Raw genomic sequence first — 228,664 nt, forward strand, 5'->3', positions numbered from 1 at the left:
CGATTGGTGAATTGGTCGAGCGACAGAGCCACGCGGTCGAGGTGTCTTGATGCCCAACGACATCACCGATTACCGCGATATTTTCCTCAATGATCGCCCGATGATGGACACTCGCGCGCCGGTGGAATTTCTCAAGGGCGCGTTTCCCGGCGTGGTCAACCTGCCGTTGATGACCGACATCGAGCGGCAACGCGTCGGGACCTGCTACAAGCAGCAGGGACAACAGGCCGCCATTGTCCTGGGGCATCAACTGGTCAGCGGCGAGACCAAGGCCCAACGCATCCAGGCCTGGGCCGAATTCGCCCAGGCCCATCCTGATGGCCTGCTGTACTGCTTTCGCGGTGGCTTGCGCTCACAGATCGTCCAGCAATGGCTCAAGGACGAGGCGGGCATCGAATATGCCCGAGTCGGCGGGGGCTACAAGGCGATGCGTACGTTCCTGTTGGGCACTATCGACCAGGCGGTCGCTCAGTGCGATCTGGTCCTGCTGGGCGGCATGACCGGCACCGGCAAGACCGAGGTGTTGGCGCAGCTCAATAACGGCCTGGACCTGGAAGGCTATGCCAATCATCGCGGTTCGAGCTTCGGCAAGCGGGCGACCGGGCAGCCTTCCAATATCGATTTCGAAAACCTGCTGGCGGTGGATGTGCTGAAAAAGCGTGCCGCCGGCATCGAGCAATTCGTGCTGGAGGATGAAAGCCGCATGGTCGGCAGCTGCGCCTTGCCGTTGCCGTTGTACCAGCGCATGCAACAGGTGCCGATGGTCTGGCTGGAAGATCGCCTGGAGCGGCGGGTCGAGCGGATCCTCCGCGACTACGTGATCAACCTCTGCGCCGAGTTTGTCGAGGTCCATGGCGACGAAGGGTTTTCGCTGTTTGGCGAACGGTTGCTGGCGAGCCTGGACAACATCCACAAACGCCTGGGTGGCGATCGCCATCGGCGATTGCTGGGCATCATGGAAGCCGCCCTGGCCGAACAGGCCGCCAGCGGCGCCGTCGACCTGCATCGCGCTTGGATCGAAGGCTTGCTGCGCGAGTACTACGACCCGATGTATGTATTCCAGCGGGAAAAGAAGGGCGGGCGCATAGAGTTTGTCGGGGAGCAGGCGGCGGTATTGGAATATCTGCGTGAACGCGCCGCTCGGGAAGGATAAAACTCAAGTCTTGGCACACAACCTGTGGGAGCGAGCCTGCTCGCGAAGAGGCCAGCATATTCAACATCTTCTTCGTCCGTGACGCCGCCATCGCGAGCAAGCTCGCTCCCACATGGATTTGCGGCTGCTCACAGATTCTGCGTCCACCACCGATTTCCTGTGGGAGCGAGCCTGCTCGCGAAGAGGCCAGCACATTCAACATCTTCTTCGTCCGTGACGCCGCCATCGCGAGCAAGCTCGCTCCCACAGTAATCCTTGGCAGATTACGTCGGGCAGGTCTTCTGCCCGTTATCCAGGCCTTGCTTGTAGCTTTGGCTGGTGAGGCTGGCCTTGCCGTTGTGCCAGGTCAGGGTCAGTACATACAGGGAGTCGAAATCGCTCGATGCCCAGTCGTCGGTAATGGTCTGCCGCTTGCCCACCGCTTCACCCGCGACCTTGTTGATCAGTTCAGGCAGGTAGCCGTGGGACCAGGCCGTGTAGATCGTGGAGTTGTGGTATTTGTCCTGCATCAATTCATCAGCCAGGTCACTGGTGTCGTTGGCTGAATACTCGATGTTTACCGGCAGGCCGAGCTTGATGGCGCTGGGGCTGATCGTCATCAAGGGGCGAATGTAGCTGTAGGAGTTGTCCAGCTCACCCTCTTCGACGTTACGGGTCGGATTGGCCGCGAACACGTAGTCGGCTTCGCCGAATCTTTCTGGCAGCAGGGTGGCCAGGTCGATGGCGCGGTTCAGCCCCTGGCAATTGAGTTGGCCGAGGCCGCCGACCGGTTTTTCCGCGTGGCGCAGGAACACCAGCGTTTGCACGCCGTCGACGGGCTGGGCACTGCTGACGCTGGATTCCAGCGACAGCACCAGCCCACAGGTCACGAGCAGCGTCGGTAGCAGTAGCCACGGACGGCGTTTCAACTGGGCGAACTTCAGTGGGTTGATCATCGATATACGTCTTTGTCTTCTCGATTCAGGCTGACAAACCCCGGCACCGCAAAGCCTCTGGCTCCGGGTGTTTTCCCTGTCGTTATGGCCGCTTCGATTGCTCGGGGCATCTCTCAGAGTCCCCGCTGCTTCTTTGGTTCGATCCTGGGGGCGATCCTGGTTGATGCCGGGCACTGTAGCGGCGTCCCGCCAAGGGACGCAGCGAATGTTAGCGACAGGATGTTGCGGAATTAAGAAAGAGGCGCTGTTCCTCAAGAGCCAAGGCTTGTGTTCAAAGGCCCCAAAGCCTGCTCGGCTGATTTATGCTTGGGCTTTCCGACTGATCCATGGAACCCATGCATGCCCGACCTGACCCCTTTCCCCATCACCCAGAAATGGCCCGCCCAGTTCCCTGAATGGCTCCAGCTCTATTCCCTGCCGACCCCCAACGGCGTGAAGGTGTCGATCATGCTGGAGGAGATCGGTCTGCCCTACGAGCCGCACAAGGTGGACTTTGGCAACAATGACCAACTGTCCCCCGAGTTCCTCTCGCTCAATCCCAACAACAAGATCCCGGCGATTCTTGACCCCCATGGGCCGGGAGATCGGCCGTTGGCGTTGTTCGAATCGGGAGCGATCCTGATTTATCTGGCCGACAAGAGCGGCCAGCTGCTTGCCCAGGAGTCGGCGGCGCGCTACGAGACGATCCAGTGGCTGATGTTCCAGATGGGCGGCATCGGGCCGATGTTCGGTCAGCTGGGGTTCTTCAACAAATTCGCCGGCAAGGATTACGAGGACAAACGGCCGCGCGACCGATACGTCGAGGAAAGCAAACGCTTGCTCAAGGTACTCGATGGACGTCTGGAAGGACGCGACTGGATCATGGGCGAGCGCTACACCATCGCCGATATCGCCACGTTCCCATGGGTGCGCAACCTGCTTGGTTTTTATGAGGCCGGTGACCTGGTGGGTATCCAGAACTTCCCGAACGTGACGCGGGTGCTGGAACGTTTCCTGGCGCGGCCGGCGGTGGCGCGCGGCTTGAAGATTCCGGAATGACCGGACGATTCGCTTGGGTGACTTGCATCGGCGGCGCGCTGACGTCGTGAGTGGATTATTGCCTGACCGGTAACACTCTGTTCCTGCGTCGGCGTTTGTGCCCTGCCTGGTCAGGGCATAAGCTTTGTCTCGTGTTCCATTTCGCCTCCGGAGTCCCATGTCCAGTCAGTTCCCCGCAGCCCGTCCACGCCGTCTGCGTCGCAATGCAAGCCTGCGCAACCTGTTCCAGGAAACCGAGTTGACCTTGAATGATCTGGTACTGCCGATTTTCGTCGAAGAGGAAATCGACGATTTCGTGCCGATCAAGAGCATGCCCGGCGTGGTGCGTATCCCGGAATCGAAGCTGGCCGGGGAAATCGAGCGGTATGCTCGTGCCGGTATCAAGGCGGTGGTGACCTTTGGTGTGTCCCATCATCTGGACAGCGACGGCAGCGACACGTGGAGCGAGCGTGGCCTGGTTTCGCGCATGGCCGGAATCTGCAAGGACGCCGTGCCGGAAATGATCGTGATGTCCGATACCTGTTTTTGTGAGTACACCGATCATGGCCACTGCGGCGTGCTGCACGGTCACGAAGTCGATAACGACCGAACCCTGATCAACCTGGGCAAACAAGCGGTAGCGGCGGCACGCGCCGGTGCCGATGTCATCGCGCCGTCGGCGGCCATGGACGGGCAAGTCCAGGCCATTCGCAAGGCGCTCGATGACGCGGGCTTCAGCCAGACGGCGATCATGGCCTATTCCACCAAGTTCGCCTCCGCGCTCTACGGGCCGTTCCGCGAGGCCGGCGGCAGCGCCTTGAAAGGCGACCGCAAGAGCTACCAGATGAACCCGATGAATCGCCGCGAAGCCCTGCGCGAGTCGCTGCTCGACGAGCAGGAGGGCGCCGATGCACTGATGGTCAAGCCGGCCGGGGCCTATCTCGACATCATCCGCGACATCCGCGAGGCCTCGAACCTGCCATTGTCGGCCTACCAGGTCAGCGGCGAGTACGCGATGATCAAGTTCGCCGCACAGGCCGGCGCCATCGACGAAGCCCGAGTCGTGCGAGAAAGCCTCGGCGCGATCAAGCGGGCAGGGGCGGACCTGATCTTCACGTACTTCGCGATGGATCTGGCGCTGAGCGGGATCTGAGCCAGCACTACTCCTGTGGGAGCGAGCCTGCTCGCGATAGCGGTCCATCATCGAGCATTTGGGGTGATTGACACACCGCCATCGCGAGCAAGCTCGCTCCCACAAGGTTTGTGCTCGCTTTGCATCAGTAGCCTCCACAGGTTTTTGATCGTATGGTTGCTCCCGAACAAGGGAACTGATGGAGCACCATGCATTTCACTCGACTGATGATCACTCTTGCCGCATTGCTGGCCCTGGCCGGCTGCGGCAGCCGTCAGGCCCAGGAGCCTGAGCGCCAGCCTGCCGAAGTCAAGGCGCAGATCGTGCGCTTATTGCCGGCCAAGACCGCCGATCGGGAGGGCTGGGCCACGGACATCTACGTGGCCTTTGCGGCGCAGCAGATCCCGCCAACGACCCAGAACATCTGTTCGGTGCTGGCGGTGACCGAGCAGGAGTCGACCTTCCAGGCCGATCCCGCGGTGCCGGGGCTGGGCAAGATCGCCCGGCAGGAAATCGATCGCCGGGCGGCGAAGCTACGCATCCCCGGGTTTCTGGTGAGCGGCGCCCTCCAGGTGCGCTCGTCCAATGGCAAAAGCTACAGCGACCGCCTCAACGCGGCGCGCAGCGAGAAGGAACTCAGCGCAATTTTTGATGATTTCATCGGCATGGTGCCGCTCGGCAAAACCCTGTTCGATGGCTTCAACCCGGTGCATACGGGCGGGCCGATGCAGGTCAGCATCGCCTTTGCCCAGGCCAATGCGCGCGATTATCCCTACACGGCGGATGGCTCGATTCGTCGGGAAGTGTTCAGTCGTCGCGGAGGGATGTATTTCGGCATCGCGCATTTGTTGGGGTATCCCGTCAGTTATACCGAGCCGCTGTACCGTTTCGCCGATTTTAATGCTGGCTGGTATGCCAGTCGCAACGCGGCCTTCCAGCATGCGGTGAGTCGCGCTTCGGGCATTACGCTGGCCTTGGACGGTGATTTGATCCTGCCTGATTCGATCATGCCCGGCAGCACGGAGCTGGCGGTGCGCACGTTGGGCAAGTCATTGGGCATGCGCAACCCGACCATCCGCGATCAGCTGGAACTGGGCGACAGCCTGGCGTTCGAGGACAGCAAGCTCTACAAGCGGGTGTTCGAATTGGCCGAGAAGGCCGAGGGCAAGCCGCTGCCTCGGGCGGTGTTGCCGGGCATCGTGCTCAAGAGTCCGAAAATCACTCGCAAGCTGACCACTGCATGGTTTGCCAAGCGCGTGGACGAGCGGTATCAGCGGTGCATGACGCGGGCTTCGGGGCGCTGAATCTTCGGCCATGAAAAAGCCCGGCGGATGAGGCCGGGCTTCTACTGTGATGGCTTGAAGGATCTTGCAGCACGGTGGTAACAATTCATGCGCGGTTCTTGGCCAAATTATCGGAGCCACCTTCGACAACGCGGCGTTCCAGCAGACGGTCAGCACCGCCTTCGGCAACACGGTTTTCGATCAGCTTGTCGGAGCCACCTTCGGCGACGCGGCGTTCCAGCAGACGGTCGGCACCGCCTTCGGCAACACGGTTTTCGATCAGCTTGTCGGAGCCACCTTCGGCAACGCGGCGTTCCAGCAGACGATCGGCTCCGCCTTCGGCAACACGGTTTTCGATCAGCTTGTCGGAGCCACCTTCGGCGACGCGGCGTTCCAGCAGACGGTCGGCACCGCCTTCGGCAACACGGTTTTCGATCAGTCGGTCAGAGCCGCCTTCGGCAACGACGGGCTGGGAAGTGGCGGCGAATACGTTGGCTGCCAGAACGGAGAAAGCGAGGCTGAGGATGATTTGGCGTTTCATGATGGTGTGCTCCGGGGTGCGTTGGTTTGTGTGGGGCCATTGTTGCGCCGGGCACCGATCGTGAGAACTTCATTGACGTGATGGTGAACATCGATGGCGGTGATAGCTCGCCGGGTTGGTGTCAGCCAGGTTGATGGAACACTGGGGCACCGGTGCGCTCTACCGACCTGAATCCCTTTTGAAGGAGGCCAGTCCATGTATCAGTTATTCGGCCACAGCCAATCCGGTTCCTCTGCCGTAGAGGTCGCCTTGGATCTTTGCGGCGTGCCTTACCGCCGGGTAGACACCTATTCGACCGAGGACAACGACGCGGCGAAGGAACTCGAAGCCCTGAATCCACAGAAGCAGGTCCCGACCCTGCAATTGCCGGACGGCTCGGTGCTCACCGAGGCGGCGGCGATCCTGATTCACTTGGGGCTGTCTTTTCCGGAATCGAAACTGCTGCCGGATGATCCGGCCCAGCGTGCGCAGGTCATACGCGGCCTGGTGTATATCGCCGCCAATTGCTATACACCGATCGGCATCATCGATTTTCCGCAGCGCTGGCTGCCCGACGCCGACGACGCTGCTCGGGAGCGATTGGTGGCGGGCACCAAGCAACGTCTGTATCGCAACTGGGCGTTGTTTGCCGACCAGTTTCCTGCGAGCCCTTTCCTCGGCGGTGCCGAGCCCGGTGCATTGGATATCCTGGCGGCGGTGATTACCAAGTGGGTCGAAACCCGCGAAGCGATGCTCAGTGCCCGTCCTGAGTTCTACGCCCTGCTGGAGCGCATCGACCGCCATCCGCGAGTCGCGCCAGTGCTTTCATTGCACTGGCCCGAATGAATCAGGGACACGCACTGCGCGAGGCGGCCTGGCGGACGAGTTCTGCAAGCTGTCGAACGTTCTGCTGATGGCCTTTCACCAGGTCGTCGATACTGCCGCCAGCCGGTGTCTGCAGGCTGCTGCGGCAGGTAACGGCCTGAGCTTCGTTGCCATGGCTACGCAAGCGCCATTGCACGTCCATGCGCGCATAGCGGCCGGGGATCGAGTCGAAGCGTTGCACCTCCACCCGCAACAGCCGCCTGGGGGCCCCGGGGTTGCTCAATTGCTCGTCCAGGCTGCTGCGTAGTTCATCCGCCAGGCTTGAGCCCCACCATTCGGTTTCCAGGATCGCCAGACCGCTGTCGCCCTGACGAATCACCATCTGGGTGCGATCCACTTGCGGCGGGACGCTGAGTTGTTCGATCTGGATATCCACCCCTGCACGCGCCTGACCAGCCGGCTGGACCGGGCTCAGGGTGTGGTAGTGGATGGGATCGCTGCGACAGGCACCGAGCAGCAGCGCCAGGGCGATCAACGAACATTTCAGCATCAGCGGCATCGGGCGTGCTCCTGTGATCATTCTTTCACCGGAAAGGTAAGGTTCTGCGCCGGAGCATCTTTCGGACGGCCACGAAGCAGCGACTCGGGGTGTCGGCTCAGGTAATCGGACAGCTCGCGCAGCGAACGCGACATTCGGCCCAGGTCATCCAGCGTCTGGGTCAATTGTTCGCGCTGCGGCGAATCTTCCGCCAGGGTCGAGTTCGCCGACTGCAAGGTCTTGCTCACGTCCTGCAAGGTGCTTTGCACGCCCGGGAGGGTCTTGCTGTTGAATTGCGACAGGCCCTTGCGCAGCTCCACGAGGTTACCGTCCAGGTTGCTGGCGATGCTTTCCAGCGGCAGCTTGTTGATGCGCTCGACCACCGTCTGCAATTGTTCCTGCAACTGCTGGAGGCTGCCCGGGATAGTCGGGATCCGCAGGGGGCGCGCGGCGAGGTCGAACGCGACTTTCTCGGCCTTGGGGTAGAAATCCAGCGAAATGTACAACTGCCCGGTCAGCAGGTTGCCGCTGCGGGCCTGGGCGCGCAGGCCGCGTTCGACGAAGCTGCCGACCAGGCGCGCGGCGGCGGCTTCGTCTTCCGGGTCGTAGTTCAATGACTTGAGCAGTTTCTCGTGGGCCTTGCCGAGCAGTTGCGGGTAGATCACGATTCCTACGTTGACCGGGAACGTGCGCTGCTTTTCGTCGAAGTCCAGGTTCATGGAGACCACCCGGCCGATCTCGATCCCGAGGAATTCCACCGGGGCGCCGACGCGCAATCCGCGCAAGGCCTGGTCGAAGCGCAAGGCCAGGTACTGCGCCTTGCCACTGGGCGGGGCCAGGGCGCTTTGCTGGTCGGCGAACAGTTCGAAATCCTTGTCCTCGGCCGCGGGCGTGTCGTTGGGGCTGTATTCCGGGGCCCGGAATGCAATGCCGCCGACGAGCAGGGCAGACAGCGACTCGGTCTTGACCGCAAAACCGTTGGCGCCGACGTTCACGTCGACGCCACTGACGTTCCAGAACCGGGTGTTCTCGGTGACGTAGGCGTCATTTGGCGCGTTGATGAACACCTCGATATTGACGCCTTTGCCATCGGCGTCCAATGCGTAGGACACCACCTGGCCCACCGGAATCTTGCGCAAATACACCGGCGAGCCGATGTCCAGCGAACCGAGGTCCTGGGAATGCAGGGTAAAGCGTTTGCCCGGTTCGCCGTAGGTGATCGGTGGCGGAGCCTCCAGGCCGGTGAACGACTTGGCGCGCACTTTCGAATGACCGGCGTCGGCGCCGATGAAGTCCCCCGACAGCAAGGTGTCGATCCCGGAGATCCCGCCCGCGCCAATCCGCGGCCGGACCACCCAGAACACCGAGTCTTCATGAGTGAAGGTGTCGGCGGTCTTGGCGAGCTTGACCGTGGCGGTCACGTTCTTCTGATCGTCGCTCAGTTGCACGTCGGTGACCTGGCCAATGACCACATTGCGGTATTTGACCGGGGTCTTGTTGGCGGTCAGGCCTTCGCCTGTCTTGAAGGTGATGGTGATGGTCGGGCCTTCCTGCAGCCAGTTGTTGACCACCAGGGACAGGCCCACCAGCACCGCGATGATCGGCACGATCCACACCAGCGACACGGTCCAGCGGCGGGTGGAGACATGGGCGCGGCCCGGTGCGGGTTGTCCGTCAGTGGCTTGTGACTTCATCCATGACCTCCTCGGATGGTTGGGTGTCCCAGATCAGCCGCGGGTCGAAACTCATGGCCGACAGCATGGTAAAGAGCACCACGAGGCCGAAGAACAGGATCCCCGGTCGCGGTTCGATGTCGCTCAGGGCCTGGAACTTGACCAGTGCCGCCACCAGGGCCACGACCAGCACGTCAAGCATCGACCAGTAGCCGATGACTTCGACCAGCCGATACAGCTTGGCGCGCTGCACCTGGGCCCAGGTACTGCGCCGTTGCACGGTCACCAGCAGCAACGTCAGCACGACGAACTTGATGCCAGGCACCGCAATGCTGGCGATGAAGATGATCAGCGCGATGTCCCAGGCACCACTCTGCCAGAACTCGAGAACGCCGCTGATAATGGTGCTGTCCGCACCGTCGCCGAGCATCTGGGTGTTCATGACCGGGAGCAGGTTGGCCGGGATGTAGAACACCAGTGCCGCCAGCATGTAGGCCCAGGTGCGAGTCAGGGTATCGGGTTTGCGCCGGTGCACGGCGGCATCGCAGCGTGGGCAGGTGTCGGGTTCGTCGGTCATGTCGCAAGCCAGGCCGCAGCTGTGGCACAGGCACAGGTTCAGATCGCTGGCGCGGGGCGGATTGCCCGGCGTTGCGGCGTTCACAGGGTGTTCCACAGGTCGCGCACATCGCGACCGGCAATGCGGATCATCAACAGACTCAAGGCCGCCAGGGCGAATAGACCGATACCGGGAAGCACATCCAGCAACCCGGCAAGCTTGATGACAGCCACCAGGGCTCCCAGCAAGCACACCTCCAGCATGCTCCACGGGCGCAGGGTTTCCAGGCTGCGCATGCACAGGTTGAACGCCGGGGCGCGCCGGTTGGAATGGGCGTAGCCCAGCACCCAGAGCAGCAGTGCCAACTGGAACGCCGGAGCGATGATGATCGCGACCGCGGCCACCAGGGCGATGAAGGTGATGGGTCCCTGGCTCAGGGCCACGACCGAATCCCACAGGGTCGCGCTGTTGCTCAGGCCCTGGAGGCGGATGCTCATCACCGGATAGACATTGGCGAAGGCCCACAGCACCGCTGCCGTGATGGTCAGGGCCAGGCGCTGTTCGATGGTCAGGCCGTTGTAGCGCTGGATCACTGCATGGCATTGCACGCACGAGGCTTTTTGATGCGGGGCGAGCGCAACCGGCTCGTACACTGCATCGCAATGTTCACAAATGATCAGTCGGTCGGTAACGGCCATGAGGATGCTCGGCGGGGGCAACTCCTTCAATATAGAAGTGAGTCGAGAATGAGCAACCCGCCCGAGCCAATCATTCGCCGCGAATGTATTGCTCCAGTTGTCTGATCAGGTCCGCCTGCTCGGCAATGGCTTCCTTGACCAGGTCACCGATGGACAACAGGCCGACCAGCTTGCCGTTTTCCACCACGGGCAAATGCCGCAGGTGTTTCTCGGTCATGATGCTCAGGCAGGTCTCGACGTTCTGGTGTGGATCGATCGTGATCACGGGCGAAACCATGATGTCGCTGACTTTCGTGCCCACCGAAGAGCGTCCGTGCAGGACCATTTTGCGCGCATAGTCACGCTCGCTGATGATGCCCAGCACTTCATCGTTCTTGACCACCAGCAAGGCACCGACATTTTTCTCGGCCATGCGCATCAGGGCCTGCAAGACCATGTCATCCGGGGAAATGGTGTGCACTTGCTGGTTTTTCTCGTCTTTTATCCGGAGCAACTGCGCGACGGTTTTCATGGGGAAGCCTCGGGTGTTGTTTTTGCGGGTGGTTCAAGAATCGTAGACCCAACGGCGCAGAGCAAGCGGTAAAGCGGCAGTCAGCCGTCCAAAACCGTCATGGATGGTGAAAAACCACTGATTTTATTGTGGCACGCTGTCGTGGCGAGGGAGCTTGCTCCCGCTGGGCTGCGTAGCGGCCCTAAAAAAGCCATGACAACCCAGTGTGTCAGGCAGATACAGGGGGGCCGCTGCGCGACCCAGCGGGAGCAAGCTCCCTCGCCACGAAAGCAGATCCAAGGGCAGGTGAAGTCCCCAGGTCAGGTAGAATGCGTAACACGCAAAATTCGAGGTTTCAGCGGTGGATCTACAGCAGGGCTTCGTCCTGACCCGGCATTGGCGCGATACCCCGGCGGGCACCGAAGTCGAGTTCTGGCTGGCGACGGATGCCGGTCCCCGGCGCGTGCGCCTGCCAGTGCAGACGTCGGTGGCGTTCGTGCCGCAGATCCAGCGTGGCCATGTCGAGGCGCTGTTGCAGGGCGAGAAGGATGTCGAGTTGCGGCCCCTGGACCTGCTGGATTTCGAGCACCGACCGGTGCTCGGCCTGTATTGCCGGCAACATGCGCAACTGATGCGGCTGGACACGACATTGCGGCGGGCTGGCGTGGATGTATTCGAGGCCGATGTCCGGCCGCCGGAACGCTACCTGATGGAGCGCTTCATCACCGCACCGGTCTGGTTCGGCGGCAGGCCCTCAGCCGATGGCTTGCTCCTGGATGCCCAGATGAAACCCGCGCCCGACTACCGGCCACCGCTGCGGCTGGTGTCCCTGGACATCGAAACCACCGCCCAGGGCGATTTGTATTCGATTGCCCTGGAGGGCTGCGGCGAGCGCCAGGTCTATATGCTCGGGCCGCCCAATGGCGATGATCGTGAGGTGGATTTCCAGCTGGAATACTGCGAGTCCCGCGCGGCGCTGTTGAAGAAACTCAACGAGTGGTTCGCCCGCTTCGATCCCGACGCGATCATCGGCTGGAACCTGGTGCAGTTCGATCTGCGCGTGCTGCATGAACACGCCCGCCGCCTGGCCGTGCCGCTGCGTCTTGGCCGTGGCGGGGAAGAAATGCAATGGCGCGAGCACGGCGCGCGCAACAACCATTTTTTTGCGTCGGCGGCTGGCCGGTTGATCATCGATGGGATCGAGTCCTTGCGCTCGGCGACCTGGAGTTTTCCTTCGTTCAGCCTGGAAAACGTCGCCCAGACCCTGTTGGGCGAGGGCAAGTCCATCGACAATCCGTACCAGCGCATGGACGAAATCAACCGCATGTTCGCCGAGGATAAACCGGCCCTGGCTCGCTACAACCTCAAGGATTGCGAGTTGGTCACGCGCATCTTCGCCAAGACCGAGCTGCTCAAGTTCTTGCTGGAACGGGCCAGCGTCACCGGCCTGCCGGCGGATCGCAGCGGCGGCTCGGTGGCGGCGTTCACGCATCTGTACATGCCGTTGATGCATCGCCAGGGTTTCGTCGCGCCGAACCTCGGCCAGCGTCCGCCGGAGGCCAGCCCTGGCGGGTTTGTGATGGATTCCCAGCCGGGGCTCTACGAATCGGTGTTGGTGCTGGACTACAAGAGTCTGTATCCGTCGATCATCCGCACCTTCCTCATCGACCCGGTGGGCTTGATCGAAGGCCTGCGCCACCCGGACGACACCGAGTCGGTGCCAGGTTTTCGCGGGGCGCGGTTCTCGCGCACCCGGCACTGCCTGCCGGCCATCGTGGCGCGGGTTGCCGACGGCCGGGAAACCGCCAAGCGCGAACACAACGCGCCGCTGTCCCAGGCACTGAAAATCATCATGAACGCGTTCTACGGCGTGCTTGGCTCCAGTGGCTGTCGTTTCTTCGATTCGCGCCTGGCGTCGTCCATCACCTTGCGCGGCCACCAGATCATGCAGCGTACCCGGCAACTGATCGAAGCGCGGGGCCATGTGGTGATCTATGGCGATACCGATTCGACCTTCGTCTGGTTACGCCGCCCCCACGGCCAGGAAGAAGCCGCGACGATCGGCCGGGAGCTGGTCGCTCACGTCAACCAATGGTGGCGTGATCACGTACGAGAAGAGTTCGAACTGGAAAGCGCGCTGGAGTTGCAATTCGAAACCCACTTCAAGCGTTTCCTGATGCCGACCATCCGCGGCGCGGAGGAGGGCAGCAAGAAGCGCTACGCCGGTTTGGTGAGCCGTGCCGACGGCAGCGATGAAATAATCTACAAGGGCCTGGAGACCGTGCGCACCGACTGGTCGCCCCTGGCCCGGCAGTTCCAGCAGGAACTGTATGGACGGATCTTCCATCGCCAGCCCTATCAGGATTACGTCCGCGATTATGTCCAGCAGACCCTGGCCGGCGCGTTCGACGAACGCCTGGTCTACCGCAAGCGCCTGCGTCGTCCGCTGGACGACTACGAGCGCAACGTGCCGCCACATGTGCGCGCCGCGCGGCTGGCCGACGAGTTCAACGAGCGCCAGGGCCGGCCACGGCAATACCAGAATGGCGGCTGGATCAGCTACGTCATCACCGTCGCCGGCCCCGAGCCGCTGGAAATCCGTAGCGCGTCGATTGACTATGACCACTACGTGACGAAGCAGCTGCAGCCGGTGGCGGATGCGATCCTGCCGTTTGTGGATGATGATTTTTCAACGTTGATCGGTGGGCAGATGGGGTTGTTCTGATCGACATTGTTGGCCGCAGGGATGCCCTTGTGGCGAGGGAGCTTGCTCCCGCTGGGCTGCGTAGCGGCCCTGAGTTTCTGGCGGTTGCTGCGCAACCGAGCGGGAGCAAGCTCCCTCGCCACAAGAGCGCGCCGCTGGAATAAGGGCGCGCTCATCACCACGGCGTTCGAGTGGACTAAACCATCGCCAACCGCTGCTTGCCCTGTGGCTGCGGGAACACCAGGTCCAATGCCGCCAGATCCTGAGGCTCAAGCTGCAGATTCGCCGCTTCGGCGTTCAGGCGCACGTGTTCAGCTTGCACGGCCTTGGGGATGGCAATGACATTGTCCCGGCGCAGCAGCCAGGCGAGGGCGATCTGTGCCGGCGTCGCCCGGTGGCGTTCGGCGATTTGTTGCAGAGTGTGGTCCTTGAGCAAATGCCCGCCCTGGCCGACCGGACAATAGGCCATGACCGGCATGCGCTGATGCTGGCTCCAGGGCAGCAGGTCGAATTCGATGCCGCGTTCTTGCAGGTTGTACAACACTTGATTGGTAGCGCAGACCGGCGAGGCCAGCTCCTCCAGATCGTCGACGTCAAAGTTCGACACGCCCCAGCGGCCGATCTTGCCTTCTTCGCGCAGGCGCTCAAACGCTTCGACGGTTTCCTCCAGTGGGTACTGGCCGCGCCAGTGCAGCAAATAGAGGTCGATATAATCGGTGTCGAGGCGCCGCAAGCTGCGCTCGCAGGCCAACGGAATGCCTTTGCGGCTGGCATTGTGCGGGTAGACCTTGCTCACCAGGAACACCTGGTCGCGTAGCCCGGTGATCGCTTCGCCAACGACCTGCTCGGCGCCGCCCTCGGCATACATTTCGGCCGTGTCGATCAGGCTCATGCCCAGTTCGATGCCCAGGCGCAGGGCAGCTACTTCTTTCTTGTGATGGGACGGTTCCTCACCCATCCGCCAGGTGCCCTGGCCGATTACCGGTACGGATACGCCGGCCAATTCCACAGTTCTCATGCACATCTCCTGTCGTGCTGGTCGATACAGCGTGTGGCAGCAGGATAGACCAGGCGTTCCAACCTTGATCGTTCCCGCGCATAAGGCGGGAACGATCGGTGGATGGCAGGATTACTCGGCCGAGAACTTCAGCACCATGGTCTGGGTGTAGGTCTGGCCCGGATCAAGTCGCGTGGTAGGGAAGGACGGCTGGTTCGGCGAATCGGGATAATGCTGGGTTTCCAGGGTAAACGCGCTCCAGTGCGGGTAGACCTTGCCTTGCTTGCCCTTGATCGTGCCGTCGAGGAAGTTGCTGGTGTAGAACTGCACGCCCGGCTCGCTGGTGTAAAGCTGCAGGCGCCGGCCCGACTGCGGATCCAGGACGTCGGCGGCGAGTTTGCTCACGTCGCCCTTGGCGTCGAGTACCCAGTTGAAATCGAAGCCGCCTTGTTTCGGTTCGGCAAATTTCAGCTGCGGATGATCCGCCTTGATATGCGCGCCAATAGGCGTGGGCTTGGTGAAATCCATCGGGGTGCCGGCTACTGGCGCCAGCTCGCCGGTGGGGATCAGCTTGGCGGTCACTGGTGTGTAGCGGGACGCGTGCAGCGTCGCGACTTGCTTGAGGATGTCGCCATTACCGGCGCCGGCCAGGTTGAAATAGCTGTGGTTGGTCAGGTTCAGCACGGTCGGCTTGTCGGTGCTGGCCTTGTAGTCGATGCGCAATTCGTTCTGGTCGTTGAGGCTGTAGGTGACGTCGGTCTTCAGGTTGCCGGGAAAGCCCATTTCATCGTCCGCCGACACATACGTCAGGGTCACGCCTACCGAGTCCTTGCCGTTGCTCGGCTCGGCCTTCCAGACACGCTTGTCGAAGCCTTGCGGCCCACCGTGCAAGGAGTTGTCCTTGTCGTTCTGCGGCACCTGGTAGCGTTTGCCATCCAGCTCGAACGCACCGCCGGCCAGACGGTTGCCGAAGCGGCCGATGGTCGCGCCGAAATACACGTTGCCGTTCTTCTGGTAGCCCTGCACATCATCGAAGCCGAGCACGATGTCGGCAGTCATGCCGTTTTTGTCCGGCACGATCAGTGACTGGAGGATCCCGCCGTAAGTGATGACGGTCGCCTCGACGCCGTGGCTGTTGCGCAGTACGTATTTTTCAACCGGCGTGCCGTCGTTGGTCTTGCCGAAGGCAACGCGTTCATTGGTCAGGCCGGCGGCCTGGGCAGAGGTGGCAATCATCAGAGAGACTCCGAGGGCCGTGAGCAGATGTCTGGATTCAAGCATGGTGTGACCTTCCTTTCCTGTTGTTTTGTTGTTGTTTTTAACGTGGTCGAGTCCGTTATCTGTCGGACAGCGATGAAGGTTTTTCTGTTCAGTAGTCTTTCTATTTGAGGGTGGAGAAGGGATTTATAGCTATAAATCGAGATTTATCAATTAAAAAGTAAGACTAATTGAGCGAGACGAGCCTTGGCCAAACGTGCACTTTCACGGCCGCTACCGCACTTTTACGGTTTTTGCCGCTCTATCCATGGCCAGGAAACGGCGATTCCCCACCGCTTCCCCATGCCCAGACCGAGATTCGATGGCCGCTGTCTTACATTCCGTGAGGGTCTTGCCACGTCGCTGCGGCTTGCTGCTGGCGAGCCTGTTGCTGATGCTCAGCGGCGGATGCAGCCATCAGCAAGGCCAGGACATGGTTACCCAGTTCAGCAATGCCAGGCCCCAGGAGTTTTTGCAGACCAGCGTTGACCGCATGGCCACGCTGTCGATGCATGACAACCTGCAGAGCCTTTACCTGCTGATGCACAAGCTCTACCTGCGCAACCCGGAAGAACTGCGTAAATCCGGCTTTCTCGATGCCCGTATCGCCGTGAAACAGGTGCGCGAGGCGATTGAACAGCAGCAACCCTTGCCGGCCCTGGGCAACAGGAAGGACCTGGCAGCGCTGAGCTATGCGATGAGTCCCGAGTTTCTCGGTGACCGGGTCGGAGCGTTCATCTATGCCATTGGCAGCATGCTGGTGACGGCTCACGGCAACCGTCTCGAGTTCTACATGACCGACACCATAGATCCGCGCTTCGTCAGCAACGCGGCGCGCAACATCGAGAAAGCCACGTGGCTGTTGGGCCAGCGGCAGAACAAGGACGGCACGCCGATGCTGTTCTCCAATGAAATCTCGGAGGAGGGCAGCAACCTGAGCTTTGCCGTGGAGTTCGGGAAGATCGTCGCGCGCCTCGACCTGCTGACCCAGATGCTGGACGAGCGCTATCGGCGAATCGGCTTGAATTATGCGCAGAGTCTGCTGTTTCTCAATTTCCTGCCTGTTCAGTAGCTGCGTCGTGCAAATGGAATAAACATAGATCACATCGATATAGGGAGTTATAAGAAAAATCGCTATGCTCGCGGCCAGATTTTTCATGCGGTCGCGCTGAGACGGGTTTGATGGATTTCGGTAATGTCGGTTTAGTCGTAGCGGGACTGGTGGTCGGTTTCATCGTCGGGATGACCGGCGTCGGCGGCGGATCGCTGATGACGCCCATCTTATTGTGGTTCGGCATCAACCCCGCGACGGCGGTGGGGACCGATCTGCTGTACGCGGCCATTACCAAATCCGGCGGCGTTCTGGTCCATGCGAAAAACCGCAATATCGACTGGGCCATCACCGGCTGGCTGACTTTGGGCAGTGTGCCGGCGGTTGGGCTGACCCTGTGGTTTCTCAGCAGCCTGAACAGTTCTCCCGACGCGATGAACGCGGTCATCAAGCAAGCCCTGGGCTTTGTGTTGTTCGCCACCGCCCTGGCAATCCTGTTCAAGAAGCGCCTGCTGCAGTTTGCCCATGACCGCGCCGGCGGTCATTACAACCCCAGTGGCTCGCGGCTCAACCTGCTGACTGTCATCACCGGCCTGGTGCTGGGCACGATGGTCGCATTGACTTCCATCGGCGCCGGCGCCCTGGGCACCGTCGCGCTGTTCATCCTTTATCCGTTCCTGGTCACCAAGCGCCTGGTCGGCACCGAAATCGCCCATGCCGTGCCGTTGACCCTGGTCGCGGGCCTTGGCCATGCAAGCATGGGCAACATGGACTGGCACATCCTCGGCTTTCTGCTGATTGGTTCGTTGCCGGGCATCTATCTGGGCAGCCACTTGTCGGGACGCATTTCCGACGAGCTCCTGCGCCCTTGCCTGGCGGTGATGTTGGCCATGATCGGTTTCAAGCTCGCGTTCTGATTTGGTCGGAGTCATGGCTGCCTCGGCATAGTCATACCTGTAAACCAGGTACTGATGAGGCCTCGATCCATGAACAGCCCAGCCAGAGATCTGCTGCAACGCCTGCGCCGTCGTCGCGCCGAACCGCGCACCGATATCGCCGACATTCTGCGCCGTCACGCCGAACCGCTGCCTGCCGAGGACAGCCCGAGCTTTGGTGAAATGTTTGATCGCTTCGCCGACGCCAAGGTCGTGCTGATCGGCGAAGCCAGCCACGGCACCCATGATTTCTACCGCACCCGCGCTGCTATTACCCGGCACCTGATCGAGCGTCACGGCTTCGGCATTGTCGCGGTCGAAGCCGACTGGCCCGATGCCGGACAGATCGACCGCTGCGTGCGCGACCTGGGGCCTTCGGCCTGGAAACAGCAGGCGTTCGCCCGGTTTCCCAGCTGGATGTGGCGCAACACCGATGTCCAGGACTTTGTACGTTGGTTGCGCCGCTACAACCTCGGCCAGCCTGACGCTCGCCGCGTGGAGTTTCGCGGCTTGGACGTCTATAGTCTGCGCCACTCCATTGACGAGGTGCTCGATTACCTCGACAAGAGCCATCCCCACCTGGCCCGTGACGCCCGCCATCGTTATGGCTGTCTGACGCCCTGGCACGACGACCCGGCGCTGTATGGCCATTTCACCGAGCGCGGCAACCTGGCGACATGCGAAGACGCCGTGGTCGAACAGCTCAACACGCTGCTCGCCGAGCGCCTTGATCCGTTGATCGAGGATGACGAGGGCTTCTTCAGCGCGGTGCAGAACGCCCGGGTCGTACGCGCCGCCGAACAGTACTACCGCGCCATGTATCGCGGCGGCAAGTCATCCTGGAACCTGCGCGACCGGCACATGTTCGACACCTTGCAAAGCCTGCTGGAGCATCGCGGGCCCGATGCGAAAGCGATCGTCTGGGCGCATAACTCTCACATCGGAAACGCCGCCGCGACACGAATGGGCTGGGAGGGTGAGTTCAACATCGGCCAGTTGTGCCGCATGGCTTATGGCCGCGACGCGGTATTGCTGGGCATGGGCACCGACCGTGGCAGCGTGGCGGCAGCCGATGACTGGGACGCGCCGATGAAAATCAAGCAGGTGGTGCCGGCGCTGGCCGGCAGTTGGGAGCGGGAGTTTTCGCTGGCGGGTGTGCGCGCATCGCTTACGGACTGGCGGACCGACCCGGACGAAGCGCTGTTGGACGTGCTGTCCGAGCCGTTGCTCGAACGCGCCATCGGGGTGATCTACCGCCCTGAAACCGAACGCCAGAGTCATTATTTCGAAGCGGTACTGGCCGAGCAGTTCGACGCCTGGCTCTGGTTCGAGCAGACCGAAGCCGTCACGCCGTTGCCCACGCCGCACACGCTGGAACGCGAGGAAGACACCTTCCCGTTTGGCCTCTGAAGCAGGTCTGCCGTGGTTGCGCTATGGGTCCGTTGGCCTAAGCTTCAGGCAGGCAATAGCGGTATCGGGCGACTCTCGCGGAACAATCGCCGCCATGTGCAATCAGTACAGCGTAATTATCAAAAGGAGAGGCGCATGCTTATTCGGTCGTTGACCTTCGCTACCTTGCTGGCCATCGCCGGCCCGTTGTTCGCCGCCGATGGCGACTCACCCCTGGTAGCGGAGGTGGGCAAGTCCCGGCCTGTGATTGTCATTGCGCCCAGCTCTGTCGATCCTGCGTGGGTCAGCCTGAAGAAAGCCTTGGACGAGCCGGCGGGCAAGCAGGGTTTTTCGGAGCGCAACATGGTGCTCTATACCGTGCTCAATACCATCGGCCAGCGTGATGGCAAGGACCTCGACCCGCAAAGCACCATGGCGTTGATCCGTTCTCTCAAGCTGGGAGCGGGAGCGCAGACCAAGATCATCCTGGTAGGCAAGGACGGGGAAAAGAAGCTTGAGCATTCCGGCGCGATCGAACTGAAGCAACTGTTCGATACCGTCGACAAGCTGCCCGAGACGGAAAAACAAGCCACGGCGCCCACCCCACCGCCAGCGCCGGAACCCGAGCCGGCCAAGGACGCCAAAGGCACCAAGCCGGGCAAGGCAACCAAGCCTGCGGCTGCGCCGAAACCGTTGGATGACTGATTCCCCTAAGCGATGAGATCCCCTTGTGGTGAGGGGATTTATCCCCGCTGGGCTGCGAAGCAGCCCCATAACATTCTACTTCATCTGTCTGACAGACCCAGTCGCAGCATTGCAGGGCCGCTTCGCGCCCCAGCGGGGATAAATCCCCTCGCCACATTGGGCTCTCATTGCTGTTCCAGAGTCATCAGGATCTGGTGCGCGGCTCTCACCCGTTCTTCAATCGGGTAGTTCTTGTTCGCCAACATCACGATCCCCAAGTCCTCTCCAGCGACGAACGCTGCGTATGCGCCGAAACCGTTAGTCGACCCTGTCTTGTTGATCCAGGCGCCGTCGGGCGCGGGGCGCGGTGGGGTGAGCAGCTCGGCCTTTTGCGGCGTCAAAGCCATCTGTGGACTGTTGCCGGCGAGCAACCCATCGAGGGTGAGCGGAGGTAGGTAGAACTCCCAGCCCAGCCCCTGGTGCATCCCTCCAATCTTGTAGAAACCTGTTTGTGTCGTAGCAATGGCTCGCTGCAGGTCCGCGTCCAGTTTCCCGGGTTGCAGATTGACCTCGACAAAGCGGATCAGGTCCGCTGAGCTGATCTTCACCCCGTAGGCTTCGGAGGCCAGCGCGCCAGGCCCGACCCGCACAGGCTTGCCATCCTTGGCGTAGCCTTGGGCGTAGGTTGCCAGTTGATTGTGTGGCACTTGTACGTAGCTGTGCTTGAGGCCCAGCCCGGGCATCAGGGTCTGTTCCATCACCTCATCAAACGGTCGACCCAGGCTGCGGGCCGCCAGGAAGCCGAACAAGCCGATGCTCGGGTTTGAATAGAGCCGCTGGGTGCCGGCCGGGTAGAGCGGTTTCCAGGATTTGTAGTAGCCGAACATCCGGTCGGGATGGTCGGCATCGTCGGGAAACTGCAACGGCAGGCCGCCCGCGCTATAGGTGGCGAGATCGAGCAGGCGGGCGTTTTCAAGGGCACTGCCACGCAATTCGGGGGCATAGCGCCCGGCGAGGTCTGACAGCTGCAGTTTGCCCTGGGCCTGGGCGTAGGCGCCGAGTGTCGCGGTAAAGGTCTTGCTGATCGAGCCGACTTCGAACAGGGTCTGCTCGGTGACGGATTTTCTGGTGTCTTTGGAGGCAACGCCATAATTGAAGAACCGGCGCTGGCCGTTGTGCGTGATCGCCACGGCCATGCCCGCGATATCCTGTTCTTTCATCAAGGGTTGGATAACGGCATTGACCGTGTCTTCAATGCGCTCCTGGGCGAAGCCCGGGGTCGTCCCGCAGGCCAGGGCAAAAGTCCCGGCGAGTATCGATTTGGCAATGTGCATCTGGACCGCTCTCGTTAGCCTTCCTTGAGGGCGGTCAATCTAGGACGTTTTCCGCTGTCGGGCAATCCGAGGCTATCGAGTAGAGGCCAGGTTCAGAATGGTCCCACAAGGATACGGGAGCATTCCTACAAAAAAGCTCGGCGGCCTGACGCGACCGGCCTCAAGCCAAACCACACAAAGCGGCGGCCGCCGGGTAAACTCGCGGCTCTTTCCAAAGGAGTTCCCATGAGTTACTACCAGCCCGGCATTCTCGCCACCCCTGTTCCGCCTCAGGCCCGTCATCTGTTTTTTGCCCTGGAATCGGTCGAGGCACTGCCGGCTGCGATCGACAAGCTGTTGCTGCAACTGGATGGCCGCGTGGTAGTCGGCTTTGGCGAGTCGCTGGTTCAGGCGCTGGGCGCCAAGGTCGAGGGCTTGCGCGCGTTCCCGGCGCTGGCGGGCGTCGGCGTGGACAACCCTTCGACCCAGCACGCGCTCTGGTGCTGGCTGCACGGCGAGGACCGGGGCGAGCTGATGCACCGCAGTCGCGCCATCGAAGCGGCATTGGCGCCGGCACTGCGTCTGGTGCAGATGAACGAAACCTTTCGACACATGACCGGCCACGACCTGACCGGCTACGAAGATGGCACCGAAAACCCTCACGACGAAGCGGCCGTGGCCGCCGCCCTGGCCCAGGGCAACGACGGGCTGCGCGGTGGCAGTTTTGCTGCGATCCAGCAATGGCAGCATGACCTGGACGGTTTCGCCGCGATGCAGCCCCATGAGCGAGACAACATCATGGGCCGGCGCCTGAGCGATAACGAAGAGCTCGAAGATGCGCCTGAGTCTGCCCACGTCAAGCGCACGGCCCAGGAAAGCTTTGCTCCGGAGGCTTTTGTCGTACGCCGTTCCATGCCCTGGATCGAAGGTGACCGCGCTGGCCTGATGTTCCTGGCGTTCGGTTTTTCCCTGGACGCCTTCGAGGCGCAATTGCGGCGCATGAGCGGTCTGGAGGACGGTATTACCGATGGCCTGTATCGCATGAGCCGGCCGATTACCGGTGGTTACTACTGGTGCCCGCCGCAGTTGGACGGGCGCCTGGACCTGCGGGCTCTCGCCCGCTAAGCAGCGTCCCGCTCCGGCAGGCTGGTCGCGTTGTGCAAATCGTCGAGTCAACGCTATCCTTGGGCCCGACGTATTTGCCTGGAAACGGGAGAGCAAGCGTGGATAAAGTCATCGTCATCACCGGTGGCGGGCGTGGGATCGGGGCGGCCACGGCGTTGTTGGCGGCCGACCTGGGCTATCGGATCTGCATCAACTACCAGTCGGATGAAAACGCCGCCCAGGATGTGCTCGCCCAGATCCGTGCCAAGGGCGCGCAGGCCATTGCGGTGCGGGCCGACGTGAGCATCGAGGACGAAGTGGTCGGCCTGTTCAACCGCGTGGACACCGAGCTGGGCCGCGTCACCGCCCTGGTGAACAACGCCGGTACGGTTGCCCACAAGTCCCGACTCGATGAAATGTCCGAGTTCCGCATGCTCAAGATCCTGAAGACCAACGTGCTCGGGCCGATGTTGTGCGCCAAGCAGGCGGTGCTGCGCATGTCGCCCCGGCATGGCGGGCAGGGCGGCAGCATCGTCAACGTTTCCTCGGTTGCCGCCCGCTTGGGCGCACCGGGTGAATATGTCGACTACGCGGCTTCCAAGGGCGCATTGGACACCTTCACCGTCGGCCTTTCCAAGGAGGTCGCTGGCGAAGGTATTCGCGTCAATGCGGTCCGCCCGGGCTACATCTACACCGATTTCCATGCCCTCAGCGGCGATCCGGAGCGGGTCAGCAAGCTGGAATCGGCGATCCCCATGGCCCGGGGCGGACGTCCGGACGAAGTGGCCGAGGCGATTATCTGGCTGCTGTCCGACAAGGCTTCGTATGCGACCGGGACGTTTGTGGAGCTGGGGGGCGGGCGCTGATCCTGGATTGCCTGTTCCGGCGCCATCGCGAGCAAGCTCGCTCCCACATTGGAATGCGATCCCCTGTGGGAGCGAGCTTGCTCGCGATGGCAATCCTAAGGGCAACACCGCACTCAGAACGACCGGATAATCCGCCCCAACGTCTCCATGGCCTTTTCCGACACATCGGTCCAGGGCCCGCCATAGTTCAGGCGAATACAGTTCCTGAAGCGCCGGGTCGCTGAAAAGATCGGCCCCGGTGCGATACTGATGCCTTGCGCCAGAGCCATCTGGAACAGTTTCAGCGAATCAATCTGCTCCGGCAGCTCCAGCCACAAGAAGTACCCACCCGCCGGCTGGCTCACCCGAGTCTGCGCCGGAAAATACCGGGCTATGGCGGCGAGCATGGCGCTTTGCTGTTCTTCCAGCGCGTAGCGCAACTTGCGCAGGTGACGGTCGTAGCCTCCATGTTGCAGGTAATCGGCGATCGCGGCCTGGGCCGGCATCGAGGCGCACAGTGAAGTCATCAGCTTGAGTCGCTCGATCTTCCGGGCGTAGCGCCCGGCGGCGACCCAGCCGATGCGGTAGCCCGGGGCCAGGCTCTTGGCGAACGAGCCGCAGTGCATCACCAGGCCTTCGGTGTCGAACGCTTTCGCCGGCTTGGGTGCCTGCTGGCCGTAGTAGAGTTCGGCATAGACATCATCCTCGATCAACGGCACCTGGTAGCGACGCAACAGTTCGACCAGGGCCTGTTTGCGCGCTTCGGGCATGGTCGCGCCAATCGGGTTCTGGAAGCTGGTCATGCACCAGCAGGCCTTGACCGGATGGCGCGCCAGCGTCTGTTCCAGCACATCGAGATCAATGCCGTCGCGTGGGTGGACGGGGATTTCCACCGCCTTGAGTTTCAGCCGTTCGAGCACTTGCAGGCTGGCATAGAAGGCGGGCGCCTCGATTGCCACCAGGTCGCCCGGCTCGGTCACGGCTTGCAGGCACAGGTTCAATGCTTCCAGGGCGCCGTTGGTGACGAGCAGCTCCTCCATGGGCAGCATCAGCCCGCCGACCATATAGCGCAGGGCGATCTGGCGGCGCAGTTGAGGGTTGCCCGGCGACATGTCGGTGACCACTACGCGCGGATCCATGTCCCGCGTGGCGCTGGACAACGAGCGGGACAGGCGTTGCAGGGGAAACAGCGTCGGGCTGGGGAATGCCGAGCCGAACGGTACGGTCGTCGGATCCTTGATCGAGTCGAGCACCGAAAATACCAGTTCGCTGACGTCGACCTCGGTTGACTCGTGGACCTGGCTGCTCGCGACCGGCTCGCAGAACGGGCTCGGCGCGTGATGATTGACGAAGTAGCCGGAGCGCGGCCGGGCACGGATCAGACCACGTCGCTCCAGCAGGTAATAGGCCTGGAACACGGTGGACGGACTGACGCCGTAGGTCTGGCTGGCGTAGCGCACCGACGGCACCCGTTGGCCCGGCCCGAGCATGCCGGAGCGGATCAGTTCGGCGATATCGTCGGCAAATTTTTCGTAGCGTTTCATGGCAGGCCCGGTTTGGAATAACGCGTGGTTCGCGTTTTTAAATGTGGGAGCGAGCTTGCTCGCGATGAGGCCTGCACATACAACGTTGAGGTCGTCTGGCGGGCCGCCATCGCGAGCGAGCTCGCTCCCACAAAAGCAAGGCATCTTAAGGGTTCACCGATTCATCGGTGCTACAAAACGGCTTTTTGCTTCGCTGTAAACATCGGGCTTATCACTGTCGGCAACTTTGAACGTCAGTTCCTGCGAGCCTTTGTCCGGCCGTTCGTTGAGCATCGCCACCGACACCGGCACGTCGACGATTTCTCCGGGCGCCAGGCTCAACTGGGTCTTGCCTTGCAGGACGAAACCGTCGCTGTCCACCAGCGACAGTTGGTACGCCTGGCGTTGCTGGGTCTTGTTGATGATCTTCAGGCTGTAGATGTTTTCGATCTGGCCCTGGCTGTTCTCACGGAACAGCCCACGGTCCTTGCTCACATCCAGCGACACCATTGGCCGCTCCACCAGTGCCAGGGCCAGCGCAGCGATCATGACCATCAGTACCGCCGTGTAGCCGACCAGCCGTGGTCGCAGCAGGTGAGTCTTGCCGCCTTGCAGCTGACGTTCGGAGGTGTATTTGATCAGGCCACGGGCGTAGCCCATCTTGTCCATGATCGAATCGCAGGCGTCGATGCAGGCCGCGCAGCCGATGCACTCCATTTGCAGACCGTCGCGAATATCGATGCCGGTCGGGCAGACCTGTACGCACATCTGGCAGTCAATGCAGTCGCCCAGCCCGATGTTGGCCGGGACCGCATCGCGTTTGCGCGGGCCGCGAATTTCGCCACGGGCCACGTCGTAGGAAATGGTCAGCGTGTCCTTGTCGAACATCACGCTTTGAAATCGCGCATAAGGGCACATGTGCATGCACACGGCTTCGCGCAGCCAGCCGGCGTTGAGGTAAGTGGCCCCGGTGAAAAAAACCACCCAGAACAGGCTGACGCCAGCCATTTGCAGGGTCAGCAGCTCTTCCGCCAGCGGCCGGATCGGGGTGAAGTAGCCTACGAACGTCAGGCCGGTGAGCAGGCTGATGGCCAGCCACAACGTATGTTTGGCCGAGCGTCGCAGCAGTTTGTTCACGCCCCACGGCGCGGCTTGCAGCTTGATCCGCTGATTGCGCTCACCTTCGGTGATCTTCTCGACCCACATGAAGATCCAGGTCCATGAGCTCTGAGGACAGGTGTAGCCGCACCACACGCGCCCGGCGAACACGGTAATCGCAAACAGGCCGAACGCGGCAATGATCAACAACGCCGAGAGCAGGATGAAGTCCTGGGGCCAGAAGGTCGCGCCGAAAATATGGAATTTGCTCTCGGAAAGATCCCAGAGCACTGCCTGGCGACCGTTCCAGTCCAGCCAAACCGTGCCGAAGAACAGCGGGAACAGGACGCCGGCACCGCTGATGCGCAGGGTACGAAACAAACCGCTGAAGCTACGGGTGTGGATCAGGTTGTTGGTAGTCCTGGCCCTGATTCTCGTGGGTGCGGGGTCGAAAGTCTGTATCAACTGGGCGGGGATTCTTTCGCTCATGGTCGGTCGCTCATCAGCCGCTATCTGGCCGGAGCACTATGACCATTGAACTGTTTGCATAACAGACTCAGGTAGCGGGATAAAAAACGGATCAGATACCGCGCGGCCCCGGCCCTGCGACACTTTGATGCACCCGGCGATGACCGAACAACCCCCCTCCTATGGCTAGGGAGCAAGCTCCCTCGCCACGTGGAGTCAGATCACTGAGTCGCTGTCAGTCGCCTTCAGGTTCTGCCGTCCGTCAGCCGCTCCGGCCACGGTCAGGGCATCCACTTCCGCCTCGGTCAGGTAGACCCGCCCGCCATTGAGCTCCACGGCTGACATGGCCTTGTCCGGGTCGGTAATGATCGTCAACTCGCTCGCCGGTCGCTGTTCCTGGCCGTTGGGGGTGACGAAGTGGCAGGTCCGGTTGTCATCGATTCGTACAGTCATGTTGATGCTCCTTCCTTCAATGTCTGAACGTTAGGTGGCGTGCCGCCGGCAGGGTTCGTTGCGGCTGATCAGCGGTCGGTCGCACGTCTCGCATCGCTTGTGGTCCATCATTTATCGAGTGAAGAGAGGAAGGTCCATGGAATCGTGGTGGGATGAAGTATGGATAACCCTGCAAGCTGAATTCGCCGACATCACCGATACCGAGCAGATGACACGGGTGACGGTGCGCCTGGTAATGGCTGCACTGCTGGGGGGCATCCTGGGGTTCGAGCGTGAGCACAAGGGCAAGGCCGCCGGCGTGCGCACCCATATGCTGGTGGCGCTGGGCGCCGCGCTGTTCGTGTTGGTGCCGCAGATGTCCGGCTCCCAGGCCGACGCGATGAGCCGGGTGATTCAGGGCGTCGTCGCTGGCATCGGCTTCCTCGGCGCCGGCACCATCCTGAAAAACGACAATGGCGACGAAAGCCACGTAAAAGGCCTGACCACCGCCGCCGGCCTGTGGATGACCGCCGCCATCGGCGTTGCCGCCGGATTGGGCCGGGAAGCGACAGCGTTGCTCAGTACGGTGCTGGCGCTGGCGATTTTCAGTGTGATGCCGATGATTGTTCGGGCGCTGGAAAAAGATGAAAAGTTGTAACCATTCGCCGGACTGGGCATTGAATTCTGTGGGAGCGAGCCTGCTCGCGAAGGCGGAGTAATCAGCACCACCTATGCTGACTGACACACCGCTTTCGCGAGCAGGCTCGCTCCCACAGGTTTATCACTGATCTGTCGAGTCAAACCCGCTCCGGCGGCGCCTCGCTCGGCGGATCTCCCAAAGGCGGTTGCGGGTCCAGCGGTGGGTCTTTCTCTGGAATCGGCTCGGGATCCGGACCGGGTGGCGGCAGGATTGGGTCGTCGATGTTCGGATCGGGTGTTTCGGCCGGGATGGGAATGGTCATTCGATCGGGCCTCCGGGTTGGATGTGGCTTGAGTCGTGCTTGTCTGGTTGACCATGGCCCGACGGGTTTGATTCCCCGGTGCCGGCCAGTAAATCGTGCTGAACTTTTGGTCGCCGGTCCGGTTCGGAGCTTAAGTGAGTTAAATCAGGGACCCATTGGGCCTTTACCGCCACAAGCGCGTCCATGGGGCGTAGAAGGAGCGATGCTCGATGACTGCCGAACAGCCAAATGACCTGGCGTACAACCCGCATCTGCCGTTGTCCCAGGCGTTGTTATTGCCACGTATTGCGATTGAAAACACCATGCCGGTGATCGATGGCGGGCAGTTTGCCGCCAAGGCCCTGGCGGGACAGGACGTGACGGTGACCAGCAAGGTGTTTGCCGATGGCCACGATAAGTTGGCTGTGCGGATCCGCTGGCGTGCGCTGGAAGACGATATCTGGAACAGCGAAGTGATGACCGAGCTGGGCAACAACAGCTGGCGCGGTCAATTTAACCTACCGGCCGTCGGCCGCTACGTGTTTTGCATCGAGGCCTGGTTTGATCAGTTCGCCAGCTTCCGCTACGAGCTGGAAAAAAAATTCGCCGCCGGGGTCCCCATCAGCCTGGAGCTGCAGGAGGGTCGCAATCACGTGCAACAGGCTGCCGAGCGCAGCGATGGGGAATTGAGCGAACAGCTGGCCGAGTTGCACCAGCAGCTTTCGAGTCTGTTGCCAGAAGAACAGGTCGCCCTGTTCCTTGAACCACGCAGTGCGGACCTGATGTCGCTGGCCGACCATCGGCCTTACCTGAGCATCAGTCCCGAATATCCGCTGGACGTGGAGCGTGAGCGGGCCGAGTTCGCCAGCTGGTATGAGTTGTTCCCTCGCTCGATCACCGATGATCCCAGCCGCCACGGCACATTCAACGACGTGCATTCGCGCTTGGCGGTGATCCAGGACATGGGCTTCGACGTGCTGTACTTCCCGCCGATCCACCCGATCGGGCGCAGTTTCCGCAAAGGTCCGAACAACTCCCTGACCGCCGGCCCCGACGATCCGGGCAGCCCTTACGCCATTGGCAGCGAGGAGGGCGGGCACGAGGCGATTCACCCGCAGTTGGGGACGCGCGAGGATTTCCGCCGCCTGGTGGCCGCCGCAGCCGATCACGGCCTGGAAATCGCCCTCGACTTCGCCATCCAGTGTTCCCAGGATCACCCCTGGCTCAAGCAGCATCCGGGCTGGTTCAGCTGGCGGCCTGACGGCACGATCAAATACGCGGAGAACCCGCCGAAAAAATACCAGGACATCGTCAACGTCGATTTCTACGCCGCCGATGCGATACCGAGCCTGTGGACCGAACTGCGCGACATCGTGGTGGGCTGGGTCAACGAGGGCGTGAAGATATTCCGCGTCGACAACCCCCACACCAAGCCGTTGCCGTTCTGGCAGTGGCTGATCGCCGATGTGCGCACGCAGTACCCGGACGTAATGTTCCTGGCGGAAGCCTTCACCACGCCGGCGATGATGGCGCGGCTGGGCAAGGTCGGTTATTCCCAGAGCTACACCTATTTTACCTGGCGCAACACCAAGGCCGAACTGGCGACCTATTTCACTGAGCTCAATGAGTCGCCTTTGCGCGAATGCTACCGGCCGAATTTCTTCGTCAATACGCCGGATATCAACCCGGCGTTCCTCCATGAGTCGGGGCGCGCCGGTTTTCTGATTCGCGCCGCGCTGGCGACCATGGGGTCGGGCCTGTGGGGCATGTATTCGGGCTTCGAGCTTTGCGAATCAGCAGCGGTGCCAGGCAAGGAGGAATACCTCGATTCGGAGAAGTACGAGATCCGGCCACGGGATTTCACCGCGCCGGGCAACATCATCGCCGAGATCGCTCAGCTCAACCGTATCCGCCGCCAGAACCCGGCGCTGCATACGCACCTGGGGCTGAAGATCTACAACGCCTGGAACGACAACATCCTGTACTTCGGCAAGCGCACGCCGGATGGCAGCAACTTCATCCTGGTGGCGGTGAGCCTCGATCCGCGCAATGTCCAGGAAGCCAATTTCGAATTGCCGTTGTGGGAGATGGGCCTGCCGGACGATGCCCAGACCCAGGGCGAGGATTTGATGAACGGCCACCGCTGGACCTGGTATGGCAAGTACCAGTTCATGCGGATCGACCCGGCATACCAGCCGTTCGGGATCTGGCGGATCAGCGTGGCGTGAGGCGCGAGAACGGCTCTCGTGGCGAGGGGATTTATCCCCGCTGGGCCAGCCCCAATGGGTCAAAACGGATACGTCCGGTTGGCCGCGCTGAAGCTTTTGGGGTCGCTTCGCAACCCAGCGGGGATAAATCCCCTCGCCACAGAGATCTTGCATCACAAAAGAAACAAGCCTGTGACCCGCGGTTCTATCGAATTTTCAGGAGTTGCAAATGGCCAAGAAACCCCGGTCTGCCACCTTTATCAATGACCCGCTCTGGTACAAGGACGCGGTCATCTATCAAGTCCACGTCAAATCCTATTTCGACTCCAACAACGACGGGATCGGCGACTTTCCCGGGCTGATCGAGAAGCTCGACTACATTGCCGACCTGGGCGTCAACACCATCTGGCTGCTGCCGTTCTATCCTTCGCCCCGGCGCGATGACGGTTATGACATCGCCGAGTACCGTGGCGTCAGCCCCGACTACGGCACCATGGCCGATGCGCGGCGCTTCATTGCCGAGGCCCACAAGCGCAACCTGCGGGTCATCACCGAGCTGGTCATCAACCACACCTCGGACCAGCATCCCTGGTTCCAGCGCGCGCGCAAGGCCAAGAAGGGCTCGAAGGCGCGTGATTTCTACGTCTGGTCGGATGACGATCACAAGTACGACGGCACGCGGATCATTTTCCTCGATACCGAGAAGTCCAACTGGACCTGGGATCCGGTGGCCGGCCAGTACTTCTGGCACCGCTTCTATTCCCACCAGCCGGACCTCAACTTCGACAACCCGCAGGTCATCAAGGCCGTGCTGTCGGTGATGCGCTACTGGCTCGACATGGGCATCGATGGCCTGCGCCTGGACGCGATTCCGTACCTGATCGAGCGCGACGGCACCAACAACGAAAATTTGCCCGAGACTCATGACGTCCTCAAGTTGATCCGCGCCGAGATCGACGCCAATTACCCCGACCGCATGCTGCTGGCCGAGGCCAATCAGTGGCCGGAAGACACCCAGCTGTATTTTGGCGATGTCGACGCTCAAGGCCTCAATGGCGACGAATGCCACATGGCGTTCCACTTCCCGTTGATGCCGCGCATGTACATGGCGCTGGCCCAGGAGGATCGTTTCCCGATCACCGACATCCTGCGCCAGACTCCGGAGATTCCAGCCAATTGCCAATGGGCGATTTTCTTGCGCAACCACGATGAGCTGACCCTGGAAATGGTCACCGACAAGGAGCGCGATTACCTATGGAATTACTACGCGGCCGATCGCCGGGCGCGGATCAACCTGGGCATTCGCCGTCGCCTGGCGCCGCTGATGGAGCGCGACCGTCGCCGCGTGGAATTGCTCAACAGTTTGCTGCTGTCGATGCCCGGTACGCCGACTTTGTACTACGGCGATGAAATCGGCATGGGCGACAACATCTACCTCGGTGACCGCGACGGCGTGCGCACGCCGATGCAGTGGTCCATCGACCGCAACGGCGGTTTCTCCCGCGCCGACCCGGCGAGTCTGGTGCTGCCGCCGATCATGGATCCACAGTACGGCTACCTCTCGGTGAACGTCGAGACCCAGGCCGGCGACCCGCACTCGCTGCTCAACTGGACCCGTCGGATGCTCGCGGTGCGCAAGCAGTCCAAGGCCTTCGGCCGGGGCACGCTGAAAATGCTGTCGCCGAGTAACCGCCGGATCCTTGCCTACACCCGTGAATACACCGGCCCGGATGGCAAGCATGAAATCATTCTCTGCGTCGCCAACGTTTCACGTAGCGCCCAGGCGGCGGAGCTGGACCTCTCGGCCTATGCCGGCATGGTCCCGGTGGAAATGCTCGGGGGTAATGCCTTCCCGCCCATCGGTCAGTTGAATTTCCTCCTGACCCTGGCGCCGTACGGCTTCTACTGGTTCGCCCTGGCGGCGGAAAACCAGATGCCGAGCTGGCATGTGGAACCTGCGCAGAGCCTGCCGGACTTCACCACGCTGGTACTGAAAAAGCGCTTGGAAGAATTGCTCGAGGCGCCGTCACGCACCACGTTGGAGCAGAGCATTCTGCCAAGCTGGCTGCAGAACCGTCGCTGGTTCGCCGGCAAGGACAGCGCTATCGAGAAAGTCGACATCGTCTATGGCGTGCGCTTCGGTGATCCGCAACGGCCTGTGCTGTTGAGCGAAATCGACGTGACCAGTGCCGGTCAGACGCTGCGCTATCAACTGCCATTCGGTCTGTTGGCCGAGGACCAGGTGGGCCCGGCGCTGCCCCAGCAACTGGCCTTGTCGCGGGTCCGCCGGGGGCGTCAGGTCGGGCTGATTACCGATGCGTTCACCCTGGAGAGCTTCGTGCGAGCCGTGATGCAAGGCATCCAGGCCAACACGGTATTGCCGTGCGCCGATGGCGAGTTGCGTTTTGAACCCACCGCAGGCCTGGCGGCGCTGAACCTTGGCGCCGAGCCGGAGGTGCGCTACCTGTCCGCCGAGCAGTCCAACAGTTCGGTGGTGGTTGGCGGCAGCCTAGTGCTCAAGCTCATCCGCAAGGTCGCGTCGGGCGTGCATCCGGAACTGGAGATGAGCGCTTACCTGACCGCTGCCGGCTTCAGCAATATTTCGCCGCTGCTGGGTTCGGTGATTCGCCGCGACGCGAGGGGCGAGGATGCGCTGCTGATGATCGCCCAGGGTTACCTGAGCAATCAGGGTGATGCGTGGGAATGGACACAGAACAACCTCGAGCGCGCCTTGCGCGACGAACTGGCGGACGCGGTGTCCGAACAGGAACAGCACTACAACGCCCTGGGCGAGCTGAAGGACTTCGCCGGCATGCTCGGCCAGCGTCTGGGGGAAATGCACAAGGTGCTTGCCCAGCCCACCGACAACCCGGACTTCGCGCCGCAGGCCACCAGCACCAAAGAGGCCCAGGCGATCGGCAAGGACGTTGTCGCCCAGGTGGAAAACGCCTTGCGTCTGCTCAAGCAGAACCAGGGGCAATTGAACCCGGCGGACCAAGCCATGGTCGCACGCTTGCTGGAACACAGGAAAACCGTGCTGGCCCATGTCCAGGAACTGGCCGGCAAGGCGGCCGGTGGCTTGCGTATCCGGGTGCATGGCGACCTTCACCTGGGGCAGGTGCTGGTGATCAAGGGCGACGCCTACCTGATCGACTTCGAGGGTGAGCCGGCGCGGCCGTTGCATGAGCGGCGTGGCAAGCACAGCCCGTACAAAGACGTCAGCGGCGTGCTGCGTTCCTTCGATTACGCGGCAGCGATGGCGGTCCAACTGCACACCGTGGACACGACGGCCGACGCCGATGCGGCGCGCAAACGGGTCGCCGACCGCTATTTGATTGAGGCCCGCCAGGCATTTGTCGAGGCGTATCGGCTGGCGGCAGCTAGTCTTGCCCATGAATGGAAGGATGCTGAAGGCGAGGACGCCGCGCTGGCGTTGTTCGGCCTGGAGAAGGCGGCCTATGAAGTGGCTTATGAAGCCGAGAATCGCCCCGCCTGGCTGCCCGTGCCGTTGCACGGTCTGTACGGGCTGTTGAGTGGGCTGCAACCCTTTTCCGATTTAGCCGGACCGATTTAGTGGAGAGAATCATGAGCGTCTCGAACAAGGAAACCCAGGGGCAGGCCAAAGAGGCATTGTTGCCGGCCCCCCGCGACATCGACGCGCTGGTGCGCGCCGAACACCAAGATCCGTTCTCGATCCTGGGCCCGCATGGCGACGGGGCGGGCGGACAATTTATCCGCGCGTACCTGCCCGGTGCGTTGAGCGTGCATGTGCTCGCCCGTGACGGCGGCGAGGAGCTGGGCGAATTGCAGGCCACCGAAACGCCGGGCCTGTTCGTCGGCCATTTCGACCGCGCACAGCCGTACCTGCTGCGCACCCGTTGGGCGGGCGGCGAGCAGGTTGCCGAAGACCCCTACAGCTTCGGCCCGCTGCTGGGGGAGATGGATCTTTACCTGTTCGCCGAAGGCAATCACCGCGACCTCAGCGCGTGCCTCGGTGCGCAACTGAAGACGGTTGATGGCGTCGACGGTGTGCGCTTCGCGGTCTGGGCGCCGAACGCGCGCCGGGTGTCGGTGGTGGGGGACTTCAACGTCTGGGACGGGCGCCGGCATCCAATGCGCATCCGTTATCCGTCCGGCGTGTGGGAGATATTCATCCCGCGGCTCGGTCCGGGTGAAGGCTACAAATACGAAATCCTTGGCGCCCACGGCATCCTGCCGCTCAAGGCCGACCCGGTGGCCCTGGCCACCCAGATGCCACCGGACACGGCATCCAAGGTCGCCGCGCCGTTGAAAATCGAATGGCAAGACGACGAGTGGATGCAAAGCCGCCGCGAGCGCCAGCTACCCGGCGCGCCGCTGTCGATCTACGAGTTGCATGCCGGTTCCTGGCAGTGCGAGATCGACGAGGCGGGGGAGGTTTCCCGGCAGTACAACTGGCATGAAATGGCCGAGCGGTTGATTCCCTACGTCAAGGACCTGGGCTTCACCCACATCGAACTGATGCCGATCATGGAACACCCGTTTGGCGGCTCGTGGGGCTATCAACCGCTGTCGCAATTTGCCCCAACCGCGCGTTTCGGTTCGCCCGATGATTTCGCCGCGTTCGTCAACGCCTGCCACCAGGCCAATATCGGCGTGATCCTCGATTGGGTGCCGGCGCATTTCCCGACCGATACCCACGGCCTGGCCCAGTTCGACGGGACCGCGCTGTATGAATACGGCAACCCGCTGGAAGGCTTCCACCAGGATTGGGACACGCTGATCTACAACCTCGGGCGCACCGAAGTCCATGGGTTCATGCTGGCCTCGGCCTTGCATTGGCTCAAGCATTTCCATGTCGACGGCCTGCGGGTGGATGCGGTGGCCTCGATGCTGTATCGCGACTATTCGCGCAAGGCCGGCGAGTGGGTACCCAACCGCCACGGCGGACGGGAGAACCTGGAAGCCATCGACTTCCTGCGCCACCTCAACGACGTGGTTGCACTGGAGACGCCCGGCGCGCTGGTGATTGCCGAGGAGTCCACGGCGTGGCCGGGTGTCAGCCAGAGCACGCAGCAGGGCGGCCTGGGTTTCGCCTACAAATGGAACATGGGCTGGATGCACGATTCGCTGCATTACATCCAGCAGGACCCGGTGTACCGCGCTCATCACCACAACGAACTGAGCTTCGGCCTGGTTTACGCCTGGTCCGAGCGTTTTGTCTTGCCGATTTCCCATGACGAAGTGGTCCACGGCAAACGCTCGCTGATCGACAAGATGCCCGGTGACCGCTGGCAGAAATTCGCCAACCTGCGCGCCTACCTGAGCTTCATGTGGGGCCATCCCGGCAAGAAACTGTTGTTCATGGGCTGCGAGTTTGGCCAATGGCGCGAGTGGAACCATGACCAGCAATTGGACTGGTACCTGCTGCAATACCCCGAGCACCGGGGCGTGCAGAAGCTGGTGAGCGACCTGAACCGGCTCTATCGCGAAGAACCGGCGCTGCATGACCAGGACGATGCGCCGCAAGGCTTCCAATGGCTGATTGGTGACGATGCGGTCAACAGTGTCTATGCATGGCTGCGCTGGAGCAAGGATGGCCGGCCGGTACTGGTGGTCGCCAACTTCACGCCGGTGCCGCGCGAGGCGTATCGGGTCGGCGTGCCGTTTGGCGGACGCTGGGTGGAATTGCTCAACAGCGACGCCGACACCTATGCCGGTTCCAACTATGGCAACGGCGGCGGTGCATCCACCGAGGCGATCCCCAGCCATGGCCAGGCGCTGTCGCTGGAACTGAACCTGCCGCCGCTGGCGGTGCTGATCCTGCGACCGGAGGGATAGGCCCGGATTCATTTGGATCACATTGATCCAATGTGGGAGCGAGCTTGCTCGCGATGGCGGTCAGTCAGTCACAAAAGTGCTGACAGACACTCCGCTGTCGCGAGCAGGCTCGCTCCCACAGTGCTGAGCTAAAAGTCCTCAGCCTCTCAGCGCACCAGGCACGGCTGCTTGTTGTTGAATGTCCAGCCCGGGATCAGATACTGCATCGCCACCGAATCATCCCGCGCCCCAAGTCCCATGCCTTTGTACAACTCATGAGCCTTGGCCAACTGGTCCATGTCCAGTTCGATCCCCAGCCCCGGTTTCTTCGGCACCTGCACGCAGCCACCGCGGATCTGCAAGGGCGCCTTGGTCAGCCGTTGGCCGTCCTGCCAGATCCAGTGAGTGTCGATGGCGGTGATGTCGCCCGGTGCGGCGGCCGCGACGTGGGTAAACATCGCCAGGGAAATATCGAAGTGATTGTTGGAGTGAGAGCCCCAGGTCAGGCCCCATTCATTGCACATTTGCGCCACCCGCACCGAACCCTGCATCGTCCAGAAATGCGGGTCCGCCAAGGGAATGTCGACCGACTGCAACGTAATCGCGTGACCCATTTCGCGCCAGTCGGTGGCAATCATGTTGGTGGCGGTCTTGAGGCCTGTGGCGCGACGGAATTCGGCCATGACTTCACGACCCGAATAACCATTCTCGGCACCGCAAGGGTCTTCGGCATAGGCCAGCACCTTGTGCTGGTCACGGCACAGGCGGATGGCCTCCTTGAGTGACCAGGCGCCGTTCGGGTCCAGGGTGATGCGCGCCTGGGGGAAACGCTCGGCCAACGCCGTCACCGCTTCGATCTCTTCATCGCCCCTGAGCACGCCGCCCTTGAGCTTGAAATCCTCGAAGCCATAGTGCGCGTGGGCCGCCTCGGCCAGACGTACCACCGCGTCAGCGTCCAGGGCTTTTTCGTGGCGTACGCGGAACCAGTCGTTTTCAGCCTGCGGTTCGCTGCGGTAGGGCAGGTCGGTCTGCTGGCGATCACCGACGTAGAACAGGTAGCCGAGCATCTTCACTTCATCGCGCTGCTGGCCTTCGCCGAGCAGGGCGGCGACCGGTACATCCAGGTGCTGGCCGAGCAGGTCGAGCAACGCAGCTTCCAGGCCGGTGACGGCGTGGATGGTGATACGCAGGTCGAAGGTCTGCAGGCCGCGACCGCCGGCGTCACGATCGGCAAAGGCCTGGCGTACGCTGTTGAGGATTTTCTGGTAGGTGCCGATCGGGCTGCCAACCACCAGTGAGCGAGCATCTTCAAGGGTCTGGCGAATGCGCTCACCGCCGGGCACTTCGCCCACGCCAGTATGCCCTGCGTTGTCCTTGAGAATCACGATGTTGCGGGTGAAAAACGGGCCATGGGCACCGCTGAGGTTGAGCAACATGCCGTCGTGGCCAGCCACGGGCACAACTTGCATGCTGGTGATGATCGGGGCTTTGCTGGTTTCTTGGGTAGTCATCGTGTACGGATCCTTGAGTTATTGTTGTGGTCAGGCGTGACTGGTAGCCGGGTCGGTGGAAGGCTTTAGGGTTTTCGGCTTGGGCGTATTGCGCGCGGCAAACACGATGATCGCGGCAATGATCGACGTGGCCGCCAGGCCATAGAGCCCGCCCTGGATCGAGCCGGTGTGCTGCTCAAGCAGGCCGAAAGTAGTCGGGGCGACGAATCCGCCGAGGTTGCCCACCGAATTGATCAGCGCGATGACACCGGCGGCGATCCGTGCGTCCAGGTAGGCCTGGGGGATCGGCCAGAACAGCGAAGAGGCGGACTTGAAACCCAGGGCCGCAAAGCAGATCGCAACGAAAGCGAAGATCGGCCCGCCGGTGGTGGACATGAACATGCCTGCCGCAGCGATCAACAGGGCAGCGGCAACCCAGGCCTGCTGGAACTTCCATTTGGCCGACAGCGAGGCGAAGGCGTACATGCCGACGATCGACAGCAGCCAGGGAATCGAATTGAACAGGCCGACCTGAAGGTCGCTGAGCTCGCCCATCTTTTTGATAATGCTCGGCAGCCAGAAGGTCGCCGCGTAGATGGTCAGTTGGATAAAGAAATAGATCAGGCAGAACAGGATGATCTGGCGGTCCTTGAGCAATTGGCCGATCGACAGTTTGATCGGCGTCGCCGCTTCACGGGCCGCCTGTTCATCGTCGATGGCCTTGACCAGCGCATCCTGCTCGTCGCGACTGAGCCACTTGGCGTCGTGAGGCTTGGAGTCCAGCCAGAACCAGACGAACACACAGAGGCAGACCGAAAACATCCCCTCGATGAAGTACATCCACTGCCAGCCGTGCATGCCCAGGCCGTTGATCTGCAAAAGCAGCCCCGACAGCGGGCCGGAGATCAGCGAAGCGATCGCCGAGCCGCTGAGGAAAATCGCGATGGCCTTGCCGCGCTCGACGCCGGGCAGCCACCGCGTGAAGTAGTAGATCACGCCGGGAAAGAAACCGGCTTCGGCCACACCCAGCAGGAAACGCAGGATGTAGAAGTGGGTTTCGTTCTGGATGAAGGCCATGCCTGCCGCCACCAGGCCCCAGGTGAGCATGATGCGGGTCAGCCAGATACGGGCGCCGATGCGTTGCAGGAGGATGTTGGACGGGACTTCGAACAGCGCGTAGCCGATGAAGAACAGGCCGGCGCCAAAACCATAGGCGGCTGCGCCGATGCCCAGGTCGTGCTCCATATGGGAACGGACGAAGCCGATGTTCACACGGTCGATGTAGTTGACGATGAACATGATGACGAACAGCGGCAGGATGTGGCGCTTGACCTTGGATATGGCCGAGGACAGCACCGGATCCGCGCCGGCATCTGCCTTGAGGCTGGATGAGTTCACTGGATTTTCTCCCACTGTTTATTTTTATGCGGGGCATCGTGCAGGTGCCGATGTTGATAGACATCATACAAGTTGATTTTTTTATCTGACAAGCAGTTTTTGAGCACGATTGGATTGAATGTGGTCATCCTTATACCGTGTTTGTTGGCTTTGATGAGGTTGTGGCCGGATTGCTCAGGCGTTGAGACAGCAAACGCCTGGTGAGCTTTCCAGGATTAAGCCAGCGTGATATTGGCTGTTGTCATACAAGTTGGCCTGCATCCGCAAACAACTCCGACGCGGCGGATGGTAGGATCGACGAGCCTGTTTTCAAGGAACCCGTGGCACATGCAGCAAGACACTCAAACGCCTCTGCGCAAGCGCACCCACAACCTGGCCCATGACCTGGTGGCGAAGTTGAGCCAGAGCATCCTGCTGGGGCAGTTGAAGCCTGGAGAGAAACTGCCGTCGGAGGGTGCTTTCGTGCGCGAGCATGGGGTCAGCCGCACGGTGGTGCGCGAGGCGATCTCCAAATTGCAGGCCTCGGGGTTGGTGGAGACTCGCCATGGCATCGGTACTTTTGTGCTGGAGCAGACGGGAGAGCAGGGGCTGAGGCTCAACGTCGATACTGCAGCGGGCGTGCGCGGGATTCTCGAATTGCGCCTGGGCCTGGAAACCCAGGCCGCGGCGCTGGCGGCCCAGCGCCGCAGTGAGGAGCAATTGCAGCAGATGCGCCAGGCGCTGGACGACTACCAGCGCTTGCTCAACAACAACGACAGCTGCGTCGAGGCTGACCGGCGTTTTCATTTGCTGATTGCTGAGGCCACGGATAACAGCTGTTTTGTCGAAATCATGCAGCACCTGGGCAGTGCGATGATCCCCCGCACCCGGGTGAACATGGCCGAACGCGGCCAGGCGGACCTGGGCAAGCTGGCGCAGTTTGCGAACCTGGAGCACGAGGCGATTTTCAACGCCATCCAGCGCCAGGACCCCGATGCCGCCCGCGCCGCCATGTGGCTGCACCTGACCAACAGCCGCGACCGGTTTGGCGCAGGGACCTGAAAGATCCGCGTCGCCTGGTCTGTCGCCTTCGCGAGCAAGCTCGCTCCCACATTCGATTGCAGGCGCTGCCGGATTCCGCGCCATGGCGAATCCCCCGTGGCGAGGGAGCTTGCTCCCGCTGGCCTGCGCAGCAGGCCCCTTGCATTCTCGCAGTCTGATCGCGTCAGCCGGTTTTGCGACTGCTGCGCAGTCGAGCGGGAGCAAGCTCCCTCGCCACGGGGCCGGTGCAGGCAAAAAAAACCGGCGCAACCAAAGTTGCGCCGGTCTGCTGCCAGTGGTCACGCGGATATCGTGGGTCCGCGCAGCCACCGTTTTGCCTGTTGCCGGTTACGCCCGCTCCAGTGCGAGAGCCACGCCCTGACCGCCGCCGATGCACAGTGTCGCGAGGCCTTTCCTGGCGTCGCGCTTGATCATTTCATGCAACAGCGTCACCAGCACCCGGCAACCCGATGCCCCGATCGGATGGCCCAGGGCAATGGCGCCGCCGTTGACGTTGACCTTGTCCATGTCCCATTGCAGTTCCTTGGCGACAGCCAGGGATTGGGCGGCGAAGGCTTCGTTGGCTTCGATCAGGTCAAGTTGATCCAGCGACCAGCCGGCCTTGTCCAGGCAGCGACGGGTGGCCGAGACCGGGCCGATGCCCATGATGGCCGGGTCGACACCGGCGTTGGCGTAGGCACTGATTTTTGCCAATATCGGCAAGCCCAGCGCCTTGGCTTTTTCCGCGCTCATCAGGATCACGGCGGCGGCGCCATCGTTGAGCGAGGACGCATTGCCCGCAGTGACGCTGCCGTCTTTCTTGAAGGCCGGCTTGAGCTTGGCCAAGGATTCAGCGGTAGTACCGGCGCGGGGCTGCTCGTCAGTAGCAAAGGCCACCGGATCGCCCTTGCGCTGGGGAATCAGGATCGGCGTGATCTCATCGGCGAAACGCCCGCCTTCGATGGCGGCGACGGCTTTCTGATGGGACGCCGCGGCGAAAGCATCCTGCGCCTCGCGGCTGATGCCGTATTTGTCCACCAGGTTCTCGGCGGTGATGCCCATGTGGTAATCGTTGAACGCGTCCCACAGGCCATCGGTGATCATGCTGTCGATCATCTTCGCGTGGCCCATGCGCAAACCGGTGCGGGCCGCTGGCAACACGTACGGGGCCAGGCTCATGTTCTCCATGCCGCCGGCGATGATGACTTCGGCATCGCCGCAGCGAATCGCCTGGGCGCCCAGGTGCAGCGCCTTGAGACCCGAGCCGCAGACCTTGTTCAGAGTCAGTGCTGGCACGGCATGGGGCAGGCCGGCGAGGATCGACGCCTGGCGCGCCGGGTTCTGTCCGGAACCTGCAGTCAATACCTGGCCGAGGATCACTTCATCGACCTGCTCGCCGGAAAGACCGGTCTGTTCCAGCAAGCGACGGATCACCGCGGCGCCAAGTTCCGGCGCGGGAATGGCCGCCAGCGAGCCCTGGAAGCTGCCGATGGCGGTACGGGTAGCGGCGACAATCACGACTTCTTGCATCGAATCTCTCCTCACTGGGCAGCGAACTGCATTTCAGGTACGTGGTCCGGCACGATCAGCTTGCCGGCGGTCTTGGCGACGATTTCCTCGACGCTGACGCCTGGGGCACGTTCCTTGAGAATAAAGGCGCCGTCCTGGATTTCCAGGTAGGCGAGGTCAGTCAGTACGCGCTTGATGCAACCGGCGCCGGTCAGCGGCAGGCTGCAGCGCGGCAGCAGTTTCGACTCACCGTCCTTGGACGCATGGGTCATGGTGACGATGATGTTCTCGGCACCGGCCACCAGGTCCATCGCGCCGCCCATGCCCTTGACCAGCTTGCCGGGAATCATCCACGACGCGATGTTGCCCTCGACGTCGACTTCGAACGCGCCGAGTACGGTCAGGTCGATGTGGCCGCCACGGATCATGGCGAAGGATTCGGCCGAAGAAAAGATCGAAGCACCGATGCGCGCGGTAACCGTCTGTTTGCCGGCGTTGATCATGTCCGCATCGACTTCGGCTTCGGTGGGGAACGCGCCCATGCCGAGCAAGCCGTTTTCCGATTGCAGCATGACTTCCATGCCTTCGGGAATGTAGTTGGCTACCAGGGTCGGGATGCCGATACCGAGGTTCACGTAGTAGCCGTCCTGCATTTCGCGGGCGACGCGCTGAGCCATTTGTTCGCGGGAAAGTGCCATGGTGTTATTCCTTCATTCGGGCCGGGGGCAGGGGATCACTTACGCACGGTGCGCTGTTCGATGCGCTTTTCGAACGTGCCGCAAATGACCCGGTCGACGTAGATGCCGGGCGTATGGATGTGCGCCGGGTCCAACTCGCCGGGCTCGACGATTTCCTCGACTTCGACCACGGTGATCTTGCCCGCCGTGGCGGCCAGCGGATTGAAGTTCTGCGCGGTATGGCGATAGACCACATTACCGAAATGGTCTGCCTTCCAGCCTTTGACGATGGCAAAGTCACCGGTGATGGACTCTTCCATCAGGTACTGGCGGCCATGGAACTCACGCACTTCCTTGCCTTCGGCCACTGGCGTGCCGACGCCGGTGGCGGTGAAGAAGGCCGGGATGCCAGCGCCACCCGCACGCATTTTTTCCGCAAGGGTGCCTTGAGGGGTGAGCACGACTTCGATTTCGCCACTCAAAAGTTGCTGCTCGAACAGGGCGTTTTCCCCCACGTAGGAGGCGACTACCTTGCGGATCTGCCGGTCCTCCAGCAGCACGCCGAGGCCGAAACCGTCGACGCCGCAGTTGTTGGAAACCACGGTGAGATCGCGGGTGCCCTTGCGCTTGATCTCGGCGATCAGGTTTTCCGGGATACCGCACAGGCCGAAGCCGCCGGCAATGACAGTCATGCCGTCCTTCAAGCCCTCAAGCGCTTCCTCATAGGAGCTCACGCGTTTGTCGAAACCTGCCATAGACACCTCTTTTATTCTTGAGTGGGGTCGCAATGAAATGCAGTGTTGCGCCAAGTCATATATTTGTTAAGTTGATTTTTACGTGGGATTGATTGATAAAACTCAATAGTTGCTGCCCTTCACTTGCAGCTTGAAACTCACTGCTTGCCGCTGGGAGCGCAGCGACCATGACCCTCAAGCAAATCCGCGCCTTCCTCGCCGTGGCCCAGAGCCTGAGCTTCGCCGTCGCCGGCGAGCGGCTGCATCTGTCCCAATCGGCCCTGAGCCTGACGATCAAGGCCCTGGAAGAAGGACTCGGCGGTCGCCTGTTCAGTCGTAACACCCGTAACGTGGCGTTGACGCCCGAAGGTGAATCGCTGCTGCCATTGGCACGCCGCCTGGTGGCCGACTGGGAAAACGCCGAGGATGAAATGCGCCAGCGCTTCACCTTGCAGCGCGGCCGCGTGACGCTGGCGGCGATGCCCTCGTTTGCCGGCAACCTGCTGCCGCCGATCCTCAAGACCTTCCGCGCCCGGTTCCCGAATGTCAACGTCACGGTCAACGACGTGATCAACGAGCAGGTGCTGGAAATGGTCCGCGATCGTCACGTGGAACTGGGCGTTGCGTTCGAGCCGATGCAAAGTTCATCGCTGGCGTTCACGCCGTTGTACCTGGATCGCTTCGTCGCGGTGGTGCCGCTGGATTCGCCGCTGGCCAAGCTCGGCGAGATCCGTTGGCAAATGCTGCTGGAGCAGCCGTTCATCACCTTGCAACGACCCTCGACGGTACGGGTGATGCTCGAAGAGCATCTGCAGGCTCGCGGTATGAAATTGCCGGTCGAGTTTGAAAGTCATCAGTTGGCGACAGTCGGACGGATGGTTGCCAGCGGCCTGGGCGTGAGCGCCGTACCGGCCCTGTGTGTCGGCCAGATGCACGAGCTGGGCGCCCGCTGCATCATCCTCAGCGATCCGGTAATAGAGCGGGCCATCGGCGTGCTGACCAAGCCGGGTCATGAATTGTCGGCGGCGGCCCAGGCGATGTTCGATACGCTCAGGGATCAGGATATGGGCGCGCAGTTACCTTCGGCATAACCCAATCCCTGTGGGAGCGAGCTTGCTCGCGATAGCGGTGTGTCTGCCAACATTGATGCAACTGATCCAACGCTATCGCGAGCAAGCTCGCTCCCACAGTGGATGGCGGTGTTAGATCAGCAATGGCAACAAGGCTTCGCAAGCCACTTCAACCTTCAGATCCAACAGCTCATCGGCGCGGGTCTTGCCTCGGTTGATCGCCAGCAGCGGCTTGCCCTGATCCTTGATCGCCCGGCACAGGCGAAAGGCCGAATACGCCATCAGCGATGAACCCACCACCAGCAATCCATCCGCTTGCCCGACTGCCTCGGTGGCGCGAGTCGCGGTAGCGGCGGCGACGTTTTCACCAAAGAACACCACGTCGGGTTTCAAGCGTTCGCCATCGCAATGCGGGCAACGGGGGATTTGAAAGCGGGCCTCGAAGGCCGGGTCCAGCAAGGTATCGCCGTCGGGCGCTTGCACCGCATCGACACCGGCCAGGTACGGGTTCTGGTCCTCCATCAACAACTGGATCTGCTGCCGCTCGCTCGGCTGGCCGCAGTCCAGGCATAGCACCCGATGCAGGCTGCCGTGCAACTCGATGACATCGCGGCTCCCGGCCCGGTCATGCAAGGCGTCGACATTCTGGGTGATCAAGCCGCTGATGCGCGCCTGGCCCTGCAACGCCGCCAAGGCCTCATGGGCCTGGTTCGGCCGTGCCTGGCGCAAGCGTGGCCAGCCCAGCATCGCTCGCGCCCAGTAGCGCCGCCGCGCTTCGGGCCTGGCGAGGAACTCCTGGTACATCATCGGTTGCCTGCCCCGTCGCACGCCGTCGCTGTCCCGGTAATCGGGTATGCCGGACGGCGTGCTGATGCCCGCTCCGGTCAGCACCAGGTAGCGCCGTCCGGTCAGGTATTCGTGCAATTGTTCGACGGGGTCACGGTGAAGATCGTCGGGCATGGGTGTACTCCGCTGGCCTGGATTCCTTGAGGGTAGCATCGGCTTCGCCAAGCGCCTTTCGTCGCCCGCCGAAGGTGATTGTTCAAACTTTCCCGGCGCGCGCGACATCCACCTTATGTGCGGTATTTCAGCGCTCTCGCACTGCGGTGCGTCGATGAACACTGATTAAGGAGAAGGTAAATGGCAACCCCTAAAGAGAACCTGCTGGATTGGCTCAACGACGCTCATGCCATGGAACAGCAAGCGGAGAAAATGCTCAAGGCCCAGGCCGAGCGGCTGGAGCACTACCCCGTGCTCAAGGCGCGGATCGAACAGCACATCGAAGAGACGCTCGGCCAGCAGAAGCTGGTGGAACAATGCATCCAGCGCCTGGGCGGTAGCCCGTCGATGCTCAAGGACATGGCCGGCAAGCTGATGGCGTTCGGTCAAGCCATGGGTGGCATGGCGATGAGCGACGAAGTGGTCAAGGGCGCCATGAGTGGCTACGTCTTCGAGAACCTGGAAATTGCTTCGTACACGGTGCTGATCGAAGCGGCGAAAGTGGCCGGCGATGTGGAAACGCAAAAGGCCTGCGAGCAGATTCTGCCGCAGGAAATCGCCATGGCTGAATGGCTGCGCGATCATCTGCCGGAAATCACCCAGGCGTTCCTTGAGCGTTCGGCCAATCCGCATACCGAAGCCAAGCGCTGAGGTGCAATGCGAGGCGCGGCCCGGCACGGTTCGGCCGCGCCAAACCTGCCATCAACCGCAAAGAGGACAGGTATGAAGCAGACCACCGGTGAGGTTAGAGCCATCAATCGACAGAGTGCCAGGGTGGGCGTCTATGTGGCGGAAGAAGACGGCCATACGGTGCTCGAGCTAGGCCCCGCCAATGATGTCGACATTGGCGATGTCATTGAATGGAACAGCGGAGCGGCCCTTGGCACGCAGACTTATCGCAACCTGACCAAAGGCTGGACCGACGAAGTGTATGTAGCGAAGCACGGCGTCGCGGCGGCCAACCTTGAAGTTCAATTACTGGTGGGATCCTGACGACAGCGGACCCCTGGAGGACAAACATGAGCGAACTGCAGTGTGGCTGCCCCGGCTGCCATTGCGAGGTAGATCCCGAACGGGTGTTCAATCATGACGGCGAGGCCTATTGCAGCCAGGCCTGCGCGGAACAACACCCGAATGGCGAGCCATGTCCGGCGGCGGATTGTCATTGTGAACAAAGTGGCAAGGTCGGCGAGCGGGACATTACCAATAACCAACTGGATGAAGCGCTGGAGGAAACGTTCCCGGCCAGCGATCCGATTTCACCCTGAACATCGCTTTATCCGGGCATCGGCGACAGGGTGCCCGGACACCGCAAGCCGGTCAGTGCGGTGGTGCAAGACAACACCGGCAGCTCGCGAGTTTTGGCTTCCTGGAACGGCGCGCGGCCTGGGTGACGAGACCGGTGCAATGGGGTGCTGGCGCCATCCGGCCCTTGGCGGACAGCGTGGAAAGACACGCACTGTTTTTGAGGTTTGGAGTAGGTCCCTGTGGGAGCGAGCCTGCTCGCGAATGCTATTTATCATTCGATATGAATGTTGAACTTTCTACCGCTTTCGCGAGCAGGCTCGCTCCTACATTGTTTGGTATTTGCTGTTGTTAATTGATCGCCGCTTGTGCGATAGCCGATTTCAATACATGCCAAGCGCAGCGGTATATAAATAAGACGATGACCGTTCGTCGCCGTTTGAAGCACTTTCTTCAAACCTTGAGCGGTTCAGGTTTTCCGAATAAGTACGAGCCAACGGGGTTCGCAAATAGCAACTAACGAGGTGAATGAAATGGCAAATACAGGCAATAACAACCCTGGCAATTTCGCTAACGATCGTGAGAAAGCATCGGAAGCCGGCAAGAAAGGCGGCCAGGCATCGGGTGGCAACTTCGCCAACGATCCGGAACGCGCAGCCGAGGCCGGCCGTAAGGGTGGCCATATGTCGGGTGGCAATTTTGCCAACGATCCGGAACGTGCCGCAGAGGCCGGCCGCAAAGGTGGTCAAGCCTCGGGTGGCAATTTTGCCAATGACCCTGAACGGGCTTCTGAAGCGGGCCGCAAAGGTGGCCAGGCGTCGGGTGGCAACTTTGCCAACGACCGGGAAAAAGCTTCCGAAGCCGGTAAGAAAGGCGGTGAAAACAGCCACGGTGGCGGTCGTAAATCGTAATGTCCCGTGGTCTCTGCAGGCCCCATGCCGTTGGCATGGGGTCTGTTCCGGCCACTATCGATTTAAATAGCGTCGGTCATGTCATGCCCGGCTCCGTTTGTTCACTTATATTAAGACGTGGATGAGTTTCTGTTGATTGAAACTACCATTCGTCTTCTGCCTTGAATAAAAAACAAATCTTATCCGTTTAACTTCTTCTGACTTTCATGGGCCTGCCGTCGGCAGTGTTCTCATGAGTGTCCTGATCGAGGAGTTCTACCATGTTCGTACATAACAAACGACTGCAATATACCGTGCGTGTCGCTGAGCCCAATCCAGGACTGGCCAATCTGTTGCTTGAACAGTTTGGCGGCGCCCAGGGCGAGTTGGCGGCGGCGTCGCGCTATTTCACCCAGGCCTTGTCCGAAGATGATCCGGGCCGCAAAGACCTGCTGATGGACATTGCCACCGAAGAGCTCAGCCATCTGGAGGTGATCGGTTCGATCATCGTCATGCTGAACAAGGGTGCCAAGGGCAAGATGGCTGAAGGCGTCGAGCAGGAGGGCCAGCTGTACCGGGAAATCAACGGGGCCGGCAATGACTCGCACATCACCAGTGTGCTGTATGGCGCCGGCTCGCCGTTGACCAACTCGGCCGGTGTGCCATGGACCGCCGCCTACATCGATACGATCGGCGAACCGACGGCGGACATGCGTTCGAATATCGCCGCCGAGGCCCGGGCTAAAATCGTTTACGAGCGGCTGATGAACGTCACTGACGATCCTGGTGTGAAAGAAGCCCTGGGCTTCTTGATGACCCGGGAAATCGCCCACCAGCTGTCGTTCGAAAAAGCCCTGCATTCCATCCAGCCCAACTTCCCGCAAGGTAAACTGCCAGGCATGCCGGAGTTCACCAACGTGTACTTCAACATGTCCCAGGGTGAACCTACCGTGCGCGGTCCATGGAACCAGGGCGACGATTGGGAGTACGTCGAGAATCCGACGCCAGCGGTCGACGGCGGCGATGGCCTGGCCAGCGTGCAGTTGAGTGAAAAGGACGAGGCACTGTTGATGGACATGAAGGCGCGGACGATGTCCAATCCTGAAAGCAATCCCACCACGGGCGCCGACTTGGGTTCGGGGATGCAAGGTGACAAACTGTAAGAAGTTGGCGAGGGGGCCTTGCCCCCCCGCCCGAAAATTCCGCCCGATCGTTCTGCCAATGCGCTCGGCGGTCGGGTATTGCACGGCCAAATCAACAAGGACCTTTGATGGACCAGCCCACCTCCCGGATCCGATCGCCCTGGCGTACCTGGCTTGATCCTGTGCAAAACAACCTGCTGCTGGGCGTGAGCTTCTGGCTGGGATTGGCACTGGTCGCCGTACTGCTGCTGTATAGCGGCTACAACGCCCTGGTGGGGGCCGATCGTCAACACCTCGGCTATGCGGCGTTGGGTGGGTTATCCGGTTTTGCCGCTACCGCGCTGGGGGCGATGATGGCGGTGGTGCTACGCGATATCTCGTCGCGCACCCAGGACATCATGCTCGGTTTCGCTGCCGGGATGATGCTCGCGGCCAGCTCGTTTTCGCTGATATTACCGGGGATCGAGGCTGCGCAGATCATTTGCGGCAACCAGTTGCTTGCTGCCTTGGTGGTCGTTATCGGCCTGGCGCTGGGCGTCGCGCTGATGGTCGGGCTCGACCGCTTCGTGCCCCACGAACATGAGCTGAGTGGGCGCCGCGGTCCCGAGGCCAAGCGCATCAACCGGGTGTGGTTGTTCGTCCTCGCGATCACCCTGCACAACCTGCCGGAGGGCATGGCCATCGGCGTCAGCTTTGCCAATGGCGATCTCAAGGTCGGTCTGCCCCTGACCACCGCCATCGCGATCCAGGACATCCCCGAAGGCCTGGCCATTGCCATGGCGCTGCGTGTGACCGGGATCAGCACCCTGCGGGCCGCACTTATCGCGGTCGGCTCGGGATTGATGGAACCGCTGGGCGCGGTGATCGGCCTGGGCATGTCCTCGGGCGTGGCCGTGGCTTACCCCATCAGCCTCGGGCTGGCGGCGGGGGCGATGATCTTCGTGGTTTCCCATGAAGTCATTCCGGAAACCCATCGCAACGGCCACGAGACACCCGCGACCCTGGGCCTGATGATGGGCTTTGCGGTGATGATGTTCCTCGATACCGCGCTGGGTTAAAGCGCACCCGAAACCCTCTGTCCAGGCGTGCACGGATTTTCTTGAACATCCGCATTTTGCTCCGGGTCAGTGTTGATGACAGGTGAAGCGGCGCTTCACCACTTCAACCCGAAGGAGGATGCCGAGATGGCCAGAAAAACCGTGACGGACCTGTTCATTCACGAACTGTCCGATGTCTACAGCGCCGAAAAGCAGATCACTCGTGCCTTGCCCCGCATGGCCCGAGCCACCACCAACCCCTTGCTGGCGCAAGCCTTCAACGATCACCTTGAAGAAACCCAAGGCCAGATCGAACGCATCGACACCCTTGTCGAAGTGGCGGGTATCAAGCTCAAGCGCATGAAATGCATTGCCATGGAAGGGCTGGTGGAAGAGTCCAAGGAGCTGATCGAAGAAATCGAAAAAGGCGCAGTGCTCGATGCAGGGCTGATCGGTGCCCAGCAGAAGATCGAGCACTACGAAATCGCCAGCTACGGCACGCTGATCGCCATGGCCAAGCACTTGAACCTGGGCGACGAAGTGGTCGGTTTGTTGCTGGCGACGCTCAAGGAAGAAAAAGCCACCGACGAGAAACTTTCGAAAATCGCCGAGCAGGGCGGGAACCAGGCGGCGACGATGGAAACCTGAGGTTGAATTGACGAGTTCTTGTGGCGAGGGAGCTTGCTCCCGCTGGACTGCGCAGCAGTCCCAGGATTTTGGTGACGCTGGAATTTTCAGGGCTGCTGCGCAACCCATCGGGAGCAAGCTCCCTCGCCACGGGTGCAGTGTTGAATCGGGCATTGGTGTTCACCCAATGCCCGATTTTTTTTAAGCGAAACCCAGCCGAACGCCCCCAACGACCGCACAGCGTCTGACAATAAAACTCGTTGGAACTACGCTCCCGCGCGTCCCGTCACTTGTTCTGAGAGGCACTTATCCAGGCAACGTTTCGGCGCTTGCCTGATGTTGAGTTTTTCATCACGGAGGCGATGGACAGACATGACTATCCCGGACAACAACACCGAGCGACAAAGCGGTAACGCAAACCAGGGACGACCTGAAGAATCCCTGAACCACATCAAGGAGGACGTTAACGAAGCCATCGGCAGCGCCCGCGAAAAGGCCGATGCGCATTTCGGCCAGTACCGCGATACCGCGGCGGACCAGATCGATGCACTGGCGCGTGGCGCGAAGTCCGCGATGTCCGAGCTTGAAGCCAACGACACCCTTGGGTTGTCGCATTATCTGGCGGACATGGCCGACAGCATGAGTGGCCTGGCCAGCAAACTGCGCAACAAGAGCGCTGAAGAGCTGCTGCACGATGGCTCTCGCCTGGCGCGGGATAACCCCGGCCTGTTCCTCGCCGGCAGTATTGCGGTGGGGTTTGGGCTGTCGCGTTTCCTCAAGGCTGGCACCTCGCCGATCACCACCGAAGTGCAAAGCCCTGCCTCCACGGAGTCGGATCCAGCCGCCGAAGGTTTCGGCGCCCAGCCCTTCGACGCGCAGCCCTTTGACCCCGTGCCTGATCCTATCGGTCCGGGGGCGGGGACCAGCAGCGGCCTCGCCACCGGCGTAACCCCGACTTCACCCAGCGTTCAGGACCATCCCAGTGATTCCGCCACCGGCTCGCTGCCGGGTTCGGCCAATACCAGAGGAGAATTGTGATGAATCGACCAGACCCGGATATCCAGCGTTCCGCCGGCGCCTCGACGCCCGAAAACGATGCCTCGGTCATGGGCTTGCTGCGGCAACTGACCCACGAAGTCCCCTCGCTCTTTACCAAGGAGCTGGCGCTGGCCAAGGCTGAATTCCAGGCGAGCCTCAACACCCTGAAGGCAGGTATCGCCGCAGTGGCCGGGGGCGCCATGGTGCTGATGGCCGGCTTCATCATCCTCCTGATGGCAGTGGTGTATGGCCTGAGCACGATGATGGCGCCGTGGCTGGCCGCGCTGATTGTCGGCGTGGTGGTGATGATCATCGGTTTTGTCATGGTCCAGTCCGGCAAGAAGCAATTCGAGCCTTCCCATTTCAAGCCTGACCGAACGCTCGATGCCATGCACAAAGACCAGGAAGCCCTGCGGAGGAAAGCCTCATGAAGGATGAATTGAAGACTGAAGCGGAGAAGAGCCCGGAGACCATCGAGCGCGAGATCGACGAACAGCGCGCCCATATCAGCCACATCGTCGATGCCTTGGGCAGCAAGTTCACGCCGGGGCAGATGCTTGATCAGGCCTTAGGCATGGTGAAAGGCAATGGCGCCGAATTTTTCGGCAACCTGGGCACGACGGTGCGCAACAATCCGGTGCCAACCGTGCTGACCACGGTCGGCTTGTGCTGGCTGATGCTCGGCCAGAACCACCCGCCCCGGGTCGGTTATCGCGTTGGCCCCGACCAGGACACCAATGGCTGGAGCGAGGGGCTGTCCGGTGGCCTGGACAGCGCCCGCGGTCATCTGCATGACACCACCAACTCCTTGCGCGAAGGGTTTCATCAGCTCAAGGACAAGGCGTCGCATCTGGCTGATGGCCTGGGGGCGAGCGCCCGTAATGCACGGCATAGCGCCACGCAGACAGGCGACCGTCTGGCCCACGGTTCCCAGGATCTGGGCGATCAGTTCAGCCGCCTGCTCAAGGAGCAACCGCTGATGATGGCGGCAGCGGGTATCGCCTTGGGCGCCATGCTCGGAGCAGCCCTACCCAGCACGTCGACCGAACAGCGGGTAATGGGCAAAACCAGCGCCGGCTTGGCCGACAAGGCCAAGCAAAAGGCCCGCGACGGCTACGAAACGGTCCGCGATACGGTGAGCAAGACCACCGAGCACCGTGACGAGCCAAGCGCTGCGCCGGCCACCGGGCATGCGCATTCCGGCGCGGATCTGTCTGGCGGCCTGGGTACCTCGTAAACGGGCAATGATACGGCGCGGGGAGACCCGCGCCGTATCTGTCGGGATTCACGGCAGCCTTGGTTATTTCCAGGCGCGGTAAACCGTCAAGGAGGCGGCACATGAACCATCAGGTTCCGTTCAGCGGCCACCTGGTCTTCATCGGCTTCGGCTCCATCGCCCGGGCCACGTTGCCATTGGTACTGGGGCAGGACCATATCGAGGTCAGGCAAATCACCGTGATCGCGCCGGTGATCGACCAGAACCTCTGGTTCAAGGATCGGGGGATCCGTTTTGTCCGCAAGGCATTGACCGAGCAAACCTTCGCGCAGACGCTGGATCGCTGGGTCAAACCCGGTGACTTCATCGTCAACCTTTCGGTGGAAGTCAGCTCTCTGGCCATTATCGAATATGCCTGCGCCAAGGGCGCCCTGTACCTGGATACCTGTGTCGAACCGTGGGCCGGCGGATATGACGATCCGCACCTGGATTTTTCCCATCGCACCAATTACGCGCTGCGTTATCAGGTCCTGAGCCTGCGCAAGAAATTGGCCGGAGGGCCGACGGCGGTGGTCGCTCACGGGGCCAATCCGGGCTTGATCACTCACTTGCTGAAGGCCGGCCTGGTGGAGCTGGCGGTGCAGTTGGAGCATCCGATACCTCAGCGCCGCGCCGGTGTCGATTGGGCCAGGTTATGCATGGAATTGGGGATCAAGGTGATTCATTTTGCCGAGCGTGATACCCAGCGTTCCCGGCAACCCAAGGAGGACGACGAGTTCGTCAACACCTGGTCAGTGGAGGGCTTCATCAGTGAAGGCAGCCAACCGGCGGAGCTGGCATGGGGCAGCCATGAGCGAACCTGGCCAGCGTCTGCCCGGCGCCATCGCTTCGGCAGTCGCAATGCGATCTACCTGGCACGCCAGAGCGCCAGCGTGCTGGTCAAGACCTGGACGCCGTTGGGCGGGCCATGCCTGGGGCTGATGATCACCCATCATGAAACCGCTTCCACAGCCGACCTGCTTACCGTGAAGGACCAGCGTCGACTGATCTATCGCCCGACCCTGCATTACGCCTACCACCCCTGCAACGACGCCTTGCTCTCGGTCCACGAGCTGATTGGTCGCGGCTGGCAAACCCAAGCCCGGCAGCGCATCCTCAACGGCGAAATCGACAGCGGCGGGGCAGATGCGCTGGGGGTGTTGTTCATGGGGCATGAGCTGAATGCCTACTGGTTTGGCTCGGTGCTGAGCATTGACGAAGCTCGCGCGCTGGTGCCTTTCAACAGCGCTACCACTCTGCAAGTGGCGGCAGGCGTGCTGTCTGGCATCGTCTGGGCGGTTGAGCATCCGGATCGCGGCATCGTCGAGCCGGAACAGCTGGACCATGAGCGGGTGCTGGAAATCGCCAGGCCCTACCTCGGCACTCTGGTGGGGCAGCGCACCGACTGGACGCCGAGTGGCACTTCGCATAAACAGTCCGAGGAGGGCGCTGCGGATAGCTGGCAATTCGAACATTTCACCCGGTTTTAACTGACACGACCGCGACTCGTGGCGAGGGAGCTTGTGGCAGACCCTGTGGGAGCGAACTTGCTCGCGATAGCGGTGTGTCAGCAAAGTTGACATCGACTGATACGCCGCCATCGCGAGCAAGCTCGCTCCCACATTGACTTGTCTGACGGCCTACACTCAGTCCATGGTTGAGAAAAATCCAAGGTGGCGCAATCGTGCGGCGTTCGCTGATGCTGGCCGTGATGCTCGTTCTGGCGGGGTGCGCCACGTCGCAGCGCGGCCAACAGGTCGCCCCGGTGATGATTGCGCCGGACACCTGGCGGCAGGCGGACCGGCAGATCATCGCCGCGTCGAAAAGCGCCTCCGAGCAAGCCGAACTCTATGCGCGCGGATCGATGGAACATTGGCGAGTGCTGGTCTACGAGCGCACCGAGGCTGCATTCATCCCCTGGTTCAGTAGCTACTGGACCCAGGAGTGGCTGGCCGTGAAGGTCAGTTGGTATTCGGCAAGCGCCAAGGGCGATGCGGACTCGTCGTCCAGGCGCCTGGCGGGTTACCTGCAGGAACAATATCGCGAGCAAGTGCTGGAGCCGGTGGCGGTGGAAATCGATCCCGAGGCGATCCGGGCCAACGCGACGGGGTATTACCTGCGCCTGCTCAACCAACAGGTCCAGGTCATTGCGCAACGGCACCGAATCCCGACCGAACTGATGAATCGACGTCTGCACGCGATTACGGCCGTCAACCTGGGACCGCCAGCGACGCGCAACGCAACGTTGTACGAAATGGTCCACACCGAACCGCTCAATACACTGCCGGCCTATGCGGCGCTGATCGATCATGTCGACAAAGCCGCCGACACCGGTTCCGGTCCGTCGGACGCCGTGATTGCCACGGTGGCGCAACGTACCAGTGAAAAAATCGAGGCGCAGTTCGCCACGCGAGGAGCGACCGGTGCGGCGGCGGCCGTCGCCGGGAAGGCGGCAGGGGCGCTGATTTCGGTAGGCGTGGCGGGCATCCGGGCGATCATCCATGAGGGCGAACGGCCGGAAATGGAAGCGCAGATCCGTAAAAGCCTGAGTGCGGCGTTCGACGAAGCGTGGTTCAAGTCGCTCAGGCATCCCCTCAGCGGCGTCATGGCGGCGGTCTACTACCTGGCCGGGCAAATCGACGATAGCCTGGTGGCGGCAGACCTGAGCAACCGACCGGTGTTCCTGCCTGTCATCGAACCATGAGCGCGGTCACTCGGACCCGAGCGTGACCCGGCAGCCTTTGCGCTGACGGATCTGTTCGTCCGTGGGGCGCTCCTTGATGAACTCGAAACGCGGCTCGCCTTCGCTGTAGACCACCAGCCAGCCCCATTCCAATTCACTTTCATCCTGCCCAGGCCGGGGCGGCGCGGCCCACCAGGGTTCCTTTTGCATGATCTGGCGCATCGGTTACCTCCTGCGGGTTGATCCTTGACTATAGACCGCAGGATTTCACGACAAGCGCCCACGCTCCTGGCCACGGTTTTTTTCGGGCAACTCAGTGTGCTCTGACCCCACCCACCAGCGTCTAGCGTCTGTATCCCCGCACTCGAACGGGGAATGACCGGACCCCTGCGCACATGCAAGCACTGTTGAACGAGATCCTCGATGCGGTTCGCCCCCTGATTGGTCAGGGCAAGGTGGCCGACTATATTCCTGCCCTCGGCACCGTGGCGGCCAATCAACTCGGCATTGCCGTGTACAGCAACGATGGCGAGATCTATTGCGCGGGCGATGCCGAGACGCCGTTCTCGGTGCAGAGTATTTCCAAGGTTTTCAGCCTGGTGCAGGCCATCGAGCATTCCGGCGAAGCCATCTGGGAGCGCTTGGGCCATGAGCCCTCTGGCCAGCCCTTCAATTCCCTGGTGCAACTGGAATTCGAGCGCGGCCGGCCGCGTAATCCGTTCATCAACGCCGGTGCCTTGGTGATTTGCGATATCAACCAGTCACGCTTCGCCGCTCCGGCGTTGTCGATGCGCGATTTCGTCCGACGGTTGTCGGGCAATCCCCAGGTGATGGTAGACGGCAAGGTTGCCGAGTCGGAATACCAGCACCGCGCGCGCAACGCGGCGATGGCTTATCTGATGCAGTCCTTCGGCAATTTCCATAACGACGTGGAAGCGGTATTGCGCAGCTATTTTAGCCATTGCGCGCTGCGAATGAACTGCATCGACCTGGCCCGCGCGTTCTGCTTCCTGGCCAACGATGGTTTTTGCAAGCACAGCGGTGAGCAGATCCTTAGCGCTCGCCAGACCCAGCAAGTCAACTCCATCATGGCCACCAGCGGCTTGTACGATGAGGCCGGCAACTTCGCCTATCGCGTTGGCCTGCCTGGCAAGAGCGGCGTGGGCGGCGGGATTGTGGCGGTGGTGCCCGGGCAGTTCAGCGTCTGCGTCTGGTCGCCGGAACTCAATACCGCCGGCAACTCCCTGGCTGGCATGGCCGCGCTGGAACTGCTCAGCCAACGGATCGGCTGGTCGGTTTTCTAGAAGCCAAAAAAGGCCCGCTCCTGACGCAGGAGCGGGCCCTTTGTATTTGTGGAATGTCAGCAGAGGCGGTCGATGACCCGGACCTCGGCAGAGTTCTGCACCGACTGCCAGGCCTGGGTCAGCGTTTGCAGCACGCGGCCCATGAAATCCTTGTCAGCGGCGGCTTTCTTGCCGACGTAGCCCTGGCCGCGACGGTACATCTTCAGCCGGGCACACAGGTCTTCCTGGCTTTTCTCGAATTCTTCTTCCTGGGTGAAAGGCGAGAGGCAGTCCATATGGACCTGGCCAGTCTTGCTGATCCACAGGATATGGCTATCCAGGGTGTCCTTGTGTGCTGCGAACATGCGAGCCAGTTCATCAATAGATGGTTGATTATTCAGATTCATGTGTAAGCCCCTTGACCATTTGGTTGATCTGTCTGGTGGTTCGCAAAACTTCGCTGTTCGGTAATTGCCTGCCTGCTACCGAAAGCAGGTCGTCAGCGCTCGTCCGTCGAATCCGACGGGGTCGTGCATCGGTTGTGTAGTGTTATCGAAGGGCTGCTACGCAAATGCGCTACAACGATGAGAAACAGCGAAGAATCTTCAGGTCAGTGTCGACTTTCGACAGTCGAGCCCATGCGTCATGAGGATTGATCGCCAGCGTTTCTCGTCCTTGTTACCGAACGGTCTTGCCAGGTCAGCACCTTCAATCTGCCTTGTGGGCAGTCCCTTATCGAAAAAAACAGCTCGGCGGTCAGACGAGCTTGCTCAAACATTTACCGTACTCCCGATCGGGGAGACGTCTGCATCATGCAAGGGCAAATCGGAGGCGTCAACGGTTTTGTAGTGATTATTTTTAGTCACTACATATTGTCGGACAAAATGGTTTGGGTATGAAAAACCAGCGAAAAGGAATCATGCATCTTTAGGATGAGGGGGTTCTTTGTGGCGAGGGAATTTATCCCCGCTGGGTCGCGAAGCGGCCCCGGGCATTCCTGCGCAAGCACGGCGGTGGTAGATATTTCTGGGGGCGCTTCGCACCCCAGCGGGGATAAATCCCCTCGCCACGAAGGGACTCAGTGGGTTCAGGTGGCCTTGGCCTTGGCCTTGCCCGCTTTGCGCGGTGCGCCGTCGGCCTTGCGCTTGGCCGGCTTGCGTTTTTTCTTCCACGGCGCCGCGCCACGTCCGGCGGGGCTGGCCGTGCCGTTGATGGTCAGGCTCATGCCTTGGCAGCGGGCGACGTGCTTGCTCATCCAGGCGGCTTGTCGCGTGACGAATTCTTCCAGGCTCATCTCACCGCTCTGCACCATGTCCAGGGCCTGTTCCCAGATGGCGGTGGTGCCGGGGTCGGCGATCGCCCGAGGCACCGCGTCGATCAGGCTGAACGCCGCTGGAGTGGCGGACAGGGCCTTGCCGTTTTTCACCAGGTAACCACGATCGAGCAGACCCTGGATGATCGAGGCTCGGGTTGCTTCGGTGCCGATGCCGGTGGTGTCCTTGAGCTTCTGCTTGAGCAGCGGGTCCTCCACCAGCTTGGCGACATTTTTCATCGCCTTGATCAGGTCGCCCTCGGTAAACGGCTTGGGCGGCTGGGTCCACAGGTCCTTGGGGATCACCTCGTCCACATTGCAATCGCGGCCTTCGGCGAGCGGCGGCAGGGTTTGTGGCGCGGGGGCTTCGCGGCCGCGTGTGGGTGCCAGTGCTTCGGGCAGGGCGCGTTTCCAGCCGGGTTCGATGATCTGCTTGCCGACGGCCCGCAGGGCCTGGCCGGCACAATCGAAGTCGGCCTGGGTCCGGTCGTATTCATGGTTGGGCAGGAATTGCGCCAGGTAGCGCGCGCGAATCAGCGTATAGACGGCCCGTTGCTTGCCGGCGAGCTTGTCGAGGTTCTTCGCCGCGGCCGTGGGAATGATGCCGTGGTGCGCGCTGACCTTGGCGTCGTTCCAGGCGCGGGATTTGCGTTGCGGTTGCAGGTGCTCGCGCAGCGGCGCAAGGCCCGGGTCGGCCTGGGCGAGGGCGGCGAGAATGGCGGGTGCTTCGCCGTGCTGGCTCAAGGGCAGGAAACCGCAATCGCTGCGCGGATAGGTGATGAGCTTGTAGGTTTCGTAGAGCGACTGGGCAATGTCCAGGGTTTCCTGGGCGCCAAGGCCGAGCTTCTTCGAGCAGACCTCCTGCAGCGTGCCCAGGTCGAACGGCAGCGGCGCGGCCTCACGCAGCCGTTCGGTGCGGACCTTGATCACCCTGGCGGTAGCGGCACTGCCCATGGCTTTTGCCGCATCGCGGGCGAGGGCCTGGTTCAGGCAGCGCTCCTGGTCGTCGCAGGCATCCGGATCGGCGCGCCACTGGGCGGTGAAGGCCGTGCCGGCGTGGCTCAGTCGCACGTCGATGGCCCAGTAGGCGACCGGGACGAAATCGGCAATGCTACGGTCGCGGTCTACCACCAGCCGCAAAGTCGGTGTCTGCACGCGGCCTACCGGCAGCACGCCCTGATAGCCGGACTGACGCCCAAGGAGCGTGAACAGGCGACTCATGTTCATGCCGATCAGCCAGTCGGCCCGAGAGCGGCCCAGGGCCGAGTGGTAGAGGTTGAAGGTTTCCGCTCCGGGCTTGAGGGCGGCCAGGGCCTTGCGGATCGATGCTTCGTCCAGCGCCGACAGCCATAGGCGCTGGATGGGCCCGCGATAGCGGCAATGCTCGACCAGTTCGCGGGCGATCATTTCGCCCTCGCGGTCGGCGTCGGTGGCGATGATCAGTTCGGTTGCCTCGCCCAGCAAGCGCTTGACCGCTTTGTACTGGCCGGCGGTTTTCGGTTTGACGGTCATCTTCCATTGCGCCGGCACGATGGGCAGGTCGGCCAGCACCCAGCGCTTGTAGCGGGCATCGTAGGCGTCGGGCGGGGCCGTCTCCAGGAGGTGACCGATGCACCAGGTGACCGTGACGTTTGCGCCCAGCCAGCAGCCGTCGCCGCGTCGCGTGGCGCCCAGCACCGCGGCGATATCCTTGGCCTGGGACGGTTTTTCACACAGGTACAGCCGCATAACGCCTCTTCCTAAGCAGGTTTCATGGGGCGCTAGCATGGTCAGGGATCGGCGTCGCGGCAAGCTTTATCTGTATGGATATACAGATAAAACGTTGCGCTGCGTTGCAACGGGCCGTTTGGCGCAACGCCCGGCGGTTGTCTGCACAAGCAGAATGAATTTCTCGCAAGGGCGTCGCTCATAACTTGCAGAGCGGCTGAAACCGCAAAGCAAGCTAATGGAATCAAGGAGAGTCACTTTCATGAATTCGATGCCGAAGGGCAACGGACAGGCGACCACACGTTTGATTCTCGTCGTTGAGGATGATCCGACCATCCTGGAGTTTCTGTGCGAAATCCTGGAAGAGGAAGGGTTTGTCGTCGAGCCTCGGGAAAGCGCAGATTCGGCGCTGACATTCTTGGAGGAGAGCGCCGACTATGTGGACCTGCTGCTGACCGATATCACCATGCCCGGGGCGATGGACGGAGCGGACCTGGCCAACCTGACCGGGGACCGCTGGCCGCAGATACCGCTGCTGATCATGTCGGGCTTCGAGACGCCGGAAAGCGCGGGGATCAAGCACCAGGCCTCGTTCATCGCCAAGCCATGGGCGCTGGGACAGATGCTCGATCTGGTGGAGAGCACGGTGAAAAGCCATTCGGTTCACTGATCAGGCTGAAGCCACGGCAGGTTTTTTCGCTCTCATCCGGTTGCAATACGGCGGTCGCTACGATGACAATGCGAGTCATTATCAGTCGCGAATTATTCCATTGTCATGTCCGCCCACGATCTGTCCCTACGCAGCGCCGTCAACGATCTGTATTGCGACCATCATGGTTGGCTTCAGGGGTGGCTGCGCAAGCGCCTCGGCAATACCTTCGATGCGGCGGACCTGGCCCAGGATACCTTCGTTCGGGTGATCAAGGCGCGCTCGGCACTGGATATCCGCGAGCCGCGGCCCTATCTGTCGATGATCGCCAAAGGGCTGCTGGTCGATCTCTTTCGCCGCCGTTCCCTTGAGCAGTCGTACCTCGAAGCGCTGGCCGCGATGCCTGAAGCGCAGCAGCCATCGCTGGAAGAGCAGGCGATCCTGTTCCAGGCCCTGATGGAAATCGATCGGCTGCTGCAAGGCCTGGGGCCGAAGGTCAAGCAGGCGTTCATCCTCTCGCAGTTCAACGGCTTGACCTACCCTCAGATCGCCGAGCGCCTCGGCGTCAGCGTACGTACGGTCAACAACCACATGGCCAAGGCCATGGAACACTGCTGTCTGATGCAAATCCAGTTGCAGCTCGCATGAACGTGTCGCCCGAGCAATTGCAGGCCATCCGTGTCGCGGCGCAATGGTATGCCCGGCTTCATTCCGGCACGACGACTGATGCGGAGCGGGACGGATGGCGGGCCTGGCTGGCCGCGGATCCGCTGAACGAGCAGGCCTGGCAACGCATGGCGGCGGTATCGGAACAGATGGCCAGCGTGCCGGGCGCATTGGCTGCGCCAACCTTGAGTGCCCACCCTGGCCGACCTCGTCGAGAGGTGCTGCGCAGCGCCTTGCTGCTGACCTCCGCCGGCTGCCTGGGATGGCTGGGCTGGCGCAGCGAGACCGCGCAGAACCTGCTTTGCGATTACCGGACCGGCGTGGGCGAGCGGCGTGAGTTCCAGTTGGTGGACGGCAGCACGCTGCTGCTCAACACCGACACCTCGGTAAACGTCCGTTTCGATGGCCGCCAGCGGACATTGACGCTGTTGTGGGGCGAAATTCTCGTAACGACCGGGGTCGATCCCTTGCAGCGGCCATTCAAGGTCGTCACTGGCCAAGTCGAAGTGCTGGCCCTGGGGACGCGATTCATCGTCCGCGCTCAGGACGACGGCGGTGAGGTGGCGGTGCTGGAGAAGGCCGTGCAAGTCAGTTTGCGCAGCGGCGGGCCAGCCCAGCGGGTCGACGCGGGTGATCGCCTGGGCTTCACCGGTCGGTCGCTGGGTGCGTTGCGCGCCAATGATGTATCGGTGGGTGCCTGGCAACAGGGCAGCATCATCGCCATCGACCGCCCGCTGTCGGCCTTGCTGGTGGAGCTTTCCCGCTATCGCACGGGAATATTGCGCTGCGACCCGGCCATCGGCGACTTGAAAGTCTCCGGCGTTTTTCCCATCGACAATACCGATCTTGCCCTGGCGGCACTCGAAACCGGTTTCTCGTTGCGCGTGACTCGCTACAGCCGGTTCTGGGTCCAGGTGTCGCGTGCCTGACAAGGCCGACGCGCTCCCGTTGGTCCGGTTGAAAATGTTTTTGCACTTTTCCTCGGCATCGTTCGGCTCATCCCTCAGTGAGTTTTCTTGACTGTTTTGGGGGGAGGGGACACATGTCTCGCGTGAACACGCCAGGTCGTCTGGCAATCGCAATGAAAATCGGTTTTCTGGCCGCCACGTCTTTCGGCGCCTGGGCGGCGTACGCCAGTCCGGTTGCGCAGGCTTCGGTGCCACAACACTCGGCGCAGGCCTACGATATCGGCGCTGGCACCCTGGTGGATGTGCTGACGCGTTTCTCCAGCCTCGCCGGCGTCGCGATTTCGTTCGATGCCGCACAAATGCAGGGGATGCGGTCGCCAGGCTTGAAAGGCTCCTTTGGCGTGGCCGAAGGTTTCGCGCGCATCCTCGGCAGTAACGGCCTGCAAGCCGAACCCCAGGCCAACGGGACCTACCGGCTGCGTACCGCACCTGCGCCCGGCTCGGCGCTGGAGCTCGGCACCACGACCATCGACGGCCAACTGCTCACGGCAACCACCGAAAACAGCGGGTCCTATACCACTGGGGCGGTGACCATCGGCAAAGGCGAGCATTCGCTGCGCGAAACGCCGCAATCGGTCACCGTGATCACCCGCAAGATGCTCGACGATCAGAACCTGAACACCATCGAGCAGGTGATGGAAAAGACCCCGGGTATCACCGTCTACGACTCGACCATGGGCGGCAAGTATTTCTATTCCCGCGGGTTCCGGATGTCCGGCCAATACCAGTACGACGGCGTGCCGCTGGACATGGGCAACAGCTATGTCCAGGCCGACAGCTTCAGCAGTGACATGGCCTATTACGACCGGGTCGAAGTCCTGCGCGGCGCTGCCGGCATGATGAAGGGATCCGGCGGTACGTCCGGTGGCGTCAATTTCGTCCGCAAGCGCGGCCAGGCTACGGCGCAGACTGAACTCAGCCTCTCGGGCGGCACCTGGAACAACTATCGCGGGCAGGTCGATACCGGTGGCCCGTTGAACGACGCCGGCACCGTGCGGGGCAGGGCGGTGATCGCCGAGCAGAGCCGGCGCTATTTCTACGACGATGCCCGGCGTACGGATCAGGTCTATTACGGCGCCCTGGATATGGACCTTGCACCCGACACCACGCTCGGCCTGGGCGTGGCGTACGAGGATGTCGACGCGAGCCCTTGCTGGGGCGGGCTGCCACGCTACCGCAATGGCAGCGACCTGAAACTCGGCCGTTCCACTTGCCTGGACCCGTCGTGGAACACCTGGCGCAGCCAACGGACCACGGTCTTCGGCGACCTTCGACATCAGCTCAACGATGACTGGGCCGTGAAAGTCGCAGGCGTCTATACAAAAAACACCCAGGACACCAAATACGCGTTTGCATCGGGTGCGGTGACGCCGGGGGGCTCTACCACCAACCTGTTGGGCAGCCTGTATGACTACGATCAGGTCGACTACGGCCTCGACGCCTACCTGGACGGCAAGTTCGAAGCCTTCGGCCAGCAACATGAAATGATCTTCGGGGCCAACGCCAGTCGTTCGGACAAGGATGATTTCTATTCGGTCGCTTTGTTGCCGCAGAAGCAGAACGTCTTCGACCCGGATCGGCACATCCCGGAGCCGGACGACAGCTACTTCATTGATAACTCGACCCGCGGCGGGCCGGTCAAGACCCTCACCGAACAGCAGGGCGTGTATTCCACGTTGCGCCTGAAACTGGCGGATCCGTTGACCTTCGTTGTCGGCAGCCGGGTGAGCTGGTACAGCTCCAAGAGCGACTCGGTATTTCTCACCGGCGGTACGGAACACGCCAGGAGCACCGAGACCGGCCAGGTCACGCCATTTGCCGGCGTGTTGCTCGACCTCAACGAACACCTGACCGCCTACGCCAGTTACTCGGACATCTTCACGCCCCAAGGCAACTACCGCTCGCAAAGCGGCTCGGCGCTCAAGCCGCTGGTGGGCGAAAGTTATGAACTGGGGATCAAGGGCGAGTGGTTCGAAGGGCGCCTGAACACGGCATTCAACCTGTTTCGCACCGTGCAGAAGGATCAGGCTCAGACGGATTACAACTCCACCTGCGCCTCATCGGACGGCTACTGCTACGAGAACGCTGGCAAGGTCCGCGCCCAGGGCTTCGAGGCCGAGATCAGCGGCGAAGTCATCGAGCGCCTGCAACTGCTCGCCGGATATACCTACACCCAGACCAAGACCCTGGACGACATTGACAGCAGCCTCAATGGCGGTTCGTTCAACAGCTATGTGCCGCGCCACGTGCTGCGCCTTTGGGGCGATTACGCCCTCGGTGGCGCCTTCGAGCGGTTCAGCGTCGGCGCCGGGGTCAATGCGCAGAGCGATAATTTCCGCGTATCGCCGCTTAGCGGTGAAAAGATCACCCAGGCCGGTTATGCGGTGTGGAACGGTCGGATCGGCTACCGCATAGATGACACCTGGTCGGTGGCGCTCAACGGCAACAACCTGTTCGACAAGCGCTACTACACCACCATCGGCACCGAAAGCTTCGGTAACTATTACGGTGAGCCGCGCAATTTCACCGCGACGGTGAAGGCGCGCTTCTGAGTGCCGTGGCGAGGGGGTCTGCCCCTCGCCACGGGCGGTTTTCAGTTGGTATCCAGATCGACGTTGCGGGTTTCCCGCAGGCAGATCATCCCCACCACCAGGCTCACGCCCGTGATCACCACCGGGTACCACAAGCCGTAGAAAATATCCCCGGTGTAGACCACCAGGGCGAACGACACGGTTGGCAGGAAACCGCCGAACCAGCCGTTGCCGATGTGGTACGGAAGGGACATGGAGGTGTAGCGAATGCGGGTCGGAAACAGTTCGACCATCAGCGCCGCCAGCGGGCCGTAGCACATCGCCGAAATGATGATCAGCGCCACGATCAGGGCGACGATCATCGGCCGGTTGATCTGCTGGGCATCGGCTTGTTGCGGGTAGCCCGCCAGGGTCACCGCGCCGCGCAGGGCGGCTTCGTCGTAGCCTTCAAGTTTCACGTCGCCGACGCTGACCTGCACGGTGCTGCCGGCCGGTGCCGCGACGCTGGTGTAGGGCAGGCCTTGCTTGACCAGGAAGGTCTTGACCTTGTCGCAAGGGCTGTCGAAACGCGCCTTGCCCACCGGGTCGAACTGGAAGGTGCAGGTGGCCGGGTCGGCGACGACAGTGATCGGCGCCTGGCGGCTCGCCAGGTCGATGGCCGGGTTGGCGTAATGAGCGAGCGTCTTGAAGATCGGAAAGTACAACGCCGTCGCCAGCAGCAGGCCGATCATCAGCACCGGTTTGCGCCCGACCTTGTCCGACAGCCAGCCAAAGAAGATGAAGAACGGCGCGCCGATCACCACGCTGACAATCAACAGGCTATTGGCAAGGGCCGGGTCCATCTTGAGGAACTGGGTGAGGAAGAACAGCACGTAGAATTGCGCGGCATAGAAGGTCACCGCTTGCCCGGCATTGATGCTGAACAGGGCGATCAGCACCACCTTCAGGTTTTCCCACTTGCCGAAGGACTCGCGGATCGGCGCCTTGCAGCACTTGCCTTCTTCTTTCATTTTCAGGAAGGCCGGCGACTCGTGCAGGCTCAGGCGGATCCAGGTGGAGATGCCCAGCAGCAGGATCGACAGCAGGAACGGAATGCGCCAGCCCCAGACTTCGAACTGGTCACCGGTGAAGTAACGGCAACCGAGCACCACCAGTAGCGAGAGCAACAGGCCCAGTGTCGCGGTGGACTGAATCCAGCTGGTATGAAAGCCGCGCTTGCCCATCGGTGCATGCTCGGCCACATAGGTCGCCGCGCCACCGTATTCACCGCCCAGGGCCAAGCCCTGGAGCATGCGCAATACCACCAGGATGATGGGCGCGGCGATGCCGATGCTCGCGTAGTTGGGCAGCAGGCCGACGCAGAAGGTCGCCAGGCCCATGAGCACGATGGTTGCCAGGAACGTGTACTTGCGCCCGATCATGTCCCCCAGCCGCCCAAACACCAGCGCCCCGAAGGGCCGCACGATGAAACCGGCGGCGAAAGCCATCAGGGCGAAAATGAACGCCGTGGTGTCGTTCACCCCGGCGAAGAATTGCTTGCTGATCACCGCCGCGAGGGCGCCGTAGAGGAAAAAGTCGTACCACTCGAACACCGTCCCCAAGGACGAGGCGAAGATGACTTTCTGGGTTTCCTGGCTGGTGCCTGCGCTGCGCGTGGCTTCCAGGGGCTGAACATGTTCAGACATAGCGGTATCCCTCACAGTGATTGTTTTTGTTGTTCCACTGTCGACGCCGGGTTGGGGCGTCTCCTGATTTGTCACACTTCCTTGGATCACACTCCTTTCAACCTGTGGGAGCGAGCCTGCTCGCGAAGGCGGTGTATCAGTCAATATTGTTCAACTGACATAACGCCTTCGCGAGCAGGCTCGCTCCCACAGAGAGACTTGGCGATTTCAGACCGTGGCAGGCTCCTTCTGCAGCGTAGCGCCCACGGTGGCCGGCTCAAGCATCATCCGCGCGGCCTTCTCGGCGATCATCAGTGTCGGCGAGCAGGTGTTGCCGGAGGTGATGCGCGGCATGATCGAGGCGTCGGCGATGCGCAGGCCCTTGATGCCGTGGACGCGCAGTTGCGCATCGACCACCGCATCGCCGTCCTGGCCCATGCGACAGGTGCCCACCGGATGAAAAATTGTCGTGCCGATGCGGGCGGCGGCCTGGTGCAGTTCTTCCTCGGTCTGCAGGCTTGGGCCTGGCAGGTATTCCACCGGTTTGAAAGCACTCAGGGCTGGCGCGGCGACGATCCGTCGAGTCAGGCGGATGGCGTCGGCGGCGACCCGCAGGTCCTCGGGATGGCTCAGGTAATTGGGTTGGATCGACGGCGCCTCATGAGGATCGGCCGAGCGGATGTCCACGCGACCACGGCTCATCGGGCGCAGGTCACACACCGACGCGGTGAACGCCGGGAAGCTGTGCAGCGGTTCGCCGAAACGTTCCAGGGACAACGGTTGTACGTGGTATTCGAGGTTGGCCGAGGCCTGTTCCGGCCCCGAGCGGGCGAACGCGCCGAGTTGGCTGGGGGCCATGGACAGCGGGCCACTGCGGTCGTACAGGTAACGCAGGCCCATGCCCATCTTGCCCCACAGGGTGCCGGCGATCTGGTTCAGGGTGCGGGCGTTTTCCAGCTGGTAGATCAGCCGCAGTTGCAAGTGGTCCTGCAAGTTGCCACCGACGCCGGGCAGTTCATGCACCACGCCGATGCCCAGACGCTGCAACAGGCTACGCGGGCCGATCCCGGAGCGCTGCAAGATGCCCGGCGAGCCGACGGCGCCGGCGCACAGGACGATTTCCTTGCGCGCCCTGAAGCTCATGTTCTTGCCCTGCCAGCGGGCGCTGACGGCGTCGGCGCGGTTGTCACGCAGCAACACCCGATCAACCTCGACGTCGGTCAGCACCGTCAGGTTGGGGCGATTGCCAATCGGTTTGAGGAAGGCCTTGGCCGCGTTCCAGCGCACCCCGGCTTTCTGGTTGACCTGGAAGTAGCCGCATCCTTCATTGTCGCCACCGTTGAAATCCTCGACGCTGGGGATGCCGCTCTGTTCGGCGGCGGTGCGGAAGGCATCGAGAATCGGCCATGACAGGCGCTGGCGTTCGACTCGCCATTCCCCGGCTGCGCCGTGAAGCTCGGAATCCCCCGCGAAGTGATTTTCGCTCTGCCGGAACAGCGGCAACACATCCTTCCAGCCCCAGCCGACATTGCCTTCGGCGGCCCAGCCGTCGTAGTCCGCCGCCTGGCCACGCATGTAGATCATGCCGTTGATGGACGAACAGCCGCCCAACACCTTGCCGCGCGGATAACTCAAGGCGCGCCCTTGCAGGCCGGGTTGCGCTTCGGTCTTGAAGCACCAGTCGGTGCGTGGGTTACCGATGCAGAACAGGTAGCCGACCGGGATGTGGATCCACGGATAATTGTCCCGCCCGCCGGCTTCGAGCAGCAGCACGCGGTGTTGCGGATTGGCCGAAAGCCGGTTCGCCAGCAGGCAGCCGGCAGGGCCGGCGCCCACGATCACGTAATCGTATTCATCGACGACAGGTTGCATTCGCGACCTCATTTTTTGTTCTTGTGGGACTCATCCTAGTTGTTAGTTTTCGTCAAAAGAATGTTAGTTTTTGCGCAGCGGCTGTGCGTTTATGAACAGCCATGACTTCAGGCGATTCAAGGATGGCTCATGTTCGACTGGAATGACCTGCGCTATTTCCTCGAACTGCAACGCAGCGGCCGCCTGCTGACGGCCGCGCGACGGCTCAACACCACCCATGCCACGGTGGCGCGGCACATCGAGGCGATCGAGAAAAGCCTCGGCACTGCGTTGTTCGTCCAGCACGCCCAAGGGTATGAATTGACCCCGGCAGGCGAAGCGCTGCTCAAGCATGCCGAGGCCATGGAGAATGTCGCGTTGCTGGCCCAGGAAGACATCACCCAATCCAGCGCGCCGCTGGGCAAGATCCGCCTCGGCGTGACGGAAGGGCTGGGCATCATGTTCCTCGCCAGTCGCATGGACGGCTTGTTCCAGCGCTATCCCGGGCTTGAAGTGGAACTGGTGGCCGTGCCGCGGTTTGTCAGCATCCTCAACCGCGAGGCGGAAATCAGCATTCACCTCGAACGCCCGGCGGCCGACCTGCTGGTGACGCGCAAGCTCACCGACTACAGCCTGGCGCTCTACGCCAGCCAGGCTTACCTGGACCGTTCGCCACCGTTACGCAGTCGCGAGGATCTGGCCCGCCATGCCTGGATCGGCTACGTCGATGACCTGCTGTTCAGCCAGGAGCTGATGTTCCTCAACAGCTTTTGCCGAAACCCTCGCGTGGTGTTCCACAGCACCAGCGTCATTGCCCAGCAACAGGCCGCGCGCTCGGGCTTGGGGATCGCCGTGCTGCCGTGCTACATGGCCAGCAGCGATCCGACGCTGGTGCCGCTGCTGCCGGACGAAACCATCCGCCGCAGCTATTGGATCAGCACTCGCCGCGAGCTGCACAAGTCCGTCCGGTTGCGGGTGTTGTGGGATTACGTGGTGCAGTTGTGCGAGCGCGAGCAAGGGCTGCTGTTGCCCTGACCCGGCTCTAAGGTTATGTCCAAACGGTATTTCTCAAGCATCGAGTGCTTTCCCTAAGATCACGTCATAACTCGTTATGACAAGTGACCTGCTACCCATGCCTGACAACCTTCTTTCCCTCAGCAGCGTGCCGCTGCACACCCAACTGCGCGACGTGCTGCGCGCGCGCATTCTTGACGGTGAATACCCGCAAGGCAGCCAGATGCCCTCGGAAAGCGAGCTGGGCGCGCTGTTTCGCGTCAGCCGCATCACCGTGCGCCAGGCCTTGGGCGACCTGCAAAAGGAAGGGCTGATTTTCAAGATCCATGGCAAAGGCACGTTCGTCGCCAAGCCCAAGACCTTCCAGAACGTCAGCACGCTGCAGGGCCTGGCCGAGTCCATGACCGGTCGCGGCTACGAGGTGATCAACCGCCTGCGCAGTTTCAAGTTCATCCCGGCGGACAAGTCGGTGGCCGAGCGACTGAAACTGGCGGAAGGCGACGTGGTAACGCAGATCAAGCGGGTGCGGCTGATCAACCGCGAGCCGGTTTCCCTGGAAATCACCTACCTGCCCAAGGCCCTCGGCGAGCGTCTGGAAAAAGCCGACCTGGTGACCCGCGACATCTTCCTGATCCTGGAAAACGATTGTGGCCTGGCCCTCGGTCACGCCGACCTTGCCATCGATGCGGTGCTGGCCGACAGCGACTTGTGCCAGGCACTCGACGTCGAGCCCGGCTCGCCGGTCATGCGCATCGAACGGCTGACCCATGACGCCGGCGGCCAGCCGCTGGACTTCGAATACCTCTACTACCGTGGCGATGCCTTCCAGTATCGCTTGCGGATCGACCGGCAAAAAGGGACGCAGGCATGACCCAGAGCTCCAGGAATATCCTCGAACAGGAATATGACATCGTCGTCATCGGCGGCGGCACCGCCGGCCCCATGGCGGCGATCAAGGCCAAGGAGCGCAACCGCGACCTGCGCGTGTTGCTGGTCGACAAGGCCAATGTCAAGCGCAGCGGCGCCATCAGCATGGGCATGGACGGGCTCAACAACGCGATTATCCCGGGCCATTCGACGCCCGAGCAGTACACCAAGGAAATCACCATCGCCAACGACGGCATCGTCAACCAGGCGGCGGTGTACGCCTACGCCACCCACAGCTTCGAAACGATCGAGCAGCTGGACCGCTGGGGCGTGAAGTTCGAGAAGGACGAAACCGGCGATTACGCGGTGAAAAAGGTTCACCACATGGGCGCTTATGTGCTGCCGATGCCGGAAGGTCACGACATCAAGAAAGTCCTCTATCGCCAGTTGAAACGGGCGCGAGTCAGCATCACCAACCGGCTGGTCTGCACCCGGTTGCTGACCGACGGGGAGGGCGCGGTGAACGGTGTGATGGGTTTTGACTGCCGCACCGCCGACTTTCATGTGATCAAGGCCAAGGCCGTCATCCTCTGCTGCGGCGCGGCGGGGCGCCTGGGGTTGCCGGCCTCCGGCTACCCGATGGGCACCTATGAGAACCCGACCAATGCCGGCGACGGTTATGCGATGGCCTATCACGCCGGGGCCGAGCTGGCGAACCTGGAGTGCTTCCAGATCAACCCGTTGATCAAGGATTACAACGGCCCGGCGTGCGCCTACGTCACCGGCCCGCTGGGCGGCTACACCGCCAACAACAAGGGCGAGCGCTTTATCGAATGCGACTACTGGAGCGGGCAGATGATGTGGGAGTTCCACCAGGAGCTCGAAGGCGGCAACGGTCCGGTGTTCCTCAAGCTCGATCACCTGGCCGAGGAAACCATCCAGAACATCGAGGAAATCCTGCACAGCAACGAGCGCCCCAGTCGCGGGCAGTTCCACGCCAACCGGGGCACCGATTACCGCACGCAGATGGTGGAGATGCACATTTCCGAGATCGGCTTCTGCAGCGGTCATTCGGCTTCTGGAGTGTGGGTCAACGAGCGGGCCGAGACCTCGGTCAAGGGTTTGTACTCGGCGGGCGACATGGCGGCAGTGCCGCACAACTACATGCTCGGCGCGTTCACCTACGGCTGGTTTGCCGGCCAGAACGCGGCGGACTTTGTCGCTGGTAAGGATTTTTCGGCACTGGATACTCAGCAGATCGAGCAGGAAAAAAACCGCGTCTACGCGCCGCTCGACCGTGCGCATGGCCTGCCGCCGGCCCAGGTGGAATACAAGTTGCGCCGCTTCGTCAACGATTACCTGCAACCGCCGAAGGTCAGCAAAAAAATGCAGATCGGCCTGCAACGCTTCAGCGATATCCAGCGCGACCTTGATCAGCTCAAGGCCCACAACGCCCACGAATTGATGCGCGCCATGGAAGTCAGCGTGATCCGCGATTGCGCCGAGATGGCCGCTCGCGCCTCGCTGTTTCGCGCCGAAAGCCGTTGGGGGTTGTACCACTACCGGGTCGATCATCCGCAACGCAACGACAGCGACTGGTTCTGCCATTGCCATTTGAAGAAAGGCGAGGACGGCGCGATGACCTCGTTCAAGAAAGCCGTCGAGCCCTACATCATCGCCCTCGATGCCGACGAACTGCAGGCCTACGACCGGCTTCGGCTCGGTGCCGACGCGGCGTGAGCCCTACACCAAGAGAGAATGCCCATGGCCTATCAACCCCAGGAAATCTTCTTCCGCTCCAATGCCCCTGTCACCGTGGACGAGGACAAATGCATCGCCCACAAGGGCTGCACGGTCTGCGTCGATGTCTGCCCGATGGACCTGTTGGCGATCAACCCGGCCACCCAGAAGGCCTACATGGCGTTCGATGAATGCTGGTATTGCATGCCCTGTGAAAAGGACTGCCCGACGGGGGCGGTGAAAGTGGAGATTCCGTATCTGTTGCGGTGACTGAGTAGACGCCTCGCGAGCAGGCTCGCTCCCACAGTTTTTCAGCGGCGACTCGGTCCGATGTGGGAGCGAGCCTGCTCGCGAAGAGGCCACCATAGCCCCCAAAAAAAGCCATCCGGCCACTCCGGACGCTAAAACCGGAACACCCCTCGTTTCCCACCGCGCCCTGATCGTGGCGGAGACGAACATCCAATCAATGATTCGAGGGGACACACCCATGTTATTGCGTGCAGCGCTGGCCGGTCTGGTACTGGCTTCATTGACCTTGCCTGCCCAGGCAGAAACCATCCGCATTGCCATCGGCACCCAGGACACCACCATCAACTGCGCCGCTGGCGGGTTGCTGATCCGCGAGCTCGGCCTGCTGGACAAATACCTGCCCCACGACGGCGCGTACAAGGACGCCGAGTACGACATTCAGTGGAAAAACTTCACCAGCGGCGCGCCGCTGACCAACGAGATGGTTGCTGGCAAACTCGACTTCGGCGCCATGGCCGACTTCCCCGGGGCTTTCAACGGCGTGGCGTTCGAGACCGCCGGCAAGCACAGCCTGTTCATCAGCGTGTTGTCGGGCAGCACCCAGGGCAGCGGCAACGGCATTGTCGTGCCCAGCGCCTCGGGCGTGCAGTCCCTCGCCGAGCTCAAGGGCAAGACGATTTCCGTGCCGTTTGCTTCCACCGCCCATGGCATGTTGCTGCGAGCCGTCGCGGCCCAGGGCTGGGATCCGCTCAAGGACGTGAACATCATCGCCCAGCCGCCGGAGGTCGCCGGCTCGGCGCTGCAAGCTGGCAAGATCGACGCCCACGCCGATTTCGTACCGTTCGCCGAACTGTTCCCCAGCCGCGGTTTCGCCCGCAAGATCTACGACGGTGCCCAGGCCAGGACGCCGACTTTCCACGGCGCGCTGGTGGACCAGGCCTATGCCAGAAAGTACCCGGAAATCGTCGTCGCTTATTTGCGCGCGACCATCGAGGCCAATCAATTGCTGGCCGCCGAGCCTGAGAAATACAGCGAGCTGATCGCCAAGGTCACCGGGGTGGATGCCGAGGTCAATTACCTGTTCCACGGGCCGCTGGGCGTACAGACTCGCGACCTGACCTGGAAACCCGAATACCGGCAAGCCGTCGGCACCGCGATCGACACCCTCAAATTGCTGAAGAAGGCTGATCGCGGCCTGGACCTCAACACCTTCATCGACGATCAGTACATCCGCGCCGCGTTCAAGGCGTCGAACCTCGATTACGCCGCGCAACTGGGCAACTACGCCCAGACGCCCCTTGGCAACCCCGATGCCTTGACCGGCCAGCCCATCACCGATCCCCGCCATGTGGCGCAGATCTGGGTACGCGGCGAGCCGACAGTGCGCCATTACGCCTCGGCGCAATCGGCCTTCACCGCGCTGGCGAATCTCAAACAGGAAGGCAAGGGCATCCGCGCCGTCTACGCCCAGGCCAGCGACAGCGGAATCAAGCTGCTGGCCGAGCAGGCGTGGTTCGCCAGCGATGCCAAGGGCCAACTCAGCGCGTTCCTGTTGAAAGGGCAGGCTGAGCAATTTGCCACGGCCGAGGGCGGCAAGGTCCTGGATTTTACCGAAGCCACCACCCAGGCAGTCGCCGCCCGCTGACCTGACTCGACCGAAAGCAAACCTGTGGGAGCGAGCCTGCTCGCGAAGGCGTCAGATCAGTTGAAATTGATTTGATTGATACAGCGGCTTCGCGAGCAGGCTCGCTCCCACAAGGGATCTCCATAACTGAGGGGAAATCAGTGTACCCATCACCCAAACGCTGGCTCCTGCGAGCCGCTTCCTTGTGGCTCTGCCTGCTGTTCTGGCAGCTCGCCGCCAACGGCCACTGGGACCTCGGCCTGGTGACCTTCGCCAACGTCCCGGCCCCGCTGGCAGTGATCGAGGCCGCGCTCGGCCTGGGCGAGTCGGGCAATCTCGTTCGGCACTTGGGCAGCAGCCTGGGCCGGGTCTTCGCCGGGTATGGCGCGGCGTTGCTGGTGGGCGTGGCGCTGGGCCTGGCCATCGGCCGTTCCCGGTGGGCCGAGGACCTGTTGCTGCCACCGCTGGAAGTGCTGCGGCCGATTCCGGCGGTGGCCTGGATTCCGCTGGCGATCCTGATGTTTCCCTCGTCGGAACTGTCGATGGTGTTCATCACCTTCACCGGTGCGCTGTTCCCGATCCTGCTCAACACCGTGCACGGCGTCGAAGGGGTGGACCGGCGCCTGGTCGCATCTGCGAAAAGCCTGGGGGCAGGGCGCCGGGCGATCCTGCTGGAGGTGATCCTGCCGGGCGCGGCGCCGAGCATCATCACCGGCCTCGCCATCGGCATGGGCACGTCCTGGTTCTGCCTGGTGACGGCGGAAATGATCGCCGGCCAGTACGGCATCGGCTACTACACCTGGGCGTCCTACACCGTGCAGAACTACCCCGACATTGTCGTCGGCATGTTGCTGATCGGCGTGCTGGGCATGGGCAGCAGTTTGTTGATCAAGCGCCTGGGCGGGCTGTTCACGCCTTGGCACCGACCCCGAGGAAAAGCCTGATGAGCGCAATACAAGCCCCTGAAGGGCGGATCGATATCCGCCAGTTATCCATTGTCCTGGGCCAGGGTGCCCAGGCCTTCGAAGCAGTGCAGGGGCTGGATTGCCAGATCGAGGCCGGCCAGTTCGTCTGCATCCTCGGGCCGTCCGGCTGCGGCAAATCGACGTTGCTCGGCGCGCTTGCCGGGCACCTGCAACCCAGTGCCGGCACGCTGAATGTCGATGCGCTGCCGGTGGCCGGCCCGTCGCCCCAGCGCGGCATGGTGTTCCAGCAGCACACCCTGTTTCCGTGGCGCAGTGTGCGCGACAACGTCGCTTTCGGCTTGAAGATGCGCGGCCAGGGCAAGCTTGAACGATACCGGGCTGCCGATGAAATCCTTGCCCTGGTGGGCCTGGAAGGTTTCGCCGGGCACTGGCCGGACCAACTGTCCGGCGGCATGCAGCAACGGGTGGAGATCGCCCGGGTGCTGGTCAACCGCCCGCGTTTGTTGCTGATGGACGAACCCTTCGGCGCGCTGGATGCATTGACCCGGTTGAACATGCAGGAGCTGCTGCTGGGCATCTGGACGCGCATCCGCACCACCGTTGTCTTCGTCACTCACGACATCGACGAGGCGTTATTCCTCGCTGATCGCTTGCTGGTGATGAGCCCGCGCCCGGGCCGGATCATCGAGGACTTGCGCCTGGATTTCCCGCGGCCACGAACCACCGACCTGGTCACCCGCCCTGAGTTTTCCCGATTGAAACGCCATTGCCTCGAGCTGCTGCGCCATGAAGATGGCCGGCAATTGCCGCGCCTCAATCCCCTCGGGCTTCCTCCTGAAACCTCCTTGCCGCGATTTGCCCTATGACTTCTCTATTCGAAAACACCGATAACGATGACATTCTTGCCCTGCAACCACGCCTGACGGACGACGACGCCGGGGTGCGCCGCATCGCCCTGATCGAACTGGCTGACCTGGAAGAACCCGAAGGCCTGCTGTGGCTTGTCGACCGTCTGGCCCGGGATCCCAGCGCCGAGGTGCGGGCCGAAGCCGCGCGCTTGCTCGAAGCCTGGGAGGACGCGCCGGTGGTCGCGGCCCTGTGCCAGGCCCTGACCGATACCGCCCCGACCGTGCAGGCCGCGGCTGCCCAGAGCCTGAGCCTGCTCAAGAGCGAGGCGGCGGGGGAGGTGATATTGCCTTGGACCACCCACGCGGATGCCAGCGTGCGCATCGCTGCGTTCCGGGCCTTGCGCGAGTTGCGCCTGGGCGCTGCCGCACCGGCTGCGATCGCGGCCCTGGTCGACGCCGATGCCGGCGTGCGTCGCGAGGCGGTTGGCGTGCTGGGCTGGCTCAAGCAGCTTGAGGCTCTGCCGGCCCTGGCCCGGCTCGCCAGCGCCGACCCGGACAGCGAAGTGCGCCGCGCGGCCACCGGCGCCCTGGGCCTGGCTGCGGATGCGCAAGTCTTGCCGGCGCTGCGCCAGGCCCTGCGCGACCCGGCCTGGACGGTGCGTGAAGAGGCCGCCACCACGCTGGGCAAAGTGGGTCACGCCGACGCCGGCCCGGCCCTGATCGATGCCCTGGATGATGATTACTGGCAAGTGCGCCTGCGCGCCACCCGCAGTCTTGGCCGCTTGCGTTATGTCCAGGCATTGCCGGCACTGATCGAAACCCTGGGCCATCGAATCAGCAATCTGCGCAAGGAAGCGGCGTTGGCGTTGGGCGAGTTGGACGATCCGGGAGCGATCCCCGCCTTGCAGGCAGCCCGGGACGATGGCGACCCTGAAGTGCGCAAGGCCGTGCGCATCGCCTTGGGCCAGTTGCAATGAGTCCGTTGACGATCGGCAATTCCCGGGACAAGGGCCAATTGCGGCTGAGTTGGCCCGATGGTCGCGAGCAACGGCTGGACCATGTCGAGCTACGCAGGCAATGTCCATGTTCCCAATGCCGGGCGTTTCGCCTGCAAGGGTTGACGGTTCAGGTCGATGCCCGGGTGCGTGTGGTTGAGGTCAATGCCCAGGGGTATGGGGTTCAGCTGGTGTTCAGTGATGGGCATCAGCGGGGGATTTTTCCCTGGGCTTATCTGGCGGGTTTTTAGTTGAATCCAACTGTTCACAGATTTTTTGTGGGAGCGAGCCTGCTCGCGAAGACGGTCTGATTGGGTACATATTCCATCTTTTGGTAACGGCCGCTTATGGTTCCGCTCTTACAGCGGGTCACTTTTGTAAAGCGCCAAAAGTAACCAAAAGCGCTTCGCCCCACCACTCGGCACCTCGCCTGGGCTCGGTGTGCCCTCACTCCGGCATTGCTCCGTGGGCCCGCCGCGAAGGGCCATCCTTGGCCCAGCGCGGCTATCCCGGCATCCATGCCGGGATGCCCACTGCGCAATGCCTGCGTTCGGCCAGCGTGGTTAACGGGGCGCCCCAGATCAAGATCAAGATCAAGATCAAGATCAAAAGCGAGGCGGCATCTCTTCAGCTATACCCCGATCTAACTGTGGGAGCGAGCCTGCTCGCGAAGGCGGTGGGACTGCTCGCATGGATGTTGAATGTGTTGAAGCCCTCACAACAAATCCTCCTTGAGGGAATGTTGTTCATTCAAAGACGACGATGAACCCCGTGGCGAGGGAGCTTGCTCCCGCTGGGCTGCGCAGCAGCCCCAAAACCATTCAGCAGGATTCATCCGGACACCAGCAGGTTTTTTACGACTGCTGCGCAGCCGAGCGGGAGCAAGCTCCCTCGCCACGGGTTTATCCTTTTCTTGGGGAAAACAACAAATTCGCCATCCATGCAAGCTGAGCCACCGCTTTCGCGAGCAGGCTCGCTCCCACAGAGGAAATGCAAAACCCACCAAACCAGGTCGGCTCGAAGGCCGCCTCGCGGTGGACGTTGATTTCGGCGCCCCGTTAACCACGCTGGCCGAACGCAGGCATTGCGCAGTGGGCACCTCGGCATGGATGGCGAGGTAGCCGCGCTGGGCCAGGGACGGCCCTTCGCGGCGGCCCACGGAGCAATGCCGGAGTGAGGGCACACCGAGCCCAGGCGAGGTGCCGAGTGGTGGGGCAAAAGCGTTTTGGTTACTTTTACGCTTCATAAAAGTGACCCGCCGTAAGGGCGGAACCCTAAGCAGCCGTTACCAAAAAAATGGATATACACCCCAACAAGGCCACCGCATGATCTGACTGGCGGCGCTTGTCAGGCAAAACCGACAGGAGTACAAATGTACTCCATGACGACTCTCACTCCCCGCCGTACCGCCATCCTGACCTTCATCCGCGAACGCATCGCCGAGCAGGGCCAGCCTCCCAGCCTCGCTGAAATCAGCGAGGCGTTCGGTTTTGCCTCCCGCAGCGTGGCGCGCAAGCATGTGCTGGCGCTGACCGAAGCCGGTTTCATCGAAGTCAATCCGCACCAGGCCCGAGGCATCCGGCTGTTGAACCAGCCGCCGCGCCCCGAGCTGCTGGACGTGCCGGTGTTGGGTCGGGTGGCCGCCGGCCTGCCGATTGGCGCCGATGCCGAGGTCCACAGCCGCTTGTTGCTGGACCCGGCGATTTTCACCAAGGCGCCGGATTACCTGTTGCGGGTCCAGGGCGATTCGATGATCGAGGACGGTATCCTCGATGGCGATCTGGTCGGTGTACAACGTACGCCCCAGGCCGCCAACGGGCAGATCGTCGTGGCACGCCTGGACGGTGAAGTGACCATCAAGCGCTTCGAGCGAGTCGGCGAGCGCGTGCGCCTGTTGCCACGCAACCCGGCCTACCAGCCGATCATCGTCGAAGCCGACCAGGACCTGGCGATCGAAGGCGTGTTCTGTGGCCTGGTGAGACAAGGCTGATGGGCGCCGTCGTTGCGCTGGACACGCTGTTCAATGGCGGCCAGGTCTGGAGGGGCCGGCCTGCGCCGCCGGCCGCCAGCCCGCAGCCCACCGGTCATGCTGCATTGGACGCGGCATTGCCCAGTGGTGGCTGGCCGGACGCGGCGTTGACGGAAATCCTCATCGGCGCGCCGGGCGTGGGCGAGTTGCAACTGGTGTGGCCGACCCTGGCGCGGCTGTCGGCGGCGGGGGAGCGCATCGTGCTGGTGGCGCCGCCGTTCGTGCCCTATCCCCAGGCCTGGCGAAATGCCGGGGTGGACCTGCGCCAGTTGTCGATCATCCAGGCCGACCCACGAGATGCCTTGTGGGCCACTGAGCAATGCCTGCGTTCGGGCAGTTGCGGCGCGGTGCTGTGCTGGCCCCGCCAAGCGGATGATCGGGCCTTGCGCCGCCTGCAGGTCGCGGCGGAAACCGGCCAGACCCTGGCGTTCGCCTGGCGCTCGATCCAGGAAGCGATCAACCCATCCCCGGCGGCCTTGCGCATCGCCATCGATGCTCGCCCCGCACAATTGCGGGTGCTCAAGTCCCGGGGTGGCCTGGCCCGTTCGGCGCCGATTGCGTTCACCACGCACACGGGGCATTGAGGTTGCAATGCGCTGGGTCTGTATCCTCTTCCCGCAATTGGCGCTGGACGCCGCGCTGCGCCAGCGCCCCGATCCCGACGAGCCCCTGGCGCTGTTGACCGGTCCGGCCCAGCGCCGGGTGTTGCAAGCGGTCAATGAGCCGGCGCGCGCCCTGGGCTTGCGGCCCGGCCAGACCATGACCGCCGCCCAGGCCCTGAACAAAGGGTTCGCCACGGCCGAATACGACGCGGCGCAGATCGAGCACTGGCAACAATTCCTGGCGGCCTGGGCCTACCGCTTCAGTTCCCAGGTCAGCGTGCATTACCCGCGCACTGTGCTGTTCGAGATCGAATCGAGCCTGGGGCTGTTCGGGCCCTGGCCGGTGTTCGAGGCTCGGTTGCGGGCCGAGCTGACTGAACTGGGTTTCCGTCATCGCATCGTCGCCGCCCCCAACCCCGTGGCGGCGCGGATGTTGGCCAATGCCCATGACGCCCTGGTGGTGCCCGATGGCGAAACCTTGCAAGCGTACCTGGCGCAAATGCCGGTGGACCGCATCGGCCTGGCCGCCGACGTCGCTACGGCACTGTCGCGCATGGGCCTGCGCCGCCTGGATCAGATCCGGGCCTTGCCTCGGCACACCCTGGCGCGGCGCTTCGAGGCCGATGTGCTCAAGCACCTCGACGCGCTGACGGGCAGTCGTACCCTGGCACTGTCGTTCTACCTGCCCCCGGACCGTTTTGATGTGCGCATCGAACTCAATTACGACGTGCAGTCCCATCAGGCACTGCTGTTTCCGCTGCGCCGGTTGACCGGTGACCTGTCGGCTTTCCTGTGTGGGCGCGATAGCGGTGTGCAGCGTTTCGACTTGCATCTGGAACACGCCGGTCTGCCGGACACGATGATCAAGGTCGGCCTGCTCAGCGCCGAGCGAGAGCCTTCGATGCTGTTCGAACTGGCCCGTGGTCGTCTTGAACAGGTACAGGTCGAGGCGCCAGTGCGCGGATTTCGCTTGTGTGCCGACAACCTGCCGAGCTTCGTGCCCCAGCGCCTGGAGTTGTTCGACGAACGTCCTCAACAGTCCTTGCCCTGGGAACAACTGCGCGAACGGCTGCGGGCGCGCCTGGGGGATGACGCCGTGCTGGGGCTGGGATTCGGTGACGATCATCGACCCGAGTGCGCCTGGCAGATGACTCCCCAGCCGCGACAACAGGCATGCCCGCTGCGCGAGGAAGTCCAGCGTCCCGGCTGGCTGCTCGGCGAGCCCCAGGCGTTACCCGATGGCCAGGCGCGCATCCTCATGGGGCCGGAGCGCATCGAGTCCGGCTGGTGGGACGGAGCCGACGTGCGTCGCGATTATTACCTGATCGAAACCCGCGCCGGGCAACGCGGCTGGGCCTACCGACCGGTGGGCGAGGGCGGGCCGTTGTGGCTGCAGGGTTGGTTCGCATGAGCATCGAATACGCCGAGCTGCATTGCCTGTCGAACTTCAGTTTCCAGCGCGGCGCCTCCAGCGCCCTGGAATTGTGTCGCCGCGCCAAGGAGCAGGGTTATGCGGCCCTGGCGATTACCGATGAATGCACCCTGGCCGGGATCGTCCGGGCCTGGCAGGCGGCCAGGGAGCTTGGACTGCAACTGATTGTCGGCAGCGAAATCCAGGTCGAGGACGGCCCGAAACTGGTGCTGCTGGTGGAGAACCTCGAGGGCTACCAGACCTTGTGCCGGCTGATCACCCGCGCCCGGCGGCGTAGCGAGAAAGGCTGTTATCGCATCGTTCGGGAAGACTTCGACGAACCTCTGCCGGGTTTGCTGGCGCTGTGGATCCCCGAAGGCAAGGCGCCCGAGGAGCAGGGGCGCTGGCTCCAACAGGTTTTCAACAGGCGATTATGGCTGGCCGTGCAGTTGCATTGCGGCCAAGACGATCGCCAGCGGCTGGCGGACTTGCTCGCGTTGGCCGGACACCTGGGCCTTCCCGCCGTCGCCACGGGAGATGTGCACATGCATGTGCGTGGTCGGCGTGCCTTGCAAGACACCATGACCGCCATCCGTCACCACGTCACCGTGGCCGAGGCCGGCCAGCGCCTGCACCCCAACGGCGAACGCCATCTGCGCAGCTTGCAGGCCCTGGCCGATCTCTACCCGCATGCCTTGCTCGATGAAACCCTGGAAATCGCCCGGCGTTGTACGTTCGACCTCGGCCAGTTGCGCTACGAATACCCCCGCGAGCTGGTGCCCGAGGGTCACGATCCGGCGTCCTGGCTGCGGGAATTGACCGAGCGCGGCCTGCGCGAGCGCTGGGTGAACGGCGTGACAGACAAGGTGCGCCTGCAGATCGACAAGGAATTGAAGCTGATCGCCGAACTGGGCTACGACAGCTACTTCCTCACCGTGCAGGACATCGTCAGTTTCGCCCGCAGCCGCCACATTCTCTGCCAGGGTCGAGGCTCAGCGGCCAACTCGGCGGTGTGCTACGCCCTGGGCATCACCGAAATCGATCCGAGCCGGACGGACATGTTGTTCGAACGCTTCCTGTCCCGCGAGCGCAATGAGCCGCCGGACATCGATGTCGATTTCGAACACGAGCGCCGCGAAGAAGTCTTGCAGTATGTGTTCCAGCGTTACGGCCGGCATCGCGCGGCGTTGACGGCGGTGGTCAGCAGTTACCACGGCGCCGGGGCGGTGCGCGATGTGGCCAAGGCCTTGGGCCTGCCGCCGGATCAGGTCAATGCGCTGGCCGATTGCTGCGGGCGCTGGAGCGATGAAGCGCCGCCCCTGGACCGCTTGCGCGAAGGTGGTTTCGACCCGGACAGCCCGGTGTTGCGCCGGGTGCTGGGCCTGACCCGGCAACTGATCGGCTTCCCCCGGCACCTGTCCCAACACCCAGGCGGTTTCGTGATTTCCCAGCAACCGCTGGACACTCTGGTGCCGGTGGAAAACGCCGCGATGGCTGAGCGCACCATTATCCAGTGGGACAAGGACGACCTCGATGCGGTCGGTTTGCTCAAGGTGGACATCCTCGCCCTGGGCATGCTCAGCGCGATCCGCCGCTGTTTCGACCTGATCGCGCATTACCGGGGTGTGCGGCATACATTGGCGTCGTTGCCCAAGGACGATCGAGCGACGTTCGAGATGATCAGCCGCGCCGACACCATCGGCGTGTTCCAGATCGAATCCCGGGCGCAGATGGCGATGTTGCCCCGGCTCAAGCCCAAGGAGTATTACGACCTGGTGATCGAGGTGGCGATCGTACGGCCGGGACCGATCCAGGGCGGCATGGTGCATCCGTATCTACGGCGACGAAATGGCGAAGAGCCCGTCACTTATCCTTCGGAAAAACTGAAAAAAGTACTGGGTCGCACCTTGGGCATTCCGTTGTTCCAGGAACAGGTAATGCAGATCGCCATTGTCGCGGCGGACTACACGCCCGGCGAGGCGGACCAGTTGCGTCGCTCGATGGCCGCGTGGAAACGCCACGGCGGCCTTGAGCCGCATCGCGAGCGCCTGGCGGAAGGTATGAAGAACAACGGCTACACGCCCGAGTTCGCCGCGCAGATCTTCGAGCAGATCAAGGGCTTCGGCAACTATGGCTTTCCGGAATCCCATGCCGCCAGTTTCGCCTTGCTGACCTACGCCAGCAGTTGGCTCAAATGCCACGAACCGGCGGCGTTCGCCTGCGCCCTGATCAACAGTTGGCCCATGGGTTTCTATAGCCCGGACCAGATCCTCCAGGATGCACGTCGGCATCACTTGCAGATCCGTGCGACGGACGTGCGCGCCAGCGACTGGGAATCCAGCCTCGAACCCCTGGAGGGTCGGCAGCCGGCGATCCGCATGGGCTTGCGCCTGATCAAGGGCTTTCGTGAAGACGATGCCCGCCGTATCGAGACGGCTCGCAGGCAGCGGCCTTTCAGCGATGTGGCGGACCTTGCCGAACGGGCTCGACTCGATGCCCGGGCCATGGAGCAACTGGCCGACGCCGGCGCGTTACGCGGTATGGCCGGCGATCGTCACCGTGCCCGCTGGGAAATTGCCGGGGTGCAAAAACAACTGGGCCTGTTCGCAGGTTTGCCCAGCGAGGAGGAACCGCCCGTGGTCTTGCCGACGCCCACGGTGGGGGAGAACCTGTTCGCCGACTACGCCACGTTGGGCACCACGCTGGGGCCGCATCCGCTGGCCTTGTTGCGTCCCGAATTGCGCGCCCGGCGCTGCCGCAGTTCGCGGGAATTGCAAGCGGTGGAACACGGTCGCAACGTCAGCGTCGCCGGGCTGGTCACCGGCCGCCAGCGCCCGGGCACGGCCAGTGGCGTGACCTTCGTCACCCTGGAAGATGAATTCGGCAACCTCAACGTGGTGGTCTGGCGCGACCTGGCCGAGCGTCAACGCAAGGTTCTGGTGGGTTCGCAATTGCTTCGGGTGGACGGGCGCTGGGAGAGTGTCGGCGAGGTTCGGCACCTGATCGCCGGGCGCCTGAGCGACCTGACTGGATTGCTGGCGGGCATCAATGTGCGCAGCCGCGATTTCCGCTGAACACCCACACCCTTAGTGTTCACCCTGTCCCCCGGACCAGACAGGACCGGCGCAGAGGCTTCTGCATGAACCAATTGCCAACCCCGCGCTCGAAGCACTAGCACAAGGGACTTGTGGTATGCCGCTTCCCTGCTGGTAGTTTGAGGTGAGAGTCGTTCCATGAAGTTCTTATCCCAGAGTAACGGGTGTCCCGGTTGGGACGGTGAGATGGCCCGACGTATCCGGGCCTACGATTGGAGTCGCACCGATCTGGGCGCAATCGAGCACTGGTCCGCCAGCCTGCGCAGCGCTGTCCAGTTGATGCTGGCTTCGCCCTTGCCGATGGTCATGTTGTGGGGCCGCCAGGGCTTCATGATTTATAACGATGCCTATGCCGAGTTTGCCGGCGGCCGTCACCCGTACCTGTTGGGGCGCGCGGTGGAGCTGGGTTGGCCGGAAGTCGCTGAATTCAATCGCCATGTACTCGACGTGTGCCTGGCGGGCGGCACCTTGTCCTACCGCAGCAAGGAACTGGTATTGCTGCGCGACGGCAAGCCCGAAGACGTCTGGATGGACCTCTATTACAGCCCGGTGCCCGACGATGATCATTCGCCGGCTGGCGTTCTGGCGATCGTCGTGGAAACCACCGAACTGGTGCTCAGCGAGCGGGCCCGACAAGAGGCGGAACGCAGCTACCGTGCGGTCAACGAGCGTATTCAGTTGGCGCTTTCGGCCGGGCCGTTGCTGGGCTCGTTTGTCTGGGATATCCCGGCCGACACACTGTCCGGCGACGAGCGTTTCGCCCGTACGTTCGGCTATCCGCCCGAATGTTCGTTGGATGCACTGCCCATCGAGATCGCTCGCCAGCGCATCCATCCGGATGATCTTGCCGACGTGGAGCAACGTGTCGACCTGACGGTGCGCACGGGCGCGCCCTACAGCGCTGAATACCGTGTGCGCCGTGGCGAGGACGAATACCTCTGGGTGCTGGCCAGCGGCCGCTGCGAGTTCGATGCGTTGGGCAAGCCCCTGCGTTTTCCCGGTGTGCTGATCGACATCAATGAGCGCAAGACTGCCGAAGCGTCGTTGCTCAAGTTCACCCGCGATCTGGAACAACGGGTCGCCGATGAAGTACAGGCGCGGCTGGCGGCTGAAGAACAGTTGCGCCAATCGCAGAAGCTCGAGGCCATCGGCGGGCTTACGGGGGGCGTGGCCCACGACTTCAACAATCTGCTCCAGGTGATCGGTGGAAACCTGCATTTGCTGGCTCGCCACGAACCCGACAATCCCAACGTGCAACGGCGGGTCGGGGCGTCCATTGAAGCCGTGGAGCGAGGCGCCAAGCTGTCATCGCAACTATTGGCTTTTGCCCGGCGCCAGCCCTTGTCCCCGGCCGTCTACAACCCCCGGCGCATCTACGATGGCCTGGGCGAGTTGTTGCAACGGGCACTGGGGGAAACCATCCGGATCGACGTGGCGTTGCCGGATGAGCCTTGGTGCATCCATGTCGACCGCAACCAATTGGAAAACGCCCTGTTGAACCTGGCGATCAACGCCCGCGATGCCATGGGCGGCGAAGGGACCATCTGCCTGATCGGCGAGAACATCGCACTGGATGAGTCATCATGCGCCGGTAAAGGTGTTGCGGCTGGCGATTACGTACGGCTGTCGGTGACCGATTGTGGCGCGGGCATGGCGCCTGAAGTCCTCAAACAGGTTTTCGAGCCGTTCTTTACCACCAAGACCGACGGCCACGGTACCGGACTCGGCTTGAGCATGGTGTTCGGGTTCGTCAAGCAGAGCGGCGGCCATATCGAGATTTCCAGTCATCCGGGAGAAGGCACCCAGGTGCACATGTACTTCCCGCGCAGCCATAGGCCCGAGTCGGAGGAGCAGACGCACCACCGCACGAATCAGTCGGGCTTGCAGGAAACTGTCCTGGTGGTCGAGGACAACGATGACGTGCGCGGAGCCTCGGTGGAATTGCTCGAGCTGTCGGGTTATCGGACCCTGACCGCGGCGAATGGCGACGAAGCCATGAAACTGTTGCTGGAAGGCATCTCGGTCGACCTGATCTTCACCGATGTGGTCATGCCCGGGCTGATCAAGAGCTCCGACCTGGCCGCCTGGGCCAAGGTCCAGTCCCCGCCGGTGCCGGTGTTGTTCACGTCGGGGCACACCCGCGACATCATCTCGCGCAATCATCAGTTGAGCCCGGACACCCATCTGCTGAGCAAACCCTATAGCCCGGATGCGCTGACCCGGATGGTCAGGTCGGTACTGGGCGGCTGAGCATGCTGCAAAAGAATGGAACCCAGCCGTCTTGCCACCTTCGAATAACCAAGGCCGTCGATTGAACCGGCCCTGTCATGAACGAGGTGTCCAATGAGCGATCCTGCAAATACCCAGCAACAAGGCCAGACGCAGACCCAGTCTTCGCGTAACGATCCGGCCGTCGATCCCCAAGCGCCGGGCAACCCGCCCGCCGGTCCGGCTGGAACGCACCAGGCTCACAGCGCTGCCAGCGAGGTCGATCAGAAACAACATCACCAGGACAACGACAACACCTACAGCCCTGGCTTCAAGCCAGAGCCGGATCGACCTGGCCCCGGCGACAAGACCGACGCCGACATCGATACCGCCGACAGCTAGCCAACAAAAAGCCCGACTCGAGAGTCGGGCTTTTTCATGCATTGCTTTGAGTTATTTACTAGGATGCGCGGCCTGGAGCTTCTTGGCCATTTCCAAGTGGTGCTGCAGGTCGGGCAGCATTTTCTGGGCAAACGCCTTGAGTTCGGTATTGCCGGGCTTCTTGTCGTCGGTGACGGTCTCGGCTTCCTTCTTGAACAGAGCGATGGTTTCTTCATGGGCCATCACCTGGTTGTTGGCGAAGGCTGGATCGAAGGACTCGTCACGCACATCGAGAATCTTGGCCTTGGCCTTTTTCATCAGCGTGGTGTCATCCGGTACTTCGATGTCGTGTTTTTGCGCCAGCGCCTTCAGCTCTTCGTTGGCTTTGGTGTGGTCGGTGATCATCTTGTTGGCGAACTCCTTGATGTCCGCCGATTGGCTTTTTTGCAGCGCCAGCTTGCTGGTTTCGATTTCCGCTATGCCATTGGCCGCCGCGTTATCGACAAAGTCGTTGGACGTCGCGGCCCATGCCATGCCCATGCTGGTACTCAAGGCAACTGCCAGGCCGAGTTGACGCAGGGTAAATCTGTCCATAGGTAAGTCTCCACACAGGTTGTACAAGTGTTCTTGTGGTCACTGTTCAATGGAGAGCGGGAAGGGGCCGAAGGTTTGATCGGAGCGCGGCGCGGCACGACGAACGGTCACCGCTGGTCGGATTGGCGGTCGACAGAAGCCGACCGGCAAGGCCATGCTGGTGACAGGCAGTGCCATGAAAAGCACTCGCCACCGAACCAACCAAAGGAGGTGCTCCATGCCGGTGTCCCATGATCTTTGCCAGGATCTTGATTGCACAAAAGACCACATCCAGCAGAAGCGTAGCGAGGATCCGACGCTCGACGAATTGCTCAAGAAATATGCGCGAATCGACGCCGAGGTCGTGAATGCCGAGAAGCCGCCCGTCACGCTGTCCGATCCTGCTTTGGAGACACTCAAGAAAGAACGCTTGCAGACCAAGGACAAGATCGCCGCGCGGATATAGAAGGCGCATAGCGATCAGCTAGGAACCGTTATGGCGAGGGGATTTATCCCCGTTGGGTCGCGAAGCGGCCCCATTTGAAGGTTGCGAGGGACTGCTGCGCAGCCCAACGGGGATAAATCCCCTCGCCACAGATAACCGGGCATCAGCCCAGCGGATCCCAACGCTGGGACCAGTCGCTGCCAGCCTTGACGATCCCCCGCAGCACCTCGAACGCCTGCTGCAATGCCGCCGAATCGCGGTCCCTGGAATACACCAGGTAGGTCGGGTAGTTGAACTCCGGCGCCTTGGGCACCCGCTCCAGAATGCCGCTGTCCAGGTAGCTCTGCACGACCCGGGTGCGGAAGTAGCCGCTACCGCCGTTTTCCAGAATATATTGCAACGCCAGTGGACCGAGATTGAAGGTCACGGCGGCCTTGGCCTTGTCCGGAAGCGCCGTGTCGTGCTGGCGTCGGAAGTCCGCGCTCCAGTCGATGTACACGTAGGGCTCGGGGCGAGCGACCAGGCGCACCAGGATGAGTTTTTCCTCCAGCAACTGCTCCACCTGCAATCGCGGCCAGTACTCAGGCTGATAGACCACCGCCGCATCCAGCAGACCCAGCTCCAGTTGCTGCAAGAGTTTTTCACCGTCGCGGATGTCCATGCGCAGGGCATGGCCGGGGATTTTCTGGCGCAGCTCCCCCGCCCAGGCAAGCATAAGGGGATTGCACAAACTGACCTCGCCACCGAGATGCAAGACATTGCGATAACCCTCGGGCAGCGGCAGGTCCCGGCGGGCGGCCTCCCACGTCTGTACGAGCTGGTTGGCGTAGACCACGAAGGCTTCGCCATCGGCGGTCAGTCGCGCGCCGGCACGGTTACGCACGAACAGCGCGCAGCCGAGCTGGCTTTCGAGCTTTTGGACCCGGGCGGTTATTGCCGTCTGGGTGACGTGCAGTTTTTGCGCCGCAGCGGCGAGGCTGCCGTGGCGGACGATTTCCAGGAAGGTACGGGCGAGGTCGATGTCCATGGTCGGGCCGAAGCGGGTGGAGCGGGCATTGTAAGAGCTGGCCCAGCTATCCGATACCATCCACATCCCTGTGGGAGCGAGCCTGCTCGCGAAAAACAAAAATCCCGCCACAAGGGCGGGATCTGGTTACAGCCAGGGCGCGACCCGATCTCAGGACGGGAACAGCTCGGACAGTTTCATCGACAGCATCATGTCGCCTTCAACGCGCAGCTTGCCGCCCATGAAGGCTTGCATGCCGTCGGTTTCGCCGCTGACGATGTCCTTGAGGGTTTGGCTATCCAGGACCAGCGTGCAGTTGGCGTCGGGGTTCGCGCCTTCCTGGATATCGCAGGTGCCATCCTTGACGATCAGGGCGTACTGCTTGTCTTCGTCAGTGATATTGAAACCAAATACCAGGTCCAGGCCGGCAGCGGCGGCTGGGTTGAACTTGGCTTGCATGGCTTTTACTGCGTCGGCTACGGAGGTCATTGTTTCGATCCTTATTTGAGTGGTACAGCAAGGGTCTGCAAGTAATCCGGCCTCAGCGGAAGGTGATGAGGTCCGGGGTCTTCAGCAGTTGCAGATGCGCATGACTGTTGAAGGAAGCCAGGGCCACCTCGCGGCCTCTGAATTTCAGTTGGTTGAGCGAGGTGTTGACGATCTGCCAGTTCAGCTCGAAAGCTTGCCGGGCAGGCATCTGGGTGATCAGGTGAAGCAGGGCGGTGATGGTCCCGCCGGAGGTGAACACGGCGATCTTGTGGGTCTTGTCGGCCTTTTCGAGGATGCGGTGCAGGCCGGCCTGGACCCGCTCGACAAAACCCAGCCAGCTCTCCAGCCCGGGCGGGTCATACTGGCCGCTGAGCCAGCGTTCGACGATCAAGGCAAAAATGCGCTGGAACTCTCCGCGGTTCTGCGCCGCGTTGCGCAAGATATGCAGCGCTTCGGGCTCCTGGGGCAGCATGTCCGGGAGCAGCGCGCGGATCACCGCGTCGGCATCGAATTCGTTGAACGCCGCGTCGATTTCCACCTCGGGAACCGGCAGCCCGACAGCGGACATCGCGCCCAGCGTGCCGATAGCGGTGTCCTGCTGGCGACGCAGGTCGCCCGAGAGGCAGCGATCGAACACGACGCCGAGCTCCGCCAGGTGGCCGCCGAGCACTTGGGCCTGACGTATGCCATTGGGCGAAAGGACATCGTAGTCATCCGCACCAAAGGAGGCCTGGCCATGTCGTATCAGATAAATGCTGCCCACGTCCGCGTCATCCCGGTACGTTGAAGGTTTGGCGAGGTTATGAGGATGGCGGAGGGCTGTCAACGAAAAAACATACGCTCGTTTGAAATGACCGTTACAGGCCCGTCCGGACTCACCCGCGTTACGGTAACAGCAGGTTTCATGGCTGGCAGCGGGGCAGGCGCATGGGTATGCTGGGACCGTTACGCGCCTGCGTTCAGTGGCGCATTGCATTTAAGGAGTCGCTGTGGAGTTTTTTGTCGAATACGCCGGTTTTCTGGCCAAGACGGTGACGCTGGTGATCGCCATTCTGGTGGTCATGGCCAGTTTTGCTGCGTTGCGCAGCAAGGGACGGCGCAAGTCGGCCGGGCAGTTGCAAGTCAGCAAGCTCAACGATTTCTACAAGGGCTTGCGTGAGCGTCTGGAGCAGACGCTGCTGGACAAGGACCAGCTCAAGGCACTGCGCAAGAGCGAAGGCAAGGCTGAAAAAGCCGGGAAGAAACAGAAAGACAAACCGGCGGCCAAGCCCCGGGTGTTCGTGCTGGACTTCGATGGCGATATCAAGGCTTCCGCCACCGAGAGCCTGCGTCACGAAATTACCGCGCTGCTGACCCTGGCGACCCCGAAGGACGAAGTGGTCCTGCGCCTGGAAAGCGGTGGCGGCATGGTCCACAACTACGGCCTGGCCTCGTCGCAACTGGCGCGGATCCGTCAGGCCGGCGTGCCGCTGACGGTGTGCATCGACAAGGTTGCAGCCAGCGGCGGCTACATGATGGCGTGCATCGGCGAGAAGATCATCAGCGCCCCGTTCGCGATCCTCGGCTCCATCGGCGTCGTGGCCCAATTGCCCAACGTCAATCGCCTGCTGAAGAAGCACGACATCGATTTCGAAGTGCTGACCGCCGGCGAGTACAAACGCACATTGACGGTGTTTGGCGAGAATACCGAGAAGGGCCGGGAAAAATTCCAGGAGGACCTGGACATCACCCATGAGCTGTTCAAGAACTTCGTGTCCAACTACCGCCCGCAACTGGCTATCGATGAAGTGGCAACCGGCGAGGTCTGGCTCGGTGTCGCTGCGCTGGAGAAACGCCTGGTGGACGAGCTCAAGACCAGCGATGAATACCTGGCCGAACGGGCCAAGGGTGCCGAGCTCTATCACCTGCACTATGCCGAACGCAAAAGCCTGCAAGAGCGCATCGGCATGGCGGCCAGCGGTTCGGTGGACCGGGTGCTGCTGAGCTGGTGGAGCCGCCTGACGCAGCAGCGGTTCTGGTAGTCCACTGATTAACGCCAAATTTGTTCCCTGTGGGAGCGAGCCTGCTCGCGAAGACGGCGGTGCATTCGCCATGGATGCAAGCTGATCCACCGCTTTCGCGAGCAGGCTCGCTCCCACAGAGGTTTCGAGTCGAGACCAACAAAAAAGCCCTGACCCGGTACACCCGGATCAGGGCTTTTTCATACTTCAACTATCAGCGGCGGCGAAACAGTGGCAACGGTTCGTCAGTGGCCGCCTGGTAGGTCACCGAAAAGTCCTTGAGGCTTTCGAGGGCTTCATAGGGGTCTTTGTCGGCACGCAGGGCAAAGGCGTCAAAACCGCAGCGGCGCATGTAGAACAACTGGTCGCGCAGCACATCGCCAATGGCGCGCAATTCGCCCTTGAAGCCATACCGTTCGCGCAACAGGCGCGCGTTGGAGTAGCTGCGCCCGTCGGTGAAGGCCGGGAAGTTAAGCGCGATGACCTGGAGCTGATTGGCGTCATCGCCGATTTCTTCCGCTTCTTCGTCGGCATCCAGCCACACGCCCAGGCCGCCATCACGGGCTTTGAGCGCATGGGCATGGTCGCGCCAAAGCGCGAGGGGCACGATCAGGTCGTCGCAGTTGGAAATGCCATCGAAGGTCGCGTCCTTGGGCAGCAAGTGCCAGGTTTCGTCGATGACCTCGTTGTTCTTAATGATTCGCTGCATAGACGCGTTCCTTGAAGAGGTCGATGCCGATACGTTGATAAGTGTCGATGAAACGCTCGTCTTCGGTACGTTGTTCGATGTACACGTCGATCAGCTTCTCGATCACATCCGGCATGTCATCCTGGGCAAACGACGGGCCGAGGATCTTGCCCAGGCTGGCGTCACGGCTGCCGCTGCCACCGAGGGAGACTTGGTAAAACTCCTCGCCTTTCTTGTCCACGCCGAGGATGCCGATGTGACCGACGTGGTGGTGACCGCAGGCATTCATGCAGCCGGAAATGTTCAGGTCCAGCTCGCCGATGTCGAACAGGTAGTCGAGGTCGTCGAAGCGGCGCTGGATCGACTCGGCGATCGGAATCGACTTGGCGTTCGCCAGCGAGCAGAAATCCCCGCCCGGGCAGCAGATCATGTCGGTCAGCAGGCCGATGTTCGGCGTGGCGAAGCCTTGCTCGCGCAGCTCGCCCCACAGGGTGAACAACTGGCTCTGTTCAACGTCCGCCAGGATGATGTTCTGCTCGTGGGACGTGCGCAGCTGGCCAAAGCTGTAGCGGTCGGCCAGGTCGGCCACGGCGTCCATCTGCTTGTCGGTGATATCGCCCGGTGCGACACCGGTCGGCTTCAGCGACAGGGTCACTGCGACGTAGCCCGGTTTCTTGTGCTTGAGGGTGTTGCGTGTCCGCCAGCGCGCGAAGCCCGGGTGTTCCTTGTCGAGGGCGGCCAGTTCGGCGTCCTGGTTGTCCAGGGCCTTGTAGGCCGGGTCGACGAAATGCTTGGCCACGCGATGGACTTCGGCTTCGGTCAGGGTGGTCTGGCCGCCACGCAGGTGGACCATTTCGGCCTCGACCTTTTCGGCGAACACTTCAGGCGTCAGGGCCTTGACCAGGATCTTGATCCGCGCCTTGTATTTGTTGTCGCGACGCCCGTAGCGGTTGTACACCCGCAGGATGGCGTCGAGGTAGCTCAGCAGGTCCTGCCATGGCAGGAACTCGTTGATGAACGCGCCGACCACCGGCGTACGGCCCAGGCCGCCGCCCACCAGCACGCGGAAGCCCAGCTCGCCGGCGGCGTTGTAGACCGCTTCGAGGCCGATGTCATGGACTTCGATGGCCGCGCGGTCCGAGGTCGAGCCATTGATGGCGATCTTGAACTTGCGCGGCAGGTAGGCGAATTCCGGGTGGAACGTGGTCCATTGGCGAACGATCTCGCACCATGGGCGCGGGTCGATCAGTTCGTCGGCCGCGACGCCGGCAAACTGGTCGGTGGTCACGTTGCGCAGGCAGTTGCCGCTGGTCTGGATCGCGTGCATCTGCACGGTGGCCAGTTCCGCCAGGATCTCGGGCACGTCTTCCAGGGCAGGCCAGTTGTACTGGACGTTCTGCCGGGTACTGATGTGGGCGTAGCCCTTGTCATAGTCGCGGGCAATCTGGGCCAGCTTGCGCACCTGGCGCGCGGTCAGTTGGCCATAAGGCACCGCCACGCGCAGCATCGGGGCGAAGCGCTGGATATACAGGCCATTCTGCAAGCGCAGAGGGCGGAATTCTTCTTCGCTCAGCTCGCCTGCCAGATAGCGTCGGGTCTGATCACGGAACTGCTTGACGCGGTCCTCGATGATCCGCTGATCGTACTCGTCATATACGTACATATAAGTCTCGTTCTCAGGCTTGGGCCGATCAGAAACAGCTGCAGGTTGGCTCGCTGAAATCGGGTTCTGCCTCGGCAATTCTGCGCGCACGGCCGCGCACTCCTAGAGGAGCCGGTGCAAGATACCTGTTTTGAGTTATGCGCAAAAGTGATGTTTGAGTATATGTAAAGAACCAAATCGACTAATGCCTGCGATTATTGGCTAACCCACATTTGTCGTACGGGCAATCATCGTCTTAACTGTGGTCGAGTCCCTATGCAATCACCTACAAAACCGACAAGAGGCGATGCAATGAGTAATCCGACCAAAGCAAGGAAAAGCGACAGTACCGTTGATGCCTGGGCCATCCTGTTCCTGATTATCCTGGTGGTGGGCACGGCGGTGTTCTGGGTCAGTCATCAATAACCTCCCAATCCACGCATAACCCATTGTGGGAGCGAGCCTGCTCGCGAAAGCGATGTGTCAGTCGACATCATCATCGACTGGACTATCGTTTTCGCGAGCAGGCTCGCTCCCACAGGGGTATGTGTGTGATGTTGGAGGGCGTCACAACCCCGCCAGGTGCACCACCAGCTTGACGATGCCAAACAGGGTCAAGGCGAAGATCACCGTGAACGCGATTCCCAGTATCACGAAGTGACTCGGCTTGCCGTGGGTGAAATCCCGGGCGCGGTTCTTGCCGCTCTGCACGCCGAAAGCGGCGGCCAGCACGCTGTGCATCATCTGCAACAGGGTCGGCGGCTTGTTGTCGACTGGATCGTCCATAAATCCCTCGTCTGCCATGGGTTTGGGACAAGCATAGACAACCCCAGGGAAAAGATCGCAGCGCGCCTCGGCTGCGATCTTTCAGGGGCGCCTGATCAGTTGTCGTAGCCCAGGTTCGGCGCCAGCCAGCGCTCGGTCACGCTCAGGTCCTGGCCCTTGCGCGCGGTGTAGCTCTGGACCTGGTCCTTGTCGATCTTGCCCACGGCGAAATACTGCGCCTGGGGATGGGCGAAGTACCAGCCGCTGACCGCCGCCGCCGGGAACATCGCGTAGTGTTCGGTGAGGAACACGCCGCTGCGTCCGGCTTTCAGTTCGCTGGCCTCGGGGTCGAGCAGGCGGAACAGGGTGGCTTTCTCGGTGTGATCCGGGCAGGCCGGGTAACCGGGGGCAGGGCGGATGCCGGTGTATTGCTCCTTGATCAGCGCCTCGTTGTCCAGGCGCTCATCCTTGGCATAGCCCCAATACTCCTTGCGCACCTGCTGGTGCAGCCATTCGGCGCAAGCTTCGGCCAGGCGGTCGGCCAGGGCCTTGACCATGATCGAGTTGTAGTCGTCGCCGGCGTTCTGGTAGGCCTTGGCGACTTCTTCGGCACCGATGCCGGCGGTGGTGATGAAGCCACCGACGTAGTCGGTCACGCCGCTGTCCTTGGGTGCGACGAAGTCGGCCAGGGAGAAGTTCGGCTTGCCGTCGGTCTTGATGATCTGCTGGCGCAGGTGATGCAGGCGCGCCAGTGGCTTGCCTTGGTCATCGTAGACTTCCAGGTCGTCGTCATGCACCTGGTTGGCCGGCCAGAAGCCAAACACCGCGCGAGCGCTGATAAGTTTCTCGTCGATCAGCTTGCGCAGCATCGCCCGGGCATCGGCGTACAGCGCGGTGGCCGCTTCGCCGACCACTTCGTCGGTGAGGATGCGCGGGTATTTGCCGGCCAGGTCCCAGGAAATGAAAAACGGCGTCCAGTCGATGTACTCGGCCAGGACGTTCAGGTCGATATCGTCCAGCACCCGTGCGCCGGTGAAAGTCGGCTTGACCGGCTGGTAGCTGCTCCAGTCGAACTGCGGCTTCTTCGCCACGGCCGCCGGGTAGCTCAGGCGCTCGGTGCGGGCGCTGCGGTTGGAGGTGCGCTCGCGCACGTCTATGTAGTCCAGGCGGGTCTTCTCGACGAAAGCCGGCTTGAGCTCCTTGGACAGCAACTGCGTCGCCACGCCCACGGCGCGGGAGGCGTCGGTGACGTAGATCACTGCATCATTGCTGTACTTGGGTTCGATCTTCACGGCAGTGTGGGCCTTGGAGGTCGTGGCGCCACCGATCATCAGCGGCAGGTGGAAGTCCTGGCGCTGCATCTCCCGCGCCACATGCACCATTTCATCCAGGGACGGTGTGATCAGGCCAGACAGGCCGATGATGTCGCACTTCTCATCTTTGGCCACCTGAAGGATCTTCTCCGCCGGCACCATCACGCCGAGGTCGACCACGTCGTAGCCGTTGCACCCCAGCACCACGCCGACGATGTTCTTGCCGATGTCGTGGACGTCGCCCTTGACCGTGGCCATCAAGATCTTGCCCTTGGCCTCTGGTTTGTCGCCTTTTTCCGCTTCGATGAACGGAATCAGGTGCGCCACGGCCTGCTTCATCACGCGGGCGGACTTGACCACCTGGGGCAGGAACATCTTGCCGGCGCCAAACAGGTCGCCGACGATGTTCATGCCGGCCATCAGCGGGCCTTCGATCACTTCGATCGGGCGGGCGAAGGACAGGCGCGATTCCTCGGTGTCCTCGACGATGTGGGTGGTGATGCCCTTGACCAGCGCGTGCTCCAGGCGCTTGTTCACTTCCCAGCCGCGCCATTCTTCGGTTTCCGCTTCCTTGACGCTGCCGTCGCCCTTGTACTTGTCGGCGATCGCGAGGAGGGCGTCGGTGCCTTCGGGTGTACGGTTGAGGATCACGTCTTCCACCGCGTCGCGCAGTTCCACCGGGATCTGGTCGTAGATCTCCAGTTGGCCGGCGTTGACGATGCCCATGGTCAGGCCCGCGCGGATCGCGTGCAGCAGGAATACCGAGTGGATCGCCTCGCGCACCGGGTTGTTGCCACGGAACGAGAACGACACGTTGGACACGCCACCGGAGGTCAGCGCGTAGGGCAGTTCGTCGCGGATGTAGGCGCAGGCGTTGATGAAGTCCACGGCATAGTTGTTGTGCTCTTCGATACCGGTGGCGACGGCGAAGATGTTCGGGTCGAAGATGATGTCTTCCGGCGGGAAGCCAACCTCGTTGACCAGGATATCGTAGGAGCGCTTGCAGATTTCCTTCTTGCGCGCCTCGGTGTCGGCCTGGCCGGCTTCGTCGAAGGCCATCACCACCACGGCCGCGCCGTAGCGCTTGCACAGCTTGGCGTGATGGATGAACTGCTCGACGCCTTCCTTCATGCTGATGGAGTTGACGATGCCCTTGCCCTGGATGCACTTGAGGCCAGCTTCGATGACTTCCCACTTGGAGGAGTCGATCATGATCGGCACGCGGGAAATATCCGGTTCGCCGGCGATCAGATTGAGGAAGGTCACCATGGCCTTCTTCGAATCGAGCATGCCCTCGTCCATGTTGATGTCGATCACCTGGGCGCCGGCCTCGACCTGTTGCAGCGCCACTTCCAGGGCTTCGGTGTAGTTGTCTTCGCGGATCAGCCGGGCGAATTTGGCGGAGCCGGTGATGTTGGTCCGCTCGCCGACGTTGACGAACAACGAGCTGCGATCGATGGTGAACGGTTCCAGGCCCGACAGGCGGCACGCCCGGGGAATCTCGGGAATCTGCCGCGGAGCATAACCAGCGACGGCCTTGGCGATAGCTTCGATGTGTGCCGGGGTGGTGCCGCAGCAACCGCCGACGATATTGAGGAAGCCGCTCTGGGCAAATTCTTCAATGACCTTGGCGGTGTCCACCGGCAGCTCGTCGTATTCGCCGAATTCGTTGGGCAGGCCGGCGTTGGGGTGCGCCGACACATGGGTGCTGGCCTTGTTCGACAGTTCTTCCAGGTACGGGCGCAGTTCGCTGGCGCCGAGGGCGCAGTTCAGGCCGACGGAGATCGGCTTGGCGTGGGCCACCGAGTTCCAGAAGGCTTCGGTGGTCTGGCCGGAGAGGGTGCGGCCGGAGGCGTCGGTGATGGTGCCGGAAATCATGATCGGCAACTCGATGCCCAGCTCTTCATAGACGCCTTGCACGGCGAAGATCGCGGCCTTGGCATTGAGCGTGTCGAAAATGGTCTCGATCAGGATCAGGTCGGCGCCGCCTTCGATCAGGCCCTTGGTGGCTTCGGTGTAGTTCTCCACCAGCTCGTCGAAGGTCACGTTGCGGTAGCCGGGGTTGTTCACGTCCGGCGACAGCGAGCAGGTGCGGCTGGTCGGGCCGAGCACGCCGGCGACGAAGCGCGGCTTGTCCGGGGTTTCGAGGGTCTTGGCGTCGGCCACCTTGCGGGCCAGGCGCGCGCCTTCCAGGTTCAGCTCGTAGGCCAGGCCCTGCATGCCGTAGTCGGCCTGGGACACCTGGGTGGCGTTGAAGGTGTTGGTTTCGAGGATGTCGGCGCCGGCATCCAGGTAGGCCTTTTCGATAGCGCCAATCACGTCGGGGCGGGTCAGCACGAGCAAGTCGTTGTTGCCCTTGACGTCGCTCGGCCAGTCGGCGAAGCGTTTGCCACGGTAGTCCTGCTCTTCCAGCTTGTAGCTCTGGATCATCGTGCCCATGCCGCCGTCGAGGATCAGGATGCGTTCCTTGAGGGCCTGCTGGAGAAGATAAAGGCGAGCGCTGCGATCAGACATAGGACTACCTGGAAAAAAGACCATTACGAAGGCCGGAATGATAGCAAACCTGTGCAGGATTTGATCATGGAGGGCTTTTGCATGAATCTAGCTCATGTTTGCAAGCGGTACCGGCCCGATCTATTACCGGCTCTGGCCGGTGCAGGGGGGATCGTGCACAAGACCCACATCACCTATGGCTTGAGCGCAGCGAAGATGGCGCGGATCAAGCGCGACCTCGCCCGGCAGTTGCTGCTTCGCGCCCTTGCGCGGTCGGCTGCTTTCCTGACAAAAATACTGGGACTTTGTCCGGCGCGATGATTGGCGTAAACTGCCGGCAAGCCTGCGAGGAGTTTCCATGACCGCCATTACCATTACCGATGCCGCCCACGATTACCTGGCCGACCTGCTGTCCAAGCAGAACACCCCGGGTATCGGGATCCGCATCTTCATCACCCAGCCCGGCACCCAGTACGCAGAGACGTGCATTGCCTACTGCAAGCCGGGAGAAGAAAAACCCGAAGATACCGCGCTGGGGCTCAAGAGCTTCACCGCGTACATCGACTCGTTCAGCGAAGCTTTCCTGGACGATGCGGTGGTCGACTACGCCACCGACCGCATGGGCGGCCAGCTGACCATCAAGGCGCCGAACGCCAAGGTACCGATGGTCAACGCCGACAGCCCGGTCAACGAGCGCATCAACTATTACCTGCAAACCGAGATCAACCCGGGGCTGGCCAGCCACGGCGGCCAGGTGTCGCTGATCGACGTGGTGGAAGACGGCATCGCCGTGCTCCAGTTCGGCGGCGGTTGCCAGGGCTGCGGCCAGGCTGACGTGACCTTGAAGGAAGGCATCGAGCGCACCTTGCTCGAGCGCATCCCGGAACTCAAGGGCGTGCGCGACGTGACCGACCACACGCAGAAAGAAAACGCCTACTACTGATTGTGGCGCCGGGATTTATGTGTGGTGAGGGGACTTATCTGTGGTGAGGGGATTTATCCCCGTTGGGGCGCGTAGCGCCCCCTTGGAATATGGGGCTGCTGCGCAGCCCAGCGGGGATAAATCCCCTCGCCACAAAAGCTTCTGCGACCAGCATGCCATCTTAGAGGCGCCGCCGATCCCTGTGGGAGCGAGCTTGCTCGCGATAGCGGTGGGTCAGCTTGCGTTGATGTTGAACGTCCCATGGTCATCGCGAGCAAGCTCGCTCCCACAGGATCCGGGTCAGGGTCACGATTCCGGCGGGCACCACCAGTCGTGTGGGAGCGGGCCTGCTCGCGAAGGGGCCGGCACATTCGACATCGTTGCCGGCTGATCCGCCGCTTTCGCGAGCAGGCTCGCTCCCACAAGGGATTCCAGTTGAGCCATATCGACGAGTCAGGGCCTGTACAGATGCGCATGGCCGGCGCGATACAGCGATGATTCGCTGAACACATCATTGCCCAACACGCGCCCCACCAGTATCAGCGCCGTACGTCGAAAGCCCTTGGCTTGGACCTTCCCGGCGATATCCTCCAGCGTACCCACCACCCAATCCTGATCCGGCCACGTGGCCCGGTGAATCACCGCGATCGGACAATCCGCGCCGTAGTGGGGCAGCAGTTCAGCGACTATTTTTTCCAGGTGATTGACGCCCAGGTGAATTGCCATGGTTGCGCCATGCCGCGCCAGGCTGGCAAGTTCTTCCCCGGCGGGCATCGCGGTCTTGTCCGCGTAACGGGTCAGGATCACACTCTGGGACACGTCCGGTAGCGTCAGCTCGGCGCCGAGCAGGGCCGCGCAGGCTGAGGTGGCGGTGACGCCCGGAACGATTTCGAAAGGGATGTCCAGCTCCCGGAGGCAGCGGATCTGCTCGCCGATGGCGCCATACAGACTTGGATCGCCGGAGTGCACCCGGGCCACGTCCTGGCCGTTCAAATGCGCGATCCTGATCAGTTCGACGATCTGTTCCAGGTGCAGCTCTGCGCTGTTGACCACCTGTTCGGCGCTGTGGCCTTCGAGCACGGCCGCCGGCACCAGGGAGCCGGCGTAGATGATCACCGGGCAACGGCGGATCAGGCGCTGGCCTTTCACGGTGATCAGTTCCGGGTCGCCGGGGCCGGCACCGATGAAGTAAACGGTCATGACCGGTTCCTGTAGAAAAGGGCCTTGCATGAGCAGCGCTCATGATTCCGGCGGCGATTATCGAGGGTTACGAAGCTGCCGCCAATGCCAGGGTGGCTTGCGCACTTTTCTGGCGGGTAATCAGCAGTCTCGCGGGCGAATCGCCCAGTTGATCGGCCAGGGCAAGGGCGGCGCTTTCGGCGACGCCGTGGCAGCCCGTACGCTCGAAGGCGATCCGGGAACGCTGGCTGAGCTGCGTTTGATAACCCGCCAACTGCTCGGCAGTGAAGCAGGTCAGTGGCAGCGCCAATTGCTCGGCCAGCTCCAGCAGGCCCGGTTCGTCGTGCTTGAGATCGATACTGGCCAAGGCCTGTACGTCACCAAGCGCAATGCCGTGGGCCAATAGCGTCTGCTCAAGCAATGCCCGCAACGCACTGGCCGGGCAACCGCGTTGGCAGCCCAGGCCGACCACCAGGAGCGGCCCGCTACTCATGCGTCGTGGCGAGCCTGGGCGCCACGGCGAAACAGCCAGGCGCTGATCAGGCCCAGGGAGAGCCAGAACGCGACATTGGTCAGTTGCGCGGCGATCTTGAACTGGCTTTCCAGCGCCTCGGGAGCCAGCATCGAATGGACTTCAGGCTGCGGCGCGCCGATGACATGAGGAACGACCAAGGTCGCGACACCCAGCAGCTTCAGCAGCCACTGCCGGCCGAAGGCAATCAGGGCTATGCCTACCGCCGTGGACGCCGCCGTGCCAATCCACCACATCTGCCGCTGGGCCAGCTCAGCCGCCGCCGTGCCAGGCAGTTCCGGTGGCAGGCCAAGCGTTGGCGCGAGGACGAAGGTGGCGTAACCGGCCAGTCCCCAAAGCAAGCCCTGGGACGTACGCGTCGGCTCGCGCAAGGTGTACAGGCCCGCCAGCATCAGGGCGAAACCCACCGCGACCACCAGGTTGCCGCCCGTGGTGGCGAGCAGGCGTTGCCAGCCGTCTTGCGGCTCCCAGGCTTCGTCGTCATGGCTGTGGGCAGCGCCCGAAACATGCTCATGGACTTCGCTGGCCGGGGCCTTTTCGTAGGTTTCGGCTTGCTGAATCAACGGCGAGACCCACAGGCTTTGTAGAAGAGTCAACAGCAGGGCGGCCAGCAGCCCACTGAAACCGGCAGTCCGAGCGATACGCTTGATCATGTCGTCAGGTCTCAGTGGCACGGGAACGCGGCGCTATGCCGGGTGTCGTGGGCCGCGTTGTGCACCGCTTCGATGTGGGAGAAACCGGCGAAGTAGACCAGGCCCGCACCGAGGATCGAGGCGAGGACCGCCGCGCTCAGGCGCTGGCTCAGGGTGACAGTGCTGCTGGTGGTACGGGCGGTGCTGCTGATGGTCGACATGGCGCTTCCCTCGGGTTTGTCGGCGGGGAAGCGAGCGCAATGAAAATCCGGGCGAGGGCTCGCCAGAATTCGAACAGCGCCCGCCCACCGCGGGTTTGTTGAGCTTGAGTCATGGGCCGGTCTCCGGGCTCGCGAGGGGCTGGGCCGAAGCCTTGCCTGCAAGCGTCACCTTCCCATGCCAAGGCACAGTGGATTCGACGCTTCGCTCGCTTACCGTTGCGGGGGCAGCACCGGACTGACGTGGCCTTGGAGTAAAGCACACGATTCACCGGTTTCCCGTTTCACCCTGTGAAGGGCACCCGTAACTAGGCCGACAGGAGACCATGGGCGAGGCCGGGGCGTCAATCGCGGCTTCGCGCCGCTGACATCACGGAATATTTTCCATCTCCCCCTGCAAAAGCCTCAAGTCGGGCCGATAACGAGGCAGGCGTACCCACAATTATCCCAAACAATACGCCGGCGGCATGGACGCTCGACCACCATCCGAGGTCTTCCCATGTCCCTACGCAGCTTGAATATCGCCCCCAGAGCCTTTCTCGGCTTCACTGTCATCGCACTGCTTGTCGTCGTCCTCGGCGTGTTCGCCGCCAATCGCATGTCGGTCATCCGCCAGGCTTCGGTGGACATGGAGCAGACCCAGGTGCCCAGCGTCAGCCATCTGGCCAGTGTGATGGAAAGCGTCTTGCGCATGCGCATCCTCTCGTTTCGCATACTGGTGAACCGTGACCCGGCCAGCCTGAACGAGGCCGACGGGCGCATCGGTGTGCTGGTGGAAAAACTGCACAAGGCCAATAACAGCTATGCGGCGCTGCCGGCCACCCCGCAAGAGGCCGAGCTGTACAAGACTTTTTCCGCGACGCTTGCAAAGTATCTCGAGGCCCAGCAGGAAATGCTCCAGCTGTCGCGTCAGGACAAGCTTGATCAACTGCGCGCCCATATCAATACGCGGATCAAGGAAGGCACCGACCTGATGGGCGAACAGCTCAACAAACTCATCGAGTTCAACGTGACCAGCGCCGGCGAAGCATCGGCCAAGGCTGACGGCTACTACAGCAGCGCCATCACCGGCATCATCGTCGTCTCGGTCATCGCCGCGCTGGCGACCGTGTTGCTGGCCTTGCTCCTGACCCGCAGCATTGTCACGCCGCTGAATCGAGCGCTCGAAGCAGCCCGGACCATTGCCAGCGGCAATCTGGTCACCGTCATCGTCGACGACGGCAAGGACGAACCTGCGCGATTGCTCCAGGCCTTGGGCGCCATGCAGGGCAGTCTGCGCCAGACCATCGAGCAGATTGCCGGTTCCGCCACCCAGCTGGGCGCCGCCGCTGAAGAGTTGAGTGCCGTCACCCAGGAGTCTTCCCGTGGCTTGCAACGGCAGCACAGCGAAATCGAACAGGCGGCCACCGCCGTCAATGAGATGACCGCCGCGGTCGAGGAGGTTGCCCGCAACGCGGTGTCCACTTCCGAAGCCTCGAACCAGTCCACCCAGGCGGCCCGGGAAGGGCGCACGCGAGTGGTGGAGACCGTCGATGCGATCCAGACCATGACCCACGACGTGCAAGCCACCGCCGCGATGATCGAGGGCCTGGCAGTCCAGGGCCGCGACATCGGCAAGGTGCTGGACGTGATCCGCGCCATCGCCGAACAGACCAACCTGCTGGCCCTCAACGCGGCCATCGAAGCCGCCAGGGCCGGGGAGGCCGGACGTGGTTTCGCGGTGGTGGCCGATGAAGTCCGCGCCTTGGCTCATCGCACCGCGCAATCGACCCAGGAAATCGAAAAAATGGTCGCCGGCATCCAGAACGGCACCGGCCAGGCCGTGCAGTCGATGCAGCAAAGCAACCAGCGCACCCAAAGCACCCTGGAACTGGCCCGTGGCGCCGGCGTGGCGCTGGAACAGATCACCCAGTCGATCCACCAGATCAACGAGCGCAACCTGGTCATTGCCAGCGCGTCCGAAGAACAGGCCCAGGTCTCCCGCGAAGTGGACCGCAACCTGATGAACATCCGTGATCTGGCGACCCAATCGGCCAGCGGCGCGCAACAGACCAGCGACGCCACTCACGAACTGTCGCGGCTGGCGGTGGGTTTGAATGCGACGGTGGCGCGCTTCGTTATTTGAGATAGGGTTGAAGCTGGATATCGCGCTAACAGGAGCAATGCATGCGCTTTTCAGCCTTGACCCAACGCATCACCGGCGACGGCGCCGCCGCCTGGCAGATCCATGACCGGGCGCTGGCCATGCGCGAACAGGGCAGGGAGGTGCTGTTGCTGTCAGTGGGCGATCCGGATTTCGACACGCCACCGGCCATTGTCGAGGCCGCCGTCGCCAGCCTGCGGGCGGGGGACACGCATTATTCGGATACCCGTGGCCTGCATGCGTTGCGCGCCAGCATCGCCCGGCGCCACCAGCAACGTTGCGGCCAACCGGTGGGCGCCGGGCACGTTACGGTGCTGCCCGGCGCCCAGTGTGCGGTCTTCGCGGTCGCGCAGTGCCTGCTCGACCCCGGCGACGAGGTGATTGTCGCCGAACCGATGTACGTCACCTACGAAGCGGTCTTTGGCGCCTGCGGGGCGAAAGTGGTCCCGGTGGCGGTACGTCCGGAAAACGCTTTTCGGGTAGAGCCTGCCGACGTGGCCCGGCTGATCACGCCGCGTACCCGCGCGATGCTGCTCAACAGCCCCAACAATCCCTCCGGCGCCAGCCTGCCGCTGGCCACCTGGCAAGCGTTGGCGCAACTGTGCATCGAGCATGACCTGTGGCTGATCAGCGATGAGGTCTACAGCGACTTGCTCTACGACGGCGAACATATCAGCCCGGCCAGCCTGCCGGGCATGGCCGAGCGCACCGCCACCCTCAACAGCCTGTCCAAATCCCACGCCATGACGGGCTGGCGCATCGGCTGGGCCATCGGCCCCGAGTCCCTTGCCGGGCATCTGGCCAACCTGTCGCTGTGCATGCTGTTCGGCCTGCCGGACTTCGTCCAGCGCGCCGCCCAGGTTGCCCTTGAGCGGGATCTGCCTGAAGTGGCGCGGATGCGCGAGGAATATCGCCAGCGCCGTGACCTGGTGTGCGCGGCGCTGGAGGGGCGTGCGGGCCTCAGGCCGGTACGGCCTGATGGCGGGATGTTCGTGATGGTCGACGTGCGCCAGACGGGTCTCGCCGCCCAGGCATTTGCCGAGCGCCTGCTGGACGGCTATGGCGTGTCGGTGCTGGCGGGCGAGGCGTTCGGGCCGAGCGCGGCAGGGCATATCCGGATCGGCCTGGTGGTCGACCAAGTGCAATTGGCGGATGCGTGTCGGCGGATCGTCGAGTGTGCGGCGGCCTTGCTGCAGGTCGATTGGTGAAGTTTTGTAGAAGCTGTGTGAAATTGTGTAAGGGTTTTGCTCGACCACGGGCGCCGGCGTATATCCTTGGTGGCTTGAGATTTCTTGCGCCTGTGGGACCGCCATCGCGAGCAAGCTCGCTCCCACACGGTTTTTGCTGCGTACCGAAACCCCTGTGGGAGCGAGCCTGCTCGCGATGAGTCCCGCCCAGGCGCCACCGTATTTTCTGGACCACCCCATGCCCAACATCCTCCTCGTCGAAGACGACGCCGCCCTTTGCGAACTGATCTCCAGCTACCTGGAGCGCAACGGCTATCAGGTCAGCGTCCTCAACCGTGGCGATCACGTCCGTGAGCGGGCACGGGCCAATCCGCCGGACCTGGTGATCCTCGACCTGATGCTGCCGGGCCTGGATGGCTTGCAGGTCTGCCGCCTGCTGCGCGCCGATTCGGCGACCCTGCCGATCCTGATGCTCACCGCTCGGGATGACAGCCACGACCAGGTGCTGGGCCTGGAAATGGGCGCCGATGACTACGTCACCAAGCCCTGCGAGCCGCGGGTATTGCTGGCGCGGGTACGCACGCTGCTGCGGCGCAGCAGCCTCACTGAACCGCAAACGGTCAACGACCGTATTGTCATGGGCAACCTGTGCATCGATCTGTCCGAGCGCACCGTCACCTGGCGCGGGCAGCCGGTGGAGCTGTCCAGCGGCGAGTACAACCTGCTGGTGGTGCTGGCCCGGCATTCCGGCGAGGTGCTCAGCCGCGACCAGATCTTGCAGCGCTTGCGCGGCATCGAATTCAACGGCACCGATCGCTCGGTGGACGTGGCCATTTCCAAATTGCGGCGCAAATTCGACGACAACGCCGGCGAGGCGCGCAAGATCAAGACCGTGTGGGGCAAGGGTTACCTGTTCAGCCGTTCCGAGTGGGAATGCTGATCGATGTGGAAACTGCTGATTCGTCTGTATCTGGTGACCATCGTCTCCTACAGCGCGGCGATCTACCTGATGCCGGAACTGGTGATCCGCCTGTTCCATGAGCGCTTCCAGACTTACAACCTCGACTATTCCCGTGGCCTGCAAACCTTGATGGCCAAGCAGTTTCGCGCCGTACCCAGCGCGCAATGGCCGGCGCTGGCAGCGCAGATGGACAAGGAGTTCGAGCCGCTGCGCATCGAGCTCGCCGCCACCGATGATGCGGATTTCACCACCGCCGAGCAGGCGCGTCTGCAACGCGGTGAGAATGTGGTGCGCATCGGCGACTGGGGTTGGCGAACCCTGGCGGCCGCGCCGCTGGATGGGCGCACCGCGGTGAAGATGATCGTTCCCCCGGATCCGGCGGATGTCAGCTGGCTGTACTGGAGCATCAACGTGCTGATCGGCGCGACGATGCTCGGCTGTCTGCTGCTCTGGCTGCGGCCGCACTGGCGCGACCTGGAGCGGCTCAAACGCACCGCCGAGCGTTTCGGCAAGGGCCACCTGGGTGAGCGCACGCACATCGCGCCGCGCTCCAACATCGGCAGCCTGGCCCATGTTTTCGACACCATGGCGGGCGATATCGAGAACCTGCTCAATCAGCAGCGCGACCTGCTCAATGCCGTATCCCATGAACTGCGCACGCCTTTGACCCGGCTTGACTTCGGCTTGGCACTGGCCTTGTCCGAGGATCTGCCGGCGCCCAGCCGCGAGCGTCTGCAAGGGTTGGTGGCGCACATTCGCGAGTTGGATGAGTTGGTGCTGGAGCTGTTGTCCTATAGCCGTCTGCAGAACCCCGAGCGCCTGCCGGAGCGGGTCGAAGTGCCGCTGGACGAGTTCATCGACAGCATCCTCGGCAGCCTCGATGAAGACCTGGCGGCGCCGGAGGTGGTGATCGACGTTTTGCTGCACGGGGCGCTGGAGCGTTTCGAGCTCGACCCGCGCCTCACCGCCCGGGCCTTGCAGAACCTGCTGCGCAATGCGATGCGCTATTGCGAAAAACGCATCCAGGTGGGGGTGCTGGTCAGCGAGCAAGGCTGCGAAATCTGGGTCGACGATGACGGCATCGGCATTCCTGACAGCGAGCGTGAGCGGGTATTCGAGCCGTTCTACCGGCTGGACCGCAGCCGTGATCGCGCCACGGGCGGCTTCGGCCTCGGCCTGGCGATCAGCCGCCGCGCCCTGCAAGCCCAGGGCGGCACCCTGACGGTCGAAGCCTCGCCGCTGGGCGGGGCACGCTTCCGGCTCTGGCTACCCCCAACCTGCTGATACCTCCGGTGGCGAGGGAGCTTGCTCCCGCTGGGCCACAAAGTGGCCCCCCTTCAGCCAAACAACCCCGCCGCAATATTGATCGAAAACCCCAGGATCGCCGTGTTGAATACAAACCCGATCAACGACTGCGCCAACACGATCTTGCGCAGCTGCCGCGTCGCAACACCCACGTCCGAAGTCTGCACCGCCACGCCGATGGTGAAAGAGAAGTACAAAAAATCCCAGTAGTTCGGCGTGGTCAGGCCCTCGGCAAAACGCAGGGCGGGCTCCTTGCCGGACCAGGTGTAATAAAGGCGCGCGTAGTGCACGCTGAAAATCACCCCGATCAGTAGCCATGAACCGATCACGGTCAATGCCGTGAAACCGTAATGCAGCAGCTTGCCTGCGGTTTGCAGGTCGCGGCTGCCGGCCAGTTCGAAGGTGATGGTCGCCAGGCTCGCCAAGGCCGCGATGCAGACCATCAGCAGGACCAGCCCGGCGTTCTCGTCTTCGATTTCGGCGATGCGCTTGACGTCAGGTGCCTTGGCTCGCACCGTCAGCCAGAACATCAGCGCCAGGTAGGTCCAGACCCCGACGTTCCAGCCGATCAGGACCTTGCCGATGATCGAATCTGCGGGGATCAGCAGGCCCGCCGCCAGGCCGATGACCGTGGCGCAGGAAAGACGCGGGTGAGTGCGGGTGAGGCGGGGCATGGGAGCTCACTGTGGCGTGGGAATGCCGGGGAGTATGAATCAGATCTTAGCCGAAGCAGTTCAGGCTCGGGTTCTTCATTTGCGGCGACTACCGCCTTCGCGAGCAGGCTCGCTCCCACATGGATTTGTGTATGGACGAGCTTGATCGCGATGGCGAGGTGTCTTTCGTCGCAAATATTCCACCGGTGATGGCTTTTTGATGCTTGGTTCGTGCACCGCCGTACCAATTGTGTACAATCGCCGACTTTTCAACCAGGCATGGAAGCAGTTCGGCCTTTTGGCCACGAGAAAAATCCATGCTCATCGGCAGCTATTCCCCCGCCCTTGTTTCGATTTCCCTGTTTGTCGCGATCCTGGCGTCCTATACCGCGCTGGACCTGACCGGACGCATAACCACTGCCCAGGGTCGGGCCGTGCATTTCTGGATGGCGGGTGGTGCCTTGGCGATGGGGGTGGGCATCTGGTCCATGCATTTCATCGGCATGCTCGCGTTCAGCTTGCCGGTGGAGCTTGGCTACGATGTGGCAATTACTGCGTTGTCGCTGCTGATCGCCATCCTTTCCAGCGGCTTTGCCCTCTGGCTGGTCAGCCAGCCACAACTGCGGACCTGGCAGCTGGTGTTCGGCGCGCTGGTGATGGGCACTGGCATCAGCGCCATGCATTACACCGGTATGGCGGCCCTGCGGATGCAGCCGGGCATCGATTATGACCCGACGCTGTTCGGCGCCTCGTTGGTAATAGCCGTGGTGGCGTGCGCGGCGGCGTTATGGATCGCCTTTCACCTGCGCCAGAACACCCCTCATGTACGTCTCGCTCGCGCCGGTGCCGCCGTGGTGATGGGCGCTGCCATCGTCGGCATGCATTACACCGGCATGGCCGCGGCGCAGTTCAGCGAAGGCAGTTTCTGCGGTTCCCTGGACGGTTTGAGCGGTAAGGGCCTGGATAACCTGGTGCTGATCACCACCTTGGCGGTGCTGGCGATTGCCTTGCTGACTTCGATCCTCGATGCGCGCCTGGAAGCCCGTACCGCGGAACTGGCCAGGTCCTTGACCCAGGCCAATCGCGAACTGACCCAACTGGCCCTGCACGACCCCCTGACCGGCCTGCCCAACCGGGTCTTGCTGGCGGATCGCATCGGCCAGGCGATGCACCGGGTGCAAGAGCAGGGCGGTTGTTTCGCCCTGATGTTCATCGATCTGGACGGCTTCAAACCGGTCAACGATGCCTTTGGCCACCACATGGGTGACTTGTTGCTGCGGGACGTCGCGCTGCGTCTGCGTGAAGACCTGCGCAGCCAGGACACCCTGGCGCGGATCGGTGGTGACGAGTTTGTCCTGCTGGTGCAACTGGCCGAGCCGGACGACGCCTTGCGCCTGGCCGCGCGTCAGGTCGGGCTGATCGGTCGCACGTTCCGGGTCGCCGACCATGACCTGCAGATTTCCGCCAGCGTCGGCATCGCGCTGTACCCTGGCAATGGCCAGAGCGCCGATGAATTGCTGATGAATGCCGACGCGGCGATGTACCACGCCAAGGGTGCCGGCAAGAATGGCTACAGCTTTTTCGACGCCTCGATGAACAGCAACGCCCGCCGGCAACTGCAACTGCTGCAGGATTTGCGCATCGCGGTCGAACAGCGCCAGTTCAGCCTTTATTACCAGCCCAAGTTCGACGCAGCGAAAGGCCGCCCGGTGGGCGCCGAAGCACTGCTGCGCTGGAACCATCCGACCCAGGGCCTGCTGATGCCCGACACTTTCATCGACCTGGCGGAAAAGACCGGGTTGATCATCCCGATCGGCGAATGGGTGCTGAACGAAGCCTGCCGGCAGATGCGCGAATGGTACGTGTTGGGCTACACCGATTGGCGTATCGCGGTGAACCTGTCAGCGTTGCAGTTCTGCCATACGGGCCTGGTGCAGAGCGTGGCCAAGGCATTGGAGACGCACCACCTGCCGGCCAACAGCCTGACCCTGGAAATCACCGAGACCACTGCCATGAGCGACGCGGACGCGAGCATGACGGTACTGCAACAGCTCTCGGACATGGGCGTGGACCTGTCCATCGACGACTTCGGCACCGGTTATTCGAGCCTGATGTACCTCAAGCGCCTGCCGGCCAACGAGCTGAAGATCGACCGTGGTTTCGTGCGAGACCTTGAGCACGACAGTGACGACGCGGCCATCGTCTCGGCCATCGTCGCCCTCGGCCAGGCCTTGGGCCTGCGGATCGTTGCCGAAGGCGTGGAGACCGATGTGCAACAGGACTTCCTCACCCAGTTGGGCTGCGATTCGCTGCAGGGGTATCTGCTCGGGCACCCGCAGCCGGCCGAACACTTCCTGAAGAACATCCGCCAGGCGCGACGCGTCGAAATGGCCTGAGGCGATTTACTCAGGGAACGATCTCGAACGCGGTACTGCCCAGCCGTTCGCCATTGATCAGCAGATGGACCGCATGCCGGCCCGCGTAGTGCCGGCGGGTGGTCAGCTCGCGAATCTGCTGGGAACGGCTGAGGCTGGCAGAAGCCAGGGCGGGCAGGTCGAAGGTCTTCAGCTTGAACACTTTGGCTGACGTGCCGCCGGACGCTTTCACGTAGTCGATCGCGTAATCGATCACCAGGCGCTGGCCTTGTCCGGACGTGGACCGCACCTTGAACGACAAGGTGATGGGCTCGCCCAGGCGAATCACCGCTGGCGTCACTTGCAGCTCGGAAACTTCCACCTGCGCCCTGGCGCCCGCGCCGATAACCGCCAGCGCCCGCAGATTGCCTTGCTTGATCAGGCTACGCAGCGCGTGTCGGGCAATCCATGCGCTATGGCGATCGTGCAATGGCCAGCCTTCGATCCGCTCCAGGACCCAATCGGGATGCTGCTTGGTCACGTCGTTCAGGTGATTGGCGACGGATTTGCGCACGTACAGGCTGTCGTCGGCCTTGAGCGCATCAAGGATTCCGGCGGCGAGTTCCGGGTTGGCCTGGATCGGCTCCAGGTGAAACGACCAAGGCAAGCGCGGCCGGCTGCCTTCGCTGGCCAGGCGGCGGACGTGCTCGTTGGCGTCCAGCGCCCAGTCATGCATGACCCCGAGGGTGCGCGTCAGGTCGTCACGCAAAAAATGCCGCACGGCAAACTCAGCGGAGCCAAACCGGGTGAAATACTTGAGCGCGTCCATCGACAGCTCGAAGGTGTGCCGACCGTAGGAGGCGACATAGTGCGGCAGGAACAGGCTGACGAACATGCTGTTCACACGCGGGGCCACGGCCCGCAGCACCTCCAGCGAGGCTTCGTAACTCAGCGGCAGGACCTCATGCAGGCACTCGCTGACCCGAGCCATGCGCTGCATGACCGACAATTCGGCCAATCCGTCGTTGGCCAGGTTCAAGAACGCCTTGGCATCGAAGGCCGGGTACACCGCGCGCATTTCGCTGGCGATGTGTTCAAGGCGCGCGGCGTTGAAGATTTCCTTGAGGGCGGGGGAAGAGGTGGTGGTGCTCATGTTGGGTCCGTCCGGCGGGTGTTGGGCCAAGGCTCGCCACTATGCCATGCCAGACCCGTGCCGAGGGAGCAAGCTCCTCGGCACGGGGACGCGGTTCATGGAAAAAGGAATGATTCGCCGCCAGTGCAGTCCCAGATTCAGTACCTTGAATAACTGGAGTTTTTTATGCGTAAACCAACCTTGATCGCCAGTCTGGTCCTGATCGCCGGCCTCGGAGCCTTTGGGCCCGTTGCGCAAGCGGTCGAGAAAACCGGAGACGCCCTTGAGCATTCGCCGAGCAATGGCCGCCGGCTGGTGGAAAATGACCGGGTACCGGCAGACTATCAGCGCGCGGACAGGGCCATGAAGGACTGGAAGCAGAAGAAACTCGAGCAGCCGACCGACGAGCAGCAATGGGTGCAGATCGACGACAAGTACCTGCTGATCGAAACCGTGTCCGGCGCCATCGTCAAGATCGTTCCCGCCACACGCTAGACCCTCAAAGCACTTCGCCCTTGTCCCACAAGTGGACCAGCTCGCCAGGTGCCCGGTCCTCGGGCACCTGCAGCACCATCTCGTCATCCTGATCGTTCGCCCGATAACGCACCTCGATCTGGAAATACCTTTGGTCGCCCCGACCCGGCGTGGAGGACGTGAGCGGCAGGCAGCCCTCCAGCACCGAGCAGATACGTGAGCGCTGGTTGATATCGCACTGGGCGAATTCTATTTCCCGGGGGCGGGTCAGGGCATGGATGGCCGCCACGCCACCTTGGCGTGACAGCTTGACCACGGCTTTATCGTCAAGGTCTGGAAGGGTTTTCATCCGTTCTCCTCGTTCAGGTCGACGCCCACCTGCGCCCAGCCATCCTGCACCGCTTGCACTTCCTGCTCACCGAAACGCTGGCGGGCATGCTCGACGGTCAGGCGGGCGAACGCACTGAAGGAGGCGTCGTTGGCCAGTTGTCTGTCGCACAAGGTGTCATACCAGATTCGCCCGGCCTTTTCCCAGGCAAATCCGCCCAGGGTTGTTGCCACCAGATAAAAGGCCCGGTTGGGAATGCCGGAATTGATGTGCACGCCGCCGTTGTCTTCACGGGTGATGACGAATTCGCGCATATGCCCGGGTTGCGGGTCCTTGCCCAGCAGCGGGTCATCGTAGGCGGTGCCAGGGTTGGACATGCTGCGCAGGCCGTCGCCGTTGATCCTGTCGGTGAGCAGGTCGGCGCCGATCAGCCAGTCGGCCTGGTCGGCGGTCTGGCCCAATACGAATTGCTTGACCAAAACGCCGAACACGTCGGAGATCGACTCGTTCAACGCCCCGGACTGGTTGGCATAGATCAGGCCGGCTTCGCTTTCGGTGACGCCATGGGCCAGTTCATGGGCCACCACGTCCAGGGAGCGGGTGAAACGCTGGAAGATCTCGCCATCACCGTCACCGAACACCATCTGCGCGCCGTTCCAGAAGGCATTCTCATAACCTTGGCCGTAATGCACGCTGCCGACCAATGCAAAACCCTTGTTATCGATGGAATCGCGCCCGAGCACTTTCCAGAAAAACTCATAGGTGGCGCCGAGGGCGTCATACGCTTCGTCCACCGCCGGGTCGCCGCTGGCCGCCTGGCCTTCCAGGCGTACCGGCTGGCCGGGCAACTCCATGGTGTTCTGCGCGTCGTGCACGCTGCGCTGTGGATGACCGGCCTTGCCGGGTCTGGGCAGTTTCGCCGTGGCGGGTGGGTTGCTCGGCGGGCCAGGGTTGTGGCGCAGATTCTTGACGTGGGTCAGGGTGCCGAGGGCGCTGGAACGTTGCTGTTCTGAGCCATGGGCAATGATGCGATTGAGGATATAAGGCGGAATGAAACCGTGGAGCGGGCGAGAGTCGATCATCAGAAAGTCCTTATCTGAAAATGCAGGGTCGATACCCATGTGAACCGAAGTGGCCGTTGCGGTTCCCCTTTGCCGCAAAAGGTTGCCTGTCGCGCGGATTTCTGCGAAAACCCCGCGCCTGGATCACACGGGAATAACGCCATGAATGAAGAGCTGCAAATCATCGACCTGGAACAGGGCGACGGCAAAAGCGTAGTCAAAGGCGCGCTGATTACCACTCAATATCGCGGCACTCTCGAGGACGGCACCGAGTTCGATTCGTCCTACAGTCGTGGCAAGCCCTTTCAATGCGTGATCGGCACCGGTCGCGTGATCAAGGGCTGGGACATCGGCCTGATGGGGATGAAAGTCGGCGGCAAGCGCAAGCTGCTGGTGCCGGCCCATCTGGCCTATGGCGAACGCTCCATGGGCGCTCACATCAAGCCCAACAGCAACCTGGTTTTCGAAATCGAGCTGCTGGAAGTGCTGACCCGCGACGATTGATGGCGCCTTTTTTCATCACCGATTGCTGAACAGCGGGATGCGCCCGTTGACCGAGGGGCGATAGCACCAGCTCAACCGATCCAGGCGTGGATTGCGCTCAAGGATTGTTTCCACGGTGGCCCGAGCGATATTCATGGCCAAGTCTTGGCCAGGGCATTCATGGCGGGCGCTGCCAAAGCTGAAACTGCGGCGGTTGGCGCGAGCCAGCAGCAAGGCGTCCGGTTGCGGGTTGAGCTGCGGGTCGCGGTTGGCTGAAGCCAGCAGGACCAGTACCACATCTCCCGGTTCTAGCGCAGTGCCAAGGATTTCGCAGGGCATGGCGATGAAGCGTCGAGTGTTCTGCACCGCCGGGTCGAAGCGCTGCACTTCAGCCAGCAACGCGCCGATCTGTTTGGGATCGTCCCGAACTTGGTGATGTAAAGCGGGGTCGCGAGCTAACGCCAATAGTCCATTGCCGATCAAGCCCGCCGTGGCTTCGTAGGTTTGCGAGAGCAGGCCGATCAGGTTGGCGATCCGGCTGTCCGGGGCGGCGCCTTCAAAACCCTGGCACATTAGGCTCAGCAACAGAGCGTCCTGTGCCTCGATCCGCTCCTGGAAAAGGCTCATCAGTTGCCCGCTGGCCCGGTGCGCGGCTTCAAGCTGCTTCACCTGGCTCAGGGGTGACAGGCAGGCGACGAAGTCTGCGGTCAATTCGCTGATCAGGCGGCTCTCCGCCGGGTTGAAACCCAGCAATGCCGCCACCACGCTGGCCGGTCCGACGAACTGCGCCTGGTGCAGACCTGCGGCGCCCTCCCTGAGCAAGCGTGCCCTGACCAATGCCTCGACCTGGCGCGGATCGATGTCCTGCAACCGCGGCGCAATCGCCGCCCTCGGACAGCGCTGCCGTTCGCCTTCGTTCATGCGCATCAGGTGTGCGAACACTTGGCCGGCGGGGCCATGGGCAATTGCCTTGGGCACCGGCTCGTCAGCAGGGCGCACATGGCAATCGGGATGATGCAGTACCGCGCACACCGCCTCGGCGCTGCTGGCGACCCGGAGTTTCAGATGCGCGTCGAAACCGAATCCTCCGTTGGCTCGCAGGCTGGCGTAGTAAGGGTAGGGATCAGCGTGAGTCGCGGCAGTGATCGGGTCCATGAAGCGCAGCCTCGTTCGTGGTGGAGAAAGTGTTGCTACTATCTCCAGTCGATGCATGGCTTGATTCGTCCGGGAGCGAAATATGAACGCAGAACACCATGACATGGGCGTGTCCCAGGTGGCCGCAGCGATTGCCGAACCGGCCCGTACCCGAATGCTCTGCGCGCTGATGGACGGCCACGCTCGCACCAGCACGGAGTTGGCGGCGATTGCCGAGGTCAGCGCTTCCACCGCGAGTGCGCACTTGGCGAAGCTCAAGGATCTCGCCTTGGTGCGTTTGCACGTCCAGGGGCGCCATCGTTACTACAGCCTCGCCGACCAGCGCGTAGCCGAGGCTCTGGAGGCGTTGATGATGATTGGCCAGGGCGCCAGGCCGACCTTCACGCCGCGCACGCCGGATCGCCTGCAGTTCGCCCGCACTTGCTACGACCATATGGCCGGTACGCTGGCGGTGCGGTTGCATGATCGCTTGCTGGAAGCCGGGTGGCTGGTGGAGGTGGAAGGGCAGGGCTATCGGCTCAGTGAATCCGGCGAAGCGCTGTTTGAAGGGCTGGGCATGGACGTTTCTACGCTGATGATTCAACGACGCCGGTTCGCCTGCCCGTGCCTGGACTGGAGCATGCGCCGACCGCATCTGGGCGGTGCCTTGGGCGCGGCGTTGCTGCAACTGGCGATCAAGCGCAAGTGGGTACGGCAGGACCTGGACAGCCGGGCCCTGACATTGACGGCCTGCGGACGCAGGGAAATGGCGGGGCGGTTCGGGGTCAATGCAGAAGTCGATGTCGTACCCACAGGCGCCATCGCGAGCAAGCTCGCTCCCACAGTGGATTTGAGGTGAATCCAGGATTTCTGGACACCGGCAATCCCTGTGGGAGCGAGCCTGCTCGCGAAGGGGCCTTCACATCCATCATATCTGCAAGCTGACCCACCGCTTTCGCGAGCAGGCTCGCTCCCACAGTGGACCTGAGGTGAATCCAGGGTTTCTGGACACCGGCAATCCTTGTGGGAGCGAGCTTGCTCGCGAAGGGGCCTGCACATTCAACATATCTGCAAGCTGACCCACCGCTTTCGCGAGCAGGCTCGCTCCCACAGTGGATTTGAGGTGAATCCAGGATTTCTGGACATCGGCAATCCCGTGGGAGCGAGCCTTTGCTACCGGGTCAGACTTTGACGATCCAGCCCGCGGGTGCTTCCACGTCGCCGGTCTGTACGCCGGTCAGCTCTTTGTAGAGCTTCTGGGTGATCGGGCCGACTTCGGTTTCGCTGTGGAACACATGCAGCTTGTCCTTGTAGCTGATACCACCGATCGGCGTGATCACGGCTGCGGTACCGCAGGCGCCGGCTTCCTTGAACTCCGACAGCTTGTCGATGAACACGTCGCCTTCGATCACTTCCAGGCCCAGGCGCGATTTGGCCAGTTCGATCAGCGACAGGCGGGTGATGCCCGGCAATACCGAAGGGGAGTTGGGGGTGATGAATTTGTTGTCGTGGGTGATGCCGAAGAAGTTGGCCGAGCCGACTTCCTCGATTTTCGAATGGGTCAGCGGGTCCAGGTAGATGCAGTCGGCGAAACTGGCCTTCTTGGCCTGCGAGCCGGGCATCAGGCTGGCGGCGTAGTTGCCACCGACCTTGGCCGCGCCGGTGCCTTGCGGGGCCGCGCGGTCGAAGCTGGAGATCAGGAAGTTGTGCGGGGTCAGGCCGCCCTTGAAATAAGCGCCGACCGGGATGCAGAAGATCGAGAAGATAAACTCGGGCGCGGTGCGCACGCCGATGTTGTCACCCACGCCGATCACGAACGGGCGCAGGTACAGCGCACCGCCGGTGCCATACGGCGGGATGAAGCGCTCGTTGGCGCGGACCACTTGCTTGCAGGCTTCGACGAACTGCTCGGTGTCGACATGTGGCATCAGCAGGCGGGCGCAGCTGCGTTGCATGCGGGCGGCGTTCTGGTCCGGGCGGAACAGGTTGATCGAACCGTCCTTGCAACGATAGGCCTTCAGGCCTTCGAAGCATTGCTGGCCGTAGTGCAGGGCAGTGGAGCCCTCGCTGATGTGCAGCACATTGTCGTCGGTCAGGGTGCCCGCATCCCAGGCGCCGTCGCGCCAGTGCGACAGATAGCGCTTGTCGGTCTTGATGTAGTCAAAGCCCAGTTTGTCCCAATTGATGCTCTCGTTACCCATGACACCCTCTATTTCCTGACAACCGTCGAAACGGTTCAAGGCTTCTGACGTTTTTTAATGGGGACAACAATACTTCATTCCGGGGGTGTTTCGCAGCCCGCTCGATAAGGGGCAGGCATATTTTCCTGGCGTTTCACATCTGTGGCGAGGGAGCTTGCTCCCGCTCGACTGCGCAGCAGTCGCAAAAACGGGGCCGCTTCGCAGCCCAGCGGGAGCAAGCTCCCTCGCCACAGGTGAAACTCATGCCTACAGATGCGCTACACGTCTAGAGATGCAACGCATGCCCCAACGCCCGCAACGCCGCTTCCTGCACGGCCTCGCCCAGCGTCGGGTGGGCGTGGATGGTGCCGGCGATGTCTTCCAGCCGCGCGCCCATCTCCAGGGATTGGCCAAACGCCGTGGACAGCTCCGACACGCCGACACCGACCGCTTGCCAACCGATAATCAGATGATTGTCCCGGCGCGCCACGACCCGGACAAAGCCGCTTTTCGATTCCAGGGTCATGGCCCGGCCATTGGCGGCGAACGGGAAGCTCGACACGATGCAATCGACTTCGGCGGCCTTGGCCTCGTCCGGCGTCTTGCCGACCACGACCACCTCCGGATCGGTGAAGCACACTGCCGCGATGGCCATCGGGTTGAATTCCCGATGCTCGCCAGCAATCAGCTCGGCGACCATTTCGCCCTGGGCCATGGCCCGGTGAGCGAGCATCGGTTCGCCGCTCAGGTCACCGATGGCCCAGACATTGCGCATGCTGGTCTGGCACCGGTTATCGATTTTCAGCGCCGAGCCATTCATCGCCAGGTCCAGCGCTTCGAGGTTCCAGCCCTGGGTGTTGGGCTTGCGTCCGACCGCCACCAGCACGCGGTCGGTCTCCAGGTTCAGCGTGTCGCCGTTGGGATCGCGCACTTGCAAGGTGCTGGCCTGGGCATCGAAGCCTTCGACGCTGTGCTTGAGGTACAGCTTTACGCCCAGTTGCTTGAGCGCCTCGTGCACCGGTTGCGTCAGCTCGCCGTCGTAGGCCGGCAGGATCCGCTCCTGGGCCTCGACCACGCTCACTTCGGCGCCGAGCTTGCGATAGGCGGTGCCCAGTTCCAGCCCGATGTAGCCGCCGCCGACCACCACCAGATGCTTGGGCACCGAGGTGGGGGCGAGGGCTTCGGTCGACGAGATGACCGGCCCGCCAATCGGCAGCATCGGCAGCTCGACACTTTTCGAGCCGGTTGCGAGCAGCAAGTGTTCGCACTGGATGCGGGTGTCACCAACTTCAACGGTCTTGCCATCGATCACCTTGGCCCAGCCGTGAACGACCTGGACCTTGTGCTTTTTCAGCAACGCCGCGACGCCGGTGGTCAGGCGATCGACGATGCCATCCTTCCATTCCACACTCTTGCCGATGTCCAGGCTCGGCGCCGCCACGGTGATGCCCAAGGCCGATCCCTGGCTGTGATGGCGGGTCTGGTGGAACTGCTCGGCGACATGGATCAACGCCTTGGACGGAATGCAGCCGATGTTCAGGCAAGTCCCGCCCAACGCCTGGCCTTCCACCAGGATCGTTTCAATGCCCAGTTGGCCGGCGCGGATCGCCGCCACGTAACCGCCAGGACCGCCGCCGATGATCAGCAGCTTGGTGTTCAGAGTCTGCATGGCCTGCTCCATTGATGATTAGTCCACAAACAAAGTGGCGGGTTGTTCGAGCAGGCCACGCAGGGCCTGGATGAATTGCGCCGCATCCATGCCGTCGACCACTCGGTGATCGAAGGAGCTGGAAAGGTTCATCATCTTGCGGATCACGATCTGGCCCTTGACCACCACGGGCCGCTCGACGATTTTGTTGACGCCGACGATCGCTACTTCAGGCAGGTTCAGCACCGGCGTGCTGACGATGCCGCCCAACGCGCCGAGGCTGGTCAGGGTGATGGTCGAACCGGACAGTTCGTCGCGACTGGCCTTGCCGTTGCGGGCCGCTGTCGCCAGGCGCGAGATTTCCGCCGCGCTGTCCCACAGGCTGCGGGCCTCGGCGTGGCGCACCACCGGCACCATCAGGCCGACGTCGCTCTGAGTGGCGACGCCGACATGCACGGCGCCGGAGCGGTGAATGACCTGGGCTTCATCATCGTAACGGGCGTTCATTTGCGGGAAATCCCGCAGCGCCACGACCAGGGCGCGCACGAGGAACGGCAGCAACGTCAACTTGCCACGACTGGCACCGTGTTTCTCATTCAGATGAACACGCAGTTCTTCCAGGGCGGTGACGTCGATTTCCTCGACGTAGCTGAAATGGGCGGCGCGCTGGGTGGCTTCCTGCATGCGCTGGGCGATCTTGCGGCGCATGCCGATCACCGGGATCTGCTGCTCGTCGTGACGTTCGGCATAACCCGAACCGCCCTTGGCCTGGGACGACGGGCCCTGGGCCAGATAAGCCTCCAGGTCTTCGTGCAGAATCCGCCCGGCGGGGCCGCTGCCCTGGACCAGACGCAGCTGGATACCCAGGTCCAGCGCGTGTTTGCGCACGGCCGGCGAGGCTAGCGGGCGCTCGTCGGGATCGCGGGCCACCGGCGCCTGTTCCGCTTGGGCCGGGCGAGGCGCGGCGACGGGTTTTTCCGTCACAGGCTCGGGTCTGGAAGCCTGTTCAGGCTTCGCGACGGGCTCAGGCTTGGCCACCGGTGCCGCCGATTGCGCCGATTCCTTCAGGTTGCCGGCGCCTTCCACTTCAATGCGGATCAGCTCGCTGCCCACTGCCATGACCTCACCCGGCTCACCACCGAGGGCAATGACCCGGCCATGCACCGGCGAAGGAATATCCACCATCGCCTTGTCAGTCATGACATCGGCCAACACCTGGTCCTCGACCACCATGTCGCCAACCTTGACGTGCCACACCGACAATTCAACTTCCGCGATGCCTTCGCCGATGTCCGGCATCTTGATAACGTGCGTGCCCATTCAGACCTCCATGACCCGTTTCAACGCCGCGCCCACACGGGACGGCCCAGGGAAATACGCCCACTCCTGCGCGTGCGGGTAGGGGGTGTCCCAACCGGTGACACGCTCGATGGGCGCTTCCAGATGGTGGAAGCAATGTTCTTGCACCAGCGACACCAGCTCGGCGCCGAAACCGCAGGTGCGGGTGGCTTCGTGGACCACCACGCAACGGCCGGTCTTCTTCACGGATTTGACGATGGTGTCCAGGTCCAGCGGCCACAGGCTGCGCAGGTCGATGACTTCGGCGTCGATCCCGGTTTCTTCGGCTGCTACCTGGGAGACGTAGACCGTGGTGCCGTAGGTGAGCACCGTCACGTCCTTGCCCGGACGGGTGATGGCGGCGACGTCCAGCGGCACGGTGTAGTAGCCGTCGGGCACTTGCGCCTGCGGGTGTTTGGACCACGGCGTTACCGGGCGGTCATGGTGACCGTCGAACGGGCCGTTATACAGGCGCTTGGGTTCAAGGAAGATCACCGGGTCATCGTTTTCGATGGAGGCGATCAGCAAGCCCTTGGCGTCGTAGGGGTTGGACGGCATGACGGTGCGCAGCCCGCAGACCTGGGTAAACATCGCCTCGATGCTCTGACTGTGGGTCTGGCCGCCATAGATGCCGCCGCCGCAGGGCATGCGCAGGGTCATCGGTGCGGTGAACTCGCCGGCCGAGCGATAGCGCAGGCGCGCGGCTTCGGAAATGATCTGGTCCGACGCCGGGTAGACGTAGTCGGCGAACTGGATCTCGGCCACCGGCCGCAGCCCATAGGCGCCCATGCCCACGGCCACGCCGACGATGCCGCTTTCGGAAATCGGCGCGTCGAATACCCGCGAGGTGCCGTACTTGTTCTGCAGGCCTTCGGTGCAGCGGAACACGCCGCCGAAATAACCGACGTCCTGGCCGAACACCACGACGTTGTCGTCGCGCTCGAGCATCACGTCCATGGCCGAGCGCAGCGCCTGGATCATGGTCATGGTGGTAGTGGTCATGGCGGTGTCCAACGCAATATTGTTGTTGTGATCGTTCATGTCAGATCCCCAACTGCTGACGCTGGCGCTTCAAGTGCTCCGGCATCTCTTTGTAGACGTCCTCGAACATGGTCGCGGCGCTCGGAATCTGCCCGCCGGCGAGGGTGCCGTACTGCTCGGCTTCTTTCTGCGCGGCGATCACCTCGGCTTCGAGTTCGGCGGTGACGGCGGCGTGTTCCTCTTCGGACCACTGGCCGATCTTCACCAGGTGCTGCTTGAGGCGCGCAATCGGGTCGCCCAACGGGAAGTGGCTCCAGTCATCGGCGGGGCGGTATTTCGAAGGATCGTCAGATGTGGAGTGCGGGCCGGCGCGGTAGGTGACCCATTCGATCAGGGCCGGACCGAGGTTGCGGCGAGCCCGTTCGGCGGCCCAGCGCGACGCGGCGTAGACGGCGATGAAATCGTTGCCATCGACCCGCAGCGAGGCGATGCCGCAGCCGACGCCGCGTCCGGCGAAAGTAGTCGCTTCACCGCCGGCAATCGCCTGGAAAGTGGAAATCGCCCACTGGTTGTTGACCACGTTGAGGATCACCGGGGCGCGGTAGACGTGGGCGAAGGTAAGGGCGGTGTGGAAGTCCGATTCGGCGGTGGCGCCGTCGCCGATCCAGGCCGAGGCGATCTTGGTGTCGCCCTTGATCGCCGAGGCCATGCCCCAGCCCACGCCCTGGATGAACTGGGTGGCGAGGTTGCCGGAAATGGTGAAGAAACCGGCGTCCTTGACCGAATACATGATCGGCAACTGCCGGCCCTTGAGCGGATCGCGCTCGTTGGACAACAGTTGGCAGATCAGGTCCACCAGCGGCACGTCGCGGGCCATGAGGATGCTTTGCTGGCGGTAGGTCGGGAAGCACATGTCGTCGATGTTCAGGGCCAGGGCCTGGGCGCTGCCGATGGCTTCCTCGCCAAGGCTCTGCATGTAGAACGACATTTTTTTCTGGCGCTGGGCGACGACCATGCGGTTGTCGTAGATGCGTGTCTTGAGCATGGCGCGCATGCCCTTGCGCAGAATCTCGACAGGGACATTCTCGGCCCACTCGCCCAAGGCGTTGCCTTGGTCGTCGAGCACGCGGATCAGGCTGCGCGCCAGGTCGGCGGTGTCGGCGGGTTCGACGTCGATGGGAGGTTTGCGCACCGTGCCGGCATCGGTCAGATGCAGGTAGGAGAAGTCGGTCTTGCAGCCGGGACGGCCCGAAGGTTCGGGGACGTGCAGGCGTAGCGGTTCGTACGCTGGGTTCATGGCTTTCTACGCTCGATCTTGTGAATTTCTTGTAGTGGGCGCGCTAGCTGACGAATTTCCCTGGGTAGGTGGGAAATTGTCCTACAACAATCATAGGCTCGACGTAGAAGAATTTTTTTCTCTGTTGGCTTGCTGTTTAGATGATTTGCAGATAAAAAATCTGCACAACGATAAGAAACAGGAAATTTTGTCTCATGCGCAAATTGGATCGCACCGACATCGGCATTCTCAACAGCCTTCAGGAAAACGCCCGCATCACCAATGCCGACCTTGCCCGTTCGGTCAACCTGTCGCCGACGCCGTGCTTCAATCGGGTCCGGGCGATGGAGGAGCTGGGAGTGATTCGCGAGCAGGTCACCCTGCTGGATGCCGACCTGCTGGGCCTGCACGTCAACGTGTTTATCCATGTCAGCCTGGAGAAACAGGTGGAAGAGGCGCTGCAGCATTTCGAAGAGGCGATCTCCGACCGGCCGGAAGTGATGGAGTGCTACCTGATGGCGGGCGACCCGGATTACCTGATCCGTGTGCTGGTGCCGACCATCCAGTCGCTGGAGCGGTTCATGATGGATTTCCTGACCAAAGTCCCCGGGGTGGCAAACATCCGCTCAAGCTTCGCCCTCAAGCAGGTGCGCTACAAGACCGCGTTGCCGCTGCCAGCCAATGGCTTGACCTTGGGCACCTGAAAGGCTGCGCCCCTACATTGGATTTATGGTGTGACCGGGCAATATGACCGCCGCCGATCCCTGTGGGAGCGAGCTTGCTCGCGATGAGGCCATTACATCCGACATCAATGCAAGCTGACCCACCGCCTTCGTCGGATCGCCGCCCGGAGCAAGCTCGCTCCCACATTGGGTATGGGGTGATCTTAGAGCTGATTGATCGGAATCTTCAGATAGGTCACGCCATTCCCCTCCGCCGGCGGCAGGTGGCCCGCCCGCACATTCACCTGGATCGCCGGCAACAGCAGCGTCGGCATGCCCAGGGTCTTGTCGCGCTGGGTGCGCATGGCCACGAATGCGGTCTCGTCGATGCCGTCGCGAACATGGATGTTGTGCTGGCGCTGCTCGCCCACGGTGCTCATGCACTGGGGCTCGCGGCCCTCCGGCGGGTAATCGTGGCAAACGTAGAGTCGAACGCCGGCAGGAAAGGCCAGCAGCTTGCGGATCGAAGCGTAGAGTTGACAGGCATTGCCGCCAGGGAAGTCGCAGCGGGCAGTGCCCACATCAGGCATGAACAGCGTGTCACCCACCAGGATCACATCGCCATCGATCAGGTAGGCCATGTCCGCCGGGGTGTGGCCGGGAACGTGCAGCGCGGTGGCCTTGAGGTTGCCGATAAAAAAAGATTCGTCGGCCGCGAACAGGTGATCGAACTGTGAACCATCCACGGCAAATTGCGCTTCGAGATTGAACAGCGTCTTGAAGACACTCTGTACCTGATGGATGGATTCGCCGATAGCGATCTTGCCGCCCAGTTTTCCCCTCAGGTAAGGAGCGGCGGACAAGTGATCGGCATGGGCGTGGGTTTCCAGCAGCCATTGCACCGTCAACTGGTGTTCAGCCACGAAAGCGATCACCCGATCGGCCTGCTCCGTGCCGCTGCGGCCTGACGCCGGGTCGTAGTCGAGCACCGGGTCGACCACCGCACAGGACCCGCCAGCGTGTTCATACACGACGTAGGTATAGGTCTTTGAAGCGGGGTCGAGGAAGCTTTGGATCTGCGCGGGCATGACAACGAACCTGTGCGGGAAGAACTCATGAAAGGGGCTGCTACGCGGCCCAGCGGGAGCAAGCTCCCTCGTCATAGACCAATCTATGAATAGCTGGTTGCAACGCTTGGGACTTACAACATATGGTCCGCAGCTTAAGTGAGGGCCACCGCGTCCTGCAAATGCGATCACGCCTGATAACAGGCGTGCGCGGCTTGAGAGACGGTTATGTTACTGGCAAGTTTTTTTGGTGTGATCATGGGCCTGATCCTTGGCCTGACAGGGGCGGGCGGCGGAATTCTGGCCGTGCCGGCGTTGGTGTTGGGCCTGGGTTGGAGCATGACCCAGGCCGCGCCGGTGGCGTTGTTTGCGGTGGGCAGCGCCGCAGCTGTCGGCGCCATCGATGGGTTGCGCCATGGGCTGGTGCGTTACCGCGCGGCCTTGCTCATCGCGCTGCTGGGCGCGGTGTTCTCGCCGGTGGGTGTCTATTTCGCCCACCAGCTTTCAGAAAAAATCCTGATGATTCTGTTCAGCCTGCTGATGGTGCTGGTGGCGGCGCGCATGCTGCGCCGAGAAACCCCGCAGCCGGGACCCAGCGACCACGGCGCGGCCAGTTGGGGCCAGAAGAACTGCATGCTGGATCAGCAGACCGGGCGCCTGGCCTGGACCGCCCGCTGCACCGCCACGCTGTCGGCGTTGGGCGCGGTCACGGGCATGGTTTCGGGCCTGCTGGGGGTGGGTGGCGGTTTCCTGATCGTCCCGGCGTTCAAGCAACTGACCGACGTGCAGATGCGCGGCATTGTCGCCACCTCCTTGATGGTCATCAGCCTGATTTCGTTGATCGGCGTGGTGGGCGCGTTTCATGCCGGGGTCAGCATCGACCGGGTAGGGGCGGCGTTCATTGCGGCGAGCATCGTCGGGATGATTTTGGGGCGACGCTTCTCGGCGAAGGTTCCAGCGCGGGCGTTGCAGGTGGGGTTTGCCGGGGTGTGTCTGGCGGTGGCGGGGTTCATGTTGTTGCGGGCTTAGCGCAGGAGAAGGCTTTTGTGGCGAGGGAGCTTGCTCCCGCTCGGCTGCGAAGCAGACGCCAGGCTTGATAATGGATGGGCCTGCTTCGCCCGAAGCGTCGGACCGGGCCAGCGGGAGCAAGCTCCCTCGCCACGTAGATCGCGTGGTGCTTATAACTCCCGGCACTGCATCGAAAACCCCAACGCCACCGACTGCCCTTGCTCCAGCAAGCGCAACCCCGGCCGTCCTGGCAGGTGATGCGCGTTGACCGGATGGCTGACCGGTTCGATGCAGAAGAAATCCAGACCGACGGGGCAGTACAACAGGAAATATTCGCTGCCGCTGGCGCGGCATTCCAGTTCGTAGCCCAAGTCAGGTTGCTGGATCAGACACTGCCCATCCCAACCGCCGAAACCGTTATCGACGAGAGTGTCGGGCAGTAGTCGAGGTTGCTGGAAATCCCACGCTGGGGGTACGCCCGTCAGTTCCGTTGGCAGTTTCGAGGCGTCGCACATCCAGACTTCGCTGGCACGGGTTTGCAGGCGAGTGCCGGCGGTGCGTGGCAAATATGGATGCAACCCCAATCCATGCCAGGCGGCCTGTTCGGCCATGTGGGTGACGTGCAGCGCTATCTGCAATTGGCCGCCACTGAGGCGGATGCGCAGGCTGGCGCAATAGGCGAACGGGGTTTGGCTGTCCAGCTGCAGCAAGACTTCCTGGTCGGTCCGTTCTGTGACCTGCCAGGGCTGCTGCCAGGCACTGCCATGGATCGGAAAGGGATCGTTGGGGCTGTTGGCTTCCAGGGCGAGCCAGCCGCCCGGGCAATCGAAACCGCCTTGGGCGATCCGGTTCGACCAGGGGATCAACGGGAAGCAGCCGAGTTTTCCTGGCAGGCGGTTTTCCAGCGCTTGTGGTGCGGGCGGGCGCAGCAGCGGAGCTCCGCTGCTGCGCAATGTCCATTCAACGAGACTGGCGCCAAGGTGCGGGGCCAGGGTGAGGCGGGTGAGTTCGTCTTCGAGGTGAAGGAGAGGTGGTGTCATGGCGGCGTCTTTTTTGTAAGGGCTGAAAGCTTTTGTGGCGAGGGAGCTTGCTCCCGCTCGGCTGCGAAGCAGACGCCCCGATTGACACCGCAGGGGCCTGCTGCGCAGTCCAGCGGGAGCAAGCTCCCTCGCCACAAGAGGGCTTGCTCACTGTTGGGGTTACAACACCAGATTCGGCAGCCACAGCGAAATGGCAGGAACGTAGGTCACCAACAGCAGGACCAGGAACAGCATGGCGTAGAACGGCAGCAGGGCCTTGACGGTGCTTTCGATGCTCACCTTGCCGATGGCGGAACCGACGAACAGTACCGCGCCCACCGGAGGTGTGATCAGGCCGATACCCAGGTTCACCAGCATGATCATGCCGAACTGCACCGGGTCCACACCGATGCCCACGATCACTGGCATCAGGATCGGCGTCAGGATCAGGATCAGCGGCGCCATGTCCATCACGGTGCCCAGCAGCAGCAACATCACGTTGATGCACATCAGGATCACGTAGCGGTTGTCCGAAAGGGTCAGGAACGCGGTGGTGATCTTCGCCGGGATTTCCATCAGCGTCATGATGTAGCCGAAGCTGGCGGCGAAGCCGATCAGGATCATCACGATGGAGATGGTGCGTACCGTACGGTGCATCAGTTTCGGCAACTCGCTCCACTTGTAGTCGCGATAGATGCACATGGTCACGAAGAATGCCCACACCACGGCAATGGCGGCCGATTCGGTGGCGGTGAACACACCCGAGAGAATGCCGCCAAGGATGATGAACAGGGTCATCATGCCCCACATGGCTTCCTTGCAGATCTTTAACGCTTGCTTGAGCGGAATCACTTCGCCCTTGGGGTAATTGCGCTTTTTCGCAAAAACCAGGCACAGCGCCATCAGGCACAGGTTCATCATGATGCCGGGGACGATGCCGGCCATGAACAGCGAACCAATGGAGACGGTGCCGCCAGCGGCGAGGGAGTACAGCACCGCGTTGTGGCTGGGCGGTGTCAGCAGCGCTTGTACCGAACCACTGACAGTGACGGCGGTGGCGTATTCACGCGGATAGCCCCGGCGTGTCATTTCCGGGATCAGCACCGAGCCGACCGAGGCGGTATCGGCCACCGAGGAGCCGGAGATCGCGCCAAAAAAACTCGAGGCCACGAGGTTGACCAAAGACAGGCCACCGCGCACGAAGCCTACCAACACACTGGCGAATGCCACCAATCGGCGGGACATGCCGCCCTCGGCCATGATCGCGCCGGCCAGGACGAAGAACGGAATGGCCAGCAACGAGAATTTATTCACCCCGCCCGTTACCTGAATCATCATGGCCTGGAACGGAATATCGATCCACCACGCCCCGATCAGGGCGGCAGCGCCCAGCGCGTAGGCGACCGGCATGCCGATCAGGATCAACAGCAAAAAACTGCCCAGCAGAATCAGAGCGTCCATTAAACGGCACCTTCGTTTTCTTCAACCAGGTCGAACTGCACGACCCGACGCTTGCTTTGATCACCCAGCAAGAGTTTTTCCAGGACAAAAATAAGGGTCAGGAACCCACCGATCGGGATCGGCATGTAAGTGATGCCAACGCGCAGGGTAGGGATGGCGCTCATGAACTGGTTCCAGGTGGTCATGCACAGCTTGGCGCCCCAGACAGTCATGAAAATGCATACCGCCGCCATCAACAGTTGCGTGAAAACCGAAGCCAAGGTTTGCAAGTGCGGAGGCATGCGGCTGGTGACCATATCCACGGCCATGTGCGAGCCGGAGCGGTAGCTGGCAGCTGCACCGATGAAAGTGAACACGATCATCAGCAAGATGGCGGTGGGCTCCGGCCAGCTCGAGCCTGAGCCGAGCACGTAACGGGCAAACACACCCCAGGGAATCATCAGCGCAACTGCCAGGACAGAGAGGCCGGCCACCCAGATGCAAGTCATGTAAATCGTGTCGTTGATACGCAGCAGCAAATTCTTCATCGGGTTCCACCGTAACTGGGCGCGCCTTTTAACCGCAGGCGCGCCCAGCCTTTTCATGAGTACAGATTAAGAGGGTCTTACTGGACAGCCTCGATGCGCTTGATCAGGTCGGCGTACGGAGCACCGTATTTGGCCCGGATCGGCGCGGTGGCGTCATAGAAGGGTTTTTTGTCGACGGTGATGAACTCGACGCCGGCGGCCTTGAGTTTTTCTTCACTGGCGGCGGACTTCTTGTCCCACAGCACGCGCTCTTCAGCCTGGGCTGCCTTGGCGGCTTTTTTCACCATGTCCTGTTGCTCCGGCGTGAGCTTGTCCCAGGTGATTTTCGACATCACGATCGGCTCAGGCAGGATCAGGTGGCCGGTCAGGCTGTAGAACTTGGCGTTCTGGTAGTGGTTGTGCTCAAGCATGGTCGGCGGGTTGTTTTCCGCGCCGTCGATCACGCCGGTCTGCAGGGCGCTGAAGATCTCGCCGGTGTCCATGGCGATACCGTTGGCGCCCATGGCGTTGAAGGTCTCGATGAACATCGGGTTGCCTTGGACGCGAATCTTCATGCCCTTCAGATCTTCGAGCTTGCGCACCGGTTTCTTGGTGTAGAGGTTGCGGGTGCCGCCGTCCATCCAGGCCAGGGCCACCAGGCCGAATTCGGATTTGGTGATCCGGTCGAGGATCGCGTCGCCCACGTCGCCGTCGATGACGGCGCGCATGTGGGCCTGGTCGCGGAAGATGAACGGCATGTTGAAGACGTTCACGTCCGGCACCACAGGGCCGACAATGCCCAGGCTGACGCGAGACATCTGGATCGCGCCGGCTTGCATCTGCTCGATGACTTCCTTTTCAGAACCCAGTACGCCACCCGGGAAGTACTTGAACTTCAGTTCGCCCTTGCTCTGCGCTTCCAGGGCTTTACCCATGGACTCCTCGGCGACTACGGTCGGGTAGCCCTTGGGGTGGATGTCGGCGATTTTCAGGGTGAGTTCAGCGTGTGCCGCCTGGGCCAGGAAGGCCAGGGGCAGGGCCGCGATCAGAAGCGTGCGTTTGAAATTCATGGTCAATCTCCAGTGTTGTTGTTTTTATGTCTATCGATGTGAAGCGGCAAAACGGATCAGTTCGCGGAGTGTTTCCGTCCTCCGAAAGCAGGTTCAGCCAGGCCCTTGACGCCGGGATTGAGGGCGAACACGCCGCCGGCCAGGGATTGCGGATCATTGTCGTCACCCGGACGGATCGAGGTGACGAAGAGGGTATCGAGCTGGCTTCCGCCGAAGGCGCACATGGTCGGTTTTTTCACCGGCACTTCCAGCGAACGGTCGAGGCGACCGTCCGGGGTGAAGCGGTGAATCAGCCCGGCGTCATTCGCGCAGATCCAGTAGCAACCGTCGGCATCCACCGCCGCGCCGTCCGGGCGTCCGGCCAGGGGCATCATGTCGACGAACAGCCGCCGGTTGGACGGGGTGCCACTGTCGATGTCGTAGTCGAAGGCCCAGATCTGCTGGCTCAACGGGTGCGAATCGGAGAGATACATCGTCCTTCCGTCGGGGCTGAAGCCCAGGCCGTTGGGTACGATGAAACCGCTGAGCTGTGCCTCGACCGGGCTGCGTTGCCCGGCGTCATATCGGTACATCCGGCCTTCGTCGGCGTTGGCGCCCATGTTCAGCACCATGCTGCCGGCCCAGAAACGGCCCTGGCGATCGCAGCGGCCATCGTTGAGGCGCATGTCGGTACGGCTGTGCTCCACGCTGGCGCACAGCTCGCTGTCCAGGCTGCCATCGTCATTGGGCTGCAGACGGAAGAAACCGCTTTCCATGCCCGCGACCCAGCCGCCGTCCTGGTGACGGGCAATGCAGGCGAGCATTTCCGGTGCTTCCCAGCCCTGGATTTTTCCAGTGCTGGCGTTCCAGCGTTGCAGGCCGCCGCTGGGGATGTTCACCCAATAGAGGGCATTTTCCTCGGGGACCCACACCGGGCTTTCCCCGACGGCATTGCGTGCGTCGACAATCAATTCGGCTTGCATGGCGATTCCTTGGTTCGTGTGTATCCCATGAAACAGGCGAATCAGTTGTCGAACGGGCCAGCGGCAACAAAGGCGCCGCCCTGGTAGATCCTGGCCGGGTCATCTTCGGCCGGCATCGGCTGGGCTTCGACCTTGGCGCGGAAGATTTCCGAGGTGTCCTTGGGCTGGTAGCCCAGGTGCGCGGCGTGGCTGTTGTCCCACCAGACGTCGCGGTTGGCGGACATGCCGTAGACCACGGTGTGTCCGACCTTCGGGGTGTAGAGCGAGCATTCGATCAGTTGGGTGAGGTCGTCGAAGCTCAGCCAGGTGCTCATCATCCGGCGGTTCTGTGGTTCCGGGAATGACGAGCCGATGCGGATGCTCACGGTCTCGATGCCGTAGCGATCGAAGTAGAAACTGGCCATATCTTCGCCGTAGGACTTGGACAGGCCGTAGTAGCCATCCGGACGGCGAGGGGAGAGGGCGTCGAGGGTCTGGTCCTGCTTGTAGAAACCGATGACGTGGTTGGAACTGGCGAAGATCACGCGCTTGACGCCGTGCTTGCGCGCGGCTTCATAAATATGGAACACGCCGCTGATGTTGGCGCCGAGGATCTCTTCGAACGGACGCTCGACCGACACACCGCCAAAATGCAGGATGGCGTCGACGCCTTCCACCAACTGGTGCACGGCCTGTTTATCCGACAGGTCGCAGGGCACCACTTCTTCGCTTTCGTCGATGGCCGGTGCCATGTTGGCGATGTCCGACAGGCGAATATGGCGGGCGTAAGGCTTGAGGCGTTCGCGCAAGACTTTGCCAAGGCCGCCGGCGGCGCCGGTCAACAGCAAGCGATTGAAAGGGTGGCGAATCTGTGTCGTGGTCATGGCATTACCTGAGCAAACAGTGAGAGGTACAGTTGTTATAAGTTGTCGTACGACCGAGGGCGAATATCCTTATCCTTCTGCTGCCTTGTCAACGTTTGATCGACGAACCGCTCTGGAACGGCGTCCTTGCCGTAGATTGCCATGGGATGCGCCCAGGCTGAATCCTTCCGTTACAGCAGCGAAATCGGGTAGCTGATGAAGATCCGGTTCTCGTCGAATTCGTTGGTGCTGAAGTCGCGACGAATCGATGCGTTACGCCATTTTACGTTAAGGCTCTTCAGCGCACCGCTCTGCACGGTATAAGCCAGCTCGGTCTCGCGGCCCCATTCCTTGCCGTCATCGACGGTGGCGGTGTGCACGTTGTCACCGCTGATATAGCGGTTCATCAGGGTCAGGCCCGGCACGCCGACGGCGGCGAAGTTGAAGTCATGGCGCAGTTGCCAGGATTTTTCCTTGGCGTTGTCGTAGCTGGAGTTGTAGCTGTCGTTCGCCAGGGTCCCGCCGCTGGTGCCGTTGACGCGCATCCAGGCGTCATCGCCGCCGACTTTCTGCAGGCCGACATAGAAGGTGTTGCCGCCGTACTTGGCGGAGAGCATGGCGAACGCGGTCTTGTTGTCGAGATCGCCGGCCAGGGCGCTGCCGTCTTCCTTGCCGGTGAAGTAGCCCAGGTTGGCGCCCAGGGTCCAGTCGCCCATGGGTTGGCTGTGGGTCAGGTTGAAATATTGCTGCTGGTAGATGTCGGACAGTTCCGCGTACCAGACGCCGACCTGGGTGCGTTTTTCGTTGAAGGCGTATTCGCCGCCGCCGAAGTTGAAACGGTCCGAAGTGAAGGCACCGCGGCCGTTCATCGACATGTCTTCCATGCTCGCGTCGTTGCGCGGGCTGTTGCCACGGAACTGACCGCCATAGAGGCTCAGGCCGTTGATCTCGGTGGAAGTGACCTGGCCGCCCTGGAAGGTTTGCGGCAGGGAGCGGCCGTCGTCGGAACGCAGGATCGGCAGCACCGGCATCCACTCGCCGACTTTCAATTCAGTCTTCGAGACCTTGGCCTTGAGGGCCACGCCCAAACGACCAAAGTCATCGGCCGGACGACCGTCGTCGTGCACCGGCAGCAACTGCGTGCCGGCGGTGCCACGACCGCCGTCGAGCTTGACCGAGTACAGGCCGAGCACGTCCACGCCGAAACCGACCGTGCCCTGGGTGAAACCGGACTTGGCGTCGAGGATGAAGCTTTGAGTCCATTCCTCGGCCTTGCCTTGGGCGGCGGCGTCGTTGACGAAGTTGCGGTTGAAATAGGCGTTGCGCAGATTCAGCGTGGCTTTGGCGTCATCGACAAAACCTGCGGCGCTGGCAGTCATGGGCAGGAACATGGCCAGGCTGCTGCAACTGATCAGGCCCAGGGCGACATTCGATGGGGAAAAAGGACGGGTTGGACGGTTCTTGGGCGAAAAACGGACACGTGTGCTCACTCTGACGCTCCCTTGCTTTTTTGTTGTTTTTATCTGTTATACGTCGTCGTACAACATGGCAGGGATTATTTGGTGGCGGGTGATTCTTGTCAACTGGCCATTACTTCGAATTTTGCTTCCCGATAGCCGCTGATGGGTGGGCATCTCGTGGGGTTATGGGCGCACCTTAGGCTGGAAGGGCTTCGCTGTGAGGCATGCTGCGGTCTGAAGAATAGCTGCGAGCAGATCGGGTTGTGCGATGACTGGTCTAAGACATTAGTCGAATGGGCCAGCCTATAAAGCTTTGTGGCGAGGGAGCAAGCTCCCTCGCCACAAAGCATCGGCGGCGTTTCCAGTCATCGAACAGGCACAAACACAGGCTGCCAGCGCAAAAAGGAGTAACCTGCCGCCCTGCTTTGATTCCCTTCCATGGACCCTCCTCATGTTTCCCAATGCCGAGCGCTACAACCACTCCACCGAATACGCCAACAAACTCGTCGACCGCATCGGCCAGACGCCGGCCTGGATTGCCTTGCGCATCGGCGTCACTGAAAAACGCATGCGCTACATTCTTGCGGGCTCGCGTACGATCAAGGGCGATACTACCGAAATCCTGATGTCTTACGCCGAGCAGTTCTGCCTGGAGTGCCTCGCCGCCGAGGCCAAGGCCGCCAAGGATCGCGCCCGCTCGAAAGCGGCAGGCCCTGCCAGCGACGCCTGAACCATCTCGATCCGTGGCGAGGGAGCTTGCTCCCGCTGGCTGCGTAGCAGCCCCTCTTGAAGATTCCGCATCAGCGGCACCGAGTTCTCAGTGATGGGGCTGCTGCGCAGCCCAGCGGGAGCAAGCTCCCTCGCCACGAAAGCGTCTGCGGCACTTCTTGACGCTCCTTGTCGTCGAACAGGCATCTGGAAAGTTTCCAGCGACCTATTGTCGCTATGTTCCCGCAAGGTTTTTGAATGGATCATTACACCCCGCGCGCCTGGCAGCCGCACGAACGGCCGACGCTGCCCGGTTCGCCCTCGACGCCGTTGCATCCCACGCCCAAGCGGCTTGCCTACGCGCTGGTTGGCGTGCTGGTGGCGTTGACCGGGGGGTTGGGCAATTCGCTGGTGATCGCCAATCTGCCTTATCTGCAGGGGTCCCTGGGCGCCACCACGGCGGAGATGGCCTGGTTGCCCGCGGCCTACGTCATGACCAACGTCTCGATGAACCTGCTGCTGGTGAAATTTCGCCAGCAGTTCGGCTTGCGCGCGTTCACCGAAGTGTTCCTGGCGCTCTACGCCCTGGTGACCTTCGGCCATCTGTTCGTCAACGACCTGAACTCGGCGATCGCCGTGCGTGCGGCCCATGGCATGGTGGGTGCGGCCCTCAGCTCCCTGGGCCTGTATTATATGGTCCAGGCTTTCCCGGCCAAGTGGCGGCTCAAGGCGCTGGTGTTGGGCCTGGGCACTTCGCAACTGGCCTTGCCAATGGCCCGGCTGTTCTCTGAAGACCTGCTGCAAATCGCCGAATGGCGCGGCTTGTACCTGTTCGAACTGGGCATGGCGCTGCTGTCGCTGGGCTGCGTGCTGCTGCTCAAGTTGCCGCCCGGCGATCGCTTCAAGACCTTTGAAAAACTCGACTTCCTGACTTTCACCGTGCTCGCCAGCGGCGTCGCCTTGCTGTGCGCGGTGTTGTCGCTGGGGCGCATTGACTGGTGGTTGGAAGCCCCATGGATCGGCGTGGCCTCGGCGGCTTCCATCGTCTTGATCCTCGCGGGCCTGGCGATCGAACATAACCGCAGCAATCCGATGCTGATGACGCGTTGGCTCGGCAGCGGGGTGATGATCCGCCTGGCCCTGGCGGTGATTCTGATACGCATGGTGACCTCGGAACAGTCCACCGGGGCGGTGGGTTTCCTGCAAGCGCTGAACATGAGCAGCCAGCAGATGCACAGCCTTTACGTGGTGATGCTGATCGGCAGTATTGCCGGGCTGGTGACCAGCGCGCTGACCATCAACCCGGCGCACCTGTTCATGCCGCTGATCATTTCCCTGGCGTTGATGGCCACGGGGTCGGTGATGGACAGTTATTCGAACAACCTGAGCCGTCCGCAAAACATGTATTTCAGCCAGTTCCTGCTGGCGTTCGGCAGCACGTTCTTCCTCGGGCCGACGATGATCCTGGGGGTACGCAATGTGCTGACCAACCCGCGAAACCTGGTGAGTTTTTCCGTGCTGTTCGGGATCTGCCAGAGCCTCGGCGGCCTGGTGGGGGCTGCGGTGCTCGGCACGTTCCAGGTAGTACGCGAGAAATTCCATTCCAGCCATCTGGTGGAGAACCTGAGTCAGTTCGACCCTCGCGTCGCCGCGCGGGTGGACAGCGGCGGCTCGGCGGTGGGTTCGCTGATTGCCGATCCGGGCCTGCGTCACCTGCAAGGCCTTCGCAGCCTCGCCACGGCCGCTACCCGCGAAGCCAACATACTTGCCTATAACGATGTGTTCATGCTGATCGCGGTGATCGCCGTGCTGACCATGATCTGGATTTCCATTCGTGCCCTGTGGCTGATGAGCACCACCCAGCCCGCCGCCGCAGCGCCTGCCCCTTCGACACAACCCAGCGGTGCCACCTCTTCATGACCGAGCCGACCACCACGACCACCAATGCCATCGCCGATACGCCGGAAGACCAGGCGCCTCCTGCCGCTCCGGCGACAAAACCGCGCTCCCTGCGAGTGCGGATGCTTTCATCCCTCGGATTCGCCGCAGTGGCGATCGTCGGCGTGCTGGTGGTGCTTTATGCCTGGCAATTGCCGCCGTTCAGCAGCGCCGTGGAAACCACCGAGAATGCTCTGGTGCGCGGGCAGGTGACGATCATCGGGCCGCAGCTCAGTGGTTATGTCCATGAAGTCCCGGTGCAGGACTTCCAGTTCGTCAAGGCCGGCGATCTGCTGGTGCGCCTGGATGACCGCATCTACCGGCAACGGCTCGACCAGGCGCTGGCGCAACTGGCGGTGCAACAGGCGGCCCTGGCCAACGTCGTACAGCAGCGCAACAGCGCCGAGGCGAGCATCAAGCTGCGCCAGGCCGCGCTGGCCGACAGCCAGGCCCAGGCCCACAAAGCCGCCGCCGACCTGCGCCGCAACGAGGCGTTGATAAAGGACGGTTCGGTGTCCAGGCGTGAACTGGATATCAGTCGCGCCGCCAGCGCCCAAGCCACCGCGGCCGTCGCCCAGGCCCAGGCCAGCCTGGAAATTGCCCGTCAGGACCGGCAAACCGTCATCGTCAACCGCGGCTCCCTGGAAGCGGCTGTCGCCAGCGCCGAGGCGGCGGTGCAACTGGCGCGCATCGACCTGTCCAACACGCGCGTGTTGGCGCCACGGGACGGTCAGCTGGGGCAGATCGGCGTGCGCCTGGGCGCCTACGTCAATTCCGGAGCGCAGTTGATGGCGCTGGTGCCGAACCAGAAGTGGGTGATCGCCAACCTCAAGGAAACCCAGATGGACAAGGTACGGGTCGGTCAGCCGGCAAGCTTCACCGTGGATGCCCTCGGCCATCGCCGCTTCCAGGGGCATGTCGAACGCATTTCCCCGGCCACCGGTTCCGAGTTCAGCCTGCTGCAGGCCGACAACGCCACCGGCAATTTCGTCAAGATTGCCCAGCGCGTTCCGGTTCGCATCACCGTGGATCCGGACCAGCCCGAAAGTGAACGCCTGCGGCCAGGGATGTCGGTGGTGGTGAGCATCGACACGGCCGCCGAACAGCAATGACCCGCAGAAGAAAGCCGTTTCCTGCACAGGGAACGCGTCACGCGTGCAGGAGTCGTAACCTCCATGCGTTTCTGACCCCCACGGAGATCCAATGAATCTGGAAGTCCCGAGCACCGATACCAATCGCCGCCAACTGCTGCAGATCATCGCCGGGCTATCGGATGGCGTGATGCTGATCGAAGTCGACCAGACGATTGCCTGGGCCAACGAAGCGGCCTTGACCATGCACGGAGTCGAGGAGCTTGGCGAGTTGGGCACCAACGCCAAGGAGTACGCCCGGCGTTTCAATTTGCGTTATCGCAACAACCATTCGCTCCCCGAAGACAACTATCCCATCGCCCGCGTGGCCCGCGGCGACGAATTCAGCGATGTGCTGGTGGAGGTGACGCCGGTGGCCGATCCGGACCGCACCTGGGTGCACCGCATCCGCAGCATGGTGCTGACCGACCGCAACGACGAGCCGGAATACCTGGTGCTGATTCTCAGCGATGCCACGGAATGGGCCAGCGCCGAACAGCGCTTCGAGAAAACCTTTGGCGCCAACCCGGCACCAGCGGTGATCTGCCGTCTCAGCGATTTGCGCTATATCAAGGTCAACGCGGGTTTCCTGGAAATGACCGGCTACAGCCGCGAAGAGGTGATCGGGCGTTCGGTTTATGAACTGGATGTGCTCGAGGCTGCCGAAAAGCGCGACCTAGCCGTCGAGCGCCTGGGGCAGGGCGCGACCATCCCGCAGATGCAGGCCGAACTGCGCTTGCCCGATGGCACCAGCAAACAGGTGATCGTCGCTGGCCAGCCGCTGGACCTCCACGATGAAGACTGCATGCTGTTTTCGTTCATGGACATGGAGCCGCGGCGCAAGGCCGAAACGGCGCTGCGCCAGAGCGAGGAGCGTTTTGCCAAGTCGTTCCGGCTGTCACCGGTGCCGACGCTGATCTGTAGCGCCGAGCTGCAACTGGCGGAAATCAACGAGGCCTTCCTCCAGGCGACGGGTTATGCCAGCCAAGAGCTGTTGGGCAAGACCGTGGAGGAGATCGGCTTCCTCGAGAAGGAAGCGGCGGCGACGTTGTTCGGGCGCCTGGAAAAGACTGCCACCGTGTCCAGGGTCGACGTCAAGGTGCACAAGAAAGGCGGGGAGCAGATCGACTGCGAAGTGGCGGCCGATACCGTCATCATCCAGGACAAGCCATGTTTCCTGCTGGTGCTGATGAATATCACCGAACGCAAGCGCTCGGAGCTGGAGCTGGTAGCAGCCATCGAAGAGGTGATGAAGGACGCGTCGTGGTTCAGCCGCACCCTGATCGAAAAGCTGGCCAATGTGAAGAGCATCAATGCGCAGACCCCGACGACTTCTTTCACCGAGCTGACCGCCCGCGAACGTGACGTACTGGGGCTGATTTGCGAGGGTCTGGCGGACAAGGAAATCGCCGCGCGCTTGAAACTGGCCCCCAACACCGTGCGCAATCACGTGGCGACGCTGTATTCGAAACTCGACGTCCATAGTCGTAGCGAGGCGATTGTCTGGGCGCGGGAGCGGGGCTTGTTCGCGAACGAATGGCGGATAAAGGCACCATGATAGCCAGTGCAAATGCACCTGGTATTCTGGTGCAAATTCAGGTTTTGCGCGGGCTATAACCTCCCTAGGCTGGAGGGGTGCGGCATTGCTGTTGAACGCCGCGTCCCCACGAAACAGTCAAGGAATACGCCCCGATGTGCAGCAAACCCTTCAAGTGTGAGATCGACAGGACGTCTATGGGAGCCAGGAGGCCGGCCACCGGTCATTTGCGACTTCGAAGCTGAGGTACACAGATGACCCATCTGGCTCCGTTACGTACCCGTCTCGAGCAAAGCTTTGCGCCACTGGCCTGTGAATGCAGCCTCAACGGCGACGGCACCCTGACCATTCGCCTGTACCGCCAGGAAAGCGGCGAGGTCGACCTGGTGGTGAGCGGCATGAGCGTCGACAGCATCCGCTCCGAAGAAGGCTTGAACAAGCTGATCGATGAACTGCGTTATGAGCTGTACAACACGCCGCTGCATCGCAGCGATCCAGCCTGATCCATAAGACCGACGCGATCCCCCGTGGCGAGGGAGCTTGCTCCCGCTGGATCGCGCAGCGATCCCAAACCTGTAGAATCGACAGTCCCCAGGCACATCGCGTTTAACAGCTTGCGGCTGCTGCGCAGCCGAGCGGGAGCAAGCTCCCTCGCCACGGAGACCGCGTCATCAATGGGACTGCGTAATCAAAGCAACGTCGCCCGACAATCCAGCGCCAACCGCGCCCCGCCCAGCTCGCTGCGATCCACCTCCAGCGTAAACCCGTGCAGCGTGACAATCGCCGCGACGATCGACAGGCCCAGGCCGAAGCCGCCGTGCTGGCTGCTGCCCTCGGCGCGGTAGAAGCGCCGGAACACCGCCTTGCGTTCCGCCTCGGGAATGCCAGGGCCTGAGTCGAGCACTTCGATGCGGCTGCTGTCGCCCTGGTCGACGCCCCGCAAGATCACCTCGCCGCCCGATGGGGTGAATTTGATCGAGTTGCTCAACAGGTTCGACACCGCCTCGAACAACAATGCCCGGTCACCGTTGAGCAAGGGCAGGGTGTCGGGCACTTCCAGCTTGAACACCAGCTCGCGTTCCTCGGCCAGCGGCAGATAGAAGTCATGCAGTTCCTGCAACAACTGCAACGGATCCAGACGCACGAAACCGGAGCGGCGCTGCTGGTCCTCCAGTTCCGAAATCCGCAACAGACCGCGAAACCGCGCCATCAGCGTATCGGTCTCGGCGATCACCTGATCCATCTGCAACGCTTCCGGGGAGCCGTCCGCGGCCTCCTGCTGGATGCGATAGAGTTGGGCACGCAGGCGCGTCAGCGGGGTGCGCAAGTCATGGGCGATGTTGTCGCAGACGCCCTTGACCTCATTCATCAGCCGTTCGATGCGATCGAGCATGGCATTGACGATGGCTGCCAGCATGTCCAGTTCATCGCGACGGCTCGACAGCGGCAGGCGATGGGTCAGGTCGCCGGCGACGATGGCTTCCGCGCTGGCCTGCAAGGCGCGGATACGCCGCAGCGGTCGACGTCGCAACAGGTGCCAGCCGGCGATGCCCGGCAGGATAGTCAACGAGACCCCCCAGAGCAGCGCGTGCAGGATGATGCGGGTCACGGCGAACAGCGAGCCGTTGTCCCGCGCCAATACCAGCCAGCGGCCGTCCTGGGTCCGGGTCGCGACCGCGTCGCAACTGTCGGAGGGGATCATCGGGTCGTCGGAGTCGACGCAGCCACCGAGCATATGGATCTTGCCGTCCAGCGGCAGGTCGGCGGGGATGCGCTGGATCCGCCCGCTCAGATGGCGCAGCTGCGGGTCGAACAGGCCGTAGGCGTCGACGCCGCGTTCATCCAGCGACAGGCTGGCCATGAGCGCGTCTTCCAGTTGTTCGCCATGGATGCGCGCGAACAGGTGCTGGCGCTGCATCAGGGAATGCTTGGCGAGGCTGTCGAGGTAGCCGAACACCTCGTAATACATGACCCCCATCAGGATCGCGCTCCAGATCACGAACAGCGAACTGTACAGCGCCAGCAGGCGGCTGCTGGAGGAGCGCCAGCCCTTAGCGGGGTTCAGCAATGACATAGCCGGAGCCTCGTACCGTGCGAATCAGCGGTTCCAGGCCCGGCGGATCGATCTTCTTGCGCAGGCGACCGATGTGGACGTCGATCAGGTTGGTGCCCGGATCGAAGTGATAACCCCAGACTTCTTCGAAAATCATCATGCGCGAGAGGATCTGGCCACTGTTGCGCATCAGAAATTCCAGCAACTTGTATTCGGTGGGCAGCAGGCTCAGTAACTGGCCGTTGCGGCTGGCCTCGCGGCTGATCAAGTTCAGCTCCAGGTCCGCCACCCGCAGCACGGTTTCCGGCTCGCGGGCGCCGTTGTTGCGGCGCAGCAGCACTTCGACCCGGGCGGCCATTTCGTCGGTGGCGAACGGCTTGGTCAGGTAATCGTCGCCACCGGCCCGCAGGCCACGCACCCGCTCGTCGACATCGGAGAGGGCGCTGATCATCAGGATCGGCGTGGCCACGCCCATGCTGCGCAGCTGGGTGACGATCACCAGGCCGTCGAGTTCGGGCAGCATGCGGTCGAGAGTGATCAGGTCATAGTCACCGCTGACAGCCCGTTCCAGGCCCTCGCGGCCGTTGTCGACCCAGTCGACGTCCAGGCCGTTGCGGGTCAGTTCGGCGACGATTTCACGGGCGGTCACGGCGTCGTCTTCGATGGTCAGGATACGGTTCATGGGCGTTACCGGTTGGGAAGTGGAGCTATTGCGCAGCATTCTGCCAAAGATTACCTGTCGGCTTTCTGAAAAAAAGTTCATGGGCGCCGGCAAATGCATTTCCTGGCCTGGATCAATACTTCGTCACAAATAATCCCTAACATATTCCGGCACGCACCATCATGCTGCGTCCCTCGCTGTGTTCCGCCGCGCTGTCGCTGGCGGGCACTGACGAGAAGCTGGTGGCAAGTGGCGCAAGGAGCCGAGACCTACTGAACCTTAAGGATGAGTCGCATGATCAACTCCCAGAATGTTCTACGCCGTAAATTTGATATTCAACCGCTGAAACGGGCCGACATGAGCGTTCGCCTGGACGGCCAGACTGTCGACGCCGCCGAGGGTGAGACCGTACTCACCGTCATCCAGGCCATGGGCCAACGCCAGGTGGCCCGCAACGACCACGGCCAGGTCAGCGGTGCCTACTGCGGCATGGGCATTTGCCAATGCTGCCTCGTCAGGATCGATGGCCGCCACAAGCGACGGGCCTGCCAGACGCTGGTGCGACCGGGCATGCAGATCGAAACCCGGGCCAATCGCATCGCCGCAACGGAGGCGCCATGAACCTCGATCCGGTGATTGTCGGCGGCGGGCCGGCGGGTATGGCGGCGGCCATCGAGCTGGCCGCCAATGGTCTGCGTTGCACGCTGCTCGAAGAAGCGCCACGCCTGGGCGGCGTGGTGTACCGCGGGCCGTTGCGCGATGGCGTGAGCCTGGACTACCTGGGGGCGCGTTACAGTGAGGCCCTGGCAAAGCTCCATGGGGAATTCCAGCGCAACGCCGGCCTGATTGATGTGCGACTGGGCAGTCGGGTCATCGGTGCCGAGGGGTTCCGGGCCCTGATGCTGCTGGACGGCTACGAGCGCTTGCGGGAAGTGGCCTATTCCCAGTTGATCCTGGCAGCCGGTTGTCATGAACGCAGTGTGCCGTTCCCCGGCTGGACACTGCCGGGGGTGATGATGCTCGGTGGCCTGCAATTGCAGATCAAGAGTGGCGTGGTCAAGCCGCCGAGCCCGGTGGTGATTGCCGGCACCGGCCCGTTGCTGCCCTTGGTGGCCTGCCAGCTGCACGCCTCGGGCGTCACCGTGGCGGGTGTCTACGAAGCCTGTGCCTTCGGCAGGATCGCCAAGGAAAGCCTGGCGTTATTGAACAAACCGCAATTGTTTCTCGATGGCCTGGGCATGCTGGCGTACCTCAAGCGGCACCGCATCCGGGTGCGCTATGGTTGGGGCGTGGTGCGCGCCGAGGGCGAGGGTGAACTGAGCAGCGTGACCGTTGCGCCTTACTCCGCCGACTGGAAACCGGACCTTGGACAGGCCGAACAGCTGCCGGCCGAGACGCTGGCGGTCGGCTACGGGTTTATTCCGCGCACGCAGTTGAGCCAGCAGATGGGGCTTGACCATGGCTTCAGCGAGGACGGCTACCTGCGCGCCGTGTCCGATGCCTGGCAGCGCAGCAGCGAAGCGCATATCCACCTGGCGGGCGACATGGGCGGGATCCGCGGCGGTGAAGCGGCCATGTTGAGCGGGCGCATCGCGGCGTTGTCGGTCCTGCTGCAGCGTAATGTCCTGGATGAGGCCACGGCGCTGGGGCGCCGCAGGCGCTATCAGGCCCAATTGGACCGGATCATTCGTTTTCGCGCCGCTGTTGATCGCTACACCCGGCGCGGCGCCGGGCAAACCGCGCTGCCAGCCGCCGATACGGTGATCTGCCGTTGCGAACACGCCACCCGCGCGGACATCGACCGCGCCCTTGAACAGGGCGTGCAAGACATGGCCAGCCTGAAAATGCGCACCCGGGTGAGCATGGGCGATTGCCAGGGTCGCCTGTGTGTCGGCTACTGCAGCGACCGCCTGCGCGAAGCTACCGGACGGACCGATGTGGGCTGGCTACGGCCACGTTTTCCGATCGATCCGATTCCTTTCTCTGCGTTCCAGAACGACGACCCGGAGGCGCTATCCCATGATCAGGCACTATGACGTAGTGATCGCCGGTGGAGGGGTGATCGGAGCGTCCTGCGCCTATCAACTGTCCAAGCGCAAGCACCTGAAGATCGCCCTGATCGATGCCAAGCGTCCAGGCAACGCCACCCGCGCGTCGGCCGGCGGCCTGTGGGCCATCGGCGAATCGGTGGGGCTGGGCTGTGGGGTGATTTTTTTTCGCATGATGTCGGCCGATCGCAAGCGCCAGGCCCAAGGCGCCGCCGTGGCGGTGGATGCCAGCACGCCGCATATCCTGCCCGACTCGTTTTTTGATTTCGCCTTGCAGTCCAACGCGATGTACCCGCAATTGCACGCCGAGTTGATCGAGCGTCACGGCATGGATTTCAAGTTTGAAGAGACCGGGCTCAAGTTCGTGATCTATGACGATGAGGACCGCTCCTACGCCGAACACATTGTCGCCTGCATTCCCCACCTGGCTGATCAGGTGCGCTGGCTCGACCAGGCGGCGTTGCGCGAGGCCGAGCCGAGTGTCAGCCATGAGGCCTTGGGTGCGCTGGAGTTTCTCTGCGACCACCAGGTCAGCCCGTTCCGCCTGGCCGACGCCTACACCGAGGGCGCGCGGCAGAATGGCGTTGATCTGTTTTTCAATACCAACGTGACTGACGTATTACGTGACGGCAGTCGGGTGACAGGGGTGAAAACCGCCGAAGCCGGCACGTTCAACTGCCGGACGTTGATCAATGCTGCCGGCGCCTGGGCGGCGGACTTGAGCGAGCAGGCGACGGGCGTGCGGATTCCGGTCAAGCCGGTCAAGGGGCAGATCCTGCTGACCGAGCGCCTGCCGAAGATCCTCAGGGGATGCCTGACCACCAGCGATTGTTATGTGGCGCAGAAGGACAACGGCGAGATCCTGATCGGCAGCACCACGGAAGACAAAGGGTTCGACGTGACCACCACCTACCCCGAAATCGAGGGGTTGGTGCAAGGCGCGGTGCGGTGTATCCCGCAACTGGCCGACATCAACCTGAAACGCACCTGGGCCGGCCTGCGTCCCGGCTCACCGGATGAATTGCCGATCCTTGGGCCGATGCGCGGCGTGGAGGGCTACCTCAACGCCTGCGGGCATTTTCGCACCGGCATCCTGACCTCGGCCATCACCGGGGTGCTGTTGGACAAACTGGTGAACGACGAGCCGTTGCCGCTGGACATCACACCGTTCCTGGCGGACCGGTTTGAACTGGCGGCGGTTGCAGAGCCGAGGAAAATGCAACCGGCCTGAGAGCCGGGTCGAACCCAGTGTGGGAGCGAGCCTGCTCGCGAAAGCGGCGTGTCAGTCGACGCCAATGTCGACGCGCTGGCGCCTTCGAGCAGGCTCGCTCCCACAGTGTTTTTCGGTTGAGCAGGATTTTTTTGTTCACCACAATCCCTTGTGGAAGGTTATTCCACCGGTGTACTGACAAACGCTTCCAGGCCTTCGGCATAAGCGGTAAACGCGCTGATCTGTGGGAAGGCCTTGCCTTGCACCTGATCGGCCACCAACAGGTTGGTGAAGGTCCACGCCACCGCAACGCTGATGCCGGCCTGGTCGAGCGAGCCATCGGTGGGCAATGGTTGTTTCACCAATGCCTTTTCCAACTCGCCATATGCCGCCAGCAACTGGCCCGACACCCGCGCGAGCCACGGCTCATGCTGGATTTGTGCTGGGCGCAAAGTGCGTTCGTAATAGATCTGCACCGATTTTTCGCACGCCGCCAATGCCAACCCGATCAGTTGCAACGATTGCAACCGTTGCCCCGGATCGCTCGGCATCAGGCTCTTCCCGGGCCCGGCCAAGGTTTCCAGGTAATCGATGATCAAGGTCGAGTCCATCAACACCGAGCCATCATCCAGCACCAGCGTCGGGGCCTTGACCACCGGGTTGATGCGCTGGAATTGCTCGAAATGCCTGAACACCGAAACCGATTGGTGTTCCAGGGCGATGCCCAGGCGTTTCGCGGAAATGGCGACGCGTCGCACATAGGGCGAGTCCAGCATGCCGATCAGTTTCATGGCTTCTCCTTCAGCGGTTTGTTTCAGGTCGGGCTCAATCTTCGAATCCGACCTGTTCGTGGATTTCATCAACCTTGAGTTCAAGCCGGTAGGCCACGGCGATGAACAGCGCCTGGCACAGGCACAGGGTGGCGCTCAACGAGCGAAAGGCGAACGAGCTGCCTTCGTTCACCAGCAGCACCGCATTGGCCCGCTTGGCCAGGGGCGACAGGTTGCTGTCGGTGATGATCAGCGTCTTGGCCTGGTGATGCTGGGCGATGCGCAGGCAGTGCTGGGTTTCCTTGCCGTACGGGGTAAAGCTGATGGCGATGACCAGATCATTGGCCCGGACGCTGCGCATCTGCTCGCGATAACTGCCGCCCAGGCCCGACACCAGGTGAATGCGCTTGTTGGTGTGCTGAAGGTTATAGACCAGGTAATCGGCCACCGCGAACGAGCGCCGCACACCAACGACGTAGATGTTATCGGCGTTGACCACCAGGTCGACGGCTTTTTCGAACGCCTCGTCGTCGAGTTCCAGCCCCAGGCGCTCGATGCCCGACAGGGTGGCGTTGACGCATTCGCGCGCGAGATCGCCGGCGCTGGCCTTCTGCGACTTGTTGGCGATCATGCTGCGGATGCGTTGCTGGTAGTTCTGCACCGGCGTGGTCTTGTGGGTGTAGGCCTCGCGAAACAGCGCCTGCATTTCGCTGAACCCGCTGAAGCCGAAGCGCTGGGAAAAACGCACGATGGCCGAGGGGTGCACTTCGCACTCCCGGGCAATGTCGCTGATGCGATCGACCATGATCCGGTCGCTTTGCTGGCTCATGTAGCTGGCGATGCGTTTGAGCTGGCGCGGCAGGCCTTCGTACTCCTCGGTAATCAATTGCAGCAGCCGCTCGGCGTTGATCGGTGGGCTGGGGAGGGCGGGTTCGGACGCGCTCTCGGACGGCACCGGCAGATCGGGGCGGGTCATAGAAAATCCTTCTGGCTTGTTCTTATAGGACGCCCTGGGAAACGGGTTGGTCCTCGACAATAGGTTGGCTGGTCGCAGTCTACAGCGTAGCCGCGGGGAAAATCATGAGCGCGCGCAGTTGTGAGCCGTGCTGAAACGATGCACCGCGTCTGGTCCGGCCAAGTAACAGTCTATTGGAAAAAATATTCCACTATAAAAATTTATGGAAAAAATATTGATTATTGCCGTTCGCTCGTTTTAGTCTGCATTCACCAAAGCGTTGGCGTCGGTTCCGGCGTCAAGCGCAGGCTGATAAAAATAACAGGAGCCAGCATGGGCCAGACTCGTTTTGCCAGTGGACGTCAATTGGATGTGATCTGCCTGGGGCGCCTGGGCGTCGATCTCTACGCGCAGCAAGTCGGTGCGCGGCTTGAGGATGTCTCGAGCTTCGCCAAGTACCTGGGTGGCTCATCTGCCAACATCGCCTTTGGCACGGCCCGTCTCGGGCTTCGGTCGGCGATGCTGAGCCGGGTGGGCGATGATCATATGGGGCGCTTTCTGGTGGAGTCCCTGATGCGCGAAGGCTGCGACGTCAGCGGCATCAAGGTCGACCCCGAGCGACTGACAGCCATGGTGTTGCTCGGCATCAAGGACCGCGAGACCTTTCCCCTGGTGTTCTACCGTGAAAATTGCGCGGACATGGCGCTACGGGCCGAGGACATCGACGAAGCTTTCATCGCCTCGAGCAAGGCGCTGTTGATCACCGGCACGCACTTCTCCACCGACAGCGTCTACCAGGCCAGCATCCAGGCGCTGGATTATGCGCAGACGCACCAGGTCAAACGTATCCTCGATATCGATTACCGCCCGGTACTCTGGGGCCTGGCGCCCAAGGCCGATGGCGAGACCCGTTTTGTCGCCGACCGCAAGGTCAGCCAGCACGTACAAGGCATCCTGGCGCGTTTCGACCTGATCGTCGGCACCGAAGAAGAGTTTTTGATCGCCGGTGGCAGCGAAGATCTGCTGGCCGCGCTGCGTACCGTGCGCTCGCTGACGGCGGCGACCCTGGTGGTGAAGCTTGGCCCGCAAGGTTGCACGGTGATCCACGGCGATATCCCGAACCGCCTGGAAGACGGCGCCATTTACCCCGGCGTGCGGGTCGAGGTGTTGAATGTGCTGGGCGCGGGCGACGCGTTCATGTCGGGTTTCCTCGCCGGTTGGCTGGAAGACGCCAGTGATGAACGCTGCTGCCAGTTGGCCAACGCCTGTGGCGGGTTGGTGGTGTCGCGTCATGCCTGCGCCCCGGCGATGCCGACCCGGGCCGAGCTCGATTACCTGTTTGCCAGCCCGGTGCCGATCACCCGCCCTGACCAGGATGTCGTGCTGCAACGGCTGCATCAGGTCAGCGTGCCGCGCAGGGTCTGGAAACAGCTGTTCATCTTTGCCTTTGACCATCGCTGGCAGTTGGTGGAACTGGCCCAGCGGGGCGGTCGTGGCCTCGACAGCATCGGCGAGCTCAAGCAACTGTTCATCCAGGCCGTGGAGCGGGTCGAGGCTGACCTGCAACGCCAGGGCATCGAGGCGGATGTCGGTCTGCTGGCCGACCAGCGTTTCGGCCAGGATTCCCTGAATGCGGCCACCGGGCGCGGCTGGTGGGTCGCGCGGCCGGTGGAGGTGCAGGGCTCGCGGCCGCTGGCGTTCGAACACGGCCGTTCCATCGGCAGCAACCTGATTGCCTGGCCACAAGAGCAGATCATCAAATGCCTGGTGCAATTTCATCCTGACGACGAACCGCTGCTGCGCCTGGAGCAAGAGGCGCAATTGATGGGGTTGTACAAGGCCTCCCAGGCCAGCGGCCATGAATTGCTGCTGGAGGTCATTCCGCCCAAGGATCATCCATCGGCCCATCCGGACGTGCTGTATCGGGCGCTCAAGCGGCTCTACAACCTGGGTATTTTCCCGGCGTGGTGGAAAATCGAGGCGCAGACCTGCGATGAGTGGAAACAACTTGATGAGCTGATCCAGCAGCGCGATCCGTATTGCCGTGGCGTGGTGCTGCTGGGCCTCAACGCCCCTGCGGCCGCGTTGGCCGAAGGCTTTCGCCAGGCCAGCCAGAGCAGCACTTGCAGAGGGTTTGCCGTGGGCCGGACGATCTTCCAGGAACCGAGCCGCGCCTGGCTGGCCGGGGAGATCGATGATGAAACGCTGATCCGGGATGTGCAGGGCCGGTTTGTGGAATTGATCGAGGCCTGGCGCGCTGCGCGTGCCTGAGATACAGGGCTTTTGTGGCGAGGGAGCTTGCTCCCGCTGGACTGCGAAGCAGTCCCGAAGTCAGCTACCCCGATGCGACAGGTAAACCGTAGCCACTGGTTTTTGCGTCTGCTTCGCAGCCGAGCGGGAGCAAGCTCCCTCGCCACAGGTGATCGGTTGGACATTAGAGAAAACAACAAAAGGTGCAGCCATGCCCGCTATTCGAATTGGCATCAACCCGATTTCCTGGAGCAACGACGACTTGCCATCATTGGGCGGCGAGACGCCGTTGAGCACGGCGTTGAGCGAAGGCAAGGAAATCGGCTACGAAGGTTTCGAGCTCAACGGCAAGTTTCCCAAGGACGCCAAGGGCGTCGGCGACGTGTTGCGCCCTTACGACCTGGCGCTGGTCTCCGGCTGGTATTCCAGTCGCTTGGCGCGTCGTTCGGCGGCCGAGGAGATCGACGCCATCGCCAGCCATGTCGAGCTGCTGGCGCAGAACGGCGCAACGGTGCTGGTCTATGGCGAAGTGGCCGATTCGATCCAGGGCCAGCGCATTCCGTTGATCGAGCGGCCACGCTTTCACACTGACGAGGCCTGGCAGGCCTATGCCGACAAGCTCACCGAGCTGGCCCGCTTCACCTTGTCTCAAGGCGTGCGCCTGGCCTACCACCACCACATGGGCGCCTACGTTGAATCGCCTTCGGACATCGACAAGCTGATGGCGCTGACCGGCAGCGAGGTCGGCCTGTTGTTCGATTCGGGCCATTGCTACATGGGCGGCGGCGAACCGCTGCAGGTGCTGCGCAAACACATCGAGCGCATCTGCCATGTGCACTTCAAGGACGTGCGCAAACCCGTGGTGCAGTTGGCGCGCAACAACCTCTGGAGCTTTCCGGACTGCATCATCAACGGCACGTTCACCGTGCCTGGAGATGGCGATATCGACTTCGCTGCGTTGCTCGATGTCCTGCTGGCTGCCGATTATCAGGGCTGGCTGGTGGTGGAAGCCGAGCAGGACCCGGCGGTGGCGCCGAGTTATATCTATGCCAAGAAGGGCTACGACACCTTGCGTGCCCTGTTGCAGGAGAGAACTGCGCCATGAGCCTGCTGATCAAGAGCAATCCCAGCGACCGGACCATGGTTGAACTGCCACGCGACGCGCTGGAATACGTCGGTTTTGCCGCCTACCGCTTGAGCCTTGGCGAAAGCCTGCCGGTGGCCGCCGCAGACCGGGAATTGTGCGTGGTACTGCTCAGCGGCCGCATCAACCTCAAGGGCGAAGCACCGGGGCAGGGCGCCTTCGATTGGGACAACCTCGGCGATCGCCAGTCGGTATTCGAGGACAAATCCCCTTACGCCGCGTATCTGCCGCCCGGCAGCCAGGCCCAGATCACCGCGTTGAGCGATGTGCAAGTGGCGGTGTGCGCCGCGCCGGGCGGCGCGCCGAATGCGTACGGCCCACGGCTGATCCGTCCCGAGAGCATGAAGCGCAGCGTGCGCGGCAAGGGCGCCAATACCCGCTACGTCTGCGACATCCTGCCGGACAGCGAGCCGGCCCATTCGCTGCTGGTGGTGGAAGTGCGCACGCCGTCGGGGCATTCGTCCAGCTATCCGCCGCACAAGCACGACACCGACGACTTGCCGCACCAGAGCTTTCTCGAAGAGACCTATTACCACCAGGTCAACCCTTCCCAGGGCTTCGTGTTCCAACGGGTCTACACCGACGATCGCAGCATCGACCAGGCCATGGCCGTGGAAAACAGCGATCTGGTCGTGGTGCCCAAGGGTTACCACCCGGTCAGCGTGCCCTACGGGTACGAGTCGTATTACCTGAACGTCATGGCCGGTCCGAAGCGGGTCTGGCAATTCCATAACGATCCGCAGCATAGCTGGCTGCTCGACCTCTGAATTCGAACATTCCAACGGAGACCAGGACAATGAGCGACACCCCGGTAATAGGCCATTACATCAACGGTCAGGTGCACAGCAACGACGCCGCGCGGTTCAGCAACGTCTTCAATCCCGCTACCGGCACGGTACAGGCCCGGGTGGCGCTGGCCGAACCGGGTACCGTCGAGGCAGCGGTGGCTTCGGCGCTGGCGGCCTTTCCCGGCTGGTCCGAGCAGTCGTCGTTGCGCCGTTCCCGGGTGATGTTCAAGTTCAAGGAACTGCTTGACCGCCACCACGACGAGTTGGCGCAGATCATCAGCCGCGAGCACGGCAAGGTACTCTCCGACGCCCACGGCGAAGTCACCCGGGGCATCGAGATCGTCGAGTACGCCTGCGGTGCGCCGAGCCTGCTCAAGACCGATTTCAGCGACAACATCGGCGGTGGCATCGACAACTGGAACCTGCGCCAGCCCCTGGGCGTCTGTGCCGGGGTCACGCCATTCAACTTCCCGGTGATGGTGCCGCTGTGGATGATTCCCCTGGCGCTGGTGGCGGGCAACTGCTTCATCCTCAAGCCTTCGGAGCGCGACCCGTCCGCCAGTCTGCTGATGGCTCGGTTATTGACCGAGGCCGGGTTGCCGGATGGCGTGTTCAACGTGGTCCAGGGCGACAAGACGGCGGTGGATGCGCTGTTGCAGCACCCGGACATCGAGGCGATCTCCTTTGTCGGCTCCACGCCCATCGCCGAATACATCCATCAGCAGGGCACCGCGAACGGCAAGCGCGTGCAGGCCCTGGGCGGGGCGAAAAACCACATGATCGTCATGCCCGACGCCGACCTCGACCAGGCGGCGGATGCGCTGATCGGAGCGGCCTACGGCTCGGCCGGTGAGCGCTGCATGGCGATCTCCATCGCCGTGGCGGTGGGTGACGTCGGCGATGAGCTGATCGCGCGATTGTTGCCACGCATCGACCAGTTGAAGGTCGGCAATGGCCAGCAGCCCGGCACCGACATGGGGCCGCTGGTGACTGCCGAGCACAAGGCCAAGGTTGAAGGTTTCATCGATTCCGGCGTAGCCGAGGGCGCGCGGCTGATCGTCGACGGGAGGGGCTTCAAGGTGCCCGGGGCCGAGCAGGGGTTCTTTGTCGGGGCGACGCTGTTCGACCAGGTCACTGCCGAGATGAGTATCTACCAGCAGGAGATTTTCGGCCCGGTGCTGGGGATCGTTCGTGTGCCGGATTTCGCCACGGCGGTCGCGCTGATCAACGCCCATGAATTCGGCAACGGCGTGTCGTGTTTTACCCGTGACGGCGGCATCGCCCGGGCATTCGCCCGCAGCATCAAGGTCGGCATGGTCGGTATCAACGTACCGATTCCGGTGCCCATGGCCTGGCACTCCTTTGGCGGCTGGAAGCGCTCGCTGTTCGGTGACCACCACGCTTATGGCGAGGAAGGCCTGCGCTTCTACAGTCGCTACAAGAGCGTGATGCAGCGCTGGCCGGACAGCATCGCCAAGGGTCCCGAATTCAGCATGCCCACTGCTCAATAACTTATTTCCATGAATGCCGGAGGGAAAACAACAATGAACAAGCCCCTGCGTTTTGCCTTGAATCGAATGGTTGCCCCGCGCCTGTCGCTGCCCGCTTTCATCGACCTGGCGCTGGCGTTGAAAACCGATGCCATCGAAATCCGCAATGACCTCAAGGGCGTCGAAATCGAAGACGGCATGCCGCCCGCCCGGGTCCGTGAGCTGTGCGACGAACGCGGCGTCAAGGTGCTGTCGATCAACGCCCTGTACCCGTTCGACGTATGGAATGAAGAGCGCCGCGCCCAGGCCGTGCGCCTGGCCGATTACGCCCGCGAGTGTGGCGCCGAGGGCCTGGTGATGTGCCCGCTCAACGACCGCGCCGACCCGCGCAACGCCGCCGAACGCGCGGCGGGGCTACGCACCGCGCTCAGTGAGCTGGCGCCGATCCTGCGCGCCTTCGGCATCTACGGTTTTATCGAACCCCTGGGGTTCGAGGAGTGCTCGTTGCGGCGCAAACGCGCGGCGGTGGAGGCGATCAAGGCCATCGGCGGGCTGGATGTGTTCCGCCTGGTGCATGACACCTTTCACCATCACCTGGCCGGCGAGGAGGAATTTTTTCCCGAGCTGACCGGGCTGGTGCACATCTCCGGCGTCGAGGATGCGCAGGCACCGTTGGCGAGTATTCGCGACGGCCACCGGGTGCTGGTGGGCGACGCCGACATCCTTGGCAATGCCGCGCAGATCGAGGCGCTGCGCGCGGGCGGTTATGAAGGCTACCTGTCCTTCGAGCCGTTTGCCGAAAGCGTCCATGAACTGGCCGATATCCGCCAGGCGCTGGGGGCGAGTATGAGCCACCTGCAAAGCTCGCAGGCCTGACCTGATCTCAAAACGATGGAGAACCCCTGTGGGAGCGAGCTTGCTCGCGATGACGGTAGCCCATTCAACACATCAGTTGCCTGATACACCGCTATCGCGAGCAAGCTCGCTCCCACACTTGACCGAGTTGCGTTTGAAAAGGTGCAAGCATGACCACAACACGACTGACCATGGCCCAGGCCCTGGTGAAATTCCTCGATAACCAGTACATCGAGGTCGATGGCGTCCAGAGCAAGTTCGTCGCCGGGGTGTTTACCATTTTCGGCCACGGCAACGTGCTGGGCCTCGGCCAGGCGCTGGAGCAGGACAGCGGCGACCTGGTGGTCCATCAGGGCCGCAACGAGCAGGGCATGGCCCATGCCGCCATCGGCTTTGCCAAGCAGCACCTGCGGCGCAGGATCTACGCCTGTAGCTCGTCGGTCGGCCCCGGTGCGGCGAACATGCTGACCGCCGCCGCCACCGCGACGGCCAACCGCATTCCGTTGCTGCTGTTGCCCGGCGATGTCTACGCCAGCCGCCAACCCGACCCGGTGCTGCAGCAGATCGAGCAGTTCCATGACCTGAGCATCAGCACCAACGATGCATTCAAGGCCGTGAGCAAGTATTGGGACCGGATCAACCGCCCCGAGCAACTGATGACCGCCGCGATCCATGCGATGCGCGTGCTCACCGACCCGGCCGAAACCGGCGCGGTGACGCTGGCGCTGCCCCAGGATGTACAGGCCGAGGCCTACGACTACCCGGATTATTTCCTGCAAAAACGTGTCCACCGCATCGACCGTCGCCCGGCCACCGAGGCGATGCTCGGCGATGCCTTGGCGCTGCTCAAGGGCAAGCGCCGGCCGTTGATCATCTGCGGTGGTGGCGTCAGGTATTCAGGGGCGAACGCCGCGTTGCAGGCCTTTGCCGAGCGTTTCGACATCCCCTTCGCCGAAACCCAGGCGGGCAAAAGCGCCGTGGTCTCCACTCATCCATTGAACGTCGGCGGCGTCGGCGAAACCGGTTGCCTGGCGGCGAACCTGCTGGCCAAGGAAGCGGACCTGATCATCGGCGTTGGCACCCGCTACAGCGATTTCACCACGGCGTCGAAATGGCTGTTCCAGCATCCCGAGGTGCAGTTTCTCAACCTCAACATCAGCCCGTGCGATGCCTTGAAGCTCGACGGTGTGCAACTGCTCGCCGATGCGCGTTCGGGGCTTGAGGCTTTGTCCGCCGCGATGGGCGCCTATCGCGCCGAATGGGGCGGGCAGATCGCCGATGCCAAGACGCAGTTGCAGGCGGAAGTGGACCGGGTCTACCAGGCCGATTTCCAGGCTGATGACTTCGTCCCCGAGATCAACGACCACATGGACCCGGCGGTGTTTCGCGAGTTCATCGAGCTCACCGGATCCTGCCTGACCCAGAGCCGCGTGCTCGGCACCCTCAACGAAACCCTGGCCGATGATGCCGTCATCGTCGCCGCCGCCGGCAGCCTGCCGGGTGATTTGCAGCGCAGCTGGCGCAGCAAGGGCGTGAACACCTATCACGTCGAATATGGCTATTCGTGCATGGGCTACGAGGTCAATGCCGCCCTGGGCGTGAAGCTCGCCGAGCCGGACAAAGAGGTCTACGCGCTGGTGGGCGATGGCTCCTACATGATGCTGCACTCCGAACTTGCCACCTCGATCCAGGAGCGCCGCAAGATCAATGTGGTGCTGCTGGACAACATGACGTTCGGATGCATCAACAACCTGCAGATGGAACACGGCATGGACAGCTTCGGCACCGAGTTCCGCTTTCGCAACCCCGAGACGGGCAAGCTCGACGGCGCCTTCGTGCCGGTGGATTTCGCCATGAGCGCGGCGGCCTACGGTTGCAAGACCTATAAGGTCAAGACACTGGAGGAACTGCACGCCGCGCTGGCCGACGCCCGACTCCAGACGGTCTCGACGCTGATCGACATCAAGGTCCTGCCCAAGACCATGATCCACAAGTACCTGTCGTGGTGGCGGGTCGGCGTGGCGCAAGTCTCTACCAGCGCCCGTACCGATGCCGTCGCCAAGACCCTCAACGAACGACTGGCCAAGGCCCGTCAATACTGATTGCCCCAACCCTACGAAAGGAGTTCCACATGTCTTTGAAGCTGGGCGTCATCGGCACCGGGGCCATCGGCCAGGACCATATCCGTCGTTGCAGCCAGACGTTGCTCAACAGCCAGGTCGTCGCGGTGACCGACATCAACCTGGTGCAAGCGGCGAAAGTGGTGGCCGACCTGAAGTTGACCGCCGAGGTCTATCCCGACGGCCATGCACTGGTCAAGGCGCCGGACGTCGAGGCGATCCTCGTCACGTCCTGGGGCCCGAGTCATGAAGAATTCGTGCTGGCGGCCATCGCCGCCGGCAAGCCGGTGTTCTGTGAGAAGCCGTTGGCCGTTACCGCCGAAGGTTGCCGCCGGATTGTCGAGGCCGAAGTGGCCCACGGCAAGCGCCTGGTACAGGTCGGGTTCATGCGCCCCTACGACGAAGGTTATCGGGCGCTCAAGGCGGTGATCGACAGCGGACAGATCGGCGAGCCGTTGATGCTGCACTGTGCCCACCGCAACCCCAGCGTGGGCGAAAACTACAAGACCGACATGGCCATCACCGACACCTTGATTCACGAGCTGGACGTGTTGCGCTGGCTGTTGGCCGACGATTACGTCTCGGTGCAGGTGGTGTTTCCACGCAAGACCAGCAAGGCCCTGGCGCACTTGCGCGATCCACAGATCGTCCTGCTGGAAACCGCCAAGGGCACGCGCATCGACGTCGAAGTGTTCGTCAATTGCCAATACGGCTACGACATCCAGTGCGAAGTGGTGGGGGAGACCGGCATCGCCAGGCTGCCAGAACCGTCCCAGGTGCAACTGCGCAGCGGCGCCAAGCTTTCCAATGCGATCCTGATGGACTGGAAAGATCGGTTCATCGGTGCTTACGACGTCGAACTGCAGGCCTTCATCGACGGCGTGCGCGCCGGCCAGGTGGGCGGCCCCTCGGCCTGGGATGGGTTCGCCGCGGCGGTGGCGGCGGACGCGTGTATCGAAGCGCAGCAGAGTGGGCAGATCGTCAAGGTCGAGCTGCCCGAACGGCCACGATTCTACGGCTGAGCACATGCCCTTTGGGCATGCAGTCAAACTGTGGGAGCGAGCCTGCTCGCGAAGGCGGTGTGTCAGGTCACACAATCCAGCTTGATCCGACGCTATCGCGAGCAAGCTCGCTCCCACGGTCGACTGTGTTATCCCAGGGGTACTCGGTCAAATTGTGGGAGCGAGCTTGCTCGCGATGGCGGTGGGGCAGGCGATATTAATGCTGGCGGGCCTGACGCTTTCGCGAGCAGGCTCGCTCCCACAGGAGTTGCATCTACATAAGGGGCTTTCATGCGAATCGGATTAGTAGGCTACGGCAAGGGCGGGCGTTTTTTCCATGCGCCGCTGATCAGCAGCCTGCCGGGGGCTACTTTCGTCGGCGTGGTAACCCGCTCCGCCGAGCGGCGCCAGCAATTGGCAAGCGAGCATCCACAGGCCCAAACGTTCGACAGCCTTGCGCAACTGGTGGCGGCCGGCGTCGATGCGGTGGTGGTGTCCACGCCACTGGAAGCGCGCCCGGCGCTGGTGCTGGAAGCCATCGAACTCGGCGTGGCGGTGGTCAGCGACAAGCCTTTCGCCCTTGACGCCGCCTTGGCCGAAACGATGGTGCTGGCCGCCGAACGGCGCAATGTGCCGTTGAGCGTGTACCAGAACCGGCGCTGGGATTCGGATTTCCTGACCGTGCGCAAGTTGCTCGGATCCCGCGCACTGGGCCAGGTGACTCGCTTTGAATCCAGCGTCGAACGTTACTCACCGTCCTCGGTGGGCAAGGGCAGCGGCGGCGGATTCCTGCGGGACCTGGGCAGCCATCTGGTGGACCAGGCACTGCAATTGTTTGGCCCGGTGCTGCGGGTTTACGCCGAGCTGGATTATCGACAGCCGGACCAGGCCTACGACAACGGCTTCTTCATGTCGCTGGCCCACGCCAATGGCGTCGTGTCGCACTTGCGCGGCAGTTGCCTGCAGGACGCGCCGCGCCCACGCTTTCGGGTCAGTGGCAGCGAAGGCTGCTATACCGTCGAAGGCCTCGATGGGCAGGAAGCCCAGGCGTTGGCGGGATTGAGCCCGGCCACCGCAGGCGAGCGCTGGGGCGCCGAGGAGCACCGGCGCTGGGGCTGGTTCGAACACGGTGCCGAGCGCGAGCGCGTGGCCTCGGAACGCGGTTGCTGGCTGGCGTTCTACCAGAGTCTCCAGGCCGCCTTGCAGGGCGACGGGCCGCTGCCGGTCGCCGCTCGCGACGCCTTGGCCACGACCCGTGTCCTGGACGCTGCAAGGCAAAGCGCGGAGCAGGGCAACGTGGTGTATTTATCCACGCCCGTTGGTCATGGAACAAAAAACGAATAAAATTCTAAAATCAGTTGATATGGAAAATATTTTCCAATAAAGTCGATTCCAGGTGACCGACAACCCTGTTCGCGTTTATCCAGGCCCGGCTTGAATGAACGACGAACTAAACAAAAACAAGAAACACAGCCAGGTACCGTCGATGAAAACCTTCAACCGCTCTGCGTTTCACCTGCCACTGCCCTTGCGCCTGTCCGCAATCCTTCCTTTTTTCGAATCCCTGTGCATCCAGCGCAAGGGCGCCTTGGTGTGCTGCATGCCCGGCGCACCGATCGTGCGTTTGCCGCGTTCCTGAAGTCCGTCACGCCTTATCCATAAGACCAACAAAAATGTGGAGAAAGACCGTTCATGAAGACCAAGACCCGTATTGCCTCGCTGGCCCTGTCGTTGATGTTCGCCAGCGGCGTTGCCCTGGCGGACCTGAAGATCGGCGTCAGCATGTCCCAGTTCGATGACACCTGGTTGACCTACCTGCGCGAATCCATGGACAAGAAAGCCAAGTCCCTGCCGGACGGCGTCACCCTGCAATTCGAAGATGCGCGCAGTGACGTGGTCAAGCAGCTCAGCCAGGTGGAAAGCTTCATCAGCCAGAAGGTCGACGCGCTCATCGTTAACCCCGTTGACACCGCCGCGACCCAGCGCATCACCAAGGCCGCGGTGGCCGCGGGCATCCCGCTGGTGTACGTCAACCGCCGCCCGGACGATCTGAAGTTGCCGGAAGGGGTGGTCACCGTGGCCTCCGATGACCTGGAAGCCGGGCGCATGCAGATGCAATACCTGGCCGACAAGATGGGCGGCAAGGGCGACATCGTGATCCTGCTGGGCGACCTGGCCAACAACTCCACCACCAACCGCACCAAGGGCGTCAAGGAAGTGCTGGCCAAGTACCCGGGCATCAAGATCGAACAGGAACAGACCGGCATCTGGTCGCGGGACAAGGGCATGACCCTGGTCAATGACTGGCTGACCCAGGGCCGCGAGTTCCAGGCTGTGGTGTCCAACAACGACGAGATGGCCATCGGCGCCGCCATGGCCCTCAAGCAAGCGGGCACCAAGAAGGGCAGTGTCCTGATAGCTGGAGTCGACGGTACGCCGGACGGCTTGAACGCCATCAAGAAAGGCGAGATGGCGGTCTCGGTGTTCCAGGACGCCAAGGGCCAGGCCGATGGCTCCATCGACACGGCGGTGAAAATGGCCAAGGGCGAGAAGATGCAATCCGTCGTGGTGCCCTATCGCTTGATCACGCCGGAGAACGTCGATCAGTTCAAGTGACGTCCCACCCGTTCCATCACAACAATAAACAGGCAAGGTCGCCGCGCCGATCTTGCCGAGGGAGTACCTGACCATGTTCGCATCAGCGACTGCTACGAGCGCCCCGGCGGCGACTTTCCAGCCGGGCGCATTACCTGACGAACCGTACCTGTTGGAAGTCGTCAACGTCAGCAAGGGTTTTCCCGGCGTGGTGGCCCTGTCCGACGTGCAACTGCGGGTGCGCCCCGGCTCGGTGCTGGCCTTGATGGGCGAAAACGGCGCAGGCAAATCCACGCTGATGAAAATCATCGCCGGCATCTACCAGCCGGATGCCGGTGAGCTGCGCCTGCGCGGCAAGCCGATCACGTTCGACACCCCGCTGGCGGCCTTGCAGGCCGGGATCGCGATGATCCACCAGGAACTGAACCTGATGCCGCACATGAGCATCGCCGAGAACATCTGGATCGGCCGTGAGCAGCTCAACGGCCTGCACATGATCGACCACGGTGAGATGCACCGCTGCACCGCGCGCTTGCTGGAGCGCCTGCGAATCAAGCTCGACCCCGAGGAGCAGGTGGGTAACCTGAGCATCGCCGAACGGCAGATGGTGGAGATCGCCAAGGCCGTTTCGTATGACTCGGACATCCTGATCATGGACGAACCGACCTCGGCCATCACCGAGACGGAAGTCGCGCATCTGTTTTCGATCATCGCCGACCTCAAGGCCCAGGGTAAGGGCATCATCTATATCACCCACAAGATGAATGAAGTGTTCGCCATCGCCGATGAGGTGGCGGTGTTCCGTGACGGTGCCTACATCGGTCTGCAACGGGCCGACAGCATGGACGGCGACAGCCTGATCTCGATGATGGTCGGGCGCGAGTTGAGCCAGTTGTTTCCCGAGCGGGACAAGCCCATCGGCGATCAGGTGCTGTCGGTACGCGACCTGAGCCTGGACGGTATATTCAAAGGCGTGTCGTTCGACCTGCATGCCGGCGAGATCCTTGGCATCGCCGGGTTGATGGGCTCGGGCCGGACCAATGTCGCCGAGGCGATCTTTGGCGTGACCCCGGCCACCGGCGGCGAGATCCTGCTGGACGGCGAGCCGGTGCGCATCACTGATCCGCACATGGCGATCGAGAAGGGCTTCGCCCTGTTGACCGAAGACCGCAAGCTCAGCGGCCTGTTTCCCTGCCTGTCGGTGCTGGAAAACATGGAGATGGCGGTGTTGCCCCATTACGTCGGCAACGGCTTCATCCAGCAAAAAGCCCTGCGCGCGCTGTGCGAAGAAATGTGCAAGAAACTGCGGGTCAAGACGCCGTCCCTCGAGCAGTGCATCGACACCTTGTCCGGCGGCAACCAGCAGAAAGCGTTGCTGGCCCGCTGGCTGATGACCAACCCGCGCATCCTGATCCTCGACGAGCCGACCCGCGGCATTGATGTTGGCGCCAAGGCGGAAATCTACCGACTCATTTCCTACCTCGCCAGCGAAGGCATGGCGGTCATCATGATTTCCTCGGAGCTGCCCGAAGTGCTCGGCATGAGCGACCGGGTCATGGTGATGCACGAAGGTGACCTGATGGGCACCCTCGACCGTAGCGAAGCGACCCAGGAACGAGTCATGCAACTGGCGTCGGGCCTGTCCTGATTGCCCGTCCGCCCAGATAACGAAGGTAAATGGCTATGAACGCGATACTGGAAAACAAACCCGCGGCCGCACCGGCCAGGACGCGTCGACGGTTGCCGACGGAACTGAGCATTTTCCTGGTGCTGATCGGCATCGGGCTGGTGTTCGAGATGTTCGGCTGGATCATGCGCGACCAGAGCTTCCTGATGAATTCGCAGCGCCTGGTGCTGATGATCCTGCAGGTGTCGATCATCGGCCTGCTGGCCATCGGCGTGACCCAGGTGATCATCACCACCGGCATCGACCTGTCATCCGGCTCGGTACTGGCGTTGTCGGCGATGATTGCCGCCAGCCTGGCCCAGACTTCGGATTTCGCCCGGGCGGTGTTTCCCTCGCTGACCGACTTGCCGGTGTGGATCCCGGTGGTGGCGGGGCTGGGGGTCGGTTTGCTGGCCGGCGCAATCAACGGCAGCATCATCGCCCTTACCGGCATCCCGCCGTTCATCGCCACCCTCGGCATGATGGTCTCGGCGCGAGGCCTGGCGCGGTACTACACTGAAGGCCAGCCGGTGAGCATGCTGTCTGATTCCTATACGGCCATCGGTCATGGCGCGATGCCGGTGATCATCTTCCTGGTGGTGGCGGTGATCTTTCACATTGCCTTGCGCTACACCAAGTACGGCAAATACACCTACGCCATCGGCGGCAACATGCAGGCGGCGCGGACCTCGGGCATCAACGTCAAGCGTCATCTGGTGATCGTCTACAGCATCGCCGGGCTGCTGGCGGGACTCGCCGGCGTGGTGGCTTCGGCGCGTGCGGCGACCGGGCAGGCGGGCATGGGCATGTCTTATGAACTGGACGCGATTGCCGCGGCGGTGATCGGCGGCACCAGCCTGGCCGGCGGGGTGGGGCGCATCACCGGGACGGTGATCGGCGCGCTGATCCTCGGGGTGATGGCCAGCGGCTTCACCTTTGTCGGTGTCGACGCCTATATCCAGGACATCATCAAGGGGCTGATCATCGTGGTCGCTGTGGTCATCGACCAATACCGCAACAAGCGCAAACTCAAGCGCTAGGTCACTGCCGATGCGACAAAGCGCCACGCCTGACCGCGTGGCGTTGCCATTTGTCTTCTAAATACAGCCATTGCAGCGAATTTCTTGTTATAAACGCACTCCGATGGCCGGTAGAAGCCTGTCGAGGCAGCATTTGAAGCGGTTGTCGGACATTTTCCCCATGTTTTCGGTTGCTGACACCCCAACTCGGCCTTAGACTGCCGCCCCTCGTAAATTGAGTGCCGGGTGGCGCTTGGAATAAACGGCGCCTTCCCGATGAGCGTGGCGGCTCAGGACGGGTACGAGAAGTCACGCAGGCGCCTTTCGTACCAAGTCCGGTGCGGGACGCTCCATAATTCGCCTTAATGCACGTTTTTTTATAGAGATATCAATGACAAAGGAAAAGTTGCTGGCCATGCCGGCGGATGACTACATGAATGCCGAGCAACTGGCTTACTTCACCAAGCTGTTGCAGAACATGAAGGTCGAAACCCACGAGCGCATCGAACAGAACCGAATCGCCATTGAGAGCCTGGACACCCCGGCCGACCCGGCGGACGCCGCTTCCGTGGAAGAAGAGCGCACCTGGCTGGTCAACGCCATCGATCGCGACCAACGCATGCTGCCGCAACTGGAGCAGGCCCTGGACCGCATCAACGACCAAAGCTTCGGCTGGTGCGACGACAGCGGCGAGCCGATCGGCCTCAAGCGCCTGCTGATCAGCCCGACCACCAAGTACTGTATCGAAGCCCAGGAACGTCACGAACAGATCGACAAGCACCAGCGTCAGGCCTGATTCCGTTCCAGAAAAAGATCGCAGCCTTCTTTCGGAGGCTGCGATCTTTTTGCTTTCGCCTGTTCGCCTATGCTCATTGAGCTGATGCAAAAAACACGACTAATGGACCATGGATAATGGCCTTGTAGTGGCGTTTAATGCGTGCATAACAATGAGAAATGTGGGTGACAAACATGGCGACAGACGGATCTCTGGCGGCGACAGCGTCGGCCTCGGTGCCCGCGGCGGGTGGCACGGCGCGCTGGGTTGCACCGACCTTGCAAAGCGTCGCGCTGGTTTTGCTGCTTTGCGGCATGACATTGGGCGGTTGGTCGTTGTATCTGGGCCTGCCGGTGGCGCTGCTCATCGTCTGGTTGCCACGTCTGCGCTCACGCCTGGCCAGTACTCCCGCGCCGGCGGCGAGCGACAGCCTGGCCGAGCTGACTCGCGATCTTTCCTACACCACCAGCCATAACGCTCTGTCGGCGGCGGGGGTGGCCTATTCGGTCAAGCAATTGGCCGGCAAGGTCCAGTCGCAGCTGGGCGCCGCGGCGCAGATCGTCAGCAATGCCGAGGCGATGATCGCGACCGAGCAGGCCACCTCGCAGCTCAGCCAGCAGGCGCTGGGCGCGGCCAGCGAGGCCCATCGCAGCAGTGTCGCCGGGCGCAGCGAACTGGTGGAATCCATCAGCCGCATGCATCAGCTCAGCCAGCGCGCCAATGACAGCCGTGAGTTGATCGAAGCACTGAGCGTGCGCAGCGACGAAATCCAGCGCGTGAGCCTGGTGATTCAATCGATCGCCAGCCAGACCAACCTGTTGGCGCTCAATGCCGCCATCGAAGCGGCCCGGGCCGGTGAGCATGGCCGCGGGTTCGCGGTGGTGGCCGACGAGGTTCGCGGCCTGGCCGGGCGCACCGCCGCGGCAACCGGCGAGGTCGGGGTGATGGTGGCGGACATCCAGCAGCGCACTGCGCAGGTGGTTGAACAGATCCGGCAACTGGCTGGCGACCTGGACAGCGGCGTGCAGCAAGTCGAGCACACCGGCCAACACCTGGAGAACATTGCCCGGCTCGCCGCGGGTGTCGAAACCCAGGTCAGCGCCATCGCCCAAGGCACCGATACCAACCGCGAGCAGCTCGACAGTCTGTTCCATGCCATCGAGCAGATGCGCAGCGACCTGGCGATCAGCGATCAACAGACCCAGCGCCTGGCCGAGGCGGCCGTACAGATGGAAGGCCAGGCCGAAACCATCAGCGAGCGTTTGGCCGAGGTGGGCCTCGATGATTACCACCAGCGGGTCTATGACCTGGCCCGCGAAGGCGCGAGCCGGATTGCCGCGCAGTTCGAAGCGGATATCGATCAGGGGCGTATCAGCCTCGAAGACCTGTTCGACCGCAACTACCAGCCCATCCCCAATACCCACCCGGCCAAGTTCCAGACCCGTTTTGACCGCTACACCGATCAGGTACTGCCGGCCATCCAGGAACCGCTACTCGCCCGGCATGAAGGCCTGGTGTTTGCGATTGCCTGTACCCAGCAAGGCTATGTGCCGACCCACAACAACGCCTTCTGCCAGCCGCTGACCGGCGATCCCCAGGTGGACACGCTGAGCAACCGCACCAAGCGCAAGTTTTCCGATCGAACCGGGATTCGCTGCGGCAGCCACCAGCAGCCGGTGTTGCTGCAAACCTATACGCGTGACACCGGGGAACTGATGCATGACCTGTCGGTGCCGATCATGCTCAAGGGGCGTCACTGGGGGGGATTGCGGTTGGGTTACAAACCCGAGAAGCCGCGCTGAGCCTCAACGCTACGGTGGGAAGAGCTCTTGTGGCGAGGGAGCTTGCTCCCGCTCGGCTGCGCAGCAGTCGCAAATCATGGGCCTGCTGCGCAGGCCAGCGGGAGCAAGCTCCCTCGCCACAAGAGCAGTTTGGCGGTGGTCTTGACGTTACTTGCCGTCGTGCAAGCGCACATTCAATTGATCCACCAGCACTGCTTCCTCACCGTCGGCGACTAGCCATTCGCGCAGCAGGTCTCTTTGCTGGTCCGACCAGAAAGGCGCATCGACCAATTTGGTGTTCGGATCCAGCGGGTGTGCCATGATGAAGTCGTCGATGGCACTGCCTTCCGAAGGCAGGCCCAATTGATCAAACAGGGTTTTGAGCTCGTGTGATGGTTGTTCCATGTTGCAGGACTCCTCTGGACTGCCGCCGTCATGGCGCCTCGGTTGCTTCCCTTATCTGAGGCCAGGCAGTCGTCAGGAGTTCGATCGATTTCAAGCTTTCAACGCACCTTCATCCACGGCGAGCTTCAATGCCTTTGCCGCATCCCTGGCGGCTTCGGCAGCAATCTCCGTAGTCTTGAACCAGCGATCCTTCTCCACCTGGTGGTAAGTGACAGCGTTGGAAGGTGATTTGGCGCGCATCACAATGACGGCCTGGAACTCGCCTTCGACCTCTCTGGCTTCGCCCCGGATGAAAAATTCGCCGATATCCAATTCCGTCACGTCGCGCCTTCCCTTCAAAGTCATTTTATTGTGCGCAGGCCGCCAATCGATGGCGGCCTGCGCTGGGCGGCCAGTATGGCAGCAGTTGCCGGTCGGCGGCTGAGTTAAGTCATGGACGGGGTGCGGATAAAACGCAAGCGTTCTGTTCGAGGCGCCTGGCCAGGTAGCAGGCTTCGTTATGATCGGCGCGGAAACCTCTTACGCGTCCAGTCGCCGTTTCTTCGATATGGAAAAAACACGTCCCGGCCAGCACGACTCGGTATCGCGGCAGGATCAAGGCCGTTGCGAGGTGGTTCTCGGCACCAGGGCGCTCATATGCTTGGGCAATACGCGAATCAAGGGGGCGGAGCAACGTTGGGGAAGTACCCATGGGAATTCCTTTTCATGGTTTACCGACGAATTGCCGGTTGTTTCGAGTAGTCTGCGCGCCATCGGCTGCTCTAGAATCGACGGCGCCGTGTGGACGGCTGTGCCTATCTAAAGCAATTTTTTTTGCCCTCGATGTCAGAAAAATGCTTTTTTAACTGAGAAATTTCCCTAAAGTTAGTAGTCCCACCTTTTCCGATGCGCAGAGTGGCGTTTTCCTTCAGCCTCTGACGATCGCGGGGAAAGGCAGCGAGAGTGGCAATCCATTAGTCTTCTCTCGCTCGGGTCTGGGCGCGTCGTTCAATTCGAATTCAACTACAGGTCATTGCGACCTTGCGGGTTCTCGTGGTCCGTCTTTCAGGGCGGGTCATTCAAAGATGGGGATGTTTCCTTGGCAGTAAGTAATCTCGACATGCACGCGTTATTTGTACTGGGTGACCTTCGGGCAAAGCTGGTCAAGCAATTCCAGTCACGTTTTGTCTACATCACCGAACAAACCGCCGAGGGCATCTATGTTGCCGAACTCGATACGGAATCGGCGCTGGTGGTTGATGACAAGCCTCGGCTTGAACTCAAGGTCGGTGATCATTTTCGCGCGGCGGTATTGCCAAGTCGCGAGGGTGGCAAGTTTGAAATCCGTTTTCGTGAAATCAAGTTGACGGTCTATGGCCTCGGTGACTATGCCTTCGTCACGACTGCCGATGGCCATGCGATTCTGTTCAAGGAAGGCCACAGCGTGTTGACCGTCTTCGCGGCCCACGAACAGTTGCAGGAAGGTTTGACCAAGACGCTGAAAGCGGTCACCGCCAAGGCCGCCAAATGGCGCAAGGGCGAACTCGTGACGTTCAAGGCCAGCGAATAGTCAGTCCGCGCCCATTGGGAAATGGCGCATGGGTCTGAATCTTTTTCGGCATCCTCATACCTTTGACAGTTTTTTAAAAGGCTGTTGCTGGAACCTTGGCTACAGTCAAATGACTGAACTATTCACAGGCTTGCGTTCGCTTCGCAACGCCGTTCGGTTATTGCTGTGTCCGGCATGAGGTATCAAGCATGAAACGAGTTCGACAGTGGCTGGCTGCGTGCGCCACCACCCTCGCTGTGTTGGTTTCGCCACTTCCGGCATCCGCTGCTGCTTCGGCGCCGATCCACTTTGCCGACCTGAACTGGGAAAGTGGCAGCCTGATCACCGACATCCTGCGGATCATCGTCGAAAAAGGCTACGGGTTATCGACCGACACGTTACCGGGCACCACCATTACCCTGGAAACCGCCCTGGCCAACAACGATATCCAGGTGATCGGTGAAGAGTGGGCGGGGCGCAGCCCGGTGTGGGTCAAGGCCGAGGCCGAGGGCAAGGTGGTTGCCCTGGGCGATACGGTCAAGGGCGCGACCGAAGGTTGGTGGGTGCCGGAATACGTCATCAAGGGCGACCCGGCCAAGGGGATCAAGCCGCTGGCGCCGGACCTGCGCAGCGTCGAGGACCTGGCGCGCTACAAACATGTGTTCAAGGATCCTGAAAGCCCCGACAAGGGGCGCTTCCTCAACAGCCCCATCGGCTGGACATCCGAAGTCGTCAACAAGCAGAAACTCAAGGCTTATGGTCTTTCCGACAGCTACGTGAATTTCCGCAGCGGTTCCGGGGCCGCGCTTGATGCGGAAATTACTTCTTCGATCCGCCGTGGCAAGCCGATCTTGTTTTACTACTGGTCGCCCACGCCGTTGCTGGGGCGTTTCAAACTGGTGCAACTGCAAGAACCACCATTTGATGCCGAGGCCTGGAAGACTCTGACCGACGCCGACAATCCGAATCCGAAACCGACTCGCTCCCTGGCCTCGAAGCTGTCGATCGGTGTGTCCGTGCCGTTCCAGAAGCAGCATCCGGACATCGCCGAGTTCTTCGGCAAGGTCGACCTGCCCATCGAGCCGCTGAACAAGGCCCTGGCCGACATGAGCGAGAAACGCACGCCGCCCCGCGAAGCCGCCGAGGCGTTCCTCAAGGCCCACCCACAGGTCTGGCAGGCCTGGTTGCCCAAGGACGTCGCCGACAAAGTCGCGGCGGGGCTGTAGAACTTTGTGATGCCAGCCTGTTGAACAGTTGATCCCGGGCAAATCGTCATTCGCTGGAACCTGGCAACCTGAGCCCGTCCAGCGAAATGTCAGATTCAAGCTAGGATGATTGTTCAACCTTTTTCAGGAGGCTGGCGAATGACGCTTTTATTGGCTCGGTCGCTGGTCGCAGTGTTTGCGACCATCAGCTTGTTTCATTTGTATTGGGCCCTGGGTGGGCGCTGGGCAGCCCTGGCGGTGGTACCGCAGGTTCCGGTGAAGCAGGGCGACACGCTGCGACCGGCGTTCAACCCGTCGGGATGGCTGACGCTGCTGGTGGCCCTTGCGCTGTTGATGATTGCGCTGCTGGTGTGCCTGCGGGTCGGGCTGATTTCGCCGCCCGTCACTCATCGCGCCTTGCAATGGCTGATCAGTGCGATTGCCTTGCTGATGTTCGCCCGGGCCATTGGCGAGTCGAACCTGGTGGGCTTCTTCAAGGAGGTCAAGGGCTCGACGTTTGCCCGGCTCGACACCTGGGTCTATTCGCCGTTGTGTGTCGTGCTGGGGGCGGGGTTGCTGACGGTGGCGTGGGCTTGAATACAACCACAACCCCGTGGCGAGGGAGCTTGCTCCCGCTGGGGTGCGCAGCAGCCCCAAAAAAGACTGAACACCAATCAGCCTGACTCACCGGGGTGATAGATCCAGGGGCTGCTGCGCACCCCAGCGGGAGCAAGCTCCCTCGCCACAAAAAGCCGGTTTGTCAGTCATTCTTGCGACTACTTACCTCCGCCGGCACGTCATCGCCGGCCATACGCTTGCGGAACAACGCCGCCCGGGCCAGCAGCAGGGTGGTCACCGGCACCGTGATGGACAGCAGGATCGGTATCAACCACGCATGCAGCACCGGCCCGGACTTGATCGCGGAAAAGTAGATGATCGAGGCAAGGGCAACGCACCAGGCGCCCAGCGTCGACGCCAGGGCAGGGGGGTGCATGCGCTGGAAATAATCCTTCAACCGCACCAGGCCGATTGCCCCGAGCAGGGCGAACACGCTGCTGGCCACCAGCAGGATCGCCACCGAAATTTCCACCCACATCGACAGCTCGACATTCATTCGATCACCTCGCCACGCAAGAGGAACTTGGCCAGGGCAAACGAGCCGACAAAGCCGAACAGGGCGATCAGCAGCGCGGCCTCGAAGTAGGTGTCACTGGCATAACGGATGCCCAGCACCAGCATCATCAGCATCGCGACGATGTACAGGTAGTCGAGGGCCAGGACTCGGTCCTGTGCCGAGGGGCCTTTGAACAGGCGCACCAGGGTCAGGACCATGGTCAGCGAGAACAGGAACAGGCTCAGCAGGATGGCATTGGACAGCAACGGGCTCATTCGAAAATCTCCATCAATGGGCGCTCGTAGGTGGCCTTGAAGTGCGCTATGAATGCGCCTTCGTCCTCCAGATCGAATACGTGCATCAACAGGATGCTGCGGTCCAGCGCCAGCTCCGACCAGACCGTCCCGGGAATCACCGTGGTGATCATAGACAGCACCGCCAGGCCATTGGCATCGTGCAGGTCCAGCGGCACCTTGACGAAACGCGAGCGAGGCGGGCGGCGTCCGGCATTCAGTACGCCCCAGGCGACGGCCAGGTTGGATACCAGCACATCGCGCCCCACCAGCATGAACAGCCGCAGCATGACCCAGGGCCGGCGGATGCGAATGGGCCGCGGCCGCAGTGGACGCATCATCAATGGCGCCAGGAAGCCCAGCGCCGCGCCCAGCAGCAGGTGGCCGGCGCTGACGGACAGGTTCAACAGCAGCCAGAGCAGCCACAACGCCAGCGACAACCAGGGTGCGGGAAACAGCCGCTTCATGGTTGCACCGCCTGCACTTCGGTGTCGGCTTGTGGGTTGGGGACGGCGCGGGTGGCAAGCACCGCCATCACATAATGTTCAGGTGTGTTCAGCGCATCGGCGGCAGACTGGGTGTAGCGCAGCAGCGGCTCGGCCTTGAAGGTCAGGGCGATTCCGAGGCCGAGCAGCGCGATGATCGGCACGCATTCGAACGGCCGCAACAGTGGCGACGGCCGCTCCTGTGGCGTCCAGAAGCGCTGGATGCCCAGGCGCGAGAAGGCGATCAGCGCGGCGAGCCCGGACAGGATCAACAGCGCCAACAGGCCCCAGGCGGCGGCAGAGACGGGCGTGTCGGTACTTGCTCCGAGCCCTTGGGGGTTGAGCAACGCGTTGAGCAGCCCGAGTTTTGCGATGAAGCCCGAAAGCGGTGGCATGCCGATAATCAGCAGCGCACAGGCGATGAAGCTCAGGCCGAGGAAGGCCATGGTCCAGGGGATCACTTGGCCGACTACGGCTTTCTGTTCGTCGTCGAGGTTGATGCCTTTGGGCGGCTGCAGCGATTCCAGTGGGCGCGGCAGGCTGTCGAGATCGTCTTCCAGCGGCAGATCATTGGCCGAGCGTGAACGCTCGATCAACTCGGCCAGCAAGAACAGCGCGCACAGCGCCAGGGTCGAGCTCACCAGGTAAAACAGCGCAGCCCCCACCAGGTTTGGCTGGGCAAAGCCGATGGCTGACAGCAGGATGCCGGCCGAGACCAGGATACTCAGGCTGGCCATGCGCTCCAGGCGTTGGGCCGCGAGGATGGCGATGGCCGCGCAGGCGATAGTCGCCAGGCCGCCGTAGACCAGCCAGTCAGCGCCAAAATAGGCCGAGGCGCCGGCCTGCCCGGAAAACAGCAAGGTCCACAGCCGCAGGATGGTGTAGACGCCAACCTTGGTCATGATCGCAAACAGTGCCGCCACCGGCGCACTGGCTGCACTGTAGGCCGGCACCAGCCAGAAATTCAGCGGCCACATGCCGGCCTTGGCCAGGAACGCCACCGCCAGGATCGCCGCGCCGGCGTGCAGCAGGCCGCGGTCGGCTTCCGGCACGAGGGGCACCTTCAGGGCCAGGTCGGCCATGTTCAAGGTCCCTGTAACGCCGTAGATCAGGGCTGCGCCAATCAGGAACAGCGACGAGGCCAGCAGGTTGATGGAAATGTAGTGCAGCCCCGACGACACCCGCGCCCGGCCCGATCCATGCAACATCAAGCCGTAGGACGCCGCCAGCAGCACCTCGAAAAATACGAACAGATTGAACAGGTCCGCCGTGAGGAAGGCCCCATAAAGCCCCATCAGCTGAATCTGGAACAACGCATGGAAACTCGCCCCGGCCCGGTCCCAACGGGCCATGGCGAACAGCAGCGCGCAGACGCCGATGATGCCGGTCAGCACCAGCATCAGCGCTGACAGGCGATCGACCACCAGCACGATGCCGAACGGCGCCTGCCAGTTACCGGGCAGATAGACGCCAATGGAAGCGGGCAGCGCCTGCTCCTGGGTCCAGTGCAACAACAGCACGGCGATGCCCAGGCCCAGCAGGCTGGAGAACAGATTGATCCGCGCCTTGAGCGGGCGGTGCTTCTCGCCGAGCATCAGCATCACCGCGGCGGTCAGCAACGGAAGCAGGATGGGCGCGGCGATCAAGTGTGGCGTCAACGTCATTCCTTCGGCTCCCGGCCGTCCACATGGTCGGTGCCGGTCAGGCCCCGGGACGCGAGCAGGACTACCAGGAACAAGGCAGTCATGGCGAAGCTGATCACAATGGCGGTCAGCACCAGGGCCTGGGGCAACGGATCGGTGTAGTGCAGCAGGTCCTGGGGCACGCCGTCCTTGATGATCGGCTCCTTGCCGATGAACAGGCTGCCCATGCTGAAGATGAACAAGTTGACGCCGTACGACAGCAGGCACAGGCCCATGACCACTTGAAAGGTCCGCGGCCGTAGCACCAGCCAGACACCGGAGGCGGCCAATACGCCGATTGCGATTGCGATGACTTCTTCCATCAGGCGTTGGCTCCTTTGAGAGGGGCGACGGGTTTGGCGTGCAGGCCCGGCTTGTGGGCGCGCACTGACTGGTGGGCCAGGGCAGTGAGAATCAGCAGGGTCGAACCGACCACCACGGCATAGACGCCGATGTCGAAGAACAACGCGCTGGCCAGGTGAATATCCCCCAGCAGCGGCAATTCGAAATGCCAGGTGTGCGTGGTCAGGAACGGATAACCCGCCGCCAGCGCCCCCAACCCCGTGGCGCTGGCGAACAGCAGCCCGGTGCCCATCCAGCGCAGCGGTCGCAGGCTCATCTGCGCTTCGACCCACTGGGTGCCGGCGACCATGTATTGCAGGATGAACGCCACCGACATCACCAGCCCGGCCACGAAACCGCCGCCGGGTTGATTGTGGCCGCGCATGAACAGATAGAACGACACCACCAGGGCAATCGGCAGCAACAGGCGAACCAGCACCGACGGCACCATCATGAAGCCCAGCGCGGTATCGCTGGCGTGGCGCGGGTTGACCAGGTCGGTGACTACGTCCGGCGCCAGCAGGCGTTGTTGCGCCGGCAGTTGCATGCTTTCCTTCGGTGGACGGAAGCGCCGCAGCAGGGCGAACACCGCCAGGGCCACCGCCGCCAGCACGGTGATTTCCCCCAGGGTGTCGAAGCCGCGGAAGTCCACCAGCATGACGTTCACCACATTGCTACCGCCGCCCTCAGGCAGCGCGCGGCTGAGGTAGAACGAGGAAATGTCGTTGGGGGTCTGGCGCGTCAGCATCGCATAGGACAGCAGCGCCATGCCGCCGCCCACCGCGCCGGACAGCAGCAGGTCCCGCAGGCGCCGGATGCGCGCGCGCCGTTCGCTGTTGGGCCGGGGCGATACGTCCTCGATCCGTCGGGGCAACCAGCGCAGCCCCAGCAGGATCAGCACCGTGGTGACCACCTCCACCACCAGTTGCGTCAAGGCCAGGTCCGGTGCCGAGAACCAGACGAAGGTCACGCAGGTCATCAGGCCGCAGACGCTGACCATCGTCAGCGCCGCGAGACGGTGATACTTGGCTTGCCAGGCCGCGCCCAGGGCGCAGGCGATCGCCAGTACCCACAGGGTGACGAACACCACGGAGCCGGGAATCTTCGGCCGGTCGCCCCAGACCAGCGTGCTGTGCAGCATCGGGATCAACCCGGCCAGGAGCGCCGCCAGTACCAGCAGGAACAGTTGCGCCTGCAGGCGCCGAGTGCTGATCTTGCGCTCCAGCCGACGGCCGTGGCGCATCATCAGCACCAGGCAGCGTTCGAACAGGCGCTTGCCGCTGAGGCGGCCGATCAGCGGCGGATGCTTGATTTGGCCTTGCTTGAATTGCTTGCGCAGCAGCAGGTACAGGACGATGCCCGCGGCCATCGCCACCAGGCTCATGAGCATGGGCGCGTTCAGCCCATGCCAGATCGCCAGGCTGTATTCGGGCAGCGGGCCGCCCACCACGGGGAGTGCGGCGGCGGCCAGCAACGAGCCGACCACCTGGGCCGGGAAAATCCCCACCAGCAGGCAGGTGAATACCAGCAGCTCGACCGGCGCGCGCATCCAGCGTGGCGGTTCATGGGGCGTGTGAGGCAGGTCGCTGGCGGTGGGGCCTAAGAACACGTCCACGGTGAAGCGCAGGGAGTAGGCGACGCTGAAGGTGCCGGCGATGGTGGCGATGATCGGCAACGCCAGTTCGACCCAGGCGGTGGCTGAGATAAATACCGTCTCGGCGAAGAACATCTCCTTGGACAGGAAACCATTGAGCAACGGCACCCCGGCCATCGCCGCGCTGGCGACCATCGCCAGGGTGGCGGTGAACGGAATCAGTCGCACCAGGCCGCTGAGCCTGCGGATATCCCGCGTTCCACTTTCGTGGTCGATGATTCCGGCGGCCATGAACAGCGAGGCCTTGAACGTGGCGTGGTTGAGGATATGAAACACCGCCGCCACCGCCGCCAGCGGACTGTTGAGACCCAGCAGCAGGGTGATCAGCCCGAGGTGGCTGATGGTCGAATAGGCGAGCAGGCCCTTGAGGTCGTTCTGGAACATCGCGCAGTAGGCGCCCAGCACAAGGGTGCAGGCCCCCGCGCCGCCGACGATATAGAACCATTGCTCGCTGCCCGATAATGACGGCCACAGCCGCGCCAACAGGAAGACACCGGCCTTGACCATGGTTGCCGAGTGCAGGTACGCCGACACCGGTGTGGGTGCGGCCATGGCGTGGGGAAGCCAGAAGTGGAAGGGGAACTGAGCACTTTTGCTCAAGGCGCCGATCAGGATCAGCGGCAGCAGGACGGGGTAGAGGGCGTGGTCACGAATCAGGTTGCCGGCGGCCAGGACCCTGTCCAGGTCATAGCTGCCCACCACATGGCCGAGCAGCATCACACCGGCCAACAGGCACAGCCCGCCGGCACCGGTCACCATCAACGCCATGTAGGCGCCGCGTCGGGCGTCGGCGCGGTGATGCCAATAGCCGATCAGCAAGAACGAGAACAGACTGGTCAGTTCCCAGAAGAACACCATCTGGATCAGGTTGCCGGAGATCACCAGCCCGAGCATCGCGCCCATGAACGCGAGGAAAAACGCGAAGAAACGCGGCACCGGATCGTCCGGCGACATGTAATAGCGGGCATACAACGACACCAGCGTGCCGATGCCCAGCACCAGCAACGAGAACAGCCAGGCAAAACCGTCCAGGCGCAGCACGAAATTCAGGCCGAGGCTTGGCAGCCAATCATATTGTTCACGGATTACGCCGCCATCGGCGATCTGCGGGTACCACAAGGCCACCTGAACAGCGCCGGCCAGGGCTACGAGGCCGGCCAGCAGCGATTCGGCGTTACGGGCGTTATGCGGTAACAGCGCCGCGACACAGCTGCCGATAAAGGGCAAAAGCAATAGAACTATCAGTGACATAGGCTTCTATTCGGCAAGGGATGTCCGGGATCATACGTGGCGTATTCCGGATCACCAACCGCCAGGGTGTCGCAGAATCCTACAGGGTAGGTGGAGTTTCCTGACTTTGCGTTGTTTGGGCGAGGGGACGCCGCGTCCGAATCCGCCACGAGTACAGCAACCACGCAACTAAAAAATATCCGGGCGCTGTACATATGTACCGCACCCGAACGCGGTTCCATCGCCACTGTGCGCCATACAGAAAAGGAGAACTGTATGGCAAAGCGAACATTCAGCGATGGATCAGATGGAACGGTAGTCATCAGACCGGGGCGCCCCTCATCGGGCGGCGGTTCCGGCGGAGGGTATGGCGGCGGCTTCGGAGGAAACCGCGTCGGAGCAACAGGCGGTCCCAAGCGTTCAGCCAGGGGGATGAAAAAGCGGCGGCAAGCGACGCTCAAGCGCCAGGCCGAGGAAGCGAATGCCGCTTCAAAAGTGAAAGCAGACTCTGTGAAAGCCAAGGCTGCGGCTGCCGCAAACGCCAATGAGCAGGCACGCCAACAAGCACTGGCGACCATGGTGCAACGCCACACCTCCACCCGGGCCGAGGTGGATCGAAACTTCGCGAATAAAAAGCAACAACTCGAGACGTCGCTTCAAAAGGAAATTTCGGCAGCAAAACGGCCACCCGCCTCGAACTCGACCGAGCGTTGGCAGCTTTACACCATCACCAGAGAAAAAAGCGAAATCGACGGGCTGATCGCCCGCAAGACCCAGGAACTCAACGCCAGGAAACTCGCTGCCCGCGTCTTTGATGGACAGGATCCGCTCATACGTTCGGTGAACGACTACCGCACGCGACTGGATCAGTTCGGCGCCGCGCTCGATGACGGTCATCGACTCTGGGAGCAGAGTTACACCGCGGCCCAAGAGGCGCGGCTGCTGTCCGAGCTGATCAGGGCCTTGAGCGAAAAATCCGGCACGCTGGCCCGATACCATGCCGAACAGACGGTGGTGTGGCGTGAACGGGAAGCTGTCTGGGAGCGCCAGCGTCAATACGCCGAACAACGGGCGGCGCGGATCCGCTTCAAACAGCAAGTTGATGAAAGCACGCGGCTGGAGAGGTTCCGGCAAGTCCATACCCTGAGCATACCTGCGCCTTCGTTGACTGCGGGCGGCATGGTACTGACCCGTGACGCCGTGTTCGTCGGCCAGCAAGCCGCAGCGGTGTTGGAACAGGCTGTCGCCACTTCCGTCGAAACGCTCAAGGACTACGGGCGGATCCTCGCCAGAACGGGGCCGGTCTTCGTCACGGCGATGGTTTACTCACCAACGCTGGGCGACGGCGAACTGACTTCAGAACAACGCAGCCGCCTGTTCCAAGGCGTCGGCGTACCGGCGCAAGCGCTCGGTCTCACCGACGGACCCGCGCTGCAATCGATTGCTGATGCAGGCGGTTCGGTTGAGTTGGCGTACCGGCTCAAGCCGCAAGTTGTGGCTGAAGGCACAGCGCTTAACATTGCCAGCACCGGCGACACCATCGGCGCTCATGTTCCCGTCATCAACGCGCAATTTGATCCGCTGACCGGCCTCTACAACGCAGAAGTCCCCGGCTCACCGACCCGACACCTGCAATTTACCGCCGATGCCGCCAGCCAGGCGATGCCTGCAAGCCAACCGGTTCTGACGGCGATGGCGCCTCAGGTGGAGACCTTGCCAGCGGGCGTGGACCTGCGCATTCAAGACTGCATCGTCTGCGTTCCCGGTTTGCCACCGACCTATTTCTCATTCGATTTGCCGCCGCTGGGCTCGGGCATCGTCACGGGCGCCGGCAAGCCGGCTGCGAATGATTGGTGGAGCACGGCCAGCCAGCCCCAAGGCGCCGCCATTCCCGAGCAAGTCGGTCATCAGATGCGGGCGCAGCCAATAAAGTCCTTCAGTGCCTTCGACCAGGCACTGTGGCGCGCCCTCGCCGAGCACCCAACGCTGTCGGTGTCGGGCAACGCCGACGAAATCAACAAAAAACGCATCGAACGCGGCTTTGCCCCCTATGCGCCGAAAAGCACGTGGGTCGGCGAGCGTCGCGAATTCGAACTGCGTTATCAGAACCGGGCCGAGCTGGGTGAAAACCCTTTCAATCTCGACCGCATCAGCATCGCCACGCCAAACAGCCTGCTGGGCAGGCCGGGCATCGTACCGGCTGTCATCCCCTGGCCCGCGCCTCCAATCGGCAAAGGGACCCGGACACCCCTGGTCCCGCCGGGCATCGAACAGCTTGGCCCGACCACCTCACCGATTACACCGCCACTCTCGTCGGTATATCCCGGCAATCCTGTCATCCCGGTCCTACCGGAAAACGAGACGTTTCCGGCTGTTGATCCGGGGCAAGTCGGTGCCAATATTCCTGGGTATCCGGGCGATATGGAGCTGCCTTCGCCGGATGCGCTGTTTTATGACCGGCGGGATGATCGTGGCGTGGCGCTCGGGTTTGGGCAGCCAGTCTCAGGCATTTGGTTGGGGGAGGCGGCGAGGACAACCGGCGCACCTATTCCTGATCGGATTGCGGATCAGTTGAGGGGGAGGGAGTTTGCGAACTTTCATCGGTTCAGGGAGGCAGTTTGGAAGGCCGTGGCGGCGGATGTGGAGCTGGGTCAGCAATTTACCGGCATCAATTTGGATAGGATGCGAAATGGCCAGTCACCATACTCCATAAGAAAGGACCAAGTAGGAGGACGAAAAGTATTTGAACTCCATCATGAGATTGAAATTTCAAAAGGTGGTGATGTGTATAACGTGGACAACATTCGTGTACTTACGCCCAAGCGTCACATCCAACACCACAGGGAGGGTTAAGGATAATGATCTTTAAAGAAGCGCTGGAAGATTATACCGAGCTGGAATTTTTATCCTTTCTCGGGGAGCTATTCCATCATACGAGTGATCTTAAAGGGCAGGAGCTGGGGAAGTATCTGGATAAACTGGTTGATCATTTCGAACTTATTACAGAACACCCCGACGGTTCAGATGTTCTCTTCTACCCAAAGGAGGGCCAGGAAGACAGCCCCGAAGGCATCCTGAAAGAAGTCAAGGAATGGCGCGCCCGCAATAACAGACCCGGCTTCAAACCGGAATAGACCAAGCCCCGTGTACGCATCTGCTCGACCAGTCGAGCAGGTGCGTTACCGAGCATGCACGCTAAACAAGGAAAGCCATAGATGGAACTTAAACCCAAGCTCCAGGATTACACTGAAACCGAGTTTCAGGCGCTCGTAGGAAAAATCTGGAATGTCGACATGGGCAAAGAAGAGCATGACCGACTGATCAACCACTTCGACCGAATCGTCGGGCACCCCAAAGGTGCGGACCTGTTGTTTTACCCCGAAGACACCGGGAATACGAACGCCCCGGAAACGATTGTCCACTTCGTAAAACAGTGGCATTTCAAAAAGAACGTTATTCCCTTCAAGGGCGGGGTACTGCCTGCCCCGGCCAAGCCCGCACCCCGCTTGAGCATGGCGCAACACGCGACGGCAAGGGCCAAGCGCGAGCTTGCCAATGCACAGCGGTTGGCCTCGGACATCACCGCCGCAGAGCAGACGGTTGAAAAGGCCTTTACCCAGCTGCAGCTTATTACCCAGCAACGACAAAACCAACCCGATGCAGAGCAGACGCTGGACGCACTCAAGCAGGCGATGCGGCGACTGGAGCAGGCACAACACGAAGTGGTCATCGCCGTTCACACGTTTGAGCGCTATAAAATGCGTGTCGAGTTCGCCTTGAGTGGCGCCCAGCGTGATCTCACCTATAACAAAGCCGACCAAGCGCTTTGGCAAGCGAATGCACGGCAGGCCACCGCCAATCATGACCGTTATCTTGCGCGTTTGTCCTCTATCGCTCAGCGCAATGCCGTTCTTCATGCCGCCGCTGAAGCGGTACTGGAGCGTTCCTCGCAGCAACTCATGCGGTTACGCGGGCAGGACAACGGCTCGGTGTTGTTTCGTATGTCCGCGATCCAGGATATGAGGCGTCCGAATCTGCTGCTAAGCGACGCGCCGCCGCTAAGAACCAGTCAACAGGTGGACTTGCAAAAATCCATTCGTTCAGCTGTCGCCGAGTTCAATTGGCTGATGACGCATCCAGAACAGGCACACACCGGGCAATATGCCGGAGTCCTTAGTTTTGATCTTGTCAGTCGAACCAAAGAAGTGCGTTTTGGCCTGTGTGTTGCGCTGGCCGAGATGTCTGCAATCGAACAAGACTGGCAGGCTCTCGCCGCACGGAAGGGCGAGGTGGAGTTGCCGTTGCGAATGGGCACGGCAATGATCGCGACAAAACCCGGCAGCCATTTCAGGGGCCTGAAAGAAATACGTGAGCTTTTTCAGATATACATCACGCCTGCCACCGGTGTGTTGCCGTCCAAGGTGCGCGTGAGGTTGGCGGTTTGGGATGGAGCTGGACGGTTTTTTCGCTTGACCACGGACGGCCCGCAACCACGAGTGCTCGAATGGACCTTCGCAGACTCCATGGAGGCGTCGATGGCATCCGAGCAAAATCGACTCGATTCTGCCGGTTTTATTCACTCATCGCCGGTACCGACGTTGGAATCCTTCGACTCCATTGGAGAGGTTGGATTTGATGACTACGTCGTGGTATTTCCCCAAGACTCGGGATTGGAGCCGCTCTATGCTGTGTTCAACGAGCGTCGCGACTCGTGATCGAAGGCGCTCGGGTAGGAGATAGCGCTCAATAGCGCGGCATACACATAACCCGTGGCGAGGGAGCTTGCTCCCGCTGGGGCGCGCAGCGGCCCTGAAACCTGGCGACGCGATATTCCAGGTTGATTGGGTGGTCTGCGGGGGGCTGCCGCGCAGCCCAGCGGGAGCAAGCCCCCTCGCCACAGGTTCAACAGGTTCAATCCACCACCACAGGGAATTTTTTCGCGGCTATTCGCTGATTGATCGGTATTACTGCTCGCGCTCAAGCACCTTGTCCACTTCGACACCGGCTTTGCTTCGAGTCTTCAGCTCACTGACGATCACCGCCGCCACAATCAACCCGGCGCCCACCAGGGCGATCGCCGGCAACCGTTCGCCGGCCAGGCGCCCGGCAATACCCGCCCACACCGGTTCGCCGGCATAGATCAGCGTGGCGCGGGTCGGCGAGACGCTTTTCTGGGCCCAGTTCATTGCCACCTGGATCGCCGCGCTGGCGGCGCCCAGGCCTACGGCGCTGATCAGCAGCAGCCAGGAAAAACCGGGAATCACTTCCCGGGTCGGCACCACCATCAGAAACGCCAGCACGGCGGTACTGGCCAGTTGCACGACCGTGACCCGGCGCACATCCACCTGGCCGGCATAAGCGCTGATCAGTATGATCTCGGCGGCGATCGCGATGGCGCTGATCAGGGTGGCGATTTCCCCCGGACTGAAATTCAGCGACGCGCCGGCCGGGCCGGACACCAGCATCAGCCCGGTGAACGCGAGCATGATCCCGATGCTCGGCATCAACCCTGGTCGGCGGCCCAGCACCAGCCATTGCAACAACGGCACGAAGGGTACGTAGAGGGCGGTGATGAAGGCCGATTGGCTGCTGGGGATGGTTTGCAGGCCGACCGTCTGCAGGCCATAGCCGAGCATGATCGCCACACCGATGAAGGCTCCGGCCTTGAGTTCGAACCAGGTCAGGTCGCGCAGGTGCCGCCAGGAGAACAGCGCAACGAATGCCGCCGCAGCGGCAAAGCGCAAGCCTACGAAGAACATCGGTCCGCTGACGGTCATCGCGTGCTGGACCAGCAGGAATGTCCCGCCCCAGATCATCGTGATCAGCACCAGCACGCATTCGGCCTTGCTGAACCGTGAGAAACGGGAGGAAGCTTGCGGGGAGTTCACCAATGCCATGATCTTGCGCGCCACTTGAGGTGGACGCACAATGCGCCCGAACGAATAAGTTGGGCAGTATAATGCGCAACCCCGGCAGATGAGCAATATAGTGCACAAAGATAATGGCCAGCGGGCATCGGTCCTGCAACACGTCAGCCAGAACGTCCGTCGCCTGAGGCATGCCGCGCAGCTCAGCCAGACGGCGCTGGCCGAGCTGTCCGGGGTCAGCCGGCGGATGCTGGTCGCCATCGAAGCTGGCGAAAAAAATGTCAGCCTGACCACTCTGGACCGTGTCGCCGAAGCGTTGGATGTGGCCTTCAGCGATTTGATCCAGGCTCCGGATGCCCGCGACCCGAGCCGTATCAATGAGCTGGCCTGGGCCGGCGTGATTCCAGGCAGCAAAGCCGTATTGTTGGCCAAGGCCACCGCCAACCGCGAAGTGGAACTTTGGGAATGGCGCCTGGAGCCCGGCGAGCATTATGTCTCGGAGCCTGACGCGGACGGCTGGAGCGAGCAGCTTTATGTATTCGAAGGTTGTTTGACGCTACTGCTGGGCAGCGAGGAGCGTCGAATCGAGGCCGGTGAATTTTTCATGTTTGCCAGCAACCAGCCCCATGCCTATCGCAACAACGATTTGGTGGCGGCGCGGTTTGTGCGCAATGTGGTGATCTGAACTTCCATTGCATCGCGAGTGCTACCAAAGAACGCTTCCGGAGCATCAGGCGATGGCAGTAAGGTAGCGTCTCGTCGTTCCGTTGCTTCGGCGCCCCGTCAGGGCCTTGAGCTGCGAATGATAACCGCTGTTTTCATGACGGAAGCGTTCGATGACTGACGTGCCAACCTCGATTCCCCGTTCCGCCGATGTCCTGATCATCGGCGGTGGCCTGAGCGGTGCCATGTTGGCGGCGCAACTGCTGCGCCTGCCAGGCCAACGCGAAGTGTTGATTGTCGAGCCGCGCAGCGAGTTGGGCCGGGGCGAGGCCTACAGCGCGGTGGAGCTGGGCCACACCTTGAACGGTAACGCGGCGCGCATGAGTGTCGACCCGGACAACGCCGACGATTTGACCCAATGGCTCACCACGTTCATCGAAGCCGGCGGCTGGCCCGAGTCGGATCAGCAACACGTGCCGATCAGCGAGCTGTTTCCGCCCCGAGGAATGTTTGGCCTCTACGTACAGCAACGTCTAGCCGAAGCTCGCGAATCGGGCGCACAGAACGGTTCGACCGCCGAGCATGTGCGCGGGGAAGCCGTGGACCTGCGGCTTGCCGACGGTGGCGTGATGGTGACGCTGGGCGACGGCCAGGTCTTGCATGGCCGTTTTGCGGTGCTGGCCACCGGCATGTTCCCGGCGGCGCGCACCCCGCAGACCGAGTCCAGCGGCTTGAACGCCGCAGCCCTCGATCCTTGGGATGTGGCCGTGATGCGCCATCTCGATCCGCAGTCCACGGTACTGATCATTGGCTCGGGACTGACCATGGTCGATGCCGTGGTGTCTTTGGAGCAGGCCGGGCACCGTGGGCCGATCGAAGTGTTTTCCCGCCATGGCCTGTTGCCTCACGTGCGTCGCCAGCCACCGGCCTGGGTGGATTTCCTCGCCGAAGATCACAACTTGCGTTCGCCATTGCAGTTGATGCGTGCGCTGCGCGAGCAGTGCCGTAAAGCCGAGGCCGAGGGGATCGATTGGCAGGCGCCGCTGGATACCGTGCGCGCGCACATCGGGCGTTTGTGGAACCAGGCCAGCGACGTGCAACGTCGACAGTTCGTCCGGCATGTGCGGCCGTGGTGGGAAAGCCACCACCATCGCTCGCCGCCGTTGAGCGCGGAACTGGTGGCGCGTCTGCATGGGGAAGGGCGGTTGCGGATTCAGGCGGCGTCGTACAAGGGGCTGGTATCGGCTGGCGAAGGATCAGTGGCAATCAACATTCGCCGACGGGGCGAGGCTGGACTGGAAGTGGTGCAGGGCGCCGCGTTGATCAACTCCAGTGGTATCGAATACGATTGGCGCCGGGTTGCGCGACCGTTGCCGCAGCAGTTGCTGGCACGAGGTCTGGTCCTGCCCGGTCCCTTGGCACTGGGCATCGCCGCGCGTGCAGATGGCGCGGTGTTGGACGCCCTTGGCGAGCCGGCCAGTCGCCTGTTTGCCATGGGCCCGCCATTGCGCGGGGTGTGGTGGGAAAGCACCGCCGTGACGGATGTCGCGAGCCAGGCCAAGACGCTGGCCGCGCGCTTGATTGAGTTACAAACCCAAAAAAATTCAGACTGAACATGCCCCCTGTGGCGAGGGGATTCATCCCCGTTGGGCCGCGTAGCGGCCCCAAAGGATCTACTGACACACCGAGGCGTCAGTTTCAGGGGCGCTTCGCACCCCAGCGGGGATGAATCCCCTCGCCACAGAGTATTTCCAAGGTGTGAAAGTCGGTGATTAGAGCTCCCTGACCTTCACCCAGCGCTCCTCCCGCGCCGCTGTGCGAATCGCCGCCGCCAGGCGCTCGACTTCCCAGGCTTCTTCGAAATCCGTCCCGTTGCCGCCATCGCCCGCGAGGGCCATGACCAGCTCCTGGACTTCCAATGTCTTCAGTTCGTTGTACCCCAGCTGGTGCCCGGCCGCCGGGCTGAAGGCGGCGTAGCCCGGCAGGTCGGGGCCGGCCAATAGTCGCTGGAAACCTGCCTGGCCGGCGCGGCACAGGCGCAATTCATTCAGTCGTTCCTGATCGAAGGCCAGCGTCCCGAGGGTGCCGCTGATCTCGAAGCTCAAGTGGTTCTTGTAGCCGTGCTTGAGCCAACTGCTGCTCACCGAGCCCCGGGCGCCGCTGGTGAAGCGCAGCAGCGCCTGGACCTGGTCGTCAACTGCAATGACCCGCTGTTCGATCGCGCCGGCGCTGGCCGGACGTCGGTTGTGGACGGTCTGGCTGTCGGCACACACCGAATCGACAGCGCCCAGCAGGTAACGAGCCATGGCCAGCAAATGACTGCCCAGGTCAGCCAGGGCGCCGCCGGCATGCTCGGCTTCGCAGCGCCAGGACCATGGGGAGGTCGGGTCGGCCATGAAGTCCTCGCTGAATTCGCCCTGGAAGCTGACGATCTGCCCCAGCTCGCCGCGCTGGATCATTTCCCGCGCCAACCTGATGATCGGGTTGTGCTGATAGTTGTAGCCGACGCGTGTCACCACCCCGGCCGCCTTGGCGGCCTGGCGCATCCGCTCGGCCTGTTCCAGGGAGACCGCCAGTGGTTTTTCGCAATAGACCGGCTTGCCCGCCGCCAACGCGGCCATGGCCATCGGAAAGTGCAGATGGTTGGGCGTGGTAATGGCGATCAACTGGACGTTCGGGTCGTCGATCAGTTGTTGCCAGTCGCTGTGAGCCGTCTCGAAGCCCCAACTCTGTGCACATTGGCGCGCACGTAGCGGATCGGCGTCGGCCAGGGCCGCCAGTTTCAAATTCAGGGGAAGGTCGAACACCGCCTTGGCGTTATGGAATGCCAAAGCATGGGCACGGCCCATGAAGCCGGTGCCAATCAGACCGATGCCGAGTTCGCGCATGAGAAAGAGCCCTTTGAATTGTTATTTTCAGAAGGCTCTTTATGGAATAAATATTCTCTAATTGCAAATGGTGGAATAAATATTCATTACCCTGCCCTTGAGAATTCCCTGTGGGAGCGAGCCTGCTCGCGAAGACGATAGTTCAGTCAACATTGAGGCCGACTGACCTGACGCCTTCGCGAGCAGGCTCGCTCCCACAAGGGAAATATCCTCAGGACAAGAACCCACCATCCACATTCAACGCCACGCCCGTGGTGTAGCTCGACGCATCGCTGGCCAAGTACAACACCGCGCCGGCCATTTCGCTCGGGTCGGCCACGCGCTTGAGGGGGATCTGCGCCAGGGCGGTCTTCAGGATGGCGTCGTTCTTGACCAGCGCCGAGGCGAACTTGGTGTCGGTCAGGCCCGGCAGCAGGGCATTGCAACGGATGCCGAACTGCGCGCACTCCTTGGCAAAGACCTTGGTCATGTTGATCACCGCAGCCTTGGTCACCGAATAGATGCCCTGGAAAATGCCCGGCGAGATGCCATTGATCGACGCGACATTGATGATGCTGCCGCCGCCGTTCTCGCGCATCAGCTTGCCGGCTTCCACCGACATGAAGAAGTAGCCGCGGATGTTCACATCGACGGTTTTCTGGAACGCGCCCAGGTCGGTGTCCAGCACGTTGCAGAATTGCGGGTTGGTGGCGGCGTTGTTCACCAGGATGTCCAGGCGCCCGAATTGCTCGCGGATGCCGGCGAATACCTGGCTGATCTGCTCCATTTCGCCGATGTGGCAAGCGATCGCGGTGGCCTTGCCGCCAGCGGCGATGATCGCATCGGCGACATGCTGGCAGCCGTCGAGCTTGCGGCTCGAAACGATCACGTGGGCGCCTTGCTGGGCCAGCAGTTTGGCGATGGCTTCGCCGATGCCGCGGCTGGCGCCGGAAACGAAAGCGATCTTACCGTCGAGGTCGAACAACTGGGTCTTGGACATGCTGTTTCCTTGTTATAGGTGCGCTCAGAGCGTGGATTTGCTGATGACCTGCAGGCTCATCTGCTCCAGCAGTTTGTTCATCTGAACGAACTGCGCGAAGCGTTTGTCCTGGGTCTGGCCATGGAAGAAGCGGTAGTAGATCTGCTGGACAATGCCGGCCAGGCGGAACAGCCCGTAGGTGTAGTAGAAGTCGAAGTTGTCGATGCGGATCCCGGCGCGCTCGGCGTAGTGATCGACGAATTCGCGGCGAGTCAGCATGCCCGGCGCGTGGCTTGGCTGACGGCGCATCAATTGCACCGGTGCCGGATCGCCGGCCTCGATCCAGTAGGCGAGGCTGTTGCCCAAATCCATCAACGGGTCGCCAAGGGTGGTCAGCTCCCAGTCCAGCACCCCGATGATCTGCATCGGGTTGTCCGGGTCGAGGATCACGTTGTCGAAGCGGTAGTCGTTGTGGACGATGCTCGACGTTGGATGGTCGGCAGGCATCTTGTCGTTGAGCCATGCCTTGACCGTCTCCCACTTGGGCGCATCCGGGGTCAGGGCTTTTTCGTAGCGCTCGCTCCAGCCACGGATCTGCCGGGCCACGTAGCCTTCGGGCTTGCCCAGGTCGGCCAGGCCGCAGGCGGTGTAGTCAACACGGTGCAGTTCGACGAGCCGGTCGATGAAACTCTTGCACAGGGCTTCGGTGCGGGCTGCATCGAAACCCAGTTCCGGCGGCAATTCGGAGCGCAGGATGATGCCCTTGACCCGTTCCATCACGTAGAACTCGGCGCCCATCACCGATTCGTCAGTGCAGTGGACGTAGGCTTTGGGGCAGTACGGGAAACCTTCGCGCAACTGATTGAGGATGCGGAACTCACGGCCCATGTCGTGGGCCGACTTGGCCTTGTGGCCGAACGGCGGACGCCGCAGGACGAACTCCTGCTCGGGATATTCCAGCAGGTACGTCAGGTTCGACGCGCCACCGGGAAACTGGCTGATCACCGGCGTGCCGGTCAAGCCAGGAATGTGGGCCTTGAGGTACGGGTCGATCAGGTTGGCATCGAGTTCTTCACCGTCGCGCACGCGGGTGGACTGATCAGTCACTGCCATGCTTATCCCTTCTGCTTATTTTGGAGGCCATTGATCATTGGCTAATCTAATGGCGCGTGGGAGGCGTCACAAGCACGCCGGGGTCTTATAGGTTAGCGTGTTGCTGGATAATCAGCGGCCTTGATGCATGGCGTCCGTGCGCAGCGGGCGCTTGCGAGCTAAGGTTTGGAGACTGTCGCCTCCAAGGAGCAACCGCGATGGGATGTCCGCAAGTCTGTGGCACCGCGACCCTGCAATGCAGCTTCGGCGTGGCGCCGGCGGTGCTCAATGTGCTGCCGGTCAATCGCCTGCTGACCGGCGGGATGCCGGCGGCCAATATCATGGATCATATTCCCTTGGTGAACATCACCACGTTCGGCATGTGCCAGAGCCTGGCGAATCCGACAGTGGCCGCGGCCACTGCGGCGGCGTTGGGCGTGCTGACGCCCATGCCATGCATTCCGGCCACCGCGACCCCGTGGATCCCCGGCGGCGCACCGACCCTGTTGCTCGGCAACATGCCGGCTATCGACGCCAACAGCACGTTGATGTGTACCTGGGCCGGGGTGATCAAGATCGTCGTGCCGGGGCAGGTGCAGATGTTGATTCCTTGATGGCGCGAACCGACAGGCAGGAATGAATCCTGTGGGAGCGAGCCTGCTCGCGAAGGCGCCAGTCCAGTCCGGCTCGATGTTGACTGAACTGTTGTCTTCGCGAGCAGGCTCGCTCCCACAAGGGAAAGGGTAAGGCAGAAAATTCAGGCCTGCGCCGGATCATTCCAGCGCCTGAACCACCAGCGCACCCGGGAGATCGGCTTGCCCTCGGCGTCCAGTGGCCGGCCGTCTTCGGCGTAGGCCTGGGCCGGTTCCAGCAGTTGGCCGTTGAGGTAGCGGGCCTCGACTGCCGGGCTGCCGTTGGGGTGCAGGCGCCGATAATGGCCGTCACGCACGCCGTCGCGATAGAACTCGGCTTCGGCCAGTTTCCCGTCGGGAAAATAATTGTTCGCCTCACCGTGCAACAACCCGCGGCAGTAACTGGCCTGGCGTTGCAAGCCGCCTTCGGCCGCGTAGAAGCTTGCCATTCCCTGGAGTTTGCCTTTGACGAACGGCAACACGGCCGAGACCTTGCCATTGGGGTGATACAACGTGCTGGTGCCTTCCAGTTCACCCTGGCTGTAGTTGAGTTTCGCTTGTGGGCGCTGCGCTTCTTCAATCTGCAAGGGGCCGTCGAGCTTGCCATCGATCAGTCGCCCATTCAGTTGACTGTCACCACGCTCGACGTCCAGTTTTTTCGAGGCCATGGCCGCTTCCTCAGTTGACCTTCACCAGGCCGCCCTTGATGGTCAGCATGCCGCCGCCGTCCACGGTCTGTTCGGCGGCCGCCTTGTTCACCAGGCTGATGCCAGCATCGTTGGTCAGGGTGGTGCCGGCCTTGTTTTCCAGCGAAGTACCCGCCTGATTGCTCAAGGCGGTGCCGGCCTTCTGGCTGATGGACGTGCTGGCCTGGGCGGCCAGGTCCGCGCCGCTCTTGATGGCGAAGCTGCCGCCGCTTTGCAGGGTCAGGGTGCCGCTGACCTTGATGGTCAGGTTGCCGTCCACCGTCAGGCTGTAATTGCCGGTGACCTTGTGATCGTAATTGCCGCCGGTGCTGTGGGTCTGGTCCGAGCCCACGGTGACGGTGCGGGTGTCCTTCACGTCGAGACTGTCGCTGCCGGTCTGGATGGTCACGCTGCGCCTGCCTTTCTCAAGGGTGACGGTTTCGTCGCCGTCCTTCACCGTGCGCGTGCGGGCGTTCTGCACCGTGAGGGTTTCATCGTGGCCGACGGTGGCGGTGGTGTCGTTGAGCACGTTGATGTTGAAGTCCTTTTGCGCCTGGAGAAACATCTCCTCGGCGTCTTTCTTGTCTTCGAAGCGCAACTCGTTGAAACCGCCGCCGCCCTTGGACGAGTTGGTCTTGATCCCGGACTGGGTCTGGTTCGCTGGCAGCGCATAGGGCAGGGCATTGTCGCCGTTGTAGACGCAACCGGTGACCAACGGCCGATCCGGGTCGCCGTCGATGAAGGTGACGATGACTTCCTGGCCGATGCGCGGCACAAACTGCATGCCAAAGCCCTTGCCGCTCCAGGGCAGGACCACGCGCACCCAGCAGGAGGAGGTCTCGTCGTTCTTGCCGGTGCGGTCCCAGGGGAACTGCAATTTGATCCGGCCGTATTCATCGGTCCAGATTTCTTCGCCGGCCTTGCCCACCACCACGGCCGTCTGGGTGTGCATGCGCGGTTTTGGCGTGATGCGAGCCGGTCGGTAGGCGGTAGTCTTGGGGATCGCTTCGAAGCGGTTGCGGTAACTGTCGTGGCTGGCTTCATGGCTGACCGACGTTACTACCCAATCGATATTCAGCGTCGTGTCTTCATGGCCGGCGAGGGTGAACCAATAGCCCGGGATCAGCCAGCGGCAGTCGCTTTCGCCGACAAAGCGTTTCTCCTGGCTGCGCAGGCCGTCCACCCGCTGTTTGGTCAGCGCATCGCCCTGGGCCTTGGCGGTATAGCCGCCGGGATGTGCGTACATCAAACTCGGCCCGGCCACGGCTTCAGCCTGGCTGAAGAGTGAGGTGGTCGGCGTGGTGAACTCATAATCGGTGGCCTGGTAAACCCCGGCCACCGCTTGCAGGCATACCTGCCCTGAGCGGATGCCGTGCAGTTCGCGCTCGCCCAGTTTCTGCCCGAGATAATTCACCGTCGGCCCATTGGGTATGGGTGCGAAGGCGTCGTTGCTGTCGGCCAGTATCAGCGTGTGCTTGCCTTGTTCGTGGCTGAAGAACCAGAAGATCCCGTCTTCTTCCAACAGACGGGAAATGAATGCCAGGTCGGTTTCGCCGTATTGCACACAGTACTCGCGCGGCGTGTAGCTGCCGCTGAGCTTGAGCTGGAAATCGGTGAAACCGTGGGCCTTGAAAATCGTGGTGACGATGTCCGAGGTGGCGAGGTTCTGGAACACCCGGTTGTTGCTGGCAAGGCTCAACCACCAAAGCCACGGTCTCAGTAAAAGTTGATAGCGCTCGGCGGTGGCGTCGGCTGGTAATTGGCGAATCTCGGCCACCAATCCATCCTGCGGGCGCAGCAGGGCGTCCTTGTGCAGCGTTGTGGTTACATGGCTGGCGACGGCCGTGGTGAGGTCCAGCGAGGCGCCGTCGTTGATGCCGTTGAGGATGTGCGAGCCCAAGGCATTGAGGCGTTCTTCGCCGGACAGTGAGTCAGGGTACAGCGCCGACAGCGAGGTGGAGGTGAGGGAGAGGGAGGTGTTGATGTCGACGGTACGGGGCATGGAGCAGCCTCAAGGCATAGACTAGATTCTGGCTTGACGATATTTAACTACCAAACCAGAGCTTTCCCGGCTTCCCATGAAAAAAACTATTGATGGCCTGTGGCTTTTTTTCTTTTAATTTGTCTATTTCCGCTGCGGCATTACGAACTAGGCGCGCGTCATTTTTGTAGGCTGGCCCCCACCGATGAGCCGGTGCGCTAGCTTTGGCATCAGTCTGTATGGAACCGGTAAACCACTTCGTGATGACTGTCTCGTTTTCTCCGCTGGCGGCGTTGAACTGTTCCTTGGTCTGCAGCCATTCCCGATTTCTATAACGGTGAAATAAGTAATTGGAAACAAAATGCCCTGGAATCGGCTGTTCGGTCCTGGGATGTTTCCCGAACAAGTAATCACTGATGACTTGCGGCGCCCGGTAGCTTTGCGATTCGAGGGTTTCATCGTTAATGAACTTCTCGGTGGCATATCCATTCAAGTCAGTTGGAAAGCAATCAGCCAGCCATTGCCAGAGAAACAGGGACGGCTTACCCGGCTTATCGTTTTGCGAAGGTGCTCGATAATCGGCGGTGTAGCTATACAGGCGTGGGATCTCCGCCACTGTGCCCAATAGACCGTTGGCAATGGCCAGCCATTGCAGGCTGTGGGTATGTTCGCCATGTCGGCCATCCATACTGTCTTTCCAGAACAGACTGGCGCGTAGCAGTTGGCCAAGGAAGCGATCGCCCCCGATCAGGCGCACGGCGATGGGCAGCCCTCGCTCCGAGGTATCGTTACGTAAACCTTCGTGGTACTGAAATCCATACTGGGCGGCGACCAGCCCCATTGCCCGGGTAAACTTGTTCGGCGTCATCGGGGTTAGTCTTCGATAATGTTCCCAGATCTTTGCAGAGACCTCGGTCAGACTGGTTTGGAAATGAAGGTCATTGCAAAGGAAAGCCGCGATATTTGAGTAGGCAGTATAGAAAAGAGCATCATCCAGCGGCGCCGGAGCCGTTTTACGCTCGCCGTTTGCGAATTTGGTAAAGCGAAAGTTGTTGGCTCTTAAACTGACTTCGGCTTCTGCCGCGTTAGCAAATACTGTGTTGGCCATCATGCGTTCCCTCTATGCCCTTTGGGTTATGTGCAAACCGTTTTTTGTCGATCCTTACTCCAACACCCACTCCGCCAACTTCCCCGTCACCTGCGTCATCAACACATTCTCGACATCCCGTGCCCCCGCCGCGCTGCACTTGGCCAACACAGCCTTGACGATTCCCGCATCGAATTCGAATTGCTTGCCAGTCGCGGCCTTGTAGCGCCCGCGCAATTTCTCCAACTTCGCCAACACAATCCCTTCCAGCGTCGCTTCATCCAGCGGCCGGTACGCCACCACCGTCATGCGCGCCAGAAACGCCGGGCGGAACGCTTGCAGCAGGACGTTATGCAAGGCTTCGTTGAAGGCGTCGCTGCCCAATTGCGCGGTCGGTGTGTCCAGCAGCAGTTCGGCGCCAACGTTGCTGGTGGCCAGCATCACGGTGTTCTTGAAGTCCACCACCAGGCCGGTACCGTCTTCCATCAGGCCTTTGTCGAAGACGTTGTAGAAGGCTTCGAGCACGTCCGGGTGGGCCTTTTCAATTTCATCCAGCAACACCACGGAATAGGGTTTTCGGCGGACTGCTTCGGTGAGCACGCCGCCGCTGCCGTAGCCGACGTAGCCGGGCGGGGCGCCCTTGAGTTGGCTGACGGTGTGGGCTTCCTGGTATTCGGAGAGGTTGATGCTGATCAGGTTGCGTTCGCCGCCGTACAAGGCGTCGGCCAAGGCGTAGGCGGTTTCGGTCTTGCCCACGCCCGTGGGGCCTACCAACAAAAACACGCCGACCGGTTTCTGCGGGTCGGTGAGACCGGCGCGGTAGGCTTGCAGGCGTTGGGCGATGGTATTCAGTGCGGTGCCCTGGCCCATGACTCGCTGGCCCATGCGTTGGCCGAGGGTGCGCACGGCGTGGGCTTCATCGGCGAGCATCTTGCCAACCGGGATGCCAGTCCAACCGGCAATCACCGCGGCGACGGTCTTGCTGTCCACCTGTTCGGGCACCAGCGGATCGTCCTGGCGAATGGCATCGAGGCCGGCTTCCAGGCGCAGCAGTTCGGCGGCGAGGTGGTCGATGCGGTTATCGATTTCGGTGTCGGCTTTTTCGCTGTCGGCACGTTCGCTCAAGGCGAGCAGTTCGCGGCGGGTGTCGAGCAGTTCGCGCACGGCTTCGCGCTCTTCGCCCCAGCGGGTTTCCAGCTCGCGGATGGCCTGCACGTTGCTGCTCGATTCGCTTTCCAGCAAGGTGATGCGCTCGCGATGATCCAGCCCGGTGGCTTGTTCCCGGCGTAGCCGTTCGACTTCATCCTTGAGGCTGTTCTCGCGATGGCGCAAGCTTTCCAGCGGCGGTGGTACGTCGTGCTGGCCGAGGGCGACCCGGGCGCAGGCGGTGTCGAGCACACTGATGGCTTTGTCCGGCAACTGTCGTCCGGAGATGTAGCGGTGGGACAGCTTCACCGCCTCGTGGATGGCCGCGTCCAACACTTGCACGCCGTGGTGCTGCTCCAGTTTGCTCGCCACGCCCCGGAGCATTTCCACGGCGGTGAGCTCGTCCGGCTCCTCGACCTGCACCAACTGGAACCGCCGAGCCAGGGCCGGGTCCTTCTCGAAGTATTTCTTGTATTCCAGCCAGGTGGTGGCGGCCAGGGTACGCAATTCGCCCCGGGCCAGGGCTGGCTTGAGCAGGTTGGCCGCGTCGCTGCCGCCTTCCGCACCACCGGCGCCGATCAACGTATGGGCTTCGTCGATGAACAGGATGATCGGTTTTTCCGCGCTGCGTACCGCGTCGATCACGCCCTTGAGGCGCTGTTCGAACTCGCCCTTGACGCCCGCGCCGGCCTGCAACAGGCCCAGGTCAAGCACGCGCAGGGTGACTTCCTGCAAGGACGGCGGCACATCCCCGGCGGCGATGCGCAGGGCGAGGCCTTCCACTACCGCAGTCTTGCCGACGCCCGGTGCGCCCACCAGGATCGGGTTGTTCTGCCGGCGTCGGAGCAGGATATCGATGCACTGGCGGATCTCGCCGTCACGGCCGACGATAGGGTCGATGCGGCCGTCCCGGGCATCGGCGGTCAGGTCCTGGGTGTACTGGTCCAGCACCGGGTCCTGTTTCGGTGGTGCTTCGCCGGGTTTGGCCGGGCGCACGCCGCCGACATGCTCGCGGGAGCTTTCGGTCCATTCCAACAGATGGGCGCGCAGGGCATCGCGGGGAATGCGCAGCAGGGACGAGGCGCTGTTGAGCAGCAGGCTGCGACGTTCGTCACGGTCCAACAACGCCAGCAACAATAGCCCGGAGCGAATGCTGTCCAGGCCCAACACGCTGGCCTGGACCACGGCGTCCTCCAGCAGGCCGATGGTTTGTGCCGACAGGGCGGGCGTGCGGGTGCTGCCGGATTTGAACAGGTCCAGGGCCTTATTGGTTTCGGCGGCCACCGCGTCACGCTCCAGGCCGAAACGCGGCAGCAGGCAGGCGAAGTCACCGCCTTCGATGTCGAGCAGTTCCAACAGCAGGTGTTCGATTTCGACGTAGTGGTGGCTGCGTTGCAGGCAGCGTTGCGCGGCCCGTTCCAGGGCTCGGCGATTGTCCGGATTGAGGCGTCCGATCAGGCTGGCCAGTTCCATTTCAGGCGATCTCCGGCTGGCGAAGGCGGGTTTCGATGCGTTGCACGGCCAGGCTCGGCTGGCGTTGCAGGCCACCGTTCCAATTCAGCCGTGGCGCAGTCTGGCGACTCAACTGCAACGGGCCGGCGCCACGAACCAGCAGGACCAATGTGCAATCCAGGTCTGGGCCGAAATACAGCGCACAAAGGCTGGCGAGCAGCGGATGGATTTCGCCAGTGGGCAGCAAGCCGCTGGCTTGGGGCGCGCTCAGCGGTCCCAGCGTCAGGCGCACGCCGGCATGTTCGTCCCAGACCCGAGTACCGGCGACTGCGTTGCGGCCCAGGCGCAGGTTGCGTCCGTCCGGCTGCAAGCAACTGCGGCTGGCCGGCGGGATTTCACGCCAGCCACCTTCATAGGCGTTCAGCTCGACGGGCAAGCCGAACTGTTCACGGACAATCGCCGCAAACCCGGCCAGGGAACGCCGACCATCGGCATACAGCGCGGCGCAGGCCAGGACCGCCGAGTCGGGGGCGGCCTGGCGTTCCTGCAAGGCCTTGGGCAGCAGGCCGGTCAACGCGCGCAGTTGTGCGTGTACAGCGGACGCGCCAGGGGGCGTGAAACCGAGGGCGACGCGATGCTTGCGCATCACCTTGTACAGCAGGCTGAGCAGGCGGTGCTGGAACAGGTCGAGGAATTCCGCCGGGGCATGATCCTTCGCCCGCGCCCGTTGTTGCAGCCATTCCTGGTAGGCGTAGGGCAGCGGGCCGTCCGGGCCGCCGAGGCCAAAGATCGGCGTGGTCAGGGTCGGCGGCAGGCCGGGTTCCTGGCCCAGGCTTTCGACCTCGCTGGCGGCGAACAGTGGCGTCAGCGGTCCACGTAGACGCACGGCCTCGGCCTGTGGCGCGGTGCCGCTGCCCAGGGGCTCGGCCTGGGGATGTTCGCGTTCCAGCAGCAACAGGGCCTGGAGCCATTCGAAGCGTTGTGGGTCGCGCCGCAGTCGCTCGCCCAGGTTCAGAGCGCGAGGGGTTTGCCGGCTTGGGGTTGCCATGTCTTCACCTCCTTGTCGGACTGGACCAGCACGGTGCGCACAAATCGATTGGCGGTGGCATACAGAGAAAAGAATTGCGCCAGCACGCCGGAGAACAGCACGGCGCTGCTGCCGACGAAGTGATGCGGATCCAGTTGCAGGCGCACCTCCAAGCCGTTGCGCCACCCGCGCCAGGCATCCTCGCCAACATGGGCGATGACCCGTTCACAGGTCAGTCCGGATACGCCTTCGATCTGGCGGCGCGCGCTGGCCTCGTCCCGCAGGTTGTGCAATTCGAGAATCTCGCGCAATGCGTCAAGCGCCTGGGGACCTTCCACCAGTGACAGATGATTGAGGGTCAGTTGCGACACCAGTCGCCAGCGCGACTCGCCATCCAGGCGCGGCAGGCTCTGCGGGCTGGGAGGATTGCGCAGGCGCGCCCAGGCCACCGGTCCGGGGCGCTCGAAACCCAATGGCGTGCCGGCCGGCAGGCTCTGGGCCAGGTGGCGGTTGGTGCACAGCAGTTCGGCGGTGAGGCTGTAATCCCGGGATTCGGCCAGTGGGTCGAAGCGGGTGTCCACCAGGCTGACCATCACGTCAGTGCCCAGTCGGTTCGGGCTCATGCCGCTGACCCGTCGCGCATGCCAATAACAGGGCTCGTCGCTGCCATGCTGGCTGCCGTAATAGGCCGGCACTTTGCGCACTCCTTGTTCGGTCATGGCGCGCATGCCCCGGATGCTGTGGATCTCGACGCTGTTTTCCCGGTGACTGTCGGCCACCAGCCGATACTCGCTGCGAGTGCCGTCCGGGCGCAGCGGCTCGGAGGTCCGGGGAAACAGATTGATCACCGGAGCGCAGCCCAGGGCGATGTCGCTGGCCTGGAGCGGCAAGCGGCTGGTTGGTGCCCGGTCGAACGCGATGTACAGGTATAAAGAAGCGTCGTCGCTGTGGGCGCCGGCCAGCGGCAGGTCGAAAAAGCCGAATTTGTCCGGAAAGGCGAAATACTCCGCCAACAGGCGCATGCCTGGGTGCACGCCGTCCTCGTCCGGCAGCAAGGCTTGGTCGCTGGCGAAACCGACGATGCGTGGCAAACCCGCCAACGGTTCCGGCACGCTGCCCGGCGCGCCAGCCAGGACCTTGATGGCGTGAGCGCCAAGCAAATCGTACAGCCCGGCGTTGATCATCGGTGACGCCGCCAGGTGTACCCGCAGCGAATCGATGCCCAGCGTCGACCATTGGCTTTTTCCCAGGCAACGCAACTCCAGGCGCAAGGCCGAGCGGGCCTGGACTACTCCGGTCAACGCCTGGGCCTCGTCACTGCCCAGCAGCAACGCTTCGCTCACTTGCAGTGGCCATAGATGCACGGCAGCAGTGGTGCGGAAATGAATGCTCTGGCCTTTGTCCGTGGTGACGAACAATGGCGTGTCGCGGGGCAGGGGATAGCCCTCGTTCAAGTTGCCTTTGCTCGGGTCGGGCTCGAACTGCACGATGGCGCACGATGGCAAGGGTCGCATGGCCAACGGGTAAAGTTGTTCGAGCAGGGCATCACTGAATTCGGCGTAGTCGTCATCCAGCCGGCGTTGCAAGCGCGCGGCCAGCAGCGCGAAGCCTTCCAATAGTCGTTCGACGTGGGGATCGGGACATTCACCGGGGGACAATTCCAGGCGCCGGGCAACCTTGGGGTAACGCTCGGCGAAAAGGCTCCCGGCATGGCGCAGCCAAGTCAATTCGCGTTGGTAGTAATCCAACAGTTGCGGGTCAATCGAGTCGCTCATGGCGCACCTCAAGGCCGTCGCCGGCGTGCTCGATTACAAACGCCACGGGCCATGGGTGCGGGTCGCCACGCAGTTCGCCCGACAGCCGTATGCACAGTTGCTGCGGATGGCCCGGCACCGGGCAGACTTCTACCTCGCCCAGGCGCAGGCGCGGTTCGAAGTGGGTGATGGCCTGGCGAATTTCCCGGGTCAGTTGACGACGGTCATCGCTGCGCTGCTGTTGCAGCGCGGTCCAGTCGGCGATGCCGTAGTCCAGGATGCTCGGTGGTTCGGTCAGCGCCCGTAGGCCGCGCCGGGTATTGAACAGGCGTGACAGTTCGGCATGTACCGAGTCCTGCAATGCCTGTCGATCGAACACCCGCCCGGCATCGTCTGCCGGGCTTGCCAAACGTTCGAACAGGGGCGGGCGCAGCCCGAAGCCAGCCATGGCGCGGCGTCCTTACTTGGTCATTTTGTTGGCGGCCAAATCCCAGGTCGTGCCGGCCGTGCCTTCCTTGGTGCCGTCATCTTTCTGGGCGGTGAGCTCCCATTTGATCTTGGTGAAGTTCAGCGACAGGGTTTCCACCGGTTTGCCACCGGTACCACCGCTGACACTGACGTTGGACAGCACGACGTTGGTCAGGGTGTAGACGATGAACGGCATGATCTGGCCGCTGCCTTCGGCGGCGTTGCGGCCGATGGTGACGACGGCTTGCGGGATCGGCTTACCGGCGCAGCAATATTCATTGAGCGACGGAGTTGAGCTGTCGATGAATTTGGTCAGGGTGAACTCGCCGATGTGCGGGCGGCCGGAGGTGCGCTCCGAGTTGCTGACGTCGTTGGTGACCTGCATCGCCACGTTGTGGCTGTAGGACATGACCTCGATCTTGTCCGTGAAACCCTCCAGCAGGCTGTCGCCCTTGATGTCGCCGCCGAGGTCGAGAATGATTGCGTCCATTGTTTGGAACTCCTGAATTCGAGTGGGATGTTCAACGCAAAACCTGTGGCGAGGGGATTTATCCCCGCTGGGGCGCGAAGCGGCCCTAAACCTGACAACCCGGTGTGTCAGGCAGATTGAGTTGACCGCTTAGGGGGCTGCTGCGCAGCCCAACGGGGCGGTGCGACGTTTCGCTAAATCCCCTCGCCACAACAAGCTATTCGCCACAGATTTCAACCGTCAGGCAGCTACCGGCGGCGGCAGCGTCGCCACCAGGCGGATCGAGGCGGTCAGTTCCTCCAGTTGGAAGTGCGGCCGCAGGAACACCGTCGCTTTATAGGCCCCGGGCTTGCCAGCCACCTCGGTCACGTCCACCCGGGCCTCGCGCAACGGGTACTGCGCCTTGATCTCCTGCGGCGCGTTGTCGTTGATCAGCACGTAGTCGGCGATCCAGTTGTTGAGGTAGGTCTGCACGTTGTCGCGGGTCATGAAGCTGCCGACCTTGTCGCGCATGATCACCTTCAGGTAATGGGCGAAACGCGAGGCCGCCAGCACATACGGCAACATCGCCGAGATCCGTGCGTTGGCGTTGGCCTCGTTGGTGTTGTAGACCTTGGCCTTGTTGGTGCTCTGGCCACCGAAGAACACCGCCACGTCACTGTTTTTCTTGTGGCACAGGGCGATGAAGCCGAGGTCATTGAGTTCTTTCTCGCGACGGTCGGTGATCGCCACCTCGGTCGGGCATTTGAGCGACAGGTCCCCGGAGCTGGTGCGGAAGGTATGGGCCGGCAGGCCTTCGACCGCACCACCGCCCTCGGCCCCGCGAATCGCCGCGCACCAACCGTATTTGGCAAAGGCCTCGGTGATGCGTTGCGACAGTGCCCAGGCGGCGTTACCCCACAGGTATTTGCTGTGGTCGGTGCCGTTGACGTCCTCGACGTAATTGATGCCTTCCACCGGCAGGGTGTCCGGGCCGTACGGCAGGCGCAGCAGGAACTGCGGCAACACCAGGGACACATAACGCGAGTCTTCGCTTTCGCGGAAGGCGCGCCACTTGATCAGCTCCTGGCTTTCGAAAATTTTCGACAGGTCCCGGGGGATCGCCAGTTCGGTGAAGCTGGTCATGTCGAACAGCCGCGGGCTGGCGGCGGCAATGAACGGCGCGTGCGCGGCGGCTGCGACGTTCGAGAGTTTTTCCAGCAGGCCGATGTCCTGCGGATGCCGGCCAAAGGTGTAGTCGCCCACCAGGAGGCTGAACGGGTGCCCGCCGAAGGTGCCGTACTCTTCCTCGTAGATCTTCTTGAACAACGCGCTCTGGTCGAATTCGACGGCTTTCTCCAGGTCGTTCTGCAGTTCTTTCTGGGTGACGTTGAGCAGGCGCAACTTGAGCCGGGTACTGGTTTCGGTGTTTTGCACCAGCAGGTGCAGGCCGCGCCAGGAGGCCTCGAGTTTTTGCAGGTCGGGATGGTGCAGGACTTCGTTGAGCTGGGCGCTGATCAGCTCGTCGATCTGGCTGATGCGGTCGTTGATCATGGCCACGGTGTCCTTGTCGATGGCCATGCCTTCGTCGAGGACCTGGGTGGCGAACTCCGCCAGCATGTCGCGGGCGTAGTCTTGCTGGCTGTCGTCGTGGGCCATGCGGCCTTCGGCGATGATCTTGTCCAGCAAGGACAGGGTCTGGGTCGTGCTCTCGCTGGTTTGAGCGCTGGATGAAGCAGGCATGGCTTTATCTCCCTTGAATGAGGCGCGCGATCAGGCCTGTGGTTCGACCGGGGCAGGGTCATCGTTGGCGGCTACGGTGGGCAGTTCTTGCGTCGCGTCCTGGGGCCGGGCCGACTTGATCTCCTGCAGGCCTTCGGTGTTGGCGATCACGTCACGCAGCAGCTTGTCCAGGTCATCGTTGCCGTCGAGCTTGGTCAACAGGTCCCGCAGGCGCTGCCGGGCTTCGAACAAGCGGCGCAGCGGCGTGACCTGCTCGACGACCTTTACCGGGTCGAAATCGTCGATGTGCCGGAAGTTGAGTTCGATATTGAGCTTGCTGTCGTCGCCGCTGAGGGTGTTGTTCACCTGCAGCGTGGCGCGGGGGGAGATGGAGGCGAGCACCTCGTTGAAATTATCCCGATCGATCTCGGTGAAGCGCCGCTCGTTGAGCTTGGGCAGCGGCTCCAGTGGCTTGCCCGAGAGGTCGGCCAGAATGCCGACGACCAGTGGCAGTTCTTTTTTCTCGATGGCGTTGCCGATTTCCACGTCGTAGGTGATCTGGACGCGGGGAGGACGGACTCTGTCGAGCTTGTGCTGGGTACTTTCTGCCATGGTGGCCGACTCCGATGCAGGTGTGGAAGCAATGCATCGGGAGTCCCGCTCATCGCATTCCCTTGCTGATCCGCAGGTTGCAAATGGACGGCAGAAAACCTGTCATTCCCTTGACGAACCTGGTCCATTCGACTGTGTGGGTCGAACTATCCAAGACGCTAGAACAGGTCTATAAAAAAGCAAGCAAAAACAATTTTTGACCGCTGAGAAAAGGAAGATTCATTTTGCGTGCGTTTTTTCATGGATTTTTTTTCAGCCTGGCGCTCAGCGGGTGCTCGTTGTTTGCCCCCAGCGTCGACCTCGACAGCCTGACCCTGGACGTCGCGCCCCGGGCCAACGACGACACGCCGATCGCCGTGGATTTCATTGCGGTAAACGACCCGGACCTGCTCAAGCAACTCTCGGGCATCACCGCTAGCCAGTGGTTTGCCGAGCGCGAACAGTTCCAGCGCGACTATCGTCAGCTCATGTCGGTGTGGGGGCTGGAGCTGGTCCCGGGGCAATTCATCGACCGCCAACCCTTCCCGCTGGAGGGCCGGCGCGCCGCTGGACTTTTGGTCTTCGCCAGCTATAACACTCCGGGAGCCCACCGGCTTCGGCTGGACGATCAGCACGAGGCCTGGCTGAAGTTCGAAAGTCGCGAGATGACCCTCGTGAATGATGATCGGCACAAGCAGCCTTGAGTGACCGCGGGCCGCCTCGCGCGGCAATTTGGGATGTCGAAGGGAGTCGTATGAGCCTGTTACCTGACGCGGTGTGCTGGCACGAGGGCATGCAACTGTTGCCCCAGCATTTTCAGTTGCAAGGACTGCGCGCCGAGGCCCTCGCCGCGCATTTTGCCGGGGCTTGCAACCCTTGGTTCTGGGGCGTCAGCCAGTTGGAAGTCGATCCTTCGGCCCTGAGTGCCGGCCAGGTACGCCTGTTGCAATTGCAAGGCACCTTGCCGGACGGCTTGCCGGTCAATCTGCTGGCCGGTGTCGGGCCAACCCTGGAACTGGACGTCAGCGAGGCGATCGACAAGACCGACGACGCCACCGTGACCGTGTACCTGGCGGTCAGCCCGCTGTGGCGTGCCGGGCAGTTGCTGCCGCTCAAGGGACGTTTGCAATCGGTGGTCGGCGAGGCTTTGCCAGACCTCACCAGCGGCGAGTTTCCCGAGTCGATCACCGTCTGGCGGCCCAACCCGAGGTTGTGCACGCAATTGAGCAAGGCTGATTCGATCTGCTTGCCATTGCTGCGCATCCGCAAGGAAGGCGGCGGTTTCTGGCGCGTGCCGTATACGCCGCCAACGCCGATCCTGCTGCCGGAGTCGGCCCTTGGTCGGCGGGTGGCCGGGGTGTGCGCGAGGGCCAGGGAAAAGTGCATGTTTCTCGCCGGTCGCTTGCGTCAGGCCCAGGCGGCTGGCAACCAGGACGATGCCATGGAGATCCGTCGGCAATTGACGGCCCTGTGGGCGCGCTTGCCGGAACTCGAAGGGATGCTGAATACCCGGGTGGCGACGCCCCAGGCGCTCTACGGTTTGCTGCTGGGGCTGGCCGGGAGCTGGTCGGCGCTGGACCCGTTGGCGGGCGTCCCGGCTTTCGCCCCGTTGGATTTTCTCGAGTTGCAGCGCGGCTACGAGCCGCTGCTCGACTGGCTGGAAACCACCCTGGAATTGGTCCGCGCCGGCTACCGCAGCCTGGCATTCGAGCGCAACGAGCAGGTCTTCTCGATCCAGTTGCCTGACGACCAGCCCAATCAACGCCTGGTGATCGGTTTGCGCATGCCCAACGGCGCCGGCGAACAAGCGGCGGCCGAATGGTTGCGCGGCGCGATCATCGCGTCGGCGCCCCACATTGCGCTGCTGAGCCGCCAGCGCATGAGTGGTTTGCCGCACCAGGCCATGAGCCGCAACGAGCAGGTGGCCTACAGCGTCGGTGACGACACCCGTTTGTTTGTGGTGGCCGCGAGCGGGCAATGGTTCGACGGGCAATTGCCGCTGCACATCGTGGCGCCGGCCTCAGCCCAGGCCAGCAGCCCGTGGCAAGTGGTGTTGTTCGTGGCGCAAGCCAGTGAAAATGCCTGATCGCAAAAGGGGAGTCGTATGCCTGACGGAAGTGGCGGGGTGGTTCGGAGTCTGCACGAGGCGCCGCTGAGCAGTGCGTTTCGTCAAGCCTGGTTGAAGTGGTCCCAGGAATGGCAAGACTTGCCCAAGGACAGCGACCCTGCGGTGCTGGTCAATCGGGTCGTGGAGTTTTCCGGTCGCGGCGCCCAGCGTCTCTGGCGGGTGGCCTATGCCACCGTCGGCGATGCCGCTTCCGAGCAGGTCAAGGCGCTGGTCTATGCATTCGTCGCGCTGGTGGACGAGACCTTGCTGTTCAGCACCTGGCCCGGCCAACTGGCCTGGCAGCAGCATCCCCTGGAGTCACGCATGTACGCCAGCCGCCAGGCCGGCGAGCGCTTGCCCGCGGCGATCAAGAAACTGCTGGATGAGCAGATGCCGGGCACTCGGGACCTGGCGAATGTCTACCTGCAATGCCTGATCCTGGGATTCCAAGGGCGCTTGCGCGGCGAGCCTGGCCAGATCCAGCACGAAAAATGGCGCGTGGCGTTGTTCACCTTTGCCTGGCAGCACGAACCCGATTACGTCGACGTCAGCCAGCGCCTGGCGATGTCTGCGGCGGCGACGCCCGCGCGTATGCCCGCGCAGCAATCCTTGCCGGACGGCTTTCGCCTGGGGTTGGCGATCGTGGCGATGGTGCTGTTGTTGACTGGCCTGGGGCAGGTCTTCTGGCGTGACATCCGCCTGGAGCTCGAACCCGTGTTGCAATTGAACGAGTCGTCAGTCCAGGAGCAGGATTCATGAACACCCTGAGCATCGTCGCCTTGGTGCTGCTCGCCATTGTCGTGGTGCTGGTGATCGCGGCAGCGGTCTGGTGGTTGCGAACCCAGGGCGGCGCGGCGGTTCGCAATTTCTACGGGGCGGTGCGCCAGATGGAGCAGGAGCAGGGCACCCGCGACCGCTATCAGACGCCTTGGCTGATGATGCTCGGCAACGAAACCGACGGCGCCCAGCTGTGCAGCCAATGGCGTTTGCAACCCACGGACAAGGCGGGCTGGTTCGGGCGCTGGTTTTGCGATGCCGAAGGCGCCGTACTGGTAGTGCCCCAGGCGTTGTTCCTGCCCGATGAAGGCATGAACCGGCAACGGGGCAACTGGTGGCGACTGCTGGGCCTGCTGTTGCGGCTGCGCAGCAAGCGGCCATTGGACGGGGTGATCTGGACAGTACCGTTCAGCAAGTTCGATGACATCGAGCACACCACTGAGCTGAGCCTCAAGGTCCGACGGGTTTTTATCGATTTGCTGCAACGGTTTGGCCTGAGCCTGCCGGTTTACGTGGTGATAACCGGGATGGAAGAGTTGCCCGGGTTCCAGGAATTGGTCAGCGCGCTGCCTGCCAAGGCGCGGGACTCGATGCTGGGTTGGTCGTCGCCTTATTTGCCGGATGCGGCGTGGCAGTCGCACTGGAGTGACCAGGCGCTGGATGAGATCAACGCCGCGCTGGCGCAATCGATCATCGAGATCGGTGCGTTGTCGGGACAGCTGAGCACCGATCTTTATGGCCTGCCGGAACGCTTCGAAGGCCTGCGACGAACCTTGCAGATCTTGTTGGAGCCGGTATTCCAGGGCAACGCCCAAGGCGAAGCGCCGCGATTTCGCGGCGTGTACTTCACCGCCAGTCAGGCACCGGCCGTCAGCGGCGACAGTTTGGCCGCCCATCACAATGGCCAGCGGCAAACGGTGTTTGCCCGGCAATTGTGGTCGCGACGTCTTATGGCCGAACGCGGCCTGGCCCAGCCGGTGCCTCGCTTGCTGCGCGTGCGCCAACGCGGTCATCGGCTGGCCGGCGCGGTGGCGTTGGTGGTGGGCCTGGTCTGGTTGGGAGGCATGGTCTGGGTCTGGCGCGATTCGGTGGAAAACGCCGAGGGACTGTCGCGGTTGGTCCTCAGTGCCCACAAGAACCACATTGTCATTGACCCGGACCAGCCGCAACTGGAGCCGACCCGGCATAACGTGCAGAACTACTGGAACGTCTTGGAGAAAGCCCCGCGCTGGCGTTATGTCTCGGTCGTCTTCCCCACCTCCTGGTTTTCCTCCGTGGACACGCAGCTGGAGGATGGCTTGCGCCTGACCGCCCGGCACCATTGGATACTACCGCTGCGAGACTTGCTCGATTCCGACCTGGAACAGCTCAAGTCCATCCGCAACACCGAGCGCCGGGGCAACGTCGAGAACGACGATCCGGCGCAGTGGCAAAGCTACCTGAAGGCCAAGGCGCTGGTGGATCTGGCGGCACGCCTCGAGCAGCACAACCAGATGTTCAGCCAAGTGGTGAACGACCCCAAGGCGCCACTGGACGAACTGGTGCAGTTGAGCAACGCAGCGTTGTCCTTGGGCCTGAACACCGGGACTTTGAGTCGCCCACAGTTTTACAACCGGGTCCTGTTCGATGCGCGAAACAGTGATTTGCAAGGGCTGGACCTGAACGCCGCGCGCCCTGTGATTACCGATAATTTCACCGGCCTGATGCAACGCTGGCTGGACCATTACTTCTTGGCGGACAACTTCGTTCGCCAGGCCGGTTATCTCAAGTTGCACCTGCAAGGACTGGAGGCAGGCAGCGGCAACTCCTTGAGTGAGCTGGAAGACCTGATGGCGCTGATCGATGACCTGCAGACGCTGGTCAGCCTGACCAACTCCGCCTGGGGGCGGGGCAAGGGCCAGGACCTCGTGCCTGGCTACACCCAGATGCTGGACAAGGTCAGCCACAGCACTTTGCTTGGCCCGGATATCACACAGGACTTGGAGAGCCAGGCGGCGAAGTTGCAGCAAAGTTTTCGCGACCAGTGGATCGTCCAGAGTGGTTCCCGGGACAATCTGCTGGTGCAGCAGGGCAGTGGCTTGCTGGTGTTGCAGGACCATGTCACGGCGTTGGACGGCGCGGTGCAAGCGCTGTTCAAACGGGATTTCGTGGCGCTGGCGATGCAGAAGGATCCGTCGCCCGGCAATCCGGATTCAATAGGCCAGGGCGATGGGAGTGATGATTTCAGCGTCGCCCTGAATTATTTCGCCAGCTACAAGAGCTATGCCAGCGAAGAGCTGTCGCGGATCCCGCCGGATTACCGTGACGCGCTGATGCAGGCCGCCGAAAACGCCGCGGCACGGGCCATGTGGTTGAGCCTGGATGAAAGCGACGAGCCGTCGCCGGGCCTGGGCTTCAACGTACAGACCGGCCAAGCCGTGGCGCTGCAGAAAGCCTTCATGGACGTGCACCGGGGCGACCTGGCGATACGTTTCCAGCGCCTGCTCAATCGCCGGGCATTGGCGCAGATCAACAATGGCCTGGCCGAAATCGATGCCCAGCCGTTATTCAGCCAGCGCGCCGATATCGAGCGTTGGGACGGTTCGAAGAACTTCGGCTTGCAGCTGTATGGCGCCAACGATCCACAGGAACTGAAGCTGAACCTGAACCAGCAATTCAGTGCCATGCTGCAGATCGCCGAACAGCGCATGCCTGCCCTGGAATGGCTGATCGTCCAGCAGGACGACCTGTCCGCCCTGGAGCATGACCAGGTGGCGCGGTTCATGGCCCTCAACGACGAACTGCTCAAGTACAAGAATCAGAACCCGGCCAGTTCGGCTGCCCAGTTGGAGCAATTGGTAAGTCGGGATTTCAATGCGATGGACACCGCGTCCTGCGCGCAGATCTTGCAGACCTCCAGCCTGTCCGGTGGGCGCGGCGACCTGGCTCGGCGCACCGTCGCATTGCAGCAGGGGGCGCTGCAGCGTTGCCTGTACCTGCAACAGAACCAGGCGGCAATGGCCTGGAATGACCTGGCCAATTATTTCAACCAGTACCTGGCGGGACGCTTCCCGTTTTCCCAGGACGTGCGGGCCAGTGATGCCGACCCGGCACGGGTCCGGCACCTGTTGGAACTGATCGAGACACGCGTGCCCCTGGCCCAGGCCGGGCTGACGCTGAGCCAGACGCCGGAGCGGTTGGCGGCCGAGGATTTCCTCAATCGCTTGAAGCAGGCCGGTGTCTGGCTCGGGCCGCTGTTCGTGCGGGACAAGAGCGGCATCCTGGGCGTGGAGATGGACGTGCGCTGGCGCACCGACCGCGAGGAAGAGCGCGGCGCCGACCAGGTCATCGCCTGGAGCCTGGACGCCGGCAACCAGCAGATCAACTACCCCGGTGAGGGCCAGCAGAACCTGCGCTGGATGGTCGGCCAGCCCGTGCGCCTGACCTTGCGTTGGGCCCGCAACGGCTACCAGCGCCCGGCCAACGATCCGTTGCAACCGAACCTGGTGGTGCGCGACTTCGAAGCCGGCTGGGAATACCAAGGGCCATGGTCGTTGCTGCGCCTGATGCGTTCGCTGGGCTCGGCCCAACGCCAGCCGAATGTCGACTACACCGATTTTCCCCTGGCCCTGCAACTGCCGGTGACCGCCCAGACCCAAGCCCGCACGGCGCAACAGACCTTGATGTTCGTGCGCCTGTCGTTGATGAGCCAGGGTTCCAAATTGCCGCTGTCGATCCCGCCGCTGCCGACACAGGCGCCGCGGTCACCTTTCCTCGCGCCTGCGTCGAGGCCTGCCATTGCCACCCGTGAGGAGGGCCTGTGAGTTTGCCGATAACCCCGTTGCCCGAATTGGTCAGCCAATTGCTCGAACCGATCAGCGCCGAGTCGCCCTGTGGTCAGGATCTGCGTTACGAAACGGAGTACGACCAGCTACGCGAATTACGTCGGGAAGACGACACCAGCCTGCCCACCGGCGTGTGGCAGTCCTCCATCAAGCGCGCGCTTTGGCCGGACCTGGAGCGGCTCGCGACCACGTTGCTGCTTGAGCGCAGCAAGGACCTGATGATCAGCGCCTGGCTGGGGGAGGCCTGGCTGCACCTGGCCGGGCTGGAAGGTTTGCCCGGCAGCCTGGCACTGGTGGCGGGGCTGTGCGAGCGCTATCCGGAACATCTGCACCCCCTTGCCGAGGATGGCGATCAATCGTGGCGGGTGATTCCACTGGAATGGCTGGCCCGTCGCTACAGCGAAGTGCTGCTGACGCGGGTGCCGTTGCTTGATGGCCGTGACCCAGCCTTCGCGGGTTTCAGCCTGGACGATTGGCAGCGCCTGCAGCGCCAGCAAGTGCTGGGCAACGACAGCAAGAACGCCAAGGCCTCGGCGGAGGCGGCGCGCAACGAACAAAAGAAACTCAGCGAACTGATTCGCAACACCCCGTTGTCCTTCTGGTTGCACCGCCAGGGCAGCCTGATGTTAAGCCTGCAACACTTGCAACGACTCGAAGCCTGGAGCGACGCCTACCTGGGTCATCTGGCGCCGGGCTACAAATCCTTGCAGGACGTGATGCAAGCCATGTTGGCATTGGTAGAGGAGTTCATCGCGATGCATCCACAGCAACCCGCCGTCGTGCCCGCGCAAACGCCCACGGTGACAACGACGCCGACCTCCCAGCCGACGGCGGCACCTGCCCAGGTCTTCCAGGAACCGGCCAATCGTGAAGAGGCGTATCGACAGCTGCTGGTCATTGCTGGTTACCTGGCGCGCACCGAGCCCCACAGTCCCGTGCCTTATCTGATCCGGCGCGGTGTGGAGTGGGGCAACAAGCCGCTGAGCGAGCTGCTGGGAGAACTGATCAGTGCCGATGCCGAGTCCCGACGGCTGTGGACGTTACTCGGGGTCCTCTAATGCTGCGCGTCGGGTAGCTCCACTGGCGTCAGCACCGGTTTGCCGGAAAAAAACGCGTTCAGGTTATCGCCGACCAACTCCACCATGGCCCGTGTCGCTTCCGGCGACAGGCCAGCCACGTGAGGTGTCAGCACGACGTTGGACAAATGCTTCAGGGCGTCGGGTACTTCGGGTTCATGGTCGAATACATCCAGCGCAGCCCCGGCAATTCGCCGATGTTCGAGGGCGTAGATGAGCTCGGTCGTGGCGACCACGCTGCCGCGGGCAATGTTGACCAGGAATCCGTTGGGACCCAGGGCGTCGAGGGCTTGCTTGTTTATCAACTGGCGGGTGTCCAGCCCTCCGGGCGTGGCGATAATCAGAAAATCCGAGACCCGGGCCAGTTCGGTGGGCGTTGCGCAGAAGGCGTAGGGCACGTCGCTGCGTACGCGGCGATTGTGGTAGCTGATGTTCATGTCGAAACCGAGGGCGGCCCGCTTGGCAATCGCCATGCCCACGGCGCCGAGTCCCAGCACGCCCAAGTGCTTGCCAGCGAGGGAAGGGCGCGTGCTTCGCGGCCATTCGCCCCGGCGCAGGGCTGCGTCGGATCGAGGCACATCGCGCACCAAGGCCAATAACAGCGCCATGGCATGGTCGGCCACCGATGAAGCGTTGACCCCGGCACCGTTGGTGACGACGATGCCTCGGTCGCTGGCGGCTTGCAGGTCCACTTGTTCATAACCGGCGCCGATCACGCAGATGATCTTCAGGTTGGGCAGGGCGGCCATTTCCTCGGCAGTCAAGCCCAAGGGGCCGCGGGTCAACACCGCGCTGAACCGTTCACCGTGTTCGAAAACCGCTGCCTTGCGTTCGGCGGGCGTGGGCGCGAGTTCCAAGTGATAGCCTTGGCGCTCCAGGATCGGCAGGTATTCGTTAACGGTTTCAACCAGTACCAGAACGGTTGCAGTCATGCTGTGCTCCTGTGGGCGCGGGCGATTTTGATATTCAACCTGATTGTAGGGGCCGCAGGGAGGTGTAGCTTGGGCTTTTTGTATTTCATTTTCGGACCCTTGTGGGAGCGAGCTTGCTCGCGATGGCGATGGCACGTCCAATATGAATGTCGACTGACCCACCGCCATCGCGAGCAAGCTCGCTCCCACAGGAATGCAGGTCAATGTTCAGTGCAATGACCCTGCTCCGGATAACCATTCCTCAGCTAAGTCTTTGCTTCTGTTCATGAATCCCGGACAATCGCGCCCCTGTTTCGGCCAGGGGCGCTGCCTGTCGGATTTTTCCGACTCGTCCCGGCCGGGTGCATATGACCGGAATGCGGAGATCCGACCGGATGAATGATCAGGCCAACAGCGTCGAAGAGCGCTTTGAAACGACAGCCCCCGCCACCCTCGGCGAATGGAGTCGCCATGACACGACCTGGATGCTGGGCCTGTTTGGCACCGCCATCGGTGCCGGCACGTTGTTCCTGCCGATCAATGCCGGCCTCGGTGGTTTCTGGCCGTTGCTGATCCTGGCTGTGCTGGCATTTCCCATGACCTTCTACGCCCATCGTGGGCTGACCCGCTTCGTGTTGTCGGGCCGTGACGGCGCGGACATTACCGAGGTCGTGGAAGAGCATTTCGGTATCAAGGCCGGCGCGTTGATCACGCTGTTGTACTTCTTTGCCATTTTCCCGATCCTGCTGATCTACAGCGTGGCGTTGACCAATACGGTGAGCAGTTTCCTGGAGCATCAGTTGCAGATCCAACCGCCGCCCCGGGCCGTGTTGTCACTGGTGCTGATCCTCGGTCTGCTGGCAGTGGTGCGCTGCGGCGAACAAGCGATCGTCAAGGCCATGAGCCTGATGGTCTACCCGTTCATCGTGGCGCTGCTGTTCCTGGCGGTGTTCCTGATCCCGCACTGGAACGGCGGCATCCTCACCACGGCGTCCACGGTGCCTGAACCTTCGGCCCTGCTGCACACCTTGTGGCTGGCGATTCCGGTGACGGTCTTCTCGTTCAACCATTCGCCGATCATCTCGGCATTCGCGGTGGACCAGAAGCGTCGCTATGGTGCCAACGCCGAGGAACGCAGTGCGCAGATCCTGTCGCGTGCCCATGTGCTGATGGTGGTGATGGTGCTGTTCTTCGTGTTCAGTTGCGTGCTGACCCTGTCCCCGGCGCAACTGGCCGAGGCCAAGGCGCAGAACCTGTCGATCCTGTCGTACCTGGCGAACCATTTCAGCAACCCGACTATCGCCTTCGCGGCACCGCTGATTGCCTTCGTGGCGATCTCCAAGTCGTTCCTGGGGCACTACATTGGCGCCAGCGAGGGCCTCAAGGGCCTGGTCGTCAAGAGTGGTCGCCGCCCGGCACCCAAGACCCTCGATCGGCTGACCGCAGCGTTCATGTTGGTGGTGTGCTGGATCGTCGCCACTCTCAATCCGAGCATCCTCGGCATGATCGAAACCCTGGGCGGCCCGGTCATCGCGGCCATCCTGTTCCTGATGCCGATGTACGCCATCCGCAAAGTCCCGGCCATGGCCCGCTATCGTGGCCAGGCGTCGAATGTCTTTGTGGTGTCGGTGGGCTTGGTGGCGATCACTGCGTTGGTCTATTCCCTCATGGCCTGACCTGCGTTTATGTGGGAGCGAGCCTGCTCGCGAAAGCGGTGGTTCAGTTGGCAGGGATGTTGGCTGTGCCGCCGCCTTCGCGAGCAGGCTCGCTCCCACATGGGTTCCGGGTTGTCTGCCAAAATTGCAGCGGCCACAAAAATCCCTGTGGGAGCGAGCCTGCTCGCGAAAGCGGTATGTCAGCTTGCATCAAATCCCCAGGCATAAAAAAACGCCGCCCCTCGCAAGAAGGGCGGCGTTTTTTGTCGGGCGTTTTAAGCTTTACGCTTGAACGACCGGGATGTTGGCGTTGGCAGCCGCTTCACGGAACTCGGCGATCTGGTCGAAGCTCAGGTAGCGGTATACGTCCGCTGCCATGCTGTCGATCTTGCCGGCGTATTCCATGTACTCCTCGACGGTCGGCAGGCGACCCAGGATCGACGCCACGGATGCCAGCTCAGCCGAAGCCAGGTAGACATTCGCGCCGTCACCCAGACGGTTCGGGAAGTTACGGGTCGAAGTGGAGACCACGGTGGAGTTCGGTTCCACGCGTGCCTGGTTACCCATGCACAGCGAGCAGCCCGGCATTTCCATCCGTGCACCGGCCTTGCCGTAGATGCCGTAGTAGCCTTCTTCGGTGAGCTGGTGAGCGTCCATCTTGGTCGGCGGCGACAGCCACAGACGGGTTGGCAGCTGACCCTTGACCTGATCGAGCAACTTGCCGGCAGCGCGGAAGTGACCGATGTTGGTCATGCAGGAACCGATGAACACTTCGTCGATCTTCTCGCCAGCAACGCTGGAAAGCAGGCGGGCGTCGTCCGGGTCGTTCGGCGCGCAGAGCACAGGCTCCTTGACGTCGGCCAGGTCGATTTCGATGATTTCCGCGTACTCGGCGTCCTTGTCGGCTTCCAGCAGTTCCGGGTTGGCCAGCCAGGCTTCCATCGCCTGGGCACGACGCTCCAGGGTGCGGGCATCGCCGTAGCCTTCGCCGATCATCCAGCGCAGCAGGGTGATGTTCGACTTCAGGTACTCGGCAATCGATTCCTTGGACAGCTTGATGGTGCAACCTGCGGCCGAACGTTCTGCCGAGGCATCGGACAGTTCGAAAGCCTGCTCGACGGTCAGGGTTTCCAGGCCTTCGATTTCCAGGATGCGGCCGGAGAAGGCGTTTTTCTTGCCTTTCTTCTCGACAGTCAACAAGCCTTTCTGGATCGCGTAGTAAGGGATCGCATGGACCAGGTCACGCAGGGTGACGCCCGGTTGCAGCTTGCCCTTGAAACGCACCAGGATCGACTCGGGCATGTCCAGCGGCATCACGCCGGTGGCGGCGGCGAAGGCGACCAGGCCGGAACCGGCCGGGAACGAGATGCCGATCGGGAAACGGGTGTGGGAGTCACCACCGGTGCCGACGGTGTCCGGCAGCAGCATGCGGTTCAGCCAGCTGTGGATGATGCCGTCGCCCGGACGCAGGGACACGCCGCCACGGGTCATGATGAAGTCTGGCAGGGTGTGGTGGGTGGTGACGTCGATCGGCTTCGGATACGCCGCGGTGTGGCAGAAGGACTGCATCACCAGGTCGGTCGAGAAGCCCAGGCACGCCAGGTCTTTCAGTTCATCACGGGTCATCGGACCGGTGGTGTCCTGGGAGCCGACGGTGGTCATCTTCGGCTCGCAGTAGGTGCCCGGGCGAACGCCGGTCACGCCGCAAGCCTTGCCGACCATTTTCTGCGCCAGGGTGAAGCCCTTGGTGCTTTCGGCCGGCGCTTCAGGCTTCTTGAACAGGTCCGAAGGCGGCAGGCCCAGCTCGGCGCGGGCTTTTTCGGTCAGGCCACGGCCGATGATCAGCGGAATACGACCGCCGGCACGGACTTCGTCAAGCAGGACCGGGGTCTTCATTTCGAAGGTGGTCAGGACTTCATCGGTGCCGTGCTTGCAGACTTTGCCGGCATGCGGGTACAGGTCGATCACGTCGCCCATGTGCATGTTCGACACATCGAATTCGATCGGCAGGGCGCCGGCGTCTTCCATGGTGTTGTAGAAAATCGGCGCGATCTTGCTGCCGAAGCAGAAACCACCGGCGCGCTTGTTCGGCACATACGGGACGTCGTCGCCGAAGAACCACAGCACCGAGTTGGTGGCGGATTTACGCGAGGAGCCGGTACCGACCACGTCACCGACGTAGGCGATCGGGAAACCTTGGCCACGCATCTCTTCGATCTGCTTCATCGGGCCGGTCTTGCCTTGCTCATCGGGCACGATGCCGTCGCGAGCCATTTTCAGCATGGCCAGGGCGTGCAGCGGGATGTCCGGGCGGGACCAGGCGTCAGGGGCAGGGGACAGGTCGTCGGTGTTGGTTTCGCCGGTGACCTTGAAGACCCGCAGGCTGATCTTGTCGGCCAGCACCGGGCGGTTCTTGAACCACTCGCCATCGGCCCAGGATTGCAGGACGGCCTTGGCGTGGACGTTGCCGTTCTTGGCTTTTTCCGCCACATCGTGGAAGGCATCGAACATCAGCAGCGTGTGCTTGAGTTCTTCGGCGGCGACCGGGGCCAGTTCGGCGTCGTCCAGCAGGTCTACCAGGGTCACGATGTTGTAGCCGCCCTGCATGGTGCCGAGCAGTTCTACAGCGCGCTTCTTGTCGATCAGAGGGGATTGGGCTTCGCCCTTGGCCAGGGCGGACAGGAAACCGGCCTTGACGTAGGCGGCTTCGTCGACTCCAGGCGGAACGCGATTGGTGATCAGGTCAACGAGGAAAGCTTCTTCGCCAGCCGGGGGATTCTTCAGCAGCTCGATCAGGCCTGCGGTTTGTTCGGCGTTAAGCGGCTGGGGAACGATACCCAGTGCTGCGCGCTCTTCGATATGTTTGCGGTAGGCTTCAAGCACAGTTATTACCCTCATCAGTGGTCCCAAATGGGTGTCCGGGACGCTCATCCAGAAACTCACGGCACTCATGCGCGTCAGGGGGCTTTTTGGGCCTCCACGCCAGAATTGCCGGAGTTCCTCACAGAAGCTGCTTTCAAAGTTTTACGCCTGCAGAACGGGAGCTGATGAGGGTTGGCGTTGGGCTTTCCCCGCTGGAAAGACCCTTCGCCAACACCGCTCTGAAGGAACGACTGTGCTCGTGACGCTTTGAAAACAGCTTCTAACGGACATTGGCGCCTTAAAAGGCTGGCTGATTCTACGGGAAAAAAAAATTAAAGGTAAGTTGAGCCTGGAAGTTTGAGGGGTGATCAATCTTAGACAAAGGGCTAACATGCCGGCCTGTCCTGTTTTTGCGTGTGCGTTGCCTTATGCCCAACCAGCTCATCAAGACCCCCTGCGTCGGCCTCTGTTCCACTGTCTACGGTGACCTGGTGTGCCGTGGCTGCAAGCGGTTCCACCATGAAGTGATTCACTGGAACGGCTACAACGAGGAAGAGAAACGCGCGGTGTGGTTGCGCCTCGAGCAGCTGCTGGTGCAGGTGATGGTGGCCAAGCTGGAGGTTTTCGACCCGCAGCTGCTGCGCCAGCAACTGGAATCGCGCAAGATCCGCTTCGTGCCGCACCAGTCGGAATATTGCTGGGCCTATCAGTTGATCGCCCGGGGCGCACGGGTGATCAATAACCTGGAAGCGTACGGCATGGTGCTGCTGCCGGAATTTCGCGACTGGGAACTGCCCGACCTGCGCGATGCCATTGATCGGGAATTTTTCCTCCTGTCCGAAGCGCATTACCAGCGCTACATCGCGCCGGGGTTCTTGAAGGATGCGATTGGCGGCTGACAGGCCCTATGTGTGGCAAGTTGCTTTGTACCCAGTAGCTCTTGTGGCGAGGGAGCTTGCTCCCGCTGGGTTGCGAAGCGACCCTCGCTCTTGATCCGAATAATTTTGAGCCTGAAAAACCCAGGCGTCTGCTGCGCAGCCGAGCGGGAGCAAGCTCCCTCGCTACAAAAGCTTGATCGCCTAAGCCTTTTTATTCTTTTGCCGCCATCTCCACCAGATGGTCCTCCACCTCCTGCGGCTTGAGCACCAGCACATCGCTTTCCAGCGTATCGAGCACGGCTTCGGCGGTGTTGCCGATCAGCACTCCTGACAAACCCGAGCGGGCCACGGTGCCGATCACGGTGACAGCGGCCTGGAGCTTGTGGGCCATGTATGGAATCAGGACATCCGCCGGGCCTTCCTGGATATGCAGGTGCTCGTCATCAATGTCGAATTCGGCCTGGAACGCCCGGCATTGCTCACGGTAGCGCGCCTCGATGGTTTCCTTGAGCTGGTAGGTCGGGTCGGCGGACGAGAGCATCGGCGACGGGTGGGCGCTGATGACATGCAGGTGCGCCTTGGCGAGGAGGGCGATGTCGTAGCCATGGTCGATAATCGTCGAGTGCAGGTGGCGGTGCTCGCCATCGGCATTGCCCACGTCGACGGCGGCCAGGATCACCCGGTCTTTCCAGGATCCCGACGTCTTGACCAGTAGCACCGGGGTCGGGCAATGGCGCAGCAGTTTCCAGTCGGCCGGGGTCAGCAGGGCTTTCTTCAAGGGGCTGTCGGGGAAGTGCTGCTTGATGACCAGGCCACAGCCTTCGGCCTGCTGCACGTCGATGATGGTTTCGTAGAGACTTTCGTTCCACGCCTGCTCGGTGGTCACGCTGTAGCCGTCGGCCGCCAGTGCGGCCTTCAGGACGCTGAGCATCCCGGCATGGTCATGGTGTTTGTCGCAGACCAGCAAGTGCAAATGGGCCTGGGTCACGCCGGCGATCAGTTTGGCGCGCTTGAATGCCAGGCTTTCCGAATGTTCGGGTTCGATGACCACGAGGATGCTGCGAATGGCTTGCATGATCGGCGTCTCCAGCAATGAAAAGGCACGGCGTTGCTCAACTATAGTTGTTCTGGACGGCCCGTCGACTTGATGCATATCAACGCTGGTGGCTGGTGGTCTGGGGGCAGGCCGGTATAATCGGCGCCCTTCGCTCGACTACCTTTGCCCGTGAGTCTCATGATCCTTCCCGAAATCCACGAATTCCTCGGCTGCCGCACCCCCGATGTCTGGGTCCAGGCGGCGCTGGCCGACCAGGAAACGTTGCTGATCGACCACAAGAACTGTGAATTCAAGGCTGCCAGCACTGCCTTGAGCCTGATCGCCAAATATCACTCCCATGTCGACCTGATCAATATGATGTCGCGCCTGGCCCGGGAAGAACTGGTGCATCACGAGCAGGTCATGCGCCTGATGAAAAAACGCAAGGTCGCCCTGCGCCAGCTCTCCGCCGGGCGCTACGCTTCGGGCCTGCGTAAAGTGGTGCGCAGCCACGAACCGGTGAAACTGGTGGACACCCTGGTGGTCGGCGCTTTTATCGAAGCCCGCAGTTGTGAGCGCTTCGAGGCCCTGGTGCCGCATCTGGACGAGGAGCTGGGCAAGTTCTATTTCGGCCTGCTGAAAAGCGAGGCCCGACATTTTCAGGGTTACCTGAAACTGGCCTACCAGTATGGCGACGCCAAGGATATTGCCCAGGTCATTGAGAGGGTCCGCGAGGCGGAGCGCGAGTTGATCGAATCAGTGGACGTGGAGTTTCGGTTTCATAGTGGTGTGCCTGCGCTTTAGGAACCGTGGTGTTCATGACGGCGCCATCGCGAGCAAGCTCGCTCCCACATTGGACTCTCTTTGAACACAAATCCTGAGTCCATCCCGAATCCCCTGTGGGAGCGAGCTTGCTCGCGATAGGGCCCAAAGCCGCGCTGCATCTCAAAGGGTCAAACCCAGGCGTTCATGCCACTGGGCAATCGATTCTTCGGGATACACGTCGAACTGCTGGTCGCCCGAGCGCGCCTCGACCTCGACCCATGGCGCCTTGGAGCCCAGCATCAGATGGGTGCGTTCTGGCGGCGCCGGCAGCGGCGTGTCGATGGCTGAGGCGAAAGGGTGGATCAATTCCGGCCATTCAGGGCTGAACAACCATAATCCCGAGCCGCACAGCGAGCAGAAATGCCGCTCGGCGCTGCTGCGATGGGCGCGTTTGTCGCCCTCGTCCTTGAGCCGCGCATGGTAGATCGAGATGTGCTTGCGACCCTGCACCTTCAGGCTCGTGGCGTCTCCCCCCAGGTTGATCGCAAAACCACCGCCGCCCTGGGTCTTGCGGCAGATCGAGCAGTAGCAACGTTGGTAAGGGTAGGGGTGACTGCTGTCCAGGCTGAACGACACGGCGCCGCAGTGGCAGGATCCTTCGAGATGCATGGGAACCTCCAGTGGATTGGAAATGGTTCAGTACAGCCTAGACGGTCGGCATTTTTTGCCGGTTGGATTTATGTTGAATGTGCGGACGCCTTCGCGAGCAGGCTCGCTCCCACATTGGAATCGGGAAGTCCACAAATCCGCTGTGGGAGCGAGCCTGCTCGCGAAGGCGTTGGTATAGCCAGCATCACTTGGGCACCCGCCACAGGTACCACGCCGCCACCGTCCGATAAGGGCTCCAGGCCCGGCCGATTTCGCTCATCTGTCTTGTGCTCGGTTGGGTTTCCAGCACTTTGAGCCGCCGATAACCCTCGCGAACCCCAAAATCATCCGCAGGCAGGATATCCGGCCGTTCCAGGCTATAGATCAACAGCATCTCCACGGTCCAGCGTCCGACGCCGCGCAGGGTGACCAGGCGCTTGATCAGTGCTTCATCGTCCATGGCCTGCGCCGTGGCGTAATCCGGCACGATGCCGTCCAGCGTGGCCTGGGCGATACCCTGGAGAGTGGCGATCTTGCTGGCTGAAAATCCACAACCGCGCAATTGCGCTGCATCAGTTGCCAGTATTTGCTCAGGCCCGGGAAACGTCCCCGATGGGTACAGCCCGAGCAGCCGGCCAATGATCGCATCCCCGGCCTTGGCGTGCAGTTGCTGATAGGCAATCGCCCGCATCAGCGCCTCATACGGATCCCGGGCCGGTTTGGGTTGCAGAAGGCAAGGACCGATCGACTCGATATGGCGCCGCCAGTCTTCGTCCAGGCCTGCCAGGAAAGTGCTCGCTTGCTGATAAGGCGCCGCCATCAGTCAAAACGCCAAAGGCAACGAAACCTGCTCCGCGGCTCGCTCCAACCGTAATAGAAACGCCTTGCGCGGCTGACCGCCGCCATAGCCGGTCAAAGAGCCATCCGCCCCAATCACCCGGTGACAAGGGATGACGATGGCCAGGCGGTTCTGTCCATTGGCCAGGCCCACGGCGCGGCTGGCGCCAGGGCTGCCCAGTGCGTTGGCGACGACGCCGTAGCTGCGGGTTTCGCCGTAGGGGATTTTCTGCAGCTCGGCCCAGACCCTGGCCGCGAAGGCGCTGCCAGGCATGTGCAACGGGACGTTGAAAACCGTGAGCTTGCCGGCGAAATAGTCGGCCAGCTCGCTTTCGATCTGTTGCAGATGCGCATTGTGGCCCGGCGCAACCGTGTAGCCGTAGCGTTGCTGCAGTTCCTCCAGCTCCCTGGTCAAGGCCGGGCGATCGAGAAACTCCAGCAATACCAGGCCGCGACGTTCGGCCATGGCCAGCATCGGCCCCAATGGCGTGGTCAGGCGAGTAAACAGCAAGGGTTCGCTGAGGCCGGCGCGGCCGGGGGTGATGTGGAAGGATTTGACGAAGGCATCACGAAACCCGCTCAGCGATTCATAGCCGGAGTCGAACGCCGCATTGTCGATCGAGGCGCCTTCCTTGATTCCGCCCAGGGCGATGCCCAAGCGCCGGGTGCGCAGGTAGGCGTGGAAGGTCATGCCGAAATGCTGTTTGAACCAGCGGCGCAGTTTCAGCGGTTCGATGCCTTGTTCCAGCAGCAGGGCGTCGGTCCAGCGCAGGTCTGGTTCGGCGTCGACGGCTTTGAGCAATGCCTGGATCCAGTCCGGGGCAATGGCGGCGGCATCCAGCGGCTTGCAACGCAGGCAGGCCCGATAACCGGCCGACATCGCCTCGTCGGCGTGGGCAAAGAACTCGACGTTCTCCGGCTTTGGCTTGCGTGCCGTGCAGCTGGGGCGACAGAAAATACCGGTGGTCTTGACCGCGGTGAAGAAGACCCCCTCGTAGGTGGTGTCTCGTTCAAGCATGGCGCGGACCATCTCGGCGTGAGGCGGAAGCAGCGAGTGATGTAGGTTCATGGGCAGAGCATAGAACCGTGGCCGGGACGACTCCACCGAAAAATCGACAATGAATTCATGATCATTTGGTCGGATGCCCGCGAACAAAAATTGAACCTTCAAGTCTTAGAGGTTCACCCGCTGTTTTTGTCTTTCGGAGACATCATGTCCAAACACAAGAAATCCCTCATCGCCGTAGCTGTCTGTGCCTTGGCGTTCGGCGCCTCGGCTTTGTTGCCTGCCGACCTGTCACCTATCGGTTCGAGCTATGCCGCGGGCGGTGGCAACGGCGGTGGCGGCGGTAATGGAGGCGGTGGCGGCAATGGCGGAGGGAATGGCGGCGGCCACGGTGGCGGCGTGGGCGGCGGGCAAGGCAATGGCAACGGTGGCAAGTCCAGCGACTCCAGCGGCCACGGCAAAGGACTGGCCAGTGATCACGCCGGTACCCGGACTCGCGATCATGGCCTGAGCGGCAAGCACACCGGCACCACCCGCACCGATCGCACCAGCAAGGCGTCGGCGACGTCCGCCATTGCCAAGGACCGTGATACTCGCGGCTTGACCAAGGCCTCGGCGATTTCCGCCGCTACGCCGGGCACCCATAACACCAAGGGCTTGAGCAACGCGACCCGTTCATCGATGAAGAACGACCGCTGATTGCTTGAATGAAATCGCGAGGCCTGTTTCCGGGCCTCGCGATTTTTTTTCGTCTGGCGTTCAGTCCTGTTCGACGAGTCAGTACTTCCAGAACACCGGCGTGAACAGCACCAGCACCGTCAGGATTTCCAGCCGTCCCAGCAGCATGCCGATGGTCAGCAGCCATTTTGCCGCATCCGGCAAGGTCGAGAAGTTGCCGGCCGGGCCGATGATGTTGCCCAAGCCCGGACCCACGTTGCAGACGGCAGTGGCGGCACCGGTCAAGGCGGTCGTCCAGTCCAGGCCGATCAGGGCCAGACCCAGGGCGATGGCGCCGATCGTGATGGTGAAGAAGAACGAGAACGTCAGCAGCGAGCGAACGATTTCCTCGTCGATGGGATGGTTGTTGTATTTCTTCTGGATCACCGCCCGGGGATGGATCAGCTGCTTCAAACTGCCCATCAGCAGCACCCTGGCGACTTGAAAGCGAAAAATCTTCAGGCCCCCGGCCGTGGATCCCGAACAGCCGCCGACGAACGTCAGGTAGAAGAACAGCAGCAGGGCAAAGCTGCCCCACAGCGTGTAGTCACCCAGCGCCACGCCAGTGGTCGTGACGACAGAGGTAACGTTGACCGCCACGATACGGACCGCGTCCCACCACGCGTGATCGCTGTTAAGGCTCAGCCAGGTACCCACCAGCAGCCATGTAACGACCAGGAAACCGATGAAGCCCCTGACTTGCTGGTCCTTGAGCAGGGCGCGCCGATGGCCCCGCAATGTCGCGACATACAGCGTGAAGGGCAGCGATCCGGCCATCATGACGACCACTGACACCCAATGAACCGCCGGTTGGGGCCAGTGCGCCAGGGACGCATCGGAGGTGGAAAAACCTCCGGTGGAAATCAGCGACATCGCATGGTTGATCGCTTCGAAAGGCGTCATGCCCGCAAGCCACAGCCCCAACGTCGAGAGAGCGGTCAAGCCGATGTAGATCCACAGGATGTAATTGGCCGCGACGTGAGAGCGCGGCGTGACTTTCTCCGACCAGTCCGAAGATTCGGTCTGGAACAGCCGCATGCCGCCGACCCGCAGCAGCGGCAGGACCGCCACGGCCATGCCGATAAAGCCGATTCCGCCGAGCCAGTGCAGCATCGACCGCCAGATCAACAGGCCGGGCGATGCGCTATCCAACCCGGTCAGGATGGTCGAGCCGGTGGTGGTGATGCCTGACATGGTCTCGAAAAATGCATCGGTGTAGCTGATGTGCTGGATGAACACCATCGGCAGGGCGGCGAATGCGCAGACAATTACCCAACTGGCGGTGGTGAGCAGGTACATTTCCCTGGGGCGCATCTGGACGTGGTCCGGCCTTCCACGGGCCACCAGTGCCACACCGCACACGAAGGTGATCAGGCTCGACCATAGAAATGCCGACAAGTCATCGTTGCGCTCGTAGAACATCAGCGTAAACAGCGGAATCGCCATGCTGATCGCAAGGGTGATCAGGAAAATCCCGAGGATGAAACCGATGAGACGCAGAACCGCTATAGACATGGATGACGCCTGATTCAAAGAGCTGCCCAGTATCGATTTGGTGAATCGCTTACCGCGTAAAATTTGCGTAAAAAAATGAAGCGGAAGTGCTCGACGACAAAGGCAGTTTTCTTCAATACCCGAGCAGGCGACCCCTTTACCTTGGGGCCTCTTTCCTGAACTGAAGAAGATATGTGATGAGCTTGATATTTTCCATGGCCACCTTTGCCCTGGTGGCTTCCATTACTCCGGGCCCGGTCAATATCGTCGCCCTCAGCTCCGGTGCCCGATATGGATTTCGCGCAACCTTGCGCCATGTCGCCGGCGCCACCCTCGGGTTCGTCCTGCTGCTGGTCTTGATGGGATTGGGGTTGCATGAAGTATTGCAACGCTGGCCTGGGCTCACGCGTGTGGTGCAACTGGCTGGCGTGGCGTTCCTCTTGTACATGGCCTGGAAACTGGCGGTGGACAACGGCGAGCTGGGTGACCGGGACGAGGGGCGCGCGCCTTCGATGTTCCATGGCGCGTTGATGCAGTGGCTCAACCCCAAGGCGTGGCTGGCTTGCGTGGCGGGGATGGGCGCCTTCGTGGCCGACGGCGAGGCGCGGCTGGTGTGGCAGTTTGCGGCGATCTACCTGGTCATCTGCTATGTCTCGGTGGGTTGCTGGGCCTATGCGGGCAGCTTTCTGCGCACGTGGCTGGGTAACCCGGCGACCATGCGCCTGTTCAATCGATTGATGGCGGCGTTGTTGGTGGCGAGCGCGGTGTATCTGTTGTTGCCTTGAGTCTGACGAGGTGTCCAACTGGCAGAGCTTTTGTGGCGAGGGAGCTTGCTCCCGCTCGACTGCGCAGCAGTCGCCAGGTTTTGGGGCTACTGCGTAGCCCAGCGGGAGCAAGCTCCCTCGCCACGGAGTCAAGTGGCTATATCAGCCGCGATACTGCCCGGGGGTAGCCGCCAGGTGTTGCTTGAACGCCCGTTGGAAGTGCGCCTGATCGGCAAACCCGCTGTCCAGCGCCACATCGGCAATCAGCTTGCCCTCGCGCAGTTGACGGCGGGCGAACTGGATGCGCCGGTTGATCAGGAAGGCATGCGGTGTCATGCCGTAGTGGCGCTTGAAAGCCCGGCTCAAATAGGATGGCGAAAGCTGCGCGAAGGCGCAGATATCCTCAAGCTTGAGGGCTTCGGTGCAATGGTCGTGAATGAACTGCGCCGCCCGCATCAGCGCCGGGTGGCTGCCACGCTCCGGACGTCCGGCCGGGTTGAGTCGATGCTGGAGATCGGTGAAAAACACTTCGGCGGCGACTTGCTTGCCACTGGTATCGATATGTTCAGCCACCAGCGTTTCGTAGAGCCCGCACAGGCCGGAGAAAAGCGCGACATCACGGCTATGGGTTGTGCCGAATGCCTGGAAGTCCAGCGAGGGGTCAAAGCCGATACGGCGTTGCAGATCCCGCAGCCATTGGGTATCGACATACAGCATCACATAAGACCAGGGCTGATCGTCGATCGGATTGCAAGCATGGACGTCGCCGGGATTCATCAGCACTACCGTGCCGCTCTGGACCTGGAACCGCGATTGTTCGTGCAGGTAGGTGCTGCGTCCGGCGGTGATCGCGCCGATGGAAAAGTGATCATGGGAATGCCGTGAATAACAGACCTTGCGGCCATCGGCGATGGCCCGGGCCTCGATGAAAGGCAGCGCCGCGTCGCGCCAGAAGCGTGGGGCGGCGTCGTGGTTGGCGGGCTTCATCAGGCAATGTCCTGTTTTATTGGCTGTGCCTGAGTGTATGCGTCCGTGCCGGAAAATGCCCGTTCGAGTTTGCTCCGGTCTGGGCTAGACTCTGATGAGTTCCGCCAACGGAGTTACCGATGCTTGCGCCAGGCAAACCTGACAACGAAGCCGTTCGCCTCAAACAATTGCAGTCGCTCAAGCTGCTCGATACCCCTCCCGAGGAGCGGTTTGACCGCCTGACCCGTCTCGCCCGGCGTCTGTTCAACGTGCCGATCGCCCTGGTGTCGCTGGTGGACGCCAATCGGCAATGGTTCAAGTCAAGCGCCGGCCTGGAAGCCAGTGAGACCCCGCGCGAGGTGTCGTTCTGCGGGCATGCGATCTTGCAGGACGAGATCCTGGAGATTTGCGACGCGGAACAGGACGTGCGGTTCCACGATAATCCGTTGGTCAAGGGCCAACCTGGCATCCGCTTCTATGCGGGGCATCCGCTGGGGCTGGATGATGGCAGCAAGATGGGCACCCTGTGCTTGTTGGACACCCGGCCGCGCACCCTCAACGACGACGAACGCGAGCTGCTTCGCGATCTGGCGAGCATGGCCGAGCAGGAGCTGGTTGCCGTGCAGATGGCCAGCATGGATGAATTGACGCTGCTGTCCAATCGGCGCGGCTTCATGACGCTGGCCCAGCACGCGCTGAGTGTCTGCAGCCGTCTTTCGCGGCCGGCGACACTGCTGTTTTTCGATCTCAACGACTTCAAGCCGATCAACGATCGCTTCGGGCACGCGGAAGGCGACGGCGCGCTGAAGACGTTCGCCGACGTATTGCGCATTGCCTTTCGTGAAAGCGACGTGATCGGTCGCATGGGCGGAGACGAGTTCGTCGCCCTGCTCACCGGCGCCTCCCATGTCGAGACGACGGCGATCATGGCACGGCTCAGGGAAATGCTCGACGAGCGCAACATAACGTTGCAGCGCGGCTATGACATCGATTTCAGCGTGGGCCAGATCGAATACGACCCCGAGCGACATGAGTCGATCGACAGCCTGCTGGCAGAGGCGGATGCGGCGATGTATGCGCAGAAGCAGGGACGGCGCAATAGCCCAAACTGATTGAGCTGCCCCCCGACATCACCCTCAACTGACCCACCGTCTTCGCGAGCAGGCTCGCTCCCACACGGTCTCGAGTTGTGCCTGACACTCCGGATGGCGCAGAACCACTGTGGGAGCGAGCCCGCTCGCGAAGAGGCCAGCCCATTCAGCATCCCTGTCAACTGACCCACCGCCTTCGCGAGCAAGCTCGCTCCCACAGGATTTTGTGTTGTGCCTGGATGCTCCTAGTGGCGCAGCTCCACTGTGGGAGCGAGCTTGCTCGCGAAGAGGCCAGCCCATTCAGCATCCCCGTCGACTGATGCACCGCCATCGCGAGCAAGCTCGTCCCCACACGGTCTCGAGTTGTGCTGACACTCCGGATGGCGCAGAACCACTGTGGGAGCGAGCCTGCTCGCGAAGAGGCCAGCCCATTCAGCATCTATGGCGACTGAAAAACCGCCTTCGCGAGCAAGCTCGCTCCCACAGGATTTTGTGTTGTGCCTGACACTCCGGATGGCGCAGAACCACTGTGGGAGCGAGCTTGCTCGCGAAGAGGCCAGCCCATTCAGCATCTATGGCGACTGAAAAACCGCCTTCGCGAGCAGGCTCGCTCCCACAGGGTTTTGTGTTTCGCCTGGATACTCCGGATGGCGCAGCTCCATTGTGGGAGCGAGCCTGCTCGCGAAGAGGCCAGTACATTCAGCATCCCTGTCGACTGAAACACCGCCATCGCGAGCAGGCTCGCTCCCACAGGATTTTGTGTTGTGCCTGGATGCTCCGAATGGCGCAGCTCCATTGTGGGAGCGAGCTTGCTCGCGAAGAGGCCAGCCCATTCAGCATCCCCGTCGACTGATGCACCGCCATCGCGAGCAAGCTCGTCCCCACACGGTCTCGAGTTGTGCTGACACTCCGGATGGCGCAGAACCACTGTGGGAGCGAGCCTGCTCGCGAAGAGGCCAGCCCATTCAGCATCTATGGCGACTGAAAAACCGCCTTCGCGAGCAAGCTCGCTCCCACAGGATTTTGTGTTGTGCCTGACACTCCGGATGGCGCAGAACCACTGTGGGAGCGAGCTTGCTCGCGAAGAGGCCAGTACATTCAGCATCCCCGTCGACTGAAACCCCGCCATCGCGAGCAAGCTCGCTCCCACAGGTGATTTTGCAGGGCATAAAAAAACGCCGCTTGGCCTTTCCAGGGCAAGCGGCGTTTTATTGCAACGTGAAGATTTACTCTTCGATGTTGCCCATGGCGGTGGTGTTGAAGCCGCCGTCCACGTACATGATTTCACCGCTGATGCCCGACGCGAGGTCCGAGCACAGGAAGGCGCCGGCGTTGCCGACTTCTTCGATGGTGACGTTGCGACGCAGCGGGGTTTGCGCTTCGTTGGCGGCCAGCATCTTGCGGAAGTTCTTGATGCCGGAAGCGGCGAGGGTGCGGATCGGGCCGGCCGATACGCAGTTCACGCGGGTGCCGTCCGGGCCCAGGGAGCCGGCCAGGTAGCGAACGCCAGCTTCCAGGGATGCCTTGGCCATGCCCATGACGTTGTAGTTCGGCATGGTGCGCTCGGCGCCCAGGTACGACAGGGTCAGCAGGCTGCCGTTGCGGCCTTTCATCATCTCGCGACCGGCCTTGGCCAGGGCCACGAAGCTGTAGGCGCTGATGTCGTGGGCAATGCGGAAACCTTCACGGGTGGTGGCTTCGGTGAAATCGCCATCCAGTTGGTCGCCCGGGGCGAAGCCCACGGAGTGCACGATGCAGTCCAGGCCATCCCACTTCTTGCTCAGTTCTTCGAAGACCTTGGCGATTTCTTCATCGCTGGCGACGTCGCACGGGAAGCACAGCTCAGGGCTCGAACCCCAGCCTTGCGCGAACTCTTCGACACGACCCTTGAGTTTGTCGTTCTGATAAGTGAAGGCAAGCTCAGCGCCCTCGCGATGCATGGCGGCAGCGATGCCGGATGCGATGGACAGCTTGCTGGCGACACCGACGATCAGTACGCGCTTACCGGCGAGAAAACCCATGTGTTGCTCCTCTTTCAGGTTATTCGGCAGTTGTCGGGGCCAGGAAAGCGGCCTCCAGCAACTGCTGTGTATAGGGGTGTTGCGGCGCGGCGAATATGCTGCGGGCATCACCTTGTTCGACCACTTGGCCATGCTTGACCACCATCAACTGGTGGCTCAGCGCTTTGACGACAGCCAGGTCATGGCTGATAAACAGGTACGTCAGGTTGTACTTGGTTTGCAATGACCGCAACAGCTCCACCACCTGGCGTTGCACGGTACGGTCCAGGGCCGACGTTGGTTCGTCCAGCAGAATCAACGCCGGCTTGAGCACCAGGGCCCGGGCAATGGCGATGCGCTGCCGTTGCCCTCCGGAAAATTCGTGGGGGTAGCGGTTCCGGGTTTCCGGGTCCAGGCCTACCTCCTTCAATGCCGCGATTATCGCTTGTTCCTGTTCGGCTTCGGTGCCGATCTTGTGGATCCGCAGTCCTTCGCCGACGATCTGGCTCACACACATCCGCGGGCTCAGGCTGCCAAACGGGTCCTGAAACACCACTTGCATCTCCCGGCGCAACGGCCGGACTTGCTGTTGCGACAGGCTATCGAGCTGCTTGCCCTCGAAGCGGATCCCGCCCTGGCTGCCGATCAACCGCAAGATCGCCAGCCCCAGCGTGGACTTGCCGGAACCGCTCTCGCCGACGATGCCCAGGGTCTGGCCCTGGGGCAGGCTGAAGCGGATTCCGTCCACCGCCTTGATGTAATCCGTCGTGCGCTTGAACAGGCCTTTCTTGATCGGGAACCAGACTTTCAGGTCCTCGACCTCCAGCAGCGGCGGGCCGACCACGTTGGTCGCCGGGTTGCCGCTGGGCTCGGCGGCCAGCAATTCCCGAGTGTACGGATGTTGCGGCGCGCGGAACAACTCTGCGCACGATGCCTGTTCGACGATGCAACCGCGCTGCATGACACATACGCGATGCGCAATTCTTCGCACCAGGTTCAAATCGTGGCTGATCAGCAGCAGCGACATGCCCAGGCGCGCCTGCAAATCCTTGAGCAGATCGAGGATTTTCAGCTGCACGGTGACGTCCAGCGCGGTGGTCGGTTCGTCGGCTATCAGCAGTTCCGGCTCGTTGGCCAGGGCCATCGCGATCATTACCCGCTGACGCTGGCCACCGGACAGTTCGTGGGGCAACGCCTTGAGCCGTTTGTGCGGTTCGGGGATGCCGACCAGTTCCAGCAGCTCAAGGGAGCGACGGGTGGCGACCTTGCCGGTCAGGCCCTTGTGGATGCCGAGCACTTCATTGAGCTGTTTTTCAATGCAGTGCAGCGGGTTCAGGGAAGTCATCGGCTCCTGGAAAATCATCGCGATCCGATTGCCACGGATATGGCGGATGGTCTTTTCCTTGAGGCCCAGCAGATTCTGGCCGGCGTACTGGATGGTCCCGGTCGGGTGGTGGGCCAGCGGGTAGGGCAGCAAGCGCAGGATCGAATGGGCCGTCACCGACTTGCCCGAGCCGCTTTCACCCACCAGCGCGAGGGTTTCGCCGCGCTTGATGTCGAAGCTGACGCCCTCGACCACGCGCTGGCGGCGTTCGCCAACGATGAATTCCACCGCCAGGTCGCGTACTTCGATCAGATTGTCCTGGTTCATTTCACTTCCTCGGATCGAAGGCATCGCGAGCGGACTCGCCGATGAACACCAACAGGCTCAGCATGATCGCCAGCACGGCGAATGCGCTGATGCCCAGCCAGGGCGCCTGCAGATTGGACTTGCCCTGGGCCACCAGCTCGCCGAGGGATGGTGCTCCGGCCGGCAGGCCGAAACCGAGAAAATCCAGGGCGGTGAGGGTGCCGATGGCGCCGGTGAGGATGAACGGCATGAAGGTCATGGTCGAGACCATGGCGTTGGGCAGGATGTGGCGGAACATGATCGCGCCATTTTGCATGCCCAGCGCTCGCGCGGCGCGCACGTATTCGAGGTTGCGCCCGCGCAGGAACTCGGCGCGCACCACATCCACCAGGCTCATCCAGGAAAACAGCAACATGATGCCCAGCAGCCACCAGAAGTTCGGCTGGACGAAGCTGGCGAGAATGATCAGCAGATAGAGCACCGGCAGCCCGGACCAGATTTCCAGGAAACGCTGGCCGGCCAGGTCTACCCAGCCGCCATAGAAGCCCTGCAACGCACCGGCGATCACCCCGATGATCGAGCTGAGCACCGTCAGCGTGAGCGCGAACAGCACCGAGATGCGAAAGCCATAGATGACCCGCGCCAGCACGTCGCGGCCCTGGTCATCGGTGCCCAGCCAGTTCACCGACGAGGGCGGTGCCGGGGCCGGGACCTTCAAGTCGTAATTGATGCTCTGGTAGCTGAATGGAATCGGTGCCCACACGACCCAGGCGTCCTTGGCGGCGAGCAACTCGCGGATATACGGGCTCTTGTAGTTGGCCTCCAACGGGAATTCGCCGCCGAACGTCGTTTCCGGGTAACGCTTCAGGGCCGGGAAGTACCAGCCGCCGTCGTAGTGCACCACCAGTGGCTTGTCGTTGGCAATAAGCTCGGCGCCCAGGCTGAGCACGAACAAGAACAGAAACAGCCACAACGACCACCAGCCACGCTTGTTGGCCTTGAACAGTTCGAAACGGCGACGATTGAGAGGAGAGAGGTTCATCTCAATGCTCCCGGCTTTCGAAGTCGATACGCGGATCGACGAAGGTATAGGTCAGGTCGCCGATCAGTTTCACTACCAGCCCCAGCAGGGTAAAGATGAACAGTGTGCCGAAGACCACCGGGTAATCACGGTTGATGGCGGCTTCGAAGCTCATCAACCCGAGGCCGTCGAGGGAGAAGATCACTTCCACCAGCAGCGAGCCGGTAAAGAAGATCCCGATGAACGCCGAAGGGAAACCGGCAATCACCAGCAGCATGGCGTTGCGAAATACATGCCCGTAGAGCACCCGGTTGCGCGTCAGCCCCTTGGCCTTGGCGGTGACCACGTACTGCTTGTTGATTTCATCGAGGAAACTGTTCTTGGTCAGCAGCGTCATGGTGGCAAAGTTGCCGATCACCAGGGCGGTGACGGGCAAGGCCAGGTGCCAGAAATAATCGAGGATCTTGCCGCCCAGGCTCAGCTCCTCGAAATTGTTCGACGTCAGGCCCCGTAATGGAAACCAGTCGAAATAGCTGCCGCCGGCAAACACCACGATCAGCAGGATGGCGAACAGGAACGACGGGATCGCGTAGCCGATGATGATCGCCGAGCTGGTCCACACGTCGAAATGGCTGCCGTGCCGCGTGGCCTTGGCAATCCCCAGCGGGATCGACACCAGGTACATGATCAGCGTGCTCCACAGCCCGAGGGAGATCGACACCGGCATCTTTTCCTTGATCAGGTCGATGACCTTGGCGTCGCGGAAAAAGCTGTCGCCAAAGTCCAGGCGGGCGTAGTTCTTGATCATGATCCACAGGCGTTCGGGGGCCGACTTGTCGAACCCGTACATGCGCTCGATTTCCTTGACCAGTGCCGGATCCAGGCCTTGGGCGCCGCGGTAGGAGGAGCCGGCCACTGACACTTCCGCGCCGCCGCCGGCGATGCGGCTGGTAGCGCCTTCGAAACCTTCGAGCTTGGCGATCATCTGTTCCACCGGCCCACCGGGCGCGGCCTGGATGATCACGAAGTTGATCAGCAGGATGCCGAACAGGGTCGGGATGATGAGCAGCAGGCGCCGAAAAATATAAGCCAGCATCAGGTTACTCCACGCTCACAGGGGCGGCGACTTGCTGCTCGATCACTTGTTTTTCCACTTCTTCGGCCGGCTTGATGTCCGGTTTGACCCACCACGTGGTAGTGCCGATGTCGTAGGTCGGGGTGATTTCAGGGTGGCCTATGTGGTTCCAGTAGGCCACGCGCCAGGTCTTGATGTGCCAGTTGGGGATCACGTAGTAGCCCCACTGCAGCACCCGGTCCAGCGCCCGGGCATGGGCTACCAGGCTTTTGCGCGAATCGGCGTTGATCAACTGTTCCACCAACTGGTCGACGGCCGGGTCCTTCAGGCCCATGGTATTGCGGCTGCCAGGCTTGTCCGCGGCAGCCGACATCCAGAACTCGCGCTGCTCGTTACCCGGCGAGCTGGACTGCGGGAAGCTGCCCACCACCAGATCGAAGTCCCGGGAGCGCACGCGGTTGATGTACTGGGACACGTCGACGCGGCGAATCACCAGCTCGATGCCGAGGTCGCTCAGGTTGCGCTTGAAGGGCAGCAGCACCCGCTCGAATTCGGTCTGGGCCAGGAGGAATTCCAGCACCACCGGTTTGCCCTGGGCGTCGACCATCTTGTCGTCGACGATGCGCCAGCCGGCCTCTTGCAACAATTGATAGGCCTTGCGCTGCTGGTCGCGGATCATGCCGCTGCCATCGCAGACCGTCGGCTGGAAGGTTTCGCTGAAAACCTGTTCGGGAATCTTGCCGCGCAGCGGTTCGAGAATCTTCAATTCGTCTTCGCCGGGCAGGCCGGTCGCGGCCATTTCCGAGTTCTCGAAATAGCTGCGGGTGCGGGCGTAGGCACCGTGGAACAACTGCTTGTTGGTCCATTCGAAGTCCAGCAACAGGCTCAACGCCTGGCGCACCCGCACGTCCTGGAAGATCGGGCGGCGCAGGTTGTAGACAAAACCCTGCATGCCGGTGGGGTTGCCGTTGGGGATCTGTTCCTTGATCAGGCGGCCTTCGCTGACGGCGGGAATGTTGTAGGCGTTGGCCCAGTTCTTGGCAGCCATCTCCAGCCAGAAATCGAATTGCCCGGCTTTCAATGCCTCTACCGCCACGGTGTTGTCGCGGTAGTAATCCGTGGTCAGTACGTCGAAATTGTAGAAGCCGCGGTTGACCGCCAGGTCCTTGCCCCAGTAATCCTTGACGCGCTCGTAGCGGATCGAACGCCCCGCCTTCACTTCGGTGACCCGGTAGGGGCCGCTGCCGAGAGGGATCTCCAGGTTGCCCTTGTTGAAGTCGCGGTTGGCCCACCAGTGCTTGGGCAATACCGGCAATTGGCCGAGGATCAGCGGCAGTTCGCGGTTATTGGTGTGCTTGAACTTGAACAGGACCTTGAGTGGCGTCTCGGCGACGACTTCGGCGACGTCGTTGTAATAACCGCGGAACATCGGTGCGCCGTCCCTGGTCAGGGTCTCGAAGCTGAACACGACGTCTTCGGCGCGCACCGGATGGCCGTCGTTGAAGCGGGCTTCGGGGCGCAGGTAGAAGCGCACCCAGCCATTGTCCGGGGCCTTCTCGATCTTTTCGGCGATCAGGCCGTACTCGGTAAAGGGCTCGTCGAGGCCTTGCTTGGCCAGGGTGTCGTAGATCAGGCCGATATCCTCGGCCGGTACGCCCTTGCTGATAAACGGGTTGAGGCTGTCGAAGCCGCCGAACCCGCCCTGACGGAATATCCCGCCCTTGGGGGCATCCGGGTTCACGTAGTCGAAATGCTTGAAGTCGGCCGGGTACTTCGGCGGCTCGTTATACAACGTCAAGGCGTGTTGCGGCGCGGCACAGGCCAGCCCTGCGAATAACAGGCCGCTGGCCTGCAGGAGCAGGGCGCGTAAAGGCTTCATTGATCTTTCTCCGAAGATTTCAGCCACCATGCGCTCAGGCCCAGGGTGTAGGGCGGCGTAGTGACGAAGGCGAACCGGTTGCGGTACGCCAGGCGATGATAATTGAGATACCAGTTGGGAATGCAGTAATGCTGCCATAGCAGCACGCGGTCCAGGGCCTTGCCGGCGGCGACCTGTTCGTCGCGAGTCTGGGCGGCGAGCAGCTTCTCCAGCAGGTGATCGACCACGGGGTTGGCGATGCCCGCATAGTTTTTACTGCCCTTGATCCCGACCTGGCTGGAGTGGAAATACTGCCATTGCTCAAGGCCCGGGCTGAGGGTCTGGCTCAGGGTCAGCAGGATCATGTCGAAATCGAACTGGTCCAGGCGCTGCTTGTACTGGGCGCGGTCCACCGTGCGCAGACGGGCCTGGACGCCGATGCTGGCGAGGTTCTCGACGTAGGGCTGGAGGATGCGCTCCAGGTTCGGATTCACCAACAGGATTTCGAAGCGCAAGGGCTGCTTGTCGGCGTTCAGCAAGTGCTGGCCGTGGAGGGTCCATCCGGCTTCTTTCAACAGACCCAGGGCCTTGCGCAGTGTCTCGCGCGGAACGCCGCGACCGTCGGTGCGAGGCAGGCTGAAGGGTTCGGTCAGCAACCGGGGCGGCAATTGTTCGCGATAGGGCTTGAGCAGCAGCCATTCGTGGCCCACGGGCAGGCCCGTGGCCGAAAACTCACTGTTGGGGTAATAGCTGAGTGTGCGTTTGTAGGCACCGCTGAACAGCGTGCGGTTGGTCCATTCGAAATCGAACATCAATCCCAGGGCTTCGCGCACCTTGACCTCGGCGAAGGTGCTGCGCCGCGTGTTCATGAACAGGCCCTGGGTCTGGGTCGGAATCTGATGGGGAATCTGCGCCTTGATCACATCGCCACGGTTGATCGCCGGGAAGTTGTAGCCGTTGGCCCAGTTCTTGGCCTGGTGTTCGATGTAGATATCGAATTCACCGGCCTTGAACGCTTCGAAGGCCACCTCGCTGTCGCGGTAGAACTCGACGACCATGCGGTCGTAGTTGTATTTGCCGCGATTGACCGGCAGGTCCTTGCCCCAGTAGTCCTTGACCCGTTCGAAGACCAGCTGGCGACCGGGCTGCACCTTGGTGATGCGATAAGGGCCACTGCCCAGGGGAGGCTCGAAGGTGGTCGCCTTGAAGTCGCGGTCTTTCCAGTAGTGCTGGGGCAGCACCGGCAGTTCCCCCAGGCGCAGGATCAGCAAGGGATTGCCCGCACGCTTGAAGACAAAGCGGATTTTCAGCGGATTGAGGATATCGACCCGCAGCACTTCCTGCAGGTTGGTGCGGTATTGCGGATGACCTTCCTTGAGCAGCGTCCTGTAGGAAAACGCCACGTCATAAGCGGTGATCGGCACGCCGTCATGGAACCGCGCCTCTGGCCGCAGGTTGAACACCACCCAGCTACGATCCTCGCTGTATTCCACGGATCGGGCGATCAAGCCGTAGCTCGACGTCGGTTCGTCGCCGGACGGTGCGTACTGGCCGGTGCCAACCATCAACGGCTCGTTCAATTCATTGATGCCGTATTGCAGGAAATTTGCCGTGGAAACCGGGCTGCTGCCCTTGAAGGTATACGGATTGAGTGTGTCGAAGGTGCCAAATGCCATGACCCGCAAGGTGCCGCCCTTGGGCGCTTGCGGGTTGACCCAGTCGAAGTGGGTGAATCTGGCCGGGTACTTGAGCGTGCCGAACTGCGCATAGCCATGGCTTTCGCTGATGGTGGCGCCGGCGGGGGAGCTCAAGGCCAGGCTGATCAGGAACAGGAGGAGGGGACGTATCAAGTCTGAGATCCGATCCAGGCGGCTTGGGCTTTTATGGCCTGTACAGTAACAGCTTGTATCGGCAGGAAAAAGGCGGGGGCTCAAAGCGCTGGATTACCTGGATCCATGGCGAGAGTGCCTTTGTGGCGAGGGAGCTTGCTCCCGCTGGGTTGCGAAGCAACCCGTGAACCTGGCACCTCGGTGTGACAGGTGAATTGAGTCGCTGCTTTTGGGGCTGCTGTGCAGCCCAGCGGGAGCAAGCTCCCTCGCCACAACAAGCTCCTCGCCGGAGCCGCGGTGTCAGTGTGGGGAATAGACCGTCAGCATCTGTCCAGGCTTGAGCGCCTTGC

At 62.2% G+C, this 228,664-nt stretch carries 203 protein-coding genes, 2 pseudogenes and 1 riboswitch (2 of these 206 running past the window's edge); of the genes and pseudogenes, 109 read left to right on the forward strand and 96 right to left on the reverse strand.

The genetic code is table 11. The annotated features are described in order from the left end of the window. Together selD and mnmH are read left to right on the forward strand one after the other, a co-directional pair. A protein-coding gene (gene selD, locus J3P84_RS10615; protein WP_305500173.1) for a selenide, water dikinase SelD crosses the window boundary here: on the forward strand, positions 1–50 show its 3' portion. 985 nt of this gene lie to the left of the window's left edge; the window shows 50 of its 1,035 coding nt (coding positions 986–1,035); its start codon lies off the left edge, out of view; it ends in the stop codon at positions 48–50. Further along, positions 50–1,153 carry a tRNA 2-selenouridine(34) synthase MnmH gene (gene mnmH / locus J3P84_RS10620; protein WP_434630034.1) on the forward strand — a complete coding sequence of 368 codons (1,104 nt, stop codon included), beginning with the start codon at positions 50–52 and terminating at the stop codon, positions 1,151–1,153. Before selD ends, mnmH begins: the two co-directional genes overlap by 1 nt. A 263-nt stretch (positions 1,154–1,416) precedes the next feature. Here mnmH and J3P84_RS10625 read toward each other — a convergent pair whose 3' ends face one another. Beyond that, positions 1,417–2,088: a histidine phosphatase family protein gene (locus J3P84_RS10625; protein WP_434573276.1), complete on the reverse strand. Its 672-nt coding sequence runs from the start codon at positions 2,086–2,088 to the stop codon at positions 1,417–1,419. Positions 2,089–2,427: 339 nt separating this feature from the next. Between J3P84_RS10625 and J3P84_RS10630 the strand changes: the two genes are divergently transcribed. The 3 genes from J3P84_RS10630 (at position 2,428) to J3P84_RS10640 (ending at position 5,541) form a co-directional block, all read left to right on the forward strand. Next, positions 2,428–3,126 carry a glutathione binding-like protein gene (locus J3P84_RS10630; RefSeq protein WP_434630036.1) on the forward strand — a complete coding sequence of 233 codons (699 nt, stop codon included), beginning with the start codon at positions 2,428–2,430 and terminating at the stop codon, positions 3,124–3,126. A gap of 157 nt (positions 3,127–3,283) precedes the next feature. Continuing rightward, complete coding sequence (gene hemB / locus J3P84_RS10635; protein WP_434630038.1) at positions 3,284–4,258, forward strand: porphobilinogen synthase; 975 nt, start codon at positions 3,284–3,286, stop codon at positions 4,256–4,258. A gap of 188 nt (positions 4,259–4,446) precedes the next feature. After that, positions 4,447–5,541, forward strand: coding sequence for a DUF1615 domain-containing protein (locus J3P84_RS10640; RefSeq protein ID WP_434630040.1), 1,095 nt, complete (start codon positions 4,447–4,449; stop codon positions 5,539–5,541). Between the two features lie 85 nt (positions 5,542–5,626). Here the strand turns inward: J3P84_RS10640 and J3P84_RS10645 are convergent, their stop codons facing one another. Next, positions 5,627–6,061, reverse strand: coding sequence for a phage infection protein (locus J3P84_RS10645; protein ID WP_434630042.1), 435 nt, complete (start codon positions 6,059–6,061; stop codon positions 5,627–5,629). A gap of 195 nt (positions 6,062–6,256) precedes the next feature. Here J3P84_RS10645 and J3P84_RS10650 point away from each other — a divergent pair, with 195 nt between their 5' ends. Further along, entirely contained in the window at positions 6,257–6,886 is a 630-nt protein-coding gene (locus J3P84_RS10650; protein WP_434630044.1) for a glutathione S-transferase family protein, read from the forward strand. Position 6,887: 1 nt separating this feature from the next. On the opposite strand, the gene J3P84_RS10655 is transcribed toward J3P84_RS10650, so the two are convergent. The 5 genes from J3P84_RS10655 to J3P84_RS10675 form a co-directional block, all read right to left on the reverse strand. Next, positions 6,888–7,424: a PqiC family protein gene (locus tag J3P84_RS10655; RefSeq protein WP_434630046.1), complete on the reverse strand. Its 537-nt coding sequence runs from the start codon at positions 7,422–7,424 to the stop codon at positions 6,888–6,890. Between the two features lie 17 nt (positions 7,425–7,441). Beyond that, positions 7,442–9,097, reverse strand: a complete 1,656-nt coding sequence (locus J3P84_RS10660; protein WP_434630048.1) for an intermembrane transport protein PqiB — start codon at positions 9,095–9,097, stop codon at positions 7,442–7,444. Continuing rightward, the gene (locus J3P84_RS10665; protein WP_434630050.1) at positions 9,078–9,737 is read right to left on the reverse strand and encodes a paraquat-inducible protein A; all 660 of its coding nucleotides are present in this window, start codon (positions 9,735–9,737) and stop codon (positions 9,078–9,080) included. Before J3P84_RS10665 ends, J3P84_RS10660 begins: the two co-directional genes overlap by 20 nt. After that, complete coding sequence (locus J3P84_RS10670) at positions 9,734–10,330, reverse strand: paraquat-inducible protein A (RefSeq protein WP_434573292.1); 597 nt, start codon at positions 10,328–10,330, stop codon at positions 9,734–9,736. Before J3P84_RS10670 ends, J3P84_RS10665 begins: the two co-directional genes overlap by 4 nt. Before the next feature lie 70 nt (positions 10,331–10,400). Continuing rightward, positions 10,401–10,841 carry a CBS domain-containing protein gene (locus tag J3P84_RS10675; protein WP_305500192.1) on the reverse strand — a complete coding sequence of 147 codons (441 nt, stop codon included), beginning with the start codon at positions 10,839–10,841 and terminating at the stop codon, positions 10,401–10,403. 340 nt (positions 10,842–11,181) lie between these two features. Here J3P84_RS10675 and J3P84_RS10680 point away from each other — a divergent pair, with 340 nt between their 5' ends. Beyond that, complete coding sequence (locus tag J3P84_RS10680; protein ID WP_434630052.1) at positions 11,182–13,545, forward strand: DNA polymerase II; 2,364 nt, start codon at positions 11,182–11,184, stop codon at positions 13,543–13,545. Between the two features lie 175 nt (positions 13,546–13,720). Here J3P84_RS10680 and J3P84_RS10685 read toward each other — a convergent pair whose 3' ends face one another. Continuing rightward, positions 13,721–14,542 carry an aldo/keto reductase gene (locus J3P84_RS10685; RefSeq protein WP_434630054.1) on the reverse strand — a complete coding sequence of 274 codons (822 nt, stop codon included), beginning with the start codon at positions 14,540–14,542 and terminating at the stop codon, positions 13,721–13,723. 111 nt (positions 14,543–14,653) lie between these two features. Next, on the reverse strand, positions 14,654–15,802 hold the full coding sequence (locus J3P84_RS10690) for an aldose epimerase family protein (protein ID WP_434630056.1): 1,149 nt from the start codon (positions 15,800–15,802) through the stop codon (positions 14,654–14,656). 298 nt (positions 15,803–16,100) lie between these two features. Here J3P84_RS10690 and J3P84_RS10695 point away from each other — a divergent pair, with 298 nt between their 5' ends. From J3P84_RS10695 to J3P84_RS10710, 4 genes are all read left to right on the forward strand, one after another. Continuing rightward, positions 16,101–16,850 carry a hypothetical protein gene (locus J3P84_RS10695; protein ID WP_434573300.1) on the forward strand — a complete coding sequence of 250 codons (750 nt, stop codon included), beginning with the start codon at positions 16,101–16,103 and terminating at the stop codon, positions 16,848–16,850. A 110-nt stretch (positions 16,851–16,960) separates the two neighbouring features. Then, a complete protein-coding gene (locus J3P84_RS10700) occupies positions 16,961–17,746 on the forward strand; it encodes a sulfite exporter TauE/SafE family protein (RefSeq protein ID WP_045156451.1) in 786 nt (261 codons plus the stop codon). A 69-nt stretch (positions 17,747–17,815) separates the two neighbouring features. Then, positions 17,816–19,174, forward strand: coding sequence for an erythromycin esterase family protein (locus J3P84_RS10705; RefSeq protein WP_434630059.1), 1,359 nt, complete (start codon positions 17,816–17,818; stop codon positions 19,172–19,174). Between the two features lie 135 nt (positions 19,175–19,309). Next, positions 19,310–19,858: a DUF4174 domain-containing protein gene (locus tag J3P84_RS10710; protein ID WP_434630061.1), complete on the forward strand. Its 549-nt coding sequence runs from the start codon at positions 19,310–19,312 to the stop codon at positions 19,856–19,858. Positions 19,859–20,022: 164 nt separating this feature from the next. On the opposite strand, the gene ampC is transcribed toward J3P84_RS10710, so the two are convergent. Continuing rightward, complete coding sequence (ampC, locus tag J3P84_RS10715; RefSeq protein WP_434630063.1) at positions 20,023–21,171, reverse strand: class C beta-lactamase; 1,149 nt, start codon at positions 21,169–21,171, stop codon at positions 20,023–20,025. A gap of 225 nt (positions 21,172–21,396) precedes the next feature. On the opposite strand from ampC, the gene J3P84_RS10720 reads away from it, so the two are divergent. Both J3P84_RS10720 and J3P84_RS10725 read left to right on the forward strand, forming a co-directional pair. Then, a complete protein-coding gene (locus J3P84_RS10720; RefSeq protein WP_434573307.1) occupies positions 21,397–22,275 on the forward strand; it encodes a Dyp-type peroxidase in 879 nt (292 codons plus the stop codon). A 98-nt stretch (positions 22,276–22,373) separates the two neighbouring features. Further along, entirely contained in the window at positions 22,374–23,120 is a 747-nt protein-coding gene (locus tag J3P84_RS10725; protein WP_305500206.1) for an SDR family oxidoreductase, read from the forward strand. 113 nt (positions 23,121–23,233) lie between these two features. On the opposite strand, the gene mapR is transcribed toward J3P84_RS10725, so the two are convergent. The 3 genes from mapR to J3P84_RS10740 form a co-directional block, all read right to left on the reverse strand. Next, positions 23,234–24,643, reverse strand: coding sequence for a GntR family transcriptional regulator MpaR (gene mapR, locus J3P84_RS10730; RefSeq protein ID WP_305500207.1), 1,410 nt, complete (start codon positions 24,641–24,643; stop codon positions 23,234–23,236). 153 nt (positions 24,644–24,796) lie between these two features. Continuing rightward, the gene (gene ccoG, locus J3P84_RS10735; protein ID WP_434630066.1) at positions 24,797–26,209 is read right to left on the reverse strand and encodes a cytochrome c oxidase accessory protein CcoG; all 1,413 of its coding nucleotides are present in this window, start codon (positions 26,207–26,209) and stop codon (positions 24,797–24,799) included. Between the two features lie 195 nt (positions 26,210–26,404). Next, positions 26,405–26,641, reverse strand: a complete 237-nt coding sequence (locus J3P84_RS10740) for a DUF3203 family protein (RefSeq protein ID WP_434630068.1) — start codon at positions 26,639–26,641, stop codon at positions 26,405–26,407. A 136-nt stretch (positions 26,642–26,777) separates the two neighbouring features. Between J3P84_RS10740 and J3P84_RS10745 the strand changes: the two genes are divergently transcribed. Beyond that, a complete protein-coding gene (locus tag J3P84_RS10745; RefSeq protein WP_434573314.1) occupies positions 26,778–27,278 on the forward strand; it encodes an MgtC/SapB family protein in 501 nt (166 codons plus the stop codon). Between the two features lie 139 nt (positions 27,279–27,417). On the opposite strand, the gene J3P84_RS10750 is transcribed toward J3P84_RS10745, so the two are convergent. After that, the gene (locus J3P84_RS10750) at positions 27,418–27,582 is read right to left on the reverse strand and encodes a hypothetical protein (protein ID WP_434630070.1); all 165 of its coding nucleotides are present in this window, start codon (positions 27,580–27,582) and stop codon (positions 27,418–27,420) included. A 209-nt stretch (positions 27,583–27,791) separates the two neighbouring features. Between J3P84_RS10750 and J3P84_RS10755 the strand changes: the two genes are divergently transcribed. The 3 genes from J3P84_RS10755 to glgB all read left to right on the forward strand — a co-directional run bounded on the left by J3P84_RS10755 (position 27,792) and on the right by glgB (position 35,588). Then, on the forward strand, positions 27,792–29,789 hold the full coding sequence (locus J3P84_RS10755) for an alpha-1,4-glucan--maltose-1-phosphate maltosyltransferase (RefSeq protein WP_434630072.1): 1,998 nt from the start codon (positions 27,792–27,794) through the stop codon (positions 29,787–29,789). 208 nt (positions 29,790–29,997) lie between these two features. Further along, positions 29,998–33,342 (forward strand): maltose alpha-D-glucosyltransferase, encoded by a 3,345-nt coding sequence (treS, locus tag J3P84_RS10760; protein WP_434630074.1) that lies wholly within the window; start codon positions 29,998–30,000, stop codon positions 33,340–33,342. Between the two features lie 11 nt (positions 33,343–33,353). Beyond that, positions 33,354–35,588 carry a 1,4-alpha-glucan branching protein GlgB gene (gene glgB, locus J3P84_RS10765; RefSeq protein WP_434630076.1) on the forward strand — a complete coding sequence of 745 codons (2,235 nt, stop codon included), beginning with the start codon at positions 33,354–33,356 and terminating at the stop codon, positions 35,586–35,588. A 146-nt stretch (positions 35,589–35,734) separates the two neighbouring features. On the opposite strand, the gene gudD is transcribed toward glgB, so the two are convergent. After that, entirely contained in the window at positions 35,735–37,078 is a 1,344-nt protein-coding gene (gene gudD, locus J3P84_RS10770) for a glucarate dehydratase (protein WP_434630078.1), read from the reverse strand. Between the two features lie 30 nt (positions 37,079–37,108). Continuing rightward, a complete protein-coding gene (locus tag J3P84_RS10775) occupies positions 37,109–38,455 on the reverse strand; it encodes an MFS transporter (protein WP_434630080.1) in 1,347 nt (448 codons plus the stop codon). Between the two features lie 327 nt (positions 38,456–38,782). Here J3P84_RS10775 and J3P84_RS10780 point away from each other — a divergent pair, with 327 nt between their 5' ends. After that, positions 38,783–39,496 (forward strand): FadR/GntR family transcriptional regulator, encoded by a 714-nt coding sequence (locus tag J3P84_RS10780; RefSeq protein ID WP_434630082.1) that lies wholly within the window; start codon positions 38,783–38,785, stop codon positions 39,494–39,496. Positions 39,497–39,823: 327 nt separating this feature from the next. Here J3P84_RS10780 and J3P84_RS10785 read toward each other — a convergent pair whose 3' ends face one another. The 3 genes from J3P84_RS10785 to J3P84_RS10795 are packed head-to-tail and all read right to left on the reverse strand — an operon-like array spanning position 39,824 to position 42,416. Beyond that, entirely contained in the window at positions 39,824–41,005 is a 1,182-nt protein-coding gene (locus J3P84_RS10785) for an acetyl-CoA C-acetyltransferase (RefSeq protein ID WP_434630084.1), read from the reverse strand. An 11-nt stretch (positions 41,006–41,016) separates the two neighbouring features. Further along, positions 41,017–41,682 (reverse strand): CoA transferase subunit B, encoded by a 666-nt coding sequence (locus J3P84_RS10790; RefSeq protein ID WP_003180355.1) that lies wholly within the window; start codon positions 41,680–41,682, stop codon positions 41,017–41,019. 35 nt (positions 41,683–41,717) lie between these two features. Beyond that, a complete protein-coding gene (locus J3P84_RS10795; protein WP_434573329.1) occupies positions 41,718–42,416 on the reverse strand; it encodes a CoA transferase subunit A in 699 nt (232 codons plus the stop codon). A gap of 167 nt (positions 42,417–42,583) precedes the next feature. Between J3P84_RS10795 and J3P84_RS10800 the strand changes: the two genes are divergently transcribed. Continuing rightward, positions 42,584–43,486 (forward strand): LysR substrate-binding domain-containing protein, encoded by a 903-nt coding sequence (locus J3P84_RS10800; protein ID WP_434630086.1) that lies wholly within the window; start codon positions 42,584–42,586, stop codon positions 43,484–43,486. A gap of 111 nt (positions 43,487–43,597) precedes the next feature. Here the strand turns inward: J3P84_RS10800 and J3P84_RS10805 are convergent, their stop codons facing one another. Next, positions 43,598–44,425, reverse strand: coding sequence for an NAD-dependent protein deacetylase (locus J3P84_RS10805; protein WP_434630088.1), 828 nt, complete (start codon positions 44,423–44,425; stop codon positions 43,598–43,600). Positions 44,426–44,605: 180 nt separating this feature from the next. Between J3P84_RS10805 and J3P84_RS10810 the strand changes: the two genes are divergently transcribed. The 12 genes from J3P84_RS10810 (at position 44,606) to J3P84_RS10865 (ending at position 54,402) form a co-directional block, all read left to right on the forward strand. Further along, on the forward strand, positions 44,606–45,115 hold the full coding sequence (locus J3P84_RS10810; protein WP_305500226.1) for a ferritin-like domain-containing protein: 510 nt from the start codon (positions 44,606–44,608) through the stop codon (positions 45,113–45,115). 72 nt (positions 45,116–45,187) lie between these two features. Further along, complete coding sequence (locus J3P84_RS10815) at positions 45,188–45,457, forward strand: hypothetical protein (RefSeq protein ID WP_434573334.1); 270 nt, start codon at positions 45,188–45,190, stop codon at positions 45,455–45,457. Between the two features lie 26 nt (positions 45,458–45,483). Continuing rightward, positions 45,484–45,732, forward strand: coding sequence for a metallothionein (locus J3P84_RS10820; protein ID WP_305500228.1), 249 nt, complete (start codon positions 45,484–45,486; stop codon positions 45,730–45,732). Positions 45,733–46,242: 510 nt separating this feature from the next. Continuing rightward, positions 46,243–46,620, forward strand: coding sequence for a general stress protein (locus J3P84_RS10825; protein ID WP_039589227.1), 378 nt, complete (start codon positions 46,243–46,245; stop codon positions 46,618–46,620). 260 nt (positions 46,621–46,880) lie between these two features. Continuing rightward, positions 46,881–47,762: a manganese catalase family protein gene (locus J3P84_RS10830; RefSeq protein WP_434557679.1), complete on the forward strand. Its 882-nt coding sequence runs from the start codon at positions 46,881–46,883 to the stop codon at positions 47,760–47,762. A gap of 107 nt (positions 47,763–47,869) precedes the next feature. Further along, positions 47,870–48,799 carry a ZIP family metal transporter gene (locus tag J3P84_RS10835; protein ID WP_434630091.1) on the forward strand — a complete coding sequence of 310 codons (930 nt, stop codon included), beginning with the start codon at positions 47,870–47,872 and terminating at the stop codon, positions 48,797–48,799. A gap of 126 nt (positions 48,800–48,925) precedes the next feature. Further along, a complete protein-coding gene (locus J3P84_RS10840) occupies positions 48,926–49,426 on the forward strand; it encodes a ferritin-like domain-containing protein (RefSeq protein ID WP_434601204.1) in 501 nt (166 codons plus the stop codon). Positions 49,427–49,777: 351 nt separating this feature from the next. After that, a complete protein-coding gene (locus J3P84_RS10845) occupies positions 49,778–50,443 on the forward strand; it encodes a hypothetical protein (RefSeq protein ID WP_434630093.1) in 666 nt (221 codons plus the stop codon). Further along, positions 50,443–50,874, forward strand: a complete 432-nt coding sequence (locus J3P84_RS10850; protein ID WP_434573341.1) for a phage holin family protein — start codon at positions 50,443–50,445, stop codon at positions 50,872–50,874. Before J3P84_RS10845 ends, J3P84_RS10850 begins: the two co-directional genes overlap by 1 nt. Further along, positions 50,871–51,680, forward strand: coding sequence for a DUF3618 domain-containing protein (locus J3P84_RS10855; RefSeq protein ID WP_434630095.1), 810 nt, complete (start codon positions 50,871–50,873; stop codon positions 51,678–51,680). The genes J3P84_RS10850 and J3P84_RS10855 overlap by 4 nt, the downstream gene beginning before the upstream one ends. Positions 51,681–51,781: 101 nt before the next feature. Next, a complete protein-coding gene (locus J3P84_RS10860) occupies positions 51,782–53,188 on the forward strand; it encodes a saccharopine dehydrogenase C-terminal domain-containing protein (protein ID WP_434630097.1) in 1,407 nt (468 codons plus the stop codon). A gap of 194 nt (positions 53,189–53,382) precedes the next feature. Next, positions 53,383–54,402, forward strand: a complete 1,020-nt coding sequence (locus J3P84_RS10865) for a hypothetical protein (RefSeq protein ID WP_434630099.1) — start codon at positions 53,383–53,385, stop codon at positions 54,400–54,402. A gap of 6 nt (positions 54,403–54,408) precedes the next feature. Here the strand turns inward: J3P84_RS10865 and J3P84_RS10870 are convergent, their stop codons facing one another. Next, positions 54,409–54,603 (reverse strand): hypothetical protein, encoded by a 195-nt coding sequence (locus tag J3P84_RS10870; RefSeq protein WP_434573346.1) that lies wholly within the window; start codon positions 54,601–54,603, stop codon positions 54,409–54,411. A 173-nt stretch (positions 54,604–54,776) separates the two neighbouring features. On the opposite strand from J3P84_RS10870, the gene glsB reads away from it, so the two are divergent. Then, positions 54,777–55,685, forward strand: coding sequence for a glutaminase B (glsB, locus tag J3P84_RS10875; protein ID WP_434573347.1), 909 nt, complete (start codon positions 54,777–54,779; stop codon positions 55,683–55,685). 56 nt (positions 55,686–55,741) lie between these two features. On the opposite strand, the gene J3P84_RS10880 is transcribed toward glsB, so the two are convergent. Together J3P84_RS10880 and J3P84_RS10885 are read right to left on the reverse strand one after the other, a co-directional pair. Beyond that, positions 55,742–56,071, reverse strand: coding sequence for a hypothetical protein (locus J3P84_RS10880; RefSeq protein ID WP_305500244.1), 330 nt, complete (start codon positions 56,069–56,071; stop codon positions 55,742–55,744). A gap of 680 nt (positions 56,072–56,751) precedes the next feature. Continuing rightward, positions 56,752–58,704 (reverse strand): DNA topoisomerase III, encoded by a 1,953-nt coding sequence (locus tag J3P84_RS10885; RefSeq protein WP_434630102.1) that lies wholly within the window; start codon positions 58,702–58,704, stop codon positions 56,752–56,754. Positions 58,705–58,945: 241 nt separating this feature from the next. On the opposite strand from J3P84_RS10885, the gene J3P84_RS10890 reads away from it, so the two are divergent. The 4 genes from J3P84_RS10890 to J3P84_RS10905 all read left to right on the forward strand — a co-directional run bounded on the left by J3P84_RS10890 (position 58,946) and on the right by J3P84_RS10905 (position 63,518). After that, positions 58,946–59,353 carry a response regulator gene (locus J3P84_RS10890; protein ID WP_305500247.1) on the forward strand — a complete coding sequence of 136 codons (408 nt, stop codon included), beginning with the start codon at positions 58,946–58,948 and terminating at the stop codon, positions 59,351–59,353. A 105-nt stretch (positions 59,354–59,458) separates the two neighbouring features. Next, positions 59,459–59,980 (forward strand): sigma-70 family RNA polymerase sigma factor, encoded by a 522-nt coding sequence (locus J3P84_RS10895; protein ID WP_434630104.1) that lies wholly within the window; start codon positions 59,459–59,461, stop codon positions 59,978–59,980. Beyond that, positions 59,977–60,927: a FecR domain-containing protein gene (locus tag J3P84_RS10900; protein WP_434630106.1), complete on the forward strand. Its 951-nt coding sequence runs from the start codon at positions 59,977–59,979 to the stop codon at positions 60,925–60,927. The genes J3P84_RS10895 and J3P84_RS10900 overlap by 4 nt, the downstream gene beginning before the upstream one ends. 113 nt (positions 60,928–61,040) lie before the next feature. Beyond that, positions 61,041–63,518, forward strand: coding sequence for a TonB-dependent siderophore receptor (locus J3P84_RS10905; protein WP_434630108.1), 2,478 nt, complete (start codon positions 61,041–61,043; stop codon positions 63,516–63,518). A gap of 41 nt (positions 63,519–63,559) precedes the next feature. Here the strand turns inward: J3P84_RS10905 and J3P84_RS10910 are convergent, their stop codons facing one another. Next, positions 63,560–65,182, reverse strand: a complete 1,623-nt coding sequence (locus J3P84_RS10910; protein ID WP_434601197.1) for an MFS transporter — start codon at positions 65,180–65,182, stop codon at positions 63,560–63,562. 207 nt (positions 65,183–65,389) lie between these two features. Further along, positions 65,390–67,033 (reverse strand): GMC family oxidoreductase, encoded by a 1,644-nt coding sequence (locus tag J3P84_RS10915; protein WP_434630111.1) that lies wholly within the window; start codon positions 67,031–67,033, stop codon positions 65,390–65,392. A 129-nt stretch (positions 67,034–67,162) separates the two neighbouring features. On the opposite strand from J3P84_RS10915, the gene J3P84_RS10920 reads away from it, so the two are divergent. The 16 genes from J3P84_RS10920 (at position 67,163) to J3P84_RS10995 (ending at position 85,022) form a co-directional block, all read left to right on the forward strand. Continuing rightward, a complete protein-coding gene (locus J3P84_RS10920; protein ID WP_305500256.1) occupies positions 67,163–68,047 on the forward strand; it encodes a LysR family transcriptional regulator in 885 nt (294 codons plus the stop codon). Positions 68,048–68,144: 97 nt separating this feature from the next. Continuing rightward, on the forward strand, positions 68,145–68,897 hold the full coding sequence (locus J3P84_RS10925; protein ID WP_305500258.1) for a GntR family transcriptional regulator: 753 nt from the start codon (positions 68,145–68,147) through the stop codon (positions 68,895–68,897). Then, positions 68,894–70,633, forward strand: a complete 1,740-nt coding sequence (locus J3P84_RS10930; RefSeq protein WP_434630113.1) for a fumarate reductase/succinate dehydrogenase flavoprotein subunit — start codon at positions 68,894–68,896, stop codon at positions 70,631–70,633. The genes J3P84_RS10925 and J3P84_RS10930 overlap by 4 nt, the downstream gene beginning before the upstream one ends. A 24-nt stretch (positions 70,634–70,657) precedes the next feature. Next, positions 70,658–70,903: a 4Fe-4S dicluster domain-containing protein gene (locus J3P84_RS10935; protein WP_003180418.1), complete on the forward strand. Its 246-nt coding sequence runs from the start codon at positions 70,658–70,660 to the stop codon at positions 70,901–70,903. Positions 70,904–71,120: 217 nt separating this feature from the next. After that, complete coding sequence (locus J3P84_RS10940) at positions 71,121–72,527, forward strand: ABC transporter substrate-binding protein (protein ID WP_434630116.1); 1,407 nt, start codon at positions 71,121–71,123, stop codon at positions 72,525–72,527. Positions 72,528–72,667: 140 nt separating this feature from the next. Then, a complete protein-coding gene (locus J3P84_RS10945; RefSeq protein ID WP_434630118.1) occupies positions 72,668–73,450 on the forward strand; it encodes an ABC transporter permease in 783 nt (260 codons plus the stop codon). Then, complete coding sequence (locus J3P84_RS10950) at positions 73,450–74,298, forward strand: ABC transporter ATP-binding protein (protein WP_434630120.1); 849 nt, start codon at positions 73,450–73,452, stop codon at positions 74,296–74,298. Before J3P84_RS10945 ends, J3P84_RS10950 begins: the two co-directional genes overlap by 1 nt. Then, positions 74,295–75,257, forward strand: a complete 963-nt coding sequence (locus J3P84_RS10955) for a HEAT repeat domain-containing protein (protein ID WP_434630122.1) — start codon at positions 74,295–74,297, stop codon at positions 75,255–75,257. The genes J3P84_RS10950 and J3P84_RS10955 overlap by 4 nt, the downstream gene beginning before the upstream one ends. Further along, complete coding sequence (locus J3P84_RS10960) at positions 75,254–75,526, forward strand: DUF971 domain-containing protein (RefSeq protein ID WP_434630124.1); 273 nt, start codon at positions 75,254–75,256, stop codon at positions 75,524–75,526. Before J3P84_RS10955 ends, J3P84_RS10960 begins: the two co-directional genes overlap by 4 nt. Before the next feature lie 239 nt (positions 75,527–75,765). Further along, entirely contained in the window at positions 75,766–76,041 is a 276-nt protein-coding gene (locus J3P84_RS10965; protein WP_434631588.1) for a hypothetical protein, read from the forward strand. A gap of 606 nt (positions 76,042–76,647) precedes the next feature. Next, positions 76,648–77,265: a transcriptional repressor LexA gene (lexA, locus tag J3P84_RS10970; protein ID WP_305500270.1), complete on the forward strand. Its 618-nt coding sequence runs from the start codon at positions 76,648–76,650 to the stop codon at positions 77,263–77,265. Further along, complete coding sequence (gene imuA, locus J3P84_RS10975) at positions 77,265–77,888, forward strand: translesion DNA synthesis-associated protein ImuA (RefSeq protein WP_434573376.1); 624 nt, start codon at positions 77,265–77,267, stop codon at positions 77,886–77,888. Before lexA ends, imuA begins: the two co-directional genes overlap by 1 nt. A gap of 7 nt (positions 77,889–77,895) precedes the next feature. Beyond that, complete coding sequence (locus tag J3P84_RS10980) at positions 77,896–79,317, forward strand: Y-family DNA polymerase (RefSeq protein ID WP_434630126.1); 1,422 nt, start codon at positions 77,896–77,898, stop codon at positions 79,315–79,317. After that, complete coding sequence (locus J3P84_RS10985) at positions 79,314–82,391, forward strand: error-prone DNA polymerase (protein WP_434630128.1); 3,078 nt, start codon at positions 79,314–79,316, stop codon at positions 82,389–82,391. The genes J3P84_RS10980 and J3P84_RS10985 overlap by 4 nt, the downstream gene beginning before the upstream one ends. Positions 82,392–82,550: 159 nt before the next feature. Beyond that, a complete protein-coding gene (locus tag J3P84_RS10990) occupies positions 82,551–84,662 on the forward strand; it encodes an ATP-binding protein (RefSeq protein ID WP_434630130.1) in 2,112 nt (703 codons plus the stop codon). A gap of 93 nt (positions 84,663–84,755) precedes the next feature. Next, positions 84,756–85,022 (forward strand): hypothetical protein, encoded by a 267-nt coding sequence (locus J3P84_RS10995; protein WP_434573395.1) that lies wholly within the window; start codon positions 84,756–84,758, stop codon positions 85,020–85,022. 51 nt (positions 85,023–85,073) lie between these two features. On the opposite strand, the gene J3P84_RS11000 is transcribed toward J3P84_RS10995, so the two are convergent. Beyond that, on the reverse strand, positions 85,074–85,595 hold the full coding sequence (locus J3P84_RS11000; protein ID WP_434573397.1) for a DUF4142 domain-containing protein: 522 nt from the start codon (positions 85,593–85,595) through the stop codon (positions 85,074–85,076). Positions 85,596–85,812: 217 nt separating this feature from the next. Here J3P84_RS11000 and J3P84_RS11005 point away from each other — a divergent pair, with 217 nt between their 5' ends. Next, a complete protein-coding gene (locus tag J3P84_RS11005; RefSeq protein WP_305500279.1) occupies positions 85,813–86,040 on the forward strand; it encodes a YdcH family protein in 228 nt (75 codons plus the stop codon). 142 nt (positions 86,041–86,182) lie between these two features. On the opposite strand, the gene J3P84_RS11010 is transcribed toward J3P84_RS11005, so the two are convergent. From J3P84_RS11010 to J3P84_RS11020, 3 genes are all read right to left on the reverse strand, one after another. Then, complete coding sequence (locus tag J3P84_RS11010; protein ID WP_434631267.1) at positions 86,183–87,046, reverse strand: LysR family transcriptional regulator; 864 nt, start codon at positions 87,044–87,046, stop codon at positions 86,183–86,185. A gap of 150 nt (positions 87,047–87,196) precedes the next feature. Next, entirely contained in the window at positions 87,197–87,514 is a 318-nt protein-coding gene (locus J3P84_RS11015; protein ID WP_434573401.1) for an SCP2 sterol-binding domain-containing protein, read from the reverse strand. 52 nt (positions 87,515–87,566) lie between these two features. After that, positions 87,567–88,277, reverse strand: a complete 711-nt coding sequence (locus J3P84_RS11020; protein WP_434630134.1) for a histidine phosphatase family protein — start codon at positions 88,275–88,277, stop codon at positions 87,567–87,569. A 226-nt stretch (positions 88,278–88,503) separates the two neighbouring features. On the opposite strand from J3P84_RS11020, the gene sohB reads away from it, so the two are divergent. Next, positions 88,504–89,535, forward strand: coding sequence for a protease SohB (sohB, locus tag J3P84_RS11025; protein WP_434630136.1), 1,032 nt, complete (start codon positions 88,504–88,506; stop codon positions 89,533–89,535). A 193-nt stretch (positions 89,536–89,728) separates the two neighbouring features. Here sohB and J3P84_RS11030 read toward each other — a convergent pair whose 3' ends face one another. The 4 genes from J3P84_RS11030 to metH all read right to left on the reverse strand — a co-directional run bounded on the left by J3P84_RS11030 (position 89,729) and on the right by metH (position 96,436). Continuing rightward, positions 89,729–90,223, reverse strand: a complete 495-nt coding sequence (locus J3P84_RS11030; protein ID WP_305500286.1) for a DUF934 domain-containing protein — start codon at positions 90,221–90,223, stop codon at positions 89,729–89,731. Further along, entirely contained in the window at positions 90,207–91,865 is a 1,659-nt protein-coding gene (locus tag J3P84_RS11035; protein ID WP_434630138.1) for a nitrite/sulfite reductase, read from the reverse strand. The genes J3P84_RS11030 and J3P84_RS11035 overlap by 17 nt, the downstream gene beginning before the upstream one ends. A 546-nt stretch (positions 91,866–92,411) precedes the next feature. Continuing rightward, the gene (locus tag J3P84_RS11040) at positions 92,412–92,630 is read right to left on the reverse strand and encodes a DUF2970 domain-containing protein (RefSeq protein ID WP_024781254.1); all 219 of its coding nucleotides are present in this window, start codon (positions 92,628–92,630) and stop codon (positions 92,412–92,414) included. Between the two features lie 95 nt (positions 92,631–92,725). Then, positions 92,726–96,436 carry a methionine synthase gene (gene metH / locus J3P84_RS11045; RefSeq protein ID WP_305500288.1) on the reverse strand — a complete coding sequence of 1,237 codons (3,711 nt, stop codon included), beginning with the start codon at positions 96,434–96,436 and terminating at the stop codon, positions 92,726–92,728. 51 nt (positions 96,437–96,487) lie between these two features. On the opposite strand from metH, the gene J3P84_RS11050 reads away from it, so the two are divergent. Together J3P84_RS11050 and nfuA are read left to right on the forward strand one after the other, a co-directional pair. Then, positions 96,488–96,736: a hypothetical protein gene (locus J3P84_RS11050; protein WP_434630141.1), complete on the forward strand. Its 249-nt coding sequence runs from the start codon at positions 96,488–96,490 to the stop codon at positions 96,734–96,736. A 37-nt stretch (positions 96,737–96,773) separates the two neighbouring features. Next, positions 96,774–97,358 (forward strand): Fe-S biogenesis protein NfuA, encoded by a 585-nt coding sequence (gene nfuA / locus J3P84_RS11055; protein ID WP_003182850.1) that lies wholly within the window; start codon positions 96,774–96,776, stop codon positions 97,356–97,358. Between the two features lie 432 nt (positions 97,359–97,790). On the opposite strand, the gene cobM is transcribed toward nfuA, so the two are convergent. The 4 genes from cobM to J3P84_RS11075 all read right to left on the reverse strand — a co-directional run bounded on the left by cobM (position 97,791) and on the right by J3P84_RS11075 (position 99,901). Beyond that, a complete protein-coding gene (gene cobM / locus J3P84_RS11060; protein ID WP_434630142.1) occupies positions 97,791–98,537 on the reverse strand; it encodes a precorrin-4 C(11)-methyltransferase in 747 nt (248 codons plus the stop codon). 67 nt (positions 98,538–98,604) lie between these two features. Beyond that, on the reverse strand, positions 98,605–99,009 hold the full coding sequence (locus J3P84_RS11065) for a cobalamin biosynthesis protein (protein WP_434630144.1): 405 nt from the start codon (positions 99,007–99,009) through the stop codon (positions 98,605–98,607). Continuing rightward, positions 99,006–99,701: a CbtA family protein gene (locus J3P84_RS11070; RefSeq protein ID WP_434630146.1), complete on the reverse strand. Its 696-nt coding sequence runs from the start codon at positions 99,699–99,701 to the stop codon at positions 99,006–99,008. Before J3P84_RS11070 ends, J3P84_RS11065 begins: the two co-directional genes overlap by 4 nt. 11 nt (positions 99,702–99,712) lie before the next feature. Beyond that, positions 99,713–99,901 (reverse strand): CbtB domain-containing protein, encoded by a 189-nt coding sequence (locus J3P84_RS11075; protein ID WP_420764493.1) that lies wholly within the window; start codon positions 99,899–99,901, stop codon positions 99,713–99,715. Positions 99,902–99,998: 97 nt separating this feature from the next. After that, positions 99,999–100,219: riboswitch (cobalamin riboswitch) on the reverse strand. Between the two features lie 178 nt (positions 100,220–100,397). Here J3P84_RS11075 and J3P84_RS11080 point away from each other — a divergent pair. From J3P84_RS11080 to J3P84_RS11100, 5 genes and pseudogenes are all read left to right on the forward strand, one after another. Next, positions 100,398–101,120: pseudogene (locus J3P84_RS11080) on the forward strand (MCP four helix bundle domain-containing protein); the annotation flags it as partial. Positions 101,121–101,423: 303 nt separating this feature from the next. Further along, positions 101,424–102,023 (forward strand): annotated as a pseudogene (locus J3P84_RS11085) (methyl-accepting chemotaxis protein); the annotation flags it as partial. Between the two features lie 41 nt (positions 102,024–102,064). Further along, positions 102,065–103,249 carry a pyridoxal phosphate-dependent aminotransferase gene (locus J3P84_RS11090; protein ID WP_434630148.1) on the forward strand — a complete coding sequence of 395 codons (1,185 nt, stop codon included), beginning with the start codon at positions 102,065–102,067 and terminating at the stop codon, positions 103,247–103,249. Positions 103,250–103,466: 217 nt separating this feature from the next. Next, the gene (locus tag J3P84_RS11095; protein ID WP_305500301.1) at positions 103,467–104,168 is read left to right on the forward strand and encodes a response regulator transcription factor; all 702 of its coding nucleotides are present in this window, start codon (positions 103,467–103,469) and stop codon (positions 104,166–104,168) included. 3 nt (positions 104,169–104,171) lie between these two features. Continuing rightward, the gene (locus J3P84_RS11100; RefSeq protein ID WP_434630151.1) at positions 104,172–105,473 is read left to right on the forward strand and encodes an ATP-binding protein; all 1,302 of its coding nucleotides are present in this window, start codon (positions 104,172–104,174) and stop codon (positions 105,471–105,473) included. Between the two features lie 53 nt (positions 105,474–105,526). Here J3P84_RS11100 and J3P84_RS11105 read toward each other — a convergent pair whose 3' ends face one another. Then, on the reverse strand, positions 105,527–106,168 hold the full coding sequence (locus J3P84_RS11105; protein WP_305500305.1) for a DUF1345 domain-containing protein: 642 nt from the start codon (positions 106,166–106,168) through the stop codon (positions 105,527–105,529). A gap of 296 nt (positions 106,169–106,464) precedes the next feature. Between J3P84_RS11105 and J3P84_RS11110 the strand changes: the two genes are divergently transcribed. After that, positions 106,465–108,543 (forward strand): putative bifunctional diguanylate cyclase/phosphodiesterase, encoded by a 2,079-nt coding sequence (locus tag J3P84_RS11110; RefSeq protein WP_434630153.1) that lies wholly within the window; start codon positions 106,465–106,467, stop codon positions 108,541–108,543. A gap of 10 nt (positions 108,544–108,553) precedes the next feature. On the opposite strand, the gene J3P84_RS11115 is transcribed toward J3P84_RS11110, so the two are convergent. Further along, positions 108,554–109,654, reverse strand: a complete 1,101-nt coding sequence (locus J3P84_RS11115; RefSeq protein WP_434630155.1) for a DNA alkylation repair protein — start codon at positions 109,652–109,654, stop codon at positions 108,554–108,556. A gap of 165 nt (positions 109,655–109,819) precedes the next feature. On the opposite strand from J3P84_RS11115, the gene J3P84_RS11120 reads away from it, so the two are divergent. Next, the gene (locus J3P84_RS11120; RefSeq protein ID WP_434573428.1) at positions 109,820–110,128 is read left to right on the forward strand and encodes an RcnB family protein; all 309 of its coding nucleotides are present in this window, start codon (positions 109,820–109,822) and stop codon (positions 110,126–110,128) included. Positions 110,129–110,132: 4 nt separating this feature from the next. On the opposite strand, the gene J3P84_RS11125 is transcribed toward J3P84_RS11120, so the two are convergent. After that, positions 110,133–110,456: a protealysin inhibitor emfourin gene (locus J3P84_RS11125; RefSeq protein WP_305500309.1), complete on the reverse strand. Its 324-nt coding sequence runs from the start codon at positions 110,454–110,456 to the stop codon at positions 110,133–110,135. Next, complete coding sequence (locus J3P84_RS11130; RefSeq protein ID WP_434630158.1) at positions 110,453–111,517, reverse strand: M4 family metallopeptidase; 1,065 nt, start codon at positions 111,515–111,517, stop codon at positions 110,453–110,455. Before J3P84_RS11130 ends, J3P84_RS11125 begins: the two co-directional genes overlap by 4 nt. Before the next feature lie 141 nt (positions 111,518–111,658). Between J3P84_RS11130 and J3P84_RS11135 the strand changes: the two genes are divergently transcribed. Then, positions 111,659–112,000, forward strand: a complete 342-nt coding sequence (locus tag J3P84_RS11135; protein WP_238961844.1) for an FKBP-type peptidyl-prolyl cis-trans isomerase — start codon at positions 111,659–111,661, stop codon at positions 111,998–112,000. Between the two features lie 15 nt (positions 112,001–112,015). On the opposite strand, the gene J3P84_RS11140 is transcribed toward J3P84_RS11135, so the two are convergent. Beyond that, positions 112,016–113,134: a cytochrome P450 gene (locus tag J3P84_RS11140; RefSeq protein ID WP_434630160.1), complete on the reverse strand. Its 1,119-nt coding sequence runs from the start codon at positions 113,132–113,134 to the stop codon at positions 112,016–112,018. A gap of 82 nt (positions 113,135–113,216) precedes the next feature. Here J3P84_RS11140 and J3P84_RS11145 point away from each other — a divergent pair, with 82 nt between their 5' ends. Continuing rightward, positions 113,217–113,972, forward strand: a complete 756-nt coding sequence (locus J3P84_RS11145; RefSeq protein WP_434630162.1) for an ArsR/SmtB family transcription factor — start codon at positions 113,217–113,219, stop codon at positions 113,970–113,972. Between the two features lie 322 nt (positions 113,973–114,294). Here J3P84_RS11145 and J3P84_RS11150 read toward each other — a convergent pair whose 3' ends face one another. The 5 genes from J3P84_RS11150 to J3P84_RS11170 form a co-directional block, all read right to left on the reverse strand. Continuing rightward, a complete protein-coding gene (locus tag J3P84_RS11150; RefSeq protein WP_305500317.1) occupies positions 114,295–115,314 on the reverse strand; it encodes a branched-chain amino acid aminotransferase in 1,020 nt (339 codons plus the stop codon). A 265-nt stretch (positions 115,315–115,579) separates the two neighbouring features. Then, positions 115,580–116,962 (reverse strand): dihydrolipoyl dehydrogenase, encoded by a 1,383-nt coding sequence (gene lpdA / locus J3P84_RS11155; protein ID WP_434630165.1) that lies wholly within the window; start codon positions 116,960–116,962, stop codon positions 115,580–115,582. Between the two features lie 18 nt (positions 116,963–116,980). Further along, complete coding sequence (locus J3P84_RS11160; RefSeq protein WP_434630167.1) at positions 116,981–118,261, reverse strand: dihydrolipoamide acetyltransferase family protein; 1,281 nt, start codon at positions 118,259–118,261, stop codon at positions 116,981–116,983. Then, positions 118,262–119,320 carry an alpha-ketoacid dehydrogenase subunit beta gene (locus J3P84_RS11165; RefSeq protein ID WP_305500321.1) on the reverse strand — a complete coding sequence of 353 codons (1,059 nt, stop codon included), beginning with the start codon at positions 119,318–119,320 and terminating at the stop codon, positions 118,262–118,264. Between the two features lies 1 nt (position 119,321). After that, positions 119,322–120,557, reverse strand: a complete 1,236-nt coding sequence (locus J3P84_RS11170) for a 3-methyl-2-oxobutanoate dehydrogenase (2-methylpropanoyl-transferring) subunit alpha (RefSeq protein WP_305500323.1) — start codon at positions 120,555–120,557, stop codon at positions 119,322–119,324. A gap of 194 nt (positions 120,558–120,751) precedes the next feature. Between J3P84_RS11170 and bkdR the strand changes: the two genes are divergently transcribed. Continuing rightward, complete coding sequence (gene bkdR / locus J3P84_RS11175; RefSeq protein WP_003202929.1) at positions 120,752–121,240, forward strand: Bkd operon transcriptional regulator BkdR; 489 nt, start codon at positions 120,752–120,754, stop codon at positions 121,238–121,240. A 182-nt stretch (positions 121,241–121,422) separates the two neighbouring features. Here bkdR and J3P84_RS11180 read toward each other — a convergent pair whose 3' ends face one another. After that, on the reverse strand, positions 121,423–122,286 hold the full coding sequence (locus J3P84_RS11180; protein ID WP_434630169.1) for an MBL fold metallo-hydrolase: 864 nt from the start codon (positions 122,284–122,286) through the stop codon (positions 121,423–121,425). Positions 122,287–122,493: 207 nt separating this feature from the next. Here J3P84_RS11180 and J3P84_RS11185 point away from each other — a divergent pair, with 207 nt between their 5' ends. After that, entirely contained in the window at positions 122,494–123,294 is an 801-nt protein-coding gene (locus tag J3P84_RS11185) for a sulfite exporter TauE/SafE family protein (protein WP_434630171.1), read from the forward strand. A gap of 149 nt (positions 123,295–123,443) precedes the next feature. Here the strand turns inward: J3P84_RS11185 and J3P84_RS11190 are convergent, their stop codons facing one another. The 7 genes from J3P84_RS11190 to J3P84_RS11220 form a co-directional block, all read right to left on the reverse strand. Further along, positions 123,444–124,313 (reverse strand): aldose 1-epimerase, encoded by an 870-nt coding sequence (locus J3P84_RS11190; RefSeq protein ID WP_434630173.1) that lies wholly within the window; start codon positions 124,311–124,313, stop codon positions 123,444–123,446. A 159-nt stretch (positions 124,314–124,472) separates the two neighbouring features. Beyond that, entirely contained in the window at positions 124,473–125,753 is a 1,281-nt protein-coding gene (locus J3P84_RS11195; protein ID WP_434573451.1) for a TRAP transporter large permease, read from the reverse strand. Next, on the reverse strand, positions 125,753–126,280 hold the full coding sequence (locus J3P84_RS11200) for a TRAP transporter small permease (protein ID WP_434630175.1): 528 nt from the start codon (positions 126,278–126,280) through the stop codon (positions 125,753–125,755). The genes J3P84_RS11195 and J3P84_RS11200 overlap by 1 nt, the downstream gene beginning before the upstream one ends. A gap of 77 nt (positions 126,281–126,357) precedes the next feature. Next, a complete protein-coding gene (locus J3P84_RS11205) occupies positions 126,358–127,329 on the reverse strand; it encodes a TRAP transporter substrate-binding protein (RefSeq protein ID WP_434630177.1) in 972 nt (323 codons plus the stop codon). Between the two features lie 56 nt (positions 127,330–127,385). Then, entirely contained in the window at positions 127,386–128,291 is a 906-nt protein-coding gene (locus tag J3P84_RS11210; protein WP_434630179.1) for an SMP-30/gluconolactonase/LRE family protein, read from the reverse strand. Between the two features lie 41 nt (positions 128,292–128,332). After that, entirely contained in the window at positions 128,333–129,154 is an 822-nt protein-coding gene (locus tag J3P84_RS11215; protein ID WP_434630182.1) for an NAD-dependent epimerase/dehydratase family protein, read from the reverse strand. 170 nt (positions 129,155–129,324) lie between these two features. After that, entirely contained in the window at positions 129,325–130,623 is a 1,299-nt protein-coding gene (locus tag J3P84_RS11220) for an OprD family porin (RefSeq protein ID WP_434630184.1), read from the reverse strand. Between the two features lie 421 nt (positions 130,624–131,044). Between J3P84_RS11220 and J3P84_RS11225 the strand changes: the two genes are divergently transcribed. The 5 genes from J3P84_RS11225 (at position 131,045) to J3P84_RS11245 (ending at position 136,409) form a co-directional block, all read left to right on the forward strand. Next, positions 131,045–131,323 (forward strand): hypothetical protein, encoded by a 279-nt coding sequence (locus tag J3P84_RS11225; RefSeq protein ID WP_305500342.1) that lies wholly within the window; start codon positions 131,045–131,047, stop codon positions 131,321–131,323. 236 nt (positions 131,324–131,559) lie between these two features. Next, the gene (locus tag J3P84_RS11230; protein WP_434630186.1) at positions 131,560–133,221 is read left to right on the forward strand and encodes an MFS transporter; all 1,662 of its coding nucleotides are present in this window, start codon (positions 131,560–131,562) and stop codon (positions 133,219–133,221) included. Next, positions 133,218–134,351, forward strand: coding sequence for an HlyD family secretion protein (locus J3P84_RS11235; RefSeq protein ID WP_434630188.1), 1,134 nt, complete (start codon positions 133,218–133,220; stop codon positions 134,349–134,351). Before J3P84_RS11230 ends, J3P84_RS11235 begins: the two co-directional genes overlap by 4 nt. A gap of 91 nt (positions 134,352–134,442) precedes the next feature. Further along, positions 134,443–135,927: a PAS domain S-box protein gene (locus J3P84_RS11240; RefSeq protein ID WP_434630190.1), complete on the forward strand. Its 1,485-nt coding sequence runs from the start codon at positions 134,443–134,445 to the stop codon at positions 135,925–135,927. Positions 135,928–136,160: 233 nt separating this feature from the next. Beyond that, positions 136,161–136,409, forward strand: coding sequence for a DUF1652 domain-containing protein (locus J3P84_RS11245; RefSeq protein WP_305500349.1), 249 nt, complete (start codon positions 136,161–136,163; stop codon positions 136,407–136,409). 185 nt (positions 136,410–136,594) lie between these two features. Here J3P84_RS11245 and J3P84_RS11250 read toward each other — a convergent pair whose 3' ends face one another. After that, the gene (locus J3P84_RS11250; RefSeq protein ID WP_434630192.1) at positions 136,595–137,980 is read right to left on the reverse strand and encodes a sensor histidine kinase; all 1,386 of its coding nucleotides are present in this window, start codon (positions 137,978–137,980) and stop codon (positions 136,595–136,597) included. After that, positions 137,958–138,641 carry a response regulator transcription factor gene (locus J3P84_RS11255; RefSeq protein ID WP_305500352.1) on the reverse strand — a complete coding sequence of 228 codons (684 nt, stop codon included), beginning with the start codon at positions 138,639–138,641 and terminating at the stop codon, positions 137,958–137,960. The genes J3P84_RS11250 and J3P84_RS11255 overlap by 23 nt, the downstream gene beginning before the upstream one ends. Positions 138,642–138,914: 273 nt before the next feature. Between J3P84_RS11255 and hcnA the strand changes: the two genes are divergently transcribed. The 3 genes from hcnA to hcnC are packed head-to-tail and all read left to right on the forward strand — an operon-like array spanning position 138,915 to position 141,899. Continuing rightward, entirely contained in the window at positions 138,915–139,241 is a 327-nt protein-coding gene (gene hcnA / locus J3P84_RS11260) for a cyanide-forming glycine dehydrogenase subunit HcnA (protein WP_434630195.1), read from the forward strand. Further along, positions 139,238–140,656: a cyanide-forming glycine dehydrogenase subunit HcnB gene (hcnB, locus tag J3P84_RS11265; RefSeq protein WP_434630197.1), complete on the forward strand. Its 1,419-nt coding sequence runs from the start codon at positions 139,238–139,240 to the stop codon at positions 140,654–140,656. The genes hcnA and hcnB overlap by 4 nt, the downstream gene beginning before the upstream one ends. Beyond that, a complete protein-coding gene (gene hcnC / locus J3P84_RS11270) occupies positions 140,640–141,899 on the forward strand; it encodes a cyanide-forming glycine dehydrogenase subunit HcnC (RefSeq protein WP_434630199.1) in 1,260 nt (419 codons plus the stop codon). The genes hcnB and hcnC overlap by 17 nt, the downstream gene beginning before the upstream one ends. A gap of 158 nt (positions 141,900–142,057) precedes the next feature. On the opposite strand, the gene J3P84_RS11275 is transcribed toward hcnC, so the two are convergent. Continuing rightward, the gene (locus tag J3P84_RS11275) at positions 142,058–142,669 is read right to left on the reverse strand and encodes a glutathione S-transferase N-terminal domain-containing protein (RefSeq protein ID WP_434630201.1); all 612 of its coding nucleotides are present in this window, start codon (positions 142,667–142,669) and stop codon (positions 142,058–142,060) included. Between the two features lie 34 nt (positions 142,670–142,703). Next, positions 142,704–143,624: a MurR/RpiR family transcriptional regulator gene (locus J3P84_RS11280; RefSeq protein ID WP_305500359.1), complete on the reverse strand. Its 921-nt coding sequence runs from the start codon at positions 143,622–143,624 to the stop codon at positions 142,704–142,706. Between the two features lie 312 nt (positions 143,625–143,936). Here J3P84_RS11280 and J3P84_RS11285 point away from each other — a divergent pair, with 312 nt between their 5' ends. The 14 genes from J3P84_RS11285 (at position 143,937) to J3P84_RS11350 (ending at position 161,108) form a co-directional block, all read left to right on the forward strand. Continuing rightward, positions 143,937–145,874 (forward strand): bifunctional 5-dehydro-2-deoxygluconokinase/5-dehydro-2-deoxyphosphogluconate aldolase, encoded by a 1,938-nt coding sequence (locus J3P84_RS11285; RefSeq protein ID WP_434630203.1) that lies wholly within the window; start codon positions 143,937–143,939, stop codon positions 145,872–145,874. A gap of 190 nt (positions 145,875–146,064) precedes the next feature. Further along, positions 146,065–146,958, forward strand: coding sequence for a myo-inosose-2 dehydratase (gene iolE, locus J3P84_RS11290; protein ID WP_434601148.1), 894 nt, complete (start codon positions 146,065–146,067; stop codon positions 146,956–146,958). Next, positions 146,955–147,764: a 5-deoxy-glucuronate isomerase gene (gene iolB, locus J3P84_RS11295; protein WP_434630206.1), complete on the forward strand. Its 810-nt coding sequence runs from the start codon at positions 146,955–146,957 to the stop codon at positions 147,762–147,764. The genes iolE and iolB overlap by 4 nt, the downstream gene beginning before the upstream one ends. 29 nt (positions 147,765–147,793) lie before the next feature. Further along, positions 147,794–149,296, forward strand: coding sequence for a CoA-acylating methylmalonate-semialdehyde dehydrogenase (locus J3P84_RS11300; protein ID WP_434630208.1), 1,503 nt, complete (start codon positions 147,794–147,796; stop codon positions 149,294–149,296). 33 nt (positions 149,297–149,329) lie between these two features. Continuing rightward, positions 149,330–150,151: a TIM barrel protein gene (locus J3P84_RS11305; protein ID WP_434630210.1), complete on the forward strand. Its 822-nt coding sequence runs from the start codon at positions 149,330–149,332 to the stop codon at positions 150,149–150,151. Positions 150,152–150,300: 149 nt separating this feature from the next. Further along, a complete protein-coding gene (gene iolD / locus J3P84_RS11310; protein WP_434630212.1) occupies positions 150,301–152,232 on the forward strand; it encodes a 3D-(3,5/4)-trihydroxycyclohexane-1,2-dione acylhydrolase (decyclizing) in 1,932 nt (643 codons plus the stop codon). 29 nt (positions 152,233–152,261) lie between these two features. After that, positions 152,262–153,272, forward strand: a complete 1,011-nt coding sequence (locus J3P84_RS11315; protein ID WP_434630213.1) for a Gfo/Idh/MocA family protein — start codon at positions 152,262–152,264, stop codon at positions 153,270–153,272. Between the two features lie 270 nt (positions 153,273–153,542). After that, positions 153,543–154,595: a Gfo/Idh/MocA family protein gene (locus J3P84_RS11320; protein ID WP_434630215.1), complete on the forward strand. Its 1,053-nt coding sequence runs from the start codon at positions 153,543–153,545 to the stop codon at positions 154,593–154,595. Between the two features lie 94 nt (positions 154,596–154,689). Beyond that, positions 154,690–154,890 carry a hypothetical protein gene (locus J3P84_RS11325; RefSeq protein ID WP_434631590.1) on the forward strand — a complete coding sequence of 67 codons (201 nt, stop codon included), beginning with the start codon at positions 154,690–154,692 and terminating at the stop codon, positions 154,888–154,890. Between the two features lie 53 nt (positions 154,891–154,943). Beyond that, positions 154,944–155,867 (forward strand): sugar ABC transporter substrate-binding protein, encoded by a 924-nt coding sequence (locus tag J3P84_RS11330; RefSeq protein ID WP_434630217.1) that lies wholly within the window; start codon positions 154,944–154,946, stop codon positions 155,865–155,867. Between the two features lie 73 nt (positions 155,868–155,940). Beyond that, positions 155,941–157,494 (forward strand): sugar ABC transporter ATP-binding protein, encoded by a 1,554-nt coding sequence (locus J3P84_RS11335; protein ID WP_434630219.1) that lies wholly within the window; start codon positions 155,941–155,943, stop codon positions 157,492–157,494. Between the two features lie 35 nt (positions 157,495–157,529). After that, positions 157,530–158,552: an ABC transporter permease gene (locus J3P84_RS11340; protein ID WP_003180516.1), complete on the forward strand. Its 1,023-nt coding sequence runs from the start codon at positions 157,530–157,532 to the stop codon at positions 158,550–158,552. Positions 158,553–158,922: 370 nt separating this feature from the next. Next, positions 158,923–159,327: a TraR/DksA family transcriptional regulator gene (locus tag J3P84_RS11345; RefSeq protein ID WP_434557518.1), complete on the forward strand. Its 405-nt coding sequence runs from the start codon at positions 158,923–158,925 to the stop codon at positions 159,325–159,327. Between the two features lie 173 nt (positions 159,328–159,500). Further along, positions 159,501–161,108 (forward strand): methyl-accepting chemotaxis protein, encoded by a 1,608-nt coding sequence (locus tag J3P84_RS11350; RefSeq protein ID WP_434630221.1) that lies wholly within the window; start codon positions 159,501–159,503, stop codon positions 161,106–161,108. 147 nt (positions 161,109–161,255) lie between these two features. On the opposite strand, the gene J3P84_RS11355 is transcribed toward J3P84_RS11350, so the two are convergent. Next, positions 161,256–161,492: a DUF2789 family protein gene (locus tag J3P84_RS11355; RefSeq protein WP_434630223.1), complete on the reverse strand. Its 237-nt coding sequence runs from the start codon at positions 161,490–161,492 to the stop codon at positions 161,256–161,258. Between the two features lie 90 nt (positions 161,493–161,582). Then, positions 161,583–161,813 carry a hypothetical protein gene (locus tag J3P84_RS11360; RefSeq protein WP_434630225.1) on the reverse strand — a complete coding sequence of 77 codons (231 nt, stop codon included), beginning with the start codon at positions 161,811–161,813 and terminating at the stop codon, positions 161,583–161,585. 778 nt (positions 161,814–162,591) lie between these two features. Between J3P84_RS11360 and J3P84_RS11365 the strand changes: the two genes are divergently transcribed. From J3P84_RS11365 to J3P84_RS11375, 3 genes are all read left to right on the forward strand, one after another. Further along, positions 162,592–163,041, forward strand: coding sequence for a hypothetical protein (locus tag J3P84_RS11365; RefSeq protein WP_305500385.1), 450 nt, complete (start codon positions 162,592–162,594; stop codon positions 163,039–163,041). A 188-nt stretch (positions 163,042–163,229) separates the two neighbouring features. Then, positions 163,230–164,246, forward strand: coding sequence for an ABC transporter substrate-binding protein (locus J3P84_RS11370; protein WP_434630227.1), 1,017 nt, complete (start codon positions 163,230–163,232; stop codon positions 164,244–164,246). Between the two features lie 138 nt (positions 164,247–164,384). Beyond that, positions 164,385–164,822: a DUF3995 domain-containing protein gene (locus tag J3P84_RS11375; RefSeq protein WP_305500389.1), complete on the forward strand. Its 438-nt coding sequence runs from the start codon at positions 164,385–164,387 to the stop codon at positions 164,820–164,822. 163 nt (positions 164,823–164,985) lie between these two features. Here J3P84_RS11375 and J3P84_RS11380 read toward each other — a convergent pair whose 3' ends face one another. Genes J3P84_RS11380 through J3P84_RS11405 form a run of 6 tightly spaced genes read right to left on the reverse strand, consistent with a single transcriptional unit; the run spans position 164,986 to position 171,046 of the window. Beyond that, positions 164,986–165,339 (reverse strand): Na+/H+ antiporter subunit G, encoded by a 354-nt coding sequence (locus J3P84_RS11380; protein WP_434630228.1) that lies wholly within the window; start codon positions 165,337–165,339, stop codon positions 164,986–164,988. After that, positions 165,336–165,614, reverse strand: coding sequence for a K+/H+ antiporter subunit F (locus tag J3P84_RS11385; protein WP_186615355.1), 279 nt, complete (start codon positions 165,612–165,614; stop codon positions 165,336–165,338). The genes J3P84_RS11380 and J3P84_RS11385 overlap by 4 nt, the downstream gene beginning before the upstream one ends. Next, a complete protein-coding gene (locus J3P84_RS11390) occupies positions 165,611–166,099 on the reverse strand; it encodes a Na+/H+ antiporter subunit E (protein WP_434630230.1) in 489 nt (162 codons plus the stop codon). Before J3P84_RS11390 ends, J3P84_RS11385 begins: the two co-directional genes overlap by 4 nt. Continuing rightward, positions 166,096–167,781, reverse strand: a complete 1,686-nt coding sequence (locus tag J3P84_RS11395; RefSeq protein WP_434630232.1) for a monovalent cation/H+ antiporter subunit D — start codon at positions 167,779–167,781, stop codon at positions 166,096–166,098. Before J3P84_RS11395 ends, J3P84_RS11390 begins: the two co-directional genes overlap by 4 nt. Next, positions 167,778–168,122 (reverse strand): Na+/H+ antiporter subunit C, encoded by a 345-nt coding sequence (locus tag J3P84_RS11400; RefSeq protein ID WP_003202835.1) that lies wholly within the window; start codon positions 168,120–168,122, stop codon positions 167,778–167,780. Before J3P84_RS11400 ends, J3P84_RS11395 begins: the two co-directional genes overlap by 4 nt. Then, entirely contained in the window at positions 168,122–171,046 is a 2,925-nt protein-coding gene (locus J3P84_RS11405; RefSeq protein ID WP_434630234.1) for a monovalent cation/H+ antiporter subunit A, read from the reverse strand. Before J3P84_RS11405 ends, J3P84_RS11400 begins: the two co-directional genes overlap by 1 nt. A 255-nt stretch (positions 171,047–171,301) precedes the next feature. Here J3P84_RS11405 and J3P84_RS11410 point away from each other — a divergent pair, with 255 nt between their 5' ends. The 3 genes from J3P84_RS11410 to J3P84_RS11420 all read left to right on the forward strand — a co-directional run bounded on the left by J3P84_RS11410 (position 171,302) and on the right by J3P84_RS11420 (position 175,740). After that, complete coding sequence (locus J3P84_RS11410) at positions 171,302–173,878, forward strand: S-type pyocin domain-containing protein (protein WP_434630236.1); 2,577 nt, start codon at positions 171,302–171,304, stop codon at positions 173,876–173,878. A 5-nt stretch (positions 173,879–173,883) separates the two neighbouring features. Further along, entirely contained in the window at positions 173,884–174,159 is a 276-nt protein-coding gene (locus J3P84_RS11415) for a bacteriocin immunity protein (RefSeq protein WP_434630238.1), read from the forward strand. A gap of 81 nt (positions 174,160–174,240) precedes the next feature. Further along, positions 174,241–175,740 (forward strand): bacteriocin immunity protein, encoded by a 1,500-nt coding sequence (locus tag J3P84_RS11420; RefSeq protein WP_434630240.1) that lies wholly within the window; start codon positions 174,241–174,243, stop codon positions 175,738–175,740. A 249-nt stretch (positions 175,741–175,989) separates the two neighbouring features. Here the strand turns inward: J3P84_RS11420 and J3P84_RS11425 are convergent, their stop codons facing one another. Beyond that, positions 175,990–176,922 carry a DMT family transporter gene (locus tag J3P84_RS11425; RefSeq protein WP_434630242.1) on the reverse strand — a complete coding sequence of 311 codons (933 nt, stop codon included), beginning with the start codon at positions 176,920–176,922 and terminating at the stop codon, positions 175,990–175,992. 91 nt (positions 176,923–177,013) lie between these two features. Here J3P84_RS11425 and J3P84_RS11430 point away from each other — a divergent pair, with 91 nt between their 5' ends. Then, positions 177,014–177,577 (forward strand): helix-turn-helix domain-containing protein, encoded by a 564-nt coding sequence (locus tag J3P84_RS11430; protein ID WP_434630244.1) that lies wholly within the window; start codon positions 177,014–177,016, stop codon positions 177,575–177,577. 151 nt (positions 177,578–177,728) lie between these two features. Continuing rightward, on the forward strand, positions 177,729–179,168 hold the full coding sequence (locus tag J3P84_RS11435) for an FAD/NAD(P)-binding protein (RefSeq protein ID WP_434630246.1): 1,440 nt from the start codon (positions 177,729–177,731) through the stop codon (positions 179,166–179,168). Between the two features lie 159 nt (positions 179,169–179,327). Here J3P84_RS11435 and J3P84_RS11440 read toward each other — a convergent pair whose 3' ends face one another. The 3 genes from J3P84_RS11440 to J3P84_RS11450 all read right to left on the reverse strand — a co-directional run bounded on the left by J3P84_RS11440 (position 179,328) and on the right by J3P84_RS11450 (position 182,514). Beyond that, complete coding sequence (locus tag J3P84_RS11440) at positions 179,328–180,443, reverse strand: Gfo/Idh/MocA family protein (protein ID WP_434630248.1); 1,116 nt, start codon at positions 180,441–180,443, stop codon at positions 179,328–179,330. Positions 180,444–180,654: 211 nt separating this feature from the next. Beyond that, complete coding sequence (locus tag J3P84_RS11445; RefSeq protein WP_003180553.1) at positions 180,655–181,422, reverse strand: SDR family oxidoreductase; 768 nt, start codon at positions 181,420–181,422, stop codon at positions 180,655–180,657. A gap of 24 nt (positions 181,423–181,446) precedes the next feature. Then, positions 181,447–182,514: a phosphotransferase family protein gene (locus J3P84_RS11450; RefSeq protein WP_434630250.1), complete on the reverse strand. Its 1,068-nt coding sequence runs from the start codon at positions 182,512–182,514 to the stop codon at positions 181,447–181,449. A 197-nt stretch (positions 182,515–182,711) separates the two neighbouring features. On the opposite strand from J3P84_RS11450, the gene J3P84_RS11455 reads away from it, so the two are divergent. Further along, a complete protein-coding gene (locus J3P84_RS11455) occupies positions 182,712–183,107 on the forward strand; it encodes a DUF4280 domain-containing protein (RefSeq protein ID WP_109755997.1) in 396 nt (131 codons plus the stop codon). Positions 183,108–183,250: 143 nt separating this feature from the next. Here the strand turns inward: J3P84_RS11455 and J3P84_RS11460 are convergent, their stop codons facing one another. From J3P84_RS11460 to tssB, 10 genes are all read right to left on the reverse strand, one after another. Then, a complete protein-coding gene (locus J3P84_RS11460) occupies positions 183,251–183,793 on the reverse strand; it encodes a toxin-antitoxin system YwqK family antitoxin (protein WP_434630252.1) in 543 nt (180 codons plus the stop codon). Between the two features lie 10 nt (positions 183,794–183,803). Then, complete coding sequence (tssI, locus tag J3P84_RS11465; protein ID WP_434630254.1) at positions 183,804–185,813, reverse strand: type VI secretion system tip protein TssI/VgrG; 2,010 nt, start codon at positions 185,811–185,813, stop codon at positions 183,804–183,806. A gap of 43 nt (positions 185,814–185,856) precedes the next feature. Beyond that, the gene (locus tag J3P84_RS11470) at positions 185,857–186,903 is read right to left on the reverse strand and encodes a hypothetical protein (protein ID WP_434630256.1); all 1,047 of its coding nucleotides are present in this window, start codon (positions 186,901–186,903) and stop codon (positions 185,857–185,859) included. A gap of 51 nt (positions 186,904–186,954) precedes the next feature. Continuing rightward, the gene (gene tssH, locus J3P84_RS11475) at positions 186,955–189,498 is read right to left on the reverse strand and encodes a type VI secretion system ATPase TssH (protein WP_434630258.1); all 2,544 of its coding nucleotides are present in this window, start codon (positions 189,496–189,498) and stop codon (positions 186,955–186,957) included. A gap of 1 nt (position 189,499) precedes the next feature. Beyond that, positions 189,500–190,525: a type VI secretion system baseplate subunit TssG gene (gene tssG / locus J3P84_RS11480; RefSeq protein ID WP_434630260.1), complete on the reverse strand. Its 1,026-nt coding sequence runs from the start codon at positions 190,523–190,525 to the stop codon at positions 189,500–189,502. Next, a complete protein-coding gene (tssF, locus tag J3P84_RS11485; RefSeq protein ID WP_434630262.1) occupies positions 190,489–192,279 on the reverse strand; it encodes a type VI secretion system baseplate subunit TssF in 1,791 nt (596 codons plus the stop codon). Before tssF ends, tssG begins: the two co-directional genes overlap by 37 nt. Then, on the reverse strand, positions 192,263–192,706 hold the full coding sequence (tssE, locus tag J3P84_RS11490; RefSeq protein ID WP_434601125.1) for a type VI secretion system baseplate subunit TssE: 444 nt from the start codon (positions 192,704–192,706) through the stop codon (positions 192,263–192,265). The genes tssF and tssE overlap by 17 nt, the downstream gene beginning before the upstream one ends. Positions 192,707–192,718: 12 nt before the next feature. Beyond that, entirely contained in the window at positions 192,719–193,216 is a 498-nt protein-coding gene (locus J3P84_RS11495; protein ID WP_186704839.1) for an Hcp family type VI secretion system effector, read from the reverse strand. A 219-nt stretch (positions 193,217–193,435) separates the two neighbouring features. Then, positions 193,436–194,917, reverse strand: coding sequence for a type VI secretion system contractile sheath large subunit (gene tssC, locus J3P84_RS11500; protein WP_434573555.1), 1,482 nt, complete (start codon positions 194,915–194,917; stop codon positions 193,436–193,438). Positions 194,918–194,947: 30 nt separating this feature from the next. Next, the gene (gene tssB / locus J3P84_RS11505; protein WP_434630265.1) at positions 194,948–195,508 is read right to left on the reverse strand and encodes a type VI secretion system contractile sheath small subunit; all 561 of its coding nucleotides are present in this window, start codon (positions 195,506–195,508) and stop codon (positions 194,948–194,950) included. Positions 195,509–195,732: 224 nt separating this feature from the next. On the opposite strand from tssB, the gene J3P84_RS11510 reads away from it, so the two are divergent. The 5 genes from J3P84_RS11510 to tssA are packed head-to-tail and all read left to right on the forward strand — an operon-like array spanning position 195,733 to position 203,253. Continuing rightward, positions 195,733–196,191, forward strand: coding sequence for a type VI secretion protein (locus J3P84_RS11510; protein WP_434630267.1), 459 nt, complete (start codon positions 195,733–195,735; stop codon positions 196,189–196,191). A 50-nt stretch (positions 196,192–196,241) separates the two neighbouring features. Beyond that, positions 196,242–197,573, forward strand: coding sequence for a type VI secretion system baseplate subunit TssK (gene tssK / locus J3P84_RS11515; protein WP_434630269.1), 1,332 nt, complete (start codon positions 196,242–196,244; stop codon positions 197,571–197,573). An 18-nt stretch (positions 197,574–197,591) separates the two neighbouring features. Next, a complete protein-coding gene (locus tag J3P84_RS11520; RefSeq protein ID WP_434630271.1) occupies positions 197,592–198,353 on the forward strand; it encodes a DotU family type IV/VI secretion system protein in 762 nt (253 codons plus the stop codon). Continuing rightward, positions 198,350–202,174 (forward strand): type VI secretion system protein, encoded by a 3,825-nt coding sequence (locus J3P84_RS11525; RefSeq protein ID WP_434630273.1) that lies wholly within the window; start codon positions 198,350–198,352, stop codon positions 202,172–202,174. The genes J3P84_RS11520 and J3P84_RS11525 overlap by 4 nt, the downstream gene beginning before the upstream one ends. Continuing rightward, positions 202,171–203,253 (forward strand): type VI secretion system protein TssA, encoded by a 1,083-nt coding sequence (gene tssA / locus J3P84_RS11530; protein ID WP_434630275.1) that lies wholly within the window; start codon positions 202,171–202,173, stop codon positions 203,251–203,253. The genes J3P84_RS11525 and tssA overlap by 4 nt, the downstream gene beginning before the upstream one ends. On the opposite strand, the gene J3P84_RS11535 is transcribed toward tssA, so the two are convergent. Continuing rightward, positions 203,250–204,203 (reverse strand): 2-hydroxyacid dehydrogenase, encoded by a 954-nt coding sequence (locus tag J3P84_RS11535; protein ID WP_434601121.1) that lies wholly within the window; start codon positions 204,201–204,203, stop codon positions 203,250–203,252. The genes tssA and J3P84_RS11535 overlap by 4 nt on opposite strands. 374 nt (positions 204,204–204,577) lie before the next feature. Between J3P84_RS11535 and J3P84_RS11540 the strand changes: the two genes are divergently transcribed. Next, complete coding sequence (locus J3P84_RS11540; RefSeq protein WP_434630277.1) at positions 204,578–205,858, forward strand: serine/threonine transporter; 1,281 nt, start codon at positions 204,578–204,580, stop codon at positions 205,856–205,858. A 261-nt stretch (positions 205,859–206,119) separates the two neighbouring features. Here J3P84_RS11540 and acnB read toward each other — a convergent pair whose 3' ends face one another. Continuing rightward, complete coding sequence (gene acnB, locus J3P84_RS11545) at positions 206,120–208,720, reverse strand: bifunctional aconitate hydratase 2/2-methylisocitrate dehydratase (RefSeq protein WP_305501222.1); 2,601 nt, start codon at positions 208,718–208,720, stop codon at positions 206,120–206,122. Between the two features lie 407 nt (positions 208,721–209,127). Here acnB and J3P84_RS11550 point away from each other — a divergent pair, with 407 nt between their 5' ends. Further along, complete coding sequence (locus tag J3P84_RS11550; RefSeq protein WP_434573568.1) at positions 209,128–209,598, forward strand: DUF1289 domain-containing protein; 471 nt, start codon at positions 209,128–209,130, stop codon at positions 209,596–209,598. Between the two features lie 190 nt (positions 209,599–209,788). Here the strand turns inward: J3P84_RS11550 and J3P84_RS11555 are convergent, their stop codons facing one another. Beyond that, a complete protein-coding gene (locus tag J3P84_RS11555) occupies positions 209,789–210,652 on the reverse strand; it encodes a universal stress protein (RefSeq protein ID WP_434630279.1) in 864 nt (287 codons plus the stop codon). Between the two features lie 159 nt (positions 210,653–210,811). Here J3P84_RS11555 and J3P84_RS11560 point away from each other — a divergent pair, with 159 nt between their 5' ends. Next, the gene (locus tag J3P84_RS11560; protein WP_434630281.1) at positions 210,812–211,417 is read left to right on the forward strand and encodes a tRNA-(ms[2]io[6]A)-hydroxylase; all 606 of its coding nucleotides are present in this window, start codon (positions 210,812–210,814) and stop codon (positions 211,415–211,417) included. A gap of 141 nt (positions 211,418–211,558) precedes the next feature. Here J3P84_RS11560 and J3P84_RS11565 read toward each other — a convergent pair whose 3' ends face one another. From J3P84_RS11565 to J3P84_RS11575, 3 genes are all read right to left on the reverse strand, one after another. Further along, positions 211,559–212,047, reverse strand: coding sequence for a GFA family protein (locus J3P84_RS11565; RefSeq protein ID WP_434630283.1), 489 nt, complete (start codon positions 212,045–212,047; stop codon positions 211,559–211,561). Positions 212,048–212,231: 184 nt separating this feature from the next. Continuing rightward, the gene (locus J3P84_RS11570) at positions 212,232–212,846 is read right to left on the reverse strand and encodes a DNA-3-methyladenine glycosylase family protein (protein WP_434630285.1); all 615 of its coding nucleotides are present in this window, start codon (positions 212,844–212,846) and stop codon (positions 212,232–212,234) included. A 3-nt stretch (positions 212,847–212,849) separates the two neighbouring features. Beyond that, positions 212,850–213,932: a bifunctional transcriptional activator/DNA repair enzyme AdaA gene (locus J3P84_RS11575; RefSeq protein WP_434630287.1), complete on the reverse strand. Its 1,083-nt coding sequence runs from the start codon at positions 213,930–213,932 to the stop codon at positions 212,850–212,852. A gap of 144 nt (positions 213,933–214,076) precedes the next feature. On the opposite strand from J3P84_RS11575, the gene J3P84_RS11580 reads away from it, so the two are divergent. Next, the gene (locus tag J3P84_RS11580; protein WP_434630289.1) at positions 214,077–214,568 is read left to right on the forward strand and encodes a hypothetical protein; all 492 of its coding nucleotides are present in this window, start codon (positions 214,077–214,079) and stop codon (positions 214,566–214,568) included. 78 nt (positions 214,569–214,646) lie between these two features. On the opposite strand, the gene J3P84_RS11585 is transcribed toward J3P84_RS11580, so the two are convergent. Further along, positions 214,647–216,101: a TrkH family potassium uptake protein gene (locus J3P84_RS11585; RefSeq protein WP_434630291.1), complete on the reverse strand. Its 1,455-nt coding sequence runs from the start codon at positions 216,099–216,101 to the stop codon at positions 214,647–214,649. Between the two features lie 176 nt (positions 216,102–216,277). Between J3P84_RS11585 and J3P84_RS11590 the strand changes: the two genes are divergently transcribed. Further along, a complete protein-coding gene (locus tag J3P84_RS11590) occupies positions 216,278–216,865 on the forward strand; it encodes a LysE family translocator (RefSeq protein ID WP_434601113.1) in 588 nt (195 codons plus the stop codon). A gap of 141 nt (positions 216,866–217,006) precedes the next feature. Here J3P84_RS11590 and J3P84_RS11595 read toward each other — a convergent pair whose 3' ends face one another. After that, complete coding sequence (locus J3P84_RS11595; protein ID WP_434630293.1) at positions 217,007–217,831, reverse strand: AraC family transcriptional regulator; 825 nt, start codon at positions 217,829–217,831, stop codon at positions 217,007–217,009. A 119-nt stretch (positions 217,832–217,950) separates the two neighbouring features. Here J3P84_RS11595 and J3P84_RS11600 point away from each other — a divergent pair, with 119 nt between their 5' ends. After that, on the forward strand, positions 217,951–218,922 hold the full coding sequence (locus tag J3P84_RS11600) for a sensor domain-containing diguanylate cyclase (protein WP_434601111.1): 972 nt from the start codon (positions 217,951–217,953) through the stop codon (positions 218,920–218,922). Positions 218,923–220,127: 1,205 nt separating this feature from the next. Here the strand turns inward: J3P84_RS11600 and fabI are convergent. The 7 genes from fabI to J3P84_RS11635 all read right to left on the reverse strand — a co-directional run. Further along, on the reverse strand, positions 220,128–220,922 hold the full coding sequence (fabI, locus tag J3P84_RS11605; RefSeq protein WP_003202751.1) for an enoyl-ACP reductase FabI: 795 nt from the start codon (positions 220,920–220,922) through the stop codon (positions 220,128–220,130). 19 nt (positions 220,923–220,941) lie between these two features. Next, entirely contained in the window at positions 220,942–222,552 is a 1,611-nt protein-coding gene (locus tag J3P84_RS11610; RefSeq protein WP_434630296.1) for an ABC transporter ATP-binding protein, read from the reverse strand. Position 222,553: 1 nt separating this feature from the next. Then, positions 222,554–223,573, reverse strand: coding sequence for an ABC transporter permease (locus J3P84_RS11615; RefSeq protein WP_434630298.1), 1,020 nt, complete (start codon positions 223,571–223,573; stop codon positions 222,554–222,556). A 1-nt stretch (position 223,574) separates the two neighbouring features. After that, a complete protein-coding gene (locus tag J3P84_RS11620; RefSeq protein ID WP_434601108.1) occupies positions 223,575–224,648 on the reverse strand; it encodes a microcin C ABC transporter permease YejB in 1,074 nt (357 codons plus the stop codon). 4 nt (positions 224,649–224,652) lie between these two features. After that, entirely contained in the window at positions 224,653–226,506 is a 1,854-nt protein-coding gene (locus tag J3P84_RS11625) for an extracellular solute-binding protein (RefSeq protein ID WP_434630300.1), read from the reverse strand. Continuing rightward, positions 226,503–228,335: an extracellular solute-binding protein gene (locus J3P84_RS11630; protein WP_434573597.1), complete on the reverse strand. Its 1,833-nt coding sequence runs from the start codon at positions 228,333–228,335 to the stop codon at positions 226,503–226,505. Before J3P84_RS11630 ends, J3P84_RS11625 begins: the two co-directional genes overlap by 4 nt. A 279-nt stretch (positions 228,336–228,614) precedes the next feature. Beyond that, positions 228,615–228,664 carry the 3' end of a transglycosylase SLT domain-containing protein gene (locus J3P84_RS11635; protein ID WP_434630302.1) on the reverse strand. 1,408 nt of this gene lie beyond the right edge of the window, so only the last 50 of its 1,458 coding nucleotides appear in the window; its start codon lies off the right edge, out of view — the gene reads right to left on this strand; it ends in the stop codon at positions 228,615–228,617.

Origin of the sequence: Pseudomonas sp. Z1-29, assembly GCF_051131995.1 — a bacterium.
GTDB lineage: Bacteria > Pseudomonadota > Gammaproteobacteria > Pseudomonadales > Pseudomonadaceae > Aquipseudomonas.

Excerpts from the sequence above, each read along its gene's own strand:
- J3P84_RS11275 (WP_434630201.1), bottom strand. The coding sequence starts at position 142,669 with ATGAAACTGATCGGCATGCTGGACTCGCCCTATGTGCGACGCGTCGCC.
- J3P84_RS11520 (WP_434630271.1), top strand. The coding sequence starts at position 197,592 with ATGCCTGACGGAAGTGGCGGGGTGGTTCGGAGTCTGCACGAGGCGCCG.
- J3P84_RS11035 (WP_434630138.1), bottom strand. The coding sequence starts at position 91,865 with ATGTACGTATATGACGAGTACGATCAGCGGATCATCGAGGACCGCGTC.
- J3P84_RS11320 (WP_434630215.1), top strand. The coding sequence starts at position 153,543 with ATGCGAATCGGATTAGTAGGCTACGGCAAGGGCGGGCGTTTTTTCCAT.
- J3P84_RS10685 (WP_434630054.1), bottom strand. The coding sequence starts at position 14,542 with ATGAGAACTGTGGAATTGGCCGGCGTATCCGTACCGGTAATCGGCCAG.
- tssF (WP_434630262.1), bottom strand. The coding sequence starts at position 192,279 with ATGAGCGACTCGATTGACCCGCAACTGTTGGATTACTACCAACGCGAA.
- J3P84_RS10855 (WP_434630095.1), top strand. The coding sequence starts at position 50,871 with ATGAAGGATGAATTGAAGACTGAAGCGGAGAAGAGCCCGGAGACCATC.
- J3P84_RS11000 (WP_434573397.1), bottom strand. The coding sequence starts at position 85,595 with ATGGACAGATTTACCCTGCGTCAACTCGGCCTGGCAGTTGCCTTGAGT.
- J3P84_RS10645 (WP_434630042.1), bottom strand. The coding sequence starts at position 6,061 with ATGAAACGCCAAATCATCCTCAGCCTCGCTTTCTCCGTTCTGGCAGCC.
- J3P84_RS11235 (WP_434630188.1), top strand. The coding sequence starts at position 133,218 with ATGACCGAGCCGACCACCACGACCACCAATGCCATCGCCGATACGCCG.
- J3P84_RS10755 (WP_434630072.1), top strand. The coding sequence starts at position 27,792 with ATGACTGCCGAACAGCCAAATGACCTGGCGTACAACCCGCATCTGCCG.
- J3P84_RS11230 (WP_434630186.1), top strand. The coding sequence starts at position 131,560 with ATGGATCATTACACCCCGCGCGCCTGGCAGCCGCACGAACGGCCGACG.
- J3P84_RS10820 (WP_305500228.1), top strand. The coding sequence starts at position 45,484 with ATGAGCGAACTGCAGTGTGGCTGCCCCGGCTGCCATTGCGAGGTAGAT.
- J3P84_RS11445 (WP_003180553.1), bottom strand. The coding sequence starts at position 181,422 with ATGTCCAAGACCCAGTTGTTCGACCTCGACGGTAAGATCGCTTTCGTT.
- J3P84_RS10800 (WP_434630086.1), top strand. The coding sequence starts at position 42,584 with ATGACCCTCAAGCAAATCCGCGCCTTCCTCGCCGTGGCCCAGAGCCTG.
- J3P84_RS11170 (WP_305500323.1), bottom strand. The coding sequence starts at position 120,557 with ATGAACCCAGCGTACGAACCGCTACGCCTGCACGTCCCCGAACCTTCG.
- J3P84_RS11065 (WP_434630144.1), bottom strand. The coding sequence starts at position 99,009 with ATGAGTAGCGGGCCGCTCCTGGTGGTCGGCCTGGGCTGCCAACGCGGT.
- J3P84_RS11550 (WP_434573568.1), top strand. The coding sequence starts at position 209,128 with ATGCCCAACCAGCTCATCAAGACCCCCTGCGTCGGCCTCTGTTCCACT.
- J3P84_RS11090 (WP_434630148.1), top strand. The coding sequence starts at position 102,065 with ATGCGCTTTTCAGCCTTGACCCAACGCATCACCGGCGACGGCGCCGCC.
- J3P84_RS11590 (WP_434601113.1), top strand. The coding sequence starts at position 216,278 with ATGAGCTTGATATTTTCCATGGCCACCTTTGCCCTGGTGGCTTCCATT.
- J3P84_RS11570 (WP_434630285.1), bottom strand. The coding sequence starts at position 212,846 with ATGGCGGCGCCTTATCAGCAAGCGAGCACTTTCCTGGCAGGCCTGGAC.
- J3P84_RS11330 (WP_434630217.1), top strand. The coding sequence starts at position 154,944 with ATGAAGACCAAGACCCGTATTGCCTCGCTGGCCCTGTCGTTGATGTTC.
- J3P84_RS11300 (WP_434630208.1), top strand. The coding sequence starts at position 147,794 with ATGAGCGACACCCCGGTAATAGGCCATTACATCAACGGTCAGGTGCAC.
- J3P84_RS11390 (WP_434630230.1), bottom strand. The coding sequence starts at position 166,099 with ATGAAGCGGCTGTTTCCCGCACCCTGGTTGTCGCTGGCGTTGTGGCTG.
- J3P84_RS11150 (WP_305500317.1), bottom strand. The coding sequence starts at position 115,314 with ATGGGTAACGAGAGCATCAATTGGGACAAACTGGGCTTTGACTACATC.
- J3P84_RS11580 (WP_434630289.1), top strand. The coding sequence starts at position 214,077 with ATGTCCAAACACAAGAAATCCCTCATCGCCGTAGCTGTCTGTGCCTTG.
- J3P84_RS11410 (WP_434630236.1), top strand. The coding sequence starts at position 171,302 with ATGGCAAAGCGAACATTCAGCGATGGATCAGATGGAACGGTAGTCATC.
- J3P84_RS11225 (WP_305500342.1), top strand. The coding sequence starts at position 131,045 with ATGTTTCCCAATGCCGAGCGCTACAACCACTCCACCGAATACGCCAAC.
- J3P84_RS11435 (WP_434630246.1), top strand. The coding sequence starts at position 177,729 with ATGACTGACGTGCCAACCTCGATTCCCCGTTCCGCCGATGTCCTGATC.
- hemB (WP_434630038.1), top strand. The coding sequence starts at position 3,284 with ATGTCCAGTCAGTTCCCCGCAGCCCGTCCACGCCGTCTGCGTCGCAAT.
- J3P84_RS10920 (WP_305500256.1), top strand. The coding sequence starts at position 67,163 with ATGTTCGACTGGAATGACCTGCGCTATTTCCTCGAACTGCAACGCAGC.
- J3P84_RS10885 (WP_434630102.1), bottom strand. The coding sequence starts at position 58,704 with ATGCGGCTGTACCTGTGTGAAAAACCGTCCCAGGCCAAGGATATCGCC.
- J3P84_RS11010 (WP_434631267.1), bottom strand. The coding sequence starts at position 87,046 with ATGGACATCGACCTCGCCCGTACCTTCCTGGAAATCGTCCGCCACGGC.
- J3P84_RS10640 (WP_434630040.1), top strand. The coding sequence starts at position 4,447 with ATGCATTTCACTCGACTGATGATCACTCTTGCCGCATTGCTGGCCCTG.
- J3P84_RS10995 (WP_434573395.1), top strand. The coding sequence starts at position 84,756 with ATGAGCGATCCTGCAAATACCCAGCAACAAGGCCAGACGCAGACCCAG.
- J3P84_RS10915 (WP_434630111.1), bottom strand. The coding sequence starts at position 67,033 with ATGCAACCTGTCGTCGATGAATACGATTACGTGATCGTGGGCGCCGGC.
- J3P84_RS11015 (WP_434573401.1), bottom strand. The coding sequence starts at position 87,514 with ATGACCTCCGTAGCCGACGCAGTAAAAGCCATGCAAGCCAAGTTCAAC.
- J3P84_RS11385 (WP_186615355.1), bottom strand. The coding sequence starts at position 165,614 with ATGAGCCCGTTGCTGTCCAATGCCATCCTGCTGAGCCTGTTCCTGTTC.
- J3P84_RS11525 (WP_434630273.1), top strand. The coding sequence starts at position 198,350 with ATGAACACCCTGAGCATCGTCGCCTTGGTGCTGCTCGCCATTGTCGTG.
- J3P84_RS10925 (WP_305500258.1), top strand. The coding sequence starts at position 68,145 with ATGCCTGACAACCTTCTTTCCCTCAGCAGCGTGCCGCTGCACACCCAA.
- J3P84_RS11305 (WP_434630210.1), top strand. The coding sequence starts at position 149,330 with ATGAACAAGCCCCTGCGTTTTGCCTTGAATCGAATGGTTGCCCCGCGC.
- J3P84_RS11455 (WP_109755997.1), top strand. The coding sequence starts at position 182,712 with ATGGGATGTCCGCAAGTCTGTGGCACCGCGACCCTGCAATGCAGCTTC.
- J3P84_RS11115 (WP_434630155.1), bottom strand. The coding sequence starts at position 109,654 with ATGAGCACCACCACCTCTTCCCCCGCCCTCAAGGAAATCTTCAACGCC.
- J3P84_RS10805 (WP_434630088.1), bottom strand. The coding sequence starts at position 44,425 with ATGCCCGACGATCTTCACCGTGACCCCGTCGAACAATTGCACGAATAC.
- J3P84_RS10870 (WP_434573346.1), bottom strand. The coding sequence starts at position 54,603 with ATGCGCCAGATCATGCAAAAGGAACCCTGGTGGGCCGCGCCGCCCCGG.
- hcnC (WP_434630199.1), top strand. The coding sequence starts at position 140,640 with ATGATCAGGCACTATGACGTAGTGATCGCCGGTGGAGGGGTGATCGGA.
- J3P84_RS11210 (WP_434630179.1), bottom strand. The coding sequence starts at position 128,291 with ATGCAAGCCGAATTGATTGTCGACGCACGCAATGCCGTCGGGGAAAGC.
- J3P84_RS10990 (WP_434630130.1), top strand. The coding sequence starts at position 82,551 with ATGAAGTTCTTATCCCAGAGTAACGGGTGTCCCGGTTGGGACGGTGAG.
- J3P84_RS11095 (WP_305500301.1), top strand. The coding sequence starts at position 103,467 with ATGCCCAACATCCTCCTCGTCGAAGACGACGCCGCCCTTTGCGAACTG.
- J3P84_RS11205 (WP_434630177.1), bottom strand. The coding sequence starts at position 127,329 with ATGAATTTCAAACGCACGCTTCTGATCGCGGCCCTGCCCCTGGCCTTC.
- J3P84_RS10905 (WP_434630108.1), top strand. The coding sequence starts at position 61,041 with ATGTCTCGCGTGAACACGCCAGGTCGTCTGGCAATCGCAATGAAAATC.
- J3P84_RS11415 (WP_434630238.1), top strand. The coding sequence starts at position 173,884 with ATGATCTTTAAAGAAGCGCTGGAAGATTATACCGAGCTGGAATTTTTA.
- J3P84_RS11470 (WP_434630256.1), bottom strand. The coding sequence starts at position 186,903 with ATGATGGCCAACACAGTATTTGCTAACGCGGCAGAAGCCGAAGTCAGT.
- J3P84_RS11325 (WP_434631590.1), top strand. The coding sequence starts at position 154,690 with ATGAACGACGAACTAAACAAAAACAAGAAACACAGCCAGGTACCGTCG.
- J3P84_RS11615 (WP_434630298.1), bottom strand. The coding sequence starts at position 223,573 with ATGAACCTCTCTCCTCTCAATCGTCGCCGTTTCGAACTGTTCAAGGCC.
- J3P84_RS11440 (WP_434630248.1), bottom strand. The coding sequence starts at position 180,443 with ATGCGCGAACTCGGCATCGGTCTGATTGGCACCGGCTTCATGGGCCGT.
- tssH (WP_434630258.1), bottom strand. The coding sequence starts at position 189,498 with ATGGAACTGGCCAGCCTGATCGGACGCCTCAATCCGGACAATCGCCGA.
- mnmH (WP_434630034.1), top strand. The coding sequence starts at position 50 with ATGCCCAACGACATCACCGATTACCGCGATATTTTCCTCAATGATCGC.
- J3P84_RS11140 (WP_434630160.1), bottom strand. The coding sequence starts at position 113,134 with ATGGACCCGATCACTGCCGCGACTCACGCTGATCCCTACCCTTACTAC.
- J3P84_RS11395 (WP_434630232.1), bottom strand. The coding sequence starts at position 167,781 with ATGACGTTGACGCCACACTTGATCGCCGCGCCCATCCTGCTTCCGTTG.
- hcnB (WP_434630197.1), top strand. The coding sequence starts at position 139,238 with ATGAACCTCGATCCGGTGATTGTCGGCGGCGGGCCGGCGGGTATGGCG.
- J3P84_RS10675 (WP_305500192.1), bottom strand. The coding sequence starts at position 10,841 with ATGAAAACCGTCGCGCAGTTGCTCCGGATAAAAGACGAGAAAAACCAG.
- J3P84_RS11030 (WP_305500286.1), bottom strand. The coding sequence starts at position 90,223 with ATGCAGCGAATCATTAAGAACAACGAGGTCATCGACGAAACCTGGCAC.
- J3P84_RS11160 (WP_434630167.1), bottom strand. The coding sequence starts at position 118,261 with ATGGGCACGCACGTTATCAAGATGCCGGACATCGGCGAAGGCATCGCG.
- J3P84_RS10695 (WP_434573300.1), top strand. The coding sequence starts at position 16,101 with ATGGCCGCTGTCTTACATTCCGTGAGGGTCTTGCCACGTCGCTGCGGC.
- iolE (WP_434601148.1), top strand. The coding sequence starts at position 146,065 with ATGCCCGCTATTCGAATTGGCATCAACCCGATTTCCTGGAGCAACGAC.
- J3P84_RS10980 (WP_434630126.1), top strand. The coding sequence starts at position 77,896 with ATGCGCTGGGTCTGTATCCTCTTCCCGCAATTGGCGCTGGACGCCGCG.
- J3P84_RS11185 (WP_434630171.1), top strand. The coding sequence starts at position 122,494 with ATGTTACTGGCAAGTTTTTTTGGTGTGATCATGGGCCTGATCCTTGGC.
- J3P84_RS11375 (WP_305500389.1), top strand. The coding sequence starts at position 164,385 with ATGACGCTTTTATTGGCTCGGTCGCTGGTCGCAGTGTTTGCGACCATC.
- J3P84_RS11535 (WP_434601121.1), bottom strand. The coding sequence starts at position 204,203 with ATGACTGCAACCGTTCTGGTACTGGTTGAAACCGTTAACGAATACCTG.
- J3P84_RS10935 (WP_003180418.1), top strand. The coding sequence starts at position 70,658 with ATGGCCTATCAACCCCAGGAAATCTTCTTCCGCTCCAATGCCCCTGTC.
- tssC (WP_434573555.1), bottom strand. The coding sequence starts at position 194,917 with ATGCCTGCTTCATCCAGCGCTCAAACCAGCGAGAGCACGACCCAGACC.
- J3P84_RS11610 (WP_434630296.1), bottom strand. The coding sequence starts at position 222,552 with ATGAACCAGGACAATCTGATCGAAGTACGCGACCTGGCGGTGGAATTC.
- J3P84_RS11460 (WP_434630252.1), bottom strand. The coding sequence starts at position 183,793 with ATGGCCTCGAAAAAACTGGACGTCGAGCGTGGTGACAGTCAACTGAAT.
- J3P84_RS10710 (WP_434630061.1), top strand. The coding sequence starts at position 19,310 with ATGCTTATTCGGTCGTTGACCTTCGCTACCTTGCTGGCCATCGCCGGC.
- J3P84_RS11585 (WP_434630291.1), bottom strand. The coding sequence starts at position 216,101 with ATGTCTATAGCGGTTCTGCGTCTCATCGGTTTCATCCTCGGGATTTTC.
- hcnA (WP_434630195.1), top strand. The coding sequence starts at position 138,915 with ATGATCAACTCCCAGAATGTTCTACGCCGTAAATTTGATATTCAACCG.
- J3P84_RS10815 (WP_434573334.1), top strand. The coding sequence starts at position 45,188 with ATGAAGCAGACCACCGGTGAGGTTAGAGCCATCAATCGACAGAGTGCC.
- J3P84_RS10795 (WP_434573329.1), bottom strand. The coding sequence starts at position 42,416 with ATGGCAGGTTTCGACAAACGCGTGAGCTCCTATGAGGAAGCGCTTGAG.
- J3P84_RS11450 (WP_434630250.1), bottom strand. The coding sequence starts at position 182,514 with ATGGCAGTGACTGATCAGTCCACCCGCGTGCGCGACGGTGAAGAACTC.
- lexA (WP_305500270.1), top strand. The coding sequence starts at position 76,648 with ATGTACTCCATGACGACTCTCACTCCCCGCCGTACCGCCATCCTGACC.
- J3P84_RS11345 (WP_434557518.1), top strand. The coding sequence starts at position 158,923 with ATGACAAAGGAAAAGTTGCTGGCCATGCCGGCGGATGACTACATGAAT.
- J3P84_RS11070 (WP_434630146.1), bottom strand. The coding sequence starts at position 99,701 with ATGATCAAGCGTATCGCTCGGACTGCCGGTTTCAGTGGGCTGCTGGCC.
- J3P84_RS10845 (WP_434630093.1), top strand. The coding sequence starts at position 49,778 with ATGACTATCCCGGACAACAACACCGAGCGACAAAGCGGTAACGCAAAC.
- J3P84_RS10950 (WP_434630120.1), top strand. The coding sequence starts at position 73,450 with ATGAGCGCAATACAAGCCCCTGAAGGGCGGATCGATATCCGCCAGTTA.
- glsB (WP_434573347.1), top strand. The coding sequence starts at position 54,777 with ATGCAAGCACTGTTGAACGAGATCCTCGATGCGGTTCGCCCCCTGATT.
- J3P84_RS11350 (WP_434630221.1), top strand. The coding sequence starts at position 159,501 with ATGGCGACAGACGGATCTCTGGCGGCGACAGCGTCGGCCTCGGTGCCC.
- J3P84_RS10850 (WP_434573341.1), top strand. The coding sequence starts at position 50,443 with ATGAATCGACCAGACCCGGATATCCAGCGTTCCGCCGGCGCCTCGACG.
- J3P84_RS11245 (WP_305500349.1), top strand. The coding sequence starts at position 136,161 with ATGACCCATCTGGCTCCGTTACGTACCCGTCTCGAGCAAAGCTTTGCG.
- J3P84_RS10890 (WP_305500247.1), top strand. The coding sequence starts at position 58,946 with ATGAATTCGATGCCGAAGGGCAACGGACAGGCGACCACACGTTTGATT.
- lpdA (WP_434630165.1), bottom strand. The coding sequence starts at position 116,962 with ATGCAGACTCTGAACACCAAGCTGCTGATCATCGGCGGCGGTCCTGGC.
- J3P84_RS10955 (WP_434630122.1), top strand. The coding sequence starts at position 74,295 with ATGACTTCTCTATTCGAAAACACCGATAACGATGACATTCTTGCCCTG.
- J3P84_RS10785 (WP_434630084.1), bottom strand. The coding sequence starts at position 41,005 with ATGCAAGAAGTCGTGATTGTCGCCGCTACCCGTACCGCCATCGGCAGC.
- J3P84_RS11280 (WP_305500359.1), bottom strand. The coding sequence starts at position 143,624 with ATGACCCGCCCCGATCTGCCGGTGCCGTCCGAGAGCGCGTCCGAACCC.
- J3P84_RS11495 (WP_186704839.1), bottom strand. The coding sequence starts at position 193,216 with ATGGACGCAATCATTCTCGACCTCGGCGGCGACATCAAGGGCGACAGC.
- J3P84_RS11100 (WP_434630151.1), top strand. The coding sequence starts at position 104,172 with ATGTGGAAACTGCTGATTCGTCTGTATCTGGTGACCATCGTCTCCTAC.
- J3P84_RS10705 (WP_434630059.1), top strand. The coding sequence starts at position 17,816 with ATGAACAGCCCAGCCAGAGATCTGCTGCAACGCCTGCGCCGTCGTCGC.
- glgB (WP_434630076.1), top strand. The coding sequence starts at position 33,354 with ATGAGCGTCTCGAACAAGGAAACCCAGGGGCAGGCCAAAGAGGCATTG.
- J3P84_RS10650 (WP_434630044.1), top strand. The coding sequence starts at position 6,257 with ATGTATCAGTTATTCGGCCACAGCCAATCCGGTTCCTCTGCCGTAGAG.
- J3P84_RS11625 (WP_434630300.1), bottom strand. The coding sequence starts at position 226,506 with ATGAAGCCTTTACGCGCCCTGCTCCTGCAGGCCAGCGGCCTGTTATTC.
- iolB (WP_434630206.1), top strand. The coding sequence starts at position 146,955 with ATGAGCCTGCTGATCAAGAGCAATCCCAGCGACCGGACCATGGTTGAA.
- J3P84_RS10625 (WP_434573276.1), bottom strand. The coding sequence starts at position 2,088 with ATGATCAACCCACTGAAGTTCGCCCAGTTGAAACGCCGTCCGTGGCTA.
- J3P84_RS11400 (WP_003202835.1), bottom strand. The coding sequence starts at position 168,122 with ATGGAAGAAGTCATCGCAATCGCAATCGGCGTATTGGCCGCCTCCGGT.
- J3P84_RS11075 (WP_420764493.1), bottom strand. The coding sequence starts at position 99,901 with ATGTCGACCATCAGCAGCACCGCCCGTACCACCAGCAGCACTGTCACC.
- J3P84_RS11110 (WP_434630153.1), top strand. The coding sequence starts at position 106,465 with ATGCTCATCGGCAGCTATTCCCCCGCCCTTGTTTCGATTTCCCTGTTT.
- J3P84_RS10810 (WP_305500226.1), top strand. The coding sequence starts at position 44,606 with ATGGCAACCCCTAAAGAGAACCTGCTGGATTGGCTCAACGACGCTCAT.
- J3P84_RS11040 (WP_024781254.1), bottom strand. The coding sequence starts at position 92,630 with ATGGACGATCCAGTCGACAACAAGCCGCCGACCCTGTTGCAGATGATG.
- J3P84_RS11005 (WP_305500279.1), top strand. The coding sequence starts at position 85,813 with ATGCCGGTGTCCCATGATCTTTGCCAGGATCTTGATTGCACAAAAGAC.
- J3P84_RS11340 (WP_003180516.1), top strand. The coding sequence starts at position 157,530 with ATGAACGCGATACTGGAAAACAAACCCGCGGCCGCACCGGCCAGGACG.
- J3P84_RS11130 (WP_434630158.1), bottom strand. The coding sequence starts at position 111,517 with ATGATCGACTCTCGCCCGCTCCACGGTTTCATTCCGCCTTATATCCTC.
- J3P84_RS10750 (WP_434630070.1), bottom strand. The coding sequence starts at position 27,582 with ATGACCATTCCCATCCCGGCCGAAACACCCGATCCGAACATCGACGAC.
- J3P84_RS10840 (WP_434601204.1), top strand. The coding sequence starts at position 48,926 with ATGGCCAGAAAAACCGTGACGGACCTGTTCATTCACGAACTGTCCGAT.
- tssE (WP_434601125.1), bottom strand. The coding sequence starts at position 192,706 with ATGGCTGGCTTCGGGCTGCGCCCGCCCCTGTTCGAACGTTTGGCAAGC.
- J3P84_RS10910 (WP_434601197.1), bottom strand. The coding sequence starts at position 65,182 with ATGTCTGAACATGTTCAGCCCCTGGAAGCCACGCGCAGCGCAGGCACC.
- J3P84_RS11600 (WP_434601111.1), top strand. The coding sequence starts at position 217,951 with ATGCTTGCGCCAGGCAAACCTGACAACGAAGCCGTTCGCCTCAAACAA.
- J3P84_RS10700 (WP_045156451.1), top strand. The coding sequence starts at position 16,961 with ATGGATTTCGGTAATGTCGGTTTAGTCGTAGCGGGACTGGTGGTCGGT.
- J3P84_RS11285 (WP_434630203.1), top strand. The coding sequence starts at position 143,937 with ATGGGCCAGACTCGTTTTGCCAGTGGACGTCAATTGGATGTGATCTGC.
- J3P84_RS11145 (WP_434630162.1), top strand. The coding sequence starts at position 113,217 with ATGAACGCAGAACACCATGACATGGGCGTGTCCCAGGTGGCCGCAGCG.
- J3P84_RS11315 (WP_434630213.1), top strand. The coding sequence starts at position 152,262 with ATGTCTTTGAAGCTGGGCGTCATCGGCACCGGGGCCATCGGCCAGGAC.
- fabI (WP_003202751.1), bottom strand. The coding sequence starts at position 220,922 with ATGGGTTTTCTCGCCGGTAAGCGCGTACTGATCGTCGGTGTCGCCAGC.
- tssK (WP_434630269.1), top strand. The coding sequence starts at position 196,242 with ATGAGCCTGTTACCTGACGCGGTGTGCTGGCACGAGGGCATGCAACTG.
- nfuA (WP_003182850.1), top strand. The coding sequence starts at position 96,774 with ATGACCGCCATTACCATTACCGATGCCGCCCACGATTACCTGGCCGAC.
- J3P84_RS11215 (WP_434630182.1), bottom strand. The coding sequence starts at position 129,154 with ATGACCACGACACAGATTCGCCACCCTTTCAATCGCTTGCTGTTGACC.
- J3P84_RS10720 (WP_434573307.1), top strand. The coding sequence starts at position 21,397 with ATGAGTTACTACCAGCCCGGCATTCTCGCCACCCCTGTTCCGCCTCAG.
- J3P84_RS10830 (WP_434557679.1), top strand. The coding sequence starts at position 46,881 with ATGTTCGTACATAACAAACGACTGCAATATACCGTGCGTGTCGCTGAG.
- gudD (WP_434630078.1), bottom strand. The coding sequence starts at position 37,078 with ATGACTACCCAAGAAACCAGCAAAGCCCCGATCATCACCAGCATGCAA.
- J3P84_RS10825 (WP_039589227.1), top strand. The coding sequence starts at position 46,243 with ATGGCAAATACAGGCAATAACAACCCTGGCAATTTCGCTAACGATCGT.
- iolD (WP_434630212.1), top strand. The coding sequence starts at position 150,301 with ATGACCACAACACGACTGACCATGGCCCAGGCCCTGGTGAAATTCCTC.
- tssI (WP_434630254.1), bottom strand. The coding sequence starts at position 185,813 with ATGCCCCGTACCGTCGACATCAACACCTCCCTCTCCCTCACCTCCACC.
- J3P84_RS10655 (WP_434630046.1), bottom strand. The coding sequence starts at position 7,424 with ATGCCGCTGATGCTGAAATGTTCGTTGATCGCCCTGGCGCTGCTGCTC.
- J3P84_RS10930 (WP_434630113.1), top strand. The coding sequence starts at position 68,894 with ATGACCCAGAGCTCCAGGAATATCCTCGAACAGGAATATGACATCGTC.
- bkdR (WP_003202929.1), top strand. The coding sequence starts at position 120,752 with ATGCGCAAATTGGATCGCACCGACATCGGCATTCTCAACAGCCTTCAG.
- J3P84_RS11620 (WP_434601108.1), bottom strand. The coding sequence starts at position 224,648 with ATGCTGGCTTATATTTTTCGGCGCCTGCTGCTCATCATCCCGACCCTG.
- J3P84_RS11335 (WP_434630219.1), top strand. The coding sequence starts at position 155,941 with ATGTTCGCATCAGCGACTGCTACGAGCGCCCCGGCGGCGACTTTCCAG.
- J3P84_RS11420 (WP_434630240.1), top strand. The coding sequence starts at position 174,241 with ATGGAACTTAAACCCAAGCTCCAGGATTACACTGAAACCGAGTTTCAG.
- cobM (WP_434630142.1), bottom strand. The coding sequence starts at position 98,537 with ATGACCGTTTACTTCATCGGTGCCGGCCCCGGCGACCCGGAACTGATC.
- J3P84_RS11355 (WP_434630223.1), bottom strand. The coding sequence starts at position 161,492 with ATGGAACAACCATCACACGAGCTCAAAACCCTGTTTGATCAATTGGGC.
- J3P84_RS11240 (WP_434630190.1), top strand. The coding sequence starts at position 134,443 with ATGAATCTGGAAGTCCCGAGCACCGATACCAATCGCCGCCAACTGCTG.
- J3P84_RS11575 (WP_434630287.1), bottom strand. The coding sequence starts at position 213,932 with ATGAACCTACATCACTCGCTGCTTCCGCCTCACGCCGAGATGGTCCGC.
- tssG (WP_434630260.1), bottom strand. The coding sequence starts at position 190,525 with ATGGCAACCCCAAGCCGGCAAACCCCTCGCGCTCTGAACCTGGGCGAG.
- mapR (WP_305500207.1), bottom strand. The coding sequence starts at position 24,643 with ATGAAACGCTACGAAAAATTTGCCGACGATATCGCCGAACTGATCCGC.
- J3P84_RS11165 (WP_305500321.1), bottom strand. The coding sequence starts at position 119,320 with ATGAACGATCACAACAACAATATTGCGTTGGACACCGCCATGACCACT.
- J3P84_RS10960 (WP_434630124.1), top strand. The coding sequence starts at position 75,254 with ATGAGTCCGTTGACGATCGGCAATTCCCGGGACAAGGGCCAATTGCGG.
- J3P84_RS11195 (WP_434573451.1), bottom strand. The coding sequence starts at position 125,753 with ATGGACGCTCTGATTCTGCTGGGCAGTTTTTTGCTGTTGATCCTGATC.
- J3P84_RS11135 (WP_238961844.1), top strand. The coding sequence starts at position 111,659 with ATGAATGAAGAGCTGCAAATCATCGACCTGGAACAGGGCGACGGCAAA.
- J3P84_RS10690 (WP_434630056.1), bottom strand. The coding sequence starts at position 15,802 with ATGCTTGAATCCAGACATCTGCTCACGGCCCTCGGAGTCTCTCTGATG.
- J3P84_RS11380 (WP_434630228.1), bottom strand. The coding sequence starts at position 165,339 with ATGAATGTCGAGCTGTCGATGTGGGTGGAAATTTCGGTGGCGATCCTG.
- J3P84_RS11425 (WP_434630242.1), bottom strand. The coding sequence starts at position 176,922 with ATGGCATTGGTGAACTCCCCGCAAGCTTCCTCCCGTTTCTCACGGTTC.
- J3P84_RS10780 (WP_434630082.1), top strand. The coding sequence starts at position 38,783 with ATGCAGCAAGACACTCAAACGCCTCTGCGCAAGCGCACCCACAACCTG.
- J3P84_RS10740 (WP_434630068.1), bottom strand. The coding sequence starts at position 26,641 with ATGACTGTACGAATCGATGACAACCGGACCTGCCACTTCGTCACCCCC.
- J3P84_RS10895 (WP_434630104.1), top strand. The coding sequence starts at position 59,459 with ATGTCCGCCCACGATCTGTCCCTACGCAGCGCCGTCAACGATCTGTAT.
- J3P84_RS11565 (WP_434630283.1), bottom strand. The coding sequence starts at position 212,047 with ATGCATCTCGAAGGATCCTGCCACTGCGGCGCCGTGTCGTTCAGCCTG.
- J3P84_RS11555 (WP_434630279.1), bottom strand. The coding sequence starts at position 210,652 with ATGCAAGCCATTCGCAGCATCCTCGTGGTCATCGAACCCGAACATTCG.
- J3P84_RS11560 (WP_434630281.1), top strand. The coding sequence starts at position 210,812 with ATGATCCTTCCCGAAATCCACGAATTCCTCGGCTGCCGCACCCCCGAT.
- J3P84_RS10940 (WP_434630116.1), top strand. The coding sequence starts at position 71,121 with ATGTTATTGCGTGCAGCGCTGGCCGGTCTGGTACTGGCTTCATTGACC.
- J3P84_RS11365 (WP_305500385.1), top strand. The coding sequence starts at position 162,592 with ATGCACGCGTTATTTGTACTGGGTGACCTTCGGGCAAAGCTGGTCAAG.
- J3P84_RS11370 (WP_434630227.1), top strand. The coding sequence starts at position 163,230 with ATGAAACGAGTTCGACAGTGGCTGGCTGCGTGCGCCACCACCCTCGCT.
- J3P84_RS11120 (WP_434573428.1), top strand. The coding sequence starts at position 109,820 with ATGCGTAAACCAACCTTGATCGCCAGTCTGGTCCTGATCGCCGGCCTC.
- J3P84_RS10880 (WP_305500244.1), bottom strand. The coding sequence starts at position 56,071 with ATGAATCTGAATAATCAACCATCTATTGATGAACTGGCTCGCATGTTC.
- J3P84_RS11125 (WP_305500309.1), bottom strand. The coding sequence starts at position 110,456 with ATGAAAACCCTTCCAGACCTTGACGATAAAGCCGTGGTCAAGCTGTCA.
- J3P84_RS10745 (WP_434573314.1), top strand. The coding sequence starts at position 26,778 with ATGGAATCGTGGTGGGATGAAGTATGGATAACCCTGCAAGCTGAATTC.
- J3P84_RS10900 (WP_434630106.1), top strand. The coding sequence starts at position 59,977 with ATGAACGTGTCGCCCGAGCAATTGCAGGCCATCCGTGTCGCGGCGCAA.
- J3P84_RS10860 (WP_434630097.1), top strand. The coding sequence starts at position 51,782 with ATGAACCATCAGGTTCCGTTCAGCGGCCACCTGGTCTTCATCGGCTTC.
- J3P84_RS11250 (WP_434630192.1), bottom strand. The coding sequence starts at position 137,980 with ATGTCATTGCTGAACCCCGCTAAGGGCTGGCGCTCCTCCAGCAGCCGC.
- J3P84_RS10660 (WP_434630048.1), bottom strand. The coding sequence starts at position 9,097 with ATGAAGTCACAAGCCACTGACGGACAACCCGCACCGGGCCGCGCCCAT.
- ampC (WP_434630063.1), bottom strand. The coding sequence starts at position 21,171 with ATGCACATTGCCAAATCGATACTCGCCGGGACTTTTGCCCTGGCCTGC.
- J3P84_RS10790 (WP_003180355.1), bottom strand. The coding sequence starts at position 41,682 with ATGGCACTTTCCCGCGAACAAATGGCTCAGCGCGTCGCCCGCGAAATG.
- J3P84_RS11255 (WP_305500352.1), bottom strand. The coding sequence starts at position 138,641 with ATGAACCGTATCCTGACCATCGAAGACGACGCCGTGACCGCCCGTGAA.
- J3P84_RS11200 (WP_434630175.1), bottom strand. The coding sequence starts at position 126,280 with ATGAAGAATTTGCTGCTGCGTATCAACGACACGATTTACATGACTTGC.
- metH (WP_305500288.1), bottom strand. The coding sequence starts at position 96,436 with ATGTCTGATCGCAGCGCTCGCCTTTATCTTCTCCAGCAGGCCCTCAAG.
- ccoG (WP_434630066.1), bottom strand. The coding sequence starts at position 26,209 with ATGAGCGAAAGAATCCCCGCCCAGTTGATACAGACTTTCGACCCCGCA.
- J3P84_RS11105 (WP_305500305.1), bottom strand. The coding sequence starts at position 106,168 with ATGCCCCGCCTCACCCGCACTCACCCGCGTCTTTCCTGCGCCACGGTC.
- J3P84_RS10630 (WP_434630036.1), top strand. The coding sequence starts at position 2,428 with ATGCCCGACCTGACCCCTTTCCCCATCACCCAGAAATGGCCCGCCCAG.
- J3P84_RS10835 (WP_434630091.1), top strand. The coding sequence starts at position 47,870 with ATGGACCAGCCCACCTCCCGGATCCGATCGCCCTGGCGTACCTGGCTT.
- J3P84_RS11190 (WP_434630173.1), bottom strand. The coding sequence starts at position 124,313 with ATGACACCACCTCTCCTTCACCTCGAAGACGAACTCACCCGCCTCACC.
- J3P84_RS10670 (WP_434573292.1), bottom strand. The coding sequence starts at position 10,330 with ATGGCCGTTACCGACCGACTGATCATTTGTGAACATTGCGATGCAGTG.
- J3P84_RS10985 (WP_434630128.1), top strand. The coding sequence starts at position 79,314 with ATGAGCATCGAATACGCCGAGCTGCATTGCCTGTCGAACTTCAGTTTC.
- imuA (WP_434573376.1), top strand. The coding sequence starts at position 77,265 with ATGGGCGCCGTCGTTGCGCTGGACACGCTGTTCAATGGCGGCCAGGTC.
- tssB (WP_434630265.1), bottom strand. The coding sequence starts at position 195,508 with ATGGCAGAAAGTACCCAGCACAAGCTCGACAGAGTCCGTCCTCCCCGC.
- J3P84_RS11180 (WP_434630169.1), bottom strand. The coding sequence starts at position 122,286 with ATGCCCGCGCAGATCCAAAGCTTCCTCGACCCCGCTTCAAAGACCTAT.
- J3P84_RS11540 (WP_434630277.1), top strand. The coding sequence starts at position 204,578 with ATGAATGATCAGGCCAACAGCGTCGAAGAGCGCTTTGAAACGACAGCC.
- J3P84_RS11405 (WP_434630234.1), bottom strand. The coding sequence starts at position 171,046 with ATGTCACTGATAGTTCTATTGCTTTTGCCCTTTATCGGCAGCTGTGTC.
- treS (WP_434630074.1), top strand. The coding sequence starts at position 29,998 with ATGGCCAAGAAACCCCGGTCTGCCACCTTTATCAATGACCCGCTCTGG.
- J3P84_RS11595 (WP_434630293.1), bottom strand. The coding sequence starts at position 217,831 with ATGAAGCCCGCCAACCACGACGCCGCCCCACGCTTCTGGCGCGACGCG.